Annotated in this window: 211 protein-coding genes, 5 tRNA genes and 5 pseudogenes; 114 read left to right on the top strand and 107 right to left on the bottom strand. The window is 58.1% G+C overall.

All coding sequences use genetic code 11. The features are described 5' to 3' along the window. The first annotated feature begins 123 nt into the window (after positions 1 to 123). Positions 124 to 1,374 (top strand): 2-aminoadipate transaminase, encoded by a 1,251-nt coding sequence (locus tag ACVBEG_RS00340; protein WP_322182320.1) that lies wholly within the window; start codon positions 124 to 126, stop codon positions 1,372 to 1,374. A gap of 20 nt (positions 1,375 to 1,394) precedes the next feature. Here ACVBEG_RS00340 and mobA read toward each other — a convergent pair whose 3' ends face one another. The 3 genes from mobA to moaA are packed head-to-tail and all read right to left on the bottom strand — an operon-like array spanning position 1,395 to position 3,995. Continuing rightward, positions 1,395 to 1,988, bottom strand: coding sequence for a molybdenum cofactor guanylyltransferase MobA (mobA, locus tag ACVBEG_RS00345; protein ID WP_447107264.1), 594 nt, complete (start codon positions 1,986 to 1,988; stop codon positions 1,395 to 1,397). 58 nt (positions 1,989 to 2,046) lie between these two features. Then, positions 2,047 to 2,946: a bestrophin family protein gene (locus ACVBEG_RS00350; protein WP_322182316.1), complete on the bottom strand. Its 900-nt coding sequence runs from the start codon at positions 2,944 to 2,946 to the stop codon at positions 2,047 to 2,049. Positions 2,947 to 2,996: 50 nt separating this feature from the next. Then, positions 2,997 to 3,995 carry a GTP 3',8-cyclase MoaA gene (gene moaA, locus ACVBEG_RS00355; RefSeq protein ID WP_322182313.1) on the bottom strand — a complete coding sequence of 333 codons (999 nt, stop codon included), beginning with the start codon at positions 3,993 to 3,995 and terminating at the stop codon, positions 2,997 to 2,999. Positions 3,996 to 4,242: 247 nt separating this feature from the next. Here moaA and ACVBEG_RS00360 point away from each other — a divergent pair, with 247 nt between their 5' ends. Continuing rightward, positions 4,243 to 6,393: a mechanosensitive ion channel family protein gene (locus tag ACVBEG_RS00360; RefSeq protein WP_447107265.1), complete on the top strand. Its 2,151-nt coding sequence runs from the start codon at positions 4,243 to 4,245 to the stop codon at positions 6,391 to 6,393. 9 nt (positions 6,394 to 6,402) lie between these two features. Here the strand turns inward: ACVBEG_RS00360 and ACVBEG_RS00365 are convergent, their stop codons facing one another. Further along, the gene (locus ACVBEG_RS00365) at positions 6,403 to 10,728 is read right to left on the bottom strand and encodes a DEAD/DEAH box helicase (protein WP_447107266.1); all 4,326 of its coding nucleotides are present in this window, start codon (positions 10,726 to 10,728) and stop codon (positions 6,403 to 6,405) included. A 200-nt stretch (positions 10,729 to 10,928) separates the two neighbouring features. Between ACVBEG_RS00365 and ACVBEG_RS00370 the strand changes: the two genes are divergently transcribed. After that, entirely contained in the window at positions 10,929 to 11,813 is an 885-nt protein-coding gene (locus ACVBEG_RS00370) for a sugar nucleotide-binding protein (RefSeq protein ID WP_322182309.1), read from the top strand. Continuing rightward, on the top strand, positions 11,806 to 12,735 hold the full coding sequence (locus ACVBEG_RS00375; protein ID WP_322182307.1) for an NAD-dependent epimerase/dehydratase family protein: 930 nt from the start codon (positions 11,806 to 11,808) through the stop codon (positions 12,733 to 12,735). Before ACVBEG_RS00370 ends, ACVBEG_RS00375 begins: the two co-directional genes overlap by 8 nt. 61 nt (positions 12,736 to 12,796) lie before the next feature. Here ACVBEG_RS00375 and ACVBEG_RS00380 read toward each other — a convergent pair whose 3' ends face one another. The 5 genes from ACVBEG_RS00380 to ACVBEG_RS00400 form a co-directional block, all read right to left on the bottom strand. Next, positions 12,797 to 13,465 carry an OmpW/AlkL family protein gene (locus ACVBEG_RS00380; protein WP_322182304.1) on the bottom strand — a complete coding sequence of 223 codons (669 nt, stop codon included), beginning with the start codon at positions 13,463 to 13,465 and terminating at the stop codon, positions 12,797 to 12,799. A gap of 104 nt (positions 13,466 to 13,569) precedes the next feature. After that, positions 13,570 to 14,106: a DUF3299 domain-containing protein gene (locus ACVBEG_RS00385; protein WP_322182302.1), complete on the bottom strand. Its 537-nt coding sequence runs from the start codon at positions 14,104 to 14,106 to the stop codon at positions 13,570 to 13,572. A gap of 11 nt (positions 14,107 to 14,117) precedes the next feature. Beyond that, a complete protein-coding gene (locus tag ACVBEG_RS00390; protein ID WP_322182300.1) occupies positions 14,118 to 15,383 on the bottom strand; it encodes an ABC transporter permease in 1,266 nt (421 codons plus the stop codon). A 1-nt stretch (position 15,384) separates the two neighbouring features. Then, complete coding sequence (locus ACVBEG_RS00395) at positions 15,385 to 16,095, bottom strand: ABC transporter ATP-binding protein (protein ID WP_322182298.1); 711 nt, start codon at positions 16,093 to 16,095, stop codon at positions 15,385 to 15,387. 23 nt (positions 16,096 to 16,118) lie between these two features. Next, complete coding sequence (locus ACVBEG_RS00400; protein ID WP_447107267.1) at positions 16,119 to 16,718, bottom strand: DUF2796 domain-containing protein; 600 nt, start codon at positions 16,716 to 16,718, stop codon at positions 16,119 to 16,121. Positions 16,719 to 16,861: 143 nt separating this feature from the next. Here ACVBEG_RS00400 and ACVBEG_RS00405 point away from each other — a divergent pair, with 143 nt between their 5' ends. Next, the gene (locus ACVBEG_RS00405; RefSeq protein WP_322182294.1) at positions 16,862 to 17,203 is read left to right on the top strand and encodes a hypothetical protein; all 342 of its coding nucleotides are present in this window, start codon (positions 16,862 to 16,864) and stop codon (positions 17,201 to 17,203) included. Here the strand turns inward: ACVBEG_RS00405 and trxA are convergent. The 3 genes from trxA to ACVBEG_RS00420 form a co-directional block, all read right to left on the bottom strand. Beyond that, positions 17,200 to 18,072: a thioredoxin gene (gene trxA / locus ACVBEG_RS00410; RefSeq protein ID WP_447107268.1), complete on the bottom strand. Its 873-nt coding sequence runs from the start codon at positions 18,070 to 18,072 to the stop codon at positions 17,200 to 17,202. The genes ACVBEG_RS00405 and trxA overlap by 4 nt on opposite strands. A gap of 70 nt (positions 18,073 to 18,142) precedes the next feature. Next, positions 18,143 to 18,805, bottom strand: a complete 663-nt coding sequence (locus tag ACVBEG_RS00415) for a class I SAM-dependent methyltransferase (protein WP_447107269.1) — start codon at positions 18,803 to 18,805, stop codon at positions 18,143 to 18,145. Next, positions 18,802 to 19,251 carry a hypothetical protein gene (locus tag ACVBEG_RS00420; RefSeq protein WP_322182288.1) on the bottom strand — a complete coding sequence of 150 codons (450 nt, stop codon included), beginning with the start codon at positions 19,249 to 19,251 and terminating at the stop codon, positions 18,802 to 18,804. Before ACVBEG_RS00420 ends, ACVBEG_RS00415 begins: the two co-directional genes overlap by 4 nt. Before the next feature lie 227 nt (positions 19,252 to 19,478). Here ACVBEG_RS00420 and nrdR point away from each other — a divergent pair, with 227 nt between their 5' ends. The 11 genes from nrdR (at position 19,479) to ACVBEG_RS00475 (ending at position 27,538) form a co-directional block, all read left to right on the top strand. Then, positions 19,479 to 19,943 carry a transcriptional regulator NrdR gene (gene nrdR / locus ACVBEG_RS00425; protein WP_322182286.1) on the top strand — a complete coding sequence of 155 codons (465 nt, stop codon included), beginning with the start codon at positions 19,479 to 19,481 and terminating at the stop codon, positions 19,941 to 19,943. Between the two features lie 41 nt (positions 19,944 to 19,984). Then, positions 19,985 to 21,085: a bifunctional diaminohydroxyphosphoribosylaminopyrimidine deaminase/5-amino-6-(5-phosphoribosylamino)uracil reductase RibD gene (ribD, locus tag ACVBEG_RS00430; protein WP_322278460.1), complete on the top strand. Its 1,101-nt coding sequence runs from the start codon at positions 19,985 to 19,987 to the stop codon at positions 21,083 to 21,085. A 46-nt stretch (positions 21,086 to 21,131) separates the two neighbouring features. Continuing rightward, complete coding sequence (locus ACVBEG_RS00435) at positions 21,132 to 21,800, top strand: riboflavin synthase (protein WP_322182284.1); 669 nt, start codon at positions 21,132 to 21,134, stop codon at positions 21,798 to 21,800. An 18-nt stretch (positions 21,801 to 21,818) separates the two neighbouring features. Further along, positions 21,819 to 22,910, top strand: a complete 1,092-nt coding sequence (gene ribBA, locus ACVBEG_RS00440) for a bifunctional 3,4-dihydroxy-2-butanone-4-phosphate synthase/GTP cyclohydrolase II (protein WP_322182282.1) — start codon at positions 21,819 to 21,821, stop codon at positions 22,908 to 22,910. Between the two features lie 133 nt (positions 22,911 to 23,043). Beyond that, positions 23,044 to 23,520, top strand: coding sequence for a 6,7-dimethyl-8-ribityllumazine synthase (gene ribH, locus ACVBEG_RS00445; protein WP_322182280.1), 477 nt, complete (start codon positions 23,044 to 23,046; stop codon positions 23,518 to 23,520). Beyond that, on the top strand, positions 23,517 to 24,014 hold the full coding sequence (nusB, locus tag ACVBEG_RS00450; RefSeq protein WP_322182278.1) for a transcription antitermination factor NusB: 498 nt from the start codon (positions 23,517 to 23,519) through the stop codon (positions 24,012 to 24,014). Before ribH ends, nusB begins: the two co-directional genes overlap by 4 nt. Positions 24,015 to 24,086: 72 nt before the next feature. Then, positions 24,087 to 25,052, top strand: coding sequence for a thiamine-phosphate kinase (gene thiL, locus ACVBEG_RS00455; RefSeq protein WP_322182276.1), 966 nt, complete (start codon positions 24,087 to 24,089; stop codon positions 25,050 to 25,052). Continuing rightward, the gene (locus ACVBEG_RS00460) at positions 25,049 to 25,552 is read left to right on the top strand and encodes a phosphatidylglycerophosphatase A family protein (protein ID WP_322182274.1); all 504 of its coding nucleotides are present in this window, start codon (positions 25,049 to 25,051) and stop codon (positions 25,550 to 25,552) included. The genes thiL and ACVBEG_RS00460 overlap by 4 nt, the downstream gene beginning before the upstream one ends. A gap of 140 nt (positions 25,553 to 25,692) precedes the next feature. After that, positions 25,693 to 26,310 (top strand): GTP cyclohydrolase II, encoded by a 618-nt coding sequence (gene ribA / locus ACVBEG_RS00465; protein WP_322182272.1) that lies wholly within the window; start codon positions 25,693 to 25,695, stop codon positions 26,308 to 26,310. Further along, entirely contained in the window at positions 26,307 to 26,726 is a 420-nt protein-coding gene (locus tag ACVBEG_RS00470) for an MFS transporter (RefSeq protein ID WP_322182270.1), read from the top strand. Before ribA ends, ACVBEG_RS00470 begins: the two co-directional genes overlap by 4 nt. Then, positions 26,726 to 27,538, top strand: a complete 813-nt coding sequence (locus ACVBEG_RS00475; RefSeq protein ID WP_447107270.1) for a cobalamin-binding protein — start codon at positions 26,726 to 26,728, stop codon at positions 27,536 to 27,538. The genes ACVBEG_RS00470 and ACVBEG_RS00475 overlap by 1 nt, the downstream gene beginning before the upstream one ends. A gap of 590 nt (positions 27,539 to 28,128) precedes the next feature. Here the strand turns inward: ACVBEG_RS00475 and ACVBEG_RS00480 are convergent. From ACVBEG_RS00480 to ACVBEG_RS00560, 17 genes and pseudogenes are all read right to left on the bottom strand, one after another. After that, positions 28,129 to 28,515 carry a hypothetical protein gene (locus tag ACVBEG_RS00480; protein ID WP_447107271.1) on the bottom strand — a complete coding sequence of 129 codons (387 nt, stop codon included), beginning with the start codon at positions 28,513 to 28,515 and terminating at the stop codon, positions 28,129 to 28,131. Beyond that, positions 28,512 to 29,984: a hypothetical protein gene (locus ACVBEG_RS00485; protein WP_447107272.1), complete on the bottom strand. Its 1,473-nt coding sequence runs from the start codon at positions 29,982 to 29,984 to the stop codon at positions 28,512 to 28,514. Before ACVBEG_RS00485 ends, ACVBEG_RS00480 begins: the two co-directional genes overlap by 4 nt. Before the next feature lie 38 nt (positions 29,985 to 30,022). Beyond that, positions 30,023 to 30,166 (bottom strand): annotated as a pseudogene (gene tssD / locus ACVBEG_RS00490) (type VI secretion system tube protein TssD); the annotation flags it as partial. A 183-nt stretch (positions 30,167 to 30,349) separates the two neighbouring features. Next, entirely contained in the window at positions 30,350 to 32,233 is a 1,884-nt protein-coding gene (locus ACVBEG_RS00495; protein WP_330200987.1) for a TonB-dependent receptor domain-containing protein, read from the bottom strand. A gap of 70 nt (positions 32,234 to 32,303) precedes the next feature. After that, positions 32,304 to 34,211, bottom strand: a complete 1,908-nt coding sequence (dxs, locus tag ACVBEG_RS00500; RefSeq protein WP_322182258.1) for a 1-deoxy-D-xylulose-5-phosphate synthase — start codon at positions 34,209 to 34,211, stop codon at positions 32,304 to 32,306. Between the two features lie 152 nt (positions 34,212 to 34,363). Then, positions 34,364 to 35,251: a polyprenyl synthetase family protein gene (locus ACVBEG_RS00505; RefSeq protein ID WP_322182256.1), complete on the bottom strand. Its 888-nt coding sequence runs from the start codon at positions 35,249 to 35,251 to the stop codon at positions 34,364 to 34,366. Beyond that, entirely contained in the window at positions 35,248 to 35,490 is a 243-nt protein-coding gene (locus ACVBEG_RS00510; RefSeq protein ID WP_322182254.1) for an exodeoxyribonuclease VII small subunit, read from the bottom strand. The genes ACVBEG_RS00505 and ACVBEG_RS00510 overlap by 4 nt, the downstream gene beginning before the upstream one ends. 183 nt (positions 35,491 to 35,673) lie before the next feature. Then, the gene (locus ACVBEG_RS00515; protein WP_322182252.1) at positions 35,674 to 36,921 is read right to left on the bottom strand and encodes an SfnB family sulfur acquisition oxidoreductase; all 1,248 of its coding nucleotides are present in this window, start codon (positions 36,919 to 36,921) and stop codon (positions 35,674 to 35,676) included. 11 nt (positions 36,922 to 36,932) lie between these two features. Next, the gene (locus tag ACVBEG_RS00520; protein WP_322182250.1) at positions 36,933 to 37,535 is read right to left on the bottom strand and encodes an OmpW/AlkL family protein; all 603 of its coding nucleotides are present in this window, start codon (positions 37,533 to 37,535) and stop codon (positions 36,933 to 36,935) included. A gap of 299 nt (positions 37,536 to 37,834) precedes the next feature. Beyond that, positions 37,835 to 39,076 (bottom strand): acyl-CoA dehydrogenase family protein, encoded by a 1,242-nt coding sequence (locus tag ACVBEG_RS00525; protein WP_447107273.1) that lies wholly within the window; start codon positions 39,074 to 39,076, stop codon positions 37,835 to 37,837. Between the two features lie 31 nt (positions 39,077 to 39,107). Continuing rightward, positions 39,108 to 40,535 carry an LLM class flavin-dependent oxidoreductase gene (locus ACVBEG_RS00530; RefSeq protein WP_322182246.1) on the bottom strand — a complete coding sequence of 476 codons (1,428 nt, stop codon included), beginning with the start codon at positions 40,533 to 40,535 and terminating at the stop codon, positions 39,108 to 39,110. A gap of 257 nt (positions 40,536 to 40,792) precedes the next feature. Then, positions 40,793 to 41,965: an acyl-CoA dehydrogenase family protein gene (locus ACVBEG_RS00535; protein ID WP_447107274.1), complete on the bottom strand. Its 1,173-nt coding sequence runs from the start codon at positions 41,963 to 41,965 to the stop codon at positions 40,793 to 40,795. Between the two features lie 103 nt (positions 41,966 to 42,068). Then, positions 42,069 to 42,914 carry an amidohydrolase family protein gene (locus tag ACVBEG_RS00540; RefSeq protein WP_330200989.1) on the bottom strand — a complete coding sequence of 282 codons (846 nt, stop codon included), beginning with the start codon at positions 42,912 to 42,914 and terminating at the stop codon, positions 42,069 to 42,071. Then, positions 42,911 to 44,059, bottom strand: a complete 1,149-nt coding sequence (gene ssuD, locus ACVBEG_RS00545) for an FMNH2-dependent alkanesulfonate monooxygenase (protein ID WP_447107275.1) — start codon at positions 44,057 to 44,059, stop codon at positions 42,911 to 42,913. Before ssuD ends, ACVBEG_RS00540 begins: the two co-directional genes overlap by 4 nt. 307 nt (positions 44,060 to 44,366) lie before the next feature. Further along, the gene (locus tag ACVBEG_RS00550; RefSeq protein ID WP_323566367.1) at positions 44,367 to 46,514 is read right to left on the bottom strand and encodes an EAL domain-containing response regulator; all 2,148 of its coding nucleotides are present in this window, start codon (positions 46,512 to 46,514) and stop codon (positions 44,367 to 44,369) included. Continuing rightward, on the bottom strand, positions 46,511 to 46,924 hold the full coding sequence (locus tag ACVBEG_RS00555) for a response regulator (protein WP_322182238.1): 414 nt from the start codon (positions 46,922 to 46,924) through the stop codon (positions 46,511 to 46,513). Before ACVBEG_RS00555 ends, ACVBEG_RS00550 begins: the two co-directional genes overlap by 4 nt. Continuing rightward, complete coding sequence (locus ACVBEG_RS00560; RefSeq protein WP_322218192.1) at positions 46,909 to 48,657, bottom strand: PAS domain-containing sensor histidine kinase; 1,749 nt, start codon at positions 48,655 to 48,657, stop codon at positions 46,909 to 46,911. The genes ACVBEG_RS00555 and ACVBEG_RS00560 overlap by 16 nt, the downstream gene beginning before the upstream one ends. A gap of 320 nt (positions 48,658 to 48,977) precedes the next feature. Here ACVBEG_RS00560 and ACVBEG_RS00565 point away from each other — a divergent pair, with 320 nt between their 5' ends. From ACVBEG_RS00565 to ACVBEG_RS00575, 3 genes are all read left to right on the top strand, one after another. Next, a complete protein-coding gene (locus ACVBEG_RS00565) occupies positions 48,978 to 49,244 on the top strand; it encodes a helix-turn-helix transcriptional regulator (protein ID WP_322182234.1) in 267 nt (88 codons plus the stop codon). A gap of 108 nt (positions 49,245 to 49,352) precedes the next feature. After that, the gene (locus ACVBEG_RS00570; RefSeq protein ID WP_322182232.1) at positions 49,353 to 49,877 is read left to right on the top strand and encodes a HipA N-terminal domain-containing protein; all 525 of its coding nucleotides are present in this window, start codon (positions 49,353 to 49,355) and stop codon (positions 49,875 to 49,877) included. Positions 49,878 to 49,903: 26 nt separating this feature from the next. Next, positions 49,904 to 50,173: a hypothetical protein gene (locus tag ACVBEG_RS00575; protein ID WP_322182230.1), complete on the top strand. Its 270-nt coding sequence runs from the start codon at positions 49,904 to 49,906 to the stop codon at positions 50,171 to 50,173. 590 nt (positions 50,174 to 50,763) lie between these two features. Here the strand turns inward: ACVBEG_RS00575 and ACVBEG_RS00580 are convergent. Both ACVBEG_RS00580 and ACVBEG_RS00585 read right to left on the bottom strand, forming a co-directional pair. Then, positions 50,764 to 52,764, bottom strand: coding sequence for an acyltransferase family protein (locus ACVBEG_RS00580; protein ID WP_323566421.1), 2,001 nt, complete (start codon positions 52,762 to 52,764; stop codon positions 50,764 to 50,766). A 524-nt stretch (positions 52,765 to 53,288) separates the two neighbouring features. After that, positions 53,289 to 53,915, bottom strand: coding sequence for a hypothetical protein (locus tag ACVBEG_RS00585; RefSeq protein ID WP_323566422.1), 627 nt, complete (start codon positions 53,913 to 53,915; stop codon positions 53,289 to 53,291). A gap of 625 nt (positions 53,916 to 54,540) precedes the next feature. Here ACVBEG_RS00585 and ACVBEG_RS00590 point away from each other — a divergent pair. Continuing rightward, a complete protein-coding gene (locus ACVBEG_RS00590; protein ID WP_407074633.1) occupies positions 54,541 to 54,795 on the top strand; it encodes a helix-turn-helix transcriptional regulator in 255 nt (84 codons plus the stop codon). Positions 54,796 to 54,879: 84 nt separating this feature from the next. On the opposite strand, the gene ACVBEG_RS00595 is transcribed toward ACVBEG_RS00590, so the two are convergent. The 10 genes from ACVBEG_RS00595 to exaC form a co-directional block, all read right to left on the bottom strand. Further along, positions 54,880 to 55,032, bottom strand: coding sequence for an Arm DNA-binding domain-containing protein (locus ACVBEG_RS00595; protein WP_407074632.1), 153 nt, complete (start codon positions 55,030 to 55,032; stop codon positions 54,880 to 54,882). A 423-nt stretch (positions 55,033 to 55,455) separates the two neighbouring features. Continuing rightward, positions 55,456 to 56,187, bottom strand: a complete 732-nt coding sequence (locus tag ACVBEG_RS00600; RefSeq protein ID WP_322218131.1) for a LexA family transcriptional regulator — start codon at positions 56,185 to 56,187, stop codon at positions 55,456 to 55,458. Between the two features lie 238 nt (positions 56,188 to 56,425). After that, entirely contained in the window at positions 56,426 to 56,953 is a 528-nt protein-coding gene (gene ppa / locus ACVBEG_RS00605) for an inorganic diphosphatase (protein ID WP_219062705.1), read from the bottom strand. 115 nt (positions 56,954 to 57,068) lie between these two features. Then, positions 57,069 to 57,881 carry a M90 family metallopeptidase gene (locus tag ACVBEG_RS00610; RefSeq protein ID WP_322182222.1) on the bottom strand — a complete coding sequence of 271 codons (813 nt, stop codon included), beginning with the start codon at positions 57,879 to 57,881 and terminating at the stop codon, positions 57,069 to 57,071. A 6-nt stretch (positions 57,882 to 57,887) separates the two neighbouring features. Then, positions 57,888 to 58,535, bottom strand: coding sequence for a DedA family protein (locus ACVBEG_RS00615; RefSeq protein ID WP_322182220.1), 648 nt, complete (start codon positions 58,533 to 58,535; stop codon positions 57,888 to 57,890). 245 nt (positions 58,536 to 58,780) lie between these two features. Next, positions 58,781 to 59,239 carry a GNAT family N-acetyltransferase gene (locus ACVBEG_RS00620; protein ID WP_322182886.1) on the bottom strand — a complete coding sequence of 153 codons (459 nt, stop codon included), beginning with the start codon at positions 59,237 to 59,239 and terminating at the stop codon, positions 58,781 to 58,783. A 104-nt stretch (positions 59,240 to 59,343) separates the two neighbouring features. Next, positions 59,344 to 60,204 (bottom strand): ethanolamine ammonia-lyase subunit EutC, encoded by an 861-nt coding sequence (gene eutC / locus ACVBEG_RS00625; RefSeq protein ID WP_322278459.1) that lies wholly within the window; start codon positions 60,202 to 60,204, stop codon positions 59,344 to 59,346. An 11-nt stretch (positions 60,205 to 60,215) separates the two neighbouring features. Next, positions 60,216 to 61,610: an ethanolamine ammonia-lyase subunit EutB gene (locus tag ACVBEG_RS00630; protein ID WP_322182218.1), complete on the bottom strand. Its 1,395-nt coding sequence runs from the start codon at positions 61,608 to 61,610 to the stop codon at positions 60,216 to 60,218. 102 nt (positions 61,611 to 61,712) lie between these two features. Continuing rightward, on the bottom strand, positions 61,713 to 63,083 hold the full coding sequence (eat, locus tag ACVBEG_RS00635) for an ethanolamine permease (protein ID WP_447107276.1): 1,371 nt from the start codon (positions 63,081 to 63,083) through the stop codon (positions 61,713 to 61,715). Between the two features lie 134 nt (positions 63,084 to 63,217). Further along, positions 63,218 to 64,738, bottom strand: a complete 1,521-nt coding sequence (gene exaC / locus ACVBEG_RS00640; protein ID WP_447107277.1) for an acetaldehyde dehydrogenase ExaC — start codon at positions 64,736 to 64,738, stop codon at positions 63,218 to 63,220. Positions 64,739 to 65,037: 299 nt separating this feature from the next. On the opposite strand from exaC, the gene ACVBEG_RS00645 reads away from it, so the two are divergent. The 4 genes from ACVBEG_RS00645 to ACVBEG_RS00660 all read left to right on the top strand — a co-directional run bounded on the left by ACVBEG_RS00645 (position 65,038) and on the right by ACVBEG_RS00660 (position 69,336). After that, complete coding sequence (locus tag ACVBEG_RS00645) at positions 65,038 to 66,942, top strand: sigma-54-dependent Fis family transcriptional regulator (RefSeq protein ID WP_322182209.1); 1,905 nt, start codon at positions 65,038 to 65,040, stop codon at positions 66,940 to 66,942. Positions 66,943 to 67,080: 138 nt separating this feature from the next. After that, entirely contained in the window at positions 67,081 to 68,430 is a 1,350-nt protein-coding gene (gene mpl, locus ACVBEG_RS00650) for a UDP-N-acetylmuramate:L-alanyl-gamma-D-glutamyl-meso-diaminopimelate ligase (protein WP_322182207.1), read from the top strand. After that, positions 68,427 to 69,056, top strand: a complete 630-nt coding sequence (ubiX, locus tag ACVBEG_RS00655; protein ID WP_322182205.1) for a flavin prenyltransferase UbiX — start codon at positions 68,427 to 68,429, stop codon at positions 69,054 to 69,056. The genes mpl and ubiX overlap by 4 nt, the downstream gene beginning before the upstream one ends. Next, complete coding sequence (locus ACVBEG_RS00660; protein WP_322182202.1) at positions 69,049 to 69,336, top strand: YceK/YidQ family lipoprotein; 288 nt, start codon at positions 69,049 to 69,051, stop codon at positions 69,334 to 69,336. Before ubiX ends, ACVBEG_RS00660 begins: the two co-directional genes overlap by 8 nt. 27 nt (positions 69,337 to 69,363) lie before the next feature. On the opposite strand, the gene ACVBEG_RS00665 is transcribed toward ACVBEG_RS00660, so the two are convergent. The 3 genes from ACVBEG_RS00665 to ACVBEG_RS00675 form a co-directional block, all read right to left on the bottom strand. Continuing rightward, positions 69,364 to 70,005, bottom strand: a complete 642-nt coding sequence (locus ACVBEG_RS00665; protein WP_322182200.1) for an oxidoreductase — start codon at positions 70,003 to 70,005, stop codon at positions 69,364 to 69,366. Between the two features lie 27 nt (positions 70,006 to 70,032). Further along, positions 70,033 to 71,766, bottom strand: a complete 1,734-nt coding sequence (locus ACVBEG_RS00670; protein WP_323569384.1) for a C13 family peptidase — start codon at positions 71,764 to 71,766, stop codon at positions 70,033 to 70,035. 149 nt (positions 71,767 to 71,915) lie between these two features. Continuing rightward, complete coding sequence (locus ACVBEG_RS00675) at positions 71,916 to 72,371, bottom strand: MaoC family dehydratase (protein WP_322182195.1); 456 nt, start codon at positions 72,369 to 72,371, stop codon at positions 71,916 to 71,918. A 205-nt stretch (positions 72,372 to 72,576) separates the two neighbouring features. Here ACVBEG_RS00675 and ACVBEG_RS00680 point away from each other — a divergent pair, with 205 nt between their 5' ends. The 3 genes from ACVBEG_RS00680 to ACVBEG_RS00690 are packed head-to-tail and all read left to right on the top strand — an operon-like array spanning position 72,577 to position 74,253. Next, positions 72,577 to 72,939: a CidA/LrgA family protein gene (locus ACVBEG_RS00680; RefSeq protein WP_447107278.1), complete on the top strand. Its 363-nt coding sequence runs from the start codon at positions 72,577 to 72,579 to the stop codon at positions 72,937 to 72,939. Continuing rightward, positions 72,936 to 73,652 carry an LrgB family protein gene (locus ACVBEG_RS00685; RefSeq protein ID WP_322182192.1) on the top strand — a complete coding sequence of 239 codons (717 nt, stop codon included), beginning with the start codon at positions 72,936 to 72,938 and terminating at the stop codon, positions 73,650 to 73,652. The genes ACVBEG_RS00680 and ACVBEG_RS00685 overlap by 4 nt, the downstream gene beginning before the upstream one ends. Before the next feature lie 10 nt (positions 73,653 to 73,662). Then, a complete protein-coding gene (locus ACVBEG_RS00690) occupies positions 73,663 to 74,253 on the top strand; it encodes an LON peptidase substrate-binding domain-containing protein (RefSeq protein WP_322182190.1) in 591 nt (196 codons plus the stop codon). A 4-nt stretch (positions 74,254 to 74,257) separates the two neighbouring features. Here ACVBEG_RS00690 and ACVBEG_RS00695 read toward each other — a convergent pair whose 3' ends face one another. Both ACVBEG_RS00695 and ACVBEG_RS00700 read right to left on the bottom strand, forming a co-directional pair. Next, positions 74,258 to 75,598 carry a bifunctional DedA family/phosphatase PAP2 family protein gene (locus tag ACVBEG_RS00695; RefSeq protein ID WP_322182188.1) on the bottom strand — a complete coding sequence of 447 codons (1,341 nt, stop codon included), beginning with the start codon at positions 75,596 to 75,598 and terminating at the stop codon, positions 74,258 to 74,260. 3 nt (positions 75,599 to 75,601) lie between these two features. Next, entirely contained in the window at positions 75,602 to 76,285 is a 684-nt protein-coding gene (locus ACVBEG_RS00700) for a DNA-3-methyladenine glycosylase (protein ID WP_322182186.1), read from the bottom strand. A gap of 279 nt (positions 76,286 to 76,564) precedes the next feature. Here ACVBEG_RS00700 and ACVBEG_RS00705 point away from each other — a divergent pair, with 279 nt between their 5' ends. The 12 genes from ACVBEG_RS00705 (at position 76,565) to lipA (ending at position 88,014) form a co-directional block, all read left to right on the top strand. After that, positions 76,565 to 77,836, top strand: coding sequence for a glutamate-5-semialdehyde dehydrogenase (locus ACVBEG_RS00705; protein ID WP_322182184.1), 1,272 nt, complete (start codon positions 76,565 to 76,567; stop codon positions 77,834 to 77,836). A gap of 49 nt (positions 77,837 to 77,885) precedes the next feature. Continuing rightward, positions 77,886 to 78,545: a nicotinate-nucleotide adenylyltransferase gene (gene nadD, locus ACVBEG_RS00710; RefSeq protein WP_323569385.1), complete on the top strand. Its 660-nt coding sequence runs from the start codon at positions 77,886 to 77,888 to the stop codon at positions 78,543 to 78,545. A 58-nt stretch (positions 78,546 to 78,603) separates the two neighbouring features. Beyond that, positions 78,604 to 79,035, top strand: coding sequence for a ribosome silencing factor (rsfS, locus tag ACVBEG_RS00715; protein WP_257604395.1), 432 nt, complete (start codon positions 78,604 to 78,606; stop codon positions 79,033 to 79,035). Between the two features lie 9 nt (positions 79,036 to 79,044). Continuing rightward, complete coding sequence (rlmH, locus tag ACVBEG_RS00720; RefSeq protein ID WP_322182181.1) at positions 79,045 to 79,512, top strand: 23S rRNA (pseudouridine(1915)-N(3))-methyltransferase RlmH; 468 nt, start codon at positions 79,045 to 79,047, stop codon at positions 79,510 to 79,512. 19 nt (positions 79,513 to 79,531) lie between these two features. Beyond that, complete coding sequence (gene mrdA / locus ACVBEG_RS00725; protein WP_322182179.1) at positions 79,532 to 81,427, top strand: penicillin-binding protein 2; 1,896 nt, start codon at positions 79,532 to 79,534, stop codon at positions 81,425 to 81,427. A 31-nt stretch (positions 81,428 to 81,458) separates the two neighbouring features. Beyond that, positions 81,459 to 82,562, top strand: coding sequence for a rod shape-determining protein RodA (rodA, locus tag ACVBEG_RS00730; protein ID WP_322182881.1), 1,104 nt, complete (start codon positions 81,459 to 81,461; stop codon positions 82,560 to 82,562). Positions 82,563 to 82,579: 17 nt separating this feature from the next. Then, positions 82,580 to 83,590 (top strand): lytic murein transglycosylase B, encoded by a 1,011-nt coding sequence (mltB, locus tag ACVBEG_RS00735; RefSeq protein WP_322182177.1) that lies wholly within the window; start codon positions 82,580 to 82,582, stop codon positions 83,588 to 83,590. Beyond that, on the top strand, positions 83,590 to 84,594 hold the full coding sequence (locus ACVBEG_RS00740; RefSeq protein WP_322218111.1) for a septal ring lytic transglycosylase RlpA family protein: 1,005 nt from the start codon (positions 83,590 to 83,592) through the stop codon (positions 84,592 to 84,594). The genes mltB and ACVBEG_RS00740 overlap by 1 nt, the downstream gene beginning before the upstream one ends. Positions 84,595 to 84,828: 234 nt before the next feature. After that, positions 84,829 to 85,989 carry a D-alanyl-D-alanine carboxypeptidase family protein gene (locus ACVBEG_RS00745; protein WP_322182175.1) on the top strand — a complete coding sequence of 387 codons (1,161 nt, stop codon included), beginning with the start codon at positions 84,829 to 84,831 and terminating at the stop codon, positions 85,987 to 85,989. Positions 85,990 to 86,069: 80 nt separating this feature from the next. Next, a complete protein-coding gene (locus ACVBEG_RS00750) occupies positions 86,070 to 86,345 on the top strand; it encodes a DUF493 domain-containing protein (protein WP_219062680.1) in 276 nt (91 codons plus the stop codon). Continuing rightward, a complete protein-coding gene (gene lipB / locus ACVBEG_RS00755; RefSeq protein WP_322182172.1) occupies positions 86,345 to 86,992 on the top strand; it encodes a lipoyl(octanoyl) transferase LipB in 648 nt (215 codons plus the stop codon). Before ACVBEG_RS00750 ends, lipB begins: the two co-directional genes overlap by 1 nt. 2 nt (positions 86,993 to 86,994) lie before the next feature. Beyond that, the gene (gene lipA / locus ACVBEG_RS00760; protein WP_322182170.1) at positions 86,995 to 88,014 is read left to right on the top strand and encodes a lipoyl synthase; all 1,020 of its coding nucleotides are present in this window, start codon (positions 86,995 to 86,997) and stop codon (positions 88,012 to 88,014) included. A gap of 119 nt (positions 88,015 to 88,133) precedes the next feature. Here lipA and ACVBEG_RS00765 read toward each other — a convergent pair whose 3' ends face one another. From ACVBEG_RS00765 to leuS, 5 genes are all read right to left on the bottom strand, one after another. After that, entirely contained in the window at positions 88,134 to 89,465 is a 1,332-nt protein-coding gene (locus ACVBEG_RS00765) for a lytic murein transglycosylase (protein ID WP_322218110.1), read from the bottom strand. 83 nt (positions 89,466 to 89,548) lie between these two features. Continuing rightward, positions 89,549 to 89,704 (bottom strand): alternative ribosome rescue factor ArfA, encoded by a 156-nt coding sequence (gene arfA, locus ACVBEG_RS00770; protein ID WP_219062677.1) that lies wholly within the window; start codon positions 89,702 to 89,704, stop codon positions 89,549 to 89,551. A 112-nt stretch (positions 89,705 to 89,816) separates the two neighbouring features. Next, positions 89,817 to 90,854 (bottom strand): DNA polymerase III subunit delta, encoded by a 1,038-nt coding sequence (holA, locus tag ACVBEG_RS00775; protein WP_322182165.1) that lies wholly within the window; start codon positions 90,852 to 90,854, stop codon positions 89,817 to 89,819. A 42-nt stretch (positions 90,855 to 90,896) separates the two neighbouring features. Next, a complete protein-coding gene (locus tag ACVBEG_RS00780) occupies positions 90,897 to 91,502 on the bottom strand; it encodes an LPS-assembly lipoprotein LptE (protein ID WP_322182163.1) in 606 nt (201 codons plus the stop codon). Between the two features lie 89 nt (positions 91,503 to 91,591). Beyond that, positions 91,592 to 94,198, bottom strand: a complete 2,607-nt coding sequence (leuS, locus tag ACVBEG_RS00785; RefSeq protein ID WP_322182161.1) for a leucine--tRNA ligase — start codon at positions 94,196 to 94,198, stop codon at positions 91,592 to 91,594. 292 nt (positions 94,199 to 94,490) lie between these two features. On the opposite strand from leuS, the gene ACVBEG_RS00790 reads away from it, so the two are divergent. Together ACVBEG_RS00790 and ACVBEG_RS00795 are read left to right on the top strand one after the other, a co-directional pair. Beyond that, positions 94,491 to 94,838: a hypothetical protein gene (locus tag ACVBEG_RS00790; RefSeq protein WP_322182159.1), complete on the top strand. Its 348-nt coding sequence runs from the start codon at positions 94,491 to 94,493 to the stop codon at positions 94,836 to 94,838. 114 nt (positions 94,839 to 94,952) lie between these two features. Then, positions 94,953 to 95,714: a YdcF family protein gene (locus ACVBEG_RS00795; protein WP_322182157.1), complete on the top strand. Its 762-nt coding sequence runs from the start codon at positions 94,953 to 94,955 to the stop codon at positions 95,712 to 95,714. Between the two features lie 97 nt (positions 95,715 to 95,811). Here ACVBEG_RS00795 and lnt read toward each other — a convergent pair whose 3' ends face one another. From lnt to miaB, 5 genes are all read right to left on the bottom strand, one after another. After that, positions 95,812 to 97,332 (bottom strand): apolipoprotein N-acyltransferase, encoded by a 1,521-nt coding sequence (gene lnt, locus ACVBEG_RS00800; protein ID WP_322182155.1) that lies wholly within the window; start codon positions 97,330 to 97,332, stop codon positions 95,812 to 95,814. Between the two features lie 9 nt (positions 97,333 to 97,341). Further along, positions 97,342 to 98,181, bottom strand: a complete 840-nt coding sequence (locus ACVBEG_RS00805) for an HlyC/CorC family transporter (RefSeq protein WP_219062670.1) — start codon at positions 98,179 to 98,181, stop codon at positions 97,342 to 97,344. A gap of 5 nt (positions 98,182 to 98,186) precedes the next feature. Continuing rightward, positions 98,187 to 98,687, bottom strand: coding sequence for an rRNA maturation RNase YbeY (ybeY, locus tag ACVBEG_RS00810; protein WP_322182152.1), 501 nt, complete (start codon positions 98,685 to 98,687; stop codon positions 98,187 to 98,189). Continuing rightward, a complete protein-coding gene (locus ACVBEG_RS00815; RefSeq protein ID WP_219062668.1) occupies positions 98,680 to 99,702 on the bottom strand; it encodes a PhoH family protein in 1,023 nt (340 codons plus the stop codon). Before ACVBEG_RS00815 ends, ybeY begins: the two co-directional genes overlap by 8 nt. A 244-nt stretch (positions 99,703 to 99,946) precedes the next feature. After that, positions 99,947 to 101,275, bottom strand: a complete 1,329-nt coding sequence (miaB, locus tag ACVBEG_RS00820; protein ID WP_322182148.1) for a tRNA (N6-isopentenyl adenosine(37)-C2)-methylthiotransferase MiaB — start codon at positions 101,273 to 101,275, stop codon at positions 99,947 to 99,949. A gap of 131 nt (positions 101,276 to 101,406) precedes the next feature. Between miaB and ACVBEG_RS00825 the strand changes: the two genes are divergently transcribed. After that, positions 101,407 to 101,733, top strand: a complete 327-nt coding sequence (locus ACVBEG_RS00825; RefSeq protein ID WP_322182146.1) for a DUF1820 family protein — start codon at positions 101,407 to 101,409, stop codon at positions 101,731 to 101,733. Between the two features lie 34 nt (positions 101,734 to 101,767). Here the strand turns inward: ACVBEG_RS00825 and ACVBEG_RS00830 are convergent, their stop codons facing one another. The 4 genes from ACVBEG_RS00830 to ACVBEG_RS00845 form a co-directional block, all read right to left on the bottom strand. Next, positions 101,768 to 102,316, bottom strand: a complete 549-nt coding sequence (locus tag ACVBEG_RS00830) for a tetratricopeptide repeat protein (protein WP_322218100.1) — start codon at positions 102,314 to 102,316, stop codon at positions 101,768 to 101,770. 285 nt (positions 102,317 to 102,601) lie between these two features. Further along, complete coding sequence (gene hemL / locus ACVBEG_RS00835; protein ID WP_323569503.1) at positions 102,602 to 103,885, bottom strand: glutamate-1-semialdehyde 2,1-aminomutase; 1,284 nt, start codon at positions 103,883 to 103,885, stop codon at positions 102,602 to 102,604. A gap of 42 nt (positions 103,886 to 103,927) precedes the next feature. After that, positions 103,928 to 104,554 carry a thiamine phosphate synthase gene (gene thiE / locus ACVBEG_RS00840; RefSeq protein ID WP_322182139.1) on the bottom strand — a complete coding sequence of 209 codons (627 nt, stop codon included), beginning with the start codon at positions 104,552 to 104,554 and terminating at the stop codon, positions 103,928 to 103,930. 41 nt (positions 104,555 to 104,595) lie between these two features. Continuing rightward, a complete protein-coding gene (locus ACVBEG_RS00845; RefSeq protein WP_323569504.1) occupies positions 104,596 to 105,393 on the bottom strand; it encodes a hydroxymethylpyrimidine/phosphomethylpyrimidine kinase in 798 nt (265 codons plus the stop codon). Positions 105,394 to 105,794: 401 nt separating this feature from the next. Between ACVBEG_RS00845 and ACVBEG_RS00850 the strand changes: the two are divergent. The 4 genes and pseudogenes from ACVBEG_RS00850 to ACVBEG_RS00865 all read left to right on the top strand — a co-directional run. Continuing rightward, positions 105,795 to 107,747: pseudogene (locus ACVBEG_RS00850) on the top strand (sensor histidine kinase); the annotation flags it as partial. Between the two features lie 173 nt (positions 107,748 to 107,920). After that, positions 107,921 to 109,570, top strand: coding sequence for an acyl-CoA dehydrogenase family protein (locus tag ACVBEG_RS00855; protein WP_322182135.1), 1,650 nt, complete (start codon positions 107,921 to 107,923; stop codon positions 109,568 to 109,570). A gap of 101 nt (positions 109,571 to 109,671) precedes the next feature. Beyond that, positions 109,672 to 111,144 (top strand): AMP nucleosidase, encoded by a 1,473-nt coding sequence (gene amn, locus ACVBEG_RS00860; RefSeq protein WP_407074619.1) that lies wholly within the window; start codon positions 109,672 to 109,674, stop codon positions 111,142 to 111,144. 140 nt (positions 111,145 to 111,284) lie between these two features. Next, positions 111,285 to 111,851 (top strand): rRNA large subunit pseudouridine synthase E, encoded by a 567-nt coding sequence (locus tag ACVBEG_RS00865; protein WP_322182879.1) that lies wholly within the window; start codon positions 111,285 to 111,287, stop codon positions 111,849 to 111,851. A gap of 30 nt (positions 111,852 to 111,881) precedes the next feature. Here the strand turns inward: ACVBEG_RS00865 and ACVBEG_RS00870 are convergent, their stop codons facing one another. The 3 genes from ACVBEG_RS00870 to ACVBEG_RS00880 form a co-directional block, all read right to left on the bottom strand. Then, entirely contained in the window at positions 111,882 to 112,082 is a 201-nt protein-coding gene (locus ACVBEG_RS00870; RefSeq protein WP_219062813.1) for a DUF2788 domain-containing protein, read from the bottom strand. Between the two features lie 74 nt (positions 112,083 to 112,156). Next, the gene (locus ACVBEG_RS00875) at positions 112,157 to 112,636 is read right to left on the bottom strand and encodes an Lrp/AsnC family transcriptional regulator (RefSeq protein WP_219062658.1); all 480 of its coding nucleotides are present in this window, start codon (positions 112,634 to 112,636) and stop codon (positions 112,157 to 112,159) included. Between the two features lie 522 nt (positions 112,637 to 113,158). Beyond that, positions 113,159 to 113,587 carry a hypothetical protein gene (locus tag ACVBEG_RS00880; RefSeq protein WP_416152010.1) on the bottom strand — a complete coding sequence of 143 codons (429 nt, stop codon included), beginning with the start codon at positions 113,585 to 113,587 and terminating at the stop codon, positions 113,159 to 113,161. On the opposite strand from ACVBEG_RS00880, the gene ACVBEG_RS00885 reads away from it, so the two are divergent. Next, positions 113,579 to 114,298, top strand: coding sequence for a DUF6515 family protein (locus tag ACVBEG_RS00885; RefSeq protein WP_322218097.1), 720 nt, complete (start codon positions 113,579 to 113,581; stop codon positions 114,296 to 114,298). The genes ACVBEG_RS00880 and ACVBEG_RS00885 overlap by 9 nt on opposite strands. Here the strand turns inward: ACVBEG_RS00885 and ACVBEG_RS00890 are convergent. Beyond that, positions 114,291 to 115,184, bottom strand: coding sequence for a cation diffusion facilitator family transporter (locus ACVBEG_RS00890; RefSeq protein ID WP_322218094.1), 894 nt, complete (start codon positions 115,182 to 115,184; stop codon positions 114,291 to 114,293). The two genes, ACVBEG_RS00885 and ACVBEG_RS00890, sit on opposite strands and share 8 nt — an antisense overlap. Before the next feature lie 14 nt (positions 115,185 to 115,198). After that, on the bottom strand, positions 115,199 to 115,618 hold the full coding sequence (locus tag ACVBEG_RS00895) for a polyribonucleotide nucleotidyltransferase (RefSeq protein ID WP_322218091.1): 420 nt from the start codon (positions 115,616 to 115,618) through the stop codon (positions 115,199 to 115,201). A gap of 123 nt (positions 115,619 to 115,741) precedes the next feature. On the opposite strand from ACVBEG_RS00895, the gene hrpB reads away from it, so the two are divergent. Further along, positions 115,742 to 118,288 (top strand): ATP-dependent helicase HrpB, encoded by a 2,547-nt coding sequence (gene hrpB, locus ACVBEG_RS00900; protein WP_322182124.1) that lies wholly within the window; start codon positions 115,742 to 115,744, stop codon positions 118,286 to 118,288. Between the two features lie 102 nt (positions 118,289 to 118,390). Here the strand turns inward: hrpB and ACVBEG_RS00905 are convergent, their stop codons facing one another. The 4 genes from ACVBEG_RS00905 to ACVBEG_RS00920 form a co-directional block, all read right to left on the bottom strand. Continuing rightward, a complete protein-coding gene (locus ACVBEG_RS00905) occupies positions 118,391 to 119,131 on the bottom strand; it encodes a COG4705 family protein (protein WP_322182877.1) in 741 nt (246 codons plus the stop codon). 709 nt (positions 119,132 to 119,840) lie between these two features. Further along, on the bottom strand, positions 119,841 to 120,044 hold the full coding sequence (locus tag ACVBEG_RS00910) for a co-regulatory protein PtrA N-terminal domain-containing protein (protein WP_322182122.1): 204 nt from the start codon (positions 120,042 to 120,044) through the stop codon (positions 119,841 to 119,843). Between the two features lie 395 nt (positions 120,045 to 120,439). Continuing rightward, positions 120,440 to 121,807 (bottom strand): sensor histidine kinase, encoded by a 1,368-nt coding sequence (locus ACVBEG_RS00915; RefSeq protein WP_322182120.1) that lies wholly within the window; start codon positions 121,805 to 121,807, stop codon positions 120,440 to 120,442. After that, entirely contained in the window at positions 121,785 to 122,477 is a 693-nt protein-coding gene (locus ACVBEG_RS00920) for a response regulator transcription factor (protein ID WP_322182118.1), read from the bottom strand. The genes ACVBEG_RS00915 and ACVBEG_RS00920 overlap by 23 nt, the downstream gene beginning before the upstream one ends. Positions 122,478 to 122,625: 148 nt before the next feature. On the opposite strand from ACVBEG_RS00920, the gene ACVBEG_RS00925 reads away from it, so the two are divergent. Together ACVBEG_RS00925 and ACVBEG_RS00930 are read left to right on the top strand one after the other, a co-directional pair. Continuing rightward, positions 122,626 to 123,360, top strand: coding sequence for a response regulator transcription factor (locus tag ACVBEG_RS00925; RefSeq protein ID WP_322218085.1), 735 nt, complete (start codon positions 122,626 to 122,628; stop codon positions 123,358 to 123,360). Positions 123,361 to 123,446: 86 nt separating this feature from the next. Next, positions 123,447 to 123,764 (top strand): hypothetical protein, encoded by a 318-nt coding sequence (locus ACVBEG_RS00930; protein WP_322182114.1) that lies wholly within the window; start codon positions 123,447 to 123,449, stop codon positions 123,762 to 123,764. Between the two features lie 160 nt (positions 123,765 to 123,924). On the opposite strand, the gene ACVBEG_RS00935 is transcribed toward ACVBEG_RS00930, so the two are convergent. Both ACVBEG_RS00935 and ACVBEG_RS00940 read right to left on the bottom strand, forming a co-directional pair. Further along, positions 123,925 to 125,007: an endonuclease/exonuclease/phosphatase family protein gene (locus ACVBEG_RS00935; RefSeq protein ID WP_322182112.1), complete on the bottom strand. Its 1,083-nt coding sequence runs from the start codon at positions 125,005 to 125,007 to the stop codon at positions 123,925 to 123,927. 100 nt (positions 125,008 to 125,107) lie between these two features. Then, positions 125,108 to 125,770, bottom strand: a complete 663-nt coding sequence (locus ACVBEG_RS00940; protein ID WP_322182110.1) for a YciC family protein — start codon at positions 125,768 to 125,770, stop codon at positions 125,108 to 125,110. 209 nt (positions 125,771 to 125,979) lie between these two features. On the opposite strand from ACVBEG_RS00940, the gene ACVBEG_RS00945 reads away from it, so the two are divergent. The 3 genes from ACVBEG_RS00945 to ACVBEG_RS00955 all read left to right on the top strand — a co-directional run bounded on the left by ACVBEG_RS00945 (position 125,980) and on the right by ACVBEG_RS00955 (position 128,057). Then, a complete protein-coding gene (locus tag ACVBEG_RS00945; RefSeq protein WP_322182108.1) occupies positions 125,980 to 126,783 on the top strand; it encodes a DUF2076 domain-containing protein in 804 nt (267 codons plus the stop codon). A gap of 127 nt (positions 126,784 to 126,910) precedes the next feature. Further along, entirely contained in the window at positions 126,911 to 127,390 is a 480-nt protein-coding gene (locus ACVBEG_RS00950; protein WP_322182106.1) for an NYN domain-containing protein, read from the top strand. Positions 127,391 to 127,445: 55 nt separating this feature from the next. Further along, positions 127,446 to 128,057: a 3'-5' exonuclease gene (locus ACVBEG_RS00955; RefSeq protein ID WP_322182104.1), complete on the top strand. Its 612-nt coding sequence runs from the start codon at positions 127,446 to 127,448 to the stop codon at positions 128,055 to 128,057. Between the two features lie 10 nt (positions 128,058 to 128,067). Here the strand turns inward: ACVBEG_RS00955 and ACVBEG_RS00960 are convergent, their stop codons facing one another. After that, positions 128,068 to 128,523: an Lrp/AsnC family transcriptional regulator gene (locus ACVBEG_RS00960; protein ID WP_322182876.1), complete on the bottom strand. Its 456-nt coding sequence runs from the start codon at positions 128,521 to 128,523 to the stop codon at positions 128,068 to 128,070. Between the two features lie 161 nt (positions 128,524 to 128,684). Here ACVBEG_RS00960 and yedA point away from each other — a divergent pair, with 161 nt between their 5' ends. Together yedA and ACVBEG_RS00970 are read left to right on the top strand one after the other, a co-directional pair. Continuing rightward, positions 128,685 to 129,626, top strand: coding sequence for a drug/metabolite exporter YedA (yedA, locus tag ACVBEG_RS00965; protein ID WP_447107279.1), 942 nt, complete (start codon positions 128,685 to 128,687; stop codon positions 129,624 to 129,626). A gap of 39 nt (positions 129,627 to 129,665) precedes the next feature. After that, a complete protein-coding gene (locus ACVBEG_RS00970; protein WP_322182100.1) occupies positions 129,666 to 131,000 on the top strand; it encodes a DEAD/DEAH box helicase in 1,335 nt (444 codons plus the stop codon). Positions 131,001 to 131,039: 39 nt separating this feature from the next. Here the strand turns inward: ACVBEG_RS00970 and ACVBEG_RS00975 are convergent, their stop codons facing one another. Together ACVBEG_RS00975 and ACVBEG_RS00980 are read right to left on the bottom strand one after the other, a co-directional pair. Then, the gene (locus ACVBEG_RS00975) at positions 131,040 to 132,284 is read right to left on the bottom strand and encodes a TIGR03862 family flavoprotein (protein ID WP_447107280.1); all 1,245 of its coding nucleotides are present in this window, start codon (positions 132,282 to 132,284) and stop codon (positions 131,040 to 131,042) included. A gap of 223 nt (positions 132,285 to 132,507) precedes the next feature. Further along, complete coding sequence (locus ACVBEG_RS00980; RefSeq protein ID WP_322182098.1) at positions 132,508 to 133,428, bottom strand: histone deacetylase family protein; 921 nt, start codon at positions 133,426 to 133,428, stop codon at positions 132,508 to 132,510. Positions 133,429 to 133,560: 132 nt separating this feature from the next. Between ACVBEG_RS00980 and ACVBEG_RS00985 the strand changes: the two genes are divergently transcribed. From ACVBEG_RS00985 to ACVBEG_RS00995, 3 genes are all read left to right on the top strand, one after another. Next, positions 133,561 to 134,130, top strand: a complete 570-nt coding sequence (locus ACVBEG_RS00985) for a GNAT family N-acetyltransferase (protein WP_322182096.1) — start codon at positions 133,561 to 133,563, stop codon at positions 134,128 to 134,130. Between the two features lie 150 nt (positions 134,131 to 134,280). After that, complete coding sequence (gene tesB, locus ACVBEG_RS00990) at positions 134,281 to 135,150, top strand: acyl-CoA thioesterase II (RefSeq protein WP_323565669.1); 870 nt, start codon at positions 134,281 to 134,283, stop codon at positions 135,148 to 135,150. Further along, positions 135,147 to 135,740 carry an HAD family hydrolase gene (locus tag ACVBEG_RS00995; protein ID WP_322182092.1) on the top strand — a complete coding sequence of 198 codons (594 nt, stop codon included), beginning with the start codon at positions 135,147 to 135,149 and terminating at the stop codon, positions 135,738 to 135,740. Before tesB ends, ACVBEG_RS00995 begins: the two co-directional genes overlap by 4 nt. A gap of 107 nt (positions 135,741 to 135,847) precedes the next feature. Here the strand turns inward: ACVBEG_RS00995 and ACVBEG_RS01000 are convergent, their stop codons facing one another. The 4 genes and pseudogenes from ACVBEG_RS01000 to ACVBEG_RS01015 form a co-directional block, all read right to left on the bottom strand. Beyond that, positions 135,848 to 136,831 (bottom strand): alpha/beta hydrolase, encoded by a 984-nt coding sequence (locus ACVBEG_RS01000; protein WP_322182090.1) that lies wholly within the window; start codon positions 136,829 to 136,831, stop codon positions 135,848 to 135,850. 4 nt (positions 136,832 to 136,835) lie between these two features. After that, positions 136,836 to 137,057, bottom strand: a pseudogene (locus tag ACVBEG_RS01005) (neutral zinc metallopeptidase); the annotation flags it as partial. 179 nt (positions 137,058 to 137,236) lie between these two features. Continuing rightward, a complete protein-coding gene (gene trmA / locus ACVBEG_RS01010) occupies positions 137,237 to 138,322 on the bottom strand; it encodes a tRNA (uridine(54)-C5)-methyltransferase TrmA (RefSeq protein WP_322182088.1) in 1,086 nt (361 codons plus the stop codon). Further along, entirely contained in the window at positions 138,319 to 139,614 is a 1,296-nt protein-coding gene (locus tag ACVBEG_RS01015) for an NCS2 family permease (protein WP_322182086.1), read from the bottom strand. The genes trmA and ACVBEG_RS01015 overlap by 4 nt, the downstream gene beginning before the upstream one ends. A 256-nt stretch (positions 139,615 to 139,870) precedes the next feature. Here ACVBEG_RS01015 and ACVBEG_RS01020 point away from each other — a divergent pair, with 256 nt between their 5' ends. Then, on the top strand, positions 139,871 to 140,422 hold the full coding sequence (locus tag ACVBEG_RS01020) for a DJ-1 family glyoxalase III (protein ID WP_322182084.1): 552 nt from the start codon (positions 139,871 to 139,873) through the stop codon (positions 140,420 to 140,422). A gap of 31 nt (positions 140,423 to 140,453) precedes the next feature. Here the strand turns inward: ACVBEG_RS01020 and ACVBEG_RS01025 are convergent, their stop codons facing one another. Next, positions 140,454 to 141,701, bottom strand: a complete 1,248-nt coding sequence (locus ACVBEG_RS01025) for an MFS transporter (RefSeq protein ID WP_322182082.1) — start codon at positions 141,699 to 141,701, stop codon at positions 140,454 to 140,456. 337 nt (positions 141,702 to 142,038) lie between these two features. Here ACVBEG_RS01025 and ACVBEG_RS01030 point away from each other — a divergent pair, with 337 nt between their 5' ends. Genes ACVBEG_RS01030 through ACVBEG_RS01040 form a run of 3 tightly spaced genes read left to right on the top strand, consistent with a single transcriptional unit; the run spans position 142,039 to position 144,673 of the window. Further along, positions 142,039 to 143,478 carry a cytochrome ubiquinol oxidase subunit I gene (locus ACVBEG_RS01030; RefSeq protein ID WP_447107281.1) on the top strand — a complete coding sequence of 480 codons (1,440 nt, stop codon included), beginning with the start codon at positions 142,039 to 142,041 and terminating at the stop codon, positions 143,476 to 143,478. 3 nt (positions 143,479 to 143,481) lie between these two features. Continuing rightward, on the top strand, positions 143,482 to 144,489 hold the full coding sequence (cydB, locus tag ACVBEG_RS01035) for a cytochrome d ubiquinol oxidase subunit II (RefSeq protein WP_219062634.1): 1,008 nt from the start codon (positions 143,482 to 143,484) through the stop codon (positions 144,487 to 144,489). Between the two features lie 16 nt (positions 144,490 to 144,505). Further along, a complete protein-coding gene (locus ACVBEG_RS01040) occupies positions 144,506 to 144,673 on the top strand; it encodes a DUF2474 domain-containing protein (RefSeq protein WP_322182076.1) in 168 nt (55 codons plus the stop codon). An 88-nt stretch (positions 144,674 to 144,761) separates the two neighbouring features. Here the strand turns inward: ACVBEG_RS01040 and ACVBEG_RS01045 are convergent, their stop codons facing one another. Then, entirely contained in the window at positions 144,762 to 145,886 is a 1,125-nt protein-coding gene (locus ACVBEG_RS01045) for a class I SAM-dependent methyltransferase (RefSeq protein WP_322182074.1), read from the bottom strand. Positions 145,887 to 146,015: 129 nt separating this feature from the next. Then, positions 146,016 to 146,483 (bottom strand): helix-turn-helix transcriptional regulator, encoded by a 468-nt coding sequence (locus ACVBEG_RS01050; protein ID WP_322182071.1) that lies wholly within the window; start codon positions 146,481 to 146,483, stop codon positions 146,016 to 146,018. Positions 146,484 to 146,865: 382 nt separating this feature from the next. On the opposite strand from ACVBEG_RS01050, the gene ACVBEG_RS01055 reads away from it, so the two are divergent. Continuing rightward, complete coding sequence (locus ACVBEG_RS01055) at positions 146,866 to 147,642, top strand: ferredoxin--NADP reductase (protein ID WP_322182069.1); 777 nt, start codon at positions 146,866 to 146,868, stop codon at positions 147,640 to 147,642. Positions 147,643 to 147,678: 36 nt separating this feature from the next. Here the strand turns inward: ACVBEG_RS01055 and mscL are convergent, their stop codons facing one another. Next, positions 147,679 to 148,128 (bottom strand): large-conductance mechanosensitive channel protein MscL, encoded by a 450-nt coding sequence (mscL, locus tag ACVBEG_RS01060; RefSeq protein ID WP_322182067.1) that lies wholly within the window; start codon positions 148,126 to 148,128, stop codon positions 147,679 to 147,681. Between the two features lie 269 nt (positions 148,129 to 148,397). On the opposite strand from mscL, the gene ACVBEG_RS01065 reads away from it, so the two are divergent. The 3 genes from ACVBEG_RS01065 to ACVBEG_RS01075 all read left to right on the top strand — a co-directional run bounded on the left by ACVBEG_RS01065 (position 148,398) and on the right by ACVBEG_RS01075 (position 152,185). After that, a complete protein-coding gene (locus tag ACVBEG_RS01065; protein ID WP_447107282.1) occupies positions 148,398 to 149,939 on the top strand; it encodes a catalase in 1,542 nt (513 codons plus the stop codon). Between the two features lie 152 nt (positions 149,940 to 150,091). Further along, entirely contained in the window at positions 150,092 to 151,459 is a 1,368-nt protein-coding gene (gene radA / locus ACVBEG_RS01070; RefSeq protein WP_322182062.1) for a DNA repair protein RadA, read from the top strand. Between the two features lie 528 nt (positions 151,460 to 151,987). Beyond that, positions 151,988 to 152,185 carry a hypothetical protein gene (locus ACVBEG_RS01075; protein ID WP_322183164.1) on the top strand — a complete coding sequence of 66 codons (198 nt, stop codon included), beginning with the start codon at positions 151,988 to 151,990 and terminating at the stop codon, positions 152,183 to 152,185. A gap of 172 nt (positions 152,186 to 152,357) precedes the next feature. On the opposite strand, the gene ACVBEG_RS01080 is transcribed toward ACVBEG_RS01075, so the two are convergent. Beyond that, entirely contained in the window at positions 152,358 to 152,861 is a 504-nt protein-coding gene (locus ACVBEG_RS01080; RefSeq protein WP_447107283.1) for a TonB-dependent receptor domain-containing protein, read from the bottom strand. 295 nt (positions 152,862 to 153,156) lie between these two features. Here ACVBEG_RS01080 and ACVBEG_RS01085 point away from each other — a divergent pair. The 5 genes and pseudogenes from ACVBEG_RS01085 to ACVBEG_RS01105 all read left to right on the top strand — a co-directional run. Beyond that, positions 153,157 to 154,245 (top strand): annotated as a pseudogene (locus tag ACVBEG_RS01085) (methyl-accepting chemotaxis protein); the annotation flags it as partial. Between the two features lie 141 nt (positions 154,246 to 154,386). Further along, positions 154,387 to 155,100 (top strand): methyl-accepting chemotaxis protein, encoded by a 714-nt coding sequence (locus ACVBEG_RS01090; RefSeq protein ID WP_407074620.1) that lies wholly within the window; start codon positions 154,387 to 154,389, stop codon positions 155,098 to 155,100. Positions 155,101 to 155,700: 600 nt separating this feature from the next. Next, positions 155,701 to 156,333, top strand: a complete 633-nt coding sequence (locus ACVBEG_RS01095) for a CsgG/HfaB family protein (protein ID WP_416152018.1) — start codon at positions 155,701 to 155,703, stop codon at positions 156,331 to 156,333. A gap of 24 nt (positions 156,334 to 156,357) precedes the next feature. Next, positions 156,358 to 156,723: a DUF4810 domain-containing protein gene (locus tag ACVBEG_RS01100; RefSeq protein WP_322182055.1), complete on the top strand. Its 366-nt coding sequence runs from the start codon at positions 156,358 to 156,360 to the stop codon at positions 156,721 to 156,723. A 2-nt stretch (positions 156,724 to 156,725) separates the two neighbouring features. Continuing rightward, complete coding sequence (locus tag ACVBEG_RS01105) at positions 156,726 to 157,385, top strand: DUF799 domain-containing protein (RefSeq protein WP_322182053.1); 660 nt, start codon at positions 156,726 to 156,728, stop codon at positions 157,383 to 157,385. Positions 157,386 to 157,455: 70 nt separating this feature from the next. Here ACVBEG_RS01105 and ACVBEG_RS01110 read toward each other — a convergent pair whose 3' ends face one another. After that, positions 157,456 to 157,824, bottom strand: a complete 369-nt coding sequence (locus tag ACVBEG_RS01110) for a PilZ domain-containing protein (protein ID WP_322182050.1) — start codon at positions 157,822 to 157,824, stop codon at positions 157,456 to 157,458. Between the two features lie 203 nt (positions 157,825 to 158,027). Here ACVBEG_RS01110 and ACVBEG_RS01115 point away from each other — a divergent pair, with 203 nt between their 5' ends. From ACVBEG_RS01115 to yjiA, 3 genes are all read left to right on the top strand, one after another. Beyond that, positions 158,028 to 160,097 carry a carbon starvation CstA family protein gene (locus ACVBEG_RS01115; protein WP_447107284.1) on the top strand — a complete coding sequence of 690 codons (2,070 nt, stop codon included), beginning with the start codon at positions 158,028 to 158,030 and terminating at the stop codon, positions 160,095 to 160,097. 27 nt (positions 160,098 to 160,124) lie between these two features. Further along, positions 160,125 to 160,322 carry a YbdD/YjiX family protein gene (locus tag ACVBEG_RS01120; RefSeq protein WP_219062619.1) on the top strand — a complete coding sequence of 66 codons (198 nt, stop codon included), beginning with the start codon at positions 160,125 to 160,127 and terminating at the stop codon, positions 160,320 to 160,322. A 104-nt stretch (positions 160,323 to 160,426) separates the two neighbouring features. Then, positions 160,427 to 161,413 (top strand): GTPase, encoded by a 987-nt coding sequence (gene yjiA, locus ACVBEG_RS01125; RefSeq protein ID WP_322182046.1) that lies wholly within the window; start codon positions 160,427 to 160,429, stop codon positions 161,411 to 161,413. 159 nt (positions 161,414 to 161,572) lie between these two features. Here the strand turns inward: yjiA and glyA are convergent, their stop codons facing one another. Together glyA and ACVBEG_RS01135 are read right to left on the bottom strand one after the other, a co-directional pair. Further along, entirely contained in the window at positions 161,573 to 162,826 is a 1,254-nt protein-coding gene (gene glyA / locus ACVBEG_RS01130; RefSeq protein WP_447107285.1) for a serine hydroxymethyltransferase, read from the bottom strand. A 121-nt stretch (positions 162,827 to 162,947) separates the two neighbouring features. Further along, on the bottom strand, positions 162,948 to 166,805 hold the full coding sequence (locus tag ACVBEG_RS01135) for a sensor domain-containing protein (protein WP_447107286.1): 3,858 nt from the start codon (positions 166,803 to 166,805) through the stop codon (positions 162,948 to 162,950). Between the two features lie 385 nt (positions 166,806 to 167,190). On the opposite strand from ACVBEG_RS01135, the gene ettA reads away from it, so the two are divergent. Next, on the top strand, positions 167,191 to 168,855 hold the full coding sequence (gene ettA / locus ACVBEG_RS01140) for an energy-dependent translational throttle protein EttA (RefSeq protein ID WP_322182038.1): 1,665 nt from the start codon (positions 167,191 to 167,193) through the stop codon (positions 168,853 to 168,855). Between the two features lie 197 nt (positions 168,856 to 169,052). On the opposite strand, the gene ACVBEG_RS01145 is transcribed toward ettA, so the two are convergent. The 3 genes from ACVBEG_RS01145 to ACVBEG_RS01155 all read right to left on the bottom strand — a co-directional run bounded on the left by ACVBEG_RS01145 (position 169,053) and on the right by ACVBEG_RS01155 (position 172,097). Further along, positions 169,053 to 169,550: a GreA/GreB family elongation factor gene (locus ACVBEG_RS01145; RefSeq protein WP_322182036.1), complete on the bottom strand. Its 498-nt coding sequence runs from the start codon at positions 169,548 to 169,550 to the stop codon at positions 169,053 to 169,055. Positions 169,551 to 169,644: 94 nt separating this feature from the next. After that, positions 169,645 to 171,519, bottom strand: a complete 1,875-nt coding sequence (locus ACVBEG_RS01150) for an Lnb N-terminal periplasmic domain-containing protein (RefSeq protein ID WP_447107287.1) — start codon at positions 171,517 to 171,519, stop codon at positions 169,645 to 169,647. 89 nt (positions 171,520 to 171,608) lie between these two features. Next, positions 171,609 to 172,097: a DUF3015 domain-containing protein gene (locus ACVBEG_RS01155; RefSeq protein WP_322182032.1), complete on the bottom strand. Its 489-nt coding sequence runs from the start codon at positions 172,095 to 172,097 to the stop codon at positions 171,609 to 171,611. 281 nt (positions 172,098 to 172,378) lie between these two features. On the opposite strand from ACVBEG_RS01155, the gene ACVBEG_RS01160 reads away from it, so the two are divergent. The 4 genes from ACVBEG_RS01160 (at position 172,379) to ACVBEG_RS01175 (ending at position 176,762) form a co-directional block, all read left to right on the top strand. After that, the gene (locus tag ACVBEG_RS01160; protein ID WP_322182031.1) at positions 172,379 to 174,829 is read left to right on the top strand and encodes a Lon protease family protein; all 2,451 of its coding nucleotides are present in this window, start codon (positions 172,379 to 172,381) and stop codon (positions 174,827 to 174,829) included. 170 nt (positions 174,830 to 174,999) lie between these two features. Beyond that, the gene (locus ACVBEG_RS01165) at positions 175,000 to 175,329 is read left to right on the top strand and encodes a PA4575 family protein (protein WP_322182029.1); all 330 of its coding nucleotides are present in this window, start codon (positions 175,000 to 175,002) and stop codon (positions 175,327 to 175,329) included. 366 nt (positions 175,330 to 175,695) lie between these two features. Beyond that, positions 175,696 to 176,001, top strand: coding sequence for a DUF6482 family protein (locus tag ACVBEG_RS01170; RefSeq protein ID WP_322182027.1), 306 nt, complete (start codon positions 175,696 to 175,698; stop codon positions 175,999 to 176,001). Between the two features lie 143 nt (positions 176,002 to 176,144). Beyond that, positions 176,145 to 176,762, top strand: coding sequence for an FKBP-type peptidyl-prolyl cis-trans isomerase (locus ACVBEG_RS01175; RefSeq protein ID WP_219062606.1), 618 nt, complete (start codon positions 176,145 to 176,147; stop codon positions 176,760 to 176,762). An 89-nt stretch (positions 176,763 to 176,851) separates the two neighbouring features. Here ACVBEG_RS01175 and ACVBEG_RS01180 read toward each other — a convergent pair whose 3' ends face one another. Next, the gene (locus ACVBEG_RS01180) at positions 176,852 to 177,094 is read right to left on the bottom strand and encodes a PA4570 family protein (protein ID WP_322182024.1); all 243 of its coding nucleotides are present in this window, start codon (positions 177,092 to 177,094) and stop codon (positions 176,852 to 176,854) included. A 199-nt stretch (positions 177,095 to 177,293) separates the two neighbouring features. Next, complete coding sequence (locus tag ACVBEG_RS01185) at positions 177,294 to 178,262, bottom strand: polyprenyl synthetase family protein (RefSeq protein ID WP_322218045.1); 969 nt, start codon at positions 178,260 to 178,262, stop codon at positions 177,294 to 177,296. A gap of 239 nt (positions 178,263 to 178,501) precedes the next feature. Between ACVBEG_RS01185 and rplU the strand changes: the two genes are divergently transcribed. The 5 genes from rplU (at position 178,502) to ACVBEG_RS01210 (ending at position 182,275) form a co-directional block, all read left to right on the top strand. After that, positions 178,502 to 178,813 carry a 50S ribosomal protein L21 gene (gene rplU, locus ACVBEG_RS01190; protein WP_219062603.1) on the top strand — a complete coding sequence of 104 codons (312 nt, stop codon included), beginning with the start codon at positions 178,502 to 178,504 and terminating at the stop codon, positions 178,811 to 178,813. A 34-nt stretch (positions 178,814 to 178,847) separates the two neighbouring features. Continuing rightward, on the top strand, positions 178,848 to 179,123 hold the full coding sequence (gene rpmA, locus ACVBEG_RS01195) for a 50S ribosomal protein L27 (RefSeq protein ID WP_048359284.1): 276 nt from the start codon (positions 178,848 to 178,850) through the stop codon (positions 179,121 to 179,123). Between the two features lie 208 nt (positions 179,124 to 179,331). Next, positions 179,332 to 180,555 carry an Obg family GTPase CgtA gene (gene cgtA, locus ACVBEG_RS01200; protein ID WP_219062601.1) on the top strand — a complete coding sequence of 408 codons (1,224 nt, stop codon included), beginning with the start codon at positions 179,332 to 179,334 and terminating at the stop codon, positions 180,553 to 180,555. Positions 180,556 to 180,647: 92 nt separating this feature from the next. Continuing rightward, positions 180,648 to 181,766 carry a glutamate 5-kinase gene (proB, locus tag ACVBEG_RS01205; protein ID WP_322182872.1) on the top strand — a complete coding sequence of 373 codons (1,119 nt, stop codon included), beginning with the start codon at positions 180,648 to 180,650 and terminating at the stop codon, positions 181,764 to 181,766. A gap of 41 nt (positions 181,767 to 181,807) precedes the next feature. Next, positions 181,808 to 182,275 (top strand): CreA family protein, encoded by a 468-nt coding sequence (locus ACVBEG_RS01210; RefSeq protein WP_322182018.1) that lies wholly within the window; start codon positions 181,808 to 181,810, stop codon positions 182,273 to 182,275. A gap of 164 nt (positions 182,276 to 182,439) precedes the next feature. On the opposite strand, the gene rpsT is transcribed toward ACVBEG_RS01210, so the two are convergent. Continuing rightward, positions 182,440 to 182,718: a 30S ribosomal protein S20 gene (rpsT, locus tag ACVBEG_RS01215; RefSeq protein WP_219062599.1), complete on the bottom strand. Its 279-nt coding sequence runs from the start codon at positions 182,716 to 182,718 to the stop codon at positions 182,440 to 182,442. Between the two features lie 249 nt (positions 182,719 to 182,967). On the opposite strand from rpsT, the gene murJ reads away from it, so the two are divergent. The 6 genes from murJ to ispH all read left to right on the top strand — a co-directional run bounded on the left by murJ (position 182,968) and on the right by ispH (position 190,420). Beyond that, entirely contained in the window at positions 182,968 to 184,506 is a 1,539-nt protein-coding gene (gene murJ / locus ACVBEG_RS01220; protein WP_322182016.1) for a murein biosynthesis integral membrane protein MurJ, read from the top strand. A 132-nt stretch (positions 184,507 to 184,638) separates the two neighbouring features. Then, entirely contained in the window at positions 184,639 to 185,565 is a 927-nt protein-coding gene (gene ribF / locus ACVBEG_RS01225; protein ID WP_447107288.1) for a bifunctional riboflavin kinase/FAD synthetase, read from the top strand. A 35-nt stretch (positions 185,566 to 185,600) separates the two neighbouring features. Beyond that, positions 185,601 to 188,432, top strand: a complete 2,832-nt coding sequence (gene ileS, locus ACVBEG_RS01230) for an isoleucine--tRNA ligase (RefSeq protein ID WP_447107289.1) — start codon at positions 185,601 to 185,603, stop codon at positions 188,430 to 188,432. Then, positions 188,425 to 188,943, top strand: a complete 519-nt coding sequence (gene lspA, locus ACVBEG_RS01235; protein WP_322182010.1) for a signal peptidase II — start codon at positions 188,425 to 188,427, stop codon at positions 188,941 to 188,943. The genes ileS and lspA overlap by 8 nt, the downstream gene beginning before the upstream one ends. Continuing rightward, positions 188,936 to 189,388, top strand: a complete 453-nt coding sequence (locus ACVBEG_RS01240; RefSeq protein WP_322182008.1) for an FKBP-type peptidyl-prolyl cis-trans isomerase — start codon at positions 188,936 to 188,938, stop codon at positions 189,386 to 189,388. Before lspA ends, ACVBEG_RS01240 begins: the two co-directional genes overlap by 8 nt. An 84-nt stretch (positions 189,389 to 189,472) precedes the next feature. Beyond that, a complete protein-coding gene (gene ispH / locus ACVBEG_RS01245; protein WP_322182007.1) occupies positions 189,473 to 190,420 on the top strand; it encodes a 4-hydroxy-3-methylbut-2-enyl diphosphate reductase in 948 nt (315 codons plus the stop codon). Here the strand turns inward: ispH and ACVBEG_RS01250 are convergent. Further along, positions 190,374 to 190,945 (bottom strand): annotated as a pseudogene (locus tag ACVBEG_RS01250) (GspH/FimT family pseudopilin). The gene ispH and the pseudogene ACVBEG_RS01250 sit on opposite strands and share 47 nt — an antisense overlap. A gap of 134 nt (positions 190,946 to 191,079) precedes the next feature. Between ACVBEG_RS01250 and ACVBEG_RS01255 the strand changes: the two are divergent. From ACVBEG_RS01255 to thiO, 7 genes are read left to right on the top strand one after another with little or no spacing between them, the layout of a single operon-like run. After that, a complete protein-coding gene (locus tag ACVBEG_RS01255) occupies positions 191,080 to 191,547 on the top strand; it encodes a GspH/FimT family pseudopilin (RefSeq protein WP_322182003.1) in 468 nt (155 codons plus the stop codon). Further along, positions 191,547 to 192,041, top strand: coding sequence for a type IV pilus modification protein PilV (pilV, locus tag ACVBEG_RS01260; RefSeq protein ID WP_322182001.1), 495 nt, complete (start codon positions 191,547 to 191,549; stop codon positions 192,039 to 192,041). Before ACVBEG_RS01255 ends, pilV begins: the two co-directional genes overlap by 1 nt. Continuing rightward, positions 192,038 to 192,748, top strand: coding sequence for a PilW family protein (locus tag ACVBEG_RS01265; protein WP_322218036.1), 711 nt, complete (start codon positions 192,038 to 192,040; stop codon positions 192,746 to 192,748). Before pilV ends, ACVBEG_RS01265 begins: the two co-directional genes overlap by 4 nt. 10 nt (positions 192,749 to 192,758) lie before the next feature. Then, positions 192,759 to 193,277, top strand: coding sequence for a pilus assembly PilX family protein (locus tag ACVBEG_RS01270; protein ID WP_322181997.1), 519 nt, complete (start codon positions 192,759 to 192,761; stop codon positions 193,275 to 193,277). Beyond that, positions 193,252 to 196,341, top strand: coding sequence for a pilus assembly protein (locus ACVBEG_RS01275; protein ID WP_322218033.1), 3,090 nt, complete (start codon positions 193,252 to 193,254; stop codon positions 196,339 to 196,341). Before ACVBEG_RS01270 ends, ACVBEG_RS01275 begins: the two co-directional genes overlap by 26 nt. 12 nt (positions 196,342 to 196,353) lie before the next feature. Then, a complete protein-coding gene (locus ACVBEG_RS01280) occupies positions 196,354 to 196,776 on the top strand; it encodes a type IV pilin protein (RefSeq protein WP_322218030.1) in 423 nt (140 codons plus the stop codon). A 27-nt stretch (positions 196,777 to 196,803) separates the two neighbouring features. Beyond that, positions 196,804 to 197,907: a glycine oxidase ThiO gene (thiO, locus tag ACVBEG_RS01285; RefSeq protein ID WP_447107290.1), complete on the top strand. Its 1,104-nt coding sequence runs from the start codon at positions 196,804 to 196,806 to the stop codon at positions 197,905 to 197,907. 153 nt (positions 197,908 to 198,060) lie between these two features. On the opposite strand, the gene ACVBEG_RS01290 is transcribed toward thiO, so the two are convergent. The 4 genes from ACVBEG_RS01290 to ACVBEG_RS01305 all read right to left on the bottom strand — a co-directional run bounded on the left by ACVBEG_RS01290 (position 198,061) and on the right by ACVBEG_RS01305 (position 202,381). Then, the gene (locus ACVBEG_RS01290; RefSeq protein WP_322181988.1) at positions 198,061 to 199,404 is read right to left on the bottom strand and encodes a sigma-54-dependent transcriptional regulator; all 1,344 of its coding nucleotides are present in this window, start codon (positions 199,402 to 199,404) and stop codon (positions 198,061 to 198,063) included. A gap of 2 nt (positions 199,405 to 199,406) precedes the next feature. Next, positions 199,407 to 200,996, bottom strand: coding sequence for a sensor histidine kinase (locus ACVBEG_RS01295; RefSeq protein ID WP_322218022.1), 1,590 nt, complete (start codon positions 200,994 to 200,996; stop codon positions 199,407 to 199,409). Further along, positions 200,986 to 201,246, bottom strand: a complete 261-nt coding sequence (locus ACVBEG_RS01300) for a PP0621 family protein (RefSeq protein WP_322182870.1) — start codon at positions 201,244 to 201,246, stop codon at positions 200,986 to 200,988. Before ACVBEG_RS01300 ends, ACVBEG_RS01295 begins: the two co-directional genes overlap by 11 nt. A 118-nt stretch (positions 201,247 to 201,364) precedes the next feature. Then, the gene (locus ACVBEG_RS01305; protein WP_322181984.1) at positions 201,365 to 202,381 is read right to left on the bottom strand and encodes an outer membrane protein assembly factor BamD; all 1,017 of its coding nucleotides are present in this window, start codon (positions 202,379 to 202,381) and stop codon (positions 201,365 to 201,367) included. 149 nt (positions 202,382 to 202,530) lie between these two features. Here ACVBEG_RS01305 and rluD point away from each other — a divergent pair, with 149 nt between their 5' ends. The 7 genes from rluD (at position 202,531) to ACVBEG_RS01340 (ending at position 207,660) form a co-directional block, all read left to right on the top strand. Continuing rightward, on the top strand, positions 202,531 to 203,493 hold the full coding sequence (rluD, locus tag ACVBEG_RS01310; RefSeq protein ID WP_219062582.1) for a 23S rRNA pseudouridine(1911/1915/1917) synthase RluD: 963 nt from the start codon (positions 202,531 to 202,533) through the stop codon (positions 203,491 to 203,493). An 8-nt stretch (positions 203,494 to 203,501) separates the two neighbouring features. Continuing rightward, positions 203,502 to 204,224, top strand: a complete 723-nt coding sequence (pgeF, locus tag ACVBEG_RS01315; protein ID WP_330201020.1) for a peptidoglycan editing factor PgeF — start codon at positions 203,502 to 203,504, stop codon at positions 204,222 to 204,224. Between the two features lie 151 nt (positions 204,225 to 204,375). Further along, entirely contained in the window at positions 204,376 to 206,940 is a 2,565-nt protein-coding gene (gene clpB / locus ACVBEG_RS01320; RefSeq protein WP_322181981.1) for an ATP-dependent chaperone ClpB, read from the top strand. Between the two features lie 282 nt (positions 206,941 to 207,222). Beyond that, positions 207,223 to 207,298, top strand: a tRNA-Asn gene (locus ACVBEG_RS01325). 26 nt (positions 207,299 to 207,324) lie between these two features. Further along, a tRNA-Pro gene (locus ACVBEG_RS01330) sits at positions 207,325 to 207,401 on the top strand. Positions 207,402 to 207,406: 5 nt separating this feature from the next. Further along, positions 207,407 to 207,482, top strand: a tRNA-Lys gene (locus ACVBEG_RS01335). Between the two features lie 101 nt (positions 207,483 to 207,583). Then, a tRNA-Pro gene (locus ACVBEG_RS01340) sits at positions 207,584 to 207,660 on the top strand. A gap of 328 nt (positions 207,661 to 207,988) precedes the next feature. Here ACVBEG_RS01340 and ACVBEG_RS01345 read toward each other — a convergent pair. The 3 genes from ACVBEG_RS01345 to ACVBEG_RS01355 form a co-directional block, all read right to left on the bottom strand. After that, positions 207,989 to 208,162: a DUF3094 family protein gene (locus ACVBEG_RS01345; RefSeq protein ID WP_322181978.1), complete on the bottom strand. Its 174-nt coding sequence runs from the start codon at positions 208,160 to 208,162 to the stop codon at positions 207,989 to 207,991. Between the two features lie 84 nt (positions 208,163 to 208,246). Beyond that, positions 208,247 to 208,756, bottom strand: coding sequence for an MOSC domain-containing protein (locus tag ACVBEG_RS01350; protein WP_323566312.1), 510 nt, complete (start codon positions 208,754 to 208,756; stop codon positions 208,247 to 208,249). Further along, positions 208,753 to 209,382 (bottom strand): DUF1780 domain-containing protein, encoded by a 630-nt coding sequence (locus tag ACVBEG_RS01355; protein WP_322181974.1) that lies wholly within the window; start codon positions 209,380 to 209,382, stop codon positions 208,753 to 208,755. Before ACVBEG_RS01355 ends, ACVBEG_RS01350 begins: the two co-directional genes overlap by 4 nt. A gap of 291 nt (positions 209,383 to 209,673) precedes the next feature. Here ACVBEG_RS01355 and ACVBEG_RS01360 point away from each other — a divergent pair, with 291 nt between their 5' ends. Together ACVBEG_RS01360 and ACVBEG_RS01365 are read left to right on the top strand one after the other, a co-directional pair. Further along, the gene (locus ACVBEG_RS01360; protein ID WP_322181972.1) at positions 209,674 to 210,231 is read left to right on the top strand and encodes a helix-turn-helix domain-containing protein; all 558 of its coding nucleotides are present in this window, start codon (positions 209,674 to 209,676) and stop codon (positions 210,229 to 210,231) included. Positions 210,232 to 210,263: 32 nt separating this feature from the next. Continuing rightward, entirely contained in the window at positions 210,264 to 211,610 is a 1,347-nt protein-coding gene (locus tag ACVBEG_RS01365) for a glutamine synthetase family protein (RefSeq protein ID WP_322181970.1), read from the top strand. Positions 211,611 to 211,760: 150 nt separating this feature from the next. Here ACVBEG_RS01365 and folE read toward each other — a convergent pair whose 3' ends face one another. After that, a complete protein-coding gene (gene folE, locus ACVBEG_RS01370) occupies positions 211,761 to 212,321 on the bottom strand; it encodes a GTP cyclohydrolase I FolE (protein WP_322181968.1) in 561 nt (186 codons plus the stop codon). 407 nt (positions 212,322 to 212,728) lie between these two features. On the opposite strand from folE, the gene ACVBEG_RS01375 reads away from it, so the two are divergent. From ACVBEG_RS01375 to ACVBEG_RS01385, 3 genes are all read left to right on the top strand, one after another. After that, positions 212,729 to 213,163: a thiol-disulfide oxidoreductase DCC family protein gene (locus ACVBEG_RS01375; protein ID WP_330201052.1), complete on the top strand. Its 435-nt coding sequence runs from the start codon at positions 212,729 to 212,731 to the stop codon at positions 213,161 to 213,163. A gap of 103 nt (positions 213,164 to 213,266) precedes the next feature. Next, positions 213,267 to 213,728, top strand: coding sequence for a hypothetical protein (locus ACVBEG_RS01380; RefSeq protein ID WP_322181964.1), 462 nt, complete (start codon positions 213,267 to 213,269; stop codon positions 213,726 to 213,728). After that, positions 213,725 to 214,423 (top strand): energy-coupling factor ABC transporter permease, encoded by a 699-nt coding sequence (locus ACVBEG_RS01385; protein WP_322181961.1) that lies wholly within the window; start codon positions 213,725 to 213,727, stop codon positions 214,421 to 214,423. Before ACVBEG_RS01380 ends, ACVBEG_RS01385 begins: the two co-directional genes overlap by 4 nt. Before the next feature lie 26 nt (positions 214,424 to 214,449). Here the strand turns inward: ACVBEG_RS01385 and yacG are convergent, their stop codons facing one another. From yacG to pilB, 5 genes are read right to left on the bottom strand one after another with little or no spacing between them, the layout of a single operon-like run. Next, positions 214,450 to 214,653: a DNA gyrase inhibitor YacG gene (gene yacG / locus ACVBEG_RS01390; RefSeq protein ID WP_322181958.1), complete on the bottom strand. Its 204-nt coding sequence runs from the start codon at positions 214,651 to 214,653 to the stop codon at positions 214,450 to 214,452. Further along, positions 214,650 to 215,273: a dephospho-CoA kinase gene (coaE, locus tag ACVBEG_RS01395; RefSeq protein ID WP_322181956.1), complete on the bottom strand. Its 624-nt coding sequence runs from the start codon at positions 215,271 to 215,273 to the stop codon at positions 214,650 to 214,652. Before coaE ends, yacG begins: the two co-directional genes overlap by 4 nt. After that, complete coding sequence (locus ACVBEG_RS01400; protein WP_447107291.1) at positions 215,270 to 216,142, bottom strand: prepilin peptidase; 873 nt, start codon at positions 216,140 to 216,142, stop codon at positions 215,270 to 215,272. The genes coaE and ACVBEG_RS01400 overlap by 4 nt, the downstream gene beginning before the upstream one ends. Before the next feature lie 2 nt (positions 216,143 to 216,144). Further along, a complete protein-coding gene (locus tag ACVBEG_RS01405) occupies positions 216,145 to 217,362 on the bottom strand; it encodes a type II secretion system F family protein (RefSeq protein WP_330201050.1) in 1,218 nt (405 codons plus the stop codon). 2 nt (positions 217,363 to 217,364) lie between these two features. Further along, entirely contained in the window at positions 217,365 to 219,065 is a 1,701-nt protein-coding gene (gene pilB / locus ACVBEG_RS01410) for a type IV-A pilus assembly ATPase PilB (RefSeq protein ID WP_330201049.1), read from the bottom strand. Positions 219,066 to 219,288: 223 nt separating this feature from the next. Here pilB and ACVBEG_RS01415 point away from each other — a divergent pair, with 223 nt between their 5' ends. Then, positions 219,289 to 219,723 (top strand): pilin, encoded by a 435-nt coding sequence (locus tag ACVBEG_RS01415; protein WP_330201048.1) that lies wholly within the window; start codon positions 219,289 to 219,291, stop codon positions 219,721 to 219,723. A 165-nt stretch (positions 219,724 to 219,888) separates the two neighbouring features. Further along, positions 219,889 to 219,965, top strand: a tRNA-Thr gene (locus tag ACVBEG_RS01420). 52 nt (positions 219,966 to 220,017) lie between these two features. On the opposite strand, the gene nadC is transcribed toward ACVBEG_RS01420, so the two are convergent. Further along, positions 220,018 to 220,866, bottom strand: coding sequence for a carboxylating nicotinate-nucleotide diphosphorylase (gene nadC / locus ACVBEG_RS01425; RefSeq protein WP_322181946.1), 849 nt, complete (start codon positions 220,864 to 220,866; stop codon positions 220,018 to 220,020). A gap of 335 nt (positions 220,867 to 221,201) precedes the next feature. On the opposite strand from nadC, the gene ACVBEG_RS01430 reads away from it, so the two are divergent. The 3 genes from ACVBEG_RS01430 to ampE all read left to right on the top strand — a co-directional run bounded on the left by ACVBEG_RS01430 (position 221,202) and on the right by ampE (position 224,984). Then, entirely contained in the window at positions 221,202 to 223,436 is a 2,235-nt protein-coding gene (locus ACVBEG_RS01430; protein WP_322181944.1) for a DUF1631 domain-containing protein, read from the top strand. A 147-nt stretch (positions 223,437 to 223,583) separates the two neighbouring features. Next, positions 223,584 to 224,132 carry a 1,6-anhydro-N-acetylmuramyl-L-alanine amidase AmpD gene (gene ampD, locus ACVBEG_RS01435; protein WP_322181941.1) on the top strand — a complete coding sequence of 183 codons (549 nt, stop codon included), beginning with the start codon at positions 223,584 to 223,586 and terminating at the stop codon, positions 224,130 to 224,132. Positions 224,133 to 224,147: 15 nt separating this feature from the next. Beyond that, complete coding sequence (gene ampE / locus ACVBEG_RS01440) at positions 224,148 to 224,984, top strand: regulatory signaling modulator protein AmpE (RefSeq protein ID WP_322181939.1); 837 nt, start codon at positions 224,148 to 224,150, stop codon at positions 224,982 to 224,984. Positions 224,985 to 225,696: the final 712 nt, after the last annotated feature.

Below are 225,696 nucleotides of genomic sequence, written 5' to 3' on the forward strand. Positions count from 1 at the left end.
AGGTCTTGGGTCGCCACGGCACATCCCGAAAATCAGGAATAACCCCGCGATTTTATTTCGCTTGTGACGCGTAAGCATTCCTCGCTTATATGGCCGAGGAATTTTCTACGGGGCATTTTCTGTATGAGCAGCGCATCAATCAGCGGTTCGATATCCAGGGTCCACCCCATCACCCTGGATCACGGCAAGAACGCCGAGGTGTGGGATGACGACGGCAAGCGCTACATCGACTTTGTCGGTGGCATTGGCGTGTTGAACCTTGGGCATTGCAACGCGCGTATCGTCGACGCCATCCGCGAGCAAGCGACCAAGCTGACGCATTACTGCTTCAACGCGGTGCCCCACGCGCCTTACAAACAATTCATGGTACGGCTCGCGGCGTTCATTCCAGTCAGTTATCCGGTCGTCGGCATGCTGACCAACAGCGGTGCCGAGGCTGCAGAAAATGCGCTGAAGATTGTTCGTGCTTACACAGGACGCACGGCGGTTATCGCCTTCGATGGCGGATTTCATGGGCGAACGCTGGCGACCCTGAACCTCAACGGCAAAGTAGCACCTTACAAACAAAAGGTCGGCGTGCTGCCGGGGCCGGTGTATCACTTGCCTTACCCGAGCAAGGATAACGGGGTCACCGCCGCAGAAGCGTTGAGCGCCATGGATCGATTGTTCAGCGTCGAAATCGACGTTGAAGAGGTAGCCTGTTTCATTCTGGAGCCGGTCCAGGGCGAAGGCGGCTTCCTTGCGTTGGACGTCGAGTTTGCCAAAGCCTTGCGTGCGTTCTGCGATGAAAAAGGCATTCTGCTGATCATCGATGAGATCCAGTCAGGGTTTGGACGCACCGGCCAGCGCTTTGCATTCTCCCGGCTGGGCATCGAGCCAGACTTGCTTCTGTTGGGGAAAAGCATCGCTGGCGGTATGCCGCTCGGCGCGGTAGTTGGTAAAAAGGCTTTGATGGATGCATTGCCCAAAGGCGGGTTGGGCGGCACGTATTCGGGCAATCCAATGGCGTGTGCTGCGGGCCTGGCCACCCTGGACCAGATGACTGACGCCAATCTGTCCTCGTGGGGCGAAGCACAAGAACACGCGATCATGAGTCGTTATCAGGGTTGGCTTGACAGCAAATTGTCGCCCTTCCTTGGGCGTCTGACCGGGGTCGGCGCCATGCGCGGGATCGAGCTGATCACACCGGAAGGAAAGCCCGCAACAGCCCAGTTGGCCACGCTCCTTGAAACCGCCAGAAACAATGGACTGCTGCTGATGCCCAGCGGCAAGGCCCGGCATATCATCCGCCTGCTCCCGCCGCTGACCACCGAGCTTGATGTGCTCAATGAAGGGTTGGATATCTTGGAAAAGTGTTTGGCCGAGCTGGATTGATGTTCGCTGCCCGCAGGCGGTCAGGTCAGCAAGTCCGGGGTGTTAAAGTTGGTCAGCCGCAGATCATCGGGCGCACAGTCAAGCGCCTGTAAATCATGTGCCAATAACACCCGCATCAAACTACGTTCCCCTTGGTCCCAGCGCTTGCGCAACTCAGGCAGCAAGGACGTGGGGATCACACTGAACATCGGTTGCCATTGCCCGGCCTGTCGCACCATCAACGGTGAAGACGTCAGGCCTGCACGGCTCAATAGCTGCTCGATCAGCGGGCGATCAATCCTCGGCGCATCACACGCCAGAACCAGCACCCAGGCATGGTGCGCCACCGAAAGCCCCGCCAGGACCCCGGCCAGCGGTCCTGGAAAGTCGTGCTGTTCATCGCCCACTAACTGATCCGCAAATGCCTGATAGCGATCCTGATTGCGGTTGCAGGAGATGATCAAGTCATCGGTCAGCGGCCTGACAACGTCGTGCACATAAGCGATCAAGGGCCGGTTGTTCCACAGGATAAGCCCTTTATCCTGCCCGCCCATGCGCTGTCCGCGTCCACCGGCCAGCAGCAGAATCGAGCAGGGCACACCTTGCTCTGCGTGGTCATTCGATGAAGCGTTCATGCGCAGCACTCAAAAAATTGATACGGCGACGATCCCATGGACAGTGCCAAGGCGCCAGTCAGCTCAGTACGTAATCCACAGGTTCGAGCACGGGCGGTAGATCGGTCTCACCCAGCGCGTCCAGCACTTCACGCTCAATGGTTCGCACAATAAAATCGGTAGGCAGGTTGTGTTCGTTGCGACCAAATGGGTCCTCTAGTTCATCGCCAATGGCGTCGAGCCCGAAGAAGGTGTAGCTGACGATCGCGGTGAAAACAGGTGTCATCCAGCCCAGAGGCTCGGCCATGGCGAAGGGCAGCAGGATGCAGAACAGATAAATCGTCCGGTGCAGGAGCAGTGTGTAGGGAAAGGGCAGTGGTGTGGTTTTGATCCGGTCACACGCGGTGAGGGTGCGTGTCAGGTTGCTCAGGCGGGTTTCCATCAGGGTGTAGCGCCATTCACTGATGTTGCCAGCCACGGCCAGATCAGAACATTGTTGGCCAACGTGACGCAGGATGCGTTCACTGATATTCGGGGTGCTGGGCGCTGGCGCGAAGTCCAGCCAGGGGCGGGCCTCAGCCAACTCGTCTTCCCCGCGCAGGTGGGCGTTCAGGGCATGGGAGAAGCCGCACAGATTACGCAGAATACTCCCGCGTTCGGCGAGGTCCTTAATGACCTGGGTTTCGCGGATCATTGAGCGCATGTCCATGATCATTTCCCCCCACAACTTGCGCCCCTCGTACCAGCGGTCGTAGCACATGGTGTTGCGGAAACTCATGAAAATCGACAGCGAGAGCCCGAGCAGCGTGAAGGGCGTGGCACTGACGCGGGAAAAATAGGCGGGGTGCAGCGTTTCGACCCATACGATGGCCGAGGCCAACAGGGTGACCAGCAAGCTGCGAACAACGATGTGCTTTGCGATGGACCCTTTAAGTGACGTCAGGATCTGCAGCAGGTTCGGTTTGGGTCTGACAATCATGGACTGAGGGTCCTGGAGCAATTGAAGCGATTGAGAACAGACAGGACCCGCTAGCCTCCGGTCATGTTCATGAAACGCACAACTTGAACTTCGTCATTGATGTCGAAGTTGTGGCGGTAGGGCTTGATCTGCATCGAGTCGATAATGGCCTTTTCCAGCTTCTCCGGCTGCCCCGGATGAGCGCGCAACACGGCCTTGAGGTCGACCGAGTGTTCGTTACCCAGGCACAGCAGCAAGCGGCCTTCCACGGTCAAGCGCACACGGTTGCAGGTCGCGCAGAAATTATGACTGTGTGGCGAGATGAAGCCCAGACGAATATCAGGTGCTTCAGCCAGGCGCCAATAACGCGAAGGGCCTTGGGTCGATTCCGTCGAGTCGATCAAGGTGTAGCGTTCGGCGATGAGTTCGCGGACCTGATCACTGGAAAAGAACGATTCTGCGCGGCTGTGCTCAAGGATGGTGCCCAGCGGCATTTCTTCGATGAAGCTGATATCGAGCTGACGGTCGATGGCAAAGCTGACCAGGTCGTTGATCTCGTGATCGTTGCGGCCTTTCATGACCACGCAGTTGAGCTTGGTGCGCCGAAAGCCCGCCGCGTTCGCTGCGTCGATTCCGGCAATGACCTTTGTCAGATCGCCGGTGCGGGTCAGCTCACGAAAGCGTTCGGGGTTCAAACTGTCGAGGCTGATATTCAGCCGGTTGACCCCGGCGTCGAACAGGGGGCCCGCCAGCGCGCTCAGTTGCGAGCCGTTGGTGGTCATGCACAGCTCGCGCAAGTCGGGCAGTGCGGCGATTTGCCGACACAAGTCGACCACCCCGCGTCGCACCAATGGCTCGCCGCCGGTCAGGCGAATCTTGCGCGTGCCCAGCGCAACGAAGCGCTCGGCCAGTTGGTATATCTCTTCGAGGGTGAGAATGCGTTGGCGCGGCAGGAACTCCATGTCTTCGGCCATGCAATAGACGCAGCGAAAATCGCAACGGTCGGTCACTGATATTCGCAGGTAATCGACCTTGCGAGAAAAGCTGTCCATCAAGATCCGGTCTGACAATTGCACCTCGTTGCTCTGGGCTCAAGAGCGCGATGTTGGATTGACCTTCGTCGTGCAGGGTCTGAGTATCCAGAGCCTAGAAGGCTGGCCATTTTTTATCCAATAGCTATTGGTGACTGCATGATCGACCGGCTCTATCGGCAGGTGGATTCACTTTGCGAGTAAAACGAACTTGCAGGGTAAATGTCGATCAGTGTCTAGAAGCTTCATACTCACTGGATAATCAAATGGAAGGGGGAGCCGCGCTTTGTTGAAGTTCAAGACCGTGACGCTGTTGTGCATCCTGTTTTGCGCGGGCACTTTCAACCTCCAGGCCGCTGATGCGCCTGCCGTAGCGCCGGCCTCGGCTGCCCCTGCCAGCATCGCGCCGGCTCCTGCAGCCCCGACACCTCCGGAAATTCTGGTGCAAGGCGGTTTGCTCGGCGCCATCAGTTCCAGTATTGATAACGTCCAAGGCCAACTTGATCTGAATAACGACCTGGTCGACTCCTGGCGTTTGCGGGCGGGCCGAGCCGCCGACGAGATAGACAATCTGGTCAATCAGCGTTCCTCACGTTCGAACGTCAGTATCGCCGGGGACTTCCTGATGTTGTCGGCGGTGTGGATCGGTGCGTTCGCGATTCTGTTTTCACTGGGCCGCTTTATAGCCTCGCGCCTCAATCGGCATCGGGTTCTTATTGAGCGCTACCGGGTCCAGGCGCTGTTGAATTACTTGGTGCCCTACACCCTTCCGGCGGTGATCAGCCTGCCGCTGACGTTGTATGTCAGTCACTTCATGTCGGCGTCGGTGGGGCGTGCGTTGGCGCTGTGTTTTGCCTATGCGACTAGCAGCGGGATTGTTTCGACCTCGGTGTTGTTGTGCGTGATCGTGATGTTCAATGCCGGGCACAAACGCGCTGCGGTACGGATCATTCGTCAATACAGCCCACGGCCTTTGTTTCTGATCGGTTTTCTCGCGGCCCTGAGCGACGCGTTGACCAGCCCGCAGATTTCCCGGCAGTTAGGCAGTAACGTCACCAGCAGCATTGCGGTATTTACCGGACTGTTCGCCTCGGTGGTGTTCTGCATGCTGGTGATCAAGCTGCGTCGGCCGGTGGCGCATCTGATCTGTAATCGATCCTTGAGTGGCCGCCTGCACCAACCGGCGCTGCAAGAATCGCTGAAGATTTTTTCCGGCCTCTGGTACTTGCCGATCCTGCTGATGATTCTGGTCTCGGCGATCCATCTGATCGGTGCTGGCGAAGACAGCCAGAAAGCCCTGCGCTGTGCCCTGCTGACCACTGTATTGCTGATTGCCACGGTATTTTTGAGCACGGTGTTCCAGCACCTGTTCAAACCGGCCGATGCCGCCGAGCGTGGTGGGCATGTCTACAAAGAGCGCTTGCTGAGTCTGTGTCATGCCGTGCTGCGGATTGCGCTCGCGGTCGCGTTCATTGAGGTGCTCGGGCGGATCTGGGGTTTTTCGCTGTTCGAGTTCGCCCAACGCAACACGGTCGGCCGGGTGATCAGTGACTCGCTCAGCAGCATTGGCCTGATTCTGTTGGTGACCTGGTTGTTGTGGGTAGTCCTCGACACGGCGATTCAGGAAGCCCTGAAACCACCGCTCAACAAGCGCTCTGCGCACCAGCCCAGCACCCGGATAAAAACCATTCTGCCAATGCTGCGTAACGCGATAAAAATTATCCTGGTGGTGATTTGCTCGATCACCACGATGGCCAATCTAGGGATCAACGTCGCGCCGCTGTTGGCCGGTGCCGGGGTGGTTGGCCTGGCCATCGGTTTCGGTTCGCAGCAGTTGGTGCAGGACGTGATCACTGGGCTGTTCATCATCATTGAGGACACTATTTCCATCGGCGATTGGGTGGTGCTCGACTCAGGCCACTCCGGCACGGTGGAAAGCCTGACCATCCGCACCCTGCGCCTGCGCGACGGCAAAGGATTCGTGCACTCGGTGCCGTTCGGTCAGATCAAAGCCGTGACCAACCAATCGCGTCAGTTTGCGTATGCCTTTTTTGCCATCCAGTTCACCTACGATTCCGACATCGACTCTGCCACCGCGTTGATTCGCGAGGCAGGGGGTTCGATCAGCGACGACCTGTTACTCAAGGGCAATCTGCAAGGGCCGCTGGAAGTGTTTGGCCTGGATCGGATGGACCTCAATGGCGTTGTGCTGACCGCGCAATTTCGCACTGTGTCGGGCGGCCAATACAGCGTGAGTCGCGCCTTCAACGAACGGTTGAAAAAGCTTGTGGATAAAACCCCAGATGTGCGCTTCGCCCAGACGTTTCCACAGGTGGTGATGAGCCCGCATGCTGAAGCCAATGCGGATGAACCGCCTGTGCCGCCCAAACCGACAGTGACCAACGGTGATGGCTCGGAGAGTCCGGCGGTGACCTAGACGCTTGGGTTAGTGCAACAACCGATCCCTTATCTGTGCCGCCGTCACCGAATCCAGCTCCAACCAATACTGTGGTTTACCGGAAATGATCGCTGCTGCCGGGATGCCATCGCGGTAGATCAGGCGGTTACCGGCCAGTGTCGGGACTTTGCTGCCGGGTAACAGTGTGCCGACCAGATTCAGTGGGTCGGCCCCGCACAGGCTTATCAGGCTACCGTCGAGCGGGCGTTTGCGGATTTCCCGTAGCAGCGGAATGGCTTCAGGCAAGGCGAACTGCTCGCCCGCCAGGCCGCTGACAAATCGCCCCCCTCGAATCTCGCCACGTGCTTCCAGTCGATGGAAGGTGCGCAAGAGTTCGCGCCAGCTGGGCAACCAATCGGCCTCGCGCTCCAGCAAGCGCCAGAACACCACGCCGTATCGGCGCAGTAGGGTCATGGCGATATGTTCCAGGGTCGGCGCGGCAGTCTGTTGCGGTCGAGGGCTATTATCACTGGGGGCTGGCGTAGGTGAACGGCGGAGCAAGGCCCAGCGACCGGCATCGTCCATGCCCCCAATAAACGCGCCACGGTTGCGGCGGCTGGTGTGTGCAGAGCGTTTGCTGGCGGGAGTGATCAAGGCGCGCAGGCCGGCAAAGCTGTCGGCGTTCACCAGCCCGGCACCGACTAACTCCTGTAATGCGGTTTCCAGTTCGGTGCGCAGTAGATGGGCTTCGTGCAGCAGCTCATCGAAGAACAGTGCGCCATGACTGACCAATGCTGCGTGAACTTTCTGCGCTCGCAGGGATAACGCTGCAGGCGAAGGCTGCTCGGTCAGCTCACTCCACAGATTCACCTGGTTTCGGGGCAGCAGCACGATAGGCGTACTGCGCAATGCTGCAGCGCCAGCTTTATTGCGCGGCGCCAATCGCGTCCACACCACTTTGCCCGAGCGGCACAACTCGTCGAGCCAGGTCAGCGAATAGTCCTTGAGTCGGGCCGGAAGAATGTCACTGTCCCAGGTGCTGGCAGCCGCCGAATAGCCTTCGAGTTGATTCACGATCTCGGGCAATGCGGCTTTTCCCTGGCTGCGGGTGGTGCTGGACAGGTGCTGCCAGTCGAATAAAAAGCGCATGAAATCCTGTAGCGACACCGGTTCGATTTCCCGGCGCAAGCGTTTGACGGTATAGCGATGAATGCGCGCCAGTAGATGGCGTTCGCACCATTGATCCTCGGTCGCGCCGGGGCTGAATCGTCCGCGCAGCACGTACCCTTCGCCTTCCAGTCGAGCCAGCGCCTGTGCCACGTTGGCGATGGGCAAGGCCAGGGGCTCGGCGATCTCATGCAGCGGTAACGGGCCTAAGCCACCGAGGCGCGCCCGAACGATTTCCAGCGTGGCCTCGTCTTCGTTCCAGCGGTCATCGAAACCGGGCAGCGCCTGCAACGACGGATGCATTTCTGCCTGTGGATAAACCGCGCGCAGGCACGTCAAACGTTCCAGTGTCAGCCACAACGCATGCTCGGGGCTGACCTGCAGGCGTGTTGCGCGCCCGGAAGTTGCCAGGGTTTCCAGCCACGCCAGCCAGTGTGGATGTTGACGTGCTTCGGCACCGCTGATGCAACTCAGGCTCATCAACGCCTCGTGCATCTCATCAATGTTTTGCGGCTGCGGCCATGCTTCCTCACACACTGCAACAATCGCGTCAGCGTCCAGTGCGCCCAAGTCATCGGTTGATTGCGGGTCGCTCCAGCGCCGGTTGAGCACCGCCTGCGTGCGGCGCTCCTCCAAGGGTGCATCGTCAAGAAAGGCGTAAGGTCGCGCACTGAGAATTTCCGCCGCGAGGGGCGAGGGCGCGGGGAGGTCAAGGCTGATCAACCGCACCTGGCCCTGTTCCATGCGCCGCAGCAGCGCCAGCCAGCCTTCGCAATCCATGGCCTCGTGCAGGCAGTCGTCGAGGGTTTGTTCGATCAGTGGGTGATCGGGGATTTCACGTTCACCGACCACATTCTCCAGGCACGCGATCTGATCGGGAAACACGGTCGCGATCAGGTCTTCACTTTTCATCCGTTGTATTTGCGGCGCGACCTTGTGTCCTCCGACGTAGCGCGGCAGGGCCAGCGCGGTGCTGGCGTTCCAGCGCCAGCGCACGCCAAACAATGGCGCATCGAGTACGGCCTGAATCAGCAGATGCTCGGCGCTGTTGGCGTTCAGATAACGCCAAACCTCATCCAGCTCGAAGCTGTGGCTGGTCGATAGCGACAGCACGATAGCGTCTTCGCTGGCGGCGGCTTGCAGCTCGAAATTGAAGGTGCGGCAAAAGCGTTTGCGCAACGCCAGGCCCCACGCGCGATTGACGCGGCTGCCGTACGGCGTGTGGATGATCAGTTGCGTGCCTCCCGACTCATCGAAGAAACGCTCCATGATCAGGGTGTCTTGCGACGGCAAGGCGCCCAACGCCAGGCGGGCTCGCGCCAGGTAATCGACCACTTGCCCGGCGCTGGCCAGATCGAGTCCGAGGGTACCGATCAGCCAGTCGATGCACGGCTGTAGATCGCCGGGGCTGGCGCTGAGTAGCTCATCGATCTGCGCTTGCAGGCGCGCCACGGCAAACGACAGCTCGGCACTGCGCCCCGGTGCTTCACCGAGCCAGAACGGGATGTTCGGTGGCTGGCCCTGCGCATCCTCGACCCGCACCCGACCGGTTTCAATGCGCAGGATGCGGTATGAGGTATTGCCCAGCTGGAAGATATCGCCAGCGATGCTTTCCACGGCAAAGTCTTCGTTCACCGTGCCAATGTTCAGGGCTTGCGGTTCCAGTATGACGCTGTAATCGGCGTTGTCCGGAATCGTGCCGCCGCTGGTGATAGCGGTCAGTTTGCTGCCACGTCGCCCGCGCAGGGTGCGAGTCAACGCGTCGCGGTGCAGGTAGGCACTGCGTACGCCCTGACGGCCGCTGTAACCTTCGGCGAGCATGCGCAGCAGCGCCTGATAATGTTGGTCATCAAGGGTGGCGTAGGGCGAGGCCTTGCGGATCATGTCCAGCAGCGCTTGCTCCTGCCATTCCTGGCAACTGACTTCGGCGATGATCTGCTGCGCCAACACATCCAGTGGCGCGTGGGGGATGATCACGGTGTCGAGTTCGCCACGCCGCACGCAGTCGAACAGTGCGGTGCATTCGATCAAGTCGTCGCGTGACGTGGCGAACAAGCGGCCTTTTGGCGTGCCGCCGACCTGATGCCCGGAGCGGCCGACCCGTTGCAGGAACCCCGAGATGGAGCGTGGCGATGCAATCTGGCAGACCAGATCGACGTCACCGATATCGATGCCCAACTCCAGCGATGCAGTGGCAATCAGCACCTGCAAGTCGCCACGCTTGAGGCGTTGTTCGGCGTCCAGTCGATGTTCTTTCGCCATGCTCCCGTGGTGTGCGGCGACGGCGTGTTTGCTAAGACGCTCACTCAAGTGCCGGGCCATGCGCTCGGCCATGCGCCGGGTGTTGACGAAAATTAGCGTGGTCCGATGCTCGCGGGCCAGTTGCGCCAGGCGGTCGTACACCAACTCCCAGACATCGTTGGCCATGACCGCGCCCAGTGGCACAGGTGGCACCTCGATCCCCAAATCGCGTGGGCGGGCGTGACCGATATCGACAATCGCGCAGGGCCGTTCGACTGGATCGCTGCCCACTAGAAAGCGTGAGACGCGTTCGATGGGTTTTTGCGTGGCGGACAGACCGATGCGCAGCAACGGCTCGGGGCACAGCGCCTGTAATCGCTCCAGGCTCAACGCCAGATGACTGCCGCGTTTGCTTGAGGCAATTGCGTGGATTTCATCGACGATCACTGTGCGGGTGCTGGCGAGCATGCGCCGACCTGAGTCCGAACCGAGCAACACATACAGGGATTCGGGGGTGGTCACCAGAATATGCGGCGCGGTCTTGCGCATCGCCGTGCGTTCTTTTTGATGTGTATCGCCGGTGCGTACGGCAGTGCTGATGTGCAGTTCGGGAAGGCCCATGCGCGCCAATTGTTCGGTGATGCCGGTCAGCGGATTCTGCAGGTTGATCTGGATGTCATTGGACAACGCCTTGAGCGGCGACACGTAGACCACAAACGTCTGGTCTGGCAGCTCGCCGCCATGCTTCAGGCCCTGATGCACCAGATCGTCGAGTACCGCAAGGAAGGCGGTCAGGGTTTTGCCGGAGCCGGTGGGCGCGGCGATCAAGGTCGAACGCCGCGCCTTGATCAGCGGCCACGCCTGCGCCTGCGCGGCCGTCACCGCCGGGAATGTGCTGTGAAACCAGGCACTGACGGCGGGGTGGAACGCGCCCAGAACCGGGTCCGGAAGGCTGAGAAGAGTCATCAGTGATTTATGCGGGCGGCGTGATCAAGATGCAAGAGGGCGCAGGATTGGCCCGATCTGCGGGATCACTTGTCTGGGCTGGCACGGCTGCAAACCCCGGCAGGCCTTGCACCTCTTGGGGGATAGGTTCCAACGTGTTATGTTTGCAGACGTTTTTTGACTCTTTTTGAACTGATTCTGACACCGAGCCTGCTGACTCTATGCGAATGCGCCTTATGCTGTTGGGCGGCGGGAATGCCCTCGGGCAGGCGCTGATTCGTCTGGGTGCCGAGGAAGACATTGGTTTCCTCGCGCCACGTCCACCGGAAGCCGGTTGGGACGCTGCGAGCCTGACGCAACTGCTCGACGACACCCGCCCCGATGCCTTGATCAATCTTGCTTACTACTTCGACTGGTTTCAGGCGGAGACAGTGAGCGAGGCACGTTTGGCTGTCCAGGAACGCTCTGTCGAGCGCCTTGCCGAACTGTGCCAGCACCACAATATCGTGCTGTTGCAACCGTCCAGCTATCGAGTATTCGATGGCTCGCGAGCAACCGCCTACAGCGAAAAAGACGAACCGATACCATTGGGTCAGCGCGGTCAGGCGTTGTGGCGCATCGAACAAAGCGTGCGCGCGACCTGCCCGCAACATGTGCTGCTGCGTTTCGGTTGGTTGCTCGATGACAGCCGGGATGGTGTGCTCGGACGTTTCCTTGCACGGGCTGAGTTGACTGAAGAAATACCGATGGCCGATGACCGTCGCGGTAATCCGACACCGGTCGATGATGCGGCGCGGGTAATTATTTCCGTGCTCAAACAACTCGATTGTGCGGCGCCGCTGTGGGGCACCTATCACTACGCAGGCCACGAAGCGACCACGCCACTGGCGTTGGGGCAGGCGATCCTGACCGAAGCGAGGTTGTTGCACCCACTGGCCATCGAAGCTCCAACCGCGCGGGCTCACGCCGCGAGTCCCGATGCCAGCGAAGAGCCGCAACACGGGGTGCTGGCCTGCAAGAAAATCCTTCATACCTTTGGCATCAAGCCTCGTGCTTGGCGTGCGGGTCTGCCAAGCCTACTGGACCGTTATTATCGTCATGGTTGATGCACCTGTCTTAGTCACCGGCGGCGCCGGCTTCATTGGCTCGCACCTGGTTGATGCCTTGCTCGACAAGGGTTATGCGGTACGTGTTCTGGACGACCTGTCCACCGGCAAACGCAGTAACCTGCCGCTGGATAATCCGCGCGTTGAATTGATCGAAGGCGATGTCGCCGATGCGGCATTGGTCGCGCGCGCTGCCATAGGCTGCCAGGCTGTTGCGCACCTCGCGGCGGTGGCATCGGTGCAAGCGTCGGTGGACGACCCGGTGCGCACGCACCAAAGTAACTTTGTCGGCACCCTGAACGTTTGCGAGGCCATGCGGCAGGCGGGGATCAAACGTGTGTTGTTCGCCTCCAGTGCTGCTGTTTATGGCAATAATGGCGAAGGTGAGTCAATTCTCGAAGACACGCCCAAGGCACCCTTGACGCCCTATGCGGCGGACAAGCTGTCGAGCGAGTACTACCTGGATTTCTACCGTCGCCAGCATGGTCTGGAACCGGTGGTGTTCCGTTTTTTCAATATCTTTGGTCCGCGTCAGGATCCGTCTTCGCCTTATTCCGGGGTGATCAGCATTTTTTGCGAACGTGCTGAAAAAGGGCTGCCGATCGCGATTTTCGGCGACGGTGAACAGACCCGGGATTTTGTCTATGTCGGCGATCTGGCGTCGATACTGGTGCAGGCGCTGGAACTGCCGGATGTCGAGGCAGGCGCAATCAACGTTGGCCTCAATCAGGCCACCACGTTGAATCAGTTGTTGATGGCTTTGTCGCAGGTGCTGGGTGAATTGCCTGCAATCACCTACCTGCCGGCGCGCTCCGGTGATATCCGCCATTCACGGGCCAACAATCGACGCTTGCTTGAACGCTTCAAGTTCCCTGAGCCAACGCCACTCAGCGTCGGTCTGGCGCGCTTGCTCGGGCGTTAATTCGCTGACGCAAAAAAGGCACCGCGAAGGTGCCTTTTTTATACGTGCCTTTCGGGGCGCGTTAGAACTTGTAACCGACACCAACCATGTAAACCCATGGATCAACGTCAACATTGACCTTGACGCGGTTAGCACCCAGGTCTGTGGTTGCTGTGGTGTTGATATCGATATACCAGACCGAGGCGTTAAGCATAATGTGGTCTGTCAGCATGTAATCCGCGCCAATTTGACCGGCCAAACCGACGGAATTTTTCAGTTTCAGGTTGCTGAAGCCTTGATCCTTGCGTTCGCTGGTCAAGTCTGAGCCGAAGAACATGGTGTAGTTCAAGCCGATGCCAGCGTAAGGCTGGAACTTGGATGTAGATTCCATCGGGTAGTACTGCAACGACAAGGTCGGTGGCAATTCTTTGATGTCTGCAAGCTTGCCATCCAGCGCGCCGAGGCCTTTAACTGCAACGGTGTGTTTGAACGGCGTAGCCGCCAGCAACTCAAGGCCGAAGTGGTTGGTGAGCATGTAAGCCACTGCGAGACCGAGCTGAGTATCGCCGTCTACGGTCGCTTTCGTGCCCGAAATTTTAGTACCGTCGAGTTTCAGATTTCCGCTAGAGTCATCTGGGGAAACTCTTGCCGCACCCGCACGGACGATGATGTCACCGGCTTCGTGGGCGTGGACGAGAGGTGCGCTGAGCGCTAGCGCGAACAGGGACGCGCTGAGCAGTGACTTGTGCATGATTGCTCCATTAGACATTAGTTGTGGCGATGGCTAATGATAGGGCGTGCATGGATGGGTCCTTTTGACCCAGCGCAATGAAATTGCCATGAGGCAAAAAAATATCAGGACTCAGGCAACTCATAGACGTAAATCTTGTCGGCCTCCATTTTGTAGCCTGCATCGGCCAGTTCGCTGGTGGAGGCTTCGACCTTCATCGTGCCTTCGATCCAGTAAGGCTGATACAACTCATCGAGTTTTACGCCGACCTTACTGGTGACATGGACGATCTGATTAGAGGGCGGTGGCGGTACGTGGATGCAGGCCCCGAAGTAGGGCACCAGCAAAAACTCGGTGGCCCGACCTTCTTCGCTGACTTCCAGTGGCACGATATAACCTGGCAACCTGATCTGTTGACCGTCCAGTGAATTGACCACGGGTGCGGACGGCGATTGCTGCTTTGCAGCAGGCGCGGCTTCGGCAGACAACGCATCGGCCATGCCGGACAAGTTATGGATCGGCGCCGTTTGTGGGGCGATCACCGGGGCGTCTGGCGGAATCATCTGCGCCCAGGTCAAGTCCTTTGGCGGCGCAGCCAAGAGTGGCGTCGTGACCAGTAAGGGCGCGATCAGCAGCAACAGCGCAAGCAGTGGGCGCGACATGATAGATGTCCTCATAAACGAATCGACAGGCCGTCAGCCAACGATTGGCGGTACGCGCGCCAAGCTGGCACGGTGCCCATCAACAGCGCGGCGCAGAGGATACCACCGAGCAGGGTCCACTCGTATTCAGTGGGCAGCGACAGCGGCAAGAACAGGCCGTAATTGGACTGCACGTAACCCTGAGCGCCCGCGATTCCAACGTACAGCAGGACCAGGCCGCTGACCACGCCAGTCAAGGCCAGAGCGAAGGCTTCGAGAATCAACAAGCTTGCGATATGCCAGGGGCGAGCGCCTACCGAACGCAGGATCGCCATTTCGCGCCTTCTTTCATTGAGGCTGGTCAGGATTGCCGTAAGCATCCCGATCAACCCGGTCAGCACCACGAACAGCGAAATCACGAACAGCGCTTTTTCGGCGGTGCCCATCAGGCTCCAGAGCTCCTGCAGGGCCACGCCGGGCAGAATCGCCAGCATCGGTTCACCCCGGAACTCATTGATATCGCGCTGCACGGCGAAGGTCGAGATTTTGCTGTTGAGGCCAAGCATGAATGCAGTGATCGCTGTCGGCGTCAGGTCCATGTTGCGTGCCTGATCAGCGCTGACGCGCCCGGCGCCGTGGGCCGGTACGCCGTTGTGCCAGTCGACATGAATCGCTTCCATGCCGCCGAGGCTGATGTGCAGCGTGCGGTCCACCGGGGTGCCGGTGCGTTTGAGAATCCCGACCACCGTGAACGGCTTGTCGTCGTGTTTGACCAGACTGACGACCGCGACGCCGTGAGCCAGTATCAGCTTATCGCCCAGCTTGTACTTCAAGGCGTCGGCGACTTCGGCGCCCAACACCACTTCGAAAGGGTCAGTGGCAAACGGACGACCGTCGGCCAGCTCCAGATGTTGCTGGCGGCCGAACTGGTAGTGCTCGAAGTAGGACTCGTTGGTGCCCATGACACGATAGCCGCGGTGGGAGTCACCGAGGGAAATCGGGATCGCCCACTTCACGTGAGGGTCGTTGGCGAAATGCTCGAAGCTGTCCCAGCGGATATTGTTGGTGGCGTTGCCGATGCGAAACACCGAATACAGCAGCAGGTTGACCGAGCCAGACCGGGCGCCGACGATCAGGTCGGTGCCACTGATGGTGCTGGCAAAACTGGCGCGTGCTTCAGTGCGCACGCGCTCGACGGCCAGCAACAAACAGACTGACAGGGCGATGGCGAATGCAGTGAGAAAGGCCGTGAATCGGCGGTTAGCCAGACTGGCCATGGCTAGGCGAAACAAATACATCTCAGACCTCTGCGGCGACGGCGGCGCGATTGAGTTCGGACAGCGACAGGTTACGGTCGAACAGCGGTGCTAGGCTTTGGTCATGGCTGACGAACAACAGACTGGCTCCGGCGTCGCGGCACTCGGCGAACAGCAGGCGAATAAACGCCTCGCGGGCATCGGCGTCCAGTGCGGACGTTGGTTCGTCGGCGATGACTAATTCCGGTTGGCCAATCAGTGCCCGGGCCGCAGCGACCCGTTGTTGCTGGCCGATGGATAACGAGTCTGCGCGGCGACTCAGGAGTGCCGGGTCTTTCAAACCCAAATGCGCAAGCAGCGTTGCGGCGGCCTGATCGACACTGCCATGGCGCTGGGTCGCGCGCGCGGTGCGCAGCTTAGAGAAGCGGCAGGGCAACTCGACGTTTTCACGCACTGACAAGAACGGCAGCAGGTTGAACTGCTGAAAAATATACCCGGTGTGATCGACCCGGAAACGGTCGCGGCCTCCGGCTGATAGTTGTGTCAGCTCCTGACCCAGCAGGCGAATGCTGCCTCGGTTGGGTTTCTGCACGCCGCCCAACAGCCCCAGCAAGGTGGTTTTGCCACTGCCACTGGGGCCTTTCAGGAACAAGGTTTCACCTGGCTCCAGACGAAATGCAGGGATATCCAACAACGGTGCGTGACCGGGCCAGGAAAAGCCAAGATCGGACAACTCGATAAGTGCTTGGGTCATTTGAGGTGTGTCCACCGGGGTTATCAGAACTTCAGCGTGGCGTTTTCTGGCGTTGCTTCAACACCTTGCTGACCACTCGGGGCGATCAGTTGTACCTGAATTTTATGGGTGGCGGGGAAGGTCTTGAAGAGTTGCGTCAGGTCGAACTTCTTCAGTGCGGACGGTGTGTCGCACATGAATTGGTAATGCGCATGGATCTCGCTGTGCTCGTGGTGGTGCTCTTCACCTTCGCCCTTGGCGTGATCATCATGGCCTGCATGGTCGTCGTCATGATCGTCGGCATCCGGTTTGTCGCCGAACAGCGGGCTTTCCAGTTTTTGTGTCATCACTGCGCACTTGGCCGCCAATGGCAGATTGAACAGCGCCTGCGACTTCAACAGCAGTTCGCGGGCCTCGGCGACCTTGGCTTTGTCTGCATCGGTGCTGGCAGGATGTTCGAAGCCAACGATGTTCATCGAAGGACTGCGCAGCTCGAATTCCAGCGTCTTGCCGTCGAGTGCTATATCCAGCTGCGCGACACCGTGCTCGTGAGCGCCGAGACTGGCATGCTCTTTTTCTTCGGCGGCATGAGCAATGGCCAGTGGAAGCAGGGCAAAAGGCAGGGCGAGCAGCAGGCGGCGCATAAAGAATCTCCGGGCATGGCATGGATGTGGAAAGATGTTATGTGATCTTATAACAATTTTAAGGCGCTGACACATTGCATGCGATGGTAAATTCACCTTCGTGCGAATGCTCGCACCGAACCACACATTGAGGAACAACACCCATGCTGCGTATCCGTGGAACCATCGGCGAGTGGCCCGTGGACTTGACCTTGGAATTGGATGAGGGCGACTGGGCCCGGCTGGGTGCGCAATTGCAGACGATGAAACCTGCGACTGAGCAGGCGGCTGCGTTGCCCGTCAATCAAGACGACGCGGTCTGGCAAATCGCCAAAGAATTACTGCGCAAGGCCGGGCAAATGAGCGGGCCGGACTTACTCAACCAGTTGGAAGGCCTGACGGGCAGCACGGCAGCGGGAAAACGCCTGATGGTGCGCATGCGTCACAGTGCCGAGGTCAACGTTGTGAGCGGCACAGATGCACCGCTCTATAGTTGGGTCAGTTAATACAGTGCAGCAAACAGCTTGCGACGGTAAGTGGTGACCAGCGGGTGATCGTTGCCCAGCAGGTCGAACACCTGAAGCAAGGTTTTGTGCGCCAGGCCTTCGGCGTAGTTGCGGTTGCGGATGAAGAGCTTTAACAGGCCATCCAGTGCCGCATCGTATTGCTGGCGGGACAGTTGCTGGATCGCCAGTTGATAAGCGGCTTCATCATCCAGAGGATTCTGCGCCAGGCGGGTCTTCAGGTCGGCGACGTCGGGCAGGTCGGCTGCTTCGCGCAGGAAGGTCAGTTGTGCACGTGCGCCAGCGAGCTCGGCTTTATGGGCGTCACCTTTGATCGCCTCGAGCACGCTCTGCGCTTCTGCCAGTTCGCCGCGTTCGGCCAGGCAGCGGGCGTACAGAATCAGCGCCAGCGCATTAGTGTTGTCTTCGCCCAGCAAGGCTACGAGCACGCTCTCGGCGTCGGCGATCCGGCCTTCAGCGAACAGCGTTTGTGCTTGTTTGAGCGGGTCGGCCGGGGCCGGTGGCGGCATGTTTACGTGGGGTTCCAGGATCGCCCGAATAGCCGACTCCGGCTGCGCACCGGAAAAGCCGTCTACCGGCTGGCCGTCCTTGAACAGCACCACGGTTGGCAGGCTGCGGATGCCGAAGCGGGCGACGATGTCCTGTTCTGCGTCGCAGTCGACCTTGGCCAGCAGCAACTCACCCCGGTAACCCTCGGTGATTTGCTTGAGGACCGGCATCATCGCTTTGCACGGCGCGCACCATTCAGCCCAAAAATCCACCAGCACCGGCGTGAGGAATGACTTCTGGATAACCAGTTGGTCGAAGTCGGCGCTGGTTGCGTCGAAGATGTACGGGGTGTCCTGGCTCATCGCTAGTCTCGGAAGTCGTTCAATGGCGGCAACTATAAAGGTCGCGGCGTTTTGTCGAAAGCGGTGCGCGTCAGGCCGGGTCGCGGCACGCGTGATAAAGGCTGACGTTACGAAACTCCGCAGGCTCGGCCAGGTCGGGCAGGGTGTGGGCTTCAAGCATCGCTAATCGCAGATAAGCGGGGTGCTGAAAGTCGCGCACCCGCGAGTCGGCCACTAATGCCTGGCGGCCACGACTGAGGAATTGATCCAGTAATGGCAGGTTGGCGCGGTCATACAGCACGTCGGCGACCAGGATCAGGTCGAAGCGGTCGGTCTCGGCGAAAAAATCTGCCGAGTAGCTCAGGTGCACGTCATTCAGCCGGGCATTGGCATGGCACGCGGCGAGGGCCAGTGGGTCAAGGTCGCAGGCCACCACCTCCAGCGCGCCAGCTTTTACTGCTGCAATCGCGGCTACGCCAGAGCCTGAACCGAAATCCAGAACGCGTTTGCCCGCCACCCACTGCGGTTGTTCGGCGAGAAAACGGGCCAATGCCAGACCGCTGGCCCAGCAGAAACTCCAATACGGCGGATCTTCAAGAATGCGCCGGGTTTCTTCCGGGCTGAAGGCGCGATCCATGTTGTCGGCATCAATCAGCCAGAGCTTCAAGGCAGTGCCCGGCAGCTCAGTGGCAACCAGCTGCGCGTCGCCGAGCAGTTCGCTCAACGCCCGTTGCAGGTCATGCGGAGGGGTCATGGCGCCGGTACGAACTGCAACGGGCCCATCGCCTGGGTGATGGCTTCATTGATACGCACCGAGGGCAGGTGCAGGGTCAACTGGCCGGACTGACTGGCACGGCCGCGCAACTCGACGCGCGCACCCGCCGGAAAGGATTCCGGGTTGAAGCGCAGCTGGAACGGCAGGGACTGGTTGTTGCCGATCAGCTTGGTGCTGGCCAGCAAACGTTGCGGGCGGCTGCGCTCATCAATCAACAGCAGCGCCAGCTCGACTTCCGCGCCAGCCGGTACGCCGAGCAGTTGACCACTCAGTTCCCGTTGATAAGGCAGTAAAGGGCCAAGACTGGCAGCGGTTTTAATCACTTGCGTCGGTTGTGATTTGGCCGCGACAGGTTTGGGTGGCTCGCTGCTACAGGCGACCAGCAGGCCGACAAGACTGAGCAAAACAAGCGGTCGTAGCGACATGAACAGCTCCAACAGAACAAAAAAATCAGGGGGCGACCGAGGCGCGTCGTGCAGTATTGCCCAGCCGTATAAATTTCACACCGCCTGCCGCGCGACTATATACCGCAAACCTTGAGTATTGTCTTGCCAATGGGATGCGCCAGGAGAACGCCGCAATTAGTTGCAGCGCTGGAAATAAATGACGACTCGCCCTACCATGAGCCTCCCTTTTTTTGTTGCCTGCCACCATGCACTGTCCCTTTTGCGGTGCCAACGACACCAAGGTCATCGACTCGCGCCTCGTCGCCGAGGGCGAGCAAGTGCGTCGCCGTCGCGAATGCCTGGCCTGCGGTGAGCGTTTCACCACCTTCGAAACCGCCGAACTGGTGCTGCCACGCCTGATTAAACAAGACGGCAGTCGTCAGCCTTTCGACGAAGAAAAACTGCGCGCGGGCATGCAGCGGGCGCTGGAAAAGCGCCCGGTCAGCGTCGAACGTCTGGAAGCCGCATTGGCGCGGATCAAGCACAAACTGCGGGCGACCGGTGAGCGCGAGGTCAAATCGCTGGTGGTCGGTGAACTGGTGATGTCTGAGCTGCAGAAGCTCGACGAAGTGGCGTATATCCGCTTTGCCTCGGTTTACCGGCGCTTCCAGGACCTCAATGAGTTTCGCGAAGAAATCGACCGTCTGGCCCGCGAACCGGTGAAAGAGTGAGCCTGCCATCGACTGAGCAGAGCGCTCTGGACCACCATTACATGGCGCGCGCACTGGAATTGGCGCGCAAAGGCATTTACTCCGCGCACCCCAACCCTCGCGTGGGTTGCGTGATCGTGCGCGATGGACAGATCGTCGGCGAGGGCTGGCATGTTCGCGCCGGTGAGCCGCACGCCGAAGTGCATGCGCTGCGACAGGCGGGCGACAAGGCCCGCGACGCCACCGCTTACGTCACCCTCGAACCTTGCAGCCATCAGGGGCGGACTCCGCCGTGTGCCGATGCATTGGTCAATGCCGGGGTCGCGCGCGTGGTTGCGGCCATGCAGGACCCTAATCCTGAAGTTGCAGGCAAAGGCCTGCTGCGGTTGATGGCGGCAGGGATTTCCGTGCAGAGCGGCGTGCTCGAAGGCGAAGCCCGGGTGCTGAACAAAGGTTTCTTGAAACGCATGGAACACGGCCTGCCTTACGTGCGGGTCAAAATGGCGATGAGCCTCGACGGGCGCACGGCGATGGCCAGCGGCGAAAGCCAATGGATCACCGGCCCTGCCGCGCGTTCAGCGGTGCAGCGCTTGCGTGCGCAATCAAGTGTGGTGCTGACTGGCGCCGACACGGTGTTGGCAGACGGTGCGCGCCTGACGGTGCGTCCGGATGAGTTGGGCCTGGGTGCCGAACTGACTGCGCTGGCCGTCACCCGGCCGCCGCTGCGGGTGTTGATCGACGGGCGCTTGCGCGTGCCCCTCGACGCGCCATTCTTTCAGGCTGGCAACACGCTCGTCGTAACCTGCGCGGCGGCTGAGGCGCGTGAGCGTTATCACGACCAGGGCCATGAAATGCTGGCGTTGGCCAACAGCGAAGGGCATGTTGATTTGCGCAAGCTGATGCACGAACTGGCCGCTCGTGGCGTCAATGAAGTGCTGGTTGAAGCAGGCCCACGATTGGCTGGCGCGTTCACGCGGCTGGGGTTGGTCGATGAGTATCAGATTTTTATCGCGGGCAAGTTCCTCGGTTCAACGGCTCGGCCGCTGCTCGATCTGCCGTTGGCGCAGATGAGTGAGGCGCCAGCGCTGAAAATCGTCGAAATGCGCGCGGTGGGTGACGATTGGCGAGTGATTGCCATCCCCGTGACCGCTGGCAGCGTATAATTTCCGGCCATCGCATAGCGCTGGCCTTGTTCTCGTGGAGGACCACATGTTTACCGGCATTATCGAATCGATCGGCAGTATCCGCGCTCTGACCCCCAAAGGCGGGGATATCCGCGTTTATGTGGCCACTGGCAAGCTTGACCTCAGCGACGTAAAACTCGGCGACAGTATTGCGGTGAACGGCGTCTGCCTGACCGCCGTCGAGTTGCCCGGTGACGGCTTCTGGGCCGATGTCAGCCGCGAAACTCTCGATTGCACCGCTTTCGTCGACCTGAAGACCGGCAGTCCGGTCAATCTGGAGAAAGCCCTGACGCCGACCACGCGGCTGGGTGGTCACCTGGTCAGCGGGCATGTCGACGGTGTCGGTGAAGTTCTGTCCCGCGAAGAAAATGCGCGCGCTATCCAGTTCCGTATCCGCGCACCGCGTGAGTTGGCCAAGTACATTTCGCACAAAGGCTCGATCACCGTCGACGGCACCAGCCTGACGGTGAATGCGGTCAATGGCGCTGAGTTTGAACTGACGATTGTCCCGCACACCCTGGCTGAAACGATCATGGCCGAATACCGGCCGGGTCGTAAGGTCAACCTTGAAGTGGACTTGCTGGCGCGTTATCTGGAACGTCTGTTGCTGGGAGACAAGGCCGCAGAGCCGAGCGACTCATCAGGCGGCATCACCGAAAGCTTTCTAGCCGCCAATGGCTACCTCAAATCCTGAACCGAAAGGGGGTGCCTTGTGGCGCTCAACAGCATTGAAGAACTGGTTGAAGACATCCGCCTCGGCAAGATGGTCATCCTCATGGATGACGAAGACCGTGAGAACGAAGGCGATCTGATCATGGCCGCCGAGTGCTGCAAGGCCGAGCACATCAACTTCATGGCCAAGCATGCCCGTGGCCTGATCTGCATGCCGATGAGCCGTGAGCGTTGCGAACTCCTCAAGCTGCCGTTGATGTCGCCGCGTAATAACTCCGGTTTTGGCACCAAGTTCACGGTCTCCATCGAGGCTGCTACCGGCGTTACCACGGGTATCTCCGCTGCCGACCGCGCCCGCACGGTGCAGGCTGCTGCCGCGAAAGATGCCACGGCCGAGGATATCGTCAGTCCTGGTCATATTTTCCCGCTGATGGCTCAGGCCGGTGGCACTCTCTCGCGAGCTGGCCACACCGAGGCTGCCTGCGACCTGGCGCGCATGGCCGGTTTCGAACCGAGCGGCGTGATCTGCGAAGTGATGAACGACGACGGCACCATGTCCCGTCGCGCCGAACTCGAAACTTTTGCGGCCGAACATGGGATCAAGATCGGCACCATCGCCGACCTGATTCATTACCGGATGATCCACGAACGTACCGTTCAGCGGATTGCCGAGCAGCCTTTGGACAGCGAATTGGGCCAGTTCAATCTGGTGACCTACCGCGATTCGGTCGAAGGTGACGTGCACATGGCGCTGACCCTGGGCAACATCTGCGCCGAAGAACCGACCCTGGTTCGCGTGCACAACATGGACCCGTTGCGCGACTTGCTGATGGTCAAGCAGCCCGGCCGCTGGAGCCTTCGGGCTGCAATGGTCGCGGTCGCCGAGGCGGGCAGTGGCGTGGTGCTGTTGCTGGGTCACCCGCTCAATGGTGACGTCTTGCTCGCGCATATTCGTGACACAGCCGAAAACGTGCCGGTGAAAACCCCGACCACGTACAGCATCGTCGGTGCCGGTTCGCAGATTCTTCGTGACCTGGGCGTGCGTAAAATGCGCCTGATGAGTTCGCCAATGAAGTTCAATGCGATATCCGGTTTCGATCTGGAAGTTGTAGAATACGTGCCCTCCGAATAAAGACCGGTTGGACGCTGTGTGAAAGCCTGAAAGACTTTCACTCGTTCTGTCCGACAGTCTGTAATTGGTGGCCTAAAATCCCTCAAAGCGCGCCGATTGGGCGTGCTTGCTCTTTAAGACGAGACTCACCCGAATGACCCTGAAGACCATCGAAGGTACCTTCATCGCTCCCCAAGGCCGCTACGCCCTGGTGGTTGGCCGTTTCAACAGCTTCGTCGTCGAAAGCCTGGTGAGCGGTGCCGTTGATGCACTGGTTCGCCATGGCGTGAGCGAAAGCGACATCACCATCATCCGCGCGCCGGGTGCCTTCGAAATTCCGCTGGTAGTGCAAAAAGTTGCTCAGCGCAGCGAATACGTCGCGATCATCGCCCTGGGCGCTGTGATCCGTGGCGGTACGCCGCACTTCGAATACGTGGCAGGCGAATGCGTCAAAGGCCTGTCTCAGGTTTCCATGGAGTTTGGCGTGCCGGTATCTTTCGGCGTGTTGACGGTTGACACCATCGAGCAAGCCATCGAGCGTTCCGGCACCAAGGCCGGTAACAAAGGCGCCGAAGCTGCACTGTGTGCTATCGAAATGGTCAGCCTGCTTTCTCAGCTGGAGGCCAAATGATTTCCGACGAAAGCGACCAGTTCAACCCGCGCGACGAAAAAGATCCTGCAGTCGCCAAGAGCAAAAGCGCCAAGCGTCGCGAAGCGCGTCAGCTTGCGACTCAGGCGTTGTATCAGTGGCACATGGCTGGTCATTCGATCAATGAAATCGAGGCGCAGTTTCGCGTCGATAACGATTTCACTAATGTCGATGCCACGTATTTCAGTGAATTGCTGCACGGTGTACCGTCCAACAAGACCGAGATCGATACGGCTCTCGTGCCTTGCCTGGACATCACCCTCGAAGAGCTTGACCCGGTTGAACTGGCGATATTGCGTCTGTCCACCTACGAGCTGCTCAAGCGTGTCGACGTGCCGTATCGCGTTGTGATCAACGAAGGCATCGAGCTGGCGAAAGTCTACGGCTCCACTGACGGCCACAAATTCGTCAATGGCGTTCTGGACAAACTGGCTCCTCGCTTGCGCGAAGCCGAAGTGAAGGCTTACAAGCGCTAAGAGGCTCTGGATGAGAAGTGCCTGAGCCTTGCTTGGTACCTTTCTATTCCAGATCCCCGGCGCCTGCATCCTATGGGTGAGTTCGAGCTGATCCGCAATTTTTTCGCAGCTGCGCCGTGTGCGCAGACGGGTGAGGGAGTCGTATTGGGGATCGGCGACGACTGCGCCTTGCTGGCGGTGCCGCCCGGCGAACAGCTAGCGATTTCTACCGACACCCTGGTTGTCGGGGTGCACTTCCCCGAGGCCTGCGATCCCTTCCTGCTAGGTCAACGTGCCCTCGCGGTGGCTGCCAGCGATCTGGCCGCCATGGGCGCAACCCCACTGGCATTCACCCTCGCCCTGACACTGCCCGACGTCGATCCTGACTGGCTGCAAGCCTTTGCGCACGGTCTGAACCTGATGGCGCAGAGCTGCTCGCTGAGCCTGGTGGGTGGCGACACCACCCGTGGGCCATTGAGCCTGACCATGACCGTGTTTGGACGCGTTCCTGCGGGTCAGGCGCTGACCCGCAGTGGCGCTCGACCGGGTGATCTACTGTGTGTCGGTGGTCCACTGGGCGATGCGGCGGGAGCTTTGCCATTGGTGTTGAACCAGCGCAGTGCCGAGGCCTCTATCGCTCACGCGTTGCTGGCGCAATACTGGTCGCCGCAGCCACAGTTGGCGCTGGGTCTGGCCTTGCGCGGCAAGGCCACGGCGGCGCTGGATATCTCCGATGGGCTATTGGCCGATTGTGGGCATATTGCCTTGGCCTCCGGCGTGCGTGTGGTGGTCGAGCGCGATGCGTTGCCTCTGTCAGCCCCCCTCACAACGTTTCTTGGGCTGGAAGCAGCTCGGAACGCGGCGCTTAGCGGGGGCGATGATTATGTCCTGGCGTTTACGCTGCCAGCGTCGCAACTGGCCGGGCTGCTCGCCGCCGGATTTTCGGTGCATGTGGTCGGTCGGGTTGTGGCGGGGCAGGGTGTGGCCTTGATCGATGGCGCTGGGCAGGACGTCACTCCGTCGACACGGGGCTATCAACATTTTCGGGAGACTCCGTGACAGATCATCCAAAGCAGGTCCCTGCGGATCAGGTTCCACCCTCGGTGTGGACCAATCCCTGGCATTTTCTGGCGTTCGGTTTCGGCTCCGGTACGCTGCCCAAGGCGCCAGGTACCTGGGGCTCCCTGGTCGCCCTGCCGTTCATTCCTCTGTGGCAAATGCTGCCCGATTGGGGCTATTGGCTGATGCTGGGCATCACCATGCTGTTCGGCTTCTGGCTGTGCGGCAAGGTCGCCGATGACCTGCGTGTGCACGACCACGAAGGCATCGTCTGGGACGAAATGGTCGGAATGTGGATAACCCTTTGGCTGGTACCGGAAGGATGGTACTGGTTGTTGGCGGGGTTTTTGATGTTCCGCTTCTTCGACATTCTCAAGCCGTGGCCGATTCGCTGGATCGATCAAAACGTACACGGCGGCGTGGGAATCATGCTCGACGATGTGCTGGCCGGCGTTTTTGCCTGGCTGGGGATGCAGGCGCTCATGTGGGCATTCGCTTAAACGTCTCAGGCGTCTGCGAATGACTGATCGAGTCTATCGATCTTGATAGGTGATAATTCAGCTTAAGCGTGTGTCAGACGCTGCTGTTACAATGCTGTCTCTGCGAATCTCCAGTCCTCAATATGATCAGGAGCACAACGGTGCCCGTCGTCTTTGTTGCCGCTTCCAAGCTACCCACCCCTTTTGCGCAATTTACCATGCACGGTTTTCTCGAGCAGGCAACCGGGCGTGAGCACCTCGTACTCAGCCTCGGTGATGTGGCTGATGGCGAGCCAGTGCTGGGCCGATTGCATTCCGAGTGCCTGACCGGTGATGCCCTGTTCAGTCAGCGCTGCGACTGCGGCTCGCAACTGGAAGCTGCGTTGCGTGCCATTGCTGCTGAAGGTCGCGGCGTGTTGCTGTATCTGCGACAGGAAGGCCGCGGCATTGGTTTGCTGAACAAAATCCGCGCCTATGAGTTGCAGGACGGCGGCGCCGACACCGTTGAAGCCAACGAACGTCTGGGCTTCGCCGCCGATCAGCGTGATTACGCGATCTGCCTGCCGATGCTCGAACACATGGGTGTCAAATCCCTGCGCTTGATGACGAACAACCCGCGTAAGGTCAAAGCCTTGACCGACATGGGGATTACCGTTGCCGAGCGCGTGCCGCTGCACACCGGGCATAACCCGCACAACAAAGTCTACCTGGCGACCAAGGCCGGCAAGCTCGGCCACATGATGGGCAACGAGCATCTGGACGAGGCAGATCGCGCGTGACGCGCAGTAATGTGCGTCGTCGCCTGGCACTGGCCTGGTGGTGGCAACTGTTCCTGACGCTGGCGCCGCTGGTGGTGGTCAACGGGTTTTTCGGCCGCAACGAAGCCATTATTCCGGTGTTGGCAATGCCGATTTTTATTGCCGGCATCGCATCGATGTTTGTCAGTTTGCGCTTCTTTGGCGCCTACAAACGCGCCTTGATCGCCACAGAAAAATCCCTGAATAGCCCTGAAGAACCTGCTGCCTGGATCGAACTCGCCGCCCGTCGTCGCACCGCATTTCTTGCTGCCGGCCTGCCGGCATGGATCTCCGCCTTGGCAGTATTCGTCGGGCTGGAGGCGGTGCCGTTGTTCCTGCTGGCGTTTTCCAGCGTGGTGCTGCTGTACCTCTATCGCATCCCCCGCCAATTGGGCTGATGAACCGGCTCTTCGCTTGCCTGCTGCTGGCGTTCGTCAGTCCGGCACAGGCTGTCGAACGTGTGGTCAGCCTCGCACCATCACTCACTGAAATCGTTGTCGAACTGGGCGCAAGCGACCTGCTGGTCGGCGTGCTCGATGGCGGCGAACGTCCGCCCGAGGTGGCCGGGCTGCCATCAGTCGGTCGCTACGGCCAGTTGGAAATGGAGCGTCTGCTCAGCCTCAAGCCTGATTTGTTGTTGCTCTGGCCCGGCAGTGTCGGGGTTGCCCAGCGCACGCAATTAACGCACCTGGGTATCCCGACCTATACCGTCGAACCGCAAAGTCTCGACCAGTTGGCGGCTCAGTTTGAGCACGTCGCGGCGCAGTTGGGGCGCGCGGAAGCCGGACAACGAATGGCTCAGGTGTTCAGCACCCGGTTGAACGCACTGCGTCAGCGTTACCGACGAGAGGTGCCGTTGCGGGTGTTCTACCAAGTGTGGGATCGCCCGCTGTACACCGTTGGCGGCGGGCAGATCATCAGCGATGCGCTGAAGGTGTGCGGGGGTGAAAACGTGTTCGCCGACCTGCCGCTGGCGGCACCGCAGATCAGCCTGGAGTCGGTGCTGCAACGCAATCCAGATGTCATCCTGGCAAGCAGCACCGCACAGCTTGATGCCTGGCGCGTATGGCCGCAGGTCGCGGCCGTTGCTCATGGGCAATTGTTGCAGATTCCGGACAACGGCCTGGAGCGACCCAGCGGGCAGATGCTCGATGCCATCGAAAAGCTTTGCGAAAGCATGGCGCTCTACACCAACGGAACCAAGCGCTGATCCCCGCAGGAGATCCCGTCCCGTTTTTGTGCCGCAATCGTTGTTGTAGGTTGCTAGCCCAACCCGTGCCGCGATCTCGACTCGATTAAGCGAACCCGGCGCCGATAAACAACCATTTACCCGAAGTGTTAAACAAGACCGAATTTGGCTACCGCTGCGAGCCCACACATCACCAATAGCAGTACCCAGCCGGTCCGATGCAAAATGATCAGTTTGCGTTTAAGGTCGGCAGGAAAGTTCTTTAGATCCTCCGCGCTAGCCCCTCCATCGCGGAGATAGAGACGAGGCGTGGTCATTAGCCCCATTATTGCACCCTGCACAAACAATCTCCCTGAAGGGCCTCCATCCTAAAAGGGGGCTCGAATCATAACAGCGGGACAGTTTTTCAAATGGGCTAACATCAGATCCATCTTGGTGTACGCGAGATGCAGCGCAATGCCAATCCAAACGAAGATACCTCCAAAATCGATTAAACCGAGACAGAGGAAGACTTTGTCAGCGGTACTCACGCTCATTGAGTGACCTCGTAAATTGCTTCGCCTATTAGTTCACCACCCTTGCTGAGGGCAAACAGCCATGTACCTGAAAGGCTAAACAATATCGAATTCGACTACGACAGCGAGACCAAGCATTACCAATAAAAAAACAATGACGCACCATTGCAATACTATAAATTTACACTTAATAGGTGCGGGTAAGTTATTTATGTCTTCGGCGCTGATACTGCCGCGCTTAATGTAAAAAACCGGAAATGTGACAAAACCGGAGACTCCACCGACTATCAATAGCTTTCCCCACGGTCCACCGTGCCTGAGAGGAGTTAGGGCTATGACGGCGGGGCTGTGCTTGAAATGATCCAGCAGAACATCCTTTTTGGTGTAGGCCATGTGTAGCGCAACGCCAATGCAAACAATAGCTCCTCCAAAATCTATTAATCCGACAGCAAGAAATACTATATCAGCGGTGTTCAGGCTCATTTAACCGCCTCATAGATCTTTTCGGCCATCTTTTCACCGCTTTTTCCACCAATATAGCCTGCTGAAAAAGATGCTGCTCCGACCAGCACAATACCGCACACGAGCAAGGATCCACCGCCCGTTGGCACACCTAATCCAACACACAGCCCTGCAACAGCGGGGGCGGTTGAGGCTAAACCTATAAGTGCCCCACCCGCCACCCCGCCGATAAAACCTCCGCTTTCGGTGTATTTCACCTTTTCACAAGCCTCGGCATCACCCGCTCTACACACGTCTTGAACCTTCATGTATGAAGCTCCACCGCCGACAGCGGTGCCGATCCAGCCGCCGTACTGGACGTACTTGGAGACCTTGGCCACGGCGGTAATGCGAGTGGCATAGCCGGGGTTCTGGCCGAACCCGCCCGCTCTTCCTGCGCGATGCACCAGGCTGCGGCTGGAAATACCCAGAGCAGTTTTCAGCTTCGGGTGGTCGGGGAAGCCGATGCTTTTTTTGGTCAGCGAGGTGAGTTGGGTATTGAGCTGAGCAAACAGCTCCTTGCGCTTGGCAAAAAACTCGGGTGAACGCAGATGTCCATGCTGCTCAAAGGTGCGCGTATGCAAGGCTTCTATCTTTTTCAGCAGAAGTTTCACTTCGTCCAGATTCTTGGCGAAAACCGCCGTTCCTACGCCGACCGCAGTGGCGCCATGCGTGAGGAAGGATTCGATTTCGTCACGGTGGCGGGCCATGAAATCGGCCTCTTCCGGGCTAAGGTCCGCCAACGCCTGATTCACCCAGCGTGCCGTTTCCATCAGCAGCGCTTCTTCGCCGGTGCATCGCAGATTTTCGGGATCGCTGAGCACGATCATTTGCCCCGCTTTTACCTGATCCAACCCCGGATTAAGGGCCCTGAATTTGGCGATCACGGCCGAGTTGGGTGAGCGGAACAGCTGCGCTTCCAGCTGTTCCGCCGTTGTGCTCTTGGGCACGATGTAGAACCCTGGGTCGTGTAGCTCGATGGGCTCTGGCCATTGTTCTCGGGGGAAAAACTTATACGTTTCGACGGGAGGTGGCGGGGCTACCGCTTGTGTTGTGCGCTGAGCCTTCTCATCAGGCGTGTTGAGGTGTTGAGCATGGACAAAGCGCAATAAGCGCTCGGGGTCGGGTTGTAATACGGGTTGGGTGAGTCTGTATGCCGGGATGCGCTTGACCGCATCGCTTATTGCAACGTGGCCGTTGCGTACCACGGCCTGTGCCTGGTTTAACAGGTCGTTCCGCTCTTGCAGCAGTGCCTGTATGCCTTGTTCGGGGGTTTTATGGCCGAGCTCGACATCATCGACAATGCGCTTTGCGTAATAGGCCACTTCCCGATTGAAGTGCGCACGCGGGATGCCGTGGCTAAGGTGGCGAGCGCTGAGGCTATGGGCTTGCGCCAGCACTTGGCCCGCAGCTTGGTGGACATCCCAGAGGTCATAACGGTTGGGGTTCATCCCTCTTCACCCCAAAAGCTATAACCGCTGGTCCCGGCCAAGGTGTGGTTGCAAGACAGCACCATTATTTCGTCGGTATGGTCTGACTGATATTTGTTGCCCATGGAATTCTGAGTTGAGCAGCCCGCTGAAATCAGCCCTTGAGTCTCGCCTGCCAGGGTCATGTAACCGTGGTTAGCCATACGCGTAAGTCCTTTTCTTCGCTGGCTGGACAGTCTATTGCCAAGGGGGATAGGCCGGCTGTAGGACGCTTCCGAATATAGCGAAGGAGGAGGGAGTAGCGGAGCAAGATCAGGCTTATGTTGATTTTGGTTTCGTTGCGCCTCCAGACTTCCAGGGCAAGTCGGCTGGGCGCTGAGTGGTGGCTACAACTCCGGTGTCCAGGTCAAACTCAGCATCCAGGTGCGGCCTTCTTCGCGATAGCCGTAGTTGTTGCCTTCGAAGCTGTAGAGCGTTCGACTGTAACGTCTGTCCAGAGCGTTATCGAGTTTCAGTTCCAGTTTGACTTCATTACTCGCCGCCCAACTGCTGCGCAAGCCGAACAGGGCGTAACCGCCGATGGGCTGCAGGTTGTTCTCGTCGTTGTAGCTGTGGCTGAAGGCTTGCCATGTGGCGCCCAGGCCCAGCCGGTCGAATTGACGATCCACATCCAGGCTGAACGTGCGCCGGGCACGGCGGTTCAGGGTATAGCCAGTGTCACGGTCGCGTGGGTCGATAATCGCCAGCCCCAGGCTGCTTTGCCAGCCGAACAGCTCTTGGTGCAGCGCTGCTTCGAAGCCGTTGATTCGTGCCGAGGCAAGGTTTTGCGGGCGGTAGTTGGCGTCCAGCGCAATCGCGTCCTGCAAGTCGGTGCGATACAGCGATGCTTCCAGGCGGCTGGTCTCGGTCAGGCGGCTGCGCCATTGCAGTTCATAGCTTTTTGAATGCTCGGGCTTCAGGTTGGGGTTGCTGAAGTCGGGGTAGTACAGGTCGTTAAAGGTCGGCGCACGAAACCCTTCGCTGTACGAAAGCAGCACGTCGTTGTCGGGGTTAATCGGCACGGTCAGCGTGCCGCTCCAGGTGTTCTGTCCGCCGAACTGCTGGTTCTGATCATGACGGAGCCCGAGCTCCGTTGAAAAATGTTCGCTTTGATAACGATGCTGGATAAACGCGGCACGATTCCAGCGGCTGTCTTCATCGAATACCGTGCTGCTATTGACCCGATCTTCGTACCAATCGGTGCCCAGTATCAGGCTGTGCCGATCATTGAGCGTCAGGGTGTTCTGCCAGTTGGCCGAGTCCCTGTAGGTATTGAAGACGCTGCGGTCGTCGCTGAGCGTGTCGAGGGACGTGTCGCGGTTTTCGCTGTGGCCCAGCTCCAGGCGGGACTTCCAGTGCTCGCTGAGTCGCACGTCGAAATAGGTACTGACGCTGCTCAGGTCGAACTTGCTGTACGGCTGTTGCCCGACGCTGTTCTGCGTGGCGGGGTCATAGCGGCCGAAGCTGTTGTCGAACTCGGTCTTGCCGCGGTTATCCAGCAGGTTCAGGCCGATCTCGATATCGTCATCGAGCTGATGGCTGAGGTTCAGGCTCAGCGACTTGTTGCGATAGGCATCGTCATCGCCGTCGCTGGCGAAAGACTCCTGCGACCGGTTGATCCCGGCGGTTTCATCAAGGCTGACGCCAAGGTTGAAATGCGTCTGCTGATCGCCCCCGGACAGTCCCATGCTGCGCTGCCAGCTATTATTGCTGCCGTAGCCCATCTTTAACCGTGGCTTTAGTCCCTGCTCAGCGCCACGCCGGGTAAAGATCTGAATCACCCCGCCAATCGCGTCTGCGCCATAGATCACCGAGCGTGAGCCGCGCAGCACTTCCACCCGCTCGATCTGATCGACGCTGAGAAACTGCAGATTGCTGTCAGCCGAGGTGGCATTGGCGATGCGTTGTCCGTCGACCAGTACCAGGCTCTGCGCCGACTTGGTCCCGCGAATGAAAATCCCCGGGAGGCTGCCGCGACCGCCGCTCGGTGCGACTTGCACGCCGGGCACGCGGCTGAGCAGGTCGTTGACGCTGCCGGGTTGCAGGCGCTCGATGTCTTCACGGGTGAATACGCTGCTCGCGGCGCTGCTGGTACTGCGCTCTTCAACCTGGCGGTTGGCGCTGATCAGCATGTCCGGCAGTTTCAGCGCGGCATCGCGCTCAAGGGTATCGGCCAGCGCGTTCGTGGCGGGCAATAACGAAAGGGTCAGGGCAAGGCGGCGCAGAGTCATATAGGTCGCATAAGGCAAAACCGGCGCACGACCCGGGTTAATGAGTGTGCGCCGTTTCAGAGGGGCAGGCTTAGCGTGAAGCCTGTTCGATCAGGTGCAGACGCTGTTGGATCGATGCTTCGATACCCGGCGCATCCAGCCCGCATTCAGCCAGCATTTGCGCAGGCTTGGCGTGCTCGACGTAGCTGTCCGGCAAGCCCAGGTGCAGCACCGACTTGAGGATGTTTTCGCGGGCGAGAAACTCGCTGACCGCAGCGCCCGCGCCACCCATGATCGCGTTCTCTTCGATCGTTACCAGCAAGGTATGACTGGCCGCCATCTCTCGAACCAGCGCTTCATCCAGTGGTTTGACGAAACGCATGTCGACGACGGTGGCATCCAGCGTTTCGGCGACCTTGAGGGCTTCGGCCAGTTGCACGCCAAACACCAGTATCGCGACGTTCTGACCGATGCGACGCACCACGCCTTTGCCGATTTTCAGCGGTTCAAGGCTGCTGTCGATCAGCGCATTCGGGCCGGTGCCGCGTGGGTAACGCACCGCCGCCGGGCCTGAATGCAGGAAACCGGTGCTGAGCATTTTGCGCAGTTCATTCTCGTCGCTGGGGGTCATGACCAGCATGCCGGGAATGCAGCGCAGGTAAGACAGATCGAAGCTGCCAGCGTGGGTCGGACCGTCTTCACCCACCAGACCTGCGCGGTCGATGGCGAACAGCACGTCGAGGTTCTGCACGGCCACGTCATGGATCAACTGGTCGTAGCCGCGTTGCAGGAAGGTGGAGTAGATCGCCACCACCGGCTTGGCGCCTTCGCAGGCCATGCCCGCCGCCAGCGTGACCGCATGCTGCTCGGCGATGGCGACGTCGAAGTAGCGCGCCGGGTAGCGTTCGCTGAACTCGACCAGGTCCGAGCCTTCTTTCATGGCGGGCGTTATGCCGACCAGGCGTGGGTCGGCCTGGGCCATGTCGCACAGCCATTGGCCAAACACACCGGAATACTTCGGCCCGCTGGCTTTTTTCGGTGCAACGGCCGGGGCGTCCAGAGGCTCGAGCTTGGTAATCGCGTGGTAGCCAATCGGGTCCGCTTCCGCCGGGGCGAAACCTTTGCCTTTTTTGGTGACCACGTGCAGGAACTGTGGGCCTTTGAGGTCACGCATGTTGCGCAGCGTCGCGATCAGCGTCGGCAGGTCATGGCCGTCGATCGGGCCGATGTAGTTCCAGCCTAGCTCTTCGAACAAGGTGCCGGGGACCAGCATGCCTTTGGCATATTCTTCGGTACGACGGGCGATTTCCCACGCGCCAGGCAAGCGCGACAGCACTTTTTTGCTGCCTTCACGCATGCTTGCGTAAGTGCGGCTCGAGAGGATTTTCGCCAGGTAATTCGACAGCCCGCCGACGTTGCGCGAGATCGACATGTCGTTGTCGTTGAGGATCACCAGCATGTCGGCGGCCACTTCCGGCGCATGGTTCAGCGCCTCGAAGGCCATACCGGCTGTCAGGGCGCCGTCACCGATCACGGCGATGGACTTGCGCGAACTGCCTTGCAGGCGGGAAGCCAGGGCCATGCCCAGCGCTGCGCTGATGGACGTGCTGGAGTGGCCAACACCAAAGGTGTCGTACTCGCTCTCGCTGCGACGCGGGAAGGCTGCGATGCCGTCCTTCTGACGCAGGCTGCCCATCCGGTGCCGACGGCCCGTGAGAATTTTGTGTGGGTAGGCCTGATGGCCCACGTCCCAGACCAGGCGGTCGTCCGGGGTATCGAAGACGTAGTGCAGCGCGATAGTCAGCTCGATGACACCCAGGCCGGCACCAAAATGCCCGCCGGTCTGGCCGACGGTGTAGAGCAACTCCTGGCGCAGTTCATCAGCCAGGGTTTCCAACTCAGCCTCACCCAACCGACGCAAGCCGTCCGGCGTTGCCGCGCGGTCGAGCAGGGGCGTAGTGGGGCGCTCGCGGGGAATCTCTTTGAACGTCGTGGGCATCAGGCGAATCGTTATAAGTAAAAGAGGCGGCAGTTTACCTGATGCAGCGCAAGCTGCCCACGAAGCACGGCAGAGGATGATCAGACAGTGGCTTTAATTTCGTGGATTTTCAGATCTGACGGTTGTCTGTGAGCTTGTTGTTGCGGTGTATTTCAGCTACGGCGCTCAACGATATAGCGGGCAAGTTCGCGCAAGGGCTCCGCCGACGCGTCGAAAGGTCGCAGGGCCTGCAGCGCCTGATCACGTAGCTCCAGAGCGTAGCCTTTGGCAGCTTCCAGGCCCAACAGAGACGGATAGGTCGGTTTGTCGCGGGCAATATCGGCGCCCTGGCGTTTACCGAGGGTGGCGGTATCGCTTTCGACGTCGAGAATGTCGTCCTGCACCTGAAAGGCCAGACCAATGGCCTGTGCATAAATTTGCAGGGCTTTGAGGTCGGCTTTCTCGGCGCGGCCACTGGCCAGAGCGCCGAGCTTTACACTGGCTTCGATCAAGGCACCGGTTTTATGCCGGTGCATGAAGGCCAGGGCGGCCTGATCGAGCTTGAGGCCCACGGAGCCCAAATCAATGGCCTGACCACCGACCATGCCCGCCGGGCCTGCGGCCAGGGCCAGGGTGCTGACCATGTTCAAGCGGGTTTCGGTATCTTGCGGCGACAACGCGGAGTCGAGTAATGCGCTGAATGCCAGGCTTTGCAGACCGTCACCGGCAAGAATCGCGCAGGCTTCATCGAAGGCTTTATGGGTAGTGGGTTGGCCGCGACGCAGATCGTCGTCGTCCATCGCCGGTAAATCGTCATGCACCAGCGAGTAAGCGTGGATCAGTTCCACCGCGCAGGCCGCGCCGTTGGCAAGCTCCGGGTTGGCGCCCAAGGCTTCGCAGGCAGCATAAGCGAGCAGCGGCCGGACACGCTTGCCGCCGTTCATCACGCTGTAGCGCATGGCAGCATACAGTCGGGTCAGTTCGGGGCTTGGTGCCTGGAACAGGCCATCCAGCGCCGCATTGACGCGGGCCTGACTGCGGGCCTGATAGGTGGAAATCATTCTGGCTGATCCTCGTCGAAGGGCTCTTCAGTCAGTTCACCGTCGCGTTCGAGCAATACCTGCACCTTCTGCTCGGCCTGCGCCAAGGCGCCCTGGCAGTCGCGGGTCAGGCGGATACCTTGTTCGAAGGCGGTCAACGAATCCTCCAACGACAGCTCGCCGTTCTCCAGGCGCTCAACCAGCGTTTGCAGATCAGCGAGGGACTGTTCGAAATCCGGTGCAGCTTTCTTGCGGGCCATGGCGGCTATCTCGGTAGACGTTAAACCGGCGCGACACTAGCAGAGCAACGGCTTCGGGGCAAATCAAGGACGCTGCTCAGAGGCCATAACGCTACGCCAAAGGGACGCGCTTTGTCTGCTCGGGGAGGCCTTTTCGTGGGGGATACACCTCGCCAGTGCGACTGTGCCGACGAGGTGTAAGGCTCACAGCCAGGGATGACGCGGCGGCTTGATCTCGTTCAGGACATAGTTGCCGATGGCGTGGAATTTCCAGCGCACGGGGTCGTGCAGGGTATGGGTGCGTGCGTTTCGCCAGTGGCGGTCGAGGCCGTATTCCTCCAGCGTGGCGCGGGTGCCCGCCAGCTCAAATAACTTGTTGCTGGCCAGGATGGCGGCCTCGGTGGTGAGTATCTTGGCTTCTGCGGTGCGGATCGAGGCCACTGCGACGCTGTCTTCGCTCGGATCGAGCAAGGCATGGTCAATGGCGTCGGCAGCCAGATCAAGGACCGCTTCCGCGGCGCGCAGGCGCACCTGGATGTCGCCGATTTGTTGCAGGATATACGGGTCTTCAGTGGCCTTTTCCTGACCTGAATCGATCCAGGGGCGAGTGAAACTGCGCACATATTTCAGGGTGTCTTCCAGCGCGCTACGGGCCAGACCGGCGTCGATGGCTGCCTGGAGAAACTGGGAGATCGGCCCGGCAGCGGTAGGGTTGGCAAATGCGCGCCAGATCGGGATCACATGACTGGCCGGCACGCGGACCTTGTCGATCAACACCGTGCCACTTGCGGTGGTCCGCAGGCCGAAGCTGGACCAGTCGTTGACCACCTTGAGCCCCGAGGTATCGCGCGGGACGATGGCCAGATGCGGCAAGCCTTCATCATTGACCGCGACGATAGGAATCCAGTGCGCCAGCAAGGCGCCGGTGGAGAAAAACTTCTGCCCTTCGACGATAAAGTCGTCGCCCTCTGCGCTGATTTTGGTCTGGAACTCTGCAACGTTGCGCCCGCCACGTTCGGAGAAGGCGTTGCCGAAACGAGTACCGGACAGCGCGAGGTCGAAGAAGAAGCGCTTCTGCTCCTCAGTACCGTCCAGCGCGATGTGGACGAGAATGACGAAATGGTTCTGTGGCAATTGGCCTAGCGAGGCGTCGGCGGCCGCGATCAATTTGAAGACTTTGGCCACGGTACGGTAACTGGCCCCTAAACCGCCGAACTGTTTGGGCACGACGATGCTCCACAGGCCGCTTTGCGAATAAGCGTCCAGCTCGGCGAATGGCAGTCGGCGTTCGCGGTCGCGCTGGATGGTTTCCTGAGCGAACTGGCTGGCTAGGCGCTTGGCGGCATTGATGGCCTGGGCCTCGCTTTCCAGGCGAGTGGCGGGTGTTTTGGATTGGATCTGCAGGTACGGATCGCTCGGGCTGGCAGTATCGACTTTAGGTAATGAGCTCATGATGATTTCCTTTAGAAGCGGTAGCCGAGGTTAAGGCTGTAGATGGTGGGGTCGACGTCGACACTGCCGACCTTGGTGCCAGCGATTTTTACGTCGCTGTTGATCTTCGCGTAGCGCACGTCAGCGCCCAGACTCCAGTGCTCGTCGATGGCCACATCCACACCGGCCTGAAAGGCCGCACCCCATGAGTCGGAGAGTTCAAGTTTGGCGCCGTTGTCCAGATGCTCGTCGAAGAAGTAGGTGTAATTGATGCCTACGCCTACGAAGGGCTGTACTTTGGCGCCGGGCAAGAAGTGGTACTGCAGCGAAACAATCGGCGGCAAGTGGCGGGTGCTGCCAACCTTCTCTCCGTTGAGCTTGATGTCGTGTTTGAACGGCAGGCCGCCCAGTACATCGATGGCCCAGTTAGGGGTGATGAAGTAGGCGATGTTGAAGGTGGGACCGATAGAACTATTGATGTCTATGGTCCCGGGCGTGATGTTGCCGGGGTCGGAGGTAGGCACGATGTCGCTGATACCTACGCGCACTTGCCACGGGCTTTCTGCGTAGACCAGTGGCGCCGCGACACATAGCAGGGCCCCGAGGGTTGTACGTTTTAGCCAGCGATACTGCATAAAGCACTTCCTTGATTCCAGGTGTAACGGACAGCGTTTTAAACGCCGATAGGGTTTGCTCCACCACGTCCGTACATCCGGTATGCAGGGCAGCACAAGACCTTCTGCAGGCTTTATGCCAGATATTAAGTTAATGTTTTTAAACGAGTTTATTTCTATATGATTGCGCGAAAGTGTCTGTCGAGTGACAGTGCTGATGAAGTTCTGTTGCTGGCCAGACAGTCGTTTTCTGCTGCGCGGAATAGACAAAGGCCAGCGCAAGCGCTGGCCTTTGTAGTCAGTGGGCGATACCCGGTTTATCAGGCAGTCTGTTTGCTGCCCCCTCCGATCTGCCAGACATAAGGCGGCTCGGTGCCGTTGATCTCCCAGTCGCCGATGATGCGCTCCTTGTAGATCAGCGGATTGTGCGACGCCGTTGTGCGGGCATTGCGCCAGTGCCGGTCGAGTTGCTTGGTGGTGCTGGTGGCCGATGCGCCCAGTGCATTGAACAGGTCGCTGGTGGCGCGCAGCACCAGCTCGGCGATCGCCACCTGCGCCTGGGCAGACTCCAGTTCTGCCGCGATGTTGGCATCGCGCTCCGCTTGCTCGTCCTTGCCATAGCGGGTGACGTAGGCCCGCTGCGAGGCGTGCGCTGCCCGGATTGCAGCTGCTTCGGCGGCGTAGACCTGGGCCGACGCCTTGCCCACGACCTGTTGGACCTGAGCATCTGCGCTGGCGGACGACGCGTTGCCCGTGCTGAAGATGCGCGTACGCATGCGCACTTCCTCGGCGATGTCGCGCACGGCAGCGCGACCGGAACCCACCAGCACGGCCAGCAGCGTCAGTTGATAGAAGGCTGTCTGGTATTTGAAGCGGGTGGAGAAGTCGATGATGTTCTCTTCTTCGACCACGGCGTTCTCGAATACCGACGTTCCGCTGCCGGTGGTGCGCTGACCGAAGCCGTCCCAGTCGTCGCTCTGACGGACGCCCGGTTGCTGGACCCTGACAGCAGCGATCACATCGGCACCGTTGTCATCGCGCTGGGCATACAGGTCGATCCAGTCGGCGAAGAGACTGCCGGTGCTGTAGTACTTGGTGCCATTCACGACCCACTGCTCGCCCTGACGGCTGACGCGGGTGATGACCTGGCCGATCCTCACGCCGCCCACCTCGGTCCAGGCGTTGCCGACCAGTTCACCGGCGACGAAGCGTTTGAACCAGACGTCCTGGGCGCTTGTGGCGTGGGCGTTAAGACGGTCCTCGACAAAGGCCAGGTGACCACGCAGCGCCTGCGGCAGATTGGAGTCGGCCTCGGCCAGCTCGATCAGCAACTGGACCAGTTGTGGCAGCGAGGCACCGGCTCCGCCGTGTTTAACCGGGATGCGCACAGCGCCGAAACCGGCCTCTTTCAGCCATTTTATCTGCTCGAAGGGCAGCACTCGGTTGCGTTCACGCTCCACCGCGCCTTCGGCAATACGCGCGAAAATCGGCCTGAAGCGCGCAGCGAGCTGCTCGTAATCGGTACCAAGGGACAGCGGGTTTAACGGTTGATGGCTAGACATTGATTGAACGCCTCTTGGACGATACTGCGCGTCAGGTCAGGTTGGAAAACTTGGACGGTTTGGTCTGGTCGGTGGCGTTTGCCCCGTTCTTGAACGCACCTCGATACTGAGCGGCAGGGTGGTCGGCCGCGGCGTACGCCGAGTCGCTGTCGAGCAGGTTTTCTCGCAAGGTGCTGCCCTCATACGAGGTGCGCACACGCCCCCGGCGTTGCAATTCGGGGACGATGTACTCGACGAAGTCCACAAACGATCCGGGTGTGATGGCATAGGCCAGGTTGAAACCGTCGATACCGCCGACATCCACCCAACGTTCCAGTTCATCGGCCACGGTTTTCGGGCCACCCACCAGTACGGGGCCAAGGCCGCCAATGCTGCGGTGCTTGATGATGTCGCGCGGTGTCCATTTACGGTGTGGGTCGGCAGTGGCGAGCAGTTCCAGTACCGAGCGAATGCTGTCGTTGTCGATGGCTTCCAGCGGTTGATCCGGGTCGTACTCGGAGAAGTCGATGCCGGTCCAGCCGCCGTAGAACGACAACATACCTTCGCCATTGCTGTAGCCCAGGTATTCCTGGTATTTGGCTTGCGCAGCCTCATCGCTTTCGGCAGTGATCACCGTAAGCAGCGTGAATATTTTCAGCGAATCGCGTGTCCGGCCTGCCTCTACGGCGCGGTTGCGGATGTCATCGGAGACCTCCCGCGCCTGTTCTGGAGTGGCCGGGCTGATGAACACGCCTTCGGCATGCTTGGCGGCAAAGGCGCGACCACGGGTGGAAGCGCCGGCCTGGAAAATTACCGGGGTGCGTTGCGGCGACGGCTCGGACAGGTGGATGCCGGGCACGTCGAAATACTTGCCTTTGTGGCCGATGGGGTGAACCTTGCTCGGGTCGGTGAAGATGCCTTTCTCACGGTCGCGCAGCACCGCGTCTTCATCCCAGGAACCCTCCCACAGTTTGTAGGTGACATCCAGAAACTCGTCGGCGATGTCATAGCGTTCGTCGTGGGAGATCTGCTGCTTGAGGCCGAGATTGACCGCCGCGCTGTTCAAGTAGGAGGTCACGACGTTCCAGGCCACGCGGCCTTTGGTCAGGTGGTCAAGGGTGGAGAACTTGCGCGCAAGGGCATACGGCTGCTCGTAGGTCAGCGCGGAGGTCACACCGAAACCCAAGTGTTTGGTCACGGTGGCCATGGCCGGTACCTGAAAGAACGGGTCGTTCACTGGCACTTGATCGGCATCAATCAGCGAGGTTTCCACCGAGCCCCGATAAACGTCATAGACACCCACGACATCGGCGATGAACAGCGAGTCGAAATAACCGCGCTCGAGCAACTTCGCCAGGTCGACCCAGTAGTCGAGGTCCTTGTATTTCCACGCTTGGCTTTCTGGGTGACGCCAAGTGCCAGCGGCCTGGTGGCTAACGCACGTCATGTCGAATGCATTGAGAATAATGCGAGATGCCATAGTCGGTTAACTCCTTACTCGATAGGTTCATTAAGCGCACGCGGCACATGAATGATTGTTTCTGTCGAGATTGCACAGTCCGTGCCGAGTCAGGAAAGCCAGGTAATACAAGGGATCTGGCTGTTTTTAGAGCCTGCAAGTGTTGGTCGGGCAACACTTTGCTGTTTGATTGGGCAATAGCCAACAGTACGGTTCGGTGCTCGGAGAGGCCGGGAAGCAAGCCCGGCCCGGCAATCAATTTCCTGCGAGGTTAGGGCTCAGGAATAAAAACTGGGAGTAGGCGGTGTCTGCTTCAACGCCCACTCGCCGAGTTCGCGGATGCGATAGTCCACAGGGTCGTGCAGGGTCTGCGTGCGCAGGTTGCGCCAGTAGCGATCGAAGCGCCGCGACGCGTTGGTCGCGCGTGCGCCGGTGACTTCGAACAAACGGTTGCACACGTCCAGGCCGATTCTCGTGGCGTAGACTTTGGCGCTGCCGATGGCGAGGGCCAGTTGCGCGCGTTCCTCGGCTTCCAGGTCCTCGGCTTTAATCCAGGCGTGGTCGAACCGTGTATTGGCCCGTTCGGCCAGTGCGCGAACGGCCTCCAGCCCCGCCCAGAATTCCCCGTAGTGGGCCAGCACGTACGGGTCGTCAACGGCTTTACTGACATCGGCCTTGAACCAGGGGCGCGCCTCATTAACCGTATAGTCGCGAGCCTGTTCGAAGGCGCCTTCGGAGATTCCCAGGAACAGGTTGACGAAGGTCAGTTGCGCGAGCAATGGCCTCAGGCTGGAAAAGTGCGTACTCAACGGGCCCGGGTCGAGGAGCAGTTCGTTATCCTCGACCCGCACGCGTTCAAAGCTGGCGCTGCCGCTGTCGGTCTGGCGTTGGCCCATGTTGTTCCAGTCGCCATGCAGAGTGATGCCGGCACGGTCGGTGGGAATGGCCGCAATCAGCAGCTTGCCACTGGAGCTTTCATCCAGCGCCGAGGCGATCAGCATGTCGGAGTCGCTGGAGCCGGAACAGAAACTTTTGGTGCCGGAGAACTCGCGCCAGCCGTCGAAACGGGTCGCTATCGTGCGGGTGTCCAGAGGATTGAGGGCGTTGCCCCAGAACCAGTTCTTGCGGGCGGTCTGTTCCAGCAAGGGTTGCCATTGATCTGGCCTGGCGAACAGACGCACGGTGGCCAGCATCAGGTGCTGGAAGCCAAAGACATGAGCGATGGAGCTGTCGACTTTGGCGAACTCGCGAACGATATTCAGGGCTTCGCTCCAGCTGGCACCCGTGCCGCCGAACTCGCGGGGAATGCTGAGGGCAAGCAAGCCGCTATCACGCAGGGCGTCGCGCTCGGCCTTGGGGGTGCCGCCGCGTTCGTCACGCTCGGCAGCGGTCATGGCAAATCCGGCCGCCAGACGACGGGCGATCTGCAAGGGATCGTTTGGGGTGGTCACAGGTGACTCCTTGATTGGCTAGGGCACAGGCCGTCACCGAGGTTCATGCGCCGGGCAGCCCCCCTTATAGACAGGTGCTTACCCGACGTTTATCCAGACGGCGTTACAGTCCGAACAGCCTTGCGGCGTTGCCATAAAGCAGCTTGTCGAGTGCTGATTCGTTGAAGCCGAGGGCCTGGGCGTCGTCGATGGACTGGCGAATCGGCCTGAACGGGTAGGACGAGCCAAACAGCAACTGGTCGGCAAGAAAACCGTTAGACGCCTGGACATAGGCTTCGCTACCGGGCTGGAACAGATACATGTCCGGCACCAGATAAATGTTCGGGTAGCGGAAGGCGACGCCGATGGCCTGCTGCACGTTCGGCCAGTAGCCGTGGTAGCAGACGATGGGCAGTTGCGGGAACGCCTGGGCGACTTTTGCCAGGTGCCCAGGGTTGTTGAATGCCGGGTCGGGGGTGGTCGGGCCGCTCATCAGGAACAGGGGGATGCAGCGCTGTTCCAGGTGTTCGTAGATCGGCCAATACAGCGCATCGTCCGGATGACGAGCAGGCGCCCCGAAGCCCGGCTCCAGGTCGATGCCAACCAGTCCGAGCAGGTTGATCGCACGGTCGATTTCGGTAATAGCACCGTCGATGCCTTGCAGCGCCGGGTCGATACTGCCTATGCCGAGCAGTTCGTCATGGCCCTGAACGATGCCGTGGATCAGATCGTTGGGCAGATGCTGGCTAGGGGTGTGACGGCCGACCACCACCGCCTTGCTTAGTCCGGCATCGCGTACTTCGTCGAGGAAACCCTCGGGCGTCAGCGAGCGGGCGAAGTGCTCATCATTGCCGCGAGTACCCACTCGACGATTGAGCCAACGTGCGGTGGCGTATTCCGGGGAGCCGGGTGTGGCACCGAAGAAGTCATGGAGGTACGCCGGCCGGCAGCGCATATCGATGACTTTCATGCGGCGGCCTCATCTTTTGCTGGTTTCTTGCCGGCGCGAACGTCGAACGCTCCCCCGGTCAAGACCTGATCGCTCACGGTGACCGGCTGCTTGCCCGGCAGCAACGGGAACACCAGTTCAGCGAAGCGGAAGGCTTCTTCCAGATGGGGGTAGCCAGACAGGACAAAGCGGTCGACGCCAAGGGCAGCGTATTCCAGCAGGCGTGCGGCGACGGTCTGTGGATCGCCGACCAGTGCGGTACCCGCACCACCGCGGACCAGGCCAACACCGGCCCAAAGGTTAGGCGACACTTCCAGCTTGTCGCGTTGCCCGCCATGCAGGGCGGCCATGCGCCGTTGGCCTTCGGAGTCCATCTTCGCGTAGTTCTGTTGCGCGTCAGCGATGGTGTCGTCGTCGAGGTGGCTGATCAGTTCCTCGGCGGCGGCCCAGGCTTGCTCGTTGGTTTCGCGCACGATCACATGCAGGCGCACGCCGAAATGCACCGTACGGCCATATTTTTTGGCTCGTGCACGCACGTCGGCTATCTTCTCGGCCACGGCGGCGGGCGGCTCGCCCCACGTCAGGTAGGCGTCGACATGCTTGGCTGCCAGTTCATGGGCGGCCGGTGAGGAGCCTCCAAAATACAGCGGCGGATGAGGGCGCTGGACCGGAGGGAAGAAGTTTTGCGCGCCTTCTACCCGCACATGCTTGCCAGCGAAATCCACGGTTTCGCCGCTGAGCAGTTGGCGCCAGATGGTGAGGAATTCATCGGCGGCTTCGTAGCGCTGATCGTGATCGAGGAAAATGCCATCGGCGGCTAATTCGGTGGCGTCACCACCGGGCACCACGTTGAGCAGCAGGCGTCCGTGGCACGCCTGGTCCAGGGTCGCAGCCTGGCGCGCAGACGCGGTGGGGTTGCCGAGCGAAGTGCGCAGCGCAACCAACAGTTTGATGCGCTGGGTCACGGGCACCAGGCTGGCGGCGGTGATCCACGGGTCGAGGCAACTGCTGCCAGTCGGGATCAACAGACCGTCATAACCAAGGTTCTCGGCGGCCACAGCGATCTGCCGCATGTATTCGTTGGTGGCCGGGCGACCGCTGTCGGACTTGCCCAGGTACCGGGTGTCGCCGGAGGTGGGTAGAAACCAGAAAATATCGAGACTCATGAACACAATCCTCGTTGCAGGGGTGGGCGTCACTGGCCTCGAGCAAGGTGAGGAGCGACGGGGCGTGCAACGCAGGGCAAGTACGGCTTTGTTATCGGGGCTTGCTTGGGCAAGTCTGTGAGAAACACGTCGACAGCCAAGAAAGAGCAAAAGGTGTACCAGAAGAACAACCTACTGATTTATATAGGATTAGTTGTTGAAGCGGAGAGGGCGATCTGTTGCTGTGGGTGCAAAGTGCTTTATGACTGTTTGCGTGGCAACAGTTGGGGCTTCGGTTGTTTGATAGGGATCGGCGGTAACGCTGAATTTACAGCGGCTGGCGCACTTTGGATGGGGCCTGCAATGTCAGGCGTTTATCCTCGCGCAGTAACTGATCGATGGCATGCAGTCCCAGCGGACGACTGAACAGGTAGCCTTGAATCTGATCGCAGTGGTTGCGTAGCAGGAAGTCCATTTGCTCGACGGTTTCCACGCCTTCGGCAATCACATCCAGTTTCAGGCTATGCGCCAGGTGGATGATGGCCAGGACGATGGCGGCGTCTTCCGAGTTGACGGTAACTTCACGAATAAAGGAGATATCGATTTTCAGCGTATCGATTTGAAACCGGCGCAGGTAGGACAGGCTCGAATAGCCGGTGCCGAAGTCATCGATGGACACCTTGATGCCCAGGCCGCGCAATTTTTGCAGGCTGACGATGGTGCGCTCGGTATTGATCATGAGTGAGCTTTCGGTCAGTTCCAGTTCCAGTAAATCGGCTGCAACATGGTTGTCCGTGAGGGCGCGGATGATATCGGTCCACAACTCGCCCTCATTGAATTGGCGGGCCGAAACGTTTACTGACACTTGAACCGGGCCGATGCCCGAGCGTTGCCACTGGGCGATCTGCTGACAGGCAGTGGCAATTATCCATTTGCCGACCTGGATGATCATCCCGGTCTCTTCCAGGGCCGGAATAAAGGCATTGGGTGAAATCAAACCATGACCGGGACGTTCCCAGCGCAACAAGGCTTCCAGGCCGCAGACGCGCCCGTCGCTCAGGCGCACTTTGGGCTGATAGTGCAGGACGAACTCTTCATTCTCCACGGCTTTGCGCAGGGCTGTTTCCAGATCAAGGCGGGCCAATACCTCAGTGTTCATTTCGGCGGTAAAGAATCGATAGCTGTCGCGACCGGCTTGCTTGGCCCGATACATGGCGGTGTCGGCGAATTTGATCAAGGTATCAGGAGCGGCGTCATCGTCGGGGTAGAGGGCAATCCCGATGCTTGCGGTCACCGAGACTTCATGGCCCTTTAGATGGAAGGGTACACGCAGTTCCTCGCGGACTTTGTTGACCATTGAGGTCGCGCCTTTCTGGCCGTCCTGCGTCATCAGGATGAGCGCAAACTCATCTCCGCCCAGCCGTCCGACGGTGTCCCTGATGTTCACGCATTGCACCAGACGATTACTGAGCTGGCGTAACAGTTCGTCGCCGATGGCGTGCCCGAAGGTTTCATTGACGTTCTTGAAGTGGTCCAGATCAATGAACAGGACCGCCACTTGCCATCCGTTGTCTGCGGCTTGAGCGAGGGTGATTTGCAGGGTGGCATAAAACTGGGTGCGGTTGGGCAGGCCGGTGAGGGCATCGTAATGGGCCATATGCAGCAGGCGCTTATCGGCCTCTTTGCGCTCGGTGATGTCGCGCACGACCCCGACGATGATCCATTCCTCTCCCGAGCGATAAGCCTGACGGCGAATCTCGACCTGCACGTGCGAGCCGTTCTTGCACCGCAATTGGGTTTCGGTCAATTCATTGGCATTTTGGCCGGTGATAATATCGTCAAACAGCACCTGCAAATCCGCCGTGGAAGAGCCGTCCAGTTCACCGGGGCACATCTGCAACAGTTCTTCGCGGCTATACCCGAGCATGTCACAGGCGCTCGCATTGAATTCGACGAAGCGCAAGGTGCTGCGATGGATAAGTGTGATCGCGTCCGCAGTGACGTCCATCGCCGCGCGAAACTGCTGCAGATCTGCAGAGCGTTGCTGTACCTGATCCTCCAGTTTTGCGCTGTGTTTGCGAAGCAAGTCGCCAAACGTTTTGAGTCGCAGCAAATTTCTCACACGCAGCCACAGTTCGGCCCGGTCCACCGGCTTGCTCAGGAACTCTTCGACGCCGGCTTCCAGAGCAGCCAGGCGCGAGCTGCGGTCGCTCAACGCGGTTAGCATGATGATTGGAATACTTGAGGTCTCGGCGTTGGCCTTGAGATGGCTGGCGACCTGACAGCCATCCATCCCAGGCATCATGACGTCGAGCAGAATCAGGTCTGGCTGGGCGTACTTGATCGTTGCCAACGCCTGTTCGCCACTCACTGCGGTGCGGGTCCGATAGCCCTCGTGCTGCAATAGCAATTCCAGCAGCTTGCGTACCTGGGGGTCGTCATCGACGATCAATACGGTTGCAGATGAACTGATCATGGGTTTGGCTCGGGCGGAGTCATGTGAGGGGCGCTCGGCCCTGCGCGGTTGGTCAACAACGTGTCGATCGCAGCGTACAGTTCCCGGTAGCGCAGAGGCTTGGCGATGTAACCGTCGCAGCCGGCGATCTGACTCTTTTCCTTATCCTCCTTCATGGCCATCGCCGTCAGCGCTATGACGGGAATATTGGCCGTGGCAGAGTCCTGCTTGAGCAAGGCGGTAGCGGCAAGCCCGTCCATCCCGGGCAACTGAATGTCCATCAGGATCAAGTCCGGTTGTTGCTCGCGCGCGAGTGTCAGGCCGGTTTCCGCGTCCACCGCACACAACACGGTATGGCCCGCATTGCTGAGCAGCAGCCGGGCCAGCTTCATGTTGGCTGCATTGTCTTCAACGATCAGTACATGGGCCATGGCGTTGTCGCTCTTGTTACCTGCGGTCGCGGGGTTTGTCCTGAATCACGTAATGGCAGCCAGACCACAAAGCGTGCGCCGGCCCCAACCAGACTGGCAACGGCCACGCTGCCGCCGTGTAATTGGGCGAGTTGCTTGACCATCGCCAGCCCCAGTCCCGTGCCCTCGAATTTTCGTGCCAGGCTGCTGTCGATCTGGCTGAACGCCTGGAACAGCTTGGCCATGTCCTCTTGGGAAATACCGATGCCTGTATCGCTCACACAGAGTTCAAGGAATTGCTTATGTTCGCTGTCGGCGAGGGGGAAGCCGTACACCGGCCACTCGCCAGCCAGTGTTCCCACCACATCGCGATCAACCCGGCGGGCCGAGAGGATGACACGGCCACCGCTCGCACTGAACTTGACCGCGTTGGCCAGCAAGTTGTAGACAATTTGCTTGGTCTTGCGCGGGTCCAGCACGAGTACGCCGAAGTCTTCAGCGGTGTCCAGCTCAAGACGGATGCGCTGGGCCGCCGCCTTTTCCCTGACGATTGACAAGCTATTGCCCAGCAAACTCTGCAGGTCAACCGCTTCCAGTTCCAGGGCCATCATCCCGGCTTCAACCTTGGACAGGTCGAGGATGTCATTGATCAGAGACAGCAAATGCTGGCCGCTGGTGAAAATATCACCGACATATTCGAACTGAGTCGCGCTCATCTCACCCGCCAGACCATCCTTGAGCGCCTCGGAAAAACCGATGATGGCGTTCAGGGGCGTGCGTAATTCGTGCGACATGGTGGCCAGAAATTCCGACTTCATGCGGTTGGCATGTTCCAGCTCGATATTCTTTTCCTCCAAGGTGCGCTCGAAGCGTTTGCGCTCGGTCACGTCACGGGCTGCGGCGAAAACCCCCTGTAGCTTGCGGTCGCGGTCATGAAACGTGGCGGCGTTGTAAGACACCACCGTCTCCGTGCCGTTATGCGCGCGCACCGTCAGCTCATAGTCGCTGACCTTGTGCTCACTGAGTACGCGTTTGATGGCTGCATCCGCGCGCACCGGATCGGTAAAGAATTTTTTGCAGGGTGCGCCGATCAGCTCATCACGGGTACGACCGGTGAGGGCCATCATTTGTTGGTTGACGTCGGAGATGATCCCTTGGGGATCGGTCATCATCAACGCATCGATATTGGATTCGATCAGGGAGCGCGTGTAGAACTGCTGATCGCGCAAGCGCTGATCGAGCAATGCCTGGGCGGCTTCCTCCTGCTTGCGTGCTGTGTTGTCAGTGCCGATCAACAGATAGCCGATGATGTCGTCCTGGGCATCGCGCAGAGCGGTCACCGAGACAATGGCCGAGAAACGACTGCCGTCCTTACGGATATAGGTCAGCTCGTAGATGTCCTCGATGCCCCGCGATGCTTTGAATACAAGGGCCTCGAAGCCAGGAGTGATAGGTGTGTCCAATTCCAGGCTGAGCGTGGCAGCGCGCGCGATCAACTCTGCAGGGTCAGAGATATCGGCCGGCGTGATCAGGTTGACGACATCCTGGGCCTCATAGCCGAGCATGCGCTCCGCGCCGACGTTGAAAATCTGGATCACACCCTTTTCGTCAGTGGCAATACTGGAGAAATAGGCGCTATTAAAGATAGCGTCCTGCAAGGCGCCAGTCTTGAGCAACGTTTCCTGCCGACGGGACTCGACTATACCTTCGGCGCGTAACAGTCGTGCACCATCGCCTGAACTGCACTCGTCCATTGGATTCTTTCCGTAAACAATCACACCAGCGAACCGAAAAGGCAGCGCCGCAGAGCATGCTCACAGATTGCCGCTAGAAATGCTGGCGAGGAGGAGATGAAGTCCGCTGACGATAACAGATGCAGGAGATTGGTAGCACTTATTCGGATAGGTGTTGCGTTTTTTGCCACTCATAAGCGGGTGGTCTGGGTGGGCCTTCGTAAAAGTGTGCATACGCATCAAGTTGGCGTGGGAATTACGGCAACCGTCGGAAAGATGGGTTGATGACGTTATGGCATTCGTTCACTAGAAACACACGAGTTGATGCTTGAGGGCTACAAATGAGCACCCTGTTTGATGTGTCCGAAATGCTGAAACAGGCGCGAGGTGAGGCTCGCTTGAGTCAGGATGCCTTGGCCAGCCGTGCCGGCGTATCACGTTCGACGGTGGTGCGTATGGAAACCATGGCTAAAGGTGATATGAGCGTCTCGGCTCTTGTCCGTTTATTGGAAGCCGCCGGGTATGACTTAAAGCTGGTGAAGGCCGGTCATGAACGTACGGTCGAGGCCATTCTGGCCGAGCAGCGTTCAGGGGGGGTTGATTCATGATTCTAGATGTCCATGTCAGCGGAAAAACGGTCGCCAAGCTCTATCGAGAGCGTGATGAGTACGTCTTGAAAATGCCTTCCAGGTACAACTGCGGAGGATTTTGTCAGCTTGACGTTGCCCGTCCGTGAAGCCCCCTGGCGCTGGCCTCGCGATCTTTTCCCGTTTTTTCGGCAGAACCTGCCTGAGGGGTATTTGCTGGGGGTAATCCGCGAAGAGTTTGGTGCGTTGCTTGACGGCACTGACTTGTCACTGTTGGCCGTAATTGGCGGCGCGGGAATTGGCCGAGTGACGGTGACGCCTGAAGGCGTCATGCCTGGCATCGAAATGGAGCCGTTGGAAATAGGCCATCTGCTGAGCGCTGAAAACACGACCGAGCATTTTGCGACGCTGGTACGTCGGTACGCACGTGCAGCCATTTCGGGCGTTGTGCCCAAGTTCATCGCACAGAATGTTGCACATGACGCTTTGCCATTGGGTAATCCCACCCTGCGCACCGGTTTTCATATCATTAAAGGCTCGGACGACACTACGCCTTATCTGGGCTTCAACCGAACCCGCCAGGTTTGTCCGTCGGCGGTCGGCAAATCTGGACGCCGGTACGTACGCTCGAGACCTTTTCTAATGGCCGCTTAGGTATTGCCGCGCGCCAGTACTCTGCAATGGTCGAGCAACTGTGCGAGTCTGCTGTCGCCGTGGGCAAGGAAGTGATCGAGGCCGCAAAGAACGAGCCCGCTTGGCGCGATGTGGCCAAACACATGGTGCATGCCTGGAACGAGGGGATGGAGACGCTACGCAGCCCAAGAGCGGCCCCGCACTTTCGGGGGCTGGATACCGCCATCACCGAGGCGGGCTTCTCAGACCCTCGAGCACCTGAACGCAACCGAGAGCAGGTTGGTCGTTCTGAGTTGTTGGCGCCGAGAAACCGATGACGGAAACCAGGTATCGGGAAAGCAACGTGCTAATCCAATACTGATGCAGAGGGTTTTGTACTGCAGAACTCTCCTCGGCAATTAACTCCGCCGTCTGGCATATGCAAGCACTGCACCGGCACTACCGACCCTCAATTTTTAGCGCCAGCCGAGCGGGCGCTTTAGCAGGGCCGTCGCGGTTTCCCGTAGATGAGAATGGCTTTCCCGCAGGCATTAAAAAGCCGGCTGGTGGCCGGCTTTTTAGTTGCATAAAGTCATGTTTTTAAAGAATTATTATTGAGGCTTCGTTTTGTCCCCCCATCTCGTATTGTCGTTGATTTTTCACATGACCGATGGCTCATGTGGACGGTAATACGCCGGTCGAGTTCATTGCTCTCAAACCTTCGAGGACGGCCCCAATCATGAAAGCTCGATAAAAAAACTGATAACTAAGCTAAGGCGATTGCGCAGGCAGAATTTTTCACCAGAACATAAAAAGCCCCTTAAATCAATGGATTCAGGGGCTTTTATGTAATGGCTGAGAGATAGCTAGCCCGTGAGGCACTCGGTGTCGCCTATCCACTGCGCGCACAATGATCCTATCGAAATAACTAATCCTTCTGCACACCGCTCACCGCAACAGCCCCTTGAGTAAACACTTCAGAAAACATGGGTATCAGCAATCGGTTGCCATACTCACTCAGATGATTGTCATCGACATAAAGTGGCTTTTCATTCTTACTGCCATAACAGAAATTTGCGTCACACAAATACGGCAGTGGGTCTAGGATTTTAATACCGCACTGCTCGCGAGCCTTATCCTGAATACTCCAAACGAAAGCATTTCTAGCCTGATAGTCTGCACGACTTATTACCACATCATGTGCCTGCCCCATGATCAAGCCCTTTCCAATTGTAGTGGGCACCTTCGCGAGCATTTCCGGTATCGGTCGCACTAGGTACACAGGGCGGTCCTTGGCCAGAGAGCACGCCGTATCGATATAATGACGACTAAAGTCTTCCAAGTATTCTGGCGTCGCGACATCCGACAGCACATTCCAAAAAACCTGCGTCTTGCGCTCTTGTGGCTCTGCACCCTCCTCGTTATGGCCGTACACATACATAGACGTTCGATTTATCACAATAAGTGGCGCACCCAGCATATCACTTGCCAACTTCTCATGAATATTATCAATCATGCGTGAGCAAGGTTCACCACGATCTCGAGCGTTAGGGTAATTGGTCTCAGGTATGAATAAACAGCTAGAGGCTGCCTGAAAGTAGATACCTTGTTTCACGCTGGGAAGTGCCGCTTCAGCCGCCGTGACTACTGCATCAGCATGACTGTCCCCAACCAAAATCGCCTTAATATCAGAGCCACCATACACGCAAGGAATACCATGATGTAAACACTCGTCTATACGAGGATTGCGATTGTTTTTTTGCGCTTCAACTGACGCCACGTCAGGAGGCAAACGACTCGGCTCCCCATCACGTCGAAGCCACTGGCCAACGCTATAAACCGACAGCACTACCAACAACAGACAGCTCACTGCATAGCGCGGCCTCGCCACCTGCAACGCACGGCGCGTCGGGACTTCAATCCAACGATAAGACAGTTCGCCCATCAGGAGTGCCAACAACAGCCCAGCCAGGGTCCAAACAGCGCTATGCAATTGACTAACATAGGCCAACCCTACAACCAAAGGCCAATGCCACAGATATATAGAGTATGACCGGGTGCCCAGCCATTGGGCGACCCCGCTCCCCGTCCAAATAGAATCATCTCGCTGAGCGACCAGAACAAGCGATGCCCCCAGCGTTGGAAGTAGCGCTTGCATACCCGGCCAAGCATTAGAGGCCTCGAGCAATACAATGGAGGCTAAAATCAGTAGCAACCCCAGGCCCTCGGCAATTTTGCACATCAGGGAGGAGAGTCTGCGGTGATGAAAAAGTAAAAAAACCAAACCGCCCAGCAGTAACTCCCACGCGCGAGACTGGAAAAGGTAAAATGCCTTCGCGCTGTCTTGCCGAGTGAGAATGACGCATATCACAAAAGACATTAACAAGAGTATTACATGGGTGGCGACCAATGCACCCCGTTTAGGGATGACTTTCCACACGGCGGCTATTATCAGAGGAAAAATAAGATAAAATTGCCACTCAATCGATAGCGACCACGTATGCAATAACCATTTTTCTCGAGCGGCACTGTCAAAGTACCCAGCTTCTTGTAGGTAACCAAGATTCGACTTAAACAATACCGACCAACTGACATGGCGAGCCAGTTTTTTATAATCATCGGGCATTAACCAAAACCACCCGACCACTAACAGTACTGCCGACACAGCAATCAATGCGGGTGCAATCCGTTTACCCCGATCCCAGTAGAAGGACCACACGGAGAAATTACCGCCTTGCAACCCTCTACTGATAATCCCAGTCATTAAAAACCCTGAAATAACAAAAAACACATCAACACCGACAAACCCACCGCCAAAACCAACAATCCCGAAATGATAAAGCACAACAGCAATTACGGCCCAAGCACGCAACCCATTAATATCTCGACGAAACGAACGCGATTCAAGCGTTGATGCTGAATATGACACTGCCTGTCCACCCTTCACTCAAAAAAACAAAACCTGGCCCTTCTCTCAAAAAGGGGCAAAAATTATAATCATGCACTGCATAGAAATCAATGCACAGCCATGGACAACCACCTGTTTCTTGCGCACCCTTCTGTTTCAATACCGTCTGTCGATATCGTGCACTTATATTTCAAGTCGTTGAACATTCAATGAATCGCTGACACCGAGAGTGAAGACATATTACAACTGTAGTCGTTTTGCTGCTGGCACTGCGGAATGCGCAACCGACTCACTATGTCTGGAACACCAAGGGGAGGATGTTTTGAAAAAAAATACGGCGAGCCCTTGAGGTAATAGCCTCACAGGCAGGAGGCGCTTTAATTGTGAGCGCGGAACGCTAGGTGATTTTCCGTCACTACACCAGCGTTCCCATTCACCAATTTGGTCAGCTGAGATCATCGCTTCTTCACCTTCTTCTTTGTGGTACGCGTCAGTCCACATGCCGAGGCACTTTTTAGTATCAACTTTAGGTGCTACGATTTCACTCATAAGCGATTGATAACCGCAGGGCCATAAATACCATTGCTAACGAGTGCTCCATTACTGTCCCCGTGTTTACTAGGGCCAGCGTAATTGCAATTTTTACTCATGAGCTCGTCAATCAATACTCCGGTTTTTGGGTCCCATCGTTTATTTTTGATGGTGACTCCATCGCGCTCAACAGTAATTTCCCCTAATGGTTTTCCTTCTGGTGTAAATGTTTTTATATAATTGCTTATGTTTGAGCTGACAGATTGTTCTGACGTTATCGCTCGCGTTTTATCGTCATGGGTCCTCTGGATGCCGTCCGGGGATTCTTTGTTGTAATGATGTTCGTCGATGACATTTCTGTTAGTAGGGCTGTAAATATTGAAATCGCCGTCAATCAAATCTTTGTTTATTATTCCTTCGGTAAGTACTGTTTCTCCATCGACGGCATAAAACTTTACAGTTCCGTCAAGCGTGCCTTTTGTGTAATTTTCTTCGTATTGCTTTGTGGTTGTGGACGGGGTGAAGCAGGTGATATTGCCATCAAGATAGCCTATTTTTACGCCTGTCGTACATCTTAGGTTTCTGGTATCTATTGCTTGCGGGTTAAGGAGTCCATAAACGCCACCATAGACGTTAGACATGTTTGCGTCGTAGGTGTTTAACATAATCTGAAAACTTACGTTTTCTTGTGTCGAGGGAGATGTATTATTCAGGGTTCCTGTAAAGGGCTCGTTAGCCTTGTTTTCGTAGATAAGACCATTCGAAATTTGAGCATTTTGGTGTTCTAGGTGTGGGTCGGAGCAACCACTTAATAGAATGGTAGTGATTGCAAATATTGGTCCAGATGTTGGAAGTTGGTAGATATAGCGCTTCCTGATGTTCCGTTATCTGTGCGTTTGGATAAATTTTACTTACGCTTGATACGATCCCACAAAGTTTAAATTCGGTGCTGATCAGCACCGACTTGCACACAGGGATGTTGTCCTTGCGTTCATCTACGTTCTTCACTTGCAGCCGCTCTAACAGTTTATCCGTGCTGCTTCGATCTGAGTCCGTTGCGCTCGACTTTTTCTGTGCAAAGCCGTTGCTCACTGCCTTTCATTGCTTGCGTGAGAAACTCCTTTGTTTTTTTGCTGTGGGCATAAATGGAGTAACCAACCTTAGAAGTTGATTGTCATCGTGCTATGTCCTTCATGTCAATGAGGCGATGCCCAACCATCTAGGTCGAGATGGGGAGGGGTCGTGATAGCGGCTGATCAGAAATACATGGCGGGTGTGGTGGGCCGTGCAATTGCCAAACAGCGCATACGTAGTGGCTTGACGCAGGAGGAAGTGGCCGAGCGTTTGGGAGTTGGCAACGAAGCCGTTTCCCGCATTGAGCGAGGTGTTGTGATTCCCAACATCGGGCGGTTGCTGGAGTTCGCAGCGCTCTTTCGCGAGTGTCTCGAACTTCAGCTGTTTTGCCTCGATGGCTCTCTGAGCTTCGCGTTGAGCCACGCGTTCGATGTCGCGAGCGGCTAGAGGATCTACACCATCACTCAACTGGCTGCGTTTGGCGCTGGCTTCAAGCCTGGCTTTCTTGAGACTCACTTCAGGGAGTGAGTCCTAGCCCATCTCCCTGCGGCGGCCTGCCAGTTGGAAGCGAAGTAGCCAGGATTTACGCCCGGTAGGTTTGACGACCAAGCGAAGCCCATCACCATCTCCGTAGGTGCCGGGTTCGGTCAGGTTTTCGACTTGTCTCGGATTCAGCTTACCCATTGGATTTCCCCTGTCGTCCCTTTTGTCCCCCACTTCATCGTCGGATGAGGTCAAGTGGCGTTGAACCCCATCGGGCAAGGGAGTGCCTGAAACCTCCGAAATAGCTAGGCTATCAGGTGGAATCTCGGATGGGACAGGTTTATTTCGGACAATTAAAAAGCCGGCTTGTGGCCGGCTTCTCGGGGACGGTTTTGGTTTATTTTTGGTAAACCGCAACCGCCTTCAAAATGTGCGACCCGCAACGGGGGCGACTGAATGGGGGGCGACGCGAACGTATCGTTCGGGGCGTCTAAAACGAGGCGCGTAGGATACTTGGGTTAGTGCCTGATGCCCAGCGTTTGGATAGATCATTCTCGTTCTGCGCCTGGAGCGTGATCGAGGAGGTAGTTTCTCGCTCAATCGTGAACACGCTGTTTAGCGTGATTACCGAAACGATGCCGTTCGTCGACGGGTGTTTAATGTTGACCACCAAAATACCCAGCCCATGACCCGAATATTCTGTTTCTTGATTTGTTCGGCGCTAAAAAACTCGTCCGGGTATTCGGCGCTGTTATGGCTGCGTAGGCGCATGGCGCCGCAGGGCAAGCGATAGAGGTATTTCACGCGGAGCATGCCGTCATGTTCGAGGGCGTACATTTCGCCGTCGATGACTTGTGTCGTTCCGCGGTCTATGCCGATGATCGAGCCGTCCTGGATTGTCTCGGCCATGCTGTTGCCGATGATCGCGGCACACACGGCGTTGCTGGGGTCGATGTTCATGGCTTGCAGGGTGTGCAGTGATAGGCGGACTTTTTGGTCGGGGGCTTCGGCGACGACGGTTCGTCCAGGGCCGAGGGTGGATGCGATTTCCTTGAGCAATGGCACGCTTACGTCTTCGGAGGACTGGGGGGCGTCGGCCCGGATGGCAACTGAAGTGCTGTTGTTATAGGTGTTCTCGGTGCGTTCTCTCGGGTGTTTGGACCCATCACCCGAGCGCAGCCACTGGGGGTTGACGGTCAATAATTCAGCCACTTCCACCAGTCGGGCCATGGGGATGCCTCGCTTGAACCAGTTGTTCACGTGCTGCGGCGTCACTTTGCGATTGGCGGCAAAGTCCGTGGCTGAGAGATGGCACTCCCGAAGGAGGGCGCGTAAGCGATCACCTGATGTCTTCATAAGCACCGAGTTTACGGAGGTCACGAGCTTGTTTAAATAAACGAGGTGTTCAAATGAGCGGTGCGTCAAATCACCAAATGAGTGCGCGTACTACAGGCGTGGCGGTGCTTTGTAGGGGGTTTCCATCAGTGTTTCGTGACAGGTAAACAACAGAAGTTCGAGGCGAAAAAAAGCCCTGGCTTCACATCAAGAAGCCAAGGCTCTTTCACGGTGCTACTGACGCAGCAACCGTCGTCGATCAGCCTTTGAAGGCAGCAACCGACTTCATGATTTCAGTGCGGGCTGCTTCTGCATCACCCCAACCTTCGATCTTCACCCATTTGCCTTTTTCGAGATCTTTGTAGTTCTCGAAGAAGTGCTTGATTTGCTCAAGCAGCAGGGGAGGCAGGTCGGTGTATTCTTTGACGTCGACGTACAGCTGGGACAGTTTGTCGTGCGGGACTGCGATGACTTTGGCATCGCCGCCGCCGTCGTCTGTCATGTGCAGGATGCCGACCGGACGGGCGCGGATAACCGAGCCTGGCGTAACCGGGTAAGGGGTTACGACCAGCACGTCGAGGGGGTCACCGTCGTCAGCCAGGGTGTTAGGAATGAAACCGTAGTTGGCCGGGTAGAACATGGGGGTGGCCATGAAACGGTCAACGAACAGGCAATCGGTTTCTTTGTCGATTTCGTATTTGATCGGCGCGTGGTTGGCCGGAATTTCGATCGCGACGTAGATGTCGTTCGGCAGGTCTTTACCAGCCGGAATCTTGCTGTAGCTCATTGGGCGTTGCCCCCGTAGTTGACCAGTCAGGCTTTGGTCGAATCGACCAAAAAGTGGTGGCGATTATAGGCATACTCAGAGCCGGTTGCCACGCATGGCGATTGGCCCCTAGACCTTAGTAGTGGGTCTTGTAGGCGGGATGGTCATGGCGAAGTTGCCGCAGGCGTGCCAGGGGGTCTTGTCGGTAGAAGGCTTTTAGCTGTTCATAGACGGCTGGATAGGCTGCGATCAACAGGTTCGGTGCGCTGAAGAAGTACTCGCTGGTGACGGCGAAGAATTCTGCGGGGTTTTCTGCGGCGTACGGATCGATGGTCGGTTGGGCGTGCGGGTGGTGTTCCAGTTGTCGGTTCAGGTCGTCATAAGCCGTTTGCATGACGCTGGCCCAGTCGCTGCCGCGCATGTCGCTGTGCAGCGGCGGCACCCCATTGGCGGCGCCATCGAGCATGTCGAGTTTATGCGCCAGTTCATGGATAACCAGGTTGTAGGCGTGCCAGCCCCCGCTGGACAACACCCCCGGCCATGCCAGGATTACCGGCCCCTGGGACCAGGCCTCGCCGCTGTGTTTGCCGTTCCATTCATGCTCGACGCCGTTGCTGTCGCGATGACGTTGCGGGCTGATGAAGTCGTCCGGGTACAGCACCAGCTCATGGAAGCCCTGATACCAGTTCAACTCATCAAGGTTGAGCAGCGGCAATTGTGCCTGAGCGGCGAGAAACAGACGTTGCTCGTCGTCCAGTTCTACGCCGGGCAGGGCGGTCAAGTGCTTGTCCTGAAGGAACAGCACGCTGCGTTCGCGCAGGCGCTGATCCTCCTCGGCATTTAACCCGTCGAGAATCGCCAGCCGTTGCCGGACGCGATTCCAGACCTGTTGATCGACCGGATGCTGGTCGAGTATCCGCTGCCTGTGCCATGAGCCAAGCGACCACATCAAGTATCAGCGCGCAGCAGCTGAACGGGCCAGACGGCCACGTACCAGGCCGATGATCATCGGCATCAGTGATAGCAGAATGATAGCGACTACGAGCAACGACAGGTTCTTCTTGATGAACGGTACGTTGCCGAAGAAGTAACCCAGGGTGACCAGCCCGCCAACCCAGGCGACAGTGCCCAGTACGCTAAAACCGAAAAACCGCGGGTAGGGCATCTTGGCCACGCCTGCAACAAAGGGGGCAAAGGTGCGGATAATGGGCAGGAAGCGCGCCAGCGTTACGGTTTTGCCGCCATGGCGATCATAGAAGTCATGAGTTTGTTGCAGGTAGTCGCGCCGGAAAATTTTCGAGTTCGGGTTGCTGAACAGTTTTTCGCCTGCTGTTCGGCCGATCACGTAGTTAGTGCTGTCACCGAGAATTGCCGCCAGCATCAGCAGGCCAGCGAGCAGGACCGGGTCCATGCCACCACCGGCGGCAACCGCGCCAGCGATGAACAGTAATGAGTCACCGGGCAGGAATGGCATGACCACTAACCCTGTCTCGCAGAAGATGACGAGAAACAGGATCGCGTAGATCCAGACGCCGTAGTTGGTTACGAGCATGTCGAGGTATACGTCGAGATGCAAAATAATGTCGATCGGGTTGAAGTCCATGTACGGCACCTGTGTAAATGACCAGATTCTGGGTCGTGTGCTAAGGGGAATGCTGAGGCGATATGGGCAGCATTATAGGGGGGCAACCCTCTAATGCCCGATCAGTTTGTCGCGAAGTATGTCAATAGAATGTTTTTTAAGCGGGGAGGAGGAGCGGTTGCCGACCGGTCAGACCGTATCAGTTTGTTCGTAGGCAATCGCCCGCCGGATCTGTGGGCGATTTCCTGTCGGTAAATGGGCGTGAGTCAATCCTCGTTGATAGGCAATACGTAGTTCTTGAACTGCGTATCTTCTTTGAATCCAATGGACTCGTAGACTTTCTGCGCCACGTCATTGTTGCTGTTGGTGGAAACGCGCATGCGCACCGCGTGGGTTTCCTTGGCCATTTTTTTTGCTTTCTTGATCAGATGGTCGGCGACCAACTGGCGGCGAGCCTCTTCGGCGACGTAGATGTCGTTGAGAATCCACACGCGCTTGAGCGACAGCGACGAGAAACTTGGGTAAAGCTGGCAGAAGCCAAGCAGCTTGCTGTCGTCGTCATCGGGCAATGCCAGGTAAATCACCGACTCTTTGCGGCGCAGACGCTTTTCCAGAAAGGCGCGGGAGGAGTCGGGGAAAGGCAGCTCGCCGTAAAATTCGCGGTATTTGACGAATAGCGGGCTCAGCAGGTCCAGGTGCTCCAGGGTGGCTTGAATGATCCGCATACGTTGGGCCTTAACTTCACAATGGGGGATGACAGCGAACGGGTCGCTCAGCCAGTCGTTTTCGATGCTGCCTAAAGCATTTAGAAAGCGCAATCCAATGACCGTCAGTCTTTGGGCTTCGCCAGCAGGAAGTTACTGCTCACCGGGAGTGGTGCATCCGATTCCAGGGTGTGAAGTTGGGCTTCATCCTTTAGATTGACCCCTGAAAGCTGGCGTCGACAGGCTTCACGCATCAAGTAAAGCAGGCGGTGAGCGGCCATGCCGTAGCTCAAACCCTCCAGGCGAACATTGGAAATGCAGTTGCGATAGGCATCGGTCAGGCCGACTTTCGGGCCATAGGTGAAATACAGGCCCAGGCTGTCCGGCGAGCTGAGCCCAGGGCGTTCGCCGATCAGGATCACTACCATTTTTGCCCCGAGCAGCTCGCCGATTTCGTCGGCCACCGCCACTCGGCCCTGCTCTACCAGAATCACCGGAGACAGTGACCAGCCTTCGGACAAAGTCTGTTCTTCCATCCGCGCCAGAAACGGCAGGGCATGTCGATGGACGGCCAGCGCTGACAGGCCGTCGGCGATCACCACGGCCAGATCGACGCCGCCGGGGTGGGCCAGGGCATAGTCGCGCAGCTGTTGAGCGGAGGCTTCGTTTAAGCGTCGGCCCAGGTCAGGGCGTTGCAGGTAGCTGTGACGGTCGAGCGCCGCGCTGTGCAGCAGCAGGGTGTCGCGCCCGCGTTCGGCCATTTGGGCGCGGAGCCCTGCGTGATCGAATGGCAAGTGCACGGCATCGCGGGCTTGAGCATGTGCGTACTGAAAATCCAGCTGCGCACGGGTGGGCAGGCTGGTGCCGGTGCGCCCTAGGGCGATCCGCGCGGGCGTAAGGCGGCGTAGCTCCAGCCACGGGTTCTGGCTGTCGGTGGGTAAAGCGGCCTGCTCTTCAGGCAGTCCATTTATGGGTAGCTCGGCCATGGGCAGCTCACTCATCCTAAATGTGCCAGGGCGTGGCGGAAGGCCGGCGGCAGGTTGTCGCCGAAACGCACGCGGCCATCGGTCTGGGTAAAGATGCCCATGTTTGCCAGCCATGCCTCGAATTCCGGGGCGGGCCTCAGGCCCAAGGTCTGCCGGGCATACAGGGCATCGTGAAACGAGGTGGTCTGGTAGTTGAGCATGATGTCGTCGGAGCCGGGGATGCCCATGATGAAGTTGATCCCGGCCACCCCCAGCAACGTTAGCAGGGTGTCCATGTCGTCTTGATCGGCTTCTGCATGGTTGGTGTAGCAGATGTCACAGCCCATTGGCACGCCGAGCAACTTGCCGCAGAAGTGATCTTCAAGACCGGCACGGATGATCTGTTTGCCGTTGTACAGGTATTCGGGGCCGATAAAGCCGACCACGGTGTTCACCAGGAACGGATTGAAATGTCGGGCCACGGCGTAGGCGCGGGTTTCGCAGGTCTGCTGATCGATGCCGTGGTGGGCGTTGGCCGACAAGGCGCTGCCTTGGCCGGTTTCGAAATACATCAGGTTGTGCCCGAGGGTCCCGCGGTTGAGGCTCAGGCCCGCTTCATAACCTTCCTGCAGTAGATTCAAATTGATGCCGAAACTGGCGTTGGCCGCTTCGGTGCCGGCGATGGACTGGAACACCAGATCCAGCGGCACGCCGCGATTGATCACTTCGATCGAGGTGGTGACATGGGTCAGCACGCAGGCTTGAGTCGGGATGTCATAGCGCTGGATGATCGCGTCGAGCATTTCCAAGAGTGTGCAGATCGATGACGTGCTGTCGGTGGCCGGGTTGATGCCGATCATGGCATCGCCATTGCCGTACAGCAGCCCGTCGAGGATGCTCGCGGCAATCCCGGCCGGTTCGTCAGTGGGGTGATTGGGTTGCAGTCGTGTCGACAGACGTCCGCGCAAGCCCATCGTCCCGCGAAAACGGGTGACGACACGAATTTTCTGCGCCACCAGCACCAGATCCTGCACGCGCATGATCTTCGACACGGCCGCCGCCATTTCCGGGGTCAGGCCGGGGGCGAGGGCGCGCAGGCTGTCTTCGTTGGCGTGATCGCTGAGCAGCCAGTCGCGCAGGCCGCCGACCGTGAGGTGGCTGACGACGGCAAACGCCTGTTTATCGTGGGTGTCGATGATCAGTCGGGTGACTTCATCGTCTTCGTAAGGGATCAGGGCTTCTTCAAGGAAGTGCTTGAGCGGGATGTCGGCCAGTGCCATCTGCGCGGCCACACGCTCGCCATCATTGAGCGCCGCAACGCCCGCGAGGAAATCGCCGGAGCGCGCGGGGCTGGCCTTGGCCATGACGTCCTTGAGGCTGTCGAAACGGTAGGTCTGGGCGCCGACGGTATGGGCAAAAGCAGCCATGGACGGAGTCCTCCTGTGGTTCTACGGACCTGATCACTCTAAAGCGCCGGGCCTGCACCTTAATAGGGCCTGTGCCGGACGCAAGCCCGGCACAGGTGCAACTTATATACCGGTGAGCATCGCATCAGCCGGCGCATCGGAACGCTGCTTGGCGGTCAGTTGGAAGTAGATGAAGCCTACAACCATGAAGCCAAGGAAGATCAAGCCGATAAGCGCGTTGAACCAGGCCATTGCCACCAGGCACACCAGCGCCAGCAGCAGGGCGATGCCGGGCACGATCGGGTAACCGGGCGCGCGGAAAGTGCGTTCCAGCAGCGGTTCGGTTTTGCGCAGTTTGAACAGGCTAAGCATGCTGATGATGTACATCACGATGGCGCCGAACACCGACATGGTGATCATGGCAGCGGTCAGGGTCATGCCTTGCAGGTTGACCAGGCCGTCGCTGTAGATTGCGGCAATGCCGACCACGCCGCCTGCCAGAATGGCGCGGTGCGGTGTCTGGAAGCGCGAGAGTTTGGCCAGGCCTTTGGGCAAGTAACCGGCGCGAGCCAGGGCGAAGAACTGCCGCGAGTAGCCAAGGATGATCCCGTGAAAGCTTGCTACCAGGCCGAACAGGCCAATCCACACCAGCATGTGCATCCAGCTGGAGTTCGTGCCGACCACCGCTTTCATCGCCTGCGGCAGCGGATCGTTGATGTTCGACAGTTGCCGCCAGTCGCCCACGCCGCCTGCCATCACCATCACCCCGATGGCCAGGAACACCAGGGTCAGAATGCCGCTGACATAGGCCTTGGGGATTGTCCGTTTCGGGTCTTTGGCTTCTTCAGCAGCCATGGCCGCGCCTTCGATGGCGAGGAAAAACCAGATCGCAAAAGGAATGGCGGCGAAAATACCGGGCACAGACGCAATGGTAAACGTGTCGGAGCCGGACCAGCCGTTGAGCGCGAAGTTACTGAAGCTGAAGCCCGGTGCAACCACGCCCATGAACACCAACAGCTCGGCAACCGCCAAAACAGTCACCACCAGTTCAAAGGTGGCCGCGATGCTGACGCCAAGGATATTCAGGGTCATGAACACGAAATAGGCGCCAACCGCCGCGTGTTTCGGGTCCAGTTCCGGGAACTGCACGTTCAGGTAAGCGCCGATTGCCATGGCAATGGCGGGTGGGGCGAAGACGAACTCGATCAGCGTGGCGATCCCGGCAATCAGTCCGGCATTTTCACCGAAGGCCCGTCGACTGTAGGCAAAGGGGCCGCCCGCGTGAGGAATGGCGGTGGTCAATTCAGTGAAGCTGAAGATGAAACAGGTGTACATCGTAGCGACGATCAACGTGGTGATCAGGAAACCCAGCGTACCCGCCGCGCCCCAGCCGTAACTCCAGCCAAAGTATTCGCCGGAGATCACCAGGCCAACAGCGATGCCCCATAAATGCAGGGTCCCGAGTGTCGGTTTGAGCTGTGTTGTAGAAGTCATAAGTCCTCGCGTGTATTTTTATTGTTCGATTGATGGACTTTCAGTAATGGGTACAGCACGCACGCAACCCCCGTGCCAGTTGCGGATTACGCCGCAACTGGCACGGGGAGAAGGTCTGACGAGAGGCTAAGGGGTTAGAAGAAACCCAGCGGATTGGTGTCGTAGCTCACCAACAGGTTTTTTGTCTGTTGATAGTGCTCAAGAGCCACTTTGTGGGTTTCGCGGCCGACGCCGGATTTTTTGTAGCCGCCGAATGCCGCGTGCGCCGGATACAGGTGGTAGCAGTTGGTCCACACGCGGCCAGCCTTGAGGGCACGGCCGACTCGGTAGGCGCGGTTGATGTCACGGGTCCATACGCCAGCGCCCAGACCGAACTGGGTATCGTTGGCGATGGCCACGGCTTCGGCTTCGTCCTTGAACGTGTTGATGCTGACCACTGGGCCGAAAATTTCTTCCTGGAACACCCGCATCTGATTATTGCCTTTGAGCAGGGTCGGCTGGATGTAGTAACCGGTGGACAGGTCGCCGCTGAGCTTTTCCACCTGGCCTCCAGTCAGCAGCTCGGCGCCTTCGCCCTTGGCGATTTCCAGGTACGAGAGAATCTTGTCGAATTGCTGCTCCGACGCCTGAGCGCCGACCATGCAGTCGGTGTCCAGCGGGTCGCCGCGTTTGATCTGCCCGACCTTTTTCATCACTGCTTTGATGAACTCCGGGTAAATCGACTCTTGCACCAGTGCCCGCGACGGGCAGGTGCAGACTTCGCCCTGATTGAAGAACGCCAGCACCAAGCCTTCAGCAGCTTTATCGATGAACTCGGGCTCGGCTTGCATGATGTCTTCGAAGAAGATGTTCGGCGACTTGCCACCCAGCTCCACGGTGGACGGAATGATGTTTTCCGCCGCCAGTTTCATGATGTGCGAGCCCACGGGCGTCGAGCCGGTAAAGGCGATTTTGGCGATGCGTTTGCTGCTGGCCAGCGCTTCGCCAGCCTCGCGGCCATAACCCTGCACCACGTTCAATACGCCGGGTGGCAGCAGATCGCCGATCAACTCCATCAGCACGCTGATACCCAGTGGGGTTTGTTCGGCAGGTTTGAGCACTACGCAGTTACCTGCAGCCAAGGCCGGCGCGAGTTTCCAGGCCGCCATCAGCAGTGGGAAGTTCCACGGGATGATTTGCCCGACCACGCCCAGCGGCTCATGGATGTGATAAGCCACGGTGTTGCCATCGATTTCGGCAGCGCTGCCTTCCTGGGCGCGCAAACAGCCCGCGAAGTAGCGGAAGTGATCGGCGGCCAGCGGGATGTCGGCATTCAGGGTTTCACGAACGGCTTTGCCGTTGTCCCAGGTTTCAGTGACGGCCAGCAGCTCCAGGTTTGCTTCGATGCGGTCGGCGATCTTCAGCAGCACCAGCGAACGCGCCTGCACCGAGGTTGCGCCCCATGCAGCGGCAGCGGCATGGGCGGCATCCAGGGCTTTTTCGATATCTTCGGCGCTGGAGCGTGGGAATTCAGCGATCAGCTTGCCGGTGATCGGCGACGTGTTTTCGAAATATTGGCCTTTGACCGGCGGCACAAACTCGCCACCGATGTAGTTACCGTAACGATTTTTGAAGGTGACGATAGAGCCTTCAGTACCGGGATGGGCGTAACGCATGGTGAGTGTCTCCTGACTTTTGTGTTTATAGGGGAAGACGCGCTGTAGCGCTTACCTTAAGCGTAGAGCAAAGGTCGGGCCAGCGCCCTGTACGGCACGGTTTATAAGGCTTTCGGCGGTTTTCGTGAGGGCAAAGCGCCAGTGTTGTCGCGTATCCGATACGGAGGATGTGACACTTTGTACCGCTATCGGTACAGCGCGTGACTCATCGGTTTGGTCGACATTGCAATGCCGTGTCGCGAGGAGGATGCTGGGCTGCACCTCCGCAAAAGCACCGCAAAAAAGGAGAATAATAAAAAGTGCACAGCAATCACCTGACACGGCACGCTCGACAAGTGCTGACGGTCACCCAAGGCAAAGCGCAGTTGCGCGGGCCGGGCAGCGATCCTTCCATTGCGCGGTCCTGGTTGCGTTGTCTTGAGGACTATCATCTCGACCCCGCACTGGCCATTGCGCCGACTGTCCTTGAGCACGACCGTTTGCTGGAAAGCCGTGAGCGCATGCAGCAAGTGCTGAGCATTGCCGGTGGCGAAATGACCAGCCTGCACCAGCAGTTGTCGGGTGCCGGGCATGCAATTTTATTGACTGATGCGCGTGGGGTGATCCTCAACTGCGTGACCGCCCCTACTGAACGCAAGATATTCGAACGCGCCGGGCTCTGGTTGGGCGCCGACTGGAGCGAAGCCTGTGAAGGCACTAACGGCATCGGCACCTGTCTGGTCGAACGCCAGTCCCTGACCATTCATCAGGAGGAGCATTTTCGCGGACGCCACACCGGGCTGACCTGCTCGGCCAGTCCGGTTTTCGACCCTCATGGCGACTTGCTGGCGGTGCTGGACGTCTCGTCTGCACGCCATGACGTGTCCCGGCAAAGCCAGTTCCACACCATGGCCCTGGTCAATTTGTCGGCAAAGATGATCGAGAGCTGCTATTTCCTGCGCCACTTCGACAATCAGTGGCTGTTGCGTTTTCACGTGCAGGTCGAGTCCGCCGGTTTGTTCAGCGAGGGGTTGCTGGCGTTCGATGATGAGGGGCGGGTCAGTGCGGTCAATCAGAGTGCCTTGAACCTGCTGGGCCTCGGGCGCGGTGGTTTGCTCGGGCAATCAGTCGAGAGCGTGTTCGATTGCTCACTGGATGAGTTGCTCGGCCGTGCCAGTGTTGAGGCCAGTGCCAGTTGGCCGTTGCGTACCCGCGAAGGCCGACGCTTATTTGCACGACTGCGCAGCCAACCGCATAGCGTGCCGACAGCGTTGCCGGTCAGCCCGACGGGGGCGCCGCCGCGCTTGAGTGGGATCTGCCTGGGCGATGCAGCGCTGCAGAATGATTTCCGTCGCGCACTGCGGGTTTTCGAACGCGATGTGCCTTTGCTGATTAATGGCGAAACAGGTTCCGGCAAAGAAGCTTTTGCCAAAGCAGTGCATCAAGCCAGCGTGCGCGGCGATAAACCGTTCATCGCGCTTAATTGTGCGGCGATTCCCGAAAGCCTGATCGAAAGTGAACTGTTCGGCTATCGCGGTGGCAGCTTTACCGGTGCGCGCAAGGAAGGCATGCGCGGCAAGCTGCAACAGGCCGATGGCGGTACGTTGTTTCTCGATGAAATCGGTGACATGCCGCTGGCGCTGCAAACCCGGCTGTTGCGGGTGCTGGAAGACCGTTTGGTGGTGCCCTTGGGGGGTGAGCCGCAAGCGGTAAATGTACGGATCATCAGCGCGACTCACCGCAACTTGCTGGAGCGCGTGGCCGATGCCAGCTTTCGCGAAGATCTTTATTACCGTTTGAACGGCCTGGAGATCGCGTTGCCGCCGTTGCGCGAGCGCAGCGACAAATCGCAGTTGCTGGATTTTCTTCTGGAAGAAGAGGCGGGCGGCGAGACCGTGATCCTCGACGCGGACGCCCGCCAGGCGCTGCTGGACTTCGCCTGGCCGGGCAACCTGCGGCAATTGCGCAATGTCCTGCGCACCTTGGCGGCACTGTGCGATGACCAGCACATTGGCTTCGATGAGCTGCCGCTCGCCATTCGGCAAAGCGCATCCGCGCCGGCTCTTGCACTGATGGGCGAACACCCGCTGGACGACGCCGAGCGCATCGCCCTGCTGTCAGCCCTGGACGCCCAGCGCTGGCACATGACCCACACCGCCGAACAGTTGGGGGTCAGCCGAAATACGCTGTACCGGAAATTGCGCAAGCACGGGATCGCGCGTTAGGCCAAACAGCGGGTCGATCGTTTTGCAGACAAGTCAGCTCCTTGTACGGCTGTGGGAGCAACAAATCCTGATTTTAAACTCGAGGTGTGATTTGTCGCCCTCTACGCTAACCTGCGCCCATAGTTTACGAGGTCGATCATGCATATTCATATTCTCGGTATTTGCGGTACTTTCATGGGTTCGCTGGCGGTACTCGCCAAAGAGTTGGGCCATCGGGTCACCGGTTCGGACGCCAATGTCTACCCGCCGATGAGCACGCAGTTGCAGGCTCAGGGCATTGAGTTGACCCAAGGCTACGACGCGGCACAGCTTGACCCTGCGCCGGATCTGGTGGTTATTGGCAACGCGCTGTCGCGAGGCAACCCGGCGGTAGAGTACGTGCTGAACAAAGGCCTGCCTTATGTTTCCGGCCCGCAATGGCTGGCCGATCACGTGCTGCAAGGGCGCTGGGTATTGGCCGTTGCCGGAACGCATGGCAAGACGACGACCAGCAGCATGCTCGCCTGGGTGCTGGAACATGCTGGCATGAGCCCCGGTTTCTTGATCGGCGGTGTACCGCAGAATTTTGCCGTGTCGGCGCGTGTGGGCGAGACCCCGTTTTTTGTCGTCGAGGCTGACGAGTACGACAGCGCCTTCTTCGACAAGCGCTCAAAATTTGTCCATTACCGTCCGCGTACTGCGATTCTGAACAACCTGGAGTTCGATCACGCCGACATCTTCCCCGATCTGCCAGCCATCGAACGGCAGTTCCACCACTTGGTGCGAACTATCCCAAGCGAAGGCCTGGTGATCCATCCGACCACCGAGCCGGCGTTGCTGCGAGTGATTCAAATGGGCTGCTGGACGCCGGTACAAACCACCGGTGAGGGCGGTCAATGGCAGGCGCGTCTGCTCAGCGATGACGGCTCGCGTTTCGAAGTCACCTTTGAAGGCGTAGTTCAGGGCGTGGTCGAGTGGGACATGACCGGTCAGCATAACGTAGCCAACGCGTTGGCCACTCTGGCGGCCGCGCGGCATGTTGGCGTGGTGCCGAAGCAAGGTATCGAAGCGCTGGGCTTGTTCAAAAGCGTCAAACGCCGCATGGAAAAGGTCGCGGAGGTCAACGGCATCACTATCTATGATGACTTTGCTCATCATCCGACTGCGATTGCCACCACCCTTGATGGCCTGCGCAAACACGTTGGCGATGCGCCGGTGATCGCGATTATCGAGCCGCGCTCCAATTCCATGAAGCTCGGTGCGCACCGCGACGGCTTGCCGGAAAGTGTGCGTCAGGCTGATCAGGCGATCTGGTACGCGCCGGCCAATCTGGGCTGGGACCTGGCCGCCACTGCTGCATTGTGCACGGTGCCTTCGGTGGTTTGCGACTCCCTTGAGGCGATCATCGCCCAGGTGAAAAACCTGGCTAAACCGGGTACACAGGTCGTCATTATGAGTAACGGCGGCTTCGGCGGCTTGCACGGCAAGTTGGCTGAGGCGTTGAAATGAGTGGCCCGGAACGCGTCACCCTGGCGATGACCGGTGCTTCTGGCGCGCAGTATGGGTTGCGCCTGCTCGACTGTCTGGTGCGTGAAGACAGGGAAGTGCACTTCCTGATTTCCAAGGCGGCCCAGTTGGTGTTGGCCACCGAGACCGATGTCTCGCTGCCGCCGAAAACCCTGATGATGCAAGCGTTTCTGACCGAGTACACCGGCGCAGCGGCGGGACAGATTCGGGTGTATGGCAAGGAAGACTGGATGTCGCCCGTGGCCTCTGGCTCGGGTTCGCCCAGCGCGATGGTGGTGGTGCCCTGTTCCACGGGCACCTTGTCGGCGATTGCGACCGGGGCCTGCAACAACCTGATCGAGCGTGCGGCGGATGTGACGTTGAAGGAGCGTCGCCAATTGATTCTGGTGCCGCGTGAGGCGCCGTTTTCCAGTATCCATCTGGAGAACATGCTCAAACTGTCGAACATGGGTGCGGTGATTCTGCCGGCGTCACCGGGTTTCTATCATCAGCCGCAAACCATTGATGATCTGATCGACTTTGTTGTCGCGCGGATTCTCAATGTGCTGAATATCCCTCAAGACATGTTGCCGCGCTGGGGCGAGCATCACCTGAGTGCAGATGAATAAGCGCCTGCTGTTGACCCTGTTGGTGCTACAGCTGACTGGGTGTGCCACGGCTCGAACGCTTGATGCCGCCAAACCTGGGGCCCCCGTTGTGTATTCGGGTGCGCGTCTGGATTGGTATGCGATACAGGGTGGTTGCTGCGAGATGGATCGTTTCGGTGCCGAGGCACCGAGCTATCCAGGCGTGGACCTGCCCGCCAGCGCGTTGCTCGACACCCTGCTTTTACCGCTGTCGCTGCTGACCGTGCTGGGCGTGGGGTTTCAGGCGACGGGCGGCTTGTAGACGTCTGAACCTGACGTGCTGTCGGGCTCACTTGCCCAGTTTGTTCAACTCTTCTGCTTCGACGATCCGCACCCCGTCCTGGTCTTCCAGCGCCAGGCGCCAAAGCGCTCGGGCCAGGCAGCAGGCTTCTATGCCACGGTATTTGCCGGGAATCAGTTTTGCCAATGGGCCTGCCAGTTGTTCGGCCAGACGCTGTTCGGTGCGTTCGCCAAGCAACAGTGATGGTCGGACGATGGTCAGTTGCGGCCAATCCTGAGCTTTGAGTGCATATTCCATTTCGCCCTTGATCCTGTTGTAGAAAACGCTGGATCGCCGATCGGCATTGACTGCGCTGATCACCACCAGATGCCGCGCTCCGAGTTCGCGAGCTCGCTTGCCGAAGGCCACCACCATATCCAGATCGACCGCGCGAAACGCTTCCTGCGAGCCAGCCTGCTTGATCGTGGTGCCCAGGCAGCAAAAGGCGATGTCGACCCGCCCGCTTAACGTTGGCAGCAGTGCATTGAGTTCACCCACCGGATTTTCCAGGCGAGGGTGCTTGTTCAGGGGTTTACGGGTCGGTGCCAGTACGCGGCTGACCGTCGGTTCGCTGAGCAAGCGATCAAGCAAATGTTCACCGGTCAGGCCGGTGGCTCCGGCAAGCAGGATGTGCTGAGGGGTCAGGTACATAGTGTTTCTCCCTTTTTACAACGCAGTCTAGCGGTTGCCCGTGGTCTTCGCTTCCTTGCTGCTCAACGATGTGTTGAGGGCCCTCTGCGCCTGGCTCTTGCGCAACTGCTGCCAGTGCGCAAGAACCCCTTTGGGCGCCCAGATCTGCGGCTCCGATGCCTCAAAGCTTTCGGTTATTTCGCGGGCCGCCACGTACGATTTGGCGTCGTTGAACGCTTGTTGCAGGTTGTCTGTTTCAACCAATGCCTTTGCGAACATGGCTTCGCCAAAGTAAGTGAAATCGTCCTCTTCCGAGCAGCCAAAAGACACCCTGTCTGCACGCGAGGCGGTGATCACTACGGTTTTTTCGTCTTTGAGCACCGGAATGAAACCACCGGAATAACAGGCGGAGATCACGATAATTTTGTCGCGGTCTTTTAACGGTGCGAGGACGACGGCCAGCTCATCGGCGGGCAGGTCGGCCAGCTCCATGCGTGGTTGATCAAGCACCAATTCATGTTCTTGAGTGCCGTGGCTGGTCAGGTAGATGAACACCAGGTCTTCCGGCCCGCTGCGTTGCGCCAGGGTCTGCACCGCGCGGCTGATACTTTCGCGGGTCGCCAGTGCCCGGTCGTTCATGTGATCGCGATGATTGACCAGGCTGATCTGCCCGTAGGCGCCGAAGCGCGTGGCCAGCAGGTTGTTCACGTAATCTGCTTCGCGCATGAATACGCTCTGCTTGCCGTCACCACCCACGACCAGGCTGTACAATTCGACAGCGGGAGTGGAGGCGGGCACTGCGGCCAGGGCTTTTTCCAACAGGGGGCCTTGGGCGAGCAAGCCGACCTCAAGTGCATCGGGCAACAGATTGCCTTGCGCGTCACGCACACGCAGACCGTTGGTCCAGTTGCCGCTTTGAACGCTGCCATCTGCCAGGGTCAAGGTGCCTTTGCCTTGATAGGTGTCGTCGGCGAACGGACCTTGATAGGTGCTGCCATCGACCAGGTGCAGTACACCCTCGCCGTTGAAGCGCCAGTTGCTGAACTGACCCTGATAATGGCTGCCATCTGCACCGATCAGTTCGCCCTTACCGTTGAGCGCGCCGTCCTTGAACTGCCCAATCCAGACATCGCCGTCGCTGTTTTCGTAGCGGCCTTTGCCTTGCAGTTGGTTGTTGCGGAAACCGCCGACGTATTGATCACCCTCGGCGCTGTTGAAGCTGCCGTTGCCTTCCAGTTGACCGTTGACGAATTTGCCGCTGAATTGATTGCCGCTGGCGTCGCTGCGCTGGCCTTCGCCATTGGGTTTGCCGTGCGCGAACAGGCCTTGATATTGGCTGCCGTCATCAAGTTCGAGGTGACCGAGGCCGTCGTATTGGTCAGCCTTGAATTCGCCCCTATAGGCCATGCCTGGCTCTTTGAGCGTGCCTTCACCCTCGCGTCGGCCCAGCTTGAAGCCGCCGACATAATTGCCGGTGCTGGTGGTCAACGTGCCTAAACCGTGAAACAGACCGTTCTGGAATTGGCCGCGGTAGACGTCGCCATTGCTGGCGTGCCATTCGCCGGCACCCTGCCACAGCCCCTTCTGGAACTGACCTGCGTACCAGCTGCCGTTGGGATAGTCGACTCGGCCCTTACCTTGCAGCAGGCCATTGACGACGTCGCCGCGGTAACGGCCGCCGTCGGGCAGACGTGCGTCTGGGGGCGACAGTGGTTCGCCCTCGCCGCAAGCCGCGAGTAAAAGAATGAGTGCCAGAGGGGCAAGAGGGGCGAACGCGCGCATGGTCGATCCTGAAGATAAAAATCCAAGCGTGTTGAAGACGTCCCTGAACAGTCGCTTTCACACAGCTGCGGGCAGTATGACGCAGCTATGTGGTTGCTTTATAGAGGCAACGAAACAGCCGGTAATAGCTGTTTCGCTTTTTAGTGGTCTTACACGAAGCACAACGACAGGGGTTCAGCGACGAAGGCTGGCTTGTCCTGGCCCTCTATTTCCAGCGTTGCCGTGGCTTTGAGCAGCCATTGGCCTGGTTTCTTTTCGGTGACTTGAGTCATGGTTACGTTGAGTCGAACCCGTGAGTTCACTTTTACCGGTTGGATAAAACGCACGCTGTCCAGGCCATAGTTGATCACCATTTTCAGCCCTTCGGGCACTACCAGCAGGTCTTCCATCAACTTCGGGATCAGCGATAGCGACAGAAAGCCGTGGGCGATGGTACTACCGAAGGGGGTTTTCGCGGCTTTTTCAGGGTTGACGTGGATGAACTGGAAGTCGCCGGTGGCTTCGGCAAACAAGTTGATGCGCTCTTGGTCGATAGTGAACCACTCGGAACGTCCCAGTTCCTTGCCTTCATAGTTCTTCAGCTCTGCAACGGGTACAAAGGGCATAGATACTCTCCTTGTTGTCATTGGTTTTTGTGGGTATGGCTGTCGCGCTCAGTGTTTATAGGCGTCGGATTTTTCACCGTGCCAAGGCCTAAGATCAGCATGGGCTTTAGGGATGGTCAAGGATGTATGCCTTTGGCGAATGCTGATTTATCAGCCATTGCCACAGCGTGCCTATAATGGCGTCGCGAATTTGCTGGAGTTTCTTATGTTGCTACGGGGCCTGACATGGCTGGTTTTGTTCCAATTGGTGGGCGCCGCGCTCAATCACCTGTTCTTGCCAATACTGCCCGGGCCGATCATCGGTCTGGTGTTGTTACTGATTTTTCTGATGACGCGCGGCGAAGTCAGTGAGCCATTGAGTCTGGCCGCCAGCAGCTTGTTGCGTTATCTGCCGCTGCTGTTGGTGCCGCCCGCCGTGGGGGTGATGGTCTACGCTGCCGAGATTGCCGCCGATTTCTGGGCCATCGTCGGATCGTTAGTGCTGTCGTTGCTGCTGTCCTTGGCGTTCGTCGGCTGGCTGATGCAGAAGCTGGTTCTGCGCCAGTCGCGACGCGGGGAGTCCTCATGAACATGGATTGGAATGGCGCCTGGAACGCGGTGATCCATCATCCGCTGTTCGGCATTGCGATTACGCTGGGGGCGTACCAGTTGATGCTGGCCGCATACGAAAAAACCCGCTGGATATTTTTGCAGCCGGTGCTTATCTCGATGTTGCTGGTGGTCGGCATTCTGGTCAGCTGCGGTTTGAACTATGCCGAGTACCGCAAAAGCACGGAAATCCTCAGTATTTTGTTGGGGCCTGCGACGGTTGCACTGGCGGTCCCGCTTTATCTGAACCTGCGACGTATTCGCCAGCTGTTCTGGCCGACCTTTACTACGCTAATCGTGGGCGGAGTGCTGGCGACATCCCTGGGTGTGACGCTGGGCTGGCTGTTCGGTGCCGACCACATGATCTTGATGACCATGGCGCCCAAATCAGTGACGTCGCCGATTGCCATGTTGGTGGCCGAACAGATTGGTGGCGTCGCACCACTGGCGGCGGTGTTCGTGTTGATTACCGGGGTGATCGGCGCGATTTTTGGCCCTGGTCTGCTGTCCCTTCTTGGGGTGGAGAATCAGGCTGCGCGCGGCATGGCCCTCGGTTTGGCCGCGCATGCCGTCGGCACCTCGGTGGCGTTGCAGGAAAGTGAGGAGTGCGGTGCGTTCGCCGCCCTGGCAATGAGTTTGATGGGCGTCGGCACGGCGGTATTCCTGCCATTGGCCGTTACGCTGGTCGTTTAAGGAGGCTTCCATGGTGTTGCCATTATTTCCTCTCAACGCAGTGCTGTTCCCGGGGTGCATGCTCGATTTGCAGCTGTTCGAGGCACGCTATCTGGACATGGTTAGCCGCGGGATGAAGCAGGGCGAAGGCTTTGGCGTGGTATGCATTCTTGACGGCGAAGAAGTCGGGCAGGCGCCAGAGGGCTATGCGCTGGTAGGTTGCGAAGCGTTGGTGCGGGATTTTCAGCAGCAGGACAACGGCTTGCTGGGGATTCGCGTGGAAGGTGGGCGCCGTTTCCGCGTGGTCAGCACTCAGGTGCAGCGTGACCAGCTGATTATGGCTGACGTTGAGTGGCTGGATGAACTGCCGGAGCGCCCGTTGCAGGAAGCGGACGCCGATCTGGTGGCCTTGCTTGCCGCCTTGGCCGAGCACCCGATGGTTGCCGCGTTGAACATGGGCGTTACGGCCAGCGGGCAGCAATCGCTGGCCAATCAGCTGGCTTATCTGCTGCCCTTCACCGAAGAAGACAAGGTCGAGTTACTGGAACTCAACGATGCTCAGGAGCGCCTGGACGCGATTCAGGACCTGCTCGATGAAATACAGGGTGACGTGCAGGCCTGACGCGTTAGTTAATCGCGCCCGTGGGGGCCAGGTACTGATAACGCAGCGCCGCGTGGGACAGTGAATGCAGGGCGAAGTAACCGTACAAGGTGACCAGCGCTGGCAGGATCAGCCACCACACCCTTACGGGCATGGGCTCAAGCGGTGTTTTACGCTGTATGAAGGACAGGCTGGCTGCGCAGAGGCAGAACGCGAGCAGGGCCCCGGCCAGCACATCAGACGGCCAATGCACCCCCAGATAGACCCGCGACATGGCAATCGACAGCGCCGGAATACCGCCCAGCAATAACCAGGTCAGGCGCAAACGTACCGGCTGACCGCGTCCCGCCAATACTGCCAACGCCATAAACAGCGCGAATGACCCCGAACTGTGCCCGCTGGGCATGCTGTAAGTGGTGAGCGGGTCGATCAGTACGTCGGGACGCGTGCGGGCGAAGAACCCTTTCATTCCTGTATTGGCCAGTGCCGAGCCCACGGTCACTGCGCCAGCAAACATCGCCTGTTTCCATTGCCGGGTTGCCAGCAACAGCACCAACAACAGGCTGACGACGGCCACTTGGGTTTTGAAGTCGCCCAGCCGAGTGATCATCACCACGAACTGATCAGCCGCTTCACTGCGATGTTCCTGCACCAATGCCATCAAGCCCTGATCGAAGTGCGTCAGGTAGGGCCAGCCGAGAAATACCCCAGCGAGCATGACAAGGCTCAACACGGCGATCAGCGGGGTTGCATAGCGCTTCCCGCCAAAGCTGCTGTGGATACTGACGCCGAGCAACACCGCCAACCCACCACCGATCATCCCTGCCTGTGACCAGAAGCCCTCGGGCAGTGGCAAGCGCATGGCCGCGCCGGTGGCCCAGCCCGGCAGCAGGTACGCGAGGGACCAGCCAGCGGCCGCGATCACGCTGACAGCAGCAAAACGCGGGAAAGGCATGTCGAACATGCCTGCGACCATGGGCAACATGGGTCGCAGTGGCCCGATAAAGCGTCCGACCAGCAGGCTGGCAATGCCGTAGCGCTGGAAGTAGAGCTCCGCACCGCCTATCCATTCCGGGTGATGACGCAGCCCGGGCAGGCGGCGGATGTTCTGGTGAAAGCGCCTGCCGAGAAAATACGACAGACCGTCACCCAGCAAGCCGCCACAAAAGCCCAGTAAAAGTGTTTCGCCCAGTGACAAGGCACCACTGCCGGCCAGCACCGCGACAGTGAACAGAAGCACGGTGCCCGGCACGATGATCCCGGCGATGGCCACGCATTCAAGGAACGCCACCAAAAAAATCGCTAGACCCAGCCACGAGGGGTTTGCGCTCAGCCAGCCGGTAATGCCATCGAGCCATGGGCCCATGTCTCAGTTTCCTTGCTTGAGTAAAAAGTAATCGCGGCCTTCGACCTGGCCGCGTCGCAGCGGGTTCCGCGTGCAATACCGGGCGTAGGCGGCGTCGACGAAACGGTACATCAGATGCTCGTCGCGGCCCTCGGGGATGCCCAGTCGTGTGGTCTGGATAATCTGCTTGGGCTCGGCACCGACATCATCGACGAACAGGTGCTCAAGGTCGAAGCGTTTGGCGTCCCAAGTCGGGACTTTGAGCCCCAGGGCCCTGCACAGCAGGGTTTGACCGGCACACAGACGCTCGGGCGGACGCAGTGCTCCCTTGGCATCGGGGTTGTTCAAGAGCATGTGCGCGAGACTGTTGCCGTCGGAAAGTTCGTCGACCCACGGATACGCGGACTTGATCAGCACGGCATTGCCCGGCCCTTCGGCGCTGAAGTTCAGCGAATCGCCGCCGCGGGCATAGTACATATAGATGTGCCCGCCCTCGAGAAACAGCGCTTTGCGTTTTTCGGTGTAGCCCAATGACGCGTGGCTGCCTTTTTCTGCGCAGTAGTAGGCTTCCGTCTCGATGATCCGAGCCGACAGCCACAACGCATCTGGGCCATTGCCCACGCGATGACGAATCACTTTGCCCAGTAACGCCCGGGCGAGGACTTGCGCATCTCGGTGGAAAAACGAGTCCGGCAGGGGGGTGGGCATCGGTGCTTACGGTCGTCGAATGGCAATCAGGGCGGCGATGATAACAACAACTGTCTTAATCAAAGCTGAATGACGGTGTGCCGGGTATTGATGAGTATGGCTGCGGGGCCTCTTCGCGAAGGCGTTATATCAGGTGCCGGCGTGAGGTTTTGGGTGCTCCAGAGGGCTTTTTATCCCTACTTTGCTCGGGTTATCGACCATCCGCCTGCCACCGCTGTCGTTACACGGGCTCGACAGCTATAATCGGCCGCTTTCCTCTCCGCCAAGACCTCTGAGACCATGACTGAGTCCGTTCTTGACTACATGACCCGTTTGGGTCGCGCCGCCCGCGAAGCTTCGCGAGTGATCGGCCGCGCCAGCACCGCGCAGAAAAACCGCGCCTTGCAAGCCACCGCTGACGCTCTCGATGACGCCCGGACCGAATTGTCTGCCGCCAATGAGCTGGACTTGGCGGCCGGTCGGACCAACGGCCTGTCGCCGTACATGCTCGAGCGTCTGACCCTGACGCCGGCACGCATCGATAGCATGATCGAAGGTTTGCGCCAGGTGATCAGCCTGCCGGACCCGATTGGCGCGATTCGCGACATGAGCTATCGGCCGTCGGGCATTCAGGTCGGCAAGATGCGTGTGCCGCTGGGTGTGGTGGGGATTATTTACGAGTCGCGTCCGAATGTGACGATCGATGCCGCGAGCCTGTGCCTGAAGTCGGGTAACGCCACGATTCTGCGTGGTGGCTCTGAAGCCATTCACTCCAACCGTGCCATCGCCGCCTGCATTCAGCGCGGCCTGGCGGTTGCCAATTTGCCGGCGGCCGTGGTGCAAGTGGTTGAAGTGACGGATCGTGCGGCAGTCGGCGCGCTGATCACCATGCCCGAGTACGTCGACGTGATCGTTCCACGCGGCGGCAAAGGCCTTATTGAGCGGGTCAGTCGCGATGCACGGGTGCCGGTGATCAAGCATCTGGACGGCATCTGCCACGTTTATGTCAGTGCCCACGCCGATCTGCCCAAGGCTCAGCGCATCAGTTTCAACGCCAAAACCTACCGTTACGGCATCTGCGGCGCGATGGAAACCTTGTTGGTGGATCAGGCTGTTGCTGCCGAGTTTTTGCCGCCAATGGCCGCGCAATTTCGCGAAAAAGGTGTCGAGCTGCGCGGTTGCGAACGCACCCGCGAGCTGATTGATGCCCTGCCAGCAACCGAAGAAGACTGGAACACCGAATACCTTGCGCCGATTTTGTCGATCCTTGTGGTGGCGGATCTGGATCAGGCCATCGAACATATCAACCGCTATGGGTCGCACCATACCGATGCCATCGTCACTGATCATCAGGGCCAGGCTCGGCGTTTCCTGGCCGAAGTGGACTCCAGTTCGGTGATGATTAACGCCCCGACCTGCTTCGCTGATGGCTTTGAATACGGATTGGGTGCCGAGATCGGCATTTCTACTGATAAGCTGCACGCCCGCGGTCCGGTCGGTCTGGAAGGTTTGACCTGCGAGAAGTACATCGTGGTCGGCGATGGTCAGTTGCGTGGCCAGGAGCCTGTCTGACTTGGCCGATCCCGAAAAACCCGCTGCGCAGGTGCCACAGACGCCAGGCCTGCCCAGACGTATCGGTATGCTGGGCGGCACGTTCGACCCCGTGCACATCGGCCATTTGCGCAGTGCGCTGGAAGTCGCCGAGTTGCTGGGGCTTGATGAGTTACGCCTGACACCCAGTGCCAGGCCGCCTCATCGCGACATGCCAAGCGTCAGTGCGCAGCACCGACTAGCGATGGTCAAGTGCGCGGTGGCCGGTGTGTCTCCTTTGACGGTGGATGACCGAGAGCTGCAACGGGACAAACCGTCGTACACCATCGACACCCTGGAACTGATGCGGGCCGAGTTGGCCGCAGATGACCAGTTATTCCTGTTATTGGGTTGGGATGCCTTTTGCGGGCTACCGGCCTGGCATCGCTGGGAAGAACTGCTGGAGCACTGCCATATCGTGGTGCTGCAACGCCCGGACGCCGACAGCGAGTCGCCTGACGCCATGCGTAACTTGCTGGCGGGGCGCGCAGTCAGCGATCCGAAGGCCCTGAAAGGGCCGGGTGGACACATTACATTCGTCTGGCAGACGCCGTTATCGGTGTCTGCCACCCAGATCCGCCAACTGCTGGCCAGCGGGAAGTCGGTACGTTTTCTGGTGCCAGACGCGGTACTGGCCTATATCGACGCGCACGGGCTGTACCATGCGCCGAACACTCAGGGGACCCTTTGAAACAGCCTCTCTAGATGGCGTTTCAGGTCCTCATACACACGAGCTGAATGAGTTTTTTATGACGAAGCAAAATAGCGAAATCCTGATCAAGCTGGCAACGGCTGCACTGGAAGACATCAAGGCCCAGGACATCCTGGCGATCGACGTGCGCGACAAGACCAGCATCACTGATTACATGCTCATCGCCACAGGTACCTCCAACCGCCACATCGCCTCGATGGTCGAGAACGTGCGCGACAAGGTCAAGGCTCAGGGCTTCAAGCCACTGGGTGAAGAAGGCAAGGGCGACAGCGATTGGGTTCTGTTGGACCTGGGCGACATCATCGTGCACGTAATGACCGCCAGCGCCCGTCAGTTCTACGATCTTGAGCGTCTGTGGCATGGTGCCGAGCAAAGCCGTGCAAGCCATGGCAGCCACGATGCGAACCCGTTTGACCCAATGGCAGCCGACAAAATGTCATTCGACAACACGCCGTCTGACAAAGAGTAAGGGGTTGCTGTGCGTCTGCGTTTGATCGCTGTCGGTTCGCGCATGCCAAAGTGGGTGGAAGAAGGTTGGCATGAATACGCCAAGCGTATGCCATCCGAACTGGCGCTCGAACTGGTGGAAATTCCGCTCAATACCCGGGGCAAGAATGCCGACGTGGCGCGCTTCATCCGTCAGGAAGGCGAAGCCATGCTGGCAAAAGTGCAGCCGGGCGAGCGTATCGTCACCCTCGAAGTGCACGGTAAACCGTGGAGCACCGAGCAATTGGCGGTCGAACTCAATCGCTGGCGTCTGGATTCGCGCACGGTGAATCTCATGGTCGGTGGCCCGGAAGGGCTGGCGCCGGAGGTTTGCGCGCGTAGCGAACAACGCTGGTCGTTGTCCCCGCTGACCTTGCCGCATCCACTCGTGCGCATCCTCATTGGTGAGCAGATGTATCGCGCCTGGACTGTTCTGTCCGGGCACCCTTATCACAAGTAGTCGTGTGAACACGCCCTAAATGTCCCAGCCGATTCGCCTCAAGGACCATGAGAAAGATGCCCGCCTAGTGCGCGGCAGAGTCGTGGTCGGGGCTGTGGCGGTGGTGGTGTTGGTGTGCGTGCTGATTGCGCGGCTGTATTTCCTGCAGGTCATCCAGTACGAGTATCACTCGACCCTGTCGGAGAACAACCGGGTTCATGTTCAGCCGATTCCGCCACCCCGTGGGTTGATCTACGACCGCAATGGGGTGGTCGTCGCCGATAATCGGGCCAGTTTCAGCTTGAGCATGACCCGCGAGCGTTCTGGCGACTGGGAGCAGGTGCTGGACGTCATTGTCAGCGTGCTGGAATTGACGCCTGATGATCGGGTGCTGTTCGAGAAGCGCATGAAGCAGGGGCGACGGCCATTCGAGCCGGTGCCCATTCTGTTTGAGCTGACTGAAGAGCAAATTGCCCGCGTTGCCGTCAACCAGTTCCGTCTGCCCGGCGTTGAGGTGGTTGCGCAGCTGGTTCGCCACTATCCGCAGGGTGCGCACTTCGCGCACTCGGTGGGTTACATGGGGCGGATCAACGAGAAAGAGCTCAAGGTGCTCGACCCGGTCAATTACAGCGGCACCCACCATATCGGCAAAACCGGCATCGAGCGTTTCTACGAGCCGGAGCTGCATGGTCAGGTGGGCTACGAAGAAGTTGAAACCAACGCCCGCGGGCGAGTATTGCGTGTGCTCAAGCGCACCGATCCTTCGCCAGGCAAAGACATCGTCCTGAGCCTCGACATCAAACTGCAGGAAGCCGCCGAAATTGCATTGGCCGGGCGTCGCGGTGCGGTGGTCGCGCTTGATCCGCGTACTGGCGAAGTGCTGGCGATGGTCAGTCAGCCGAGTTTCGACCCTAACCTGTTTGTCACCGGCATCAGTTTTAAAGCCTATGCCGAGCTGCGGGACTCCATTGACCGGCCCTTGTTCAACCGTATTCTGCGTGGCTTGTACCCGCCGGGTTCGACGATCAAACCGGCTGTTGCTATCGCCGGGCTAGACAGTGGCGTCGTCACGGCATCCACTCGGGTGTTTGACCCGGGCTATTACCAATTGCCGAACTACGACCACAAATATCGCAACTGGAACCGCACGGGCGATGGCTGGGTCGATCTGGACACGGCGATCATGCGCTCCAACGACACCTACTTTTACGACCTGGCGCACAAGCTCGGCATCGACCGGCTGTCGTCGTACCTGAACAAGTTCGGGATCGGGCAGAAGGTGTCGCTGGACATGTTCGAAGAGTCGCCAGGCTTGATGCCGTCGCGAGACTGGAAGCGGATTACCCGGCGTCAGGCCTGGTTTCCTGGCGAGACGCTGATCCTCGGTATCGGTCAGGGCTATATGCAGGCGACCCCGCTGCAACTGGCGCAAGCGACCGCACTGGTGGCCAACAAGGGCAAGTGGAATCGTCCGCACCTGGCAAAAACCATCGAGGGCTTGCCGCCGGTAGACGCAAACCCGATGCCGGACATCGTGCTGCGTGACGCCTCGGACTGGAACAAGGTCAATCACGGCATGCAACAAGTGATGCACGGCGCCCGTGGTACTGCGCGCAAGGCTGCGATCGGTTCGCAATACCGAATTGCCGGCAAAAGCGGTACCGCTCAAGTGGTGGCAATCAAGCAGGGTGAGAAGTATGACCGCTCCAAGATTCAGGAGCGTCACCGTGACCATGCCCTGTTCGTCGGCTTCGCCCCGGCGGATAACCCGAAAATAGTCGTGGCAGTGATGGTGGAGAACGGCGAGTCCGGTTCTGGCGTCGCGGCCCCCGTGGTCCGCCAGGTGATGGATGCCTGGTTGCTTGGCCCGGACGGTTTGCTCAAACCTGAGTACGCCAGCACCTCAAATGCGGAGGCTTCGGCCCGTGAAGAGTAATTTCGACCGCATCCTTTCCAGCGAGGACGTGATGCGCCGTCGCGCCAGTTTCCTCCAGCGCATTCATATCGATGGGCCGCTGCTGATCCTGTTGCTGACCCTGGCCGCCGGCAGTTTGTTCGTGCTGTATTCGGCCAGTGGCAAGAATTGGGATCTGCTGATCAAGCAGGCGACCTCCTTTGGTATCGGCCTGGTGTCGATGTTCATCATCGCGCAGCTCGAGCCGCGTTTCATGGCGCGCTGGGTACCGGCCGCCTACGTAGTGGGGCTGATGCTGCTGGTGGTGGTGGACGTCATGGGCCACAACGCCATGGGCGCGACCCGCTGGATCAACATCCCCGGCGTCATTCGCTTCCAGCCTTCCGAATTCATGAAAATCATCATGCCGGCGACCATCGCCTGGTACCTGGCCAAGCACACGTTGCCGCCGCACTTGAAGCACGTGGCCTTGAGCCTGGGGCTGATCGGTCTTCCGTTCATCCTTATCGTGCGCCAGCCGGACCTGGGCACTTCTTTGCTGATCCTGGCGTCGGGTACGTTTGTACTGTTCATGGCCGGCCTGCGCTGGCGCTGGATCATTGGTGTGCTCACCGCAGCCGTGCCGGTGGCGGTCGGCATGTGGTTTTTCTTCATGCACGACTACCAGAAACAACGAATCCTGACGTTCCTCGACCCGGAAAGTGACCCGCTGGGCACTGGCTGGAACATCATTCAGTCCAAGGCGGCAATTGGTTCGGGCGGCGTATTTGGCAAGGGCTGGTTGCTGGGTACGCAGTCGCACCTGGACTTTTTGCCGGAAAGCCACACCGACTTTATTATTGCTGTGTTGGGTGAAGAGTTTGGCTTGGTGGGTATTTGCGCCCTGTTGCTGATCTATGTTCTGTTGATCGGTCGAGGGCTGGTGATCACCGCTCAAGCTCAGACGCTGTTTGGCAAATTGTTGGCCGGTAGCCTGACAATGACGTTTTTTGTTTACGTTTTCGTCAACATCGGTATGGTCAGTGGCCTGTTGCCGGTTGTAGGTGTCCCATTGCCATTCATTAGCTATGGCGGAACCTCGCTGGTAACACTGTTGTCAGCGTTTGGGGTTTTGATGTCGGTCCATACCCATCGTAAGTGGATCGCACAGGTTTGATTAAGGTGAACAACTCAATGCAAGTAATGCGTAGCTGGGCTGCTCGATATGCTCCGTTGGTCGGCCTGGTGGGCATCCTTGGTTCAGTGCAGGAGGCGGCCGCAGGCGATTACGACGGCTCGCCGCAAGTGGCTGAGTTCGTCGGCGAAATGACCCGCGACTATGGGTTTGCCGGTGAACAGCTCATGGCTGTTTTTCGCGAAGCAGAACGTAAACAGGCCATTCTCGACGCAATTTCTCGTCCGGCCGAACGGGTAAAACAATGGAAGGACTACCGGCCGATTTTCGTCACTGATGCGCGTATTGCGCGTGGCGTGGACTTCTGGCGTCAACACGAAGCGGTCCTTGCACGTGCCGAGCAGGAGTACGGCGTACCGGCACAAGTCATCGTTTCGATCATCGGCGTGGAAACGTTTTATGGTCGCAATACCGGCAACTACCGCGTAATAGACGCCTTGTCGACGTTGGGCTTCGACTATCCGCCGCGTGCCGACTTCTTCCGCAAGGAGCTGCGCGAGTTCCTGATGCTGGCCCGTGAAGAGCAAGTCGACCCCCTGACGCTTAAAGGCTCGTACGCCGGTGCTATGGGATTGCCGCAGTTCATGCCCAGCAGCTTTCGGGCGTATGCCGTGGATTTCGACGGTGATGGCCACATCAATATCTGGACCGATCCGGACGATGCGATCGGTAGCGTTGCCAGCTATTTCAAACGTCACGGTTGGGTCGCGGGCGAGCCGGTTGTGAGCCTGGCGACGGTGCGCGGTGAGCATGCCGACGAAGGTTTGAGCCCTGGAATCGATCCGGTAAAGAATGTTGGGGAGTTGCGAGCGTTGGGGTGGTCGAGTCATGATGCGCTGCGCGATGATATGCCGGTGACCGCTTTCCGGCTCGATGGTGAAAATGGCCCTGAATACTGGATGGGCCTGAAGAATTTTTATGCAATCACGCGCTACAACCGCAGTGTGATGTACGCCATGGCCGTGCATCAACTGTCTGAACTGCTGGTCCAAGCACGGGGCGTCAAGTAATGCGGGCATTGCCGATTCGCAAACCACTAAAGTTCCTGGCCTTCGCAGCCTTGACCATCCTGGTGGCCAGCTGTTCGACCAGCCGCTCGCCACAGAGTACGGCTGTGCGTTCGGCCCCAGGTCTGGATATCAACCGTGCGCATAAAGATGGTGCGCCATGGTGGGATGTCGATGTCTCGCGGATTCCGGACGCAGTGCCGACCCTGCATAACGGCCCCTACAAGGCCAACCCCTACACCGTATTGGGCAAGACTTATTTCCCGCTGTCTGACTCCAAGCGCTACGTAGCGTCGGGAACCGCGTCCTGGTATGGCACCAAGTTCCACGGCCAGGACACAGCCAACGGTGAAAAGTACGACCTGTACGGCATGAGTGCCGCCCACAAGACGTTACCGTTGCCCAGCTATGTTCGCGTGACCAACCTGGACAATAACAAGAGCGTGATCCTGCGGGTCAATGACCGTGGGCCGTTCTATTCCGACCGGATTATCGACCTGTCCTACGCGGCCGCTAAAAAGCTCGGTTACGCCGAAATCGGTACTGCGCGGGTCAAGGTTGAAGGTATCGACCCCCAGGAATGGTGGGCGCAGCGCGGACGTCCAGCGCCGCTGATGCTTGAACAACCGCAAGTCATCGCCCAGGCTGCGCCGCCTGCCTTTACGGCTTCCACTGGAACGGTCGAGCAATATACGCCACCGCCCCAGCAGCATGCTGTGGCAGTTCCAGCCATGCAAATTGATGCAAAAAAAAACGCTTCCGCACAAGCCTCTGGGCTGTATCTCCAGGTGGGCGCTTTCGCCAACCCGGACGCTGCGGAACTCCTGAGGTCGAAGTTGAGCGGGATGGTGCAAACTCCAGTGTTCGTCAGCTCGACAGTACGCAGTCAGCAAACGCTGTATCGGGTGCGGATGGGGCCGATAGACACTCAGGGTGAAGCCCAGCAATTACAAGCCAGCGTCCGGTCGGCCAATCTTGGCCAGCCGAGCGTGGTGACGTCGGATTAATAATTCAACCCGGGTTGGTTCAGGGTTGATGTGCAGTTGTTTGGCCGACGGTGACTTGCCGACAGAGCAAGCGATACATGCAACTGTTCACAGGGCAGTCTGATCAATCAGGCTGTTTTGTAAGCCAGGGGTAATGCCTGGCGTCGCAGACCGGATGAAAACGTCATTTTTTCGCCAGTCAGATTAGCTTTGCCCGCGAGGGCATGTTTGCCCATTAGCAATTTCGAGAGACGGATGAACATCACCACCTTTGCAAAACGCCTGTGCCTGCTAGTTCCGCTTATCATCGCCCCTGCCGCTTGGGCGGCTGAACAGATGATGCCATCGCCGCCGCAACTGGCCGCCAAAGCCTACGTGCTCATGGACGCCTCCAGCGGTAACGTTCTGGTCGAGAATAACGGCGACCAGCGTTTGGCACCCGCAAGCCTGACCAAGCTGATGACGGCTTACATTGCGACCCTGGAAATCCGTCGCGGCCAGATCGGCGAAAACGATCCAGTGACCGTCAGCGAGAACGCCTGGCGCACCGGCGGTTCGCGGATGTTCATCAAAGTGGGCACCCAGGTTACTGTCAGCGATCTGCTGCACGGCATCATTATTCAGTCAGGCAACGACGCCAGCGTCGCGCTCTCCGAGCACATTGCCGGCAGCGAAGATGCTTTCGCCGACATGATGAACAAAACCGCCGGCGACCTCGGCATGTCCAACAGCCACTTCATGAACCCGACCGGTCTGCCAAACCCGGAGCATTACTCGTCGGCTCATGACATGGCCGTGCTGGCACGCGCGATCATCCATGAAGACCCTGCTCACTATGCGATCTACTCGCAGAAAGAGTTCTTCTGGAACGGCATCAAACAGCCTAACCGCAACCTGCTGTTGTGGCGTGACAAGACCGTTGATGGTCTGAAAACCGGTCACACCGACGAAGCGGGTTACTGCATGGTGTCTTCGGCAGTACGTGATGGTATGCGTCTGATCGCCGTGGTGTTTGGCACCAACAGTGAACAGGCTCGTGCTGCCGAGACTCAAAAGCTGCTGACTTACGGTTTCCGCTTCTTCGAAACCCAGACGTTCTATCAGAAGGGCACCGAGCTGGCTCAGGCAGCTGTCTGGAAAGGCGTCGAGCATCAAGTCAAAGCCGGTCTGGCTGATGACCTGACCATGACATTGCCTAAAGGCCAATTGAAAAAGCTGGCCGCAAGCATGACTATGAATCCACAGCTGGTTGCACCTATCGCCAAGGGCGACGTGATCGGTAAAGTTGAAGTGAAAATGGACGACAAAATCGTGCACACTTCCGACCTTATCGCCCTCGACGCTGTCGACCAGGGTGGAATCTTCCGTCGCGTGTGGGACAGCATCCGCCTGTTCTTCTACGGTTTGTTCAACTGATATTGCCGACCGGCGTGCACCGGCTCTGACCCAGAGCGCGGTGCGTGCCGCTCGTCACGGCTTACGAGGCCGTTACTGCCATGACTGATACCGACGTAAAGTCGCATAAAATCGAATTTCCCTGCCTCGACTACCCGATCAAGGTGATCGGCGATACCGGCGTAGGTTTCACTGCCCTTGTGATCGAGACGTTGGCCAAGCACGCCACGCTCGATATCGCCACGCTCGCCGAGCGTCAAAGCAGCAATGGCAAATACACCACCGTACAGCTGCACATCACCGCGACTGGCGAAGAACAATTGCGCGATATCAATAGTGCATTGCGCGCTACGGGTTTCGTGCACATGGTGCTCTGATGTCCGGCAGCCTGGGCTTCCGTGACCTGGGTCTGGTCGCTTACGAGCCGGCCTGGCACGCCATGCAACGTTTCACCGACGAGCGTGCTCGCGAGGTGGGTGACGAGGTCTGGCTGGTGCAGCACCCTCCTGTGTTTACCCAAGGTCAGTCAGGCAAAGCCGAACACTTGTTGCTGCCGGGTGATATTCCGGTGGTACAGGTCGATCGTGGTGGTCAAGTGACCTATCATGGGCCCGGCCAACTGGTCGCCTACCTGATGCTGGATGTACGGCGTCTGGGGTTCGGGGTGCGCGAACTGGTCACCCGGATCGAGCACAGCCTGATTGCACTGTTGGCCAGCTACGGCGTAACAGCGGTAGCGAAAGCGGATGCGCCGGGTGTCTATGTCGATGGAGCGAAAATCGCCTCCCTCGGCCTGCGGATTCGCAACGGTTGCTCATTCCACGGCCTGGCGCTGAATGTGGACATGGACCTTGAGCCGTTTCGACGGATTAATCCCTGCGGGTATGCGGGGCTGGCAATGACCCAGCTACGCGATCATGCAGGCCCGATTGAATTTGCCGAGGTAAGTGCCCGGCTGCGTGCGCAGCTCGTCAAACACCTCGACTATGCTGAGCAGACGACCCTAACGGGCGGAATCGACTGACTATGACTATTGCGACTGACACTGCGCCAACCCTGATCCCGACGCTCGACATCGCTGAGCATGCGGCCCGTCCGAAAGTGGAAGCCGGCGTGAAGCTGCGCGGCGCGGAAAAAGTCGCGCGGATTCCGGTGAAGATCATTCCGACCGTCGACTTGCCGAAAAAGCCCGACTGGATTCGTGTACGTATCCCGGTTTCTCCCGAAGTAGACCGCGTCAAACAACTGCTGCGTAAGCACAAGCTGCACAGCGTATGCGAAGAGGCATCCTGCCCGAACCTGGGCGAATGCTTCTCCGGTGGCACCGCGACCTTCATGATCATGGGTGATATCTGCACCCGTCGTTGCCCGTTCTGTGACGTTGGCCACGGCCGACCGAAAGCCCTGGACGTCGACGAGCCGAAAAACCTGGCCGTTGCCATCGCCGATCTGCGCCTCAAGTACGTGGTGATCACCTCGGTTGACCGGGATGACCTGCGTGACGGCGGTGCCCAGCACTTTGCCGATTGCATTCGTGAAATTCGCCTGTTGTCGCCAAACGTCAAGCTAGAGACCCTGGTCCCGGACTACCGTGGGCGCATGGACATCGCGCTGGAAATCACGGCTGCAGAGCCGCCAGATGTGTTCAACCACAACCTGGAAACCGTGCCGCGCCTGTACAAGGCTGCGCGTCCGGGGTCGGATTACCAGTGGTCGCTGACCTTGCTGCAACGCTTCAAGGAGATGGTCCCGCACGTACCGACCAAATCCGGCTTGATGCTGGGTCTGGGCGAAACCAACGAGGAAGTCATCGAAGTCATGCAGCGTATGCGTGAACACAATATCGACATGCTGACTCTAGGCCAGTACCTGCAACCGTCGCGCAGCCACTTGCCAGTGGAGCGCTTCGTGCACCCCGATGTCTTCGCCTGGTTTGCTGAAGAAGGCTACAAAATGGGCTTCAAGAACGTCGCCTCAGGCCCTCTGGTGCGTTCTTCGTACCATGCCGATGAGCAAGCGGGTGCCGCTATCAAGGCCATGATCTGAGGCGAATAGCCTTCGATGCGTTAGCCTGAAAGCAAAACGGGTCGGACAGTGATGTCCGACCCGTTTTTTTATGTGGCTACCGCTGAGACTTACGCGAATACATCCGCTGCCGCCTTGCGTTACGGCTTGCGCAGGTTGTCCAGCAGCTCATGAGTCGGGTAACCGTCGGCCGGCCAGCCGAACGACTGTTGCGCGCTACGGATTGCTTTGCGCGTATTGGCACCGATGATGCCGTCAGACGCGCCGGCGTCGTACTGCCGTGATGACAGCAGGGTTTGCAGCTCAATGCGCTCAGAGCGGCTCAGAGGAAGGTCTCCGCGCGGCCAATCGCCCAGTACATAGCCGCCGCCGTTGAAGCGCTCGGACAGCAGGCCGATGGCCATGGCGTAGGACGACGAGTTGTTGTACTTGAGGATCGTGCGGAAGTTATCCAGCACCAGAAATGCCGGGCCTCTGTAACCCGCTGGCAATAGCAGGGCGGCCTGTAGTTGCGCGACGTTGGTGGGCAGGGCGCTGCCGCTCGGTAGCTTCAGCCCCATCTGCTGCCATTCGGCTACGGTTTTGCGTGTTGAGGCATCGGCCAGCGCGTAGTCAAAGCCTTGCGTCAGTTTGACTTCAAACCCCCATGGCTGACCTTTTTGCCAGCCCGAGCTTTGCAGGTAGTGAGCTGTCGAGGCCAGGGCGTCGGCCGGGGTATTCCATATATCGCGACGACCGTCGCCATCGAAGTCCACGGCATAGGTGTTATACGTGGTGGGGATGAACTGCGTCTGGCCCATGGCACCCGCCCACGAACCGAGCATGTTTTCGGGTGCGATATCGCCGTGCTGAAGAATTTCCAGCGCCGCCAGCAACTGGCTTTGCGCAAAGCCTGGACGACGGCCTTCGTAGGCCAGCGTCGCAAGCGAGCGAATCACCGATTGTGTGCCCTGGAACTGGCCAAAGCTGCTTTCCATGCCCCAGATCGCGACAAGTGCCTGGCGGTCTACGCCATAGCGTTGCTCGATGCTTTGCAACACATCGGCGTATTGCGTGAGTAAGGCCTGACCTTTGCGCACGCGCACCGCAGACATGGCGCCGTCCAGGTATTCCCAGACAGGGCGAGTGAACTCGGGCTGACTGCGGTCAAATTTGACCACGGTCATGTCCGGCACGACGCCGGCAAAGGCTCTGTCGAAAATATCGGCCCGGATGCCAGCCTTCAACGCTTCGCTTCGGAAACCGGCTTCCCAATCGCTGAAGCTCATGGTGGGCTGAAAATCGAACTCGCTATCGCCAGGCGGATTGGCGGGCGGGCTCGCAGGCAAAGCGGCGGCCGCAGGGGTGTTAGCGACTTGAAGAGGCGTGGCGTCTGCTGCGGTCGGTTTTTCCGCGCAGGCGACTAACAGGATGAAGCTGGAGGCGGTGATCAGTTGGCGAAAATGCCAACGACGGGAAAAACTAGAGGGCATGCTTGGGTCCAGGGTATTACCGACAAACGCAGACCTTATCATGCCTGTACGTTCGAAGGGGCCTTGGCAAGGCTGGCTACGGTTCAGGCGGCCAGAAAGTAAGAAGCCTCCCAGCTTTTAGACTGGAAGGCTTCGCGGCGGTAGCTGCCTTTGCCCTTGCCGGCGGGTTCCTGACGACTGCGGAACAACGGCTGGGCGATGATGGACTTGGCCTTGTTGGGCCTGGACGGCTTGCTCATGGCGGATACTCTCTCAGTGGGGGTTGAATCGATGCAAATCATCCGCTTGACGGAGGGATCTGTCTAATAGATGTCTGCTATCGCGCAAGCCAGCGCCTGCAGGGATCTGGATTTACTCAGCAGGCAAATTCAGCCGCTGTCCGGCCATCAACAATGCCAGTCGGCTCAAGCTGCTCCAGGCAGAACCGGCGGCCTGGCCCTTGATTTGTGCGTCGATGCGTTGAGCATCCATCAGCAGTTGGCCCCAGCGCTCTGCGGAGTAGCGTTGCAGGGCTTTGCTCATCAGCGGCTTGCGCTTGTCCCAGATCGGCGGGCGGGCCTGGCTGAAGGCCTTGTCCAGTGGGATGCCCTGGCTGAACTGCAACGCCAGGTTGGCCAGCACCCGCAGTTCGCGACACAGTGCCCAAAGAATCACCGGCGTTTCCACCCCTTCGCCACGCAGGCCTTCAAGCATGCGCAGCGCATGGGCGGCTTCGCCGTTGAGAATGGCATCGGTCAAACCGAAAACATCGAAACGTGCACTGTCGGCCACAGCCCCTTGCACGGTTTCGACGGTTATCTGACCACCGTCGGCCATCAGTTTGAGCTTTTCGATTTCCTGAGCCGCGGCCAGCAAGTTGCCTTCGACCCTGGCGGCGATCAGTTCGATCGCATCCTGGCTGGCCGTCAAGCCGGCCTGTGACAGGCGCTGGCGAATCCACTGCGGCAACTGGCTGGCATCCACCGGCCAGATTTGCACGAACTGCGTGTGTGGACCCTCAACCAGTGCCTTGCCCCACTTGGTTTTTTGCGCGCTACCGTCGAGTTTTGGCAGGCTGATCAACAGGATCGTATCTTCGGCCGGGCGCGAGCAATACTCGATCAACGCCGCCGCGCCTTTGTCACCGGGCTTGCCCGAAGGCAAGCGGAGTTCCAACAGACGCTTTTGCGCGAACAATGACATGCTGGCGCCCGCCTGCAACAGCGTGCCCCAATCAAAACTGGCATCGGCGCTGAACACTTGGCGTTCGTCAAAGCCTTGCAGGCGTACGGCTGCGCGGATGGCGTCTGCCGCGTCCTGGCACAGCAACGGATCATCGCCGCTGACGACATACACCGGGGCAAGGTTGCCCTGGAGGTGTTTGCCGAGTTGGGCTGGAGTGAGCTTCATAGGTCAGAAGATGCCGGAGCCAGCGAACCGGCCCCGCGGCATTTATCGGGAAGGGATTTCAATAGGTGACTGTCGAGGTGTCTCGTTTTCGATCCTCTGCGCAGCTTCCAGGGCATCAGCATCTGCTTTTGCTTTGTTGTCTGCGGTCTGCTGCAGTTGCTCCAATTGGGTAGGCGTCAGCAGTTGCAGACGAACCATCATGTTCTGGACGAGCTGGTTGCGCATCTCTTTACGAACCTGCGCCATTTCCTGATCAGAGCCCATCAAGTTGTTGCCGTCATGCACGTAGACTTTCTGCACTTGCAGTTTGCCGTCCAGCAGCGACAGATCGTGAGCGCCATGGATCTGATAGTTGAGCTGGGTGGTCATTTCATATTCGGCCGAACCTGACGCGCCGGTGTAGCTGAGGGAGCGCTGCGATTCGTTTTCATCAACCAGAATCAGTTTGTACGGGGCACCCGAATGAATCCTCACGCCGCTGCCTTCCAGCGTCTGACGCAACTGAGTCACGATTTCGCCGTAAGCGTTACGCGCAGACAGATCGATCTCTTTGATCGTCAGCTGGTTAGTACCCGTGCCACGCAGCTGGAAACCACAGGCGCCCAGTAACAGGGCGAGACCCATCACCAGCAAATTGCGTTTGATCATTTGATGCTCCCCTTGAATCCGTAGGGGCCGACGTTGCGTCCCCTGAAAGTTGTGTTCAGCGCCCGATCGATACCGGGCGCTTGATGCCATTAGCTTGCGACGATATTGACCAGCTTGCCAGGGACCACGATCACTTTGCGGATCGTCAGGCCTTCGGTGAAACGCAGCACGTTTTCATTGATGCGCGCCGCTGCTTCGACTTCTTCTCGAGTAGCACTGGCAGGCATTTCGATCTGTCCACGCAGCTTGCCGTTGACCTGTATGACCAATAGCAGGCTGTCCTGCACCAGCGCAGTCTGATCCAGTACCGGCCAGCCAGCGTCTATGATTGCGCCGCTGTGACCCAAGTGGCCCCACAGTTCATGGCTGATGTGCGGGGTGATCGGGGCCAGCAGCAGGGCGACGGTTTCCAGACCTTCTTGGAGCAGTGCGCGGTCCTGTTCGGTCGTGTGCGGGGCTTTTTCCAGCACGTTCATCAACGTCATCACCTGAGCGATGGCCGTGTTGAATTTTTGGTGCTGGCCGACGTCCTGACTGGCGTTTTTGATGGCCAGGTGAATCGCACGGCGAATGACTTTCTGCTCGTCGCTCAAGGCGGCGATGGCAAGTTTGACCGTTGAACCCAGGCTGACATGGGCCTGCGCCAGACGCCAGACCCGACGCAAGAACCGGTGTGAACCTTCGACGCCCGAGTCGGACCATTCCAGGCTCATGTCGGGTGGCGAGGCAAACATCATGAACAGACGGCAGGTATCGGCGCCGTACTGATCGATCATCGACTGCGGATCGACGCCATTGTTCTTCGACTTGGCCATCTTCTCGGTGCCGCCGATTTCGACTGGCTGGCCGTCGCTGATCAGTGTGGCGCCGATGATCTTGGCTTTGCTGTCACGCACGAGCTCGACATCGGCCGGGTTGAACCAGGTCTTGCTGCCGTTGGCCTCAAGTCGATAGTACGTTTCGGCGATGACCATGCCTTGGGTCAGCAGGTTTTTGAACGGTTCGTTAGAGCTGACGAGGCCTTCATCGCGCATCAACTTGTGGAAGAAGCGCGCATACAGCAGGTGCAGGATCGCGTGTTCGATGCCGCCGATGTACTGATCCACCGGCAACCAGTGGTTGGCTGCTTCCAGGTCGACCATGCCACCTTCATAGTGTGGCGAGGCATAGCGAGCGTAATACCACGAGGACTCGACGAAGGTGTCCATGGTGTCGGTTTCGCGTTTTGCCGGTGCACCGCATTTAGGGCAGGTGCATTCGTAGAACTCAGGCATGCGCGCCAACGGCGAACCGGCGCCATCGGGCACTACGTCTTCTGGCAATACAACCGGCAACTGGTCTTCGGGGACCGGTACGTCACCGCAGGTATCGCAATGCACGATCGGGATCGGGCAGCCCCAGTAGCGCTGACGGCTGATGCCCCAGTCGCGCAGGCGGAACTGTGTGCGCGATTGACCGAGGTTCTTTTTCTGCAGGGCGACTTCAATGGCGTCGAAGGCGCCTGCGAAATCCAGCCCGTCGAAAATGCCGGAGTTGATCAGTTCGCCGTGTTCGCCATACGCGTCCTGCCACGGTGCAGGCGTTTCATCGCCAGCGCTGGTGCGCACAACAGCCTTGATCGGCAGGTTGTACTGGGTGGCGAACTCGAAATCGCGCGCGTCGTGAGCCGGGACGGCCATTACGGCGCCATCGCCGTAATGCATCAATACGTAGTTGGCGACCCACACCGGCAATTTTTCGCCAGTCAGTGGGTGTTCGACGAATAGCGAGGTCGGCAAACCTTTTTTCGCCTGGGTGGCGATGTCCGCTTCCGCGACACTGCCACTTTTGCATTCGTGGATGAACGCTTGCAGCTCAGGATTACCTTTCGCCGCCAGGGTCGCCAAGGGGTGTTCTGCTGCAACAGCGACATAGGTCGCGCCCATCAGGGTGTCCGGACGGGTCGTAAACACCTTCAGTGCGCCTGCTTCACCAATCGAAGCCTGGTGATACGGGAATTGCACTTCCATGCCACGGGATTTGCCAATCCAGTTGCGCTGCATGGTTTTGACTTGCTCAGGCCAGCCCGGCAACTCGTCGAGTCCTTCCAGCAACTCTTCCGCGTACGCAGTGATTTTGAAGTAGTACATCGGGATTTCGCGCTTCTCGATCAGCGCACCGGAACGCCAGCCGCGGCCATCGATCACTTGCTCGTTGGCCAGTACGGTCTGGTCCACCGGGTCCCAGTTGACGGTGCCGTTCTTGCGGTAGATCACGCCTTTTTCGAACAGGCGAGTGAACAGCCATTGTTCCCAGCGGTAGTAATCGGGTTTGCAGGTGGTGATTTCACGCGACCAGTCAACGCCTAGGCCCAGGCTTCGCAGCTGGGTTTTCATGTAGGCGATGTTTTCGTAGGTCCACTTGGCCGGGGCCACGTTGTTTTTCATCGCGGCGTTTTCCGCCGGCATGCCGAACGCGTCCCAACCCATGGGTTGCAAGACATTTTTGCCCTGCATGCGCTGGTAGCGGGCGATCACGTCACCGATGGTGTAGTTGCGCACATGACCCATGTGCAGCTTGCCGCTGGGGTAAGGGAACATCGACAGGCAATAAAAAGTATCTTTGCCTGGCTGTTCACTGACTTCAAAGGATTTTTGCTCGTCCCAAAAGGTTTGGGCGGCGGCTTCGATTTCGCGGGGCTGATAGAGTTCGTGCATGGCTACTTTTTACTAAAAAGGGGTGACCTTAACCTCTTCGTTGCAACTCTGAATCGGTCGGCACCGCTTGCCGGAAGATTGAGACTGCCTGTGCGGTGCGTTCGGGCTCAAGAGAGCGGGAAGTGGAATTACAGGAAGCGCCGTAGCATACATGAGCGCCGACTATCGAGGGAAACCCTGATTGCTTCGTCGGTGCCCTCCGAGGCCGTTGGTCGCGGCACCGGGCTGAATCGGAGAGCAGCGCTAAGCTGTTGAATGAGGGTGCATGTTTTATCTTCAATGAGGTGAGCGGATGGCAGAGTTGCAGCAAACAGCAGTAAAACCCGAGCTATACGACCGCTTGATTAATCGTCTGGGGATCGCTCTGGATGTGGCCAAAACAGCAGTTTGGCTTCGTGATGAAGTACCTGTTGATCTGGAATTACGTGGTCTGAGTCTTGCTGAATTCGAGTTGATCGAAGCCTATCTGGACTCGGGCGCTTTTGGTTTTAAGGCTGATGATGTGTGGAGGAGTTCTTCTCCTGCACCGGAGCTTGAAGGGTCGATTTCGACGCCGCGTCGTTCAGCCGAGGTCATCTGGTTGAAGGATAAAAAGCGCGACAAGGTTTCGACAAAGGTTAAATCGTTGTCTTTCAGGTGATTGTGATAGTCAGCAACCGTTACACGTTAGCCTGCGCAGGCTGCGGGCCTGCTTGATAAGCATTGTTGCTTAGCGTTATTCCTTCTAGGCTTTGAGCATCTCTGGAGATGCTCAATGCCTATTCGATACTTGCTCAAACAATTGCTCCTGCCGCCGGGCATTCTTTTGCTCCTGCTTTTGCTTGCCTGGTGGTTTCGTCGTTCTCGCCCGCGCCTCGCCGGGCTGTTCTTCGTTCTGGGTTTTGTCGGGTTGTGGGTGATGAGCCTGCCGATTGCTGTGGAGTGGGCGGCGCGCGGGCTTGAGCAAGAGCCACCGTTGGCGCAAGCCCAATGGGCGACCCTTGGGCAACAGGCCGATGCCATTGTTGTGTTGGGTTCCGGGCGTGAGCGCAAAGACCTTACGTGGGGCAGCGACATCCCTACCGGCCTGGCACTTGAACGCATGCGCTTTGCTGCACGTTTGTCGAAAGACTCAGGGCTGCCGATTTTGACCACCGGCGGCCTGCACTACGACGAACCGCCAAGTGAAGCGGCGATCATGGCGGACTCGTTGCAAAATGACTTTGGCGTTACCGTGCGCTGGCAAGAAGGGCTCAGCCGGACCACGTGGGAAAACGCCACGATGACCGCTGCGGTGTTGCAACCGTTGGGGATCAAACGGGTGGTGCTGGTGACCCAGGCCTGGCACATGCCAAGGGCGCGCTGGAGTTTCGAACAGGCTGGTTTTACGGTGATCAGTGCGCCAGTGGGGTTTGTTGGCGTAGACAATGCCCGGCCGTTCAAAGGCTGGCTGCCAGAGAGCAAAGCGGTTTGGCAGAGTGGGTTGTTGCTCAATGAGGCGGTGGGTTTGTTGATGTATCCGTTGGTGTATCGGTAGGGCTGGATGTGCTTCTGGTCCGGCCTGGCCATGACGACGCCTTCGCGGATGAATCTACTCCCACAGCGCAGTTCGGCTGTGGGAGCACCGTAGAGCGTTAGACTGTCTTGGCAATCCGACCGGCCAACAAGGCCCAGCCAAACAGGAATACACAGAAAATCGTCAACGGCCACGAACGCCAGCGCAGGTAGGGCGTCAGTTCGTGCATCGGCACTACGTCGCCATACAAAATCCCCTGCTGGAACTGCGGGATGGTCGCGGTGATCTTGCCGAACGGGTTGATTAGTCCACTCACGCCGTTGTTGGTGGCGCGGATCATCCAGCGCCCAGCCTCAAGTGCTCGCATCTGCGCCATCTGCAAATGCTGCAGTGGGCCGATTGAGGTGCCGAACCACGTGTCATTACTGACGGTCAGCAGCAATTCGCTTTGGGCGGCCAGGCCAGCGGCGAACTCGGGGTAGACCACTTCGTAGCAGATGTACGGTGCGATTTGGTAGCCCTTGGCTTGCAGCAGCGCCTGATCGCTTGGTCCGCGAGCAAAGTCCGACATCGGCAGATTGAAGAAGGTGATCAGTCCGCGCAGAAGGTCCTGCAAGGGTACATATTCACCAAACGGCACCAGCTTCTGCTTCAGGTACGTACCGTCACCCTCGCCGGCCACGGTGATCGCGTTGTAGTAGTGGTACTCGCCGTGTCCGCCTCGCTGGCGAAGCGGCACGCCGGTGATCAGTGCAGAGTCGCGATCAGCCGCAAATCTGCCCAGCATTGTAAGGAAGCCTTCCGCCGACTCCTTCAGCACCGGAATCGCAGTCTCTGGCCAGATGATCAGGTCCGCACGTCTGGAACGGAACGTCATGTCGCGGTAGAGGGCCAATTGTGCGTTTAACTGCGCCGGGTCCCACTTCATGCTTTGTTCAACGTTGCCCTGAATCGCTGCAACGCTCAATGGTGGGCCCGCCGGTGAGGTCCATTCGTGGTTTTTCAGGGCAAGGCTCAGTGCCCATGGTGCCAATAACAGCAGCACGCCAGCACCGAGAAACGCTTTGCGCGCCCGCAGCCGTGGCAGGTTGCACAGCAGGGCGGCGGTCAGCGCCAGGGTAAAGGAGACCAGCCACATACCGCCCATCGGGGCAAGGCCGGACAGAGGGCCGTCAAGCTGGCTGTAGCCGGAGTAAAGCCAAGGGAATCCGGTCAGGAACCAGCCGCGAAAGGCTTCCTGGGCCAGCCACAGCGCGGCGAAGGCCAGGGCATCGGCCAGCGGCGCTTCATTGCGCCGAATCCAGCGCGTCCAGATCCAGGCGGGCAGGGCGAAGAATAGGGCGATGGCTGCGATGAACGCCAGCATCAGAAAACCGGCCAGCAGCGCCGACGCTTCGCCATAGGTGTGGATGCTGACGTAGATCCAGCTGGTGCCTGCGCCGAACAAGCCGAAGCCATAGCACCAGCCACGGCCCAAGGCCTGGCGGGGATTCACTTCACGCAAACCAAGGTAAAAAACGACCAGTGATACGAGGGCCAATGGCCAGATATCAAAAGGCGCCAGGGCCAGGGTGGTAATCGCGCCGGCCGCCATGGCCAGCAGGTTACCGGGCCAGCCGGGGCGGGTGATCCAGCGCATTTACATTCCTTAGCGGGAGATGGGACTCAAGCGTAACAAGTGGATACGACGGCTGTCGGCATTGAGGATACGGAAGCGATACGCACCGATTTCCGTGGTTTCATTGCGCTTTGGCAAGTGACCGAACGCACTCATCACCAGACCGCCAACCGTATCGAATTCATCGTCGGAGAACTCGCTGTCGAAGAACTCGTTGAAGCTGTCGATGGGGGTCAGGGCCTTGACCAGGAAGTCGCCGCTGGGCAGCGGTTTGATATAGCTGTCTTCCTCGACATCGTGTTCGTCCTCGATATCGCCGACGATCTGTTCCAACACGTCTTCGATGGTCACCAGACCGGCCACGCCGCCGTATTCGTCGATGACGATGGCCATGTGGTTGTGGTTGGCGCGGAACTCACGCAGCAGCACGTTCAGACGCTTGGACTCAGGCACGAACGTCGCCGGGCGCAGCAGGTTGGTGATGCTTTCGTTTTCGCCGTTTTCCTTGAGGATCAGCGGCAGCAAGTCCTTGGCGAGCAACACCCCGAGAACGTCATCGTGGCTTTCGCCGATCACCGGATAGCGCGAGTGCGCGGCGTCGATGACGGCTGGGAGAAACTCACGAGGGGTCTGGGTCGCCTTGATGCTGATCATCTGCGAACGCGGCACCATGATGTCGCGCACTTGCAGGTCAGCCACTTGAATGGCGCCTTCGACGATGGCCAGCGCTTCGCTGTCCAATAGCTTGTTCTGGTGGGCTTCGCGCAGGAGTTCAAGCAGCTCCTGGCGGTTTTTCGGCTCGTGGGCAAAAGCTTGGGTGATTTTCCCCAGCCATGACTTTTGCCCGGTGCTCGATCGGTCTTCGCTCATAGCCCTTACTCGTGGTCCTTGCTGGTTGTCTCTGGATGATGATGGTCAGTGGTTTCGTCGTCGGCGTAAGGATCGGGGTAGCCCAGTTCCTCAAGCAACGTTCGTTCCAGTGCTTCCATTTCTTCGGCTTCGGCATCGTCTATGTGGTCGTAACCCAGCAGATGCAGGCAGCCGTGAATGACGAGATGCGCCCAGTGGGCGTCGAGTGTCTTGCCCTGTTCGGCCGCTTCGCGAACCACCACAGGTACACAAATCACCAGATCGCCGAGCAGCGGAATATCCAGGAACTCGTCAGGCACATCGGCGGGAAAGGACAACACGTTGGTCGCGTAGTCCTTGTGGCGCCAGGTGTGATTGAGTTCGCGGCCTTCGGCTTCGTCGACCAGGCGAATGGTCAGCTCCGAATCAGCGCTGCGTTGACGTAATGCCAGTTCACACCATTGGCGGAACTGGTTTTCGTTAGGGGCAGGCGCTTCACTGGCAAGTTGCAGGTCCAGCTCAAGCATCGCGGCGGTTGTCCCTGTTGGAGGAGGCTCTGGCCGGCGGCTCGTCGCTGAAGCGATCTTCGAAGCGCTCATAGGCCTCGACAATGCGCTGCACCAATGGGTGGCGTACCACATCCTTGGGCTTGAAGTGGGTGAAGCTGATGCCCGGCACGTCTTTCAACACATCGATGACATGGTTCAGACCCGACTTGGTGCCCTTGGGCAAGTCGACCTGAGTGATGTCGCCGGTGATGACGGCCGTGGAGCCGAAGCCGATGCGGGTCAGGAACATCTTCATCTGTTCGACGGTGGTGTTCTGGCTTTCGTCGAGAATGATGAAGCAGTTATTGAGCGTGCGACCGCGCATGTAGGCCAGCGGCGCAACTTCGATCACCTGACGTTCGATCAGCTTGGCGACGTATTCGAAGCCGAGCATTTCATACAGCGCGTCATACAACGGGCGCAGGTACGGGTCGATTTTCTGTGCCAGATCGCCGGGCAGGAAGCCGAGCTTTTCGCCCGCTTCGACCGCCGGGCGCACCAGCAGGATGCGTCGAATCTGCTCGCGCTCCAGTGCGTCCACCGCGCAGGCAACCGCAAGATAAGTCTTGCCTGTACCTGCAGGGCCGATGCCGAAGTTGATGTCGTTGCTCAGAATCTCTTTGACGTAACGCTGCTGATTCAAGCCGCGCGGGCGAATCATGCCCTTTTTCGTGCGCAAGGCTACGCCGACTTCGGCAGCAGGGTGGTTGTCCAGTTCGTCTACGCCCGATTCCTGGAGGAACAGGTGAACCATGTCTGGCGACAGATCCGTACCTTGGGTTTCCCGGTACAGACGGCGCAGCAGGTTTTCGGCAGAAGTGGTGTGTTTAAGTTCGCCAATCAATTCGAATTGATTACCGCGATTGCGGATTTCGATATCCAGGCGTTGTTCGATCAAGCGCAAATGCTCGTCGAGCTGCCCGCACAGATTTGCGAAGCGATGGGCCTCAAAAGGTTCGAGGATGAAACGATGAGGTGCTATGGGTGCGTTCAAGGTCGTTTTTAGCCGCCCTATGGCAATGGAGATGGGATCAAGGATAACCCCACTCACTTAGGTACGAAAGCTCTGACTTACTAATGGTGGTTGGGTCGATTAACGCGCACCGCAAAACTATAGGACCGGGCTTGCCCGCGATCAGCTGCGAAGCAGTCGCAGATTCGTTGAACTCACCACCGCCGGAAGGTCGTACCGACCTTGTCGCAGGCAAGCCAGCGCCTACAAAGTTGTGTGCGTCGGCTTATTGCAACAATGACCCCCGTAGCGAGTGCGGCTGTGCGTCGTCGATATAGACGTCGGCGAACTGACCGATCAGCTTGGGATTGTCGCAGCGGAAGTTGACGATTCGATTATTCTCGGTGCGACCCTGCAACTCGCCAGGGTCTTTTTTCGAGTAATCGGTCACCAGGATTCGCTGAGTACTGCCCACCATCTGTCGGCTGATCTCGAAACCCTGCTGATTCAGGCGATGCTGCAAGGCTGCCAGGCGCTGTTTTTTCAGCGTTTCAGGGGTTTCATCTTTCAAGTCGGCCGCAGGCGTACCCGGTCGTGGGCTGTAGACGAAGGAAAACGAAAAGTCGAAACCCACGTCTTCGATCAGCTTCATGGTCTGCTCGAAATCTTTTTCGGTCTCGCCAGGGAAGCCGACGATGAAGTCCGAACTGATGCTGATGCCCGGTACCGCGGCCCGCAATTTGCGCAGCTTGGATTTGTATTCGAGGGTGGTGTGATTGCGCTTCATCGCCGACAAAATCCTGTCGGAGCCCGATTGCACCGGCAAGTGCAGGTGTTTGACCAGCTCGGGCACTTCAGCGTGGGCCAGGATCAGGCTGTCGGAAAATTCCAGCGGGTGCGAGGTGGTGTAGCGAATACGGTCGATGCCGTCGATTGCCGCGACCACTCGGATCAACTCGGCCAGATCGGCCACGCGCCCGTCGTGCATCGCGCCACGATAGCCGTTGACGTTCTGCCCCAGAAGCGTCACTTCTCGCACGCCGTTTTCGGCCAGGTGCATGACTTCGGCAACAACCCCATCGAACGGACGGCTGACTTCTTCGCCTCGGGTGTAGGGCACCACGCAGAAGGTGCAGTATTTGCTGCAACCTTCCATTACCGACACATAGGCACTCGGTCCATCGACGCGAGGCTCGGGCAGGTGGTCGAATTTTTCGATTTCCGGGAACGACACATCGACCTGAGGCAGGCGTGTGGTGCGCGCGGCGTCGATCATTTCCGGCAAACGGTGCAGGGTCTGTGGGCCGAAGACCACATCCACGTAGGGCGCGCGATCACGAATCGCTGCGCCTTCCTGGCTGGCCACGCAACCGCCGACGGCGATCACCATGTCCGGTTTGGCCAGTTTCAGTTCGCGCCAACGGCCTAGCTGGGAGTAAACCCGGTCCTGGGCACGTTCGCGGATCGAGCAGGTATTGAGCAGGATGACGTCGGCATCTTCTGCGCGAGCAGTGACTTCCAGGGCTTGATGTTCGCCCAGCAGATCGACCATGCGCGAGCTGTCGTACTCGTTCATTTGGCAACCGTGGGTTTCGATATAAAGCTTCTTGGCCATGCGTGATCATCAGGTGATTCGAAGAACCGCACATTATAGTGGCGCCGGCCTTCGGTTCCTAGCGTTGCCTGTCCAGTGGACATGCTATAGTTTGCGCCCTCTTTTATATCCCCCGATTGTTACCTGCCGTTATGACCAAACGTGATGCTCCAATTTACAAGGTGATTTTCCTCAACCAGGGCCAGGTGTTCGAAATGTACGCCAAGCAAATCTATCAAAGCGATTTGTGGGGTTTTCTGGAGGTGGAAGAGTTCGTCTTTGGCGAGCGCACGACCGTGGTCGTGGACCCGAGCGAAGAGAAACTCAAGGCTCAGTTCGAAGGTGTGGTGCGCAGTTTCGTGCCGATGCATTCGATTGTGCGCATTGATGAGGTCGAGCGCATGGGCACGGCGAAGATCAGCGAGGCCCGGGGCACCAGCAATGTAATGCCGTTCCCGATGCCGATGCCGGACAAGTAAGAGGCGGTTCAGGGTTCAAGATTGAATCAGTGACTCAGGGCAATGGCGCGAACGGCGTACGACCTTCCGCTGATTGCAACTCCAGCAGGTAATTGCGGAAAATCTGTCCCAGTACCTGGGTTGCGATTTCGAGCTCATCGCGCTGCATCTGTGCAGATACTTCATCGGCCGTATCCAGCGCGTCCTCGGCACCATTGACCGCCGCCATCTTCAGCACGATATAAGCCTGAATGTTATTGGCTTGTACGCCTTCGCCCCGATAAAACATCAAACCCAGCCGGTATTGCGCCTGGGCATGGCCTTGCAGCGAGGCCTGCTCAAAGTAGTTCAGTGCCTGGGTGAGATCACGCGGTGCGTTTTTGCCGTCGTAGTAAAACTCGCCCAACTCGAATTGTGCTTGTGCATCCCCGGCTTGCGCAGCTTTTTGGCATGCCGCCAACGCCTCAGGCAGATTATCTGGCTGGGTATTGAGGGTGCAACGACCCACCGCTGGGATTAACAACGAGTTGCCGCCTGCATTCGCCAGCAGGGGATGAAGAAGCAACAGGCAGCCCAAAGCAAGGGCCCGGCCGGTGCGGTTCATGGGAATCGACTTGCCTCTGAAAAGGTGCGGGCGTACCCGTCCAGCGGAACGTGCTGGCGGCACATTATGAAATAAGCAGGGCCAACCTTACAAAGTCTTTACAGCTTTTCTGCTGCGCGGGCTTGATGTGCCTGATTTTGCGAGGGAAAAGGCCGATCAAACCCCCATAAATCCCCTTGTAGGAGCGCGCTTGCCCGCGATCGACCGTGAAACGGTCGAAAACCGGTATTAAGATTCTTCCAGAAAACCGCGTTTTGGCAGCTCCTACAGGAGATTGGCTGAGGCTTATTTCAATGCGGCAAACGCTTTTTCAGCAGCATCTAGGGTCAGTTGCAGTTCAGTGTCGCCGTGGGCGATGGAGGTGAAGCCGGCCTCGAATGCGCTCGGTGCCAGGTATACACCGCCTTCGAGCATCAGGTGGAAGAAGCGCTTGAAGCGCTCGGCATCGCTGGTCATCACGTCCTTGAAGGTGACGATGTCGTCAGCACCGCTGAAGTACAGGCCAAACATGCCGCCCGCCTGAGTGGTCACGAACGGAATGCCTGCAGCGTCGGCGCGTTGTTGCAGGCCATCGAGCAGGCGGCTGGTGAAGCTGCTGAGTTCGTCATGGAAGCCTGGACGGCTGATCAGGCGCAAAGTCGCCAGACCTGCAGCCATGGCCAGCGGGTTGCCTGACAGAGTGCCCGCCTGATAGACCGGGCCCAGCGGCGCGATGTGCGACATGATTTCGCGTTTGCCGCCAAAACAGCCGACCGGCATACCGCCACCGATGATCTTGCCGAAGGTGCTCAGGTCCGGCTTCACGCCGTAAAACGCTTGCGCGCCGCCCAGTGCAACACGGAACCCGGTCATCACTTCGTCGAAAATCAGGACCACGCCATGTTTGTCGCAGAGCCTGCGCAAGCCTTCGAGGAAACCCGGCGCTGGCGGTACGCAGTTCATGTTGCCGGCGACCGGCTCGACGATGATGCACGCCACTTCCTGGCCGACTTCGTTGAGCAGTTGCTCGACTGCGTCGATATCGTTGAAGGGGGCGGTCAGCGTGTGTTTGGCGAACGCAGCGGGGACGCCCGCCGAGCTTGGAACGCCTTGGGTCAGCGCGCCGGAGCCGGCCTTGACCAGCAGGCTGTCGGAGTGACCGTGGTAACAGCCTTCAAATTTGATGATGCTGTCGCGGCCAGTGAAACCTCGGGCCAGACGAATCGCGCTCATGGTCGCTTCGGTGCCGGAGCTGACCATGCGCACCATTTCCATCGACGGCACGATGGCGCAGACCAGATCGGCCATCTCGGTTTCCATGGCCGTTGGGGCACCGTAGGACAAGCCGTGTTCCAGTTGCTTGCGCACGGCATCAAGCACGTCCGGGTGGCTGTGGCCGAGAATCATCGGGCCCCAGGAGCCGACGTAATCTACATAACGCTTATCGTCTTCGTCGGTCACGTAGGCGCCGACAGCGTGCTTGAAGAACAACGGCGTGCCGCCCACGCTTTTGAAGGCACGAACCGGCGAGTTGACACCGCCAGGGATGTGTTTTTGGGCGTTGGCGAACAGGATTTCAGAACGGGACATGGTCGGGTCTCTATTTGAATCGGAAAAAGGTCTGAATCGGCGTCAGGCGGTTTTGAACAAAGCGTTGAATGCGCGGGCGCGTCGGGTGACTTCCTGGGTGTTGTCCGCGCCGAACAGGCCGTGGACCACCGCCAGCAGGTCGGCACCGTGGGCCACCAGTGGCGCGGCATTCTCCAGGGTGATTCCGCCAATGACCGCAATCGGCAGATGGAGGCGGGCGCGAGCCTGGTCCAGCAGATCAAGGGTTGCAGTGGGCGCGCCGGGTTTGGTGTTGGAATTGAAGAAACGCCCGAACGCGACGTAGCTGGCGCCGTCGGCTTTGGCTTTTTCAGCCAGCTCCAGTTGGCCATGGCAGGTCGCGCCGATGATCGCTTTGTGCCGTAACAGGGCACGTGCAACCGGCATCGAGCCGTCAGTCTGGCCCAAATGCACGCCGACGCCGAGGCGCGCAGCCAGCTCGGCATCATCGTTGATGATGAGTTTGGTGTTGTAGCGCTCGCACAGCCTGAGCAGGGTGTCGGCTTCGCGCAAACGACGGGTTTCGTCGGTGCTTTTGTCGCGGTACTGCAACAGAGTGACGCCGCCCTCAAGGGCGGCCTCGACGTAAGACAGGAACTTGCCAGCCAGCAGTTGGCTGTCGGTAATGGCGTACAAGCCACGTAGTTTCATCGGTCAAACCTCATGGCGCGGCATTACGGGCAAACAGGGTCTTACGAGCAGAAATCAAGGGGCAGACGTCGCGGCACGTATTGGCCTTTGCCCAACTGCTCGGCATCGCGCAACGTACGCCAAGTATAGGTGAGCGCCGTTTGCACGGCGCTCACCAGATGTTCCCCCAATGCCAGGCGTCCGGCCAGTGCACTGGCCAATGTGCAGCCAGAACCGTGGTAGCTGCCGGGCAGGCGTTGGCAGGTGAACGTACGGGTTTCGCCGTTGCGGATGTACAGGCGGTTGTGGATAAGTTCTTCGTCACCGTGACCGCCAGTGATCAGCAGGTGCTGGCAAAAGGGCAGAAGCTTTTCCGCGCATTCATCGGCGGTGCCTTCGGGCAGTTCGGCAAGGATGCGCGCTTCAGGCAAGTTTGGGGTCGCGATGGTGGCCAGTGGCAGCAGTCGTTCGCGCATGGCGTAACCGACTTCGTCCTTGCCCAGACGACCGCCACCGCCGGCACGCAGCACCGGGTCGCAGACCAGGGGTAAATGCGGATGCGCCAGGAGCAGTTCGACAACGGTGTCGACCATCTCCAGCGAGCCGAGCATGCCCAGCTTGACGGCGGCCACGGTCGAGTCGTTGAGCACGGCGTTGGCTTGTGCCAACACCCACTCGCGGTCCAGGACCCGGAAATCGCTGACATTGACGGTGTCTTGCACGGTCAGGGCGGTGATTGCCGGTGCGGCATGGCAGCCTTGAGCGAGAAGGGCTTCGATATCTGCCTGCAGGCCGGCACCACCACTAGGATCGTGGCCGGAGAGACAGAGGACAACGGGGCGGGAGCTATAGGTATTCATGGTGCGCGAGCTTACCACCAAACTTTTTCCGGAGCCGCTAGCCGGTGTCGGATTTTTCATACAGCTGAACCGGACCGTCGCTTGTTTGAATGGCTCGAATACGTCGACGGTTGCGCGCGTATTCTCCTGAAAGGCCCGGAATAGAGCCTTTCGTTTAATTAAAAGAGTGGTGCCTCATGGTCATTCACCGCTATGCTCACGCCAGCCTCACCGAGGCAACAGTGCCTTCAGTTGCGGACGACTAAGCACATTTGCAAAAAACACCGTCTCACGCACAATGGACCGCGGGTATGAAGCCGTGCCTTGACGTGTTCAATACTAATAACAGGACCTGCAGGTTGACGGTGTCTCACAGGGAGAGGGGGCTTTGCGATCAGCCGGACAGGCCATGCTGGGGTTGTATGCGCTATTTGCTGATAATGCTGGTCGCCTGGGTGCCTCTTTTTGCCAGCGCCATCGAGTTTGACGAGGATACCGGTACCTTGCCTTTAGGGCGGGCGGTGCAGGTGTTCGAAGATGTAACGGGCGAGGCGACCATCGATGAGGTCAGCGCTCCGGCCACGGCTGCGCTCTTTCGTGGGCTGGATGCCGACACCCTCAATGCGGGCTATTCACGTTCGGCGTTCTGGCTGAAGCTGGACCTGCAGTTTCGCCCCAAACGTCCAGACGTTCAGCGGGATTGGCTGCTGGAGCTGGCCTATCCACCCATGGACCACGTCGACCTCTTCACCGCCGACGCTTCCGGTCGCTTTCGGGTGGCTTGGCAGACTGGGGATATGCTGCCTTTCTCCAGTCGCCAGATTGAACAGAATAACTACCTCTTTGCACTCGACCTGCCGGCCAATCAAGTGCAGACGGTGTACCTGCGCCTGACCAGCCAAGGCTCGATCCAGGCGCCACTCGCCCTCTGGTCCAGCCACGCCTATATCGCAGCGCAACCTGCGCGCATCTATGTGTTGGGTCTGATTTACGGCATGTTGCTGGGGATGTTGGTCTACAACCTGTTCATCTACCTCAGCGTGCGCGACACCAGTTACCTGTACTACATCCTTTATATCGCCTCGTTCGGGCTGTATCAGATTTCGGTGAATGGCGCGGGCATCGAGTTCTTGTGGCCGAACAATCCGTGGTGGGCGAATGCGGCAACCCCGTTTCTGGTGGGCGCGTCGGTGTTATTCGCCAGTCAGTTCTCTCGGCACTTTTTACAGACGCCCGTCTGGGGCCGCTGGCTTGATCGCTTGCTCGTGTTGATGATAGCTTTTGCCTCGGTGGTCATGGTCCTGGCGGTGGCTACCGGCTACGGTTTGGCGCTGCGACTGGCAACGGCATTGGTGCTGCTGTTTACCCTGGTGATGGTCGCCACCGGCATCACTGCCTGGCTGCACGGGTTGCGTGTTGCGCGCTACTTCGTCATTGCCTGGTCGGTGTTTCTCACCGGAGGCCTGATCAATGCGTTCATGCTGCTCGGCTATTTGCCCAATAACTTCCTGACCATGTATTCCAGTCAGATCGGCTCGGTACTGGAAGTGGCGCTGCTGTCGCTGGCCTTGGCTGACCGAATCAACATGATGCGGGATCAACAGGCGCAGACCCTCTTTGAAGCGGGGCAAAGCCTTGAACGTTTGAATCAGCAGTTGGCCACCAGTAACCGGTTGAAGGACGAGTTTCTTGCCACGCTCACCCATGAGCTGCGTACGCCAATGAATGGGGTGATCGGTTCGTTGGAATTGATGCAAACGGTACCGATGGACAGCGAACTGACGTTCTATCAACAGACCGCTGCCGACTCTGCCCAAGACATGATGGGTATGATCAATGGGATTTTGACGTTGACTGAATTGCAGGCCGGCAGGCTTTGCGCGGTAAATAGCCCCTTCAGTTTGCGTCAATTGCTCTCCAGCGTGCATGGCCAGTACGCCAGCCTGGCAGAGGATAGGCACCTGGATTTCGCCATTGAACTGGATGAGCAGCTGCCTGATAACGTGCTCGGCGATGTCGGCAAATTGCAGCAATGCGTCGGGTGCCTGCTGGATAACGCGATAAAATTCACCAAGACTGGGGCGATCATGGTTCGGGTGACGGGTCAGTCTGACGATGTGGCAACCCTGAGCTTGTTGATTGAAGTGATCGACACCGGCATTGGTTTTCATCGGCTGGATGAGGCGACCTTGTATCAGACTTTTTTCCAAGTCGATGGCTCCATAACCCGCGAATACGGTGGCTTGGGCATTGGCCTGGCGATCTGCCGGCAATTGGTCGAGCGGATGGGCGGCCGTTTGAGTCATGAGTCCGAGCCGGGGCGGGGCAGCTGCTTCAGGCTCCGGGTTGAACTTCAGCGCGAAGTAGAGGCGCCGCAGTGCGGATCAGCAGTTATTCACGGCCAGTGGTGAGCAAGTTGAGATGAATTACAGGGTGAAAGCGCCGGCATTTAGTCGGATATGTCACTTTTTATAGGGTTGTGTGCGTGATTCACTGAGTTTCATGGGCGTGTCCTTTGGCACGTCCGCGAAGACAGGAGCGCTCAGGAATGAACCTGCATCAGTTCGCCGAGACCCATGAGGTCACCAACCAGCCGCCTTCACTGGACGGCATCAATTTGTACCGCATCGACCTGCCCCTGCAAGAGTGGTCGCAGCGTTACGATGCCGGTTGGGCGCAGTCGAGGATCGACACCTACGGCGCGCTGGCCGGGGGGCCGTTGATGGCGGCCGGGTTCCTTGCCAATCAGAACAAGCCGGTGTTCGTCAGTCATGACCGCTACGGGCATCGCATCGATCTGGTGGAGTTTCATCCGGCTTATCACGAACTGATGCGCACGGCGGTCGAGCATGGATTGCCGTCTCTGCCCTGGACTGATCCGCAACCAGGGGCCCACGTCGCACGTGCGGCCATGAGCTACCTGCACAGTCAGGCTGAAGCTGGCAGTGGTTGTCCGTTGACCATGACGTTTGCCAGTGTGCCAGCGCTGAAAATCCAGCCTGATCTGGCTGAGATCTGGTTGCCAAAAATCCTTGCCACCGAATATGACCCACGCAATGTAGGCATCAGCCACAAGGCGGGTGTGACTATCGGCATGGCGATGACCGAGAAACAGGGTGGCACCGACGTGCGCGCCAACACCACGCGGGCTTATCCGGTCGGTGTGACTGGGCCGGGCCAGGCGTATGAGTTGGTTGGGCATAAGTGGTTCTGTTCGGCGCCGATGTGCGATGCGTTTCTGACATTGGCACAGACCGATAAAGGACTGACCTGCTTCTTGCTGCCGCGCCATCGTCCTGACGACAGTCGTAACCAGTTCTACGTCCAGCGCCTGAAGAACAAACTGGGCAACTGGTCCAACGCCTCCAGCGAGGTCGAGTTCCGAGGCGCGCTCGCCTGGATGGTCGGTGAAGAAGGGCGCGGCGTGCCGACCATTATCGAGATGGTGGCCATGACCCGTTTCGATTGCATGGTCGGCTCTAGCGCCCTGATGCGTCAGGCCCTGACTCAGGCGGCACATCACTGCGCGCATCGCAGCGTCGGCGGGCGTGTGCTCAGCGAGCAGCCGTTGATGCAAAACGTCCTGGCCGATCTGGCGCTGGAAAGCGAAGCGGCGCTGGCGTTGACGATGCGTATGGGGCGCGCGCTGGACCATCTGCAAGACTCGCAAGAAGGACGCTTCGCCCGATTGGTCACGGCCGTGGGCAAATACTGGATCTGCAAGCGCGCCCCGGCAATGATCAACGAAGCAGCCGAATGCATGGGCGGTGCCGGTTATGTCGAAGAGAGCATTTTGCCGCGCCTGTACCGTGAGGCGCCGGTCAACTCGACGTGGGAAGGCTCTGGCAATGTGCAATGCCTGGACGTCCTGCGTGCGCTGTCCAAAGAACCCGGTGTGCTGGATGCGTTGTTTGACGAGCTGGGCGATGGCCACGGCGACAAACGGTTGGCTGCGCACATCGAGCACCTTAAAGCGGCGTTCAAGGACACCGCTGACATCCAGTACCGCGCACGACAACTGACTGAAGACATCGCCATAGGGCTGCAAGCCAAGCTCTTGCTGGAAGCCGGCAATGCCAGCGTCAGCGACGGGTTCATCGCCAGTCGACTGGCAGCCTCGGGCCGGGTGTATGGCACGTTGCCGCGAGGGATTGATGTCGAGGCGCTGGTGGCAAGGTCGTCGCCGCAGGTGGGGTGATCCAGCGTAGCCGCTACAGGGTTTTGCGTGTTGTCCATCAAAGCCCTTAGTGCCTTAGTCCGACGATGCAGGCAAGATACAAGTCTGCAAGATCAGACAGGATGCGTACCGTGACCGAAGCTTTTATTGTCGTTGAAACCGCCGAGCAAGCCGTGGACCGGCTTGCTGTACTGCATGAGCGCGCAACCAGGGCGCTGAGTCAGGCGCTCAAGCGCTATCTCAAAGATCGGGTCGAGCCGGATGCGGCTGAGCGTGAACTGTTCCACTACCCGGAATTGCGCCTGACGTATCTGTGCCAGGGCGAAGTGCCACTGACGACTCGGGCCTACGCCAAGGTCCAGTTGCCGGGCACCTACAGTGTCACCGTGACCCATCCGTCGGCGTTTCGTAACTATTTGCTCGAGCAATTGGTGCCGTTGATGAACGACTTCACCATCACGGTGGAAGTGGGCGTCAGCGAGCAGAACATTCCTTATCCGTACGTGGTCGAGCAGGGCGATGAACTGGCCGGCTCCGGCGTCACTGCTGCAGCGCTGGCGCGGGTATTCCCGAGCACTGACTTGTCCGCTGCGACCGATGGTATTGCCGACGGTCTGTACGATTGGGCCAACACCGACCCGTTGCCCCTGGCGCTGTTCGATGCCGCGCGGGTGGACTTTTCCCTGCGCCGACTGGTGCATTACACCGGCAGCGACTGGCGTCATGTGCAGCCGTGGATTCTGCTGACCAACTACCACCGCTATGTCGACCAGTTCATCGTCCATGGCCTGGAAAAACTGCGCGACGACCCGCGCTTCGTGCGCATGGTCTTGCCAGGCAACGTGGTTGTCGACAAAGGCATGGATCACGGCGAGGCGCAGGCCATCGTCGCGGGCGTGGTCTGGCACCGCTACCAGATGCCGGCCTATCACTTGATAGCGACCGACGGTCATGGCGTAACCCTGGTCAACATCGGCGTCGGCCCGTCCAACGCGAAAAACATCACTGACCACTTGGCCGTACTGCGCCCGCATTGCTGGTTGATGATCGGTCACTGCGGCGGCTTGCGCCAATCGCAAACCATCGGCGACTACGTGCTGGCTCATGCGTATATGCGCCGCGACGGTATTCTCGACCGGGTCGTGCCGCCGAATATCCCGATTCCGGCACTGGCTGAAGTGCAGGTCGCGTTGCAGGAAGCGGCAGCACAAGTCACTGGCGAGCGCGGCGATGAACTGAAGAAGCGTTTGCGGACCGGCACCGTGCTGACCTACGACGACCGCAATTGGGAATTGCGCTGGGCGCAGGAACGTCCGCTGATCAACCTCTCACGGGCGGTTGCGGTCGACATGGAAAGCGGCACGATTGCCGCCCAGGGTTATCGCTTGCGGGTGCCCTACGGCACGCTGCTGTGTGTGTCGGACAAGCCGCTGCACAGTGAAATCAAACTGCCGGGTGCAGCCAACGCTTTCTACGAGCGTGCGGTCAGTCAGCATTTGAAAATCGGTATCGCCGCCCTGGACCTGCTGCGCACCGAACTCAACTCGCTGCACTCACGCAAACTGCGCAGCTTCGATGAGCCGCCGTTCCGTTAATTGATCGGTTAGGTTAGTCATTTACAGAAAGGGCCACTAAAGTGGCCCTTTCTGTTTTCGAATATTGAATCGTCATGTCCCGCACCCAACGCCCAGTGTCCCGCCGTCCTGCCGCCAACAACTCAGGGAGTACCCGGCGCGTGGCCAAAGCCCCGCCCGCCGAACCCAAACTGATCCTGTTCAACAAACCGTTTGATGTGCTGACGCAATTCAGCGACGGAGAAGGGCGGGCGACACTCAAGGACTTCATTGCGATCCCGGGCGTGTACCCGGCTGGGCGACTGGACCGTGACAGCGAAGGCTTGTTGCTGCTGACCAACGACGGTCAGCTACAGGCGCGTATTGCCGATCCCAAACACAAGCTGCCGAAGACCTACTGGGTCCAGGTCGAAGGCGAGCCAACGGCTGAGCAGTTGCAGCGTTTGCGTGAGGGTGTCGAACTGAACGATGGCCCGACCTTGCCTGCACAAGCGCGGCAGTTGGACGAGCCTGAGCTTTGGCCGCGCAATCCGCCGGTGCGCTTTCGCCAGAGCATACCGACCAGTTGGCTGGAGTTGGTGATCAAGGAAGGTCGCAACCGTCAGGTTCGGCGCATGACTGCGGCAGTCGGCTTGCCAACCCTGCGGCTGGTGCGCGTGCGCATCGGCGACTGGACTATAGAAGGGCTGGATCAAGGGCAGTGGCGGGAAGTGCCGGCGTCGCTCTGAGGCGTGGTTTGTTGCTGATCGACTGTCCGGTCAGGCTTCAATAAACGCGATCACAACGCTTTTGACCACAAAGGCGAAGATACCCAGTCCGAGTGCGAAGAACAGAATAAAGGTGCCGAACTTGCCAGCCTTGGACTTCTTCGCCAGATCCCAGACGATGAAACCCATGAAGCCGACGAGGATGGTGACCAGGATCGTCATCATCCACTCTTCAAATAGCGCAGGATCGATATCCATCATTAATCTCCAACCGGATGGCAATGGGGCGACGATTATACGGGAAAGTCCGGGGCGCTGCGTGAGGCTTAACCGCGCAGGTGCGTCAACGGTAGTTCCGTACTGGCCAGCACCTGATTGAGTACAAAGCTCGAGCGCACGCTGGTGACGCCGTCGATACGGGTCAGATGGCCCAGCAGCAGTTTCTGATAATGATCCATGTCTGGCACTACGACTTTCAGCTGATAGTCAGCGTCCATCCCGGTCACCAGACTGCATTCGAGTACCTGAGGCAGGGTGCGAATCTGCTGCTCGAAATGCTCGAAACGCTCAGGCGTGTGTCGATCCATGCCGATCAGCACATAGGCGGTCAGGTTCAGGCCCAGCTTTTTGCGGTCTAGCAGCGCAACCTGGCGGGAAATATAGCCGTCGTCTTCCAGCTGTTTGACCCGTCGTGAGCACGGTGATGGCGACAAGCCGATGCGTTCGGCCAGTTCTTGGTTGGAGATGCGCGCGTCACGTTGCAGCTCAGCCAATATGTTCAGGTCATATCTGTCGAGTTTGCTCACTAAATGCCCCTTTATAATATCTATTGCGCTGAATTATCTATCTGAAGTTAAAAATTGCGCAAGTCATGTTTTATTGAGCAATATTCGCAATCCTCTGCTGCTGCCTCAAGCCTATTCTTAACACCAGAATCACTGCCCGGACATAGCGTCCAGCGCGGCTCTCCGAATCAGGTCAGCCGCGGCCGCCAACCCCACAGGGTTGGGCAGGCCCCCGGGCTACACACTGTCCAGAAGACGGCGTGAGGTGAGCCAGCGCCAAAAGCGTTGAGCACGGACGAAATTCCCGGAGGGGGCCATCACTGGCTCCCTTTTTTTATGTGCGCGACCTTTAGCTAAAAGCGTCCGCCACATGTCGAATGGGCTGTTAAAGTGCTGCTTCTGGCGCATCCAAAAAGCAGTTTTATCAATGGGCATTTGCACCATAGTGAGGAAAGCATGAAATCGCGCATCTGGCGTTTGGCAGGTGTAAGTTTGCTGTGTTTGAGTGTCAACGCTCAGGTGCTGGCGGACGAACGAAATGATTCAGGGCCGAACCAAAACGATAACGGCCGTAACGGCGAGAATCATGAGCGTCCGGGCAATTCGGGCCAGGGCCGCCCAGAATTCGGGCAAGAGCAGCGCCAGCAGCAAGACCAACAACGTCAGCAGCAGGTACAGCAGCAACAGCGCCAGCAGCAAGACCAGCAACGTCAGCAGCAGGTACAGCAGCAACAGCGCCAGCAGCAAGACCAACAACGTCAGCAGCAAGTACAGCAACAACAGCGCCAGCAGCAAGACCAACAGCGTCAGCAGCAGGTACAGCAACAACAGCGCCAGCAGCAAGACCAACAGCGGCAGCAGCAAGTACAGCAACAACAGCGCCAGCAGCAAGACCAACAGCGTCAGCAGGATCAACAACGTGAGCAGCAACAGCGCCTGCCCATCCAGAGTCGCCCCGACGAGGTGCGGCAAACCCAGCAACCGCGTCAGGGTTATTACCAGGACAATCCTCGTCAGGGCAATTCAAACCAGAATCAACACTGGCAGAGCGGCAACTCGCCGCGCCCTGGCGGTGGCGACGGGCGACCTGGTAATGACCATTGGCAAGGCCGGCCCGATGGGCATGGCAACGGTTGGGGCTCAGGCCCGCAGTACCGTCCCGGGTATGAGATAGACCGTATGCCAAGCAGCCATTCGCGTATTGGCTGGCGTGGACAGGATTACTTTTATTCCGGTGGTTACTGGTATCGCCCACAAGGCCCGCGCTACGTGATAGTGACGCCGCCCTACGGGATTCATGTGCGCAGCTTGCCGTCGTTTTCGCAAGAGGTCTGGCTGGGCAGCACGTTGTTCTTCCTGGCTGCGGGTACCTATTACGTGTATCAGGCGGAGACTCAGGACTATGTTGTCGCCACTCCGCCGCAGGGTATCGAGCCCATCTATGCCCCAGGTCCGCCACCGCAGCAGGTGCAAACCAATGGCTATGATCCCGTGGCTTACCCCGCCAACGGTCAGGGTCCCGAGCAGCAACAGCAGGATATGTACGAGTGCCATATGTGGGGCGTGAACCAAAGCGGCTTTGACCCGGCAGCCGCAGCCTATGCGCCTCCGGCCTCGGTTGCGGACATCTACCGCCGTTCGATGGCTGCTTGCCTTGCAGGGCGCGGTTACAGCGTCAACTAACGCTGGGTTCGAGCACTTCTCGCGGGTCGGCGTGCACCAGCACTTCGGCCTTCGGGAACGCTTCCTGGATGGCATCGGCTGCTTGGTCACACAGAGCGTGGGCGACGGACAGGGTCAAATGCCCTGGCAGTTCCAGGTGCAACTGAACGAACCAATGATTGCCCGATATCCGGGTGCGTATGTCATGGGCGCCCAGTACGCCGGGCACGCTGCACGCCATGTCCAGCATGCTCTGGCTGACATCCGGCGGTAGTTCTTGATCCATGAGCACCGACACGGTTTCGCGAGCGATCTGGACCGCGCTCCACAAAATGTACACGGCGATTGTCAGACCAAAATACGCGTCCAGTTGTTGCCAGCCGAACAGGGCAAGGATCAGCGCCAGCAGGATACTGGCGTTCAGCAGCAGGTCGGAACGGTAATGCAGGGAGTCGGCGCGGATGGCGGTCGAGCCGGTTTCGCGGATGACCTTGTACTGCAGCATTAGCAGTGCCACCGTCAGCACTATCGACAACACCATCACCGCAATCCCCAACCCCGGCGCCCCCAACGGCTCCGGGTGGAGAATCCGTTCGACCGCTTGATAGGCGATCAGCATCGCACTCGTGGCGATGAACAGCGCCTGGGCAATGCCTGACAGTGCTTCCGCCTTGCCGTGGCCGTACCGGTGATCGTCATCGGCCGGACGCAACGCATAATGCACCGCCAGCAGATTGAGGAACGACGCCACGCCATCGAGCGCCGAGTCGGTCAACCCGGCCAGCAGGCTGATCGAGCCACTCAGCCACCAGGCAATGCCTTTGGTGACGATCAGGATGCTCGCGACAGCCAATGAAGCACGGGTCGCCAGACGCAACAGGCGCGCGTGTTCGGGGAGGGTGGTCATGGTGCTTTCCTAAATCAGGCGGACGGTTGCAGGCCGTACATCGCCAACTGTTGCGCGCTGCCACGGTGCTGGATCAGGCGTGGGTCATTGAGCGGCAGGCTGCGGCCCAGCTCTTTTTCGAGGATTGCTTGCAGTTTGCTGTTATCGACGCTGCCGTCAGCCTTGATCGCCGGTTGCAGCTTTTCAGGGCTGACCTGGGCGGTGCTGCCGCCGGGCAAATAGATAGCACCGGTGGCAAAGTCGACGCCAAAGGCGATCAAACCGGGAATGATGTAGAACAACAGGCCGATGGCATCAAGACCGATCACCAGGGGGTCGACCTTGCCGTCGATTTGTCCACGGCGGTCGGGGAAGAAAATGCTGCCGCAGGCGGTCATTTGGGTCAGTAAGGCAGCGACCAGAACGCCGCCGATAATGCGGGAAGGAATGCGCATAAAGATCTCCTGAATGATGGGGGTAACTATACAAGGCAAATGCTTCATGGCTAAGACTATTGCAGTCGCCCTTCGTGCGATGACGCCGGCCCCGTATAATCGGCAGCCTGTTCTGGAGCTGCCATGATTTCTCTGCCAATCGATGCTGTCCTGCCTGCCTTGCGCGATGCCCTGGCGGCGCGCCACGAAGCGGTGCTCGAAGCACCGCCCGGTGCCGGTAAAACCACGCGTGTGCCCCTGGCGCTGTTGCAAGAGCCGTGGCTCGCCGGGCAGACCATCCTGATGCTTGAGCCGCGGCGGTTGGCAGCGCGAGCGGCGGCAGAGCGGTTGGCCTGGGAGTTGGGCGAAAAAGTCGGTGAAACCGTCGGCTATCGGATCCGCCTGGAAAGCAAAGTTGGTCCCACGACCCGAATCGAAGTGGTCACGGAAGGTATTCTCACCCGTCGCTTGCAGGACGATCCGGCGCTGGAAGGCGTCGGCCTGCTGATCTTCGATGAGTTCCACGAGCGCAGCCTGGATGCCGACCTCGCACTGGCCTTGAGTCTGAATGGACGGGGGCTGTTCCGGGACGAGCAACCGCTAAAGATTCTGTTGATGTCGGCGACGCTGGAAGGTGAACGGCTGTCCAGTCTGCTGGGCGATGCGCCTGTTGTCCGCAGTGACGGGCGCATGTTTCCGGTGGCGATGCGCTGGGGGCGAACCTTTCAGGTCGGTGAATTTATCGAGCCTAGGGTGGTGCAAACCGTACTCGATGCGCTGGGTGATGAGTCGGGCAGCGTGCTGGTGTTCCTGCCGGGGCAGGCCGAGATTCGTAGGGTCAATCAACAATTGGCCGAGGTTCTTGGCGAGCGCCACGATATTTTGCTGTGTCCGTTGCACGGCGAGCTGGACTTGAATGCCCAGCGCGCGGCTATCGAGCCCGCGCCGAGCGGCACACGCAAAGTGGTGCTGGCGACCAATATCGCCGAGACCAGTCTGACCATTGATGGGGTGCGGGTGGTGATCGATGCGGGATTGGCGCGCGTGCCGCGTTTCGATCCCGGCAGCGGCATGACGCGTCTCGACACTCAGCGCATCTCCCGCGCCAGTGCCACCCAGCGCGCTGGGCGGGCGGGGCGACTGGAGCCGGGCGTGTGTTATCGGCTGTGGTCCGAAGCCCAGCACGATCAATTGGCCGCCTATGGCACGGCAGAAATTCTTCAGGCGGATCTGGCAGGGCTTGCCTTGCAACTGGCGCGCTGGGGCGTTACGCCGGCGCAATTGGTGTGGCTCGACCAGCCACCGGCGGCGGCCTATGCGCAAGCTCAGGACCTGCTCGGCCGGTTGGGCGCGCTGACCCGGAAATCGGGTGAAGACTGGAAACTCACCGGGCACGGCCAGGCCATGGCTGAGCTGCCCGCGCATCCACGCATCGCGCATTTACTGTTGCGCGGTCAGGCGTTGGGTCTGGGCGAACTGGCCTGTGACGTCGCGGCCTTGCTCGGCGAGCGTGACATCTTGCGTGGCGGCGGTGCGGACCTGCACTCCCGCCTGACCTTGCTGGCCGGCACCGAGCGTGCGGCGCGTGGCGCTCAAGGCGGGGTGCAGCGGGCAAAACAACTGGCGCGGCAGTACCGAAGTCTTTTGCAGCGGCAGCAGCGCGGAGCGGCGAACACCCCGGTCAGCGATCCGGATCACCCACGCTGGTTGGGCGCCTTGCTGGCGCTGGCCTATCCGGATCGCGTGGCCCAACAGCGGCGTGCCGGTGGCGCTGAATATCGCCTGGCCAACGGCCGCGCCGCGTTGTTCGCGGAAGCCGATGCCTTGATGAAACAACCCTGGCTGGTGGTCGCCGACCTCGGTAGTCGCCAGGGCCAGCGCGAAGAACGTATTTATCTGGCGGCGGAATTTGATCCGGCACTGTTCGACTCAGTACTCGCAGAACAAGTGATTGCCCTCGATCATCTGGAGTGGGACGAGCGAGAAGGAGTGTTCCGTGCCGAGCGTCAGCGCAAGGTGGGCGAACTGATCCTCAGTCGCGAGCCACTGACCGGCCTCGACGAATCCGCCCGCAGCCAGGCGTTATTGGCACTGATTCGGCGTAAAGGGCTGGAACTGTTGCCGTGGACCCCCGAGCTGCGCCAATGGCAGGCGCGGGTGGCGTTGCTGCGTCAGCTGGATCTGGACAAACAGGCCGATAGCGAATGGCCGGATGTGCGTGATGCGGCGTTGCTCGCGAGCCTGGAGAACTGGTTGCAGCCTTACCTGGGCAAGGTGTCGCGCCTCAGTCATTTCGCCAACCTGGACCTATCGTCGATCCTGCACAACGTGCTGCCGTGGCCGTTACCGCAACGCCTGGATGAGCTGGCGCCGCATCACCTGAGCGTGCCGTCCGGTTCTTCAGTGCGTCTGGATTACAGCGAACATCCACCGATTCTGGCGGTGCGTTTGCAAGAGCTGTTCGGCTTGGCTGAAACCCCGCGCATTGCGGGCGGCCGACAAATTATCAAACTGCACCTGCTGTCACCTGCCCGCCGCCCGGTGCAGGTGACTCAGGACCTGGCCAGCTTCTGGCGCAGCACCTATCTAGAGGTAAAAAAAGACCTCAAGGGGCGTTACCCGAAACACTACTGGCCCGAAGACCCTCTGGTGGCTGAAGCTACAGCGCGGATCAAGCCGCGTAAGCCCTAGGGGCTCTCCGAACACGTCCTCAAATGTGCTGGAAAAGTGACCACATTATGTTGTGCGTTTTTTCGACACGGGGCTTCATTTTTGCACTGCTCCATAAACCGTTTAGCCGTACACTTCTTCGGCGCTGCGGGCCTTGGCGGCGAAGAACACCAGTACGACCAATACACCGGCCAGTACTAACGATGAACCAACGGTGCCAAAATCCAGACCACCTTTTTCATGAGACTTGGTCAGGAAGTCACCGAGTGTCGCGCCGAACGGTCGGGTCAGGACAAACGCCAACCAGAAGAGCAGCACGGTGGAAATCCGCGTGTAGAACTTGGCCAACACCACTGCGGCAATTGCCGTCCCGATCAGCAGTGCGCCGCCGGCAAAGCCCAGGCCGGAGTCATCCGCCAGGTAATCGCCTAACGCTGTCCCCAGCGTGTTGGAAATCAGAATGGCCGCCCAATAGAACAGCTCGCCTTTAGTGGTGTGGATGTTGTTCACCGACAGGCTTTTTTCGCTCAATCGCCAGACGGCAAAAATCGCGATCAACAGGCTGATCAGAATCAGCGAGCCGGACGCATAGCCCAGGCCCAGGGTGCGATCCATAAAGTCCGACATGGTGGTGCCTGCGGTACTGGTGGAGAGAATAACGATCCAGTACAACACCGGCTTATAGCTCTTCGAAAACAGCTGCAAGCCAAGTGTAATCAGGAAGGCGCTTATCAGAATCAGCGAGCTGATCGCATACCCCACATTCAGTGTCATCGACAGTAAATCGCCAGCGGTCTCGCCGAGGGTGGTGGCACAGATTTTCATCACCCAGAACGCCAGGGTTATTTCCGGCAACTTGTTCAGATGGAGAGGGGTGCTCATAGGGGGGATGTGCTCCTGAAATCGGATTAGAACTATGAAGTACAGCGTTTTAAAAAGCCGCCGTTCGCCCCGGATCAACCTATATCCACTGCGGACGCCAGGTCTATGTTAGGGGGCAACGAACAAGCGGTAGCGCGAAGTACAGGCGGGCGCAATGTACGCTGTGGAAGGTCAACGTTCCGTCAAAGCCAAACCAGAGTTAATTCATTAAGTGAGTCTCTCTGATGTAAGAAGTACGCCTGAGTGTCTGTGTTTGTTGATGAAGCCCCCGTGAGTAGTTAGCTCAGGTGAAGAGGGCTTTAATAGAGTTTCTTGGGTAAATGGATTGTAGATTTTGACACGTTGATGATCATTCGCGTAACGCGCGCCATCGCGGAAACTGCTCCGCTTTGAATATGATTCAGGTAACGGAATGATGTTCCGTGGTGACATGAAACTGATCTTATGGTTCAGCGCTGCCATTCTGTCTTGCCGCGCATAACCGGGATGACGCTCGTCCATTTGAACGTGCAATCCGGGCCGGTTGGACTACGCCTGGGGCCCGATACGTCTATCGCCGTTACCACGTCGAGTCCTGCCGCCATATGGCGAGCAAGTCCTCGATTCACCTCAGGTTCTATACGGCGGCCCACTGAATCCCATGACACTTCAAGCGCATGGCGACCCCGTTGAATGAATGGGCGGTTCATTGTTAGTTGGAACGTTCAACATCGTGGTTGACCGCTTTCTGTGCAATCACTACGGCCTGGTCATGTTTGGCCTGCTGGTAGTGCGTCATTGAGACCTCACGAGCGGCGTCCATCCGTGCTACTACGCGGTCTCCACCACCTTCAGCCAACGCCGCTACGGAGGCACTCATCAGGCTGACGATCAAAAGAGCTTTAAGGGTTTTCATTGGGGAATCTCCACGGTTAAGGTAATGCCAGTTCGAAGGTGACTGGCATAAGCTTCAGGCTTGCGCTCATTCTAAAGCGGGCAACCTTTCAGGCTGTTCCCCGGTGCATAAACTTTTCGACAGGATTGTTTTATAGGTTCGATGTCCATGCAGATAGGGGATCACCGTGAGCATCAAGTTCAGGGTTGCCTGAAACTGGCTTATCAATACGAAATTGAAAAAGGTTATTAGGCTATTGCCCACGGGAACAAAAAACGTGTGCTGTCGAGCGAGCAGATCGAGTGATTGGGTGTTTCCGTCAGCGCCATGGCAGAAGCCGATGGCGCAATATGGGTCCGGGCATGCCACTGACCGTGGTCAGCAGCCAGAATACCGACGCTGGCGATACCGCGCTCTCAAACTGACAGCGCTTTACCCACCAAGTCGATCTGGCACCCCGGCTGCGCGTCCTGCACCTGTAATGTCATGTCATGCAGGCGGGCAACCGCAGACACCATGCTTAAGCCGAGTCCATTGCCCGCCATGTGGCGGCTGGACTCGGAACGGTATAGTCGACGGAACACGGCTTCGCGCTCAGCCTGCGGAATGCCAGGCCCATTGTCTTTGACGCGGATTCCGCTATGGGTCGCGTCAGCAACCACGATGACCTGAACGCGGCCGCCATCGGGTGAGAACTTGATGGCGTTGTCGAGCAGGTTACAGGCGGCATCGAACAGCAACTGAGGATCCCCTGACAGATTTGCCGGTTTTTTGCTGGGAACCAGTTCCAGAGTCATGCCTCGCTCTTCGGCCAGCGGCTCGAACAGTTCCGTGGCATCTGCCGCGATCCGGTTCAGGTCGACCATGGCGAAGTTGCTGCGTCGGGCACTGCTTTCAATTTCGGAGATGCGCAGCAGCGCTCGAAATGTCTGCAAAAGACCCATGGCCTCTTCAATGGCCGAGTCAATGGCTGTCGCATATTCATCCTTGCTCAGGCTGCGTCGCTGGGCGCGTTCCAGTCCGGCGATCAGGCGGGTGAGTGGAGTGCGCAGATCGTGGGCGATGTCGTCACAGACACCTTTGACTTCACTCATCAGACGTTCGAGTTCATCGAGCATACCGTTGACGACGCTGGCTATACGGTCAATGTCATCCCGGTTACCGCGAGTCGGCAAACGCTTGCTGAGATCACCCTCTATGATCCGTTCTATCGAACGACTAAGGGCGTCCAGCCGGCGTCTGGCGGAATAGCCAAGAGTGATCGCTCCGAGCAGGCCGACCACCAACAGCAGCGCGCCCCCAGAGATCAACGCATTAATCAATAGCTCGTCGAATTCATGAATATCGTAGATGTCTTGAGCCACCAGCAGTTTTTGCCCGTTTTCCAGTTGGTGAACCATGAAGCGAATGGGACGACTGTGTTCGTTCTGTTTATGCCATACGACCTGATAGGGTCTGTCGTAACGCTTGAAATCGGGTAACGTCTGGATCGCACCCGCTATCAGCTGATCATCGGCGCTGAATAAGGCGTGTGGGGTACGACTCTCTGTGTCCTGTTCGGTATGCTGACGGATTTCCTGTTGTCGCAATGCAGGCGCTTGTCGGCTGCGGATGTCGATCTGGTGGTACAGCGATGCGTCAACTTCTGACTTCAAATAGCCGGTCGTCTGCCAATATATGTAGCCAAACAGGGCAAGGAACGAACAGCCGAACAGCGCCAGAAACATCAGCGCGGTACGAAAGCTGATGGTGCGCGGTATTTCACGCAGGTGAGCGGAGAACATAGCCGGCTCCGCGAATGGTATGGATCATCTGTTCTTCGCCTTCGGCATCGATCTTGCGGCGCAAGCGCCCGATATGTACTTCAATCACGTTGGTGCGCTCGTCGTAGCTGTAATTCCAGACGGCTTCGAACATCATCGTGCGGGTCACCACTTGGCCTGCATGCTGAACCAGGTATTCAAGCAGGGCATACTCCCGGGGTAGGAGGTCTATCTGCCTATCACCTCGGCGCACGGTGCGACGTAACAGATCAAGATCAAGATTGGCGACCCGTAGACGACTTTCCCGCTCTTGGTCCGGTTGCGCGATACGCCGTCGGCTCAGGGCGTCCAGACGTGCGGTCAACTCGATGAACTCGAATGGCTTGGTCAGGTAATCATCACCGCCAGCACGCAAGCCGCGAACCCGTTCGTCGAGTGCGCTCAGCGCACTGAGAATCAGCACCGGCGTCGCGACACCTGATGCGCGCAAGGCGGTGAGCATGCCTAGTCCATCCAGGGCACCGGGAAGCATACGATCCAAGACGATAATGTCGAACGTGTCGCCAATGGCTTTTAACAGGCCGTCGCGACCGTTGTTGGAGCAGGTCACGTCAAAGCCATGATCCTGCAAGGCTGCTTCGATTTCGCGGGCAGTGGTGGGGTCGTCCTCGACGACTAGAACATGGGTCATGAGCGTTGCACAGGCCTCGGTTGGGCGGACAGATGGGGCGTGGCGCTGGCCCTCGACCCTTTCAGTGGCATAGTGTGCCAAACCGAAGTAAACGCACAGGTCGCGTGAACATGAAAGAAAGTTTAGGTTCGCTATCGGAGGGCTGCGTGTGCGCATCCTGGTAATTGAAGACGATGCTCGCGCGTCGGCTTATCTGTTACGCGGCTTGAGTGAAAGCGGCCATATCGTCGATGTCGCCGAAGAAGGCCGACAAGGCTTGGCGATGGCGCTCGAGGAGTTGTATGACGTGCTTGTCGTCGATCGCAAGTTGCCGGGAATGGATGGCTTGGCGCTTGTGCGTGAATTACGCCGCCGGCAGTTGCACACGCCGATACTGATGCTAAGCGCGCTGGCCTCGACCGCTCAACGGGTCGAAGGTCTGCAGGCCGGATGCGATGACTATCTTGCCAAGCCCTATGCCTTTATTGAAGTGCTGGCCCGAGTGGACGCCTTGCTGCGGACACGGGGTCAGGTTCCTGGCCCTTCGCGAACACTCCGGGCGGGGGAACTCCATCTTGATTGTGCTACACGCCAGGCAACTCGCCAGGGGCGTACCATCGCATTAGCCTATCGGGAAACCTTGATATTGGAAAAGCTGATGCGCCACAGCGGTGAGATCGTGACCCGCAGCATGCTTCTGGAGAGCGCCTGGGATTACGAGTTTGACCCTAACGACAATGTGATCGATAAGCATATTTATCGCTTGCGCTGCAAACTCGACGAAGGTTTTGCCAGTTCGTTGATACAGACCGTGCCAAGTGCAGGGTATCGTCTTGAGGTAGACGTTAAATCTCCTCGTGATGACAGCATCGAAACGGGGGCAGAAAAGATGGGTAATAGTTAGAGTTGCACAATGCCGTCAAAGGGCATTGCGTCAATCTCCTCTCGTGTCTATAAAGTGGCACTTAACTCCCCCAAAAAGATGTCGTAATGAATACAGGACTGACTGAGCAAGAAATGCGAAACGCTTTGGGGCTTGATATCAAAGCCGAAGCTGCACCAGAGGAACCAGAGCAAAGACAGGTCTCACCGCCCGCAGCAGTACCGAAGCCTAAAAAAAGAGCTTCCACCGGGCTTCGCGTTACCCTTCGGGTGACACGGGAGTTCGAAGGCGAAGAGAGCCTGTTCATTCACGATGCCAATACGTTGAGTCGTTTTGATGCCGAGCAGCTAGCCAGAAAAGCGGCGGCCAAAGAAAAGTATAGATTTTTCGAGTTGGTCTCCATTGGCGCTATAGGGCAACTCTGAGGATGGCTCTGCTCTGCTCTGCTCTGCTCAGATCTGGATCGGCAAGGCAGGCGCCTGTCCTTGGCTACGAACATTTCCTGGTGCCCGGTTAACAGGAAGCTATTCGAACTCTTTGCTGGGCACGACCGCGCGGGCTACCCGCGAAGTGGGCGATGCGGTCTTAAGGCAGCATCGGCAGCAGGAACCGCGCTATCACCGGGAAGTGATCAGAGATCAACAGGGTGTCGTCCCCGCGCACCTGAGCGTCTATGCGCTTGAGTCGCGGGCTGTAGAAAAAGTAATCCACGGTCCGGTCCGGGCCACTGATGCGCGGGTCGTTGGGGAAGTGGGTCAACCACTTGCCGCGATCAACACCGCCGACTTCAGTGTTGCTCGGGATCATCGGGTACTTGTCCCACAGGCTGTGCAATGCACTGTCTGGCATGTATTCACTGCGCAGTTCCGGGGCCAGCCGTTGGTATTGTCCGAGGGGCAACAGATTGAAATCGCCCCCGATCAACCAAGGCGTGCCGCGACTCTCGAATGTATCCAGCAGTTTGCCGGTCGCCTCTATCTGGCGCTGCAGCGTGTCGTCGTTCGGAGTGAAGGTGTCCAGGTGCGTATTGATCACTGCCAGTTGTCCGCCATCGCGCAGTGGCAGGTAACTCACGAGCAGGGCGCGTTTGGGCTGGAACTGGCGCTGAATCGGATGGGTCGAGGGTTGCGGTAGCTGGATGCGTTCAGCGTGTTCGATTTCGTAGCGACTCAGGGTGGCCAGTTTCATCCCGACGCTGCCAAAGATATGCGGGCTCGGAATGAAGTCGGCCTTCCAGTAAAACGCCTCCGAACTGCAGGGGAACAGGTCACTGAGCCGCTCTTGCAGCAACGTCAGCTGGTTGTCGTAGTGAGTGCTTTTGGCGCCGTCGTTCACCTCTTGCAGGAGGATAATGTCCGGCTGTTCATCGCGGATCACTCGAACCACTTCATCGAGGTTGTAGGCAGTGTCTTCCTGCGTAGGGCGATCATCCGGGCCGCTGCCATCGGCCATGTTGTACCAGAACACATAACGCTTGCCGGCCAGGTATTGGATATTCCAAGTCATGACTTTCAGTGCTTGGCCGGGCACCAATACCGGTGCCGGGTTTTTACAACTGGCCTGCAGCAGCTCGCGTGCTGCGGGATGCCAGGTCAGGTTGTAGATCAGCAGGCACATCAAGCCAATCGCCAACAGGCCAATCAAGATGTAGCGCAATAAACGGGTCATCGGCTCAACTTAGAACGCAGAACGTTCAATGACTGAATCGCGTTGCAAGATGAGCCTGAGCATAGCTGAGGTGTTGCCAAAGGGGCAGAGGCTTGGCAGGTCAAACCTTTTCCGGGGCGTCGTCGATCAGCATGAACAAGCGGAACATCACGACGCTGGTAAATAACTGCAAAAAGCTGCTGGTGCTGTCGATGATCAAGGAAACCGGCATGCTCAGCGGTTCTGGCAGGATGAACAGGCTGACCCCTTCAAGTACCGACAAGGGCACGTAGACGCACAGCACGCAGGCCAGGATCCGCAGAAAATGACCTTGGGTCATCTTGATGCTCTCGCGCATGGCCGCCAGTGGCGTCATCCCGCGCAAGACCAGCAGGTACTCGGAGAACACCAGTTTGACCATCACCCAGATGCCGGGAATGACGAACATCGACAAGCCAAACATGATCAGCAGCGTGCTCAAGGCCGACAGTACGGCAAAGGTCGGCCACAGCCGCAACGCCATGGCCATCAAATCGCGTTTACGCGGTTGTTCGCTGCGCGTGCGGGCGTCCAGGAACAGAATCAGCGCGCCGGTATACAGCGGGTAGAACAGCAGGCCAACGAGTAATTCGTAAGCAGGCGAGGCGTCAGCGGCCAGTGCATTGCTGAGCATTTGTTTACTCAATGCCTCGACCACCACCAGCGGCAGGCACAGCATCAGGATGCTGGTCAGGTTGCGCCGAAAAAAATACAGCGAGTCTTGTAGAACGGTCAGCGGATTCATTGATCGGGATCGCAAGGCAAAAAGCGGTGCCACACTTTAGCGTATGGCCGATGGCGGGCCAACCGCGCACTTTACCCAGAGACCTATCCACGGGTGAGGCAACTTTTTGAAGCCTCTATTGAAACGGCGTCGATCAACCCCATTATCTTGATTACGTCTGGTCAATCTGACTGGGCGATGTTTTTTAACGGCAATCTAACGAGGTCGCCATGAACAGCGAAGAACAAACCCTGATCGATGGCCTGTTCTCGAAAGTGAGACAAGCCGAAGCGGATTCAGCCCCCCGGGATGCCCAGGCTGAAGCACGGATCAAGGAGCATCTGAACCAGCAGCCAGCCGCCCCGTACTACATGGCGCAGGCGATCCTGGTGCAAGAAGCGGCGATCAAACAACTCGATGAGCACGGCAAACAGCTCGCCGAGCAGGTCAAGCAACTGCAGGCCCAACTGCAACAAGCGCAAGCTCAGGCGGCGGCTCCGGCGCCAAGCGGCGGCGGTTTCCTGTCGAGCATCTTTGGTGGCTCGCGCGATGCCCAGCCTCAAGCCCAGCCACAATCGTTCTCGCAACCTCGTCCGGCAGCCGCGCAGCCTTCTTCCGGTGGCTGGCGCGAACCAGCACCTTCGGCAAGCCCACCACCATACAACGCTCCACAAGGCAATTACGCTGCCCCGCCTCAAGGCCAGTTTCAACCACAAGCACCTGCCGCGCCTATCGGCAGTGGATTTCTCGGTGGCGCATTGAAGACGGCAGCCGGTGTAGCGGGTGGTGTGATGTTGGCACAAGGCATCAGTAGCCTGTTCCATAACAACCAGCAACCGCAGGAAGTGGTCGAGGTGATCAAGGAAGAGCCAAGCCAGGCCAATGACAACAGCAGCAATAATGACTGGGGTAACGACAATCAGCGCGTGACCGACAACAGTGGCTATGGCAACGACCAGGGTGGCTTCGCCGATACCGACTACGGCAATGATGACGGCGGTTCGTTTTCCGACGATGACGACTCGTTCGTCTGATTGAAGTACGTCTACAGGGGTAACACCCCTTCTCTTCAAATATCCCCCAAGCTGGCATACTGAGCACCGACCCAATTCCCGGGTCGTTGCTGCCAGCTTGCGCACGCCTGCGCCATGAGGATTTCCGGTGAAGAAAATTGCGGTGTTCGCCGATGTACAGAACCTCTATTACACCGTGCGCCAGGCTTATGGTTGTCACTTCAACTACGCCGCCCTGTGGGCCGATATCAGCCAGCGCGGGCAGATTGTCGAGGCGTATGCCTACGCCATTGATCGGGGTGACAGCAAACAGCAGCAGTTCCAGCAGATTCTGCGCAATCTGGGTTTTACCGTGAAACTCAAACCTTACATCCAGCGCAGCGACGGCTCGGCCAAGGGCGATTGGGACGTAGGTATCACCATCGATATCATGGACGCCGCGCCGCATGTCGATGAGGTGGTGTTGGCGTCGGGTGATGGCGACTTCGATCTGCTGCTTGAGCGTATCATCAGCAAACACGGGGTTGAGGCCATCGCCTATGGCGTGCCAGGGTTGACCGCCAACTCACTGATTCGCGCCGCCAGCCGTTATGTGCCGATCGAAGGCGCGCTGCTGTTGAAAAACTGATCGGCTGAAACACTGACTTTTTTGTTTTTGAAATTTTTGACGGGTTGGATCACGTTTGGAACGCATTGCAGTCATCGACTTTGAAACCACCGGCATTTCCCCCAACAACAGCTGTCGGGCCACCGAGATTGCCGTGGTGATCATGGAGCAGGGGCGCATTGTCGAGCGTTACCAAAGTCTGATGAATGCCGGGGTGCGTATCCCCGCGTTTATCGAAGGGCTGACCGGCATCAGCAACAGCATGCTGCGCACGGCACCGTCGGCGACTCAGGTCATGAATGAAGTGGCAGATTTTGTCGGCACCACGCCGCTGGTGGCGCATAACGCCTCATTCGACCAGAAGTTCTGGGACTACGAACTGTCGCGCATTCAACGCAGTCGCGAACAAAGCTTTGCCTGTTCGATGCTGTTGGCGCGCCGCTTGATGCCGGGTGCACCGAACCACAAACTGGGCACCCTGACTACGTGGGCCAAGCTGCCGCACACGGGCAAGGCGCACAGGGCCATGGCCGATGCGGAGATGGCGGCCAACCTCACGGCGCACCTGGCCAATGAACTGCGGCAGACTCATGGCATCGCCGGGGTGTCCCATCAGTTCCTGTGCACCTTGCAGAAAGTCCCCGCAGCTAAAATCAGCGAAGCCCTGAAGCGTCAGCGCGGTTTTTAAGCGCGGCCTTTCAGGCTTTCCCGTTACCGTCCAGATGGCCCAGCGGCATGCGCCGATCAATCGCTGTCGACAGCACGATTGAGGTTTTGCTGAAACCGAACTGTGCCACCCGGTTGATCAGGTCCTCCAATTCCGGCATCGAACCGACAGCCGCCTGCATGATCACGCACGGGTCCCCCGTGACGCGGTGGCATTGGGTCAGCTCGGGAATCCGCACCAGATCATCGTAGGCCTGCTGATTACCATGGCTGGCCAGGCGCAACTCGATCACGCATTGAATCGGCAGGCCGACCTTGGCCATGTCCACTTTCGCCTCATAGCCGGTGATGACGCCGCAGGCCTCCAGCTTGGCCACGCGTTCGGCCACTGCGGGGGCCGACAGGTTGACCAGGCGCGCCAATTGCGCAAAAGAAGCGCGACCGTTTTTCAGCAGCGCATCGAGCAAGACTCGATCGTATTTATCCAGGGTCATCACGCACCTTTGGCCAACTTTCGAAAGTACTGTTTATAAGCCAAACATCCGTTCTTTGAAAAGTATTGGCTGTGAATAAACAGGGTTTACTGCTTATTTTTACGCTGCCACTTTCATAAGATAAGTCATCATAAAAACTGACTTAAGAGCCTGGTATGTCGAACTCACGCCGCTTTCCATTGCTCCTGATTGGCGCTTTCTTTGCTTTGTATGTGATTTGGGGATCGACCTACCTGGTGATTCGCATCGGCATCGAGTCCTGGCCGCCATTGATGATGGCCGGGGTGCGCTTTCTGATTGCCGGGTGCCTGCTCTATGCCTTCATGCGCTTTCGCGGGACCCCTGCACCGACCTGGACGCAATGGAAGGCGGCGGGGATGATCGGCTTTTTGCTGCTCGCCTGTGGCAACGGAGGGATCACGGTGGCCGAACATTTGGGCGTGACGTCCAGTGTCGCGGCCCTGTCTGTGGCGGTTGTGCCCTTGTTCACACTGCTGTTTGGTCTGTTATGGGGGCATCGCAACACCCGTCTGGAATGGGCCGGAATCTTCCTGGGCTTGATCGGTATCGGCCTGCTTAATATGGGGTCCAATCTGCAGTCCAGCCCGTATGGCGCTGCGCTGGTGATTTTCGCGGCAGCCTCTTGGGCGTTCGGTTCGGTCTGGAGTAAAAGCCTGCCGTTGCCAGTCGGTCCCATCGCCAGCGGGGCGGAAATGATCGTCGCCGGTGTGGTGCTGTTGATCGGCAGCGCCTTGAGCGGTGAGCATCTGCACACAATGCCGAGCGCAGCAGGCTGGGGCGCCTTGGCGTACCTGGTGGTGTTCGGCTCGATCGTGGCGTTCAGCGCGTACATGTACCTGCTGAAAAACGTGCGCCCGGCGGCCGCGACCAGCTATGCGTACGTCAACCCAGCCGTGGCGGTGCTGCTGGGTACTTTGTTCGCGGGTGAACACATCGGCGTCGAAGAGTGCATGGCGATGGCAGTCATCATCAGCGCGGTGGTGCTGATCGGTTTGCCACAGTGGCGCAAGCAACCTGCCCTGGACCAACAGCCGGAACAAAAACAGGAACAGGCTGGATCGGTGCGGACAGGGTAAACTGCGCGCCTTGCGCTGAATTTTCCCTACGGTATCCCCATGACATTCGCCACTCTCGGCCTGATCGAACCCTTGTTGCGTGCCGTTACGGCCCTCGGCTACCAGACTCCGACGCCTGTGCAGGCACAGGCGATTCCTCCGGTGCTGGCCGGCCGCGACTTGATGGCCGCCGCCCAGACCGGCACCGGCAAGACCGCAGGCTTTGCCCTGCCGTTGCTGCAACGCCTGACGATGGAAGGCCCAAAAGTGGCGGCCAACTCGGTGCGCGCACTGATATTGGTGCCGACCCGCGAACTGGCGGAACAGGTTCATGAAAACATTGAGCAGTACAACGAAAACCTGCCGCTAAAAACTTACGCGGTGTACGGCGGCGTCAGCATCAATCCGCAGATGATGAAGCTGCGCAGCGGGGTCGATGTACTGGTGGCAACCCCAGGTCGCCTGCTGGATCTCTATCGGCAGAAAGCGCTGAAGTTTAATCAATTGCAAATCCTGGTTCTCGATGAAGCTGACCGTATGCTCGACCTCGGTTTTTCCGAAGAGCTGCGTGATATCTATGCGGCCCTGCCCAAGCGTCGTCAGACCTTGCTGTTCTCCGCGACCTTCTCCGACGCAATCCGCCAACTGGCCGGGCAGATGCTTGATGACCCGCTGACCATTGAAGTCAGCCCGCGCAACGTCGCGGCGAGTTCGGTCAAGCAGTGGGTGATCCCGGTAGACAAAAAGCGCAAGACCGAACTGTTCATCCATCTGCTGAAAAAACAGCACTGGAGTCAGGTGCTGGTATTCGCCAAGACCCGCGTGGGTGTTGATCAACTGGTCGAGCGCTTGCAAGGCTTGGGCATCAACGCCGATGGTATTCATGGTGACAAACCGCAGGCAACCCGTCAGCGTGCGCTTGACCGTTTCAAGGCCCGCGAGGTCCAGATTCTGGTCGCTACCGACGTTGCCGCACGCGGTCTGGACATCGACGATTTACCGACCGTGATCAACTTCGACCTGCCGATTGTGGCCGAGGATTACATCCACCGGATCGGTCGTACCGGGCGTGCGGGTTTGACTGGCGAAGCGATTTCGTTTGTCTGCGCCGACGAAGTGGAGCTGCTGTCTGCCATCGAAACCTTGACCCGCCAGACCCTGGAGCGTCATGAAGAACAGGATTTCGAGCCGGAGCATCGCGTGCCGACCACCGACGCCAGCGGCCAGATTCTGAAAAAACCGAAGAAGCCGAAAAAACCTAAAGTGTCAGGCGGTGGCAAACGTAACCTGGGCAAATGGGTCGACAGCGGCGAAACAGCCGCTGACGTGCCGATGGTCAAGGCGGTGCGCAAAGTCCCTGTGTTCAATACTGGGCCACGCAAGAAAAAGCCTTGATGTAGAGCGCGCTGCCCACCATAGCGGGCAAGCGCGCGGCTACAGGGCGTTGCTGTGAAGCCATTCCAGCATGCCCAACCCCGCCGCACGGCCACTGGCGAAACACGCCGTCAGCAGGTAGCCACCGGTGGGTGCTTCCCAGTCGAGCATTTCTCCGGCGCAGAACACGCCCGGTAGCTGTTTGAACATCAGGTTTTCCGTCAGCGCTTCGAACGGCACGCCGCCTGCGGTGCTGATGGCTTCATCCAGCGGTCGTGCTTTGACCAGTGTCAGCGGCAAAGCCTTCAGCGCCTTGGCCAGTAGCGCCGGATCGGCGAACGACTCAGCTGGCGCTAGTTCGCGCAATAACGCCGCCTTGACCCCATCTATCCCCAACTGACTGTGCAGGTGCTTGGACATTGAGCGCGAGCCGCGTGGTTTGGCCAGCGCTGCCTGGACTTTTCCAATCTCCTTGCCTGGCAGAAGGTCAATGTTTACGGTCGCCGAGCCCTGTTGATTGATCTGCTCACGGATGTGCGCCGACAACGCATAAATCAGGCTGCCCTCGACGCCGGACTCGGTCAGTACACATTCGCCCAAGCGAGGCGTTTGTCCTTGCAGGCCGATGGCGATGTTCTTCAGCGGGGCGCCTGCAAATTTACTGCGCATCAGTTCGCTCCAGCCCGCTACCTCAAACCCGCAGTTGCTCGGTTGCAGGGCTGTGATGCCGATACCCCGTTGTTCCAGCCAGGGCAGCCAGGCGCCATCCGAACCGAGCCGCGCCCAACTGGCGCCGCCCAACGCCAACAGGACCGCGTCGGGTTTTATCGTTTGTTCGCTGTCAGCGTGAGCCATGCGCAACTCACCTTGGGCGTTCCAGCCCAGCCAGCGATGGCGGGTATGCAGGGTGACGCCTGATTCGCGCAGGCGCTTGAGCCAGGCCCGCAATAGCGGCGCCGCTTTCATGTCCGTGGGGAACACCCGGCCCGAACTGCCGACAAAAGTCTCGATGCCCAGTTCGTGAATCCAGTTGCGCAACGAATCGGCGCCAAAGCTGCGCAGTAACGGCGCGATGAAGGGCGCGCGTTCGGCATAACGGGAGAGAAACGCCGGGTAGGGTTCGGAGTGGGTGATGTTCATTCCGCCAACACCTGCCAGCAGGAACTTGCGACCTACCGAGGGCATGGCATCGTACAGGTCGACCTTGATTCCGGCCTGGCTCAAGACCTCGGCCGCGATCAATCCCGCAGGGCCGCCGCCAATGATCGCGACTGAATGAGCAACAGCTGGAGGGACGTGGGTCATGGCGCACTGCGGGTCGGCGAAGTAAGCCGTGCATTCTACCGGAGGACAGACGCTCTGTTCAGGGCTGTGCGCAGGGTCAGCCTGTGGAAAACTCTTGATCAAAAAACATACAGCTGTCGCCAGGCCACGCAGAACAAGGCCTTGAGAGGCTTTCGCTCAGGTTACCCACAGGCAGTTCCACAGCCATTGTGGACAGTTAAGGCGGGACGGCAGCGGTAAAGACTCAGTTCAATCCGGCCGACAGCCATACCTTTTGCGCACTGTGGTGCAGAATCCCGTGCCGTCGCGCCAGCGCCTTGCGGTCCTTGCTGTAGCCTCCGCCGATCACGCCCATCACCGGGATGTCCCGGTGCAGGCAATGGCGCAGCACGGCTTCATCGCGAGCTGCCACCCCGGCGTCGGTAAGTTGCAGATAACCCAGGGCATCGTCCTTGTGCACGTCGACCCCGGCGTCATACAGCACCAGGTCCGGCTGATAGAACGGCAGCAAGTAGTTCAATAAATCGTCGACTACTTTCAGGTAATCGTCATCGCCCATGCCCATGGGCAGCGGGATGTCCCAGTCACTTTCGGCCTTGCGCGCCGGGAAGTTTTTTTCGCAATGCAGGGAAACGGTAATCGCATCGGGCGTGTTGGCGAGGATGCGTGCGGTGCCGTCGCCCTGATGCACGTCACAATCGAAGATCAATATGCGTCCGACTCGACCGCTTTCCAGCAGATAGTGGCTGATCACTGCCAGATCGTTAAAAATGCAGAAGCCGGCGGGGTGGTCATAGTGCGCATGGTGCGTGCCGCCCGCCAGGTGGCACGCCATGCCGTGTTGCAGCGCCTGCTCGGCCGCCAGCAGCGAGCCGCCCACCGCACGCACTGTGCGCTGCGCCAGGGCCTCGCTCCACGGCAGGCCGAGGCGGCGCTGGTCTTCGCGGGACAGGTCACCGCTCATGTAGCGCTGGATGTACGCCGGATCATGGGCCAGGGCCAGAACATCGCTCGGGCAGACGTCCGGGCGCAACAGTTGAGCGTCGGTGGTCAGGCCGCTTTCAATCAGGTGGTCGCGCAGCAAACGGAATTTATCCATCGGAAAGCGATGCTCAGCCGGGAAATCCGGGCTGTAATCATCGTGGTAGATGAGCGGCAGGGGCATTTTACTTCCGGTCAGGGGTCAAAACTGAATGTTGCCAGCATTGTCCATGCCCGCCCAGCACCTTGATTGAGGGTTGCTGAGCGGTGTACTACTTCGGCAAGTCATTTACCGGATGGTGATAGGAGCAACCCGATGGAGCGGATACTCGAACTCAACAGTGCCCGGCTGCTGATGCGGCAGTGGCGAGATGACGATTTGCCGGCGTTCGCGGCGATGTGTGCCGACCCGCAGGTGATGCGTTATTTTCCAACACCCATGAGTCGGCTGGAAAGCGCGGCCCAGATCGGACGAATGCGTGGGCATTTCGCCGAGCTGGGTTTTGGCCTGTGGGCATTGGTACGCCAGGACACAGGGGCATTTATCGGCTTTACCGGATTGGAAGTGGTGAGTTTTGACGCTCACTTCACCCCGGCTGTCGAGATCAGCTGGCGTCTGGCGCGGGAACATTGGGGTTTGGGTTTTGCCAGCGAGGCCGCCTGGACCGCTCTGCGTTGCGGTTTCGAGCGGCTGGATCTGGATCAGATTGTGTCTTTCACTGCGCAGAACAATCTCGCGTCACAGAAAGTCATGCAGGCCATTGGCATGCAGCATGATCTGTCGGATGACTTCGAGCATCCAAAACTGGCTGACGGCGATCTGTTGAAACCTCATGTGTTGTATCGAATCACTCGGCAACAATGGCTGCAAACCCTGAAGGGATGAGTAAGGCTGGCGTCGACAAATTCTGTATCATTTGGCCATTGGCCGTGCAGACCGGAATAAACCCTTAGGGATACCCTTGGTCTCTGCCTGAATACGTCGCCCGCCGCAGCCTTGAAGGCGCAGCATTGTTTTTGTGAGAGGAGTCCCTGAATGAGCCAAGTGCTGGATGATCTGGTTGAACTGCTAACCCTGGAACCCATTGAGGAGAACCTCTTTCGTGGGCGTAGTCAGGACCTTGGCTTTCGCCAGTTGTTCGGCGGGCAAGTGCTGGGCCAATCCCTGTCGGCAGCCAGTCAGACGGTCGAAGACGAGCGCCACGTGCATTCGCTGCACGGCTATTTCCTGCGTCCCGGCGACGTCGCCTTGCCTGTGGTGTATCAGGTCGACCGGGTGCGCGATGGCGGCAGCTTCAGCACCCGCCGGGTCACGGCTATCCAGAAGGGGCAACCGATTTTCACGTGCAGCGCATCGTTCCAGTACGACGAAGAAGGTTATGAGCACCAGTCCACGATGCCGGACGTCGTCGGGCCAGAAAACCTGCCCTCGGAACTTGAATTGACCCGCCAGCGTGCGCACCTGCTCTCGGATCACATGCGTGAAAAACTGCTGTGCCCCAAGCCGATCGAGTTCCGCCCGGTAACTGACATTGATCCTTACAACCCTAAGCCGACAGAGCCGATCAAATACGTTTGGTTTCGCGCCGACGGCCCGCTGCCGGATGTTCCAGCGCTGCATAAGTATATGTTGGCGTACGCCTCGGATTTCAATCTGCTGACGACGGCGTTGCAGCCTCACGGCAAGTCGGTCTGGCAGAAAGATATGCAGGTTGCCAGCCTTGATCACTCCCTTTGGTTTCACGCCGATCTGCGCGCCGATGACTGGTTGCTGTACGTGATGGACAGCCCTTGGGCCGGTAATTCCCGTGGTTTCTCGCGTGGCAACGTGTACACCCGCGCAGGCAAGTTAGTGGCCTCTGTTACCCAGGAAGGCTTGATCCGTCATCGCAAGGATTGGGCATGAGCCTGGCGGAGGTTCGGCATTGGGTGTTCGACATGGATGGCACCCTGACCTTGGCCGTGCACGATTTTCCGGCGATCAAGCGCGCCCTGGAGATTCCGCAGCAGGATGACATTCTCAGCCATCTGGCCGCGCTGCCGCCCGAGATTTCAGCGGCCAAGCATGCCTGGCTGCTGGAGCACGAGCGTGAGCTGGCACTGGCGTCGCAGCCTGCAGCTGGCGCTGTCGAGCTGGTGCGTGAGTTGGCGGCGCGCGGATATCGGCTGGGCATCCTCACTCGCAATGCCCGCGAGTTGGCGCATGTAACGCTCGGAGCGATTGGCCTGGCGGATTGTTTTGCCGTCGATGACGTTCTCGGGCGCGACGAAGCACCGCCAAAACCTGATCCCGGAGGGCTGCTGAAACTGGCTCAGGCATGGAATGTCGACCCATCACAGATGGTAATGGTCGGCGACTACCGCTTCGACCTCGATTGTGGTCGTGCGGCAGGCACCCATACCATATTGGTCAACCTGCCCGAAAATCCATGGCCGGAACTGACCGACTGGTACGCCAGCGATTGCTTTGCATTGCGCGAGATGCTGGCGTTTTAAGCCAGCATCTATCTATCAAGCAACCAACAACCATTTGAAATAGAACATTATGTTGGCGCTGACGTGTAACTACGCGTCCCGCTGCGAACCGACGTCTGTTGAGTCGCTCACTGCGGCCTGAACAATGCGGCCTGCCCTTCAGGCGAGGTGAAGATCGCGTCGCCGTCATGGCCTACGCCAGGCACTTCAATTAACCGCTGGTTCAGCCCTTCAGGGTGGCGCTGCTGCAGATAATTGAAGAAGTTGTGACCACGAATCAGGCGGTAGGCGCCCTGGGCTTCGGCGGCGCAGGTTCTATCCAGTGCCGGGTGATCGATGTCGGTATCGAGCTGACCCAGCAGGTAAGTGACGTCACGCTTCACATAATTCTGTTCGATCTGCTCGACGGTTTGCTTGCCAGCGTAAGGCGGCAACTTGTTCATCCCGTATTTCCAGGTATCGAACCCCGGGCAAGACGCCTTGTCCACCGGTCCAGGCCGCTGTGCGTCGAAATACGCGTATGACGACGGGTTGGCGACCACGTAACGCAGGGTGACCCCGGCTTTCTCCAGAGCGGCCCCGCCCTTGCCAATCAATACGTAGCGCTGAACCACCTGCGCGCCACCCGAATGCCCGGCGATAACCACTTCCTGCAAGGCAGGGAACAGTTTGCGATCACTCAGCTTTGTCAGAATCTCGTCAATGACGGTAAAGGAGCTCACCGGCACCGGCCCGATGGCCGCGTCACCCTCCATCCAGTCGTCTTTGTGCCAGCGCAGTATCGAATCCGGCAGTTGGTGTTTGACGATGTCTTTTCGATCCAGGAACTGCGGAGCGATCAGCAGGGTAGTGCTGCGATACCCGGACCGATAGGCCGCTCGTTCGGCGCTACGCAGGTAGGTTTGCGCGTTGCGCAAGCGACCGTGAATGACGATCACGGCGCGTCGGGTATTGGGTTGTGGCGTTTTCCAGTCTTTGCTCAGGCCGACAGTCGCTAGACCGCCATTGATGGCCAGTCGCTGGGGGCTGAGGGCTTTCACCGCGGTATCCGCTGCATTCGCCGTAAGGCTTAGGAGGGTGCTCAACAACAAGACCAATAGCGGTTTTATCATGTGATTAAAGGCTCTTTGCGGCGAAAGTGTCGCACTGATTGAGTTGGCCCTGAGCGAAACCTGTTTTGAACCAGCGCACGCGCTGTGCAGAGGAGCCGTGAGTAAACGAATCGGGTACTACGCGGCCTTGACCCTGTTGTTGCAAGTGATCATCGCCAATGGTGTTGGCTGCGTTAAGCGCTTCTTCAATATCATCCGGCACCCACCAATTCAAACGCTTTTGTGCGTCCTAGGCTCAAATCCCTGTCGGACCATCAGTCTGAAACGCATGCACCTCATTTTAAGCCTGGGGCAAGGGTTACACATAACAGAGACTTGTTGCGGATATAGAGGGGGGGTTAGTGCAAATAGTTCTGAAGACTGGGGCGCGTGCAGACTTTATCGCTACGGCGCCCCCGTCGGCGGTTATCGCCGAACCAACATCACCCCTGATTCCATATGGTGTGTATAGGGAAACTGGTCGAACAGTGCGCAGCGTTCGATGCGGTGGGTGTCATGCAGTTGCGCGATGTTCGCCGCAAGGGTCTCCGGGTTGCAGGAAATATACAGGATGCGCTCGAAACGCCGGCTGAGTTCGCAGGTGTCCGGGTCCATGCCGGCGCGAGGCGGATCGACGAAGATGCTTCCAAATTCGTAGCTCTTCAAGTCGACGCCCCACAAACGGCGGAACGGGCGAACTTCATTCAATGCTTCGGTCAGCTCTTCGGCAGACAGGCGAACCAGGGTCACGTTGTCCACGCCGTTGTCGGCAAGGTTGCTCAGGGCGGCGTTGACCGAGGTCTTGCTGATCTCTGTCGCCAGTACTTTGCGCACGCGAGTCGCCAGGGGCAGGGTGAAGTTGCCGTTGCCGCAATACAGCTCCAGCAAGTCGTCGTCGCGCTGGCCGAGGGCATCGAATGCCCAATTGAGCATCTTCTGATTCACCGCGCCGTTGGGCTGGGTGAAGGAGCCTTCCGGTTGCCGATAGCTGAAGGTGCGCCCGGCTACCTGAAGCTCTTCGATCGCATAGTCCCGACCGATGACGATGCGCTGGCCCTTTGAACGGCCGATCACGCACACATTAAGGTCGGCCGCGAGCTGTTCCGCAACCGCCTGCCAGTCGTCATCCAGTGGCCGGTGATAGCAGAGGGTGATAATCGCATCGTCTGCCAGCGTGGTCAGGAAATCCACCTGGAACAGCTTGAAGTTCAAGGTCGCGCTGGCTTCCCATCGTGCACGCAGCAGCGGCATCAAGTCATTGATGCGCTGGCTGGCGATAGGGAAGTCGTCGACCAGAATCGGCGTGTGGTTGTTGCCGGGGACAAACATCGCATAGAAGCGCTGCTGATTCTCGCGCCACAAACGGAACTCGGCGCGCAGGCGATAGTGCTCGCGCGGCGAGTCAAATACCTGTGGCTCGGGTGCATCGAACGGTGCCAGCAATTCACGCAGGCGCGTGGTTTTTTCTGCGAGCTGATGGCTGTAGCTCGTAGGGTCGAAAGGGACACTCATGCGTTAAACCAACCCAACTTGATCACGAACAGGATGGACAGAATCACCAGCGCCGAATTCAGTTCGTGCCGGCGCCCGGACAACAGCTTGATAGCCGTCCAGGAGATAAAACCAAAGGCGATGCCGTTGGCGATGGAGTAGGTGAACGGCATCGCCAGGGCGGTAATTACCACTGGTGCGGCAACAGTGATGTCGTCCCAGTCGATTTCAGCCAGGCCCGACATCATCAACACCGCAACAAACAACAGGGCGGGTGCCGTGGCGAACGCCGGAACGCTACCGGCCAGCGGTGCGAAGAACAACGCCAGCAGAAACAGGATCCCGACCACCACGGCGGTCAGGCCGGTTCGTCCGCCCGCGCTCACGCCGGCTGCCGATTCGATGTAACTGGTGGTGGTCGAGGTGCCCAGCAGCGAACCGGCCATGGCGGCGGTGCTGTCGGCGATCAGGGCGCGGCCCATTTTCGGCATGTAGCCGTCCTTGCCCATCAGACCCGCGCGTTTTGCGACGCCGATCAGGGTGCCGGAGTTGTCGAACAGATCGACGAACAGAAAGGCGAAAATCACGCTGAACAGACCGATATCCAGTGCGCCCCGGATGTCCAGTTGCAAGAAGGTCGGTGCCAGCGATGGCGGCATCGACATCACGCCGCCGAACGGGGAGAAGCCGAGCGCGATGGACGCGATGGTCACGGCCAGAATGCCGATCAACACCGCACCACGCACGCGCAGGGCTTCCAGCGCGACGATCAGGAAAAAGCCCAGGGTGGCGAGGATCGGTGCCGGCTGTTTCAGATCGCCCATGCCCACCATGGTGACCGGGCTGCCGACCACGATACCGGCGTTGTGCAGGGCGATCAGCGCCAGGAACAAACCGATACCGGCCGCAATCGCCGAGCGCAGCGCCAGCGGAATGCTGTTGATGATCCATTCGCGAATCTTGAAGATCGACAGCAGGAAAAACATCACCGCCGAGATGAACACCGCACCCAGCGCCACTTGCCAGGTGTGGCCCATGTGCAGGACCACGGTGTAGGTAAAGAAGGCGTTGAGGCCCATGCCCGGCGCCAGCGCAATCGGGTAGTTGGCGATCAGGCCCATCACGGCCGAACCAATGGCGGCCGCCAGACAGGTGGCGACGAACACCGCACCCTTGTCCATACCGGTTTCGCCGAGAATGCTCGGGTTGACGAACAGGATGTAGGCCATGGCGAGGAAGGTGGTAACGCCCGCAAGAATCTCGGTGCGCACATTGGTGTTGTGTGCTTTGAGTTGAAACAGCCTTTCCAGCATGCCTGGCTCCCCGTGACGCGTCCTGCGCCTTGAATGAATCGACTAAAGCAGCAAAGCACAGACTGTGCCACTGGCCTGTACATTTTCTGTAGGTCGGAAAAAGCCGCGCATCATAACAGCAGCGTGTGTGGATGGGGGCGAGCAGATGCTTAGTGGAAAGCAGGCCGGATTTCGGCCCTGCACGTTATCGACGCTCGAAGCTGTCGGGCCATATAAAGCTGACTAGACTCAACGCATCACTGCAAAGGATTCGTGTATGACGTTAAGAGCCCTGATCACCGTCGCCGACGGCATCGACGATCTGCAAAGTGTGACCCTGATCGATGTGCTACGCCGCGCCGAGATTGAAGTGCTGGTCGCCAGCGTCGAGTCCCGACGCATGTTGACGGGCGCGCGTGGCACGCGGTTGACCGCTGATGCGATGCTGGTCGATGTGCTGGCGCAAAGCTTCGACCTGATCGTCTTGCCCGGTGGCATGCCAGGCGCACAGCGCTTGGCTGATCATCAGCCGTTGGCCCAGCGGGTGAATGAACAGGCGAAAGCAGGACGGTTTTACGCCGCTATCGGTGAAGCACCTGCCGTGGCACTGCAGGTGTACGGCGTGCTCAAACAACGGCGCATGACCTGTCATCCGGGATTCAGTGATCGGTTGTCGGGGTGTACGTACGTCGATCAACCGGTGGTGGTCGATGGCAATTGCATCACCGCGCAAGGTTCTGGTGCAGCGTTGGCGTTTGCACTCACGCTGGTGGAACAGCTGTGCGGTAAAGGTAAGCGGGCGGCCATGGGTAAGTTGCTGCTTATCTAATGTCGCCCGTCGTGTAAGACAACGCGATCTGTCAGGCTGGCTGTTTCTCTTGCTCCATCACCAGATCGCGCATTCGGTCGCGCCTGGCCAGGCTGGGGAAGAGTTTGATCCAGGTCCCTGTGACGGCAAGTGTACCGATGCCGCCGAGTACCACGGCAGGCACAGTCCCCATCCAGTGGGCAGTGAGGCCGGACTCGAACTCACCGAGCTGGTTGGACGCGCCGATGAACAAGCCATTCACTGCACTGACCCGGCCGCGCATTTCGTCCGGTGTTTCGAGCTGCACGAACGAGGCGCGAATCACCATGCTGATCATGTCCGCCGCGCCGAGTACGACCAGCACCGCCAGGGAAAACCAGAACGAGGTCGACAGGCCGAAGGCAATGGTGGCGACGCCGAAGATGCCCACAGCGGTGAACATCACCCGCCCCACGTTGCGCTCGACCGAGAAGCGCGCCAGCCACAACGACATCAGCAGTGCACCCACTGCGGGAGCCGAGCGCAGCAGACCAAGCCCCCAAGGGCCGGTCAGTAAAATGTCTTTGGCGAATACCGGCAGCAGTGCCGTGGCGCCCCCGAGCAAGACCGCGAACAGGTCCAGCGAAATTGCGCCGAGGATGTCCGGACGGCTGCGAATATAACGAATCCCGGCCAGCAGCGAGTCCAGGGTGGCCTTGGCTTTGTTCAATGGCGTCTGCCGCGCAGGCAGATTGAGCATCAGCGCGCAGGCAATGACATACAGCAGCACCGTCGGGCCGTAGACCCAGGTGCTACCGAACGCAAACAGAAAGCCGCCCAGCGCCGGCGCGACAATGGTCGCCGACTGTTGCGCTGACTGTGCTGCCGCCACCGCCCGCGGAAACAGCGAGGTGGGCACGATGGAGGGCAACAGCGCTTGGGTGGTCGGCATTTCGAAAGAGCGGGCGGCACCGAGCAAAAACGAAAGGATGAAGATCATTTCCGGGGTGACACTGTTGGTGGTGCTGCCGATCACCAGTGCCAGGGCGATCAAGGCCTGGGCCGCCTGGCAGATCGCAGAGACCTTGCGTCGGTCATAACGGTCAGCCACATGCCCGGTGTGCAGCATGAAAATCACCCGGGGGATGAATTGGGCCAGGCCCACCAGGCCCAGATCCAAAACGTTGCCGGTCAGTTGGTAGAGGTTCCAGCCGATGGCCACGGTCAACATCTGAAAGCCGCTGGCGGTGAAAATTCGCGCAAACCAGAAAGCCAGGAAGGGTCGATGATGACGCAGCAACGCAGGTGCTTGATCAGGCATTGGAAAGGCGGCCTCGGCGGTGAATGCGAGAGATTATCACGTGCTTTGTAACATTTGTTTGCCACTGCGGGCACACAGCAATCCGGTGTTGCGAACGTGGGGCAACTCGCCACGCGACAATCGACCACACAGTTCGCCATCCAAAACAGGGCTACTCTTTGATCAATGGTTGATCTGCGTCAAAGCATTTGCTGGCTTTGCATGCTCGTCGGCTGCACGAATCCCCGCGTTGTGAAGTAAAACAGAACAATCTCACCCCGCAGCACTCCATATCCGTGGGGGCAGTCGCTGCTGACCTCGGGTCAGTAGCCGGTACCACTTGATTAGAGGAAGTCCTATGTTCGGTTTAGAGGCACTCGATCTCGCCCGAATTCAGTTCGCATTCACCATCTCATTCCACATCCTGTTTCCTGCCATCACCATTGGTCTGGCAAGTTACCTGGCGGTGCTTGAGGGGTTGTGGCTGAAAACGCAGAACGATGTGTACCGTGATCTGTACCACTTCTGGTCCAAGGTGTTTGCCGTCAACTTCGGCATGGGTGTGGTCTCCGGGTTGGTCATGGCTTACCAGTTCGGCACCAACTGGAGCCGGTTCTCCGACTTCGCCGGGTCGATCACCGGGCCGCTGCTGACGTATGAAGTGCTCACCGCATTCTTCCTTGAAGCAGGCTTCCTCGGGGTGATGTTGTTCGGCTGGAACAAGGTCGGGCGCAACCTGCACTTCTTCGCCACGGTCATGGTTGCCATCGGCACGCTGATCTCGACGTTCTGGATTCTCGCGTCCAACAGCTGGATGCAGACCCCGCAGGGCTTTGAAATCGTCAATGGCCAAGTGATTCCGGTGGACTGGTTCGCGGTGATTTTCAACCCGTCGTTCCCCTACCGTCTGGCACACATGGCCACAGCGGCATTTGTGGCGACGGCGTTTTTTGTGGGTTCCTCGGCGGCCTGGCATTTATTGCGCGGTCGCGACACCCCGCAAATTCGCACCATGCTCTCCATGGCGATGTGGATGGCGTTGCTGGTGGCGCCTGTTCAGGCAGTGATCGGCGACTTCCACGGCCTCAATACGCTCAAGTACCAGCCGGCTAAAATCGCCGCGATTGAAGGTCACTGGGAAAATGTCGGCAATGAGCCGACCCCGCTGATCCTGTTCGGCTGGCCGGACATGAAGGCTGAAAAAACCCGTTTCGCCGTGGAAGTCCCCTACTTGGGCAGCTTGATCCTGACCCACACGCTGACCGAGCAAGTGCCCGCGTTGAAGGACTTCAAACCTGAAGACCGGCCTAACTCGACCATCGTGTTCTGGTCGTTCCGGGTCATGGTCGGGTTGGGCTTCCTGATGATCTTTACCGGTTTGTGGAGCCTGTGGCTGCGCATGCGCGGCAAGCTCTATCACTCGCGGGCATTCCTGTACCTCGCCTTGTGGATGGGCCCGTCGGGTCTGATTGCGATGTTGGCGGGCTGGTTTACCACTGAAATCGGCCGTCAACCGTGGGTCGTCTACGGTCTGATGCGCACCGCCGATGCGTCTTCCGGGCACAGTTTCGGGCAGATGAGCCTGACCCTGGGATTGTTCGTGGTGGTCTACTTCACGCTGTTTGGCGTTGGTCTGGGCTACATGATGCGCCTGGTGCGCAAAGGCCCGGTCAGCAACGAAGGCAAGGAACAGAGCCCCGGTGGACCGGGCCAGCAACGCACGCCTGCACGTCCTCTTTCGGCTGCCGAAGACGGCTCCGACGGTGACGACACTCACAGCCTGAGCAAGGGGAATTGAGTCATGGGTATTGATCTTCCGCTTATCTGGGCTGTGATCATCATCTTCGGGATCATGATGTATGTGGTCATGGACGGCTTCGACCTGGGGATCGGGATTCTTTTCCCCTTCATCAAGGACGATTCCGAGCGCGATGTGATGATGAATACCGTGGCCCCCGTGTGGGACGGTAACGAAACCTGGCTGGTCCTGGGGGGAGCAGCGTTGTTTGGCGCCTTCCCGCTGGCTTATTCGGTGGTGTTGTCGGCGCTGTACCTGCCGCTGATCCTGATGCTGATCGGTTTGATCTTTCGCGGGGTCGCCTTCGAGTTCCGCTTCAAGGCCAAAGATGACAAGCGCCACTTGTGGGACAAAGCGTTCATCGGCGGCTCGTTGACCGCGACCTTCTTCCAGGGCGTAGCGCTGGGGGCGTTCATCGATGGTATTCCGGTGGTCAATCGCCAGTTCGCCGGGGGTTCACTGGACTGGCTGACGCCGTTCACGATGTTCTGTGGCGTGGCACTGATCGTCGCTTATGCGCTATTGGGCTGCACCTGGCTGATCATGAAAACCGAAGGCAAGCTGCAAAAGCAGATGCACGATCTGGCTCGGCCGTTGGCCTTGGTCGTGTTGGCGGTGACCGCTATCGTCAGCATCTGGACGCCGCTGACCCACCCTGAAATTGCCACCCGCTGGTTCAGCCTGCCGAACCTGTTCTGGTTCCTGCCGGTGCCGATTCTGGTACTGGTGACGATGTATGGTCTGCTGCGTGCCGTGGCACGCAATGCTCACTACACGCCGTTTTTGCTGACGCTGGTGTTGATCTTCCTCGGCTACAGCGGGTTGGGCATCAGCCTGTGGCCGCACATCGTGCCGCCGTCGATCACTATCTGGGAGGCCGCCGCGCCGCCACAAAGCCAGGGCTTCATGCTGGTGGGCACGCTGTTCATCATCCCGTTCATCCTGGGCTACACCTTCTGGAGCTACTACGTGTTCCGTGGCAAGGTCACCCACGAAGACGGCTATCACTAGTGAGGAGGGGATGACGATGTCTGCTGAAGAATCTTCCCATGAACCGGACCCGGCGCTGAAAAAGCCGGTCTGGCAGCGCGTAGCCTGGCTGGTTGGGATCTACGCCGGCAGTGTGCTGGCGTTGGGGATAGTTGCTTACGGTATGCGGCTGTTCATGAACGCGGCAGGGCTGACCACGCACTGAGGGCTTGCGCAAGTTCCTGGCAGGAGCGCGCTTGCAACTACGCGTCCCGCCGCGGTTTGCCTGAAGCACCGCCATCGCGGCGGTGCCTTTACTTGCGCGCTTTAAGCACCACGAACTTCGGGGTTGTGGCCACTTGCTCGACGCCGCGAAACAGTCGCGCCAGTTTGCTGTGGTAGCCCAAATGGCGGTTACCGACGATGTACAGTGCGCCGCCGACCACCAACGCATCGCGCGCTTGCTGGAACATACGCCAGGCGAGGAAATCACCGACCACCTGTTGTTGATGGAAGGGCGGATTGCACAGCACCACGTCCAGCGAGTCAGCTTCCTGACCGGCCAGCCCGTCGCCGGCCCGCACAATAACCTCGCGCTCACCCAATGCGGTCCGCCAGTTTTCAGTGGCTGACTGCACGGCCATGAACGACTCATCCACCAGCGTGTAATGCGCTTGCGGATTGGCCAGTGCGCTGGCAATGGCCAGCACTCCGTTGCCGCAGCCCAGGTCCGCTACACGTGCCGAGCCGAGGTTTTTCGGCAGGTGCGGTAGAAACGCCCGGGTGCCGATATCCAGTCCTTCGCGACAGAATACGTTGGCGTGATTCACCAGTTCGATGACCGGGTCTTCAAGTGTGTAACGGCTCGGGTAGGGTGAGGGCTGCACGCCTTTGATGTGCGGGGTGGCAAACAGCAAGCGCGCTTTTTTCACCGCCAATGACGCCTGCACCGGTCCGATGTATTGCTCCAGCAAATCGCCCGCCGCGCGCGGCAGATGCTTGATCATCGCAGCTGCAATCACCTGCGCGCCGGGTGCCAGTTGCCCCTGCAAGCGAATCAGTTGTTCTTCGAGCAAGGCCAGGGTCTTCGGGACACGGATCAGTACCCAATCGAACGGTCCGGTGAACATGTCACTGGCCGGAATCATCGGCACTGCATCAAAGGCCTGGCCGTTGCGCACGAGGTTTTTTTCCAGTGCTAGCGCGGCGAGAAAGGAGTCGCTGCTACTCATCACCTGCGCGTGGCTGGCGAGGCTGGCTGCCAGCGCGCCAAAGCTGTCGTTGAGCACCAGCACGCGGCTGTCTGGAGTCAGGCCCTGCTCCGCCACATGACTGAGCAGGTATTCATCGGCTGCGTCGAACGCCTGCAACGGCTCGTTCTGTTGGTCAGGCTGGCGGATGAGATCGAGCTGAGCGAAAGGGCTGTTAAGCAGGGGCATGGGCAGGGGAACTCTGTTTTCGGAGACTATTGCGCACGTCTCTGATGTCAAGACGCGCGCAGAAGCCGTCGATTTTACGTGTTTTTGCACCCGGACATCTGCTGGATTTCCGAGGGGCTAAAAAAACGCTCAGAGAATGCCGTTCAAGGCAGCCTGCACCACGGCCGAGGTTTTGTTGGTCGCACCCATTTTTTTAATCGCGTTGGCGATATGAAAATTGATCGTGCGTGTTTTCAACTTGAGGATGGTACTGATGTCATCTGCCGTTTTGCCTTTGGCAGACCATTTGAGTATTTCAGTTTCCCGGATCGACAGCGATGGACTGATGGAGGGTGGGGTTTGGGTCAACAACCGTTCTGTCATGAAGGTCCGTAGCAGGTGGCACAGCCATAAAGTTTGTTCGACTTTCTTGTAGCACTCTGTGGATGAAGTCGTTTCGTGATTACGTGTCTGTGTCAGTCTTTTTTTGACGCCACGAAGGTCCTGAATAGAGTGGACTTCGCCCCGCCTTAACCGAGAGGAAAAGGCATTTTCCCAAACGGATTCTTCCACAGTGGCCATCAATGTCTCTAGTTGATCCGGGTTCAAGCTGTTCATGATTGAGCTTCCATACTCGATACATACGATTCCCAGTGTAGGAGGGATTTCCTGCACTGGGAGGTCAGTAGGGGGCATCAAGTCATCGGGTGAATGGCTTGGCCGTTACACGCTATTCAAATGAACGATATTTTTTGGTTCACTTTGCCATAGACCCCCTGCTTGTGCGGGAGGAGGCCACGACTCTCGAAAAAAACGGGCCCTGTTAAGTCCAGATTGGAATGATTCGGCGTGGTGTTATACGTTTTTGTATTTAGAGCATTTGCTTATGGTCAACACGCTCTTTTCTTCTAAATGCCACTACAAACCGCCGGTGTTTATCGACGTCGCTTTGCGGGACACTGGGCGCTCCTCTTTTTAATTGCAGGAGCCAGGAGCGCCCATGACTGCCAGCGCAGAGAAATACACCCACCAGACGCTGCTCAACGTCACGCCATTGACCTCGAATCTGTTCACCTTGCGTACCACCCGCGATCCCGGTTTTCGCTTTCGGGCCGGTCAGTTTGCACGGCTGGGCGTGACCAAGGCCGATGGCAGCATTGTCTGGCGGGCGTATTCGATGGTGTCGTCGCCCCACGATGAATTTCTCGAGTTCTTTTCCATCGTGGTACCGGACGGCGAATTCACCAGCGAACTGAGCCGCCTGCGTGAAGGCGACACGTTGCTGATCGATCGTCAGGCATTCGGCTTCTTGACCCTGGACCGCTTCGTCGACGGGCGTGACCTGTGGATGTTATCCACGGGCACTGGCATTGCGCCGTTCCTGTCGATCCTGCAGGACTTTGAGGTGTGGGAAAAATTCGAGCGCATCATTCTGGTCTATAGCGTGCGTGAAGCCCGCGAGCTGGCCTATCAGCAACTGATCGCCGGACTCACCGAGCGGGACTATCTGGCCGACTACGCCGGCAAGTTACTGTTTTTGCCGACCGTCACCCGCGAGCATTACCCCGGCGCATTGGGCGGACGCATTACTCAGCTTATTGAAAGCGGCGAGCTGGAGCGGGCGGCGGGGCTGAAAATGACCCCCGAGCACTCGCGAGTCATGCTGTGTGGTAACCCGCAAATGATCGACGACACCCGCCAGATGCTCAAACTGCGCGACATGCAACTCAGTCTGAGCCGCCGCCCGGGGCAGGTGGCGGTGGAAAATTATTGGTAAGTGGCCGCTCCCACGCGGGGAACGATCAGTGGTGCATCAACCCAGCCGGGTTGGATCGGCAATCACACTTTCCAGCGGTCTGCCGTTCTGCACTTTCAACAAGTCACGGATCTCGCTCAATAGCACTTCTTCCGGGCTAGGGGTGGCCGGCAGCGTTGGCGCGACAGCCTCTTCGCGTTTGAGGCGATTGATGGCCTTGACGCCCATGAAGATGGCGAACGCCACGATCACAAAGTCGATAATCGACTGGATAAACTTGCCGTAAGACACGACCACGGCCGGCAGAGTGCCTTCTGCAGGTCGGAGGGTAGCGGTCAGATCGCTGAAATCCACTCCGCCGATCAACAGCCCAATAGGTGGCATGACAACATCGCCGACGAACGACGAAACGATTTTTCCGAAGGCCGCGCCAATGATAATCCCGACCGCCATGTCGACCACGTTGCCTTTGACGGCGAATGCCTTGAACTCGCTTAGTACGCTCATAGGTTGTTCCTTGTTACAGATGAGTGGGTTAACGCAGTGTAATTCAGCTATACGCATCGCGCCCTGCGACTTGGCAATCGACCGAAAATTGCCTGATTAGTTTTACCAGGGTTTTCAGATGGATTCTGTATCAAGCTATCTTTTTGAAAATAAACAAGTTTTCAGATGTGTTTCATAGGGTGAGTTTTGCGAAAAAAAGCGGCGATTGCTTTTAGGATTGAAGGGCGCAGTTGAATGCGCCTAAAAATCTTAATAAAAGGACTTTAAGCATGAACGCCACCCTCGCGCTCGGAATTGTTTCCCGCCGAAGACTTCTGAGCCTTTTGACGGTCAGCCTGCTTTCCGTTTCAGTGCAAGCCGCAAACCTGACCCGCGATAACGGGGCGCTCGTCGGTGACAATCAAAACTCGCAAACCGCGGGCGAGCACGGCCCGGTCTTGCTGCAAGACGTGCAGTTGATCCAGAAGCTTCAGCGGTTCGATCGCGAGCGTATCCCCGAGCGTGTCGTGCATGCTCGCGGCACAGGGGCCCATGGTCAGTTCACGGTAACGGACGACCTGAGCGACTTGAGCAAAGCCCACGTTTTCGCAGCGGGTGAGACGACCCCGGTGTTTGTGCGATTTTCCGCCGTGGTGCATGGCAATCATTCCCCTGAGACCTTGCGCGATCCGCGAGGTTTCGCGACCAAGTTCTATACCCGTGAAGGCAATTGGGATTTGGTAGGCAATAACTTTCCGACTTTCTTTATTCGCGATGCCATCAAGTTCCCGGACATGGTGCATGCGTTCAAGCCGGACCCGAGGACCAACCTTGACGACGACTCTCGTCGGTTTGATTTCTTCTCCCATGTCCCGGAGGCCACCCGCACGTTGACCGAGCTGTACTCCAATAACGGTACGCCAGCCAGCTACCGTGAAATGGACGGTAACGGTGTGCATGCCTACAAACTGGTGAATGCCAGGGGCCAGGTTCACTACGTGAAATTCCAGTGGAAGAGTTTGCAAGGCATAAAAAACCTCAACTCGAAGCAGGTGGCTGAAGTGCAAGGCCGTGATTACAGCCACATGACCAACGACTTGGTGACCCATATCAACCAAGGCAACTTTCCGAAATGGGACCTGTATGTGCAGGTGCTTAAGCCTGAAGCGTTGGCGGCGTTCGATTTTGACCCGCTGGATGCCACCAAAATCTGGCCAGACGTTCCTCAGCGCAAGGTCGGGCAGATGGTCTTGAACAAGAACCCGGGCAACGTTTTCCAGGAAACCGAGCAGGTCACCATGGCGCCTTCCAATCTGGTGCCGGGCATTGAGCCGTCCGAAGACCGCCTGCTGCAAGGACGGGTCTTCTCGTATTCCGACACGCAGTTGTACCGCCTGGGTGCAAACGCGCAGCAACTGCCGGTCAATGCGCCAAAAGTGCCGGTTAATAACGGTAATCAGGACGGTGCGATGAACGCTGGTCACAGCACGTCGGGTGTCAACTATCAGCCGAGTCGCCTTAACCCGCGTGAAGAGCAGGCCGATGCCCGTTACAGTCAACTGCCGTTGGCAGGTACAACCCAGCAAGCGAAAATCCAGCGTGAGCAGAACTTCAAGCAAGCGGGAGAGCTGTACCGTTCCTACAGCAAAAAAGAGCGGGCCGATCTGATTGAGAATTTCGGCGGCTCATTATCTTCCTCCGACGATGAAAGCAAGCACATCATCCTTTCGTTCCTTTACAAGGCAGATCCGGAATACGGCACCGGCGTCACCAAGGTTGCGATGGGCGATCTCGTTCGGGTAAGAGCGCTGGCGAAAAAACTGACGGACTGATTCAGGCGGGTCGCGTCGCGTCACTTCTGCTCCGGTGCAGCTTGGGCGGGAGCGATGCGCGCAAAGGAATCCCATGAGCGTACTCATGTTTCGCACCCGCTCAGGCGCGCAAACCTGCGTTATGATTGCCCCCTTTTAAGACTGGGGTGGTTATGGCCAAGGCTAAGCGCATGTTCGGCTGTACCGAGTGCGGTGCGACTTTTCCAAAGTGGGCGGGCCAGTGCGGCGAATGTGGTGCCTGGAACACCCTGGTCGAGACCCTCCTGGGAAGCGGTGCCGCAACCCCTCCGAGCGGTCGCTCTGGCTGGACCGGGCAGCAAGCGCAAATCAGGACCCTGGCTGAAGTCAGCGTCCAGGAAGTCCCCCGGTTCTCCACCAACTCTGCCGAGCTAGATCGTGTGCTGGGCGGTGGCCTGGTCGATGGGTCGGTGGTGCTGATTGGCGGCGACCCTGGCATTGGCAAATCCACCATTCTCCTGCAAACCCTGTGCGCCATCGCCGAGCGGATGCCCGCGCTTTATGTCACCGGCGAAGAGTCGCAGCAACAGGTCGCCATGCGCGCCCGACGCTTGGGTTTGCCCCAGGACAAGCTGCGGGTCATGACCGAAACCTGCATCGAAACCATCATCGCCACGGCCCGCATCGAGCAGCCCAAAGTCATGGTGATCGACTCGATCCAGACCATCTTCACCGAACAACTGCAATCGGCGCCGGGCGGCGTGTCGCAAGTGCGCGAGAGCGCGGCGCTGTTGGTGCGGTACGCGAAACAGAGCGGTACCGCGATTTTCCTGGTTGGGCATGTCACTAAAGAAGGCTCATTGGCCGGTCCTCGCGTGCTTGAACATATGGTCGACACCGTGCTGTATTTCGAAGGCGAATCCGACGGGCGTCTGCGTTTGTTGCGCGCCGTGAAAAACCGTTTCGGCGCGGTCAACGAACTGGGCGTGTTCGGCATGACCGATAAGGGCTTGAAAGAGGTCTCCAATCCTTCAGCGATTTTTCTGACCCGCGCTCAAGAAGAAGTTCCCGGCAGTGTCGTCATGGCGACGTGGGAAGGCACCCGACCAATGCTGGTGGAAGTTCAGGCGCTGGTCGACGACAGTCACTTGGCCAATCCACGCAGGGTCACCCTTGGTCTGGATCAGAACCGTCTGGCCATGCTGCTGGCCGTCCTGCATCGCCACGGCGGGATTCCTACCCATGATCAGGACGTATTCCTCAACGTGGTCGGCGGGGTGAAAGTACTGGAAACCGCCTCCGACCTCGCCTTGATGGCCGCTGTCATGTCCAGCCTGCGCAACCGCCCGCTGCCCCACGACTTGCTGGTGTTCGGTGAAGTTGGCCTCTCCGGCGAAGTCCGCCCGGTGCCCAGCGGTCAGGAACGGTTGAAAGAAGCGGCTAAACACGGCTTCAAACGCGCCATCGTCCCCAAAGGCAACGCCCCCAAGGAAGCGCCTCCGGGGTTGCAGATCATTGCCGTGAGCCGTCTGGAACAGGCGCTGGATGCGCTGTTCGAATAACGTAATCGCCGTTTGAAATCGAAAGCCAGCCCTACGGGTTGGCTTTTTTTTCGGCAGGTTGCTTGAAAGGTAATCGCTTACTGAAATGTGTGAATCGACTCGAAACAACAAATTGACGCCATAAAGCTGGCGAATTACCATTAGTGTCATATTGACATTAAATGCTGTCTCGAGGGAACGAACATGTGGAGACTCACCGTCGGGATGAGGTTGTGGATGGCTGTATTGTTGTTTTTTTTGAGTACGTTGAGCCCTGCATTGGCAGCTCTCGGACCCACACCAGGAGAGCCGGACCTGATTCGTGAGCGTCAGACCGTTTATTGGAAAAACAATGCAGGCGTCTTGAGGGCCTTCGAGAGCTCCCCGGCAAGCCAAGTACTCCCAGCGCGCCGACAGCCCCTGCCGAGACTCGCTGCTTCACCATCAAAGACATCGAAATCAAAGGTGCCGATCAGCTCTCCGAAGCTGATCGCGAACAGCTGACCCGGCCCCGCCTCGGTAATCCAGTGACCGGATTTTTAAAGTGTGGTGCCCACCAGTGTTCCCACACCCCAAGTCGGCGGCACCGGTGTGGTGATCGACCTGCGAGACAATCACTTACTGTGGTACAAGCCGTTCGCCGCCATTCAGCCAGCTCAGGGCGGATGGGATCAAGGCACCATCGTCGATGCCACATTGGTATCGACCCCCCGCCCTCGGTCAAGAACCGAGACACCGGTGGGTTGAAAAAAACCGGATTGAAAATGGGGCGCGGTGTGAGGGGGGGAATTGCTCTGCGTCTCTTTAGCTGCCCCTATGACCCGCGTCTAACTTACTTTGCAGACCTTACCTTACCTTCGACATATTGCTCGACGCCCTGTGCTGTGTTCGACCTCACCCACAGAACGGGCGATTTTCGTTAGCTGCCCGCTCTAAACACTGCTCCCCGTTTTGAAGGTCTCAGAACTTGATGTTGAAGCCTGAAAACATCGAGCGAGTCGCCGCTGGGGTGGTTGATTGGGGGTTTGATAGCCCAAGGGGTGGCATATTGCCGATTAAGGGCGTTATCAAGTTTGGCGAACAGTCTGATGTTGTCGGTAAGCTGGTAGGCGCTGTGGACATTGAAAACAGTATACCCGCCCAACCTGGCATTTTTGTTTGAATCGTCACCCACATAATACTGGCCGCTGTTGGCTATCACGTCTCCACCCAGGGTCCATGCAGACGTCATCTTATAGTCGCCGCCCAACTTGAACTGTAGGGGCGAAATGCCAGGGATCTTGTTGCCTGGGGTGACAAGAATATTACCGTTTGCATCGGCATCGGGGTTATTGGCCAACGTCAGGGTTAACTTGGATTGATAAGTGGCATCGACATAGGCCAGGCAAGTTGATGTCCTGCGAAAACGGGTTGCCCTGTACATCGGAGATCACCATGCCAGGCGTCTGCTGAGACAGCGTATCCAGCACTGAAGCTGATTTATTGCGATCGAAATCATCAGAAATCAGCGATCGAGTGTCTGTCGACACTTTGTCGCAATCGCTTGCTCGGCATAGGCTATGCCGCACTCATTCTGTTGCCCCATAGTGTCTTATGGCACACGTGCACAAGCAGACTAAAGTCTCGCCCTCATACCCTACAGTTCCACTTGGACATTGCCGATAGTGGTCATATCAGCAGCCTATGGCCGTCAGTTCGCAGCACTTTGAGGAAATGCAATGTTCAAACGTTTTAGTCAGGCCTTGGGTCATGTCGGTGTAAAGGCCAAGCTTGCCTTGGGCTTCGGCCTCTTGGTGTTACTGACCTTATTGATCGCGCTGACCGGCTGGCACAGCGCCAATAACATGGTCGACCGCGGTAACAAGATCAGCGCCATTGCGAACCTAAGCGCCCTGACTAAAGATTTACGCGTTAACCGCCTGCGCTATCTGGCTGAGCGCAACGAACAAAACAGCGCCGCAGTGTCAGGCGTGCTGGAACGTATCCAGGACAATCAACGGTCTCTGAGCGGCGTGGTGAGTAATCCTGTGGACCTGCAACTTATCGAGGAGCAAGGCCGCATCGTTGAGGACTACCGGACCCGCTTCAGCACGCTTGAGCGAACCTTTAAAGACCGTGAATCAGCGCTCGCGAAGTTGGTGCAGAGCGCTGCAGAAATTACCGAGGCGCTAAATGAAGCCACCCAGGACCTTGTCAGCGCCCCTGCGGTTGAAGATCAAAATGACACTCTGCGCTTGAGCCAGTTTCAGGCCATCGGCCAACTCGCCGTGCATATCCAGCAGGCCCGCATAGTGGTGTACAGCTTCATCTACACCAATGATCCGAGCAAAGAGCAAGGAACTCTGGCGACTATTGATCAGGTCACAGCCGAACTGATCAAGGTCCGCGACGCGACTGCACCTCGCGAACAAACCCGCCTGATGCAAGCGGAACTCGTGCTGCAACAGTACCGCAAGGATGTGCAGAACTATGCTGCACAGGTACACACCAGCCTGGAAACGCTTGATCAGATGGCTGTTTCTGGCGTCAGTCTCGAGGCGCTTAGCCAGAAACTCATCGACAGCCAGAGTCAGGCGCGCGACAGCGAGGCGCAAAGTGCTCGCCAATTGCTGGTGATCAGTACGCTGCTGGCGTTGGCCCTGGGCATCCTCGCGGCATGGGTCATCACTGCACAGATAGTCCATCCGCTGCTGGAAACCCTGAAAGCCGCAGAACGCATCGCTGCGGGTGATCTTAGTCACGACATCAAGACCGAGCGGCGTGACGAACTTGGCCAGTTACAGCGCAGCATGCAGGGTATGACGGTGAGTTTGCGCGAGCTGATCGGTGGCATCAGCAAGGGTGTCACCCAGATTGCCAGTGCGGCGGAAGAGTTGTCCGCCGTTACCGAGCAGACCAGTGCGGGTGTGAACAGCCAGCGAGTCGAAACCGATCAAGTCGCGACCGCCATGAACGAAATGACCGCCACCGTACAAGAAGTGTCACGTAACGCCGAAGAAGCCTCAAATGCCGCCGCCGCCGCTGATAAAGAGGCGCGAGCAGGTGAAAAAGTTATTGGTGAGGCTATAGATCAAATCGAACTGTTGGCCGTCGAGGTCGATAACTCTAACAAAGCGATGAATCATCTGAAGGAGGAAAGCGAAAAAATCGGCGGCGTACTCGATGTGATCAAGGCCGTGGCTCAACAAACCAATCTGTTGGCGCTCAACGCCGCCATTGAAGCCGCGCGAGCGGGAGAGGCTGGACGGGGTTTCGCTGTCGTTGCAGACGAAGTCCGAAGCCTGGCTCAGCGCACTCAGAAATCCACCGAAGAAATCGAAGGGCTAATCACTAGCCTGCAAAGCGGTACACAGGAAGTGTCGACCGTAATGGAAAGCAGCCGTGTCCTCACGGACAGCAGCGTCGAATTGACCCGTCGCGCCGTCACATCTCTGGAAAGTATCACGCGCACGGTGTCGACGATCCAGTCGATGAACCAGCAAATTGCCGCCGCCGCCGAGCAGCAGAGCGCCGTGGCCGAGGAGATCAATCGCAGCGTACTCAACGTGCGCGACATCTCCGAGCAAACTGCTGGCGCCAGCGAGGAAACGGCGGCCTCAAGCGTCGAACTGGCGCGCTTGGGCAACGAGCTGCAGGTCATGGTCAGCCATTTTCGCACCTGAGACCAGGCCGTTACGCGGATTCAAGGCCTGCCAGGTGCAGGCTGTCACCCTTCTTAGCCAAGGTGTGCAGGCAATCAAGTTTGTCCAGTGACTGATAAATTGACGTCACAAATCCGTCGAGCTACCATGTGTGGCACTTTGATATCTATGGTGGCTAGACGGATTGTGGCTCTTTCCATGGGGCGGAAGAGGATATCGGTTATATAGATTACCTCCCAAGGCATTTGAATAAGTCAGGTCTCTGTATTACGTGATTGTGTGCGTGCAGGGGAGATTGTCTACGTTGTGATGGCAAGGAACAGCCTGAGCCTGTTAGGCGATACGGAAGTTTGTTACTTCGTCAAAGAGGCCTCCCTCGGCACGCTTACCAAACAAACTAAATGACGTTGTAATCGTCAATAAGATTAAAAGGCTCTCGTTTGTTTTTTGGCCTGTTTGTCCAGAAAGTAAACCTGTCCCTGTTGGGCGATAAAACCATCGGCGTCCGGTTCGCCCGCCTTGGCTGGCTGAGCAGCGCTCAGCGTGGGCCTTTTCAAGGAGATTTAAGTGAGCAAAACAACACGGCTGTTGTTGCTGGGAGCACTCCCTGTAGCGCTCGGTATGTTGGCGGGTTGTTCCGTCACGGAAAGCGCTAGGGCTTTGCCGGTTCTGAAGGTTGAAAGCGCCAGCCGCGCCTACAGCGGTATGCGCACGCCGATTGCGGTCGGTAAGTTCGATAACCGTTCGAGCTATATGCGCGGGATTTTTTCCGACGGTGTTGATCGCCTCGGAGGGCAGGCCAAGACCATCCTGATTACTCATATGCAGCAGACCAATCACTTCAATGTGCTTGATCGCGACAACATGGGCGAAATCCAGCAAGAAGCCCTGATCAAGGGCCAAGCGCAGCGGCTCAAGGGCGCTGATTATGTCGTGACCGGGGATGTCACTGAGTTTGGCCGTAAGGAAACGGGCGACCGCCAACTCTTCGGTCTCCTCGGGCGTGGCAAGTCGCAGGTGGCTTACGCCAAGGTCGCGCTGAATATCGTCAATATTTCTACGTCTGAGGTGGTGTTCTCCAGCCAGGGCGCGGGTGAGTATGAGCTGTCGAACCGCGAGATTATTGGCTTCGGCAGCACCGCCAGCTATGACTCGACTCTCAACGGAAAGGTTCTCGATCTTGCTATGCGTGAGGCAGTGAACAACCTGGTCAATGCACTCGACAATGGCGCCTGGAAACCAGGAAACCAGTAACGGGCAACAACAAGGATGAAAGTTATGGGCAAGGTGTTTGTGTCGTGGGGCGTGATGGTTGCCGGGGTAATGGGCAGTGGTTTGTTGGCGGGATGCGTGCCGGCACCGAAAACGTTATACCAGTGGGAAAGCTACCAGCCGCAGGTGTATCAATACTTTGAAGGGGACCCTAAAGAAGCCCAGATTGAAGCATTGGAACGGGACATACAAAAGATCCGTTCGACCAACAGTTTGGCGCCGCCTGGTTATCACGCGCAGTTGGGGCTGCTGTACCTGAGCGTCGGTAAAGATGATCAGATGGTGCAAGAGTTTCGGACCGAGAAAGTACTGTTCCCGGAATCGGCAACGTACATGGATTTTTTGCTGAAGAATGCTAAGAAAGGAAGCTAGACGTGATGTCGCGATTTCTCAAGTTGTGTATCGGTTTATGGGTCGTGGCCGTGGTCGCTGGCTGTGCGCCCCAGAAAACAATTGATTACTCGGCATTCAAGCAGAGCCGGCCGAGTAGCATTGTGGTATTGCCACCGCTGAATGAGTCGCCGGATGTAAAGGCCACCTACAGCATGCTGTCGCAGATCACGTATCCGTTGGCCGAGGCTGGGTATTATGTGATGCCGGTGGCGCTGGTGGATGAAACGTTCCGGCATAATGGCCTGACCACACCAAATGATATTCATCAAGTGGCGCCTGCCAAGCTGAGGGAGATTTTTGGTGCTGACGCAGCCCTGTATATCTCCGTCATCAAGTATGGCACTAGCTATATAGTGATCAGCAGTCAGACGGTCGTAACGGCGACCGCGAAGCTTGTGGACCTAAAAACCGGAACGACGCTTTGGACCGGGACTGCAACTGCGTCGAGCGATGAAGGCAATAATAATAGCGGCGGCGGACTAGTCGGTATGTTGATCACGGCTGCGGTGAAACAGATTATCAACAGCTCGACGGACGCCAGCCATCCCATTGCTGGCATTACAAGCCAGCGCCTATTGTCCGCTGGGCACAACGCAGGTCTCCTATACGGGCCGCGTTCGCCGAAGTTTGGCACCGACTGAAAAAGGGATGGGGCCCGCCTCGGTGGGTGCTAATCATCAGCGAGGAGTTGAGGTGCTTTGAAGTGGTACCTCAACCCTCAACCAACGCCTTTATCTCTCTCTCCAGCTCCTGCATATCCCCCAGGTTCAGTTCGATCAAACGGCGCAGGTGGCTGATCGACTCCAGCCCGATATGCAAACAAACAAACCCCAGTTGTTGATTGTCTTCGTGGGTCAGTTGGACGTCCATGCGCACATCGACGTCTTCGCTCAGGTGGATGTCGACGGCGAAGGGTTGATCCGGGTTGCCGAGCCATGGGGTTGGGCGTTGGATGAGCAGGCCTTTGAGGGACAGGTCAAGCAGCCGAACCGGCCAGCGGTTCGGGCCTTGGCTGAGTTCGGTTTTGGCGTCGAAGGCGATGCGTTTGAAGCGTCGACGCTCTGCGTTGGATTCGGTCATGGTTTCACCCTCTGAAGCGCTGACTATAGCTTCATAAACCGACCTGTACCTGCCGACATTTTCCCCGCAGGTTGATTGCGACCCGTTCTTGGTCTTTCGTCGCCGAAAACCCGCGCAGGACCCTGTTCGGGGGGTGGCCTTTCGCGCTGTTGAGTCTAAACTCGGAGGTCTGTTCCTAGATCACTCGCTGGAAAATAAAAAAAATGAAAACCAATACTAGCCTGCTGCGTCATGTGCCCTGGCTGATCCTTGCAGTTGTTGGGGCGTTTGCCTTGGGGGTCGTGGCTTTACGTCGCGGTGAAGCCATCAATGCACTCTGGATCGTGGTCGCGTCTATCGCGATTTATCTGGTTGCTTACCGTTATTACAGCCTGTTCATCGCCACCAAAGTGATGCAGCTGGACCCTAATCGCGCCACCCCTGCGGTCCTCAATAACGATGGTCTGGACTATGTGCCGACCAACAAACATATTCTTTTTGGTCACCACTTTGCCGCCATCGCTGGCGCCGGTCCTCTGGTCGGCCCGGTGCTTGCGGCGCAGATGGGGTATCTGCCCGGTACGCTCTGGCTGATTGCCGGTGTGGTGTTCGCCGGTGCGGTGCAGGATTTCATGATTCTGTTCCTGTCCACCCGGCGCAACGGTCGCTCCCTGGGCGAGATGGTGCGTGAAGAAATGGGCCGTGTGCCCGGCACTATCGCCTTGTTCGGTTGCTTCCTGATCATGATCATCATCCTCGCGGTGTTGGCACTGATCGTGGTTAAAGCGCTGGCGGGTAGCCCGTGGGGTATGTTCACGGTGCTGGCGACGATCCCGATTGCGATGTTCATGGGTGTCTACATGCGCTACATCCGTCCGGGTCGCATTGGCGAGATCTCATTGGTGGGTGTGATTCTGCTGCTGGCGTCGATCTGGACCGGCGGGCAGATTGCTGCGGACCCGGTCTGGGCCAAGGCCTTCACCTTCACCGGCATACAAATCACCTGGATGCTGGTCGGTTATGGCTTCGTCGCGGCGGTACTGCCGGTCTGGCTGTTGCTGGCACCCCGGGATTACCTGTCGACGTTCCTGAAAATCGGCACCATCCTCGCCTTGGCGATTGGCATCCTGATCGTTGCGCCTGAGTTGAAAATGCCTGCGCTGACTCAGTTTACCGACGGCACCGGTCCGGTCTGGAAAGGCGCGCTGTTTCCCTTCCTGTTCATTACCATTGCCTGCGGTGCGGTGTCCGGGTTCCACGCGTTGATTGCGTCGGGTACCACGCCGAAGCTGCTAGAGAGCGAAGCCCACTCCCGTTACATCGGCTACGGCGCGATGCTCATGGAGTCCTTCGTGGCGATCATGGCCATGGTGGCGGCTTCGGTGATTGATCCGGGCGTGTATTTCGCGATGAACAGCCCTGCAGCGATTGTCGGCAGCGACGCGGTCACGGTTGCGCAAACCGTCAGCAGTTGGGGCTTTGCCATTACCCCGGACGCGCTGATTGCGGTGGCTAAAGACATCGGTGAAACCACTGTGCTGGCCCGTGCTGGCGGTGCGCCGACCCTGGCGGTCGGTATCGCGCAGATCCTGCACCAGGTACTGCCGGGCAAAGACACCATGGCGTTCTGGTACCACTTCGCGATTTTGTTCGAGGCGCTGTTCATTCTCACCGCCGTGGATGCGGGGACCCGAGCCGGTCGTTTCATGCTCCAGGATTTGCTGGGTACTTTTGTGCCGTCGCTCAAGCGCACGGATTCATGGCCTGCCAACCTGATCGCCACCGCAGGCTGCGTCGCGATGTGGGGCTACTTGCTCTATCAAGGCGTGATCGACCCATTGGGCGGGATCAACACCTTGTGGCCATTGTTCGGTATCTCCAACCAGATGCTGGCCGGTATCGCGCTGATGCTCGCTACTGTTGTGCTGATCAAAATGAAGCGCCAACGCTACATTTGGGTCACCATGCTGCCAGCGGTGTGGCTGCTGATCTGCACCACCACCGCCGGCTACATCAAGCTGTTCGACCCGAGCCCTGCGGTTGGTTTTCTGGCACTGGCGACCAAGTACCGTACAGCCCTGGACGCGGGTCAGGTGTTGGCTCCGGCTAACAGCATTGATCAGATGCAGCACGTGATTTTCAACGCCTACACCAACGCTACCCTGACCGCGCTGTTCATGGTGGTGGTGTTCGCGATCCTGTTCTATGCGATCAAGGTCGGTGTGGCAGCATGGGGCACCAAAGGGCGTACGGACAAAGAGGCGCCTTTCCAGGCGCTGCCGAACGCACGATGAACCCGGGCTTCAACGGAGGAATTGCACATGTTCAATGACCTGAGTCGCCTCGGGAAATACCTCGGCCAGGCCGCGCGCCTGATGGTGGGGATGCCTGACTACGATAATTACGTCGAGCATATGCAGATCAGGCACCCGGACAAGCCGGTGATGACCTACGAAGCGTTCTTTCGTGAACGCCAGGAGGCTCGTTACGGCGGCAAAGGTGGCCCGAAATGCTGCTGAGCCTCTGATGGATAGTCATCTCTGATCCCGCGCGCCACGCCAGTCGTGGCGCGTTTTCGTTTATGGGGTCTGGTTATGAAGCGCATTTAAACGCAGGAGTACGCATGACTGTTTCGCAACCCATTCCGGTCACTGTACTCAGTGGCTTTCTCGGCGCCGGCAAAACCACCTTGCTGCGTCATTTGCTCAAGGCTGAACACGGCCTGAAAATCGCCGTCATCGAGAACGAATTCAGCGATGCCGGGATCGACACCCAATTGCTTGGCACCGAGCCCGTACAGGTCATGACCCTGTCCAATGGCTGCGTGTGCTGCACCATTCACACCGATTTGACCAAGGCTTTGTACTTGCTGCTTGAGCGGCTCGACAGCGGTGAGATTGCCTTTGACCGTCTGGTGATTGAATGCACCGGGCTGGCTGATCCGGCACCGGTGGCGCAAACCTTCTTCATTGACGAGGAGTTGCGCGAGCGCTACCTCCTCGACGGCATCATCACCTTGGTCGACGCGGCCCATGCCGAGCAACACCTGACCCAAACCATCGCCCAGGCGCAAATCGGTTTCGCTGATCGCCTGTTGGTGAGCAAGCGCGATTTGGTGGATGACGCCGCTTTTAATGCCCTGAGCGAACGGCTGACCCGGATCAACCGTCGCGCTCCGATTCGAGTGGTTGAACACGGCAATATTGATCTGGCTGAATTGCTGGACGTGCGCGGTTTCAACCTCAACGCTGACGTTGGCGGCGGCATGATGCTGCGTCCGCTGAAACCAGTGAGCAGCGCAGGCAACATTGACCGCATCACCAGCCTCGTTCTGCGCACCGACAAACCGCTGGATATCGACAAGCTCAGCGAGTTCATGAATGAACTGCTGGAAGACCACGGCAAACAACTGCTGCGCTACAAAGGCGTCCTCAACATCGCCAACGAACCCCGACGCATGGTGTTTCAAGGCGTGCTGAAGTTGTATGGCTTTGACTGGGACACGGAGTGGGCTGAAGACGAAAAGCGCGAAAGCGTGATTGTGTTCATTGCCGATGACTTGCCGGAAGAGAAAATCCGTACGGGGTTTGCGCGAGTTGAGATGGCTTAACGGCTGCGGAGTGTCAGCTATTTCCGGTTAAGTCGTCACGAGGTCGGGATGGATCGCAGAATTTGTGGGCGCGAATGCGACAGGCCAAACACTGGGGATTCTGCAAAAAAAACCGGCTCTAAGAGCCGGTTTTTTTATGTCGCCAGTAATACGGGGCGATTAAGCGCCGTATACCGGCAATTTAGCGCAGATGGTTTTGACTTTTTCACGTACGGCGTCGATCACGGCCTCATTGTTCAGGTCAACCAGGATGTCGCAGATCCAGCCAGCGAGTTCCTTGCATTCTGCTTCTTTGAAGCCGCGAGTGGTCACGGCTGGGGTGCCGAAGCGCAGGCCGGAGGTCACGAACGGGGAGCGTGGGTCATTCGGCACCGAGTTCTTGTTCACGGTGATGAACGCGCGACCCAAGGCAGCGTCAGCGTCTTTGCCGGAGATGTCCTGTTTGATCAGCGACAGCAGGAACAGGTGGTTTTCGGTACCGCCAGACACTACGTCGAAGCCGCGCTCGATGAACACGCTGGCCATGGTCTTGGCGTTCTTGACCACTTGTTGCTGGTAAGTCTTGAACTCAGGCTGCAAGGCTTCTTTGAAGCAGACGGCCTTGGCTGCGATTACGTGTTCCAGCGGACCGCCCTGGGAGCCTGGGAAGACGGCCGAGTTCAGCTTCTTCTCGATGTCGGCGTTGGCTTTGGCCAGAATCAGACCGCCACGTGGACCGCGCAGGGTTTTGTGAGTCGTGGTGGTGACCACGTCAGCGAATGGAACCGGGTTCGGGTACACGCCTGCAGCAACCAGACCGGCCACGTGCGCCATGTCGACGAACAGGTAAGCGCCGACTTTGTCAGCGATTGCGCGGAAGCGCGGGAAGTCCAGGATTTGCGAGTACGCGGAGAAACCCGCCACGATCATTTTTGGCTTGTGTTCAACCGCCAGACGCTCGACTTCGTCGTAGTCGATCAGGCCGTTGCCGTCGATGCCGTACTGTACGGCGTTGTACAGCTTGCCGGACGAGCTGACGCTGGCGCCGTGAGTCAGGTGACCACCGTGGGCCAGGCTCATGCCCAGAATGGTGTCGCCCGCTTGCAGCAACGCCAGGTAGACCGCGCTGTTGGCTTGGGAGCCCGCGTGTGGTTGAACGTTCGCGTAATCGGCACCGAACAGCTGTTTAGCGCGATCAATAGCCAGTTGCTCAACCACGTCGACGTATTCGCAGCCGCCGTAGTAACGCTTGCCTGGGTAGCCTTCAGCGTACTTGTTGGTCAGGACCGAGCCTTGAGCTTCCATCACGGCAGGGCTGGTGTAGTTTTCCGAAGCGATCAGCTCGATGTGCTCTTCTTGGCGCTGAGCTTCTTGCTCCATGGCGGCAAAGAGATCGGAGTCGTACTTGGCGAGAGTCAAATCACGGCTGAACATGGCGGTCCTCAAGGATCGGGGCAGTAGAAAAGGAGGGCATTCTAACCCATCGGCTTTTATCTGGCATATGAAAGGCAGTCATGTCGGAGACAAGCGGTTTTCACGTGGGTCACCACCACCATCAATCAAACATGAACAACGCGTCATTGCTGAATTGCGCTTCGAAGCGATTAGGTGGCATCGGGCGGCCAAACAGGTAGCCCTGAACTTCGTCGCAACCGTGTTCGCGCAGGAACTCCAGCTGTTCATGGGTCTCCACGCCCTCGGCGATGACCGACAGGTTGAGGCTGTGGGCCATGGCGATGATGGCGCGAGCGATCTGCGCGTCCTGCTCACCCGAGGGCAGGCCGTCGACGAACGTCCGGTCGATTTTCAGCACATCAATCGGGAATTGCTTGAGGTAGTTCAGCGACGAGTAGCCGGTGCCGAAGTCGTCCACCGCGATGCTCAGGCCCAGACGTTTTAAACCGTCTAGGATCAGCATGGCCACGTTGACTTCACGCATCAGGATGCTTTCGGTCAGCTCCAGCTCGAGACAGGCCGGCGGCAGGCCGGTGTCTTTGAGAATGTCGGCAATGCGCGTGCCCAACTGACCGTCGGAGAACTGCCGTGCGGAAATGTTGACTGATACTTTGGGCACGCGGACCTTGGCCTGGTGCCAGCTCTTGAGCTGACGGCACGCCTGGGTCAGTACCCAATCTCCGACTTCCACGACCAGTCCGAGTTCTTCAAGCACCGGAATGAAGTCGCCCGGCGGTACCAGACCGCGTCGGGGGTGGTTCCAGCGCAGCAGGGCTTCGGCACCTGTCAGGCGCTTACCGTCACCACTGAACTGCGGTTGGTAATACAGCGTGAACTCTTTTTGCTCGAGGGCGTGACGCAAATCGCTTTCGAGCTCCAGTCGCTCAAGGGCCGTGGCGTTCATGTCGGCTTGATAAAACTGGAAGTTGTTTTTGCCGCGTTCTTTTGCGTGGTACATGGCCGTGTCGGCGTTTTTCATCAGCTGGCTCAGCTCGTTGCCATCTTGCGGGCTGAGCGCGATGCCGATACTGGCGGTCACAAAAAACTCACGACCTTCGAGGACGAACGGTTTCACCAGGCTGCCGAGGATCTGTTCAGCAACATTGATCGCACGGTTCAGGGCGATCTGCCGGGTGGCCCGCGGTTGCAGCAGCAGGGTGAACTCGTCCCCCCCCATGCGCGCCACGGTGTCGTCGTCGTCAACACAACCCAGCAGTCGCGATGCCATTTCCTGGAGCATGCGATCGCCAGCGGCGTGGCCGAGGGAGTCGTTGATAGGCTTGAAACGGTCCAGGTCGAGGAACATCAGCACCACCCACGCCTGCTGGCGCTCGGCTTGCTGAAGTGCAGTGTGCAGACGGTCCTGGAACAGGGTGCGGTTGGGCAGGTGCGTCAGGGCGTCGTAATAGGCCAACCGATGGATGCGTTGTTCACTGGCCTTGCGCTCGCTGATGTCGTTGAAGAAGCACACATAGCTGGCAAGATCGCCCTCGTCGTCAAGCACCGCAGTGATGCCGACCCACGCCGGGTAATGCTCGCCACTGCGACGCTTGAGCCAGACTTCGCCTTCCCAACTGCTGCGTTGGTGCAGTTGCTTGATGATGTAACGCAAGTGCGCTTCCTGCTGATCATCGACGGTCAGCAGGGTGGGCAGTTGATCGAGTACTTGTGACGCGTCATAACCGCTGACGCGACTGAACGCTTCGTTGGCCTGCACGATGTAGCCAGCCGGGTCGGTGATCAGGATCGCCGACGTGGAATGTTCGAATACCGTGGCGGCCATACGCAGGTCTTTCTCGGCACGACGTTGCTGGCTGATGTCGCGCCCGACACCCAGGATGCCTTCGAAGGCTCCGTACTCATCCCACACCAGAATCAGGCGCAGCTCGATCGGGATCTTGCGTCCATCGGCTCGCAGGCAGTCGAAGAGGAACAGCTGGGTCGGCAGGCCCGCGCGCAGTTTCGCCAACTCGTCGGGTTTGCCCAGGGCCTTGGCGACGTGCTCAAGCAGCGCATTCATCTTGGTCAATTGCTGCGGGTTGGCGATGGTCGGTTGCCACCCGTTCTCAAGAATCCATTCAGCGCTGTAGCCCAGGACTGTCTGCGCCGACGGGCTGACGTAATTGGGTTTCAGCGCACTGTCGGTGGAAAAAATTACATCGCTGATGCTTTCCGCGAGCATCCGGTAGCGCTGTTCGCTGTCACGCAGGGACTCGCTGGCTTCGAGCTGTTCGGTAATGTCCTTTGCAACGCCGATGATGCGCGTCACAACCCCGTTCTTGTCGCGCACCAATGCTTGCTCGCGTATATCGAAGCGACACCAGTGGTTATTGTGATCACGAAACCGTAGCTGGCATTGCAGCAGCTCGGCATGCCCGGTTTGCCGCTGCAGTTGGCGCATGGACTGATAGTGTTCGGCGTCGTCCGGGTGTAGCAGGATCTCCCAGAAGTACTCGCCCATCTTCTGTAGCTCGGCCTTGTTGTAGCCCAGCGTTTCACCAAGATGGTGGTTGCTGTAAATCATTCGCTGGCTGATGACGTCCTGCACGTACAGATGATCCGGTACGGTACGCACCACATTGGACCAGAAACCTTCGCGCTCGACCAACGACAGTTCGACGCGCTTGCGGCTGCTGATGTCGCTGATGCTGAGGATCACCGCCTTATAGTCGGCCGGTTCAGGCAATCGCATCACCAGCCACAGGTACTGATCGTCGCCTTGTGGGCTGGCCAGACGGATTTCCAGTTCGAGTTGACTCTGCCGGGTGAGCACCGCGTGAATCAGCTGCAGGCCAATCCCTTGTTGGGTGCTCGGGCACCCCTCTATCAGGTGCTGCCACGCCTCGGCGCCAGATTCGATTTTCAGCAGATCGAGTGCGACCTGATTGACCTCGGTAATGTGCAGTTGCTGTAGCAGTTCCGGGCACAGCTGCGGTTGTGTCTTTAGCACACGGTCCAGATCATCGCTGCTGTGTACTTGCAGCTTACTCAAATAGCCATGAAGCCCTGACAGGTCGAGCACGCAGAGCGCGACGCCGGTGCCGTCGAAAATGTCCTGATAACGACGTTTGCTCTCAAGCATTTGCCGTTGACGACGGCGCAGACCGGCAAGGGCCAGCAGCGGCAACAGGGAACACAACAGCCCGATCAGGCATTTGCCGATCAGCGCTGGCAGCAATACTTGACGTGCCTTGCTGGCATCGAACAAGCCACGTAATTGCCAGTCGCTATGGGTCAACGGTGACAGCAACACATTCTGGATACCATCACGGCTGGCGTCTTCCGGGCTGTCCATGCCAGCGGCATCACGATCGATCACTGTTTGGGTGATGCTGTTTTCCAGCAGCCACATGGGCTGGAAATCCTGAGTTGTCTGGTGAGTAAGTTTCGTCAGCACGTTGGGCGCGAGGCGCAGTACCCAATAGCCTTTTGTCGTTTCGCCAGGCTGGCGCACCAACAAATAGACGCGTGAGCCATCCGGCGCGTTGCCGAAATAATAAGGATACGCCTGACCGCGCTGCATCAATTGCGCGAGGATGGGTGCGTCGCTGGATGAGCCTGCATCGCTGCGGGCGCTGTCTTTAAGCACTTCGCCTTCGGCATTCAACCAGACAGCGCTGTGCAATGACGGCAGGGTCTGGCGCAGGGTGTCCAGCATCAGCGCTTGTTGTGCGGCGGTTTGGGTTTGCGCTTTCGTATTATCTAGGACGTTGAGTGCGCTTTGTGCACTGAGCGCCATGTTCAGGCCCAAACGATCGGCCAGTTGTGCGCTGTAGTCGAGGCTGCGCTGACGCTGGCGGTCCTGGGTCTGCTGGAACTGATCCATCAGTTGCCAGAACAGCAGCACAACCATCAGCAACACCAAGGCTGCGAGCGCAGCTTTTAATGAGCCGCGAAAATGCGCGGTGGGTGCGCCTCTAGAGGTGCGCAGGGGAACAGGGGGGAGTGATGTGGACAAACTCTAATCCTGACGACGGGACTGAAGCGGCGAATGCGAGATGCACTATAAACCGGGCGCCCAAAGGGCGGCTAGCATGCCTTGATGCGTGGCTAAGTGCCAGTCCCATTAGGCCGGATGGTTTGCCCTGACGGATGCATTCGGGTAGCTTTGCTTGATGTGCGGTTTAGGCCGTTTCTAACGATAGTGATTTCACTGCCTGCAAGCATTGATCCATATCCAGATAACGTGATGTCGGCAATCGATGTCCGGTCGGCGCATTTTCAATCAAAGGGTCAATCTCTCTGGCGGCAAGCGCCGGAGATAAATAAAATTGCACCGCTATTTTCGAGGCGCGCTCTAAGCCCGCGCTTTATCACAGTTACAGATACCGGGTTTTCTTTCCATGGCTCAATACGTCTTCACCATGCATCGGCTGAGCAAAGTTGTGCCGCCGAAGCGGGAAATTTTGAAAAATATCTCCCTGTCGTTTTTCCCTGGCGCCAAGATCGGTGTGCTGGGCTTGAACGGTTCGGGTAAATCCACACTGTTGAAAATCATGGCCGGTGTCGACTCTGAGTTCGACGGTGAAGCTCGGCCAATGCCTGAGCTCAACATTGGCTATCTGCCGCAAGAACCACAGCTGGACCCGACCAAGACCGTGCGTGAAGTGGTCGAAGAAGCGGTCAGCGTGATCAAAAATGCACAGGCGCGCCTTGATCAGGTGTATGCCGAATACGCCGAGCCGGATGCCGACTTCGACAAGCTGGCTGCCGAACAGGCCAAGCTTGAGTCCATCCTGCAAGCCAGCGACGGTCATAACCTGGACCGTCAATTGGAAGTCGCCGCCGATGCGCTGCGTCTACCGGCCTGGGACGCGAAGATCGAATTCCTGTCCGGTGGTGAAAAGCGTCGTGTGGCCCTTTGCCGTCTGCTGCTGTCCGCGCCGGATATGCTGTTGCTCGACGAACCGACCAACCACCTGGACGCCGATTCCGTCGCCTGGCTGGAGCATTTCCTCCACGACTTCCCGGGCACAGTGGTTGCGATCACGCACGACCGGTACTTCCTGGATAACGTCGCTGGCTGGATTCTTGAGCTCGACCGCGGTGCCGGTATTCCTTACGAGGGCAACTATTCGGGTTGGCTTGAAGCCAAGTCCGATCGTCTGGCCCAGGAATCCAAGCAGCAGTCGGCTCATGAAAAGGCCATGAAAGACGAGTTGGAGTGGGTTCGCAAAGGTGCCAAGGCGCGCCAATCGAAATCCAAGGCCCGTCTGCAACGCTTCGAAGAAATGCAATCGCAGGAATTCCAGAAGCGCAGCGAAACCAACGAGATCTACATCCCCGCCGGTCCACGTCTGGGCGACAAGGTCATCGAGTTCAAGAACGTTTCCAAAGGCTATGGCGATCGCGTGCTGATCGACAACATGTCGTTCTCCATGCCTAAAGGCGCTATCGTCGGGGTTATTGGTGGTAACGGTGCAGGTAAGTCGACCTTGTTCCGCATGCTGATGGGCAAGGAACAACCGGACTCCGGCACGATTGAAGTCGGTGAAACCGTGCAGCTGGCGTGCGTGGATCAGAGCCGCGACGATCTGGACGGCAGCAAATCGGTGTTCCAGGCGGTTTCCGATGGTTCCGATGTGATCCGCATCGGCAACTATGAAATCCCGTCGCGCACCTACGTTGGCCGCTTCAACTTCAAAGGTGGCGATCAGCAGAAGTTCGTCAAGGACCTCTCTGGCGGTGAGCGCGGTCGCTTGCACCTGGCATTGACACTCAAAGAGGGCGGCAACGTGCTGCTGCTCGACGAACCGTCAAACGACCTCGACGTGGAAACCCTGCGTTCGCTGGAAGAAGCGTTGCTCGACTTCCCGGGCGCTGCCATTGTGATCTCCCACGATCGGTGGTTCCTGGACCGGGTAGCGACGCACATCCTCGCGTACGAAGATGACTCGCAAGCCGTGTTCTTCGAAGGTAACTACACCGAGTACGAGGCTGACCGTAAAAAACGCCTCGGCGAAGCCGCGGCCCAGCCGCACCGGGTACGTCACAAGAAACTGGCGTGATTTGATCTGCCATGAAAACGGAGCCTTCGGGCTCCGTTTTCATGTGGGGTTTAGTTCAGGCATATCGCTTGTGTCTGAGATGCCGTCTTCGCAGACAAGTCAGTTCCTAAAAGCACTGCCCACACGGCCTCCGTGTCTGACCGCTAGGCCGTGGGAGCTGACTTGTCTGCGAACGATCACGAAGTGATCGCAATAAATCAAGCCTCCGCCTCTATCCTGATCACCTCAATCAACTGATCCCCCGCAGGGCGCTTCCATAGCACCTCATCGCCCGGTTGCGCGCCCAGCAACGCTCGGCCCAGCGGTGAGCCCCAGTTGATCAAGGCGCTGGCCGCATCGGCCTGGTCCTCACCCACCAACTGCACCCGTTGCTCTGCGCCGCTCTCATCGGCGAACGTCACCCAGCTACCTATGTGAACCTTGTCAGTCGAGAGGGCCGGTACGACCACTTGGGCGCTTTGCAGGCGTTGGTTGAAGTAGCGCAGATCGCGCTCGATGTCGGCCTGACGTTGTTTGTCAGCTTGATCTCCCTGGGCCGATTGTTCGCTGTACTGCGCTTGCAACTCGGCCACATGCGTCTGTAACTGCACGAGGCCGCGGGCGGTCACGTAGTTGGGCTGCTCGCTGACTCGTCGTTCCACCGGTTGGTCGGCTTGCTCGGCGGCTTGATCTTCATTGACGAAGGCGCGACTCATGGCTTTTCTCCCTTTAGTGGGTTTTAGAACGGTGATGGTCGCGTCGCATTACCCGCGAATTTATCCGCGAAAGCGTTCGTGAAGACGCTGAAGATCAATAGTGATACCACTTCATTTCCAGCATCACTTCGTTGACCGGCGAAGCCAGTTGACTGTACTCGCGTTGGGCGCTCAGGCGCAGACCGAGGTTACGTGACAGTTCCCATTGCTGGTTCAGGCTGATGCTGCGGCGTACTTCGCCATTGGTGAAGTAATCTCCCTTGGCTTCCAGGCTCAGGTTGCCCAGCGGGTTGCGCCACAGCAGGCCAGTGTTGAAGCCTGCAGCAGGCGAAACAAGGGCCGCGAAGTCGGCGTTGTGTTCGATGCGCACGGTGCCCAATGCGAAACCGAGCATGTCGTCGGTCAGTTGCCAAGTGCCGCCGCCGCCACCGTTGACGTGGCTGACCAGGGTTTCATCGGCATGTTTACCCAGCACCCGTTCCAGTCCGCCGGAGACTTGCCAGGACCAGGGTTGGAGCAGGGCGTTGCGTGGAGTCAGCGAGCGAATGGTTGCCAGATCGAACTGTTGGACCTGCCAGTGATTCCCTTCGTATTGACGTAATTTTAGCTGGAGAATCTCGATCTGCGCGCCCAGCGGGAAACCATAGGCATTGTCGTTCAGGTCGTGATACGCCATGCGCAGGCCATATTCGGCGAACGCCTTGTCATCACGGCTGCCCGCGCCCAATTGCCAGGTACGAGACTCATGGCCGTCTTCCGTTAAGCCGGGGCGTGCGATGTCCAGTGGTGGCGGGGGATTCTGGTTGATCGCACGCAGCAGCTCGAAACTGCGCTGTGAGCGTTCTGTATCGCGTTCCAGACCATTTGCGCGATAGCGTTCGAGGCGGTAGGCGGCGTCCTGAATCAACGCGCGGCGTTCTTTGGGCAGGGTCAGGTAATCGCTGTTTTGCAATTGCTTCTGATCGGCGCTGACCTTTAGCACCCATTGCTGTTCTTCACTCTCAAGGGGCGCGGCGCGGCTGAGCAACTCTCGCTCGCGGGACGGGCGATAGTCGGTTCTCTCCACCAGACCTGCGTCTTTCACGGCGCGTACGGTGTCGGTCGGGATCGCTGTCAGCGGGAAGTGCTGGGTCAGGTTCAGGCCGGGTCGTGCGACTTGTAGCAGCTCCAACAAGCGATACGAGCAGTTTTCGTCGAAGAAAAAATAGCTGAAGCGAATCTGCTTGAGCTCCCAGACATGCTCGACCATCCGCCCGGTTTCTTCGTGGGTCAGGTTCAGCCGGTATTCCCAAAGGTCACGGTTTTCCAGACTGCGGTATTCGGACAGTTTTTCCTGGTAAGGCACCAGTGCGAAGAGGCCTGGATAACCGCCCATCAAGCCTTTCCACGCGTACAGAATACTGTTGTCCATGCCTTCGATGTACGCGCCAAAGTTAATTGCATAGCTGAGCAGGGCGGTGTGATTGGTCTGCACGTCAGCCTGGTCGATGCGCAACAGGGTGTGACCGAACATGGAGGAAGGGCTGTTCAAGTAAGCGGCCGGAAAGATCAACACGGCGCTGTCGGGTGCCACGTCCTTGAACCATTGCTTGAATTCTTTGCAGTCTACGGCGGGCAGGTCGCTCAGCTGCAATTGGTCACGCAGCCAGCGGGTCCGTGCCGGGTAAACGCATTGGGCGTGGTTATTTTGAGCCAGGGTGTCGAAGCTGCTGACGGGGGCATAAATCGCATCGAGCGTGGCGCTCAGTTCCGCTGCAGGATCGTGGGCACCGTTGGCAGCAAGAAAAAATTTGGGGTCATCTACATAGCTGCGCCAGCCACCCAGCTTGGCCGTTTCATAGTGCCCCAGGGATATCCAGAACTGCGTATTTGCCAGTTGCTGCAAGCGATCATTGTCGATATGCGGCGAGGCATACAGCGGGGCGCAGATGCAGATACAGAGCGCCACATAACCAAGGCGTTTGAGCATAGAGGGCAACTAGTCAGGAGGCAGGGCAATCAATGTTCGGGGTCGTAAACAGGGGCCTGCCCCCTGAGGCGGGGGCAGGCGGTGCGAGCTTAAGCCTGAGTTGCGTATTTCGCCAGAAGAGGGTCGTTTTTCAACACCGCGAGGGTGTTGTTGTGGACATCTTCGGCCGTTGTATCTGCTTTGCTGAAAATCTGCTGGAAGTGCTCGTGGGTGACTGCGGCGAAATGCGCACGGTCTTGTGGTGCAACGCCCAACACGACCGCGTACGTGGTCAGCGCTTCGCCCTGACCCATGGCCATGTCTTTGGAAAGCTCGTCCATCATGCCGTTCATGGAAAGCCAGGATTTACCGCCGTAGGTCAAGGCAGCGTTGGTGGAGCAGCCGTTTGTACCGGAGGTCATGCCGAAGGTGGCGTTACCCGATGTGCCGTTGGTGGTGGAAGCCAGAAAGTGGGCTGGAGTTCCACGCTGGCCTTCAAACAGCATATTGCCCCAGCCGCAATCCGGGCCACCTGGCGCTTGGGCCATGGCGTTGAGGGATGCGACGGTGAAGAGAGTACCAAGAAGAATCCGTTTCATAGCTTTAGTCTCTTTTGTGATCAACCAAGGGTCAAGGTTCCTGGCCGGTCATTGCGCCAGGGCAAGCCAGAGTTGTTATGACTGGCTGCGCAAGTTTGAGTTTAGGTCCGATCCAGGGGTTCCGTGATTTATTGCAAATTGTTATAGGGTTGGAGACTTTTCTCCCATTAAGGAGAGTGAAGCTTTTACGTGCAAAAAAATCGGCCGCACCGTGCCTTGCCAGCGGGGTGCAGCGAGCGCCAGAATGCCGCTATCTGCCCCGCTCGATGTAAGGATGTCCGATGCCCGATCCTGTTGCTGCCAGCTTGCGTCTTGCGCCTGAAGCGCTGACACGTCCTTTCTCCGCTGAACAGTTCAGCTTCACGACAACCAATGATCTGGAACCCTTTCGCGGTGTGCTCGGCCAAGAGCGAGCAGTCGAAGCCTTACAGTTTGGCGTGGCCATGCCGCGCCCCGGTTACAACGTATTTGTGATGGGCGAGCCCGGTACCGGCCGCTTCTCCTTCGTCAAGCGCTACCTCAAAGCCGAAGGCAAGCGCATGGAGACGCCGTCGGACTGGGTTTACGTCAATAATTTCGATGAACCGCGCGAGCCGCGCGCACTGGAGTTGCCTCCTGGCAGCGCGGGTGCGTTCATTGCGGATATCAATGGCCTGATCGATAACCTGCTGGCGACCTTCCCGGCGGTGTTCGAACACCCGTCGTACCAACAGAAAAAAAGCGCCATCGACCGCGCATTCAATCAACGTTATGACCGAGCGCTGGACGTTATCGAGCGCTTGGCCCTGGAAAAAGAAGTCGCCCTTTACCGCGACAGCACCAACATTGCCTTTACACCGATGAGCGAAGGCAAGGCGCTGGACGAGGCCGAATTTTCGCAGTTGCCTGAAGTGGACCGTGAGCGTTTTCATACCGACATTTCCGGTCTGGAAGAGCGCCTCAACGAGGAGCTGGCCAGCCTGCCGCAATGGAAGCGTGAATCCAGCAACCAGATGCGTCAGTTGAATGAAGAAACCATCACCCTGGCCTTGCAGCCGTTGCTGGCGCCGTTGTCCGAGAAGTACGACGAGAACGCCGGGGTCTGCGCTTACCTGCAAGGGGTGCAGGTCTACCTGCTGAAAACCGTGGTCGAGCAGTTGGTCGACGATAGCAAGACCGACGCCGAGGCGCGCAAGCTGCTCGAAGAACAATACTGCCCGAGTTTGGTGGTCGACCACCCGGTCAATTCGGGCGCGCCGGTGATTTTCGAACCGCATCCCACCTACGACAACCTGTTCGGGCGCATCGAATACAGCACCGATCAAGGCGCTCTATACACCACCTACCGTCAACTGCGCCCCGGTGCACTGCATCGGGCCAACGGTGGTTTTCTGGTGCTCGAAGCCGAAAAAATGCTCAGCGAGCCGTTTGTCTGGGATGCGCTCAAGCGCGCCTTGCAATCGCGCAAGTTGAAAATGGAATCGCCTCTGGGCGAGTTGGGTCGTCTGGCGACGGTGACTTTGACCCCGCAAGTGATCCCGCTCCAGGTCAAAGTCATCATCATTGGTGCGCGTTCACTGTATTACGCGTTGCAAGACGCCGATCCGGATTTTCAGGAGATGTTCCGGGTACTGGTGGATTTCGATGAAGACATCCCGATGGGCGACGAGACGCTGGAGCAGTTCGCCCAGTTGCTCAAAACCCGCACCTCCGAAGAAGGCATGGCACCGTTGACCGCTGACGCTGTCGCCCGCCTGGCCACGTACAGCGCCCGCCTGGCTGAGCATCAGGGCCGGTTATCGGCGCGCATCGGAGACCTGTTCCAATTGGTCAGCGAGGCGGATTTCATTCGCCAACTGGCCAGTGACGACAAGACCGATGCCGGGCACATCGAGCGCGCGCTCAAGGCCAAGGCCACGCGCACGGGCCGGGTGTCGGCGCGGATTCTCGACGACATGCTCGCGGGCATCATCCTGATCGACACCGCCGGTGCGGCCGTGGGCAAGTGCAACGGGCTGACGGTGCTGGAAGTCGGCGACTCGGCGTTTGGCGTACCTGCGCGGATTTCGGCGACGGTTTATCCCGGAGGCAGCGGTATTGTCGATATCGAACGCGAGGTCAACCTGGGTCAGCCGATCCACTCCAAGGGGGTGATGATTCTCACGGGCTATCTGGGCAGCCGCTACGCGCAGGAATTCCCGCTGGCGATTTCCGCGAGCATCGCTCTGGAGCAATCCTACGGGTATGTGGATGGCGACAGTGCGTCACTGGGCGAAGCGTGCACCTTGATTTCGGCACTGTCGAAAACACCGCTTAAGCAGTGTTTCGCCATTACCGGATCAATCAATCAGTTTGGTGAAGTGCAGGCGGTGGGCGGGGTCAACGAAAAAATCGAAGGCTTCTTCCGTCTCTGCGAAGCGCGTGGCTTGACTGGCGAGCAGGGCGCAATCATTCCGCAGGCGAACGTGGCCACCCTGATGCTCGACGAGCGTGTGCTGCAAGCCGTGCGTGCCGGGCAGTTCCATGTGTACGCGGTGCGTCAGGCCGATGAGGCGCTGAGCCTGTTGGTTGGCGAGCCTGCCGGTGCGCCAGATGAAGACGGTCAGTTCCCGGAAGGCAGCGTTAACGCCCGTGTGGTTGAGCGTTTGCGGGACATTGCCGAGATGCTCAGTGATGAAGAGCTCAAGGAACTGGGGAAAGAACCGGCGCAGTTGCAGCCGGAACTCAAGGCCTTGGCAAAAAAAGCGGATTGAAAGGGCAGGGCGCCGCAGTGGTGGCATGACCATTCGGCGCCCAGTCACTGCGGGTGCTTTTCGAATTCTGCTTTTGTTCTACTCTGGCACATATCACAGTTGTCAAAAGGACTGACGCGCTCCTTCCTGCGGTTCGAGGGGCGAACACTGTATCTACCGAGGAGCTCGCCATGTCGCGCAGCCTCTGTCTTACCCGCCAATGTCTGGGTCTGGTCACCCGTATCGAATGTGTGATTCGCCCGCTCTCAGGAGATAACGGTATGTGGACGTTACTGTTCGCCGCCGGCATGTCTGACGAGCAACCCTCCGCACTCAAGGCTCAAGGGCCTTTCCATGGGCCACTGGCCGCTGAATCGGTATTGATGGCCATTGCCGAAAGCCTGACGTTGCACGGCTATCAGGTGGCCGAAGACGTCCCCATTTGGCAGGTACACCTGCAAGGCGAGTTGCGTCGCATAAACGGAGAAGGTTCGCGTTGTCAGCGAATGTCCCCGGTTTGAGTTCGCGGCGCTGACGAGGTTCGTTACACGTTCTCGTCGGGTGCTGTTGTTTTTAACGTGTGTCAGGGAGCCCCCCGGGGCGCTCCCTGCTTCTATATCCTTGGTTATAGTTTTGCTCGAGTGAATCTTTCTTACAGTACCTATCAACCATTTTGCACAAACGGCCACGATTTTTTAAGCATGTGTGAGTAGCTTGGCTGGGACGATGAAAGTGCTAAGAGTTTTGACCATCCACCATCAGACGTCTGGCCCTTGCGTTCTTCGGAGAGGTAATGGACGGGCGGTGTCATTTCCAGGTTGTGATTTCGCCGTCCTGTACAAGACTTATACTTCTGACTCATCGGTACAGTTTGACAGGGCCTTCTCATGAATCTTCAGGAACTGACCGCTTTTGCCCATGCAGGGCTTGTGGATGAATTGAATCTGATCTCTATGGAAGGGGGCATCTATTTACTGGAGGCCCGCGTACGTGGCGTGGCGTACCCGCTCAATGACTTGAACGGCAAAACCTTGCACTTACGCTCCGTGGAGCATGCTCGGGATCTGCTGCACACCTTGCCAAAGGTGCCGTTCAATCTGGTGCACGCCGTGGTTCACGACGAAATGTGCGGTCTGCACAATGTCGACGAACAACCCCTGAGTGTGCCGATAGCCTTCCACTCTGCGTGGTGATACCTGCGGGTAGGGAGCGCTTGCTCATCTGTGCTAGGCTGCTTGCCCTTTTGGTTCGGGGCGTCTTCAGGCGAGCCGTGGATTAGCCGCTCAGCGTGCCCACGTCCGGTCTTTTCCAAGCGCCCCCTCAGCGGAGCAGTGTTATGTCCGAAGTTAACTTGTCCACCGACGAAACCCGCGTCAGCTACGGCATTGGTCGTCAGTTGGGTGACCAGCTGCGTGATAACCCGCCACCGGGCATCAGCCTGGACGCGATCCTGGCGGGCCTGAATGACGCCTTCCACGGTAAAGAAAGCCGTGTAGGTCAGGACGAAATGTCTGCCAGCTTCAAAGTCATCCGCGAAATCATGCAGGCAGAAGCAGCGGCCAAGGCTGAACAAGCTGCGGGTGCTGGCCTGGCTTACCTGGCTGAGAATGCCAAGCGTGAGGGCGTTACAACCTTGGCTTCAGGTCTGCAATTCGAAATCCTGAACGCCGGTGAAGGCGCCAAGCCATCGCGCGAAGATCAGGTTCGCACCCACTACCACGGCACGCTGATCGACGGTACGGTGTTCGACAGCTCTTACGATCGCGGCGAGCCTGCTGAATTCCCGGTTGGTGGCGTGATTGCCGGCTGGACTGAAGCCTTGCAACTGATGAACGCCGGTAGCAAATGGCGTCTGCACGTTCCGAGCGAACTGGCTTACGGCGCACAAGGCGTCGGCGGCATTCCTCCGCACAGCGTTCTGGTATTTGACGTCGAGCTGCTGGACGTTCTGTAACCGTCGCGTTGTAAGCAGATGATGGTTGAACGGATCGTCCTGATCCGTTCAATCATGACAGGCAGGCATGTTGCGTTCAGCGCGCATGTTCAGTGCAGTTCACCGGCAGGGCGTAGCGCCCGCGCGTAGCAAAATAAAAACAGATTTCGCACCATTTCCTTCAGTACGCAGGGTTCGCTCGAACACAGTCCTGTAACGTCCAGATCCCCCTGATCACGCAGTTCGTCCAGCGCGTCCTCTTCCAACACCGCGCAAACCTCTCCGGTTTCACGATGGATGATTCGCAGGTAAGGGTGTGGGCGGTCCAGCCAGGCATCAATCAAATAAGTCATGTCTCATCTCCTTCCGGGTTTAGATGAGAATAATTCTTATTAATATAATAGCAAGGGACTATTGGATATTTGATTGGCGGGGGAGCGAGGTCGCATTCGCAGACACGTCAGTCCTCGCACATAATCTGTGCCGGGTGCACCTGTCGCGGTGTACGCGATTCTGGAGCTGACGTGTCTGTAAATGGGGTGCCGCTGTGTCTCAGTGCGTGCGCGCTACCGCGAACTCACTCAGCTCGATCAACGCATCGCGGTATTCGCTCGCTGGCAGCACTTCAAGGCAAGCAATGGCCTTGGCGACGTAATCACGGGCCAGTTGTGCGGTGTAATCCAGGGCGCCCGCGTTTTCGACGGCTTCGCGAATGCTTTCCAGGTCCTCCAGGCCACCTTTCTGGATAGCCTGGCGCACCAGTGCAGCCTGTTCTGGCGTGCCTTCGCGCATGGTGTAGATCAACGGAAGGGTAGGTTTGCCTTCTGCCAGATCATCACCCACATTTTTGCCCAGGGTTTCGGCATCGCCGCGATAATCCAGCAGATCGTCGACCAGCTGGAAGGCCACGCCCAAGTGATCGCCGAACGTGCGCAGGGCTTCACTTTGCTCGTGGGTGGCGCCGCACAAGGCTGCAGCGCTATGAGTCGAGGCTTCGAACAGCATGGCTGTCTTGCCGCGAATCACTTCCATATAGGTTTCTTCAGTGGTGCTGGCGTCGCGAATTTTCGACAACTGCAGCACTTCGCCTTCTGCGATGACGCGCGTGGCTTTGGAGAGGATTTTCATCACGGGCATCGAGCCCAGTTCAACCATCATCTCGAAAGAACGCGAGTACAGGAAGTCGCCGACCAATACGCTGGGGGCGTTGCCCCACAAGGCGTTGGCGGTGGAGCGGCCACGGCGCATACCGGACATGTCGACCACGTCGTCGTGCAGCAGGGTGGCGGTGTGCAGGAACTCGATGGTAGCCGCCAGCAGACGCAGGTCATCGCCTTCGCGCCCCAGCGCTTTGCCGCACAACAGTACCAATAAAGGACGCAGGCGTTTACCGCCGGCCGAGGTAATGTAGTCGCCGATTTTCGACACCAACGGCACGCGTGACGCCAGCTGCTTTTTGATAATGACGTCAACGGCACTAAAGTCGTCCGCCACCGTGCGGTAGAAAGCTTGGGGTTGCATCAGCGACAGGCGCTCCAAAAGGGTTGCGCGGCATGCTAGGTCTAGGGCCTGACCCTGTCAAGGTATCCTGATTAGGCACTTGCATCGCTTTTGCGCCTTGCGTACAATCGCGCACCCTAACTTTCCTGGGCAGCACCTGCCTTACGCAATTGCAACGGGCCGTTCCAGCCCAATGCAGCCATGCCAGCCAATACTCTACTTATAAAGAGCTGGGTGAGCAGGATTAACGGAGAAATACCATGTACGCAGTAATTGTTACCGGTGGCAAGCAGTACAAAGTCGCCCCGGGCGAATACCTGAAGATCGAAAAGCTGGAAATCGCTACCGGCGAATCAGTGACTTTTGATCGTGTTCTGTTGATCGGCAACGGCGACGACGTCAGCATCGGCGCTCCAGTCGTTCCTGGCGCCACTGTAGTCGCTGAAGTGATCTCCCAAGGTCGCCACGACAAGATTCGCATCATCAAGTTCCGTCGTCGTAAGCACCACATGAAGCGTATGGGCCACCGCCAGTGGTACACCGAGATCAAAATCACCGGTATTCAGGCTTAATTCAGCCTAATCCACTATTTGGAGTATTGAACTCATGGCACACAAAAAAGCTGGTGGTAGTACCCGTAACGGTCGCGACTCAGAGGCCAAGCGTCTTGGCGTCAAGATGTATGGCGGCCAGGCAATCATTCCGGGCAACATCATCGTGCGTCAGCGCGGCACCCAATTCCACGCTGGCTACGGCGTTGGTATGGGCAAAGATCACACCCTGTTCGCGAAAGTGGAAGGCGTGATCAAGTTCCAGGTTAAAGGCGCCTTCGGTCGCCGTTATGTGAGCATTGTCCCGAAGACTGTAGTCGTCGCGGCATAATCACGTAGTTGCTGGAAAAGCCCTGTCTAGCGACGGGGCTTTTTTGTTTGTAGATGTAGGTGAGTCTCTCGCAAAACTGTTTGTGCGGGCTGTTGTGATGTGGGCCCCTGGGGCTGCTGGTTTCTGATCGGTATCGCAACGCTCATTTTTGCAAGAGTCTTATGTCTTTGTGTTTTTCAGCTCGTCCCTGTGGCGGGAGGCGTGCGTTATGAAGTTTGTAGATGAAGTTTCGATTCGAGTAAAAGCAGGTGATGGCGGCAACGGTTGCATGAGCTTCCGTCGGGAAAAGTTCATCGAGAACGGCGGCCCTAACGGCGGCGACGGCGGTGATGGCGGCTCGATCTACATGATCGCCGACGAAAACCTGAACACCTTGGTCGACTACCGTTACACCCGGCACTTCGATGCTGAGCGCGGTTCCAACGGCGGCAGTGCTGACTGCACCGGTAAGAAAGGCGAAGAGATGGTGCTGCGTGTGCCGGTCGGCACCACGGTGATCGATGCGGCTACTCAGGAAATCATTGGTGACCTGACCAAGGCTGGTCAGCGCTTGCTGGTGGCCAGCGGTGGCTGGCACGGCCTGGGCAACACCCGTTTCAAATCCAGCACCAACCGTGCGCCACGTCAGACCACGCCAGGCAAGTTCGGCGATCAGCGTGATCTCAAGCTGGAATTGAAAGTGTTGGCGGACGTCGGTCTGCTGGGCCTGCCAAACGCGGGCAAAAGTACCTTTATTCGTTCTGTGTCTGCGGCCAAACCGAAAGTGGCGGATTATCCGTTTACCACGTTGATTCCGAACCTGGGTGTGGTCAGCGTCGATCGCTGGAAGAGCTTCGTGGTAGCCGATATTCCAGGCTTGATCGAAGGTGCTTCCGACGGTGCCGGTCTGGGGATTCGTTTTCTCAAGCATTTGGCGCGTACGCGTTTGCTGCTGCACCTCGTCGACATGGCGCCGCTGGATGACACCAGTGCACCGGACGCGGCTGAAGTCATCGTCAACGAGCTGATCAAGTTCAGCCCGTCACTGGCTGAGCGTGATCGCTGGCTGGTACTCAACAAGTGCGACCAGATCCTCGAAGAGGAGCACGAAGAGCGGGTCAAGGAAATCGTGGATCGTTTGGAGTGGACCGGTCCGGTCTACGTCATTTCAGCGATCTCCAAGCAAGGCACCGAGCAGCTTAGCCGCGACATCATGCGTTACCTCGAAGAGCGTAACCTGCGTATCGCTGAAGATCCGGCGTTCGCCCGTGAGCTGGCCGAGCTGGATCAGAACATCGAAGACGAGGCGCGTGCGCAGCTGCAAGCGCTGGACGATCAGCGTGCTCTGCGCCGTAGCGGCGTGAAGAGCGTGCATGATGCCGAAGAAGATGTTTGGGGCGATGATGAAGAGGACGATGAAGATGGTCCGGAAATCATTTACGTCCGTGACTGATCGGGTGCAGTAAACTAAACGCCGCTTAATAGCGGCGTTTTAGTATCTCGGATTTGTATTAACCAAAATTCTCTGGCTAAGGTTGGAAGATGATGCGCAGCAAAGTGACGGGTGCCCAGCGCTGGGTCGTGAAAATCGGCAGTGCCTTGCTGACCGCTGATGGCAAGGGCCTGGATCGGGCGGCAATGGGTGTCTGGGTCGAGCAAATGGTGGCGTTGCACGAGGCGGGCGTCGAACTGGTACTGGTTTCTTCCGGTGCTGTCGCGGCAGGCATGAGTCGTTTGGGCTGGACGGCGCGACCCACGGCCATGCACGAGTTGCAAGCCGCTGCGGCCATCGGTCAGATGGGCCTGGTGCAGGCGTGGGAGTCGAGTTTCGCCGAGCATGGTCGCCATACCGCGCAGATCCTGTTGACTCACGACGACCTGTCTGACCGTAAACGCTATCTGAATGCACGCAGCACGTTGCGCACCTTGGTCGAGCTGGGCGTGGTCCCGGTGATCAACGAAAACGACACGGTGGTCACTGACGAGATCCGTTTCGGTGACAACGACACGCTGGCGGCGCTCGTGGCGAACCTGGTTGAAGCTGATCTGTTGGTGATCCTCACTGATCGCGACGGCATGTTCGATGCTGATCCGCGCAACAATCCTGATGCGAAACTGATTCACGAAGCGCGTGCCGATGATCCGGCACTGGACGCTGTTGCGGGCAGTACCGGCGGCGCGTTGGGTCGTGGTGGCATGCAGACCAAACTGCGCGCGGCGCGTCTGGCTGCGCGTTCCGGGGCGCACACCGTTATCGTTGGTGGGCGTATCGAGCGCGTGCTGGCGAGGCTTAAAGCGGGCGAGCGGCTGGGCACACTGCTGTCACCTGAGCGGGAAATGCTGGCAGCGCGTAAACAGTGGCTGGCCGGGCATCTGCAAACGCGCGGCACCCTGGTGCTCGATGCAGGTGCGGTGGTCGCTTTGGCACAAGGCAATAAAAGCTTGCTGCCGGTGGGCGTCAAGTTGGTGCAGGGCAGCTTCCGTCGCGGTGAAATGGTGGTGTGCGTGGCGCCGGACGGTCGTGAGATTGCCCGAGGCTTGAGCAACTACAGTGCGCTGGAGGCTCAAAAAATCATCGGCCAATCATCCGAGGCCATCGTCCGTGTATTGGGCTATATGGCTGAGCCGGAGTTGGTGCATCGGGATAACCTGATTCTGGTGTGAACGGTTGCGATCCGGCCCCTATTAAGAAGCAGGAAGGTGTGATGCGAGTTTTAAAAGGTGTGTTGGGCGTGCTGTTGGCGTTGCCCTTGATGGCTTCGGCCGAAGAGATCGGTCAGGTGTCGACGGTGTTCAAGTTTGTCGGGCCCAATGATCGAATCGTGGTCGAGGCATTCGACGATCCGAAAGTCGAAGGTGTGACGTGCTACCTGTCCCGCGCCAAGACCGGTGGGTTGAAAGGTGGTCTGGGTCTGGCAGAAGATCGCGCCGAAGCCTCCATTGCGTGCCGGCAGGTGGGGGCGATTCGCTTCCAGGAACCGTTGAGGGATGGCGAAGAGGTTTTCAAAGAGCGCACCTCGCTGGTTTTCAAAACCATGCAGGTCGTTCGCTTCTTCGACAAAAAGCGCAATACGCTGGTGTATTTGGTCTATAGCGACCGAATCATCGAAGGCAGCCCGCAGAACGCGGTGACAGCCATTCCGATTTTGCCGTGGACACACAGCGCGCCTTGAGGGTGCGCCTGGCGTTCGTCCTGTAAGAGGGATCGAGGCGTGTAGTTTTGTCTGCGAAGGCTAGTCTGCGCGTTCCGGTCACGCCTGCAAATGTTCGGTGTGCTGATCAAATCGCAGACAATAAAAAACCGACCCTGGGGTCGGTTTTTTAACAAGCTTATCGCTTACGCAGCTACAGCAAGGTTCAGAGCCTTGACGTGGCCGTTCAGGCGACTCTTATGACGAGCAGCTTTGTTCTTGTGGATGATGCCTTTATCGGCCATACGGTCGATGATTGGCACAGCCAGAACATAAGCAGCTTGCGCTTTTTCAGCGTCTTTTGCGTCAATGGCTTTAACTACATTCTTGATGTAGGTACGAACCATGGAACGCATGCTGGCGTTGTGGCTGCGACGCTTCTCAGCCTGTTTTGCACGTTTTTTGGCGGAAGGTGTGTTGGCCACCGTCGAGCTCCTCGAAAGACTTGTGAAATAGCAAACAAATAAGGCCGCGAATCATGCCGACGAGTTGATGTCTTGTCAAGGGCAGATGATGCGCTCCGCTGAGTGGTCCTGGTATATCGCCGGGTTATTTATTTCCAGCGTACGACCTGTAAACTCGCGGACTTTGGCTCTGTGCTGCTGCGGCGCGGAGTATCGCATAAACGGGCAGCTTAAGGGCCCGTCCTTTAGCCAAGGCGCACAACTCTTTCAATGAACCTACTTCGATCATTAGCCGCCGTCAGCTCTATTACGATGCTTTCCCGCGTATTGGGCTTTGTGCGGGACACGATTATTGCGCGTGCTTTCGGTGCTGGAATGGCGACGGATGCCTTTTTTATCGCCTTCAAGCTGCCCAACCTGTTGCGCCGGATCTTCGCCGAAGGCGCTTTCTCTCAAGCCTTCGTGCCGATTCTGGCCGAATATAAAAGCCAGCGAGGCGAGGAGGCGGCGCGCACGCTGGTTGCCTACGTCAGTGGCTTGCTGACCCTGGTGCTGGCGCTGGTTACGCTGCTGGGGATCGTCGCGGCACCTTGGGTGATCTGGGTAACCGCCCCCGGCTTCGCCGATACGCCGGAAAAATTCGCGCTCACCACTGACCTGTTGCGAGTGACCTTTCCTTATATATTGCTCATTTCCCTGTCATCGCTCGCGGGAGCGATCCTCAATACATGGAACCGCTTTGCAGTACCGGCCTTCGTTCCAACCCTGCTTAACGTCGCTATGATCGGGTTTGCGCTGTTCCTGACGCCGTATTTCGATCCGCCGGTCATGGTGTTGGGGTGGGCAGTGCTGGCCGGCGGGCTTCTGCAATTGCTGTATCAGCTGCCACACCTGAAAAAAATCGGCATGTTGGTCCTGCCGCGTCTGAACCTGCGCGACAGCGGTGTCTGGCGCGTTATGAAGCAGATGTTGCCAGCGATTCTGGGTGTTTCCGTCAGTCAGATATCCCTGATCATCAACACGATTTTTGCCTCGTTTCTGGTTGCCGGCTCTGTGTCCTGGATGTATTACGCCGACCGCCTGATGGAGTTGCCTTCCGGCGTCCTCGGCGTGGCGCTGGGTACCATCCTGCTGCCGGTCCTGTCGAAAACCTACGCCAGCAAAGACCGTCAAGAGTATTCGCGGATACTCGATTGGGGCCTGCGCCTGTGCTTCGTGCTGGTCTTGCCGTGCACCCTGGCGCTGGGGATTCTGGCCGAGCCGCTCACGGTTTCGCTGTTTCAGTACGGCAAATTCGATGCGCTGGACGCCGTCATGACTCAGCGTGCCTTGATCGCCTATTCGGTGGGGCTGCTGGGCATCATTGTGATCAAGGTCCTGGCGCCGGGGTTTTATGCGCAACAAAATATTCGCACCCCGGTGAAAATCGCGATCTTCACGCTTATCGTCACTCAACTGCTCAACCTCGCGTTCATTGGCCCGCTGCAGCACGCCGGGCTGGCACTGGCGATCAGCGTGGGCGCCTGCATCAATGCCGGGCTGCTGTTTTGGCAGTTGCGCAAGCAGGCGCTGTTTCAGCCGCAGCCAGGCTGGACGAAATTTCTATTCAAGCTGGTCGTCGCGGTGTTGTTGATGTCCGGCGTGTTGCTCGGCCTGATGCACGTCATGCCAGCGTGGGACGAAGGGCACATGCTTGAGCGCCTTATTCGTCTGGGGGCGTTGGTGACGGCGGGTGTCGCGGTCTATTTCGGTGCGTTGCTGTTGCTAGGTTTTCGCCTGAAGGACTTCGCTCGCAAGGCGATTATGTAGGGGGTGAGAGGAGGGGCAATCGTCGGTTTTTCGGGCTGAAGGCCGACTGCTTGCGTTTTGCCTCGGACTGTTGCCTGTCGTCCAGGGCTGTGTGTGGTTATAATCGGCCACTTTATGAGCAAGAAGCGTGTTATGCAGCTGGTTCGAGGCCTCCACAATCTGCGCCCCCAGCATCGGGGCTGTGTCGCCACTATTGGCAACTTTGACGGTGTTCACCGTGGCCACCAGGCTATTCTGGCGCGCTTGCGTGAGCGAGCGGTCGAGTTGGGCGTGCCCAGCTGCGTGGTGATTTTTGAACCGCAACCGCGTGAATTTTTTGCCCCCGACACTGCGCCAGCGCGCCTGACACGTTTGCGTGACAAACTCGAGTTGTTGGCAGGTGAGGGTGTCGACCTGGTGTTATGCCTGGCGTTCAATCAGCGCCTGAGGAAACTCAGTGCCGCCGAGTTCGTCGATACGATTCTGGTCGGCGGCCTGGGCGTACAGCATCTGGAAGTCGGCGACGACTTCCGTTTCGGGTGTGATCGGCTCGGCGATTTCGATTTTCTGCAGCAAGCGGGCGCGGCCCAAGGGTTCACCGTAGAAGCGGCGCAGACTGTTGAAATAGACGGGGTTCGGGTCAGCAGCACCAAGGTTCGTGATGCCTTGGCTGCGGCGGATTTCGTCCAGGCCGAACGTTTGCTGGGGCGCCCGTTTCAGATTGCCGGGCGGGTCTTGCACGGCCAGAAACTGGCTCGGCAGTTGGGCACGCCCACGGCCAACGTACAGCTCAAGCGTCGTCGTGTGCCGTTGACCGGGGTTTATCTGGTCAGTACGGAAATTGATGGCAGAACATGGCCGGGTGTCGCCAATATTGGCGTACGTCCGACCGTGTCAGGTGATGGCAGTGCCCACCTGGAAATACATATTCTGGATTTTACCGGTGATCTCTATGGCCGGCGTTTGACGGTGGCTTTCCACCAAAAGCTGCGTGATGAGCAGCGTTTCGCCTCTCTGGAGGCGCTGAAGACGGCGATCAATGCGGATGTCGCCGCCGCCCGTGCCCATTGGCGCCAGTAACATAAGTAGCGCTAATCGCTAATTAAGAGCCTTAAATGACCGACTATAAAGCCACGCTAAACCTTCCGGACACCGCCTTCCCAATGAAGGCCGGCCTGCCCCAGCGCGAGCCGCAAACTCTGCAGCGCTGGGACAGCATTGGCCTGTACCAGAAGCTGCGCGAAATTGGCAAGGATCGTCCAAAGTTCGTTCTGCACGACGGTCCTCCCTATGCCAACGGCAATATTCACATCGGTCACGCCGTCAACAAGATTCTCAAGGACATGATCATCCGCTCGAAAACCCTTTCGGGTTTCGACGCGCCTTATGTTCCGGGTTGGGACTGTCACGGTCTGCCAATCGAGCACAAAGTCGAAGTCACCCATGGCAAGAACTTGCCTGCGGACAAGACGCGTGAGCTGTGCCGTGCCTATGCTGCCGAGCAGATTGAAGGGCAAAAAGCCGAATTCATCCGGCTTGGCGTGTTGGGCGACTGGAGCAACCCTTACCGCACCATGGATTTTGCCAACGAAGCTGGAGAAATCCGTGCGTTGGCTGAAATGGTCAAGGGCGGTTTCGTGTTCAAGGGCTTGAAACCGGTCAACTGGTGTTTTGACTGTGGCTCGGCACTGGCTGAAGCTGAAGTCGAATACGCCGACAAGAAATCCGCGACCATCGACGTCGCATTCCCGATTGCTGATGAAGCGAAGCTGGCGGCGGCTTTTGGCCTGACTGCGCTGAGCAAACCGACCTCCGTCGTGATCTGGACCACTACGCCGTGGACCATCCCGGCCAACCAGGCGCTGAACGTCCACCCGGAGTTCACCTACGCGCTGGTCGATGTCGGCGACAAACTGCTGGTGCTGGCCGAAGAGCTGGTTGAGTCCTGCCTTGCACGCTACAACCTGCAAGGTTCAGTGATCGCCACTGCTCAAGGCCAGGCGCTGGAGCTGATCAACTTCCGTCACCCGTTCTATGATCGCCTGTCGCCGGTGTACCTGGCTGACTACGTCGAGCTGAGCGCCGGTACCGGTGTGGTTCACTGCTCGCCCGCTTATGGCGTCGACGACTTTGTGATCAGCAAAAGTTACGGCATGACCAACGACGACATCATCAGCCCGGTGCAGAGCAACGGTGTGTATGTCGACTCGCTGGAGTTTTTTGGTGGCCAGTTTATCTTCAAGGCCAACCAGAACATCGTCGACAAGCTGGCGGAAGTCGGCAGCTTGCTGCATACCGAAACCATCTCTCACAGCTACATGCACTGCTGGCGCCACAAGACGCCGCTGATCTACCGCGCGACGGCGCAGTGGTTCGTGGGCATGGACAAGCCGCCGGTCACGGGCGCTACCTTGCGTGAGCGTGCCGTCAAAGCCATTGAAGAGACCGCGTTCATCCCGGCCTGGGGTCAGGCGCGTCTGCATTCGATGATCGCCAACCGCCCGGACTGGTGTATCTCGCGTCAACGTAACTGGGGCGTGCCGATCCCGTTCTTCCTGAACAAGGAAAGCGGCGAGCTGCACCCGCGTACCGTCGAGCTGATGGAAGAAGTTGCCCAGCGCGTCGAACAGGAAGGCATTGAAGCCTGGTTCAAAATGGACGCGTCCGAGCTGCTCGGTGACGAAGCGTCGAAGTACGACAAGATCTCCGACACCCTGGACGTCTGGTTCGACTCCGGCACCACGCACTGGCACGTCCTGCGTGGCTCGCATCCGATGGGCCACGAAACCGGTCCGCGCGCTGACCTGTACCTGGAAGGTTCGGATCAACACCGTGGCTGGTTCCACTCGTCGCTGTTGACCGGTTGCGCCATCGACAACCACGCGCCGTACCGCGAATTGTTGACCCACGGTTTCGTCGTCGACGAGAACGGTCGCAAGATGTCCAAGTCGCTGAATAACGTCGTCGCGCCGCAGAAGGTCAACGACTCCCTGGGCGCCGATATCATGCGTCTATGGGTGTCAGCCACCGACTACTCGGGCGAAATGGCGGTTTCCGACCAGATCCTGCAACGCAGCGCGGACGCCTACCGGCGTATCCGTAACACTGCGCGCTTCCTGCTTTCCAACCTGACCGGCTTCAACCCGGCCACCGACATCCTGCCGGCCGAAGAAATGCTGGCGCTGGATCGTTGGGCGGTTGACCGTGCCGCGCTGCTGCAACGCGAGCTGCAAGAGCATTACGGCGAATACCGGTTCTGGAACGTCTACTCCAAGGTGCACAATTTCTGCGTGCAGGAGCTGGGCGGTTTCTACCTGGACATCATCAAGGATCGTCAATACACCACGGCGGCCGACAGCACTGCGCGTCGCTCTTGCCAGACCGCGCTGTTCCACATCTCTGAAGCGCTGGTGCGCTGGATCGCTCCGATCCTGGCCTTCACCGCCGACGAGCTGTGGCAGTACCTGCCGGGCGAGCGCAACGAGTCTGTGATGCTCAACACTTGGTACGAAGGCCTCAGCGAGTTGCCAGAAGGTTTCGAGCTGGACCGCGCCTACTGGGAGCGGATCATGGCGGTCAAAGTCGCGGTCAACAAAGAGATGGAAAACCTGCGTGCAGCCAAAGCGATTGGTGGCAACCTGCAGGCTGAAGTCATCTTGTACGCTGAAGACTCGCTGGTCGCCGACCTGTCTAAGCTGAGCAATGAATTGCGCTTCGTGCTGATCACCTCCACGGCCACTGTCGCCCCTCTGCTCGATGCTCCGGCCGATGCCGTAGTCACCGAAGTCAGCGGTCTGAAGCTCAAAGTGGTCAAGTCCGGGCACGCGAAGTGCGCCCGTTGCTGGCACCACCGCGAAGACGTGGGTGTCGATCCAGAGCATCCGGAAATCTGCGGTCGTTGTGTAGACAATATCAGCGGCAAGGGCGAGGTGCGTCACTATGCCTAATGCGGGCACGGCGAGCCGTATCGGCCGTCTGAGCTGGCTCTGGTTGAGCGTGCTGGTACTGGTCATTGACCAGGCCAGCAAGTTCTATTTCGAGCATGGGCTGACCTTGTATCAGCAAATAGTCGTGATCCCTGATTACTTCAGCTGGACCCTGGCCTACAACACTGGCGCTGCGTTCAGCTTCCTCGCTGACAGCTCCGGCTGGCAGCGTTGGTTGTTCGCGTTGATCGCGGTAGTGGTCAGTTCGGTGCTGGTGGTCTGGCTCAAACGCCTGGGTTCAAGTGAAACCTGGTTGGCCGTGGCGCTGGCGCTGGTATTGGGGGGCGCACTTGGCAACCTCTATGACCGCATTGTGTTGGGGCATGTGATCGATTTCATTCTGGTGCATTGGCAGAATCGCTGGTATTTCCCGGCGTTCAACATTGCCGATAGCGCGATTACCGTCGGCGCGGTCATGTTGGCGCTGGATATGTTCAAAAGTAAAAAGTCCGGAGAACCCGTTCATGACTGAGCAGTTATTGGTTGAGCAACGCATCGGCCAGAACACGGAAGTCACCTTGCATTTCGCCCTGCGCCTGGAGAACGGCGACACCGTCGACAGTACCTTCGACAAGGCTCCTGCGACCTTCAAGGTCGGCGACGGTAACCTGTTGCCGGGTTTTGAAATAGCATTGTTCGGCTTCAAGGCGGGTGACAAACGCACCGTCGAAGTGTTGCCGGAAAACGCTTTCGGTCAGCCTAATCCGCAAAACGTGCAGATCATCCCGCGTTCGCAGTTCCAGAACATGGAGCTGTCCGAAGGCCTGCTGGTGATCTTCAACGACGCGGCCAATACTGAGCTGCCGGGCGTGGTCAAAGCGTTCGACGATGCTCAAGTGACCATCGACTTCAATCACCCGTTGGCTGGCAAGACGCTGAGTTTCGAAGTGGAAATCTTCGAGGTCAAAGCGCTCTGATCTTCTAGAGCCCAACCCCGTGCATGGCTTCGGTCGGGCGGGGTTGGACGTCCTGTTTTCCTGCGCGTAGACACGAGGCACCGCATGCAAATCAAACTCGCCAACCCACGCGGCTTCTGCGCGGGTGTTGACCGTGCGATCGAAATCGTCAATCGCGCCCTTGAAGTGTTTGGCCCGCCGATTTACGTGCGCCATGAAGTGGTTCACAACAAATTCGTCGTCGAAGACCTGCGCGCACGTGGCGCGATCTTCGTCGAAGAGCTGGATCAGGTGCCGGACGACGTCATCGTGATTTTCAGCGCCCACGGCGTGTCCCAGGCCGTGCGCACCGAGGCCTCTGGTCGTGGCTTGAAAGTGTTCGACGCCACGTGCCCGCTGGTGACCAAAGTGCACATCGAAGTTGCACGCTACAGCCGTGACGGTCGCGAGTGCATTCTGATCGGCCATGCCGGACACCCTGAAGTCGAAGGCACCATGGGCCAATACGACGTCAGCAATGGCGGGATGATCTACCTGGTCGAAGACGAAGAAGACGTCGTCAACCTGCAGGTGCGCAACCCGGAAAGCCTGGCGTTCGTGACCCAGACGACGCTGTCCATGGACGACACCAGTCGCGTCATTGATGCCCTGCGCACGCGCTTCCCGAGCATTGGCGGTCCACGCAAGGACGACATCTGCTACGCCACGCAAAACCGCCAGGACGCGGTCAAGCAACTGGCCGATGAATGCGACGTGGTGTTAGTGGTCGGTAGCCCGAACAGCTCCAACTCCAACCGCCTGCGCGAGCTGGCGGAACGCATGTCCACTCCGGCCTACCTGATCGACGGCGCGGAAGACCTGCAACGCAGCTGGTTTGACGGGGTAGCGCGGATCGGCATCACCGCTGGCGCCTCGGCCCCGGAAGTGCTGGTGCGCGGCGTGATTCAGCAGCTACACGCCTGGGGTGCAACCGGCGCTGATGAGCTGGTTGGCCGCGAAGAGAACGTCACGTTCTCAATGCCCAAGGAACTGCGGGTGAAGTCGTTGCTTTGAGGCTTATACCGGGCGGCAAAGCTTGTTTTCGGTTTTGTTGTTTCTGAGACTGACCCGCCCGGTTTTCGATAGCACCACCTGGTAGTCACTGGTGGATTGTTTCGCGTCGCAAACATGAAGCGTCCCGGCCAAAAAGCCGCCACTGGCATGCAGCGGTGCCCCCAAGCCGTTGAACCGCACGAAACGCTTCACCGGGGCATTGCCGACAATCGGGATTTTTCCACTGCTCGCCCGCTCCACCAGCACCGGGTTACTGTCGTCTCCCGCGCCGGCACCGTTGTGGTCGACAATAATCCTCCAGCCCAGACTCCAGTCATCGTCTATCGCGTGGATCAACACCACTTGATTGCGCATGATCGCTTCGGTGCGCGCTGAACGCATTCCGCTGGCCAACTGCCGGGCTGCGTCATCACGACGCTGGGCTTCAATCAACTGAACAAACCCCGGAACGGCAAACTGGGCGACAATCGCGATCAGCGTGATGCCTGTCAGTAGTTGGACGAGGCTAAAACCTGCTTGCTTCATGTGGTGGCTTCCTTCCTGGAAATGGGGTGTCGAGCGTCATCCGGGCATTCATCCCTGTTAAATAACCTTACATCTAGCTGTAGATTTTCGCGTCGCAGTGCTGCCTTATAGTCAGGTCCTCAAGGAGACACCTAATGCGCCACCGCTCCAAGGGCTTTAGCCTGATTGAATTGTTAGTCACTGTGTCGCTCATCGGGATACTGGCGGCGATTGCTGTGCCGAGCTTTCAGAGTTCGATCCAGAGTTCAAAGGCCGATACCGAGGTCAGCGACTTGCAGCGCGCACTCAACTATGCGCGGCTGGAGGCGATCAATCGTGGGGTAAGTACTCGCATCACGCCGAGTGTCTCAGGCTCTGCATGGAATACCGAGTTGAGTGTCTTCCTCGTTTCGGACACCACCAAAGCCTTGCGTATCGTGCCGGCCATGACTAGCGGCGCGACGCTGACTGTCCCTAACAGCCCTGCCGTTATCGACTTCAATAACTTGGGTGGTCAGGCTGCGCCAGGGGCTAATCTGGCAATTGCCTACTTGTTAGGTACGATCAGCAAAACAGTGAATGTTTGCTTGAATGGACGAATCGTTTTGGGCGGAAGTTGTTAATGGTTTATGGGAATAGGCGCACCCAGACCGGGATCGGCCTGATTGAAGTGCTGGTCTCGGTGCTAATTCTGGCTATCGGACTGCTCGGAGCCGCGGCACTGCAACTCAATTCTTTGAAATATACCGACAGTTCGACGATGAGCAGTCAGGCGAGTTTCATTGCATACGACATGATGGATCGGATTCGTGCCAATCCATGTTCGAACGCTCTGCAAAACCCCTGTTCGAATCCCGCAGCGGACTATGCGCTAGCGTCTCTGGCCTCGGCCCCGACGTCGTTCACCAGTGGCGCAATACGAAACCAGGACTGGTTCGACTTTGCTACCAATGTGAAAAACTTCGCTGGCACTGGGGCGGACGGGTCTATTTCCGTAGCGGCCGGTGTAGTCACCATCACCATCACTTGGAATGACTCACGGGCGGCCAATGTTGTCGGTACCCTGCAAACATTCACCTTGGTCAGTGCTGCCTCGACCGTGTGGAGCGGGTTATGAAGAAACTGTCCAAGGGCTTTGGCCTGATTGAAATTATGGTGGCCCTGACTCTCGGGTTGATCGTTGTGCTGGGTATCACGCAAATATTCCTGTCGACCAAAACCACTTTTGTAAATCAGACTGTCTCAGCCGGCATGCAGGAGGATGCGCGTTTCGTCTTCAGCAAAATGCTCCAGGAAATTCGTATGGTAGGCATGTTCGGCTGTTTGTCGTCGTCGACGATAAAGGACTCAAGTACCGCCAATGATTTTGCAGCTGCATCCTTGACCCCGATCAGCTGGGACAATGCCAATCAGATTTTGACTTTGGTCACGGCTGACGTTGGCTCAAATGGCGGCGCTCCAACCTGGAGCATTGTCTCGGATTGCCTGACCTCTTCCACCGCCTACACTGGCGTTAAAGCTCCGGTTAGTGGCCAGATAGCAATACCAATCAGGAAGCTGGTTTACACCTACAAGAACAACCAGATATTTCTCGGTCCGACCAGTAATCAATCGGCACTGGTGAACAATGTCAGTGCCTTCAGCGTTTCTTTCGGTATCGCCAATTCGGCATCGGACACAGTGGCGACCAGTTACTCCACCAACCCGAGCAATCCCGCATTGATCCGCAGTGTGCGACTGACCATGACACTGACCGACCCGACCAACAAGGTCAGGAATCAGACGTTCAACGTAGTGGCTGCCTTGCGTAACAGGCTCAGGTAAGGGGTTCAATATGAAAAATTTTGATCGCATCCCTGTCCGACTCAATGGGGGGGAGCAGGGCATGGCGCTGGTGGTCAGTTTGGTGTTTTTGCTGCTATTGACCCTGATTGGTATCTCGTCAATGCAGAATGCCACCCTGCAAGAAAAAATGTCCGGGAGCGTGAAGCTGCGCAACGAATCATTCCAGTTCGCCGAGTCTGCCTTGCGCATGGCCGAAACGCTGGTGCAAGTCAGTACTTACGCCAAAGCCGTATGCGTCCCCCCCTTGTGTGTACCACCCTCGGACTCGAATACTGTTGTGGCAGCGGGAGCAAGCAGCGTTTCAGGGGTGACCTGGGTGGCGACGGGCCATGGCTTTTACTCAATACAATCAGTGGGGACGACGGTAGGAGCGCCAGCCAACATCTACACGGGGGGCTTGGACGTTAATACTCATTGGACCTTTTTCCGGCTAACCGGCGTGGGCATTCAAGGCAATTCGCGGACCGTACTTGAGAGTATTTATGTCAAGAAAAGAAGTGGGGCTTAACGTGTCTCGGTCGCGATTCGGTTATTTTCTTACTGGCGTGTTTTTAGGTCTGTTCCTGGCCACTCCCGCCTATGCGTTCAGCCCCTCGGACTCGCCGCTGCTGAGCGCGGGGGCAGTGGCGCCAAACGTGATTCTGTTAGTGGATAACTCAGGAAGTATGAATAACCTGATTCGGGCGACAGGCTTTGATCAGACTGCGACTCAAACACAAGTCTATAACTGCAGTTCGAACAGCAACTGCAGCAGCCTCGTCGCGCTGGACATGACCAGTGAAAACCAATTCCTCAGTACCTTGAATCAGGGTACCTGCACGACGGGTTATGACGGATTTAAACTATCGATTAGCGGTAGCGCCAGCGTGTACTGCCTCAAGCTGCCGGACCCAGTGGGCAGTGGTAACACTCGTATTTCAACACGGTACATTGCCTATCTGATTGGGTTGATGACCACCTTGACGAAAGACTACACAGACGGTTCGATCCCCAATGACTACCGGATCAACGTTGCACGTAACGTGTCCTCTGCGCTCGTCACCAGCAACCGCAACTTGCGTATTGGTCTGGCTACCTTCAATCCACCCAACTATAGTGATTCGGGCCCAGGCGGTAATATCTCCCGGTCAATCAGTGACTTGTCGGTGGTCACCGGCTCTGTCACTCAAACCCAGGCAGATACCAACTACAATGCACTGATCTCCGCGATCAAAGGCTTGGGTGCTATCGCCAACACGCCATTGGCCGAAACCTACTACGAGATCACTCGTTACTTCCGTGGCATGACGCCCTATTACAATTCGACACCGAGTACCTATACCAGCCCCATTCAATATCGCTGCCAGAAAAACTACGGAGTGGTAATCACCGATGGCCTACCGACCTATGACCGCACGTTTCCAACCAACGATCCGTTGGGCGGAAGCAGGCTGCCCAACTGGGACGGTAATAGTGCGAATGACGGCGCTAATCTGAGTGGCGATAATGAAGGTGACACGCTGTACCTGGATGACATTGCCAAGTTCGCGTATGACATTGACCTGCGCTCCACCGGCAATGATGCTGCCGGGAAGAGCTGGGATTCGGTGGATTACCCCACGCAGAACCTGTCTACCTACACGGTAGGTTTTACGGCAGCAAACCAAATGCTGTCTGATGCGGCGCGTTATGGACATGGCACTTACTATCAAGCCACTGACAGCGCAGGTTTGAACGCGGCGCTTTCTTCAGCGTTGAACGACATCACCTCCAAGGCGGGCTCGGGTGGCGGCGGGGCAGTCAGTTCGTCGAACTTGTCCAGCACCTCCCAGACCTACACGTCGGTTTATGACTCCGCTGATTGGCGTGGCACGATCAAGGCATTCAACTTCAACACCGATGGTTCGGTCAGTACAACGCCTAGCTGGACGACCGACACGACGATTGTCCCAGGCATCAGTCCGACCTATCAGTCGTGGAATACCACCTCCAATGCCGCAATTACCTTGGCCTACAGCAACTTCTCTATTGCCCAGCAAGCCACCCTCAATTTACCGACGGGGACTAACGGCAGCGACTTGATCGAGTGGAGCAAGGGCACTAACAAGAGTGGCTTCAAAGTGCGTACGGTGCTGTTGGGCGATATTATCAACTCACGGCTTATGTATGCGTCTCCGAGCGACGCCACCGCCTCGGACAGCACCGGTGATACCAGTTATTCGGCTTTCCTGGATAAGAAAGTTGTAGGCATGAGCCCGAGTCTGGTGGTCAATGCCAACGACGGTTTGGTCAATGTGATCGACCCCAGCAACGGCACTCGACGTTACGCCTATATGCCGTCGAGCGTGCTGAACAATTTGCATTATGTCGCAGACCCCGCCTACATCAATGGTGTGACCCACAAGTTCCTCGCCGACGGCCAGATATCTATTGTCGATGCTCAGCTCGGTACCGCCTGGAAAACCCTCGCTATAGGCGGCGTAGGGGCTGGCGGCAAGGCGTTCTATGCGATTCAACTATACGATGGCACTGCTGGCAACTCGATCAGCGCATTGTGGGAGATTCGTGCTCCCGATATCGCCAATACAGCCAATGATTTTAATGACTTGGGTTATGCCTATGCCAAGCCTGAAGTTGCGCAGCTAGCAGACGGACGCTGGGCGGCGTTCATTGGTAACGGTTATGGCAGTAGTACCGGCGTAGCGGCGTTATATGTGGTGGATATCCGCGACGGTTCGCTGATCAGGAAAATCATTGTCGATAGCACTGGCGGTAATGGCCTGAGCTCGGTGAAGTTGCGGGTCAACGCCCAGAGCGTAGTGCAGTACGCTTATGGTGGTGACTTGAAAGGCCAGATGTGGAAGTTCGACTTTACCAGTAGTGCGCCAGCCAGCGGGATCTCGTTCTCCAACACGCCGTTGTTCATCGCGCCGGGAGGTACGAGTCAACCGATTACGGCCCAGCCGGTGATTGGTAACCTGCCTTCTCTTGGGTACCTTGTGTATTTCGGGACTGGGAAACTCAGTGAGGTCGCCGATAAAACCAGCACGGCTCGCCAGGCTTTCTACGCGGTCTTGGACAACGATGGTGCCAGTGCCCGCTATGGCGAAAGCCAACTTCAAGCTCAGTCGTTTACAGGGGCCACAGTGACGGGCAGTCAGTACTTCACCACCAGCCAGACCCCGGTGGACTACACAACCCAGAAAGGGTTCTACCTACCGTTGGTGGTGAGTGGTGTTTTGGCCGGTGAGCGGGTGCTCTATCAGGCTCAATTAAGCTTTGGCAGGTTGTTCTTCACCACTGCGATCATCGATACAGCGGACCCCTGTTCAAGCTCAGGTTCAGGGCGATTCGTGGATATCGACGCAGTCAGTGGCGCCATGCTCAATTATGCTGTGCTGGATACCACGGGTGATCGAGTGGTTGATAGCAGTGACTCGATTACCAGTGGCATCATGTTCAGTGGGGGGGTGCCTAACCTGTCGGGAGCTGTCAGCAACTCATCGGGCACTCAAAACCTGATGCTTCCAACGCCACAGACGGAGCTTGGCGGTGTTTTCAATCGGCGCGTCATGTGGCGACAAATTCAGTAATCAAGAGGCTTTATGCGAAGGCAGAGTAAGGGCTTCACCCTGATAGAACTCATGATCGTCGTGGCGATAGTCGGCATTCTGGCGGCTATCGCCTACCCCAGCTACACGGAGTACGTGAAGAAAACCCATCGCTCAGAAATCGCCGGATTGCTCTCCGAACAGGCACAGAATCTTGAGCGATTTTATTCGCGTAATGGGCAATATTCCGATGTCACCGGTCCGCCTGCAGCAGCCCTCGTGATCTCCGCAGGAAACACTTATTACACTGTTGCCGCTGTCCGCAACGCACAAGATTTCACGCTGACCGCTGCCCCGGTCGCAGCTGCGATGATGAACGGCGACAAATGTGGCAGTTTTGTTATCAACAATACCGGTGCGCGCAGCAATCTTAACCTGACGAGTGGGGCTACGACCCTGCTGTGCTGGAGCCGTTAACCTTTTCCTTTTTACATCGAGTCCAAGATGTCCAAGCAGCAAGTAGTAATCGTCGGCGGTGGGGTGATCGGTCTGTTGACCGCGTTTACTCTGGCAGCCGAGGTGGAAAGCGTTGTTTTGCTTGATCGTGCCGATGTCGGTCAGGAATCGTCTTGGGCCGGTGGCGGTATTGTTTCGCCGCTTTACCCTTGGCGCTATAGCCCGGCGGTGACCGCATTGGCGCATTGGTCGCAGGATTTTTATCCGCAATTGGCCGAGCGTTTGTTTGCGGCCACGGACATCGATCCCGAGGTGCACACGACCGGTCTGTATTGGCTCGATCTGGATGATGAAAAAGAAGCGCTGGAGTGGGCGGTTCGGGAGAACCGGCCGTTGAGTGCGGTGGATATTTCGGCGGCTTACGCTGCGGTGCCGGTGCTGGGCAAGGGATATTCTCGCGCTATCTACATGGCTAACGTCGCCAATGTGCGTAACCCCCGCTTGGTGAAATCGCTGAAAGCGGCGTTGCTGGCGCTGCCCAACGTCACGCTTCATGAGCAGTGTGAAGTCAGTGGCTTTATCCGCGAGGGCGACAAGGTGCTTGGCGTCCGCACGGCGGCCGGTGATGTGCTCGGGGATCGCGTGGTGCTGGCGGCGGGTGCCTGGAGTGGTGAACTGCTGAAGACCCTTGGCCTGGAGCTGCCGGTCGAGCCGGTCAAGGGCCAGATGATCCTGTACAAGTGCGCCTCGGACTTCCTGCCGCGGATGATCCTTGCCAAGGGTCGCTACGCGATTCCGCGACGTGACGGGCACATACTGGTCGGCAGCACGCTGGAATATGAGGGCTTCGACAAAACCACCACGGACAGCGCATTGGAGAGCCTGAAGGCCTCGGCCGTTGAGCTGATCCCTGCGCTGGCGGACGCCGAGGTTGTGGGGCATTGGGCCGGGCTGCGGCCTGGCTCGCCTGAAGGCATCCCCTATATCGGGCCTGTGCCTGGCTTTGACGGGTTGTGGCTGAACTGCGGGCATTTCCGCAACGGCCTGGTGCTGGCGCCAGCGTCTTGCCAACTGCTGGCGGACCTGTTGTCCGAGCGCAAGCCGATTATCGATGCCGCGCCGTATGCGCCGGATGGAAGATTGGTGGGCTGAGATGCTTGGCTGCCTCATGTAGGCGCTGCCGAAGGCTGCGATAAGGTCGGAACGACCTTTATGTTAATTAGGGGCGCTGCCGTTTGGCGGCCAATCGCAGCCTTCGGCAGCCCCTACAGGGACCCAGTTTGCGCCGTGATCGCGTGGTATCCGTCAATCCAGCCCCAACTTTTTCAGCCGATAGCGCATGGACCGAAACGTCAGGTTCAGGCGTTGGGCGGCGGCGGTGCGGTTCCAGCGGGTTTCTTCCAGGGCCTGGAGGATGAGTTTGCGTTCGACGCTTTCCAGGTAGTCTTCCAGGTTGTCGATCTCGGCCAGGTTGGGGCCGTCGGGGTCGTGGGCGCTGGGTGAGTCGGCCAGGCGCAGGTCGCTGGCGTCGATCTGGTCGTTGTCGCACAGGGTGTAGGCGCGTTCGAGTATGTTTTCAAGCTCGCGCACATTGCCTGGGAATCGATAGTTTTTCAGGGTATCCAGCGCGTGTGCGTTGAGCTTCGCCTCAGGCTGTCCCGAGCCGTCGGACAGGCGTCGGAGGACGTTATCGGCGAGTTGGCCGATGTCTTCCCGGCGCTCGCGCAAGGACGGTACGCGCAGTTCGATGACGTTCAGGCGGTAATACAAATCCTGGCGGAAACGCCCGGCAGCGACTTCGGCGCTCAGGTCTTTGTGGGTCGCGCAGAGAATGCGCACGTCCACCACCAACTCTTGCTGTCCACCCACGCAGCGCACGGCTTTTTCCTGGATCACGCGCAGTAACTTGACCTGCATGGCCAACGGCAGGTCTGCGACTTCATCAAGGAACAGCGTCCCGCCGTTGGCAGCCTGAAACAATCCGGGCTTGTCCTCGACCGCACCGCTGAAGCTACCTTTACGATGGCCGAAGAACTCGCTTTCCATGAGTTCAGAAGGAATGGCGCCGCAGTTGACCGGAATAAAGGGTTGGCTGATGCGCGGACCTTGCTCGTGAATCAAGCGTGCCACTAGCTCTTTGCCGCTGCCCGATTCGCCACTGATGTAGATCGGAGCCTGACTGCGGGCCAGTTTGCTGATCTGGTTGCGCAGTGCACGCATGGGCGGCGAGTTGCCCAGCAAGCGGCTGTCGATGCTGCTGCTGTCAGTTGTGGTCGGTGGGTGCAGGCGCAGGGCGCTGGTCACCAGTTCGCGGAGGAGGGTGAGGTCCACCGGTTTAGTCAAAAAGTCGAAGGCCCCGGCTTTTAGTGCATTGATAGCGGTGTCGAGGCTGCCATACGCTGTAATCATCGCCACTGGCACCTGCGGGTGACGTTGCTGGATGTGCTGCACCAGCTCCAGGCCATTGCCATCGGGCATGCGCATGTCCGTCAGGCACAGGTCGAAAGGCTCGCGCAGCAGCCAGTCACGCGCTTCTTTGACGTTGCGCGCGCTGCGGGTGTCGAGCTTCATCCGCCCCAGCGTGATCTCCAGAAGTTCGCGGATATCCGGTTCATCGTCGACGATCAGGATTTTTTGCCGTGTGCTCATGTTCAACTCAGTTTGAGCGGATGGGCGAAGGTGATGCGGAAACAGCTCCCGCCACCTTCCCGGGGACTGTAATCCAGATGTGCTTGATTGCTTTCGCACAGCTCGCGGGAAATATAAAGGCCCAGCCCGGTGCCTTTGTTTTCCGTGGTGAAGAAGGGTTCGAAAATCTTTGTCAGATGCTCGCTGGCCACGCCGGGGCCGTCATCGAGCACTTCCAGGATCGGCAAGTCGCTGATCGGATCGTGACACAGTTTTAGCCAGACCTGCGCCTGTTCATTGACCTTGGCGCTATACCGTAATGCGTTCTGCAGCAAGTTGGTCAGCACCTGCGTCAGTTGCTCGGGGTCCATGCGCGTCGTCAGGGTCCCAATGCCAATGTCGACATGCAACTGCTGGTTGGTCGTGGCGGCACTGCGAAAATCGCTGAGAAACGGCTCCAGCCAGTGCCTGACATCGAGCCGCTGCGGTTCGGCCTGGCGTCGGCGAGACAGTTGCAGGACGTTTTCAATCACCAGATTCATCCGCCGGGATTGATCGTGGATGATCTGACCCAGGCGCAGGTCAGGCGCCGTCAGGTCCTCTGATTCTTTGAGCAGTTGGGCGGCATGGCTGATGGCACCCAGTGGATTACGAATTTCGTGGGCGATACCGGCGGTCAGGCGGCCTAATGCGGCGAGCTTGAGTTGCTGGGCCTGTTGGGATATCTGCGACAGGTCCTCGAGAAAGATCAGGGTGTGACGCCGTTCGTCGCGATTGAGGGCGATGAAGCTTGGTTGCAGCACCGGGCCGAGGGACGTCGCCACACTCTGCGGACGCAACATCGGGTTGATCTGCCATTGCTGCAGCCGGTCGACCAGCGGTGGGCAATAGTCGTCGATGGTTTTGCCGATCAGGTGTTCCTGGCCCAGCAGGGTCAGGGCGCCGTGATTGGCCAGCAGCACCTTGCGTTGGGCGTCGAGCACCAGAATGCCGGTGCGCATGCGTTGCAGGATCAACGCGTTGAGTTCTTCGAGGTTGTCGACATCTGCCGCGCGTTCTTTTGCCAGCGACTCGCTAAGGTGCAGGCGATGGGTCAATGCCTGTACCAATAACGCGGCGGCAAAGCACATGGCGCCCAGCGAGCCAGCCTGGAGATAGTGGTTGTACGCCGACGGTCGATTGAAGCTGAGATAGAAGGTCAGGTAAATGATGCCGATGGCTGCAACCGCGGCAATCAACAACCCAGTGCGCCCTCGCAGCAATATGTTGCTGATGGCGACCGATGCAATCAGCAGGTTGCCGATGCCGCTGGGTGCGCCACCGCCTGCGTAAAACAACGCCGAAAGCATCACGACATCGGCCAGCGCCAAGCTGAATGTCTGTACAGCATTGTTCGGTCTGTCCAGCAGCACGACGACCAGGATATTGAAAACCAGATACAGCCAGCAACCTGTCCTGAACAGGATCGGGTTGGCCAGCTCCAGCAGGTCATCATCCAGATTGCTGGAGATCATCAGGACCAGCGTGATGCCGATGACCAAACGATAAAGGTGATAAAGCCGCAGGATACGCTGGGCCTGATTGCCGCTCAGTGAGAGTGTCTCAGCGGTCACGAGAGCCTGGGCCTTGTTCCAGGTGTGTCTGGCTGCAGTACCACTGTTTCCCCGCGTTCGATTCCAGGCTCAACGCACGGTCACGGGGCAAATGGACGCCGCAGTGGGCGCAGCGGACCATGGGCTCGGCTGCGATTTCAGGCGATTCTGCCTGTTTGGAGGGCGCAGGGTGTTTACCTATTCGTTTGAAGAAGTGCATCGCCGCCGCGATTAAGGCGATCAATAAAATTAAGCGTACGAAGATACCCATGTCTACCAGCTTTCTGATTGAAGATTCGGCAGTGTAGCCAAGGAGCTGTCGGGCGCACAGTGGAGAAATGCCCAATAAAAAAAGAGACCCGAAGGTCTCTTTTTTCAATACGACTGAATCAGTCGAAAATACCCAACGTCATGTAGCTGAACCACGAGCGGTCTTTGCTGTTGCCTTCCGCTTGATGATTCTGCTCGTCGACCTCGTCCTGATTGGCAGGCAGCAGTTCCGAAGGAATAGCGTCCTTGGCATCTTGGTACTGTTTGAGCACGTCCTGGTTGGCGCGAGTTTCACCTGGCGGCAACGGCGTATTGGTGTTGATCAGGCCTAGGGTTACCTTCGACAGCCATGAGCGGTTGTCTTCGTCGGCGATCTGCGGCACGAACTGACCATCGACCAGGCTTGGATGGTTCGGGTAGTTCAGCTTGAGGACTTCCAGGCTGCTGGCAGCCAGTTCGTCCAGGTGCATATGCTGATAGGACTCGATCATCACTGCCAAGCCATCGCCGACGGACGGCGTTTCCTGGAAGTTCTCGACCACGTAGCGACCACGGTTGGCGGCTGCAACGTAAGCGTGACGGGTCAGGTAGTAGTCCGCGACGTGGATCTCATAGGCAGCCAGCAGGTTGCGCAGGTAGATCATGCGCTGCTTGGCATCCGGCGCATAACGGCTGTTGGGGTAGCGGCTGGTGAGCTGGGCGAACTCGTTGTAGGAGTCGCGGGCAGCGCCCGGGTCACGCTTGGTCATGTCCAGCGGCAGGAAGCGAGCCAGCAGGCCAACGTCCTGGTCGAAGGAGGTCAGACCCTTCAGGTAGTAGGCGTAGTCGACGTTGGGGTGCTGTGGGTGCAAACGAATAAAACGTTCAGCGGCAGACTTCGCAGCCTCCGGCTCACCGTTTTTATAGTTGGCGTAGATCAGCTCCAGCTGTGCCTGATCGGCATAGCGTCCAAAGGGATAACGCGACTCCAGTGCCTTAAGCTTGTTGCTTGCACTGTTGTAGTTGTTGTTGTCCAGGTCGGCCTGCGCCTGCTGGTACAGCTCGACTTCGCTCAGATTTTCGTCGATGACTTCTTTCGATGAACAAGCAGCGGTGAGTGCGAGGATGGCGATCAGCAGCAGGTGTTTCACTTGCATGGCGGCTAGCGTCCCTATGACGGCCCGCTGTCTTGGGCGGGGCCGTCCTGTTATGATGGGCACCCCGTGAAACCCCGGGGCAAAAGACGCCGTATTTAACCACAAGCGCGCAGCCGAAACCAAAGGCTACGCCGCAGCCTAGTCTGAGCATGTCCGAGAATATAGAACTCCGCGCAGAGGTGCCGTCCGAATTGGGCGGTCAACGCCTCGATCAAGTCGCCGCACAATTATTCGCTGAGCACTCGCGCTCGCGCCTTTCCGCCTGGATAAAAGACGGCTGCCTGACTGTGGACGGAGGCGTTTTGCGCCCACGTGACATCGTTCATGGCGGCGCTGTTCTGCAACTGTCCGCAGAGCAGGAAGCCCAAGGTGAATGGGTGGCGCAGGATATTGAGCTCGATATCGTCTACGAGGACGATCAAATCATGGTGATCAACAAACCTTCCGGTTTGGTGGTTCACCCCGCAGTGGGTCATGCCGATGGCACGCTGCTTAACGCTCTACTGCACCACTTTCCGGACATCGTCAATGTTCCGCGCGCTGGCATCGTGCACCGTCTGGACAAGGACACCACTGGTCTGATGGTGGTGGCCAAGACAATCCAGGCGCAGACCCAGTTGGTGACGCAGTTGCAGAATCGCAGCGTCAGCCGGATCTATGAATGCATCGTCATTGGTGTTGTCACCGCAGGTGGCAAGATCGACGCACCGATCGGCCGTCACGGCCAGCAGCGTCAGCGCATGGCGGTCATGGAGGGTGGTAAGCAGGCGGTGAGTCATTACCGGGTGCTTGAGCGTTTCCGTTCCCACACCCATGTAAGGGTCAAGCTGGAAACCGGTCGTACTCACCAGATTCGCGTGCACATGGCGCACATCAACTTCCCGTTGGTCGGTGATCCCGCCTACGGTGGTCGCTTCCGTATTCCGCCTGCTGCCAGCGTGACCATGGTCGAATCGTTGAAACATTTCCCGCGTCAGGCGCTGCATGCGCGTTTCCTGGAGCTGGATCATCCGACGACCGGTAAGCGAATGAAGTGGGAATCGCCGCTGCCAGACGATTTTGTCTGGCTGTTGTCGCTGCTGAAGCAGGATCGCGAGGCGTTCATCGGGTGAACACGTTCGTGACGGATTGGCTGATCCCTGACTGGCCTGCGCCGGCAGGGGTCAAGTCGTGCGTCACCACCCGTGTGGGCGGCGTCAGTCAGGCGTCGTTCGACAGCTTCAATCTGGGTGATCACGTTGATGATCGCCCTGAGTCGGTGGCTGCCAATCGTCAGCATCTGACATCCAGCCTGAATATCCAGCCTGCCTGGCTACGCCAGGTGCACGGTGTCGTCGTTGCTCAAGCCGATCCTCTTTGTGTTGTCGAAGCTGATGCCAGTTGGACGATGACTCCAGGTGTCGCGTGCACCATCATGACCGCGGACTGCTTGCCAGCGCTGTTTTGTGATCGTGCGGGCAGTCGTGTCGCGGCGGCCCATGCCGGTTGGCGTGGGTTGGCTGCTGGTGTACTGGAAGCGACGGTCGATCATTTGGCGGTGCCAGCGAGCGATATTCTTGTCTGGCTCGGCCCGGCCATTGGTCCGCAAGCATTCGAAGTCGGACCGGAAGTTCGTGAAGCTTTTATAAGCACTCATCCCGAAACTGCCCAGGCATTTGTGCCAAGCCTCAATGCCGGTCGCTTTATGGCCGACATCTATGCCCTGGCGCGTCTGCGTCTGGCGGCATGTGGTGTGACGGCGGTGTATGGCGGCGGCTTCTGCACGGTCAATGATCCACGCTTTTATTCCTATCGCCGGAGCGCTCGCACCGGTCGTTTCGCCTCTCTGGTCTGGATTGACTGAGTCGACTACGCTCACTCATCATAATTGCTGACTTACGTCAATTAAACAGCGCTTGAATCCTGCAAAATCGACCGCATCTAATGGGCAATCCAGCAGGTTTTCTTCATAGGTGTGTCCATCGCTCCGGCCTGCTTAATAAGGAAGGTAACTAATGCGTATAGACCAGTTAACCAGCAAATTGCAGTTGGCTTTATCTGATGCTCAGTCCTTGGCTGTGGGGTTAGATCATTCGGGCATCGAGCCGGCGCACTTGATGCAGGCGCTGCTTGAACAGCAGGGCGGTACGATCAGGCCGCTGCTGATGCAGGTCGGCTTTGACATCAACAGCCTGCGTAAGGCGTTGAGCAAAGAGCTCGACCAACTGCCGAAAATCCAGAATCCTACCGGCGACGTGAATATGTCGCAGGATTTGGCGCGTCTGCTCAATCAGGCTGATCGCCTGGCGCAGCAGAAGGGCGACCAGTTCATCTCCAGCGAGTTGGTGCTGCTGGCGGCAATGGACGAGAACAACAAGCTTGGCAAGCTCTTGCTGGGCCAGGGCGTTAGTAAAAAGGCCCTTGAAAATGCCATTACCAATCTGCGTGGCGGTGCGGCGGTCAATGATGCCAACGTCGAGGAGTCGCGTCAGGCGCTGGATAAATACACCATCGATCTCACCAAGCGCGCCGAAGAAGGCAAGCTCGACCCTGTGATCGGTCGTGATGACGAAATTCGTCGAACCATTCAGGTACTGCAGCGCCGGACCAAGAACAACCCGGTACTGATCGGTGAGCCTGGCGTGGGTAAAACCGCGATTGTCGAGGGCCTGGCCCAGCGGATCGTCAACGGTGAAGTGCCGGATGGCCTTAAAGGCAAGCGCGTGCTGTCGCTGGACATGGGCGCGCTGATTGCCGGCGCCAAGTTCCGTGGTGAATTCGAAGAGCGGTTGAAAGCGCTGCTGAACGAGCTGTCGAAGCAGGAAGGTCAGATCATCCTGTTCATTGATGAACTGCACACTATGGTCGGCGCCGGTAAAGGTGAAGGCGCGATGGATGCGGGCAACATGCTCAAGCCTGCGCTGGCTCGCGGCGAGCTGCACTGCGTCGGCGCGACCACGCTCAACGAATACCGCCAATATATAGAGAAGGACGCAGCCCTTGAACGGCGCTTCCAGAAAGTGCTGGTGGATGAGCCAAGCGAAGAAGACACCATCGCGATCCTGCGTGGCTTGAAAGAGCGCTACGAGGTTCACCACAAGGTTGCTATTACTGACGGCGCGATCATTGCGGCGGCCAAGCTGAGTCATCGCTATATCACTGATCGTCAATTGCCGGACAAGGCCATCGACTTGATCGACGAAGCGGCCAGCCGCATTCGGATGGAAATCGACTCCAAGCCGGAAGTGCTCGACCGTCTTGAGCGGCGCCTGATTCAACTCAAGGTCGAATCCCAGGCCCTGAAAAAAGAAGACGACGAAGCCGCAATCAAGCGTCTGGAGAAACTTCAGGAGGAAATCGCCCGGCTTGAGCGTGAGTACGCCGATCTCGAAGAGATCTGGACCTCGGAAAAAGCCGAGGTTCAAGGTTCGGCGCAAATTCAGCAGAAAATCGAACAGTCGCGTCAGGAGTTGGAAGCGGCCCGTCGTCGTGGTGATCTGAATCGGATGGCAGAGTTGCAGTACGGGATCATTCCTGATCTGGAACGCAGCCTGCAGATGGTCGATCAGCACGGCAAAAGCGAAAACCAGTTGCTGCGCAGCAAAGTGACCGAAGAAGAGATTGCAGAAGTCGTGTCCAAGTGGACCGGGATCCCGGTCTCGAAAATGCTCGAAGGCGAACGCGACAAGCTGCTGAAGATGGAAAGCCTGTTGCACCAACGTGTGATTGGCCAGGACGAAGCCGTGGTCGCGGTATCCAACGCAGTGCGGCGCTCGCGTGCAGGGTTGTCCGACCCGGATCGTCCGAGCGGTTCGTTCCTGTTTCTCGGCCCTACCGGTGTCGGCAAGACGGAGCTGTGCAAGGCGCTGGCCGAGTTCCTGTTCGATACCGAAGAGGCGATGGTGCGTATCGACATGTCCGAGTTCATGGAGAAGCACTCCGTGGCCCGCCTGATCGGTGCGCCGCCGGGCTACGTGGGTTATGAAGAGGGCGGTTACCTTACCGAAGCTGTGCGACGGAAGCCTTATTCAGTGATCTTGCTGGATGAAGTGGAAAAGGCTCACCCGGACGTGTTCAACGTGCTGCTGCAGGTGCTTGAGGATGGTCGTCTGACCGACAGTCACGGGCGCACGGTGGATTTCCGCAATACCGTGATCGTGATGACTTCCAACCTGGGCTCGGTGCAGATCCAGGAGTTGGTCGGTGATCGCGAGGCACAGCGTGCGGCGGTGATGGACGCGGTCAGTTCGCACTTCCGTCCAGAGTTCATCAACCGTATCGATGAAGTCGTGGTGTTCGAGCCATTGGCGCGCGATCAGATTGCTGGCATCGCCAACATTCAGCTCGGCCGTTTGCGTGGTCGTCTGGCTGAGCGCGAGCTGAAGCTGGAGTTGAGCGCCGAGGCACTGGATAAACTGATCGCGGTGGGTTACGACCCGGTGTACGGCGCACGGCCTCTGAAGCGTGCAATACAGCGCTGGATCGAAAACCCGTTGGCGCAGTTGATTCTGTCCGGGCGCTTCCTGCCTGGCGCCACCGTGACCGGTACTGTGGTTGGCGACGAGATTACTTTCGGCTGATTCGTTCATTACCTCTATATAGAAGGACCCTCCTCGTGAGGGTCTTTTTATCAGCGCGGCATAAGGGGCAAGAAACCGAGATATCAGGTGTAAGCGCGGCGATCCTAAAAAAATCGCAAATCATTGTCTTAAATGCAGTTTTAAGGGTTGACAGTCTTTTTTAAAATTGTAGAATAGCGCGCCTCAGAGACGCGAACGTAGCGATGCAAACGGGTCATTGAGGCTGAAATAAGCAGTTAATTCAGCGCTGTAGTTGTAGACGTTACGTCTGAAATGCATAGTTCCGCGATAGCTCAGTTGGTAGAGCAAATGACTGTTAATCATTGGGTCCCTGGTTCGAGTCCAGGTCGTGGAGCCATTTTCATCAAGATGTAGCTGTATTATCGGGGTATAGCGCAGTCCGGTAGCGCGCCTGCTTTGGGAGCAGGATGTCAGGAGTTCGAATCCCCTTACCCCGACCATTTTTGGGTCGTTAGCTCAGTTGGTAGAGCAGTTGGCTTTTAACCAATTGGTCGTAGGTTCGAATCCCACACGACCCACCATTTTTGGCTTCAAGGTAACCCTTGAAGCCGAATCTTATAGATCTGATGCCATGAGTATCAGGTCGCAAGACAGCTTGTTGAGGTGTCTTTAAAGTTTCAACCGGGGTATAGCGCAGTCCGGTAGCGCGCCTGCTTTGGGAGCAGGATGTCAGGAGTTCGAATCCCCTTACCCCGACCATATTCTACTCAGGCTGTACATGAGTTGAAGATCAAGGCCAGATGCCATGCGCATCGAAGCCAAATAAAAAAGGCGTCCTTCGGGACGCCTTTTTTTATGCCTTTGATTTGAGGGGTAAGCAGGGTATCTACGGCCTCGCGGGCAGAGGCTGGGGCTTTTGATCTGCATGTAGGAGCTGACTTGTCTGCGAATAAGCCCGGCACGAGCTTCCGGCGGGGCTGGGTTTGACCCACAACTTGCGCTTGCGCGGTGAGGGTCAAGACGGTATTCACAAGGGATCAGCGCTTTTCTGATTTTGATAGGGCTGACTTCTCTGCGAAAGGGCAGCTCATAGCGTCAGATAACTCAACAAACGGCTCAACAGGCCCAGACCAATCACCACGATCAATACCACTGCAAGGAGCAGCCAAGGCTTGAAAGGCCTGCGCTCGACGGTGTGCACGGGTGTTTGCAGATACTCTTCGACACGTTGTTGATCTTCAGGGTTTAGGCGGCTGGTCATTTGAGCCTCATTCGGTCGGCGAAAACACATGAGTGGGAGTCTAGTCGTGAAAACCGGACTCTCTGAGCGTCAGGCATGAATGATCTAAAGGGGTTCGACGCACAGGGTGTCGTCCAGGCGAATAATTCCGCTTTGCAGCACCCGTGCGGTGATTCCGCCATGGCCGCGTAAGGCTTGAAAGGTGCCGTGTCCCAAGCGTTGCTCGAGCCGGGCGCAGGGTTGGCACCAGCCGGTGGTTTCCAGAATCGCCTGGCCGACTTTGAAGCGCCGTCCCTTGAGGCTGAACAGATTGATGCCGCTGATCACCAGATTGCGTCGCAGGTCTTGGGGCACGATGGGGTGTTTCTCCGTGCGGCTCATTAACGAGCTGACCACCGCCAGATGTTCCCACTGGATCAGCGTCACTTGCCGTGCGTTACGCGGGCCTGGCCGCGAATGATCGCCCGTCAGGCCAGCCTCGCGGCGTGCTTCCACCGCTTCAAGCTCAATCATGTCGATACGGGATTCGGGGCGCACGCCAATCCAGCGGACCAGGCCCTGTTGAGGGACATCCGCCAACAGTGCTTGCAGTGGGCTGGTCTGTAACGGGTTCATAAGCTGATTCCAACATCGAAAACGACACTGCGACCTAGATTGGTTCGCAGGAAATCCGGTGCATCCGGGTGTGCGAACAGTACGCGGGCGAAGGTTGGTCCGACCAAGGATAACGAGCGCCAGCCTTGGCGCAGGTATTCAGTGGGCGGCGGGAAATGACTGTTCAGATCGAGCACTTCACGCTTGAGGCTGGCGAAAGCAATGATGTCCAGTTCGCCCAGGTCCAGCCCGCGTTCGCGGTAGTTGTGTGCTTTTTTACGCAAGGTGGGTGCGAGGCGCTGCAACAGCTCATGGGCCGCAATGCGCTTGGGTTTCGCCTCGCGCCGCACCAATTGGCTTAACGAAAACGCACTGCGCCGCCGCTGTAATTCTTCGCGCCACTCGTCGTTCAACCGACGGCCTTCATCGAGAACAAAGAACACTTCGAAACTCGCATCGCGAAACAGCACGTCTGGCGGTTCTTGCCCGGCCGGGGTGAAGTCTTCATTGCGGTGCGTGATGTTCAGGCCTTGCAGCAAACGCTGGCAAACCCAACGCTCACGCTCCCACTTACGCGCATTGGAGAGGAACGCGTTGGCTTGTTCGGCCTGGACCGTAAGCAGGCGTAAATAATCTGAGTCATCCATGAGCCAAGCTTAGCGTTCATTTGAGTCCTGAAAAATAGAGTCTCTCAGACTTTTTACCGAGTAGCCCCTGCCTGCGGCGTTAGGCTTACGGTAAAGATTGAGGCTCATCCGTCTTCAGGACTTGGATTCGAAGAGGTTGTTTGAGTGGTTGGAATGGAAAGTTGCGTCCGTGAAATTTAAATGATAGTTTTTCATGAAATTATTAAATAATAATTTCACAGGCGCCTGTATGTTTCAGCAATCGACCCAGCACATTGCCAGCTATTACGCTCATCCTTTGGAGCGCCCGGCATGAACAAGCAAGAAGAAATCGCTGCCTTGGCGATCCTTATTCACGATTTACGCAAGCACAAGAAATACACCCTGAAGGAACTCGCAGACAAAATCGGTCGTTCTGTCGGCTTTCTCTCGCAAGTCGAGCGTGGCTTGTCACGGCCCACCGTGGCTGACTTGACGGCGATCAGTGAAACCTTTGGGGTACCGACCACCTATTTTTACAGTTTGCCAAAACTCAAGGAGTTGCCTTGGGTTACCCGGCCGGATGAGCGACGCACGCTGTATTACGCCAACGGGATTACCGACATTTTGGTTTCGCCGAAGATGAAGGCCGCCTTCTCCATGCTCGAAAGCCAACTGGAGGCTGGTGCCAGCAGTGGCGAGCGGCACTTGAGCGATAGCTCCGAGCAGGGCGGCTATGTTCTGGAAGGCGAGTTGACGCTGTGGCTGAAGGATGACGAGGCGCCGGTCACCTTGTACCCCGGCGACAGTTTTCAACTGGCCAGCCATGCCCATTGTCGCTACGGCAACCTCACCGATCAGCTCACCCGGGTTCTCTGGGTTTACACCTGATAACACCGACAAAAATCAAAGGAAGAACAACGATGGATGCTGAGTGCTCTGATCTGCTGGCTGAGGTTCGTGCTTTTCGCCAACGCTACCCCGAGGTGCGTTACGTCGACCTGATTTCCCTGGACATTCCCGGGCATTTTTACGGCAAGCGCTATCCGCTGGATATGCTTGAGAAAGTCGCCGCGGGCAGTGCCCTTAAACTGCCGCAGAACTGCGTGCTGCTGGGTGTCCAGGGCGGGCTGTTCAAGATTGGCGACTACTGCTTCAACGACGGCGACCCGGATGCCCGTCGCCGTCTGGTGCCCGGCACACTCAAGCCAGTGAGCTGGGAAGCACAACCCTTGGGGCAGATGTTGATTACCTCCGATGGTACCGAGGCGCCTATCGAGTTCGAACCGCGTGAAGTCCTGGCACAGGTGCTGGATCGCCTGCGCAGCAAGGGTATTCACCCTGTGGTGGCCTTCGAGCTGGAGTTCTATTTGTTCGATAAACAGCTGCGCGACGGACAGCCACAGTTCCCACGCGATCTGTTGACGGACGATGCCGATGATCAGCCGAATATGCACATCGAACGCTTGTCGCGTTTTGCTCCGGTGCTCGATGACATGGTCGAGACGGCGCGGGCCCAGGGCATCGATACCACGGTGATCACGGCCGAGCTAGGCCCGGGTCAATTCGAGATCAACTTTGGTCACCTTGATGACGGCCTGCGTGCCGCCGACTGGGCCGCTTTGTTTTGCCGCAGCACTCGCGGTGTCGCCCTCAAGCACGGTTACCGCGCCAGCTTTATGGCCAAGCCGTATTTGCAGCACCCGGGCAGTGGCATGCACGTACATGTCAGCCTCTACGATGAAAAGGGCAATAACCTGCTGGCAGCCAACCAACAACAAGCGCTGCGTCATGCGGTGGCCGGTTGTCTGGAGCTGCTACCCCATTGCATGCCAATCTTCGCACCTAACCAGAATGCCTTTCGCCGTCTGGGCGGCACAGTGAACGCAGCGACGCGGGCCAGTTGGGGTTTTGAGGATCGCGATGCCTGTGTGCGGATTCCCGAGTCGGACCCGCAGAACCTGCGAATCGAATATCGTCTGGCCAGCGCCGACGCCAATCCTTATCTGGTTCTGGCGGCGATCCTGATCGGGCTGGAGAACGGCTTGGCCAACGGCCATGAACCCATCGCGCCACTCAACGAAGACCGGAGCAGCGGCATCGACTTTCCGCTGGAAATACTCGACGCAGTGCGTGCCATGCAAGACGAACCACGGATCCGCGAGAGCCTGGGCGCGGAGTTTGTCGACGTCTACTGCGAGAATAAGCGCCAGGACCACTTGGCCTTCATGCAAGAAATCAACGCGCGGGAATACCGCTGGTACCTGTAAACGACGGCTGATGGTTGTTGTGCGCTGACGGGTAACTCTGCCGCCTGAAAGACGGCAGGTTTTTAGCGGATGACTTGTCAGCGAACACCACCATCAACTCTTCAACCAAAGCAATATGACGGGGCACGTGCAGAGACTCGGTGTGAGTACTTACTTGTGCCGTCCGATCAGTTGCAGGAACTCTTGACGGGTCGTGCTGGACTCACGGAATGCGCCCAGCATGACCGATGTGTTCATCACCGAGTTCTGCTTCTCCACCCCTCGCATCATCATGCACATATGCTTGGCCTCGATCACCACCGCCACACCGGCGGCACGGGTGACCTCTTGAATGGCCTCGGCAATCTGTCGGGTAAGGTTTTCCTGAATCTGCAAACGCCGGGCATACATATCGACGATGCGTGCGATTTTCGAGAGTCCCAGGACCTTGCCGGTGGGAATGTAGGCCACGTGTGCCTTGCCGATGAAAGGCAGCAAATGGTGCTCGCACAGCGAGTAGAGCTCGATGTCCTGGACAATCACCATTTCATCGCTTGAAGAGCTGAAGAGTGCGCCGTTGACCACGCTCTCAAGGCTTTTTCCATAGCCGTTACACAGGTATTGCATGGCCTTGGCTGCACGCTTTGGGGTATCGCGCAAGCCTTCTCTCTCAGGATTTTCGCCAATGCCCGAGAGAATCTCACGGTACTGATTAGGCAGTTGGTCATTCATTGAATGTCGTCCTCGCAGGCTCGGCCTTTGGTAAGGGTCTTTAAATGCCGAAAATTCATGAAGGGGGCTGGACTCGGAGGTATCGGGGCAACAGAGGGATGAAGCTGGGCTTGGCACCGCAGTCATCGGGATGTTCGCTTAAGGTCGATGACAGGAAGAGGGCAGTGGCGCAGTGCTGGGTACCTGACCAGTACGACACGTTGCCAACTGCCCTCCGGATAAAAACTTATACGAAAAATAACTACTTGTACAATTATTTGACGTTAATCTCTCGAAAATAGCGGATAAACTTGTACATGTTGATAATTTTTAGACGGCCGTGTACAACATTTTGCGGTGTGACTGTCACGGTGTACGCCTGTGAATTATTGCCTGACGGCCTGTTGGTACGGATGAGGAGAGCTGTAATGAGGACTAAAGCATTTTGCGGGTCACCCACTCTGCCACTGGCGCTCTATGTCGATGGAGATTGCCCGTTGTGCGCTCGAGAGATTGCCTGGCTACGGCGTCATGCCGATCCGACCCGGTTGATACTGATTGATATCAGCGTGCCTGAGTTCGACGCGGGAGGCCTTGATCGAGATGTAAAAGCGTTGCGCGATCGGCTTCATGCGCGCACTGCCAGCGGCACCTGGCTGACAGGTATTGACGCCACCTTATGGAGCTGGCGCGCAGCAGGCCTTGGACGATGGGCTGCGCCCTTGGCTTGGCCTCTGTTGCGACCGGTACTTTTGATCGGCTACACGTTATTCAGCGTATTGCGGCCACATCTTGCATGGTTACCTCACCCTGAAGGCGCCAGACGCTGCAACTCCACAGGTAAATGCAAAATACCTGATTGAGCCGTATGTCTGCGTTCAGGTCTACGATTACGTTGAGTTTAGCGCCCCGGCGTCGGTGTAGACTGCGAGCAAGAATTAAACCGGTACCAGAGGAGAGCGTCGGGTGAAATTTTGGTCAGTATTAATGCTCTGCCTTTTGCCACTGGGTGCGCAGGCGCTTGAAGTCGGCGAGCAGGTGGCCCCATGGACGCTGCTGGATCAGTTCGATCAGGCCTACACCTTGAATGACCAGGCGCAAACCTTGCTGGTCGCTCGGAGCATGGGCGCCGCCAAGCTGGTGAACGCCGCTTTGCAGGGCAAACCCAAGGGCTACCTGGAAGCGCGCAATACCGTATTCGTTGCCGATATCGAGAAGATGCCCGCGTTGGTCGCCAAGCTGTTCGCGGTGCCGGCCATGCGCGCTTACTCCTACCGGGTCATGCTTGATCGCGATGCCCGGGTCGTGCCGCGTTATGCCGGTGACCCCGACAAAGTGCTGTGGCTGCAACTGCATAACGGGCAGCTGGTCAAAGAACAGCAATTCAGCACGGCCGATGAATTGCGTAAGGCGCTTGATCAACCATGATCAGCGCACAGGTCCTGTCCACGGAAACCATGACTGTTGGCTGGCTGCTTTATCTGCCCGTGCTGTTGTGGGCGGTGTGGCGTTCGCCGTGGGTTGAACTGTTTACCGACAGCCGGCGTCAACACCTGCTGTTCGGGACCGTCTTCGCGTTGTTTCTGCTATGGCTGGTGCGGCGTGATTTTGATACCGGTGTGTCGTACCACTTCATTGGCATGACTGCGGTGACCTTGCTGCTCGATTGGCCGCTGGCAATTGTCGGTGGGCTGGCGGCGCAGCTGGGCTTGTTGGCGCTGGGGCGGCAGGATCTTGCGGCTCTGGGGGTGAACGGCATGCTCCTGGTTGTGCTGCCGGTGCTTGTGACTGAAGCCTGCGCGGTAGTGGTGGAGCGGGCCCAACCGAAAAACCCTTTCGTGTACATCTTTTGCTCGGGCTTTTTTGCCGCGGCATTGTCGGCCTTGCTCTGCCTGCTGCTGGGACTAGGTGTGTTGTGGTGGGACGGCCTGTTCGCCATGCCGGAGTGGCTGGAGGATTTTATCGGCTACCTGTGGTTGATCATTTTCCCCGAGGCGTTTATCAACGGCATAGTGATCAGTGCACTGGTGGTTTTTTGCCCCGAATGGCTCGAAACGTTCAATCGAACCCGTTACCTGCAAGCGCCGTGGAACGATGACGGGCCGCGCAAAGGCGACAGCTGATTGAGGTTATCAGCTGTCGCGTTTGATCAATGGTCGTGTGACGGCAAGTCGCCGGAAAACAGTTCGTCTTCGGCATCCGGGCTGACAGGGATCGTATTTTCTCCGGCAGCCCAGGCGCCCAGGTCGATCAGCTTGCAGCGATCAGAGCAGAAGGGACGAAACGGGCTGACAGCGCCCCATTCCACGGGCGCGCCGCAGGTTGGGCAGTCGATGGTCAAAGGTTTGCTCATGGTTGGCCTCCACGCAAGGTTAAATAAAAGTGATGCAGGCGCTCGACTTCGCTCTTCAGCCACGCGGGATCGCGGTCGTTGATCAGCACATCATCGGCGTGACGCAGGCGCTGCTCGCGGCTGGCTTGAGCCTTGAGAATGGCCTGCACCTGTTCCTCGCTGGTACTGTCGCGCTGCATCGTGCGCTGGATCTGCAACTGCTCCGGGGCATCAATGACCAGCACGCGCTGAGTCATCTTGTACTGACCGGACTCCACCAGCAGCGGGGACACCAGAATCGCATAGGGCGATTCGGCGCGTGCCAGGTAACTGATGATCTCCTGACCTATCAGCGGATGGAGCAACGTTTCCAGCCAGCGGCGCTGCTCGGGGTCCTGAAAGATCAGGCCGCGCAACGCGCTGCGATCCAGTTCACCACTGGCCTGCAGCACCTGAGGGCCGAAATGCTCGACGATCTTCGCCAAGGCTGGACGCCCAGGTTCAACCACCCAGCGTGCGGCATTGTCGGCATCCACTAAATGAACGCCGAGGTCGATAAAGTGCTGCGCCGCAGCGCTTTTGCCGCTACCGATGCCGCCGGTAAGGCCGAGAATCCAGGGTTTGAAAGCAGGGTTGGTCATTTGAAACCGGCAAACTGCATGTAGGAGGCCGTTATTTGACCACCCCAGAGCAAAGCAATCCACCCTGCAATCGCCAGATAGGGCCCAAAGGGGATCGGTGTGCTGGTCTTGGCATTGCGCAGCCGCAGCATAATCAGGCCCAGCACCGCACCCACCAGCGACGACAGGAGAATCGTCAACGGCAGAATCTGCCAGCCCCCCCAGGCGCCGAGCATCGCCAGCAACTTGAAGTCACCGTAACCCATGCCTTCCTTGCCCGTGACCAGCTTGAACAGCCAAAACACCAGCCACAGGCTCATGTACCCGGCCACTGCGCCCCACAAAGCGTCATGCAGGCTGGTGAACAGGCCGAAGGTATTCACGATCAAACCCAGCCACAACAGCGGCAGCACCAGTGCATCAGGCAGTAGTTGGTGATCCGCATCGATCAGACTCATCGCCAACAAACCCCAGCTCAACACCAGCATCGCCGCCGCTGGCCAGCCAAAGCCGAAATGCCAGGCGATAAACCCCGAGAGCACACCGCAGGCCAGCTCAACCAAAGGGTAACGCTTGCTGATCGGCGCCTTGCAGCCAGAGCATTTACCGCGCAGACGCAGATAGCTGATCACTGGCAGGTTTTCCCAGGCACGAATCGTGTGCGCGCACTGCGGGCACTGGGAGTGGGGCAGCATCAGGTTGAACGTTTTGCCGATGGGTTCAGCAGGTAACGCCAATACCTCCCGCGCCTGAATTTTCCACTCGCGTTCGAGCATTTTGGGCAGGCGGTAGATGACGACGTTGAGGAAACTACCGATCAGAAGGCCAAGGATCAGGGTGGATAAAACAAAGGCCAGCGGTGAGCTGGCCAGAAAGTCGAGGAGGGGCATGTTTAGACCACAGAGCCGAGCTTGAAGATGGGAAGGTACATGGCGACGACCAGGCCGCCAACGACGACGCCGAGGACAACCATGATGAAGGGCTCCATCAGGCTGGTCAGGTTATCGACCATGTTGTCGACTTCGTCTTCGTAATAAGTAGCGACCTTGTCGAGCATGTTGTCCAGGGAACCGGACTCTTCGCCGATAGCCGCCATCTGAATCGCCAAGGAGGGGAAAACACCCGTGCTGCGCATGGAAAAATTCAGTTGCATGCCAGTGGATACATCTTGCTTGACCTTGTTGACCGCATTTTTGAATACAACATTGCCTGTCGCGCCTGCGACTGACTCCAGCGCTTCGACCAAAGGCACGCCAGCGGCAAACGTAGTGGACAGTGTGCGAGCGTATCGGGCGACCGATGACTTATAAATAAGAGGCCCAATGATCGGTAATTTCAATAGGCCTCTGTCCAGTCCGTCGCGAAACCGCTGCGAATGTTTAAGTGCATATTTGAAGCCGAATATGATTGCGACAACAGCGGCAATGACGATCCACCACCAGTCCTGCAGTATCTGGGACAGGCCTATCACCATCAGAGTGAACGCCGGTAATTCTGCACCGAAGCCGGTAAAAATCATTTGAAACTGCGGCACTACTTTGATCAGCAGAATTGCCGACACCATCAAGGCTACGACCAATACCGCGATGGGGTAGGTCATGGCTTTTTTAATTTTGGCTTTCAGCGCTTCGGTTTTTTCTTTATAGGTCGCAACCCTTTCCAATAAAGTTTCCAGCGCGCCCGCTTGCTCGCCTGCGTCCACCAGACTGCAGTAAAGATCGTCGAAATATTGTGGCTTTTTACGCAACGCCGAGGCAAAACTGTTACCCGCAGCGACCTCCTGTTTCACCTCATTCACCAGCTTTCGCATATTGGGGTTGTCAAACCCTTCACCGATGATGTCGAAAGACTGCAGCAGCGGAACGCCGGCTTTCATCATGGTCGCCATTTGCCGGGTAAACAGGGCAATATCCAGCGGTGTTATTTTTTTGCCACCACTAAAAATAGAGGTGGATTTCTTGCGTATTTTGCCTGGGGTAATGCCTTGTTTACGTAGCTGAGCCTTGATCAGGGCAGGGTTATGCCCACTTAATTCGCCCGTCAGTTTTGCACCTTTCTTGTCCGTGCCTTCCCAGGAGTAAACACTGACTTTGACTGCTGCTGTTGCCATGTTTAGTCCTTGGTGACGCGGTTGATTTCTTCAAGGCTGGTGACACCCTGCATCGCTTTCATCAAGCCCGAAGTGCGCAGGTCATTAAAACCATCTTTACGCATCTGGATGCCGATATCGATGGCGTTGCCTTCCTCCATGATGATCCGTGCCAGAGCTGGAGTATTTTTCACCACTTCGTAAATCCCGATACGGCCTTTGTAACCGCCATTGCAGTGCTCGCAACCGACCGGCGCATAAATCTTGAAGCTGCCGATGCGGTCTGCGGGAAAGCCTTCCTTGATCAGGGTTTCACGCGGAATATCGATTTCTTTTTTGCAATAGTTGCAGAGCTTACGGGCCAGACGCTGAGCGATGATCAAGTTGATCGCGGTCGCGACGTTGAATGCTGCTACACCCATGTGATGCAGGCGGGTCAGGGTTTCCGCCGCGCTGTTGGTGTGCAGGGTGGACATGACCATGTGCCCGGTCTGCGAAGCCTTGATCGCAATTTCAGCCGTCTCCAGGTCGCGGATCTCGCCGACCATGATCACGTCCGGGTCCTGACGCAGAAACGCGCGCAGCGCTTGGGCGAAATCCATTCCTTGTTTTGGGTTGACGTTGACCTGGTTTATGCCTTCCAGGTTGATTTCTACCGGGTCTTCCGCGGTTGAAATGTTGATGTCGACGGTATTGAGAATGTTCAGGCCAGTGTACAGCGAAACGGTTTTACCCGAGCCTGTGGGGCCGGTGACCAGAATCATCCCTTGCGGCTGTTTCAGTGCCTCCAGGTACAGTGCTTTTTGCTCGGGCTCATAGCCTAGGGCATCAATGCCCATTTGTGCGCTGGACGAGTCGAGAATCCGCATCACAACCTTTTCACCCCACAAGGTCGGCAGGGTGTTGACTCGAAAATCGATCGATTTGGTTTTTGAGATGCGCAGCTTGATCCGGCCATCCTGTGGCCTGCGCCGCTCGGAAATATCCAGCCCGGCCATCACCTTCAAGCGCGCCGCGATTCGACTGGCCAAGTGGATTGGTGGTTTGGCGACTTCATGCAGAATACCGTCGGTGCGCAACCTGACCCGGTAAGATTTTTCGTAGGGCTCGAAGTGCAAGTCTGATGAGCCCAGTTTGATGGCGTCCAGCAGCATTTTATTGACGAAGCGCACCACTGGCGCGTCGTCGGAATCTTGACCTGCAATGGCATCCTGTTTTTTATCGTCAGCGAGCCCGACGTCCAATCCTTCGAGATCGACATCTGCCAGATCGCCCATTCCTGAGGACTGGCTGTCAAAAAACTTGTCGATAGCGTCGGTGAGCTTGTTGTCTTCCACCAGAATGGCTTCGGTGGTCAGCCCGGTATTGAACTGAATATCGGTGATGGCCTGGTGGTTAGTGGGGTCTGATATCCCGATGAACAATTTATTGCCGCGACGCCACAACGGCAACACATTGTGCTGACGAATCAGCTTTTCGCTGACCAGGCCTTTGGGCAGGCTGTCTTTGTCCAGGCTGCTCAGGTCCAGGAACGGCACCCCAAATTGCTCGGAAGCGATCTCGGCCAGCACCAGGCTTTTCACCAGCTTGTTTTGCACCAGGTAGCTGACCAGCGAAACCTTGTCGCGTTGGGCTTGTTGATAAGCCTGTTGCGCAGCTTTTTCGTTGAGCAGGTTGGTCAGCACTAATTGCTTGGCCAGCCCGGTAAGAACAACATCAGTCATAAAACCACCAGACACAGACAGTGGGAGGTTTATAGCGCAGTCGGGCGGCCATGCCAAATAACGGGAAGGAAAGTGACGAAAATTGTCAAACTGAGCTCTTTTAGGGTGGGCGCTGGCTAGGGGGATTAGGCCATAGGTTGTGCAGGCCATTAGGAAGGTCTTGGCACGCGCTGTGCTTTTAGCTAGAAAGGGCAACACTTAATTGACGCTTGGAGACGTACTCATGCAATCACAAAAAGGCTTTACGCTTATCGAGTTGATGATCGTTGTCGCGATCATCGGGATTTTAGCTGCTGTGGCGCTACCGGCTTACAGTACCTATACGCTCAAGGCGAAAGCGGCAGAAGCGACTAGCATATCCTCTCCGGCCCAGACTGCCCTGGCATTGGCGTTCAACGAAAGCTCTTTGATTAACGGATCTACAAACGCAACTCTGGGATTGCCTGCCGCCGCGACTATCACAAGCAAATATGTAACATCGGTAACTGCTGCAGGCACTTCGGCGCTTGGTGGCACTGTCACAGTAGTCATGCAGGGCACGGGTTCTGCTGATATAGATACAAAAACTATTATCTATACCATGACATGTGTAGCTAGTGCGCAGTGCACTTGGGGTATCGGTGGGACGGTCGACGCCAAATATCTTCCGAAGCTCTAATGTCAGTTTTTGACTAGGTACTAGGTATACGTTCTGCTGTTATGCGAAAGTAAACGCATCAACAAAGACAGCTTTAGCGGTTTCTGTTGGTGCGCGCTCAGTATTATGGTGTACGACAGTCAACGACTTCTCCGGAACAAAAAGCAATACTAGCCTCATCCATCCGCCGAAATAGCTCAGTCCGGTAGAGCAGCGCACTCGTAACGCGAAGGTCGTAGGTTCGATTCCTATTTTCGGCACCAGCGTCAGAAAAAGCCCGATCACTGATCGGGCTTTTTCATGCCTGGCGAAACGTCAGAGGCTCAAGCGCATCGACAGGTCCACGGCTTTTACGTCTTTGGTCAGCGCCCCAATGGAGATGTAGTCGACGCCGGTTTCGGCAATCGGCAGCAGGGTGGTGTCGTTGATGCCGCCGCTGGCTTCGAGTTTGGCGCGGCCGGCGGTGAGGCGGACGGCTTCGCGCATGTCGTCCAGGCTCAGTTCGTCGAGCATGATGATGTCAGCGCCGGCAGCGAGGGCCTGGTTGAGTTCGTCGAGGCTTTCGACTTCGACTTCCACCGGCTTGCCGGGGGCGATTTTACGGGCTGCGCTGACGGCTTGGGCAATTCCGCCGCAGGCCGCGATATGGTTTTCCTTGATCAGGAAAGCATCGAACAGGCCAATGCGGTGGTTATGGCAGCCGCCGCAGGTGACGGCGTACTTTTGCGCCAGGCGCAGGCCCGGCAGGGTTTTACGGGTGTCCAGCAGCTTCACCTGGGTGTCGGCGACTTTGTCCGCGTAGAACTGTGCGCACGTCGCAACGCCCGACAGCATTTGTAGAAAGTTCAGCGCGCTGCGTTCGCCGGTGAGCAATGAACGCGCGGGGCCTTCGAGGTGGAACAACGCTTGGTTGGGCTTGACCCGATCACCATCGGTGACCTGCCAGTGCACGGCAACGCGAGGGTCCAGCTGACGAAAAACCGCATCCACCCACGCAGAGCCACTGATCACCGCCGCGTCGCGAGTGATGATAGTGGCTTTGGCGAGGCGTTCTGCAGGGATCAATTGGGCGGTGATATCGCCACTGCCAACGTCCTCAAGCAACGCACGGCGCACGTTGGCTTCGATTTCGGCAGTCAGGTGGGCGAGGCGTAGATTTGGCATAGCGGGCTCCACTTTCTAAGTGGCTGGAGTATAAGGCACCCCACCGCCGCAACCCACCCCGTGACACGCCCCTTGTCTAAAGCCTTGGCGTGCAGTTGGTCGGTTTTATCGACGGCGGTGCGATAGATGGCGTTTTTGAAGGTCTACCCAGCGCAGGTCATTTTATGCGGGGCGAAGAGTTCACTGGCGCAACAGACATCTTTTGCAAGATACTCCGCCTTGCAATTGACGTCATGACTTTGACGAAAATCGAATTTAAAGGAAATCGCTTTACGGACGGGGCTTACACGTCTTGTCTGTAGAGGGGTTTTGACTGTATTCAAGAGGAAGCTTGCATGCAAAACGACGGAAAAGTGGTGCCGTTGAATAAGGTGACCCCTGAGCAAACGGCGAGTTCGTCGCTGGCCAGGTTGCCCGTCGTACTCTTGCAAGTCCGTGATAAAGCCGCACAGCAACTCAAAGACGCGCTGCAAACCTTGTTCGATAACGCTGACGACACGTTGTTCGAAATGGCGGATCGAGCGCACAACAACGCAGAACAGAATATTTTCTTCGAGGCCATGCGCGACCTGCGCCTCAAGCGCAAAAGCATTGAACGCGGTTTTCTCGACAAGTTTTTTGAGGCCTTCCTGCGTCTGGGGCAATACGAGGTGAACGAACCGGTCGTTGCGCCGCCCGTGTCCTTCGACAAGCTGGCATTGGTGCACAACGACGATCTGGAAAGGACGGTGGCCGTGGAGGCGATGGTCTCCAAAGTGCTGAGCCGCGATGGCTTTGCCTTGGGCCAGTTGACCACGCGTTTGAACACCCTCATCCCCAAGCGTTTGAGCGACGAAACCAACCCCATGGGGCCGACCTTGTTGTGCGATTTCTTTTTGCAGGCAGGGCGCAGCCTTGGCGTGGAAATCAAGGTCAAACTGATCATCTTCAAGCTGTTTGAAAAGTACGTGCTGGCCGATGCTGATCAGCTGTACGCCGAAGCCAACCAGTTGTTGATCGACAACGGCATTCTTCCTGAACTCAAAGCCGCGCCTGTGCGTCGTGCCGCTGATCGTTCGGCACCCAGCGGACGTTTGTCTCAGGGCGCTGAAGAGGACGTTTCGGCACGCGTCAGTCAGAAATTCGAGCAGGACGTGCAAGAGGTGTTTGCGGCATTGCAGGAGTTACTCTTGCTCGTGCGTGGCCGCGTCACACCCCCGAATGAAGCCAGCACCGAAACCAAGCCGATTTCCAGTCAAGACCTGTTGCGCCTGTTGTCGCATCTGCAGCAGTACGTGCCGACCCCGGAAGCGCAGGATGATTTCGATCTGCGCAATCAGCTGGATCAGTTGTTGGCCCGGGTCAGTATGAGAAGTGGCAAGTTTCGCGTGGTGGCCTTGGTCGATGAGGACGTGATCAACCTGATCGCGATGCTCTTCGAGTTCATCCTTGATGACCGCAATTTGCCGGATTCGCTCAAGGTTTTGATTGGGCGGCTACAAATCCCGATGCTCAAGGTCGCGGTACTCGACAAAAGTTTTTTCAGCCGCGGCACCCATCCGGCGCGGCGGCTGCTCAACGAAATCGCTTCAGCCGCGCTGGGCTGGGGCGGGCGTGACGATAATCTGCGCGACAGCCTGTACCTGCGTGTCGAACACATCGTGCAACGGCTGCTGAATGACTTCGTTGATGACCCGGCGATTTTTTCGGAATTGCTCGCGGACTTTCTGACGTTCACCAACGATGAACGTCGGCGCAGTGAATTATTGGAACAGCGTACTCGCGATGCTGAAGAGGGTCGCGCCAGGGCCGAGTTGGCTCGCCAGCGCGTGCAGCAGGAACTGAACCAGCGTCTGCTGGGCAAGACATTGCCTGAGGCGGTGGTGCGCCTGCTGGAGGAAGCCTGGAGCAAGGTGCTGTTGTTGACCTGCCTGAAGCACGGTGAACAGTCAACGGAGTGGAGTGCGGGCCTGGCTGCCATGGACGATCTGATCTGGAGCGTCGAGCTGCATTCGGAAGCCGATGCTCGCCAGCGATTACTGGATCTGGTCCCCGGTTTACTCAAGTCGTTACGTGATGGTCTGACCAGTGCCGCGTTTGATCCGTTTGCCACCGGCGAGTTTTTCAGTCAACTGGAAGCCTTGCATGTGCAGGCCTTTCACCACTTCGCACGTCAGCAGGACCATCAAGAAGACAACCTGGCAGCCTCTGAGCCAGCGTCTGAAATGGTTCAGGTGGTTGAGGAAATCGTCCTGATTGCCGCCGGTGAACAACCGGTAGGCGAGCCCTTGGTTCGCTTGGCGGATGACGATGTCGCCCTGCTTCAGGTCGACACACTGCGGGTGGGCTGCTGGGTGGAAATGCAAGAAGATGACGATCAGGCAATGCGTTGCAAGCTGGCGACCATCATTGAGCCCACGGGCCGTTATATTTTCGTTAACCGCAGAGGCATGAAAGTCCTGGAAAAGACCCGCATGGGCTTGGCTGTGGAGTTTCGTCGTGGCGCCATCCGCCTGCTGGACGATGCGTTGCTGTTTGATCGAGCGCTGGAATCGGTAATCAGCAATCTGCGTCGGCTCAAGCGCGATTAACCTGCCTGCCTGACACAGGCCCACTGTGCAGGCAGTGGCAGCAAATTCATGGGTGAAAGTATTTTCAGACACTGAATATTGCTGCCCCACTTCCCCTTATCGAGGGCATACTTGTGCTCATCGATTCGTCTGTTCAGGGAACCTTTCATGCAGCTGGACTCCGCAAGCGGTTGGTGCCACGGCGCGCATCACTGCCCGTCGCCCAATTTCAATGCGCGACCCGACGCTGACATTTCTCTGCTGGTGATCCACAACATCAGTTTGCCGCCCGCTCAGTTCAAGACCGGTAAAGTCCAGGCCTTCTTTCAGAATCAACTGGATGTCACAGAACACCCCTATTTTGCAGGTATTGCTGATTTACGCGTGTCGGCGCATTTTTTGATCGAGCGAGACGGGGTGGTCACTCAGTTTGTCTCCTGTCTGGACCGCGCCTGGCATGCCGGTGTGTCCAGCTTTGAAGGGCGTGAGACGTGCAATGATTTTTCTATCGGGATCGAGCTGGAGGGCACCGATGATGTGCCGTTTACCGACGCCCAGTATGCTGCGCTGATCGAGTTGACCCGGCAGTTGCAGGCGACGTTTTTGGGTATCACCACGCAGCGAATCTGCGGCCATAGCGATATTGCCCCGGGGCGCAAGACCGATCCGGGCCCCTGTTTCGACTGGGCGCGTTATCGAGCTGCTTTGCAGGATTGAAGTGAGGGACGGGTAATGAGTTTTCTGGTGTTGCTGCTGGCAGTCTGGATAGAGAAGTTTTCGGCCCTGCGCCAGCGCGTTCAGCGTGACGGTGTGTGGCTGCGGGAGTTGGCCAAAATGGAAGCCGGCCCAGGCATGAGCACTCGGCCTTGGCTGATCCTGGCGTTGATGGTGCTATTGCCGGTGTTGCTGCTGGGGCTGGTGTTGATTGTGCTGCAGTCGGTGGCGTATGGCTGGCTGGCGTTTCCGGTGCACCTGCTGGTGTTGATTTACAGCTTGGGGCGTGGCGATCTGTTGGCCGCATTGGGGCCCTTTCGCGATGCCTGGCGCAGAGGCGACGAGCAGGCTGGCAGCCATGTAGCGGAGCGTGACATGAGGGTGGTCGCCGATAACAGCGAGCAACTGCTCGAAGGCGTTCAGAGTTATTTGCTGTGGCAGGCCTATCAAAGCTTCTTTGCGGTGATCTTCTGGTATTTCCTGCTTGGCCCGGCTGCGGCCCTGAGTTATCGGCTGTTGGCTCTGGCCGCTGAACATGGGAAAACCCCGGCACTGGTCGAGCGCGCCGGGCAGTTGCGGCATGCTTTCGATTGGGTGCCGGTGCGTTTGTTGGCCGCCAGTTTTGCGTTGGTCGGCAACTTTGTCGCCGTCACCCGAGTGATGCTGCATGAGCTGCTCAACTGGAACATCAGTGCTGCCCAGTTGGTCACGAAAATCGGTCGGGTTGCGGGCGAAATACCCGCGCCGGTGGTGGGCGCCGACGGCGTCGCCAGCCTTGATGCGCTCTGGGAACTGCTGCTGCGTTCAGCGGTAGTCTGGTATGCAGGCTTTGCCTTGTGGACGTTGCTGGTCTGATCAACGACCGCCGACATTCCCTGTAAACGATTACCCCCGTCTTCGACGCCGCCTGCCCGCGGCGTCTGTCGCGTTTACCTTTAGTTACAAAACCACCAGTCGATATCAGGTATACAGGTTCTATCGCTAAATAGTGGCTTTGCGCTATTTGGATGATTCGCGGCACCCAATAAAAATAAAAGAAAAGGGAGACTTCTTGTGAAGAGCCTTTTGTACCCGGCTATCGCGTTGATGAACCGTCTGAGCTTTGCGATGAAGTTCACCCTCATCAGCATCCTGTTTTTCCTGCCCATGCTCGTCACCAACTTTTATCTGGTGCGTGATGCGTATCACGAGCTGGTCGGTACCCGCACCGAGCTGGAAAGCCTTGAGCTGCTGGGCACTAGTCTGTCCCTGCGCCGGGACCTGGAAACCCTGACCGATCTGGTCGAGATCAACGCCATTCTTGGCCAGTCCGTGCAAGCCGCGGAACTCGAGGCGCAGATCAGCGCCCTTGAAACCACACTGCTCAACACCCTGCAGAGCCTGACGCCGCTGACGACAGACGTCGCTCAGGTCGCGGCTTTCAACACCAAACGGGACGAATTGATCGCCGACTTCAAGGCGCAACGGGGAGAATCTTCGTTGCAAAACAAAAGTGCCTTGATGGAGAAACTGCGGAACAAGGCTCAGACCTTCAGTAAAGTCATTGCCAGCCAGGCCGGACTCGGCC

The organism is Pseudomonas sp. GG8, assembly GCF_052976945.1.

Coding starts and splice junctions, on each gene's coding strand:
- ACVBEG_RS01045 (WP_322182074.1), bottom strand. CDS start 145,886: ATGCCCCTGCTTAACAGCCCTTTCGCTCAGCTCGATCTCATCCGCCAG.
- ribF (WP_447107288.1), top strand. CDS start 184,639: ATGCAGCTGGTTCGAGGCCTCCACAATCTGCGCCCCCAGCATCGGGGC.
- ACVBEG_RS00380 (WP_322182304.1), bottom strand. CDS start 13,465: ATGCACAAGTCACTGCTCAGCGCGTCCCTGTTCGCGCTAGCGCTCAGC.
- ACVBEG_RS00600 (WP_322218131.1), bottom strand. CDS start 56,187: ATGAAGACATCAGGTGATCGCTTACGCGCCCTCCTTCGGGAGTGCCAT.
- ACVBEG_RS00665 (WP_322182200.1), bottom strand. CDS start 70,005: ATGTACCTGACCCCTCAGCACATCCTGCTTGCCGGAGCCACCGGCCTG.
- ACVBEG_RS00370 (WP_322182309.1), top strand. CDS start 10,929: ATGCGAATGCGCCTTATGCTGTTGGGCGGCGGGAATGCCCTCGGGCAG.
- ampE (WP_322181939.1), top strand. CDS start 224,148: ATGAGTTTTCTGGTGTTGCTGCTGGCAGTCTGGATAGAGAAGTTTTCG.
- ACVBEG_RS01050 (WP_322182071.1), bottom strand. CDS start 146,483: ATGAACAGCTTGAACCCGGATCAACTAGAGACATTGATGGCCACTGTG.
- ACVBEG_RS01145 (WP_322182036.1), bottom strand. CDS start 169,550: ATGAGTCGCGCCTTCGTCAATGAAGATCAAGCCGCCGAGCAAGCCGAC.
- ACVBEG_RS01100 (WP_322182055.1), top strand. CDS start 156,358: ATGGGCAAGGTGTTTGTGTCGTGGGGCGTGATGGTTGCCGGGGTAATG.
- ACVBEG_RS00680 (WP_447107278.1), top strand. CDS start 72,577: ATGTTGCTACGGGGCCTGACATGGCTGGTTTTGTTCCAATTGGTGGGC.
- lspA (WP_322182010.1), top strand. CDS start 188,425: ATGCCTAATGCGGGCACGGCGAGCCGTATCGGCCGTCTGAGCTGGCTC.
- ACVBEG_RS00945 (WP_322182108.1), top strand. CDS start 125,980: ATGAACAGCGAAGAACAAACCCTGATCGATGGCCTGTTCTCGAAAGTG.
- mltB (WP_322182177.1), top strand. CDS start 82,580: ATGCAAGTAATGCGTAGCTGGGCTGCTCGATATGCTCCGTTGGTCGGC.
- ACVBEG_RS00480 (WP_447107271.1), bottom strand. CDS start 28,515: ATGAGCCTGAACACCGCTGATATAGTATTTCTTGCTGTCGGATTAATA.
- ACVBEG_RS01400 (WP_447107291.1), bottom strand. CDS start 216,142: ATGCCCCTCCTCGACTTTCTGGCCAGCTCACCGCTGGCCTTTGTTTTA.
- ACVBEG_RS01275 (WP_322218033.1), top strand. CDS start 193,252: ATGTCAAGAAAAGAAGTGGGGCTTAACGTGTCTCGGTCGCGATTCGGT.
- miaB (WP_322182148.1), bottom strand. CDS start 101,275: ATGGCCAAGAAGCTTTATATCGAAACCCACGGTTGCCAAATGAACGAG.
- ACVBEG_RS00830 (WP_322218100.1), bottom strand. CDS start 102,316: ATGAACCGCACCGGCCGGGCCCTTGCTTTGGGCTGCCTGTTGCTTCTT.
- lnt (WP_322182155.1), bottom strand. CDS start 97,332: ATGCGCTGGATCACCCGCCCCGGCTGGCCCGGTAACCTGCTGGCCATG.
- ACVBEG_RS01385 (WP_322181961.1), top strand. CDS start 213,725: ATGATCAGCGCACAGGTCCTGTCCACGGAAACCATGACTGTTGGCTGG.
- ACVBEG_RS00630 (WP_322182218.1), bottom strand. CDS start 61,610: ATGGCTGCTTTTGCCCATACCGTCGGCGCCCAGACCTACCGTTTCGAC.
- ACVBEG_RS01185 (WP_322218045.1), bottom strand. CDS start 178,262: ATGCAACCCCAAGCTTTCTACCGCACGGTGGCGGACGACTTTAGTGCC.
- eutC (WP_322278459.1), bottom strand. CDS start 60,204: ATGGCCGAGCTACCCATAAATGGACTGCCTGAAGAGCAGGCCGCTTTA.
- dxs (WP_322182258.1), bottom strand. CDS start 34,211: ATGCCCACGACGTTCAAAGAGATTCCCCGCGAGCGCCCCACTACGCCC.
- rpmA (WP_048359284.1), top strand. CDS start 178,848: ATGGCACACAAAAAAGCTGGTGGTAGTACCCGTAACGGTCGCGACTCA.
- ACVBEG_RS01110 (WP_322182050.1), bottom strand. CDS start 157,824: ATGACCGAATCCAACGCAGAGCGTCGACGCTTCAAACGCATCGCCTTC.
- ACVBEG_RS00515 (WP_322182252.1), bottom strand. CDS start 36,921: ATGAGCTCATTACCTAAAGTCGATACTGCCAGCCCGAGCGATCCGTAC.
- ACVBEG_RS01365 (WP_322181970.1), top strand. CDS start 210,264: ATGGATGCTGAGTGCTCTGATCTGCTGGCTGAGGTTCGTGCTTTTCGC.
- ACVBEG_RS00920 (WP_322182118.1), bottom strand. CDS start 122,477: ATGACCCATGTTCTAGTCGTCGAGGACGACCCCACCACTGCCCGCGAA.
- ACVBEG_RS00620 (WP_322182886.1), bottom strand. CDS start 59,239: ATGCGGATCATTCAAGCCACCCTGGAGCACCTGGACCTGCTGAGCCCG.
- ACVBEG_RS00350 (WP_322182316.1), bottom strand. CDS start 2,946: ATGATTGTCAGACCCAAACCGAACCTGCTGCAGATCCTGACGTCACTT.
- ACVBEG_RS01030 (WP_447107281.1), top strand. CDS start 142,039: ATGTTCGGTTTAGAGGCACTCGATCTCGCCCGAATTCAGTTCGCATTC.
- ACVBEG_RS00695 (WP_322182188.1), bottom strand. CDS start 75,598: ATGGGCCCATGGCTCGATGGCATTACCGGCTGGCTGAGCGCAAACCCC.
- ACVBEG_RS00420 (WP_322182288.1), bottom strand. CDS start 19,251: ATGTCGCTACGACCGCTTGTTTTGCTCAGTCTTGTCGGCCTGCTGGTC.
- ACVBEG_RS00805 (WP_219062670.1), bottom strand. CDS start 98,181: ATGAGCGAAGACCGATCGAGCACCGGGCAAAAGTCATGGCTGGGGAAA.
- ACVBEG_RS00530 (WP_322182246.1), bottom strand. CDS start 40,535: ATGGCATCTCGCATTATTCTCAATGCATTCGACATGACGTGCGTTAGC.
- ACVBEG_RS00930 (WP_322182114.1), top strand. CDS start 123,447: ATGAATACAGGACTGACTGAGCAAGAAATGCGAAACGCTTTGGGGCTT.
- ACVBEG_RS01290 (WP_322181988.1), bottom strand. CDS start 199,404: ATGAGCACACGGCAAAAAATCCTGATCGTCGACGATGAACCGGATATC.
- ACVBEG_RS00765 (WP_322218110.1), bottom strand. CDS start 89,465: ATGCCCTCTAGTTTTTCCCGTCGTTGGCATTTTCGCCAACTGATCACC.
- ACVBEG_RS01040 (WP_322182076.1), top strand. CDS start 144,506: ATGTCTGCTGAAGAATCTTCCCATGAACCGGACCCGGCGCTGAAAAAG.
- ACVBEG_RS00855 (WP_322182135.1), top strand. CDS start 107,921: ATGAACCTGCATCAGTTCGCCGAGACCCATGAGGTCACCAACCAGCCG.
- folE (WP_322181968.1), bottom strand. CDS start 212,321: ATGAATGACCAACTGCCTAATCAGTACCGTGAGATTCTCTCGGGCATT.
- nrdR (WP_322182286.1), top strand. CDS start 19,479: ATGCACTGTCCCTTTTGCGGTGCCAACGACACCAAGGTCATCGACTCG.
- ssuD (WP_447107275.1), bottom strand. CDS start 44,059: ATGAGTCTCGATATTTTCTGGTTTCTACCCACCTCCGGCGACACCCGG.
- ACVBEG_RS01150 (WP_447107287.1), bottom strand. CDS start 171,519: ATGCTCAAACGCCTTGGTTATGTGGCGCTCTGTATCTGCATCTGCGCC.
- coaE (WP_322181956.1), bottom strand. CDS start 215,273: ATGACCAACCCTGCTTTCAAACCCTGGATTCTCGGCCTTACCGGCGGC.
- trxA (WP_447107268.1), bottom strand. CDS start 18,072: ATGAGCCAGGACACCCCGTACATCTTCGACGCAACCAGCGCCGACTTC.
- ACVBEG_RS01350 (WP_323566312.1), bottom strand. CDS start 208,756: ATGAACCCGTTACAGACCAGCCCACTGCAAGCACTGTTGGCGGATGTC.
- ACVBEG_RS00385 (WP_322182302.1), bottom strand. CDS start 14,106: ATGTCGCGCCCACTGCTTGCGCTGTTGCTGCTGATCGCGCCCTTACTG.
- ACVBEG_RS00340 (WP_322182320.1), top strand. CDS start 124: ATGAGCAGCGCATCAATCAGCGGTTCGATATCCAGGGTCCACCCCATC.
- ACVBEG_RS01240 (WP_322182008.1), top strand. CDS start 188,936: ATGACTGAGCAGTTATTGGTTGAGCAACGCATCGGCCAGAACACGGAA.
- mpl (WP_322182207.1), top strand. CDS start 67,081: ATGCATATTCATATTCTCGGTATTTGCGGTACTTTCATGGGTTCGCTG.
- ACVBEG_RS01430 (WP_322181944.1), top strand. CDS start 221,202: ATGCAAAACGACGGAAAAGTGGTGCCGTTGAATAAGGTGACCCCTGAG.
- nusB (WP_322182278.1), top strand. CDS start 23,517: ATGATTTCCGACGAAAGCGACCAGTTCAACCCGCGCGACGAAAAAGAT.
- ACVBEG_RS00400 (WP_447107267.1), bottom strand. CDS start 16,718: ATGCGCCGCCTGCTGCTCGCCCTGCCTTTTGCCCTGCTTCCACTGGCC.
- rsfS (WP_257604395.1), top strand. CDS start 78,604: ATGACGAAGCAAAATAGCGAAATCCTGATCAAGCTGGCAACGGCTGCA.
- ACVBEG_RS00980 (WP_322182098.1), bottom strand. CDS start 133,428: ATGCCCCTGCCGCTCATCTACCACGATGATTACAGCCCGGATTTCCCG.
- ACVBEG_RS01210 (WP_322182018.1), top strand. CDS start 181,808: ATGCGAGTTTTAAAAGGTGTGTTGGGCGTGCTGTTGGCGTTGCCCTTG.
- ACVBEG_RS00940 (WP_322182110.1), bottom strand. CDS start 125,770: ATGAATCCGCTGACCGTTCTACAAGACTCGCTGTATTTTTTTCGGCGC.
- ACVBEG_RS00610 (WP_322182222.1), bottom strand. CDS start 57,881: ATGTGGTCGCTTGGCTCATGGCACAGGCAGCGGATACTCGACCAGCAT.
- ACVBEG_RS00375 (WP_322182307.1), top strand. CDS start 11,806: ATGGTTGATGCACCTGTCTTAGTCACCGGCGGCGCCGGCTTCATTGGC.
- ACVBEG_RS01080 (WP_447107283.1), bottom strand. CDS start 152,861: ATGTACAGGGCAACCCGTTTTCGCAGGACATCAACTTGCCTGGCCTAT.
- ACVBEG_RS01020 (WP_322182084.1), top strand. CDS start 139,871: ATGACGTTAAGAGCCCTGATCACCGTCGCCGACGGCATCGACGATCTG.
- ACVBEG_RS00660 (WP_322182202.1), top strand. CDS start 69,049: ATGAATAAGCGCCTGCTGTTGACCCTGTTGGTGCTACAGCTGACTGGG.
- ettA (WP_322182038.1), top strand. CDS start 167,191: ATGGCTCAATACGTCTTCACCATGCATCGGCTGAGCAAAGTTGTGCCG.
- ACVBEG_RS01055 (WP_322182069.1), top strand. CDS start 146,866: ATGACTGCCAGCGCAGAGAAATACACCCACCAGACGCTGCTCAACGTC.
- ppa (WP_219062705.1), bottom strand. CDS start 56,953: ATGAGCTACAGCAAGATTCCGGCTGGTAAAGACCTGCCGAACGACATC.
- ACVBEG_RS00890 (WP_322218094.1), bottom strand. CDS start 115,184: ATGACCACCCTCCCCGAACACGCGCGCCTGTTGCGTCTGGCGACCCGT.
- ACVBEG_RS01180 (WP_322182024.1), bottom strand. CDS start 177,094: ATGACTTATTTGATTGATGCCTGGCTGGACCGCCCACACCCTTACCTG.
- hemL (WP_323569503.1), bottom strand. CDS start 103,885: ATGTCCCGTTCTGAAATCCTGTTCGCCAACGCCCAAAAACACATCCCT.
- ACVBEG_RS00505 (WP_322182256.1), bottom strand. CDS start 35,251: ATGATTTCCACCTATCAGGCCCGCAGTCAGGCCCGCGTCAATGCGGCG.
- leuS (WP_322182161.1), bottom strand. CDS start 94,198: ATGCACGAACTCTATCAGCCCCGCGAAATCGAAGCCGCCGCCCAAACC.
- nadC (WP_322181946.1), bottom strand. CDS start 220,866: ATGCCAAATCTACGCCTCGCCCACCTGACTGCCGAAATCGAAGCCAAC.
- ACVBEG_RS01120 (WP_219062619.1), top strand. CDS start 160,125: ATGTTCAATGACCTGAGTCGCCTCGGGAAATACCTCGGCCAGGCCGCG.
- yjiA (WP_322182046.1), top strand. CDS start 160,427: ATGACTGTTTCGCAACCCATTCCGGTCACTGTACTCAGTGGCTTTCTC.
- lipA (WP_322182170.1), top strand. CDS start 86,995: ATGACTATTGCGACTGACACTGCGCCAACCCTGATCCCGACGCTCGAC.
- ACVBEG_RS00685 (WP_322182192.1), top strand. CDS start 72,936: ATGAACATGGATTGGAATGGCGCCTGGAACGCGGTGATCCATCATCCG.
- ACVBEG_RS01015 (WP_322182086.1), bottom strand. CDS start 139,614: ATGCTGGAAAGGCTGTTTCAACTCAAAGCACACAACACCAATGTGCGC.
- tesB (WP_323565669.1), top strand. CDS start 134,281: ATGAGCCAAGTGCTGGATGATCTGGTTGAACTGCTAACCCTGGAACCC.
- ACVBEG_RS00675 (WP_322182195.1), bottom strand. CDS start 72,371: ATGCCCTTTGTACCCGTTGCAGAGCTGAAGAACTATGAAGGCAAGGAA.
- ACVBEG_RS01360 (WP_322181972.1), top strand. CDS start 209,674: ATGAACAAGCAAGAAGAAATCGCTGCCTTGGCGATCCTTATTCACGAT.
- ACVBEG_RS00985 (WP_322182096.1), top strand. CDS start 133,561: ATGGAGCGGATACTCGAACTCAACAGTGCCCGGCTGCTGATGCGGCAG.
- ACVBEG_RS00975 (WP_447107280.1), bottom strand. CDS start 132,284: ATGACCCACGTCCCTCCAGCTGTTGCTCATTCAGTCGCGATCATTGGC.
- ACVBEG_RS00595 (WP_407074632.1), bottom strand. CDS start 55,032: ATGGGTAAGCTGAATCCGAGACAAGTCGAAAACCTGACCGAACCCGGC.
- ACVBEG_RS01170 (WP_322182027.1), top strand. CDS start 175,696: ATGAATCTTCAGGAACTGACCGCTTTTGCCCATGCAGGGCTTGTGGAT.
- ACVBEG_RS01160 (WP_322182031.1), top strand. CDS start 172,379: ATGCCCGATCCTGTTGCTGCCAGCTTGCGTCTTGCGCCTGAAGCGCTG.
- ACVBEG_RS00495 (WP_330200987.1), bottom strand. CDS start 32,233: ATGACTCTGCGCCGCCTTGCCCTGACCCTTTCGTTATTGCCCGCCACG.
- ACVBEG_RS00995 (WP_322182092.1), top strand. CDS start 135,147: ATGAGCCTGGCGGAGGTTCGGCATTGGGTGTTCGACATGGATGGCACC.
- ileS (WP_447107289.1), top strand. CDS start 185,601: ATGACCGACTATAAAGCCACGCTAAACCTTCCGGACACCGCCTTCCCA.
- ACVBEG_RS00935 (WP_322182112.1), bottom strand. CDS start 125,007: ATGACCCGTTTATTGCGCTACATCTTGATTGGCCTGTTGGCGATTGGC.
- amn (WP_407074619.1), top strand. CDS start 109,672: ATGCGTACCGTGACCGAAGCTTTTATTGTCGTTGAAACCGCCGAGCAA.
- yedA (WP_447107279.1), top strand. CDS start 128,685: ATGTCGAACTCACGCCGCTTTCCATTGCTCCTGATTGGCGCTTTCTTT.
- pilB (WP_330201049.1), bottom strand. CDS start 219,065: ATGACTGATGTTGTTCTTACCGGGCTGGCCAAGCAATTAGTGCTGACC.
- holA (WP_322182165.1), bottom strand. CDS start 90,854: ATGAAGCTCACTCCAGCCCAACTCGGCAAACACCTCCAGGGCAACCTT.
- ACVBEG_RS00575 (WP_322182230.1), top strand. CDS start 49,904: ATGGTCGAGCAACTGTGCGAGTCTGCTGTCGCCGTGGGCAAGGAAGTG.
- ACVBEG_RS00910 (WP_322182122.1), bottom strand. CDS start 120,044: ATGAAAACCCTTAAAGCTCTTTTGATCGTCAGCCTGATGAGTGCCTCC.
- ACVBEG_RS00435 (WP_322182284.1), top strand. CDS start 21,132: ATGTTTACCGGCATTATCGAATCGATCGGCAGTATCCGCGCTCTGACC.
- ACVBEG_RS01025 (WP_322182082.1), bottom strand. CDS start 141,701: ATGCCTGATCAAGCACCTGCGTTGCTGCGTCATCATCGACCCTTCCTG.
- ampD (WP_322181941.1), top strand. CDS start 223,584: ATGCAGCTGGACTCCGCAAGCGGTTGGTGCCACGGCGCGCATCACTGC.
- ACVBEG_RS00525 (WP_447107273.1), bottom strand. CDS start 39,076: ATGTCTAGCCATCAACCGTTAAACCCGCTGTCCCTTGGTACCGATTAC.
- ACVBEG_RS00895 (WP_322218091.1), bottom strand. CDS start 115,618: ATGCGCATTCCTTCCCGCATTATCGGCGGCGTTCTGGTCGCTGCCTTA.
- ACVBEG_RS01165 (WP_322182029.1), top strand. CDS start 175,000: ATGTCGCGCAGCCTCTGTCTTACCCGCCAATGTCTGGGTCTGGTCACC.
- ACVBEG_RS00390 (WP_322182300.1), bottom strand. CDS start 15,383: ATGTATTTGTTTCGCCTAGCCATGGCCAGTCTGGCTAACCGCCGATTC.
- ACVBEG_RS00790 (WP_322182159.1), top strand. CDS start 94,491: ATGGCAGAGTTGCAGCAAACAGCAGTAAAACCCGAGCTATACGACCGC.
- ACVBEG_RS01355 (WP_322181974.1), bottom strand. CDS start 209,382: ATGGATGACTCAGATTATTTACGCCTGCTTACGGTCCAGGCCGAACAA.
- ACVBEG_RS01115 (WP_447107284.1), top strand. CDS start 158,028: ATGAAAACCAATACTAGCCTGCTGCGTCATGTGCCCTGGCTGATCCTT.
- cgtA (WP_219062601.1), top strand. CDS start 179,332: ATGAAGTTTGTAGATGAAGTTTCGATTCGAGTAAAAGCAGGTGATGGC.
- ACVBEG_RS00365 (WP_447107266.1), bottom strand. CDS start 10,728: ATGACTCTTCTCAGCCTTCCGGACCCGGTTCTGGGCGCGTTCCACCCC.
- rodA (WP_322182881.1), top strand. CDS start 81,459: ATGCGCCGTCGCGCCAGTTTCCTCCAGCGCATTCATATCGATGGGCCG.
- mrdA (WP_322182179.1), top strand. CDS start 79,532: ATGTCCCAGCCGATTCGCCTCAAGGACCATGAGAAAGATGCCCGCCTA.
- ACVBEG_RS00825 (WP_322182146.1), top strand. CDS start 101,407: ATGACCAAACGTGATGCTCCAATTTACAAGGTGATTTTCCTCAACCAG.
- ACVBEG_RS01305 (WP_322181984.1), bottom strand. CDS start 202,381: ATGCAAGTGAAACACCTGCTGCTGATCGCCATCCTCGCACTCACCGCT.
- ACVBEG_RS00915 (WP_322182120.1), bottom strand. CDS start 121,807: ATGTTCTCCGCTCACCTGCGTGAAATACCGCGCACCATCAGCTTTCGT.
- proB (WP_322182872.1), top strand. CDS start 180,648: ATGCGCAGCAAAGTGACGGGTGCCCAGCGCTGGGTCGTGAAAATCGGC.
- thiE (WP_322182139.1), bottom strand. CDS start 104,554: ATGAAACTACGTGGCTTGTACGCCATTACCGACAGCCAACTGCTGGCT.
- ispH (WP_322182007.1), top strand. CDS start 189,473: ATGCAAATCAAACTCGCCAACCCACGCGGCTTCTGCGCGGGTGTTGAC.
- mscL (WP_322182067.1), bottom strand. CDS start 148,128: ATGAGCGTACTAAGCGAGTTCAAGGCATTCGCCGTCAAAGGCAACGTG.
- ACVBEG_RS01000 (WP_322182090.1), bottom strand. CDS start 136,831: ATGATAAAACCGCTATTGGTCTTGTTGTTGAGCACCCTCCTAAGCCTT.
- ACVBEG_RS00690 (WP_322182190.1), top strand. CDS start 73,663: ATGGTGTTGCCATTATTTCCTCTCAACGCAGTGCTGTTCCCGGGGTGC.
- rluD (WP_219062582.1), top strand. CDS start 202,531: ATGTCCGAGAATATAGAACTCCGCGCAGAGGTGCCGTCCGAATTGGGC.
- ACVBEG_RS01255 (WP_322182003.1), top strand. CDS start 191,080: ATGCGCCACCGCTCCAAGGGCTTTAGCCTGATTGAATTGTTAGTCACT.
- thiO (WP_447107290.1), top strand. CDS start 196,804: ATGTCCAAGCAGCAAGTAGTAATCGTCGGCGGTGGGGTGATCGGTCTG.
- ACVBEG_RS00740 (WP_322218111.1), top strand. CDS start 83,590: ATGCGGGCATTGCCGATTCGCAAACCACTAAAGTTCCTGGCCTTCGCA.
- ACVBEG_RS01405 (WP_330201050.1), bottom strand. CDS start 217,362: ATGGCAACAGCAGCAGTCAAAGTCAGTGTTTACTCCTGGGAAGGCACG.
- ACVBEG_RS00475 (WP_447107270.1), top strand. CDS start 26,726: ATGAACCGGCTCTTCGCTTGCCTGCTGCTGGCGTTCGTCAGTCCGGCA.
- arfA (WP_219062677.1), bottom strand. CDS start 89,704: ATGAGCAAGCCGTCCAGGCCCAACAAGGCCAAGTCCATCATCGCCCAG.
- ACVBEG_RS00555 (WP_322182238.1), bottom strand. CDS start 46,924: ATGGCCCATGTACTGATCGTTGAAGACAATGCAGCCAACATGAAGCTG.
- ACVBEG_RS00395 (WP_322182298.1), bottom strand. CDS start 16,095: ATGACCCAAGCACTTATCGAGTTGTCCGATCTTGGCTTTTCCTGGCCC.
- ACVBEG_RS00415 (WP_447107269.1), bottom strand. CDS start 18,805: ATGACCCCTCCGCATGACCTGCAACGGGCGTTGAGCGAACTGCTCGGC.
- ribD (WP_322278460.1), top strand. CDS start 19,985: ATGGCGCGCGCACTGGAATTGGCGCGCAAAGGCATTTACTCCGCGCAC.
- hrpB (WP_322182124.1), top strand. CDS start 115,742: ATGATTTCTCTGCCAATCGATGCTGTCCTGCCTGCCTTGCGCGATGCC.
- ACVBEG_RS01280 (WP_322218030.1), top strand. CDS start 196,354: ATGCGAAGGCAGAGTAAGGGCTTCACCCTGATAGAACTCATGATCGTC.
- ACVBEG_RS00565 (WP_322182234.1), top strand. CDS start 48,978: ATGAGCACCCTGTTTGATGTGTCCGAAATGCTGAAACAGGCGCGAGGT.
- ACVBEG_RS01375 (WP_330201052.1), top strand. CDS start 212,729: ATGAGGACTAAAGCATTTTGCGGGTCACCCACTCTGCCACTGGCGCTC.
- pilV (WP_322182001.1), top strand. CDS start 191,547: ATGGTTTATGGGAATAGGCGCACCCAGACCGGGATCGGCCTGATTGAA.
- ACVBEG_RS00585 (WP_323566422.1), bottom strand. CDS start 53,915: ATGTCTAACGTCTATGGTGGCGTTTATGGACTCCTTAACCCGCAAGCA.
- ACVBEG_RS01065 (WP_447107282.1), top strand. CDS start 148,398: ATGAACGCCACCCTCGCGCTCGGAATTGTTTCCCGCCGAAGACTTCTG.
- ACVBEG_RS01345 (WP_322181978.1), bottom strand. CDS start 208,162: ATGACCAGCCGCCTAAACCCTGAAGATCAACAACGTGTCGAAGAGTAT.
- ACVBEG_RS00700 (WP_322182186.1), bottom strand. CDS start 76,285: ATGCCCACCCCCCTGCCGGACTCGTTTTTCCACCGAGATGCGCAAGTC.
- ACVBEG_RS01300 (WP_322182870.1), bottom strand. CDS start 201,246: ATGGGTATCTTCGTACGCTTAATTTTATTGATCGCCTTAATCGCGGCG.
- ACVBEG_RS00745 (WP_322182175.1), top strand. CDS start 84,829: ATGAACATCACCACCTTTGCAAAACGCCTGTGCCTGCTAGTTCCGCTT.
- ACVBEG_RS01095 (WP_416152018.1), top strand. CDS start 155,701: ATGTTGGCGGGTTGTTCCGTCACGGAAAGCGCTAGGGCTTTGCCGGTT.
- ACVBEG_RS00970 (WP_322182100.1), top strand. CDS start 129,666: ATGACATTCGCCACTCTCGGCCTGATCGAACCCTTGTTGCGTGCCGTT.
- ACVBEG_RS00795 (WP_322182157.1), top strand. CDS start 94,953: ATGCCTATTCGATACTTGCTCAAACAATTGCTCCTGCCGCCGGGCATT.
- thiL (WP_322182276.1), top strand. CDS start 24,087: ATGGGTGAGTTCGAGCTGATCCGCAATTTTTTCGCAGCTGCGCCGTGT.
- mobA (WP_447107264.1), bottom strand. CDS start 1,988: ATGAACGCTTCATCGAATGACCACGCAGAGCAAGGTGTGCCCTGCTCG.
- ACVBEG_RS00550 (WP_323566367.1), bottom strand. CDS start 46,514: ATGATCAGTTCATCTGCAACCGTATTGATCGTCGATGACGACCCCCAG.
- ACVBEG_RS00615 (WP_322182220.1), bottom strand. CDS start 58,535: ATGGACTTCAACCCGATCGACATTATTTTGCATCTCGACGTATACCTC.
- ACVBEG_RS00520 (WP_322182250.1), bottom strand. CDS start 37,535: ATGCAGTATCGCTGGCTAAAACGTACAACCCTCGGGGCCCTGCTATGT.
- ACVBEG_RS00485 (WP_447107272.1), bottom strand. CDS start 29,984: ATGAACCCCAACCGTTATGACCTCTGGGATGTCCACCAAGCTGCGGGC.
- exaC (WP_447107277.1), bottom strand. CDS start 64,738: ATGCGTTACGCCCATCCCGGTACTGAAGGCTCTATCGTCACCTTCAAA.
- ACVBEG_RS00750 (WP_219062680.1), top strand. CDS start 86,070: ATGACTGATACCGACGTAAAGTCGCATAAAATCGAATTTCCCTGCCTC.
- ACVBEG_RS00560 (WP_322218192.1), bottom strand. CDS start 48,657: ATGGACGAGTGCAGTTCAGGCGATGGTGCACGACTGTTACGCGCCGAA.
- ACVBEG_RS01270 (WP_322181997.1), top strand. CDS start 192,759: ATGAAAAATTTTGATCGCATCCCTGTCCGACTCAATGGGGGGGAGCAG.
- ACVBEG_RS01090 (WP_407074620.1), top strand. CDS start 154,387: ATGAACGAAATGACCGCCACCGTACAAGAAGTGTCACGTAACGCCGAA.
- clpB (WP_322181981.1), top strand. CDS start 204,376: ATGCGTATAGACCAGTTAACCAGCAAATTGCAGTTGGCTTTATCTGAT.
- glyA (WP_447107285.1), bottom strand. CDS start 162,826: ATGTTCAGCCGTGATTTGACTCTCGCCAAGTACGACTCCGATCTCTTT.
- ACVBEG_RS00590 (WP_407074633.1), top strand. CDS start 54,541: ATGGCGGGTGTGGTGGGCCGTGCAATTGCCAAACAGCGCATACGTAGT.
- ribH (WP_322182280.1), top strand. CDS start 23,044: ATGACCCTGAAGACCATCGAAGGTACCTTCATCGCTCCCCAAGGCCGC.
- ACVBEG_RS00540 (WP_330200989.1), bottom strand. CDS start 42,914: ATGAAAGTCATCGATATGCGCTGCCGGCCGGCGTACCTCCATGACTTC.
- ACVBEG_RS01415 (WP_330201048.1), top strand. CDS start 219,289: ATGCAATCACAAAAAGGCTTTACGCTTATCGAGTTGATGATCGTTGTC.
- murJ (WP_322182016.1), top strand. CDS start 182,968: ATGAACCTACTTCGATCATTAGCCGCCGTCAGCTCTATTACGATGCTT.
- ACVBEG_RS01155 (WP_322182032.1), bottom strand. CDS start 172,097: ATGAAACGGATTCTTCTTGGTACTCTCTTCACCGTCGCATCCCTCAAC.
- ACVBEG_RS01265 (WP_322218036.1), top strand. CDS start 192,038: ATGAAGAAACTGTCCAAGGGCTTTGGCCTGATTGAAATTATGGTGGCC.
- ACVBEG_RS00845 (WP_323569504.1), bottom strand. CDS start 105,393: ATGAATACCTATAGCTCCCGCCCCGTTGTCCTCTGTCTCTCCGGCCAC.
- trmA (WP_322182088.1), bottom strand. CDS start 138,322: ATGAGTGTCCCTTTCGACCCTACGAGCTACAGCCATCAGCTCGCAGAA.
- ACVBEG_RS00780 (WP_322182163.1), bottom strand. CDS start 91,502: ATGATCAAACGCAATTTGCTGGTGATGGGTCTCGCCCTGTTACTGGGC.
- ybeY (WP_322182152.1), bottom strand. CDS start 98,687: ATGCTTGAGCTGGACCTGCAACTTGCCAGTGAAGCGCCTGCCCCTAAC.
- eat (WP_447107276.1), bottom strand. CDS start 63,083: ATGACTTCTACAACACAGCTCAAACCGACACTCGGGACCCTGCATTTA.
- ACVBEG_RS00670 (WP_323569384.1), bottom strand. CDS start 71,766: ATGCGCGCGTTCGCCCCTCTTGCCCCTCTGGCACTCATTCTTTTACTC.
- ACVBEG_RS00405 (WP_322182294.1), top strand. CDS start 16,862: ATGCTGCGTATCCGTGGAACCATCGGCGAGTGGCCCGTGGACTTGACC.
- ubiX (WP_322182205.1), top strand. CDS start 68,427: ATGAGTGGCCCGGAACGCGTCACCCTGGCGATGACCGGTGCTTCTGGC.
- cydB (WP_219062634.1), top strand. CDS start 143,482: ATGGGTATTGATCTTCCGCTTATCTGGGCTGTGATCATCATCTTCGGG.
- ACVBEG_RS00705 (WP_322182184.1), top strand. CDS start 76,565: ATGACTGAGTCCGTTCTTGACTACATGACCCGTTTGGGTCGCGCCGCC.
- rplU (WP_219062603.1), top strand. CDS start 178,502: ATGTACGCAGTAATTGTTACCGGTGGCAAGCAGTACAAAGTCGCCCCG.
- yacG (WP_322181958.1), bottom strand. CDS start 214,653: ATGAGCAAACCTTTGACCATCGACTGCCCAACCTGCGGCGCGCCCGTG.
- lipB (WP_322182172.1), top strand. CDS start 86,345: ATGTCCGGCAGCCTGGGCTTCCGTGACCTGGGTCTGGTCGCTTACGAG.
- ACVBEG_RS00510 (WP_322182254.1), bottom strand. CDS start 35,490: ATGGCCCGCAAGAAAGCTGCACCGGATTTCGAACAGTCCCTCGCTGAT.
- ACVBEG_RS01175 (WP_219062606.1), top strand. CDS start 176,145: ATGTCCGAAGTTAACTTGTCCACCGACGAAACCCGCGTCAGCTACGGC.
- radA (WP_322182062.1), top strand. CDS start 150,092: ATGGCCAAGGCTAAGCGCATGTTCGGCTGTACCGAGTGCGGTGCGACT.